We start from the raw sequence: 230,686 nt of genomic DNA, 5'->3' as shown, positions 1-230,686 counted from the left end.
ATACAAAACGAAGGCGGAAACAAAGTTTTTGTTGAAAATTTATTTATTGCAAGCAATGAAGAAATGGTTTATAATGCCACTTTTCCAGAATTTATCGGAGAAAAAATTATACAACATTTTGGTTTACAAAAATCAAAAAATACACTAAGTCATCAACAAATAAAAGCCTTGTTCAAGCTACAAGAATATCCTAAAAAAGCTATTAATACTTGGTTTACAAAAGTATTACTCTTGGTTTTTATAGGAATTTTGGGTTTAGAACGATGGATTGCCCTTACTAAAAATACATGAATCCATTCAAACAAATTATTCTGAAAGTTCATATACAACTGTACTTAATCGCTGTATTGAAAAGTACTTTGGTGGCAGGTGCGATGTTCTTTTTGATACTTTTAGCGACGAAATCCTACTTTTGGGCTTCGCTGTTAGCGGTTTCAGGCTTTTTTCTTATGGCATTTTGGACAAAACTTTTTCAGTACCGTGAACGAGATGCCATCGAAATTTTGCACCAAAAAATGGAAGATACAGAGTACAGTCTGGATTTATTGAAGGTTGAAAATCCAAATTTGGCAGAGCAATTACAGTTAGAAAGACTTTTTGCTAAATCGCCCCAAACGCCGTGGTTGATTCAGCCCAAAATTGCCTTATATTTTCTGTTTTTTTTCGCTGCTTGGGCTTTGTATGCTGGCTTTTCTACGAAACTTTTTTCAACTACCAGTACAGAAAACGTACTTGAAAATACTTCAAAAAGTACTCCAGAAGCCAAAGTCATTCCTCGTTTTCTGAATGCAACGTTGCACATTACTCCGCCCACTTATACGGCTTTGCCCGCTTCACATTCTGAAAATATGAATGCGATGGCAATTGCGGGTTCGATACTGAAATGGACTGCCAATGTGACAAGTACCGAAAATGTAAGCGTTAAATTGAGCAATAACAGAGGTGACGAAATCGCTTTTCAGAAAAACGGTGAAAAATTTGAGTACCAAGACCAATTATTAAGTTCTGGTTTGTATGCCCTGAAAGCCTATTGGAAAGATTCATTAATCTATCAATCAGACTATTATCGTTTGGAAGCTATTCCAGATTTAGCTCCAAAAATCGAACCTGCTTCAAAAGAATTATATACTTTTCATTTTTTGAAAAACCCTAAAAATATTCAGATTTCCGCTAAAATTTCCGATGATTTTTTGGTTAGTCAAGCTTTTATTGTGGCTACTTTGGCAAGAGGTTCGGGAGAAAATGTGAAGTTCAGAGAAGTGAAAATTCCGATTAGTACTGTCAATTTCAAGCAAACCAATGTGATAAAAAGCATTGATTTGAAGGCATTTAACTTTACGCCGGGCGATGAACTTTATTATTATTGGGCGGCTTTCGACAACAAACGACCAACGCCAAATTATACCAAATCAGATACCTATTTTATCGTTTATAAAGATACCACTCAGGCCGAAGAATCGGATTTGGCAACTATGGCGATGAATATCATGCCTGAGTATTTTAGAAGTCAGCGACAAATTATTATTGATACTGAAAAACTGATTGCCAAAAGAAAAAAATTGCCAAGTAAGGAATTTAACAGTATTTCAAATGAAATTGGTTTCGACCAAAAGGCTCTTCGACTTCGTTATGGACAGTATTTGGGCGAAGAATTTGAAAATAATATCGGGGGCGGTCATGCTTTACCGAGCGACGACGATGGTAAAGGTGATATTTTACAAGGCTTTCGCCATGCACATGACCAAGGTGAGCACGACCACGACGCAGGCGAAAAACACGAAGAACACGAGCATGACCACGGTGGCAACAAAGCTGATGATAACAAAGACCCTTTGGCAAGTATGTTGGCAGATTATGTCCACTCGCACGATGATGCCGAAGCGAATACTTTTTACGAGCAGTCAACTCGAAGTTTGTTGAAAATGGCTTTGGAACAAATGTGGCAGTCGGAATTACATTTACGAATGTACGAACCAGAGAAAGCCATTCCTTTTGAGAAAAAAGCATTGGAGTACCTAAAATCTGCCCAGCACAAAGCTCGAACTTTTGTGAAGAAAACCAGTTTCGACCCACCGCCAATTAAAGAAAAAGAAAAGCGTTTATCGGGCGAATTGACGAAGTTTAACGACAAATTTACTTATCAGAAAAATTACTCTCAGGCACAAATCGAAACACTGATTGCCGAAGTAATGAGTATTATTTCAAGTAAAAACCAAGCACAAAAACTCAAGCTTACAGAAAAACAAAAAGTATTGGCTTTAGGAAATATTTTGAGTGGAAAAATTCTGAACAGTAATTTATCAAGTTGGTCGATTTTGACTTCATTACAAAAAGTGGTAAACGACAAAAATCTAAGCCAAGAAGAAATAAGTACTTTAAAAACAAAGCTTTACGGTTTGGTGGACAAGACTTTGCCGAGTAAAAATAATCCTCGGAATGATTCTTATCTCAGTGAAAGGAAATTAGAAAAAGCTTTTTTGAAAAATTATTAATGTGTTTTATTAACACAAAAATCATCAATGAACGTATTCATCTTCCATATTTTCAGTGATTTTGAGCTTTTCGACTGGCTAATTACCTTAGCTTTGTTCGTATTGCTTGGTATTCAATTGACAATTTTATTCAGAAATAAACCCGAATTGTCGCTTCGTTTTTGGATAAAACTAAGTTTAAATCTTTTACTTTGGCTGACTGTTACTTTACTTTTTATTAATCCTGACATTGAGAAAAGTATGGATAGTAATAAAGTACTTTTGGTCAGTGAAAATATTCCGAAAGAGGAAATAAAGTTGATAAAAGATAGTTTGAAAATTTCTGAAACATTTAACCAAAAAGCATTCAATCGTTTACTCATTGAAAAACCCGAAATTGTAGAGCAATTAGGGAATGTTTATCTATTGGGACAAGATGCCCAGCCCGAAATTTTAAGTAAAATCTCCTCCAAAAATATTTATTGGATTCCATTTTTCCCAAAAGAAACACTTCAAGATTTGCATTGGAAAGCCATTCTTTACAAAGATGAAATACAAGAAGTATCGGGAAAAATTTATGTAGAAAAACCACAAATTATCAGGTTGAAATGGGCGAACAAAGTGTTAGACAGTTTGTCATTATCCAAAGGTTTTTCTTATTTTCGACTCAAAACGCCAACTTTTTCTGTTGGCAAAACAGATTTAAGCTTAGATTTAGCCGATAAAACTTTAGCAAAAATTCATTTTTTTTCAACAAGATATCAGCCACAGCATTACTTATTTGTACTAAGTAATCCGGATTTTGAGAGTAAGATTTTAGCAGATTGGTTGGGTAAAAATGGTAATATTGTAGAGACCATTGCAACGGTAGCTAAAAACACACAGAGTACATTTTCAATCAATCAATCAGGGAAATTTGTGCCAGATGTCATCATTACCGACCCTTCAAATGCTGGTAATACTTTGGTGAAAAAAGCCTTTGCCGAAGGAAAAAGTATTTTGTTTATCAATTTCGCCAATGCTGATTTAGCGGTAAAAAGTATCAATCAGCAATTGGGAACGAATTGGAAAATTACAAAAATTGATAATCAAGAAAACCGAAAAATTTCAGAGGATTTAACGGCTCAGTCTTATAAATTTCTTCCAAATACTTTTCAAAAAGAATTAGCAGAATACCCAGTGGCGATTCAGAAAAAAGTAGGGAAAGTGGCGATTAGCTTACTAAACGAAACTTTTCCGCTCATGCTCAGTGGCGATAGCATAAAGTATTCACGTATTTGGCAAAGTACTTTTCAAGCTTTGAATGCTCCGAAAGCTCATAATTTCAATCTCATCGGGCCAGTTTTTGTAGATGTTACAAAGGACTTTTCTGTAAATAGTACAAGCGACGCTTCCAATTTATTGATTGAAAAAGTCAGTAGTCAAAGTACTCAATCAGCCATTAATTCTAAGAGTTTTAACGCTAACTATATTTTTAGAAAAAAAGGCTGGAATCAGTTTCAAGATACTTTAGCCATTTTTGTTGAAGACAATACTTCGTCAATCGCCAAAGCAAAACAGCTTGCTCCTTATTTACAAACTTCAGTGATGGAAAATGTTTCTGAAAAAGCTCAAACATTCAGAAGTACTTTACCCGAATGGCTTTGGTTTGTGTTGATACTGCTACTTTTAACGGCTTTGTGGGTAGAACCAAAATTGTAGGTTTTCTGGGTAAAATATGTACATTTGATTAAAATTTTCAATTGAATACATTGTAAAATACAACAGGCTTGAACCAACAAGTGCATAGTTCCAGATACAATATTTGTTATTAATTTGATACTTTAGTGAATGAATAACAATCTGTATTAACAGTACGAAAAGTACCACAAACCTTTCGCATATTAGCGAGTTATGAAGTAGCTTAGAAGACCACAATGAAAAGAAAGTTTATAATCATATTGACAATTGCGATAACTGGACTTGCAACAACTTGGTATTTTGACATTTGGCATAAACCTGTTGAGACGATTGACGAACTAATAGGAATGAACTTCGACTACGCCCACAAACTATATTTCAAAACAGACCCAGAAAATCATTACAAAATAAATGTCAACTACCCCCTAAATGAATTTGATGGCGGGATTTATAAAAAAAGAAGTATCCTTAAAGACTCTATTGTTCACGTTTACACGTGGAGATTTATCAATCACAAACAAACAATCTGGGTAGGAGAAACAGAAATAATGAAAAGTGAAATAATAGACGCTAATAGATATAAAAACAGTATTAGATTTTGAAGAGTAAGAAGAAAGACCAAAGAAGATTTTGACGATTTTATGAGAACCACAGTATGTGTTGAGTAATTGAATAAAATTAATTTTGAACTTCATTTAGCGTTTTAATCTGCTAAAATTATGGTGGTTGACCCAAATTTTGAAATAGACAGTGCCGCCTACAATGCTTTATTGAATAGGCTCAATGAAGTACATAGCATTGATAAACAGGGAGATATGTCTGATTTTCAGATATTTTCAGATGACCAATGGCTTACAGATGCAGCCGTGATAGATTTTTTGAATTATACCAAAGGCGAATGGGCGGTCGAATTGGTTTTTGTCTGTTCAGAAAATTTTCAGAAATTTATCGTCAGAAGAATAACTTCTTATACTTGTCCTAAAAAAGCAGCCTTAGCTTCATCCTTAATGCGGAGAATTGCAGCAAAAGACCAAAGAGGAACGATTTTTGTGAATACTGATGGATTATTGATTTCAAATAATTAGCTGTAATGTACAATACCAAAGATAAAATACTTAATGCTTCAATCAGGCTTTTCAACGAATATGGAGTAGCAAGTGTTCGTCTGCAACAAATTGCGGACGAAACAGGCATTAGTGTTGGAAATTTGGCTTATCACTACAAAAACAAAGAAGCAATTTTATCGAGTGTTTACGACAGAATATTTAATGAATTCAGTGAGATATTGAGCAAATATCTTCAAAATCCTTCCTTTCTGGACTTTGATGTACAAGTGTCTGCCTATTTCAATTTCTTTGAAGATTACCAATTTTACATTTCTGACCTCTTCTCGAAAGAACACGCCGTTCCCGAAATCAAATTAAAGTGGCAACAGTTTATGAATAAAATGATTCTTCAAATCAACCGAAGAATTGATTTTTATGTGTCACAAGGCGATTTACGACCAGAGCCAAGTAAAGATACTTACCTAATTGTTTCGGAAGCAATGTGGATGAGTATTGTTTTTTGGATACCTCAGCAAACCATGCGTAATAAGCCCATTTCTGAAAAACGCTACAAAGAAGCACTGTGGAGTCATTTGAAGCCTTATTTTACCCAAAAAGGTAACGCACAGTTTTCTGATGTTATCCTTCCTATCTTAGTTAAATAAAGAAAACTGATTATTGTCATTTTTTTTCTCGTAAAAATCATAAATTTTTACAGTGCCTACCTTCATTAATTTTCAAAGATTATTGCTTTAAAAAGGTTCTGTATGCTATTGAGTTTAAAATAAATTAGAAAATTTTTTCTAATTTATTTTAAAAAGTTATATTTGTCCAAAGATTAATACTATTTCAAAACTCCTAATCAAAATTCACTCAACATGGCTAATGTATTATGGTTACAAGGAGGAGCGTGCAGTGGCAACACAATGTCGTTTCTCAACGCCGAAGAACCAACAGTCGTAGATCTGGTAACAGACTTTGGCGTAAATATCCTTTGGCATCCCTCAATTGGCTTAGAAATCGGTCACCAAGTGGTTGATTTATTAGAAAGCATTATTGCAGGAAAAGTACAATGTGATATTCTCGTTTACGAAGGAAGTATCATTCAAGGCCCTAAAAATACGGGAACAATGAACTACTTCTGCGACCGACCGATGAAAGACTGGGTGAGTGAATTAGCAGCGGTAGCGGGTTTTGTAGTAGCTATTGGTGATTGTGCTACTTGGGGTGGCATTCCAGCAGTAGCACCTAATCCGAGTGAATCGACAGGGATGCAGTTTTTGAAAAAGGAAAAAGGAGGATTTTTAGGAGCAAATTACGTATCAAAGGGCGGTTTGCCAGTTATCAATATTCCCGGTTGCCCTGCTCACCCCGATTGGATTACCCAAATTTTAGTAGCCATTTCTACGGGAAGAATAGGAGATGTATTACTGGATGATTATCATCGTCCGAAAACATTTTTTACAGATTTTGTTCAAACGGGTTGTACCAATGTAGTCAATTTTGCCAATAAAGTAGATGGAGGTTTTGGAAAAAGAGGGGGTTGTTTGTTTTATGAAGTAGGTTGTAGAGGCCCAATGACTCGGGCAAGTTGTAATAGAATTTTGTGGAATCGTCAGTCGAGTAAAACCCGTGCCAATCATCCATGTTTGGGTTGTACAGAGCCAGGTTTCCCACATCATGATTTAGTAAAAGGAAGCGTTTTCAAAACCATGAAATACATGGGATTCTTGCCACAAGAAGTACCAACTGGCAATTCAAAAGTAGGCTATTACATGAGAGCAGGTTTTGAAAAAATAATGGGCGGTGTTGAAAATATTTTAGGCACAGACCAAGCTCATAAAGAAACCTCAATTTAAGTGATGAGTTGTGAGTGATGAATTGTGAATGGTTTACCGAAGATGTTTAAAATGATGAATTACAATACTTTAGTTCATCATATTTTAGAATTACTAAAATCTAAAAGAGTCAATTTTACTAAAATAAAACAATGGCAATTACAAAAGAACTTAATATATCCCCCGTTGGTCGTGTTGAAGGAGATTTAGATGTAAAAGTATATATGGAGGATGGCGTGGTGACACGAGCCCATACTCAGGCGGCAATGTTTAGGGGTTTTGAACAAATCATGGCAGGCAAAGATCCACAATCTGGGCTTATCGTAACGCCAAGAATTTGCGGCATTTGTGGCGGTTCTCACTTATACTGTGCATCGTCGGCATTGGATACTGTTTGGCAAACTTCACTTGCCCCAAATGCCCTTTTACTCAGAGCTTTAGGTCAAGCTTGCGAAACTATTCAAAGTATTCCAAGATGGTTTTATGCCATATTTGCTACTGATATGGCAAATAAAAAATTTGCTAACAAACCCCTTTACGCCGAAGTAGTAAAACGCTGGGCGGCTTATGTAGGTACTTCTTTCCAAAAAGGAGTTACAGCCAGTGCTTTGCCAGTGCAAGTATATGCTCTTTTTGGCGGACAGTGGCCACATTCAAGCTACATGGTGCCGGGTGGCGTTATGTGTGCTCCTACGCTAAAAGACATCACCAGAGCTCATGCGATTATGAATCAATTTAGAAAAGATTGGCTTGAGTCTATCTTTTTGGGTTGTTCTATTGACCGATATATGCAGATAAAAACTTGGGACGATATGTTGGCTTGGGTTGAAGAAAATGAGTCACAGAAAAATTCTGATTTGGGTTTGTTTATCCGTGCTGGTATTGAATTTGGACTTCATAAGTTTGGTCAAGGTGTTGGAAAATTTATTGCTTACGGTACTTACATCCATAAAGATAAATGGAATAAACCAACGATTGATACTCGTCAAGATGCAGTAATTAGTCCGGGTGGATTTTGGGATGGCGAAAAGTATTTTCCAATGAATCATTTGGATATTCAAGAACACGTAAAACACGCTTGGTATGCCGATGTGGCGGCAGCTCACCCGTGGGACGAGCCATTGCCTACGCCGCTTCCTTCTCAGAATCTTGAAAATACCAATTTTAATTCTAAATATAGCTGGTCAAAAGCACCTCGTTATATGAATTATGCAGCAGAAGCAGGGCCATTATCAAGAGTAATTATGAATGCTAATCCTGATAATTTACCACATCAAATTCAAGACCCATTATTTGGTGACATTATGGAAAAATTAGGACCAAGTGTATTTACTCGCACTTTGGCACGTTTGCACGAAGCTCCAAGACTTTACAATTATATCGACGAATGGTTGCGACAAGTAGATTTGAATGGTGATTTTTATATCAAACCAGAAGAAAAAGACGGCAAAGGTTTTGGCTGTACAGAAGCTGCCCGTGGTGCTTTGGCTCACTGGATTGAAATTGAAAATGGCGTTATCAAAAACTATCAAGTAATGGCACCAACTACTTGGAATGTAGGCCCAAGCGATGATTCTGGAAACCCGGGCCCAATCGAAGCTGCTTTGGAAGGAACAGAAATCGAAGACCCACACGACCCTGTTGAAGTAGGTTTAGTGGCTCGTTCATTCGACTCTTGTTTGGTTTGTACTGTACACGCTCACGACCAAAAAAGTGGCAAAGAATTATCACGATTTAAGTTATAAATTATGACATCACAAAAGCCCTTCTTGGATTTAAAGAAGGGCTTTTGATAGAAATTACTTCACAATAAATTAAAAATTACATGATTTCATCTAACAAAGAGAATACTCGTATAGCCATTATGGGTTTTGGAAATCCTTGTAGGAGCGATGATGCCATTGGCTGTTATGTGATTGAACAACTCAGAAAAGAATTTAAAGACTCAGAAAATATCAGTTTGTTTGATATGGGAACGAGTGCCTTTGAAGTACTTTTTCAGTTGGAAGGTCATCAGGTAATTCGTATTGTTGATGCCGTCATTAATACCAACGAAGCCCCCGGAACTTTATACAAAGTACCAGCTAATGAAATCCACGGGGCAATTCAAGACGACCCAATGGTTTTCTTGCATAGTATGAAATGGGATCAAGCACTTTCTTATGCAAAAAAAATATTGAGAGAAAATTTTCCTGATGACATTCAAGTCTATCTGATTGCGGTTGATAACCTACAATTTGAAGTTGAACTTTCGGAGGCAGTGCAAGCCGCAGGCGACAAAGTAGTAGAATTGATTAAAGAAGAATTGAATGTTTTTGAAAAATCAATCTGACAAATGGCGGGTATTTCACTGAAAAGTAATCATCTATTAATTGATTCAAGCATCGTTGCCTCAGTTTTGGCAGATGAAGTACAAGTAAATTTGGTCTATTATCCTGAAAGAAATACAATTTTAATAGCAGCCAAATCGAAAGTATTTTTTGAAAAAATGCACCAAGAGGCCCATTGGATGACCTTAAAAACCAAAAATGCTAAAGGCGATAAATCTTTAGCCATTCACGAAATTTTGATTGATAATGACTTAGACGACGAAGACCGAGAACTTGATTTTGAGGTAAAAAGTACAGGCATTATCGCCATTAATTTATAACCGAACTACTCAATAATTCACCAATTACAGAATGGAAATGCTGAAAATATTTGTTGATTCAGAACAGTTTGAAGAAGTAAAAAGTATCATTCAACACATTGAAAGGCTGGATGAAGTAGTTTCAGTACAAGAAAAAAATGCCCAAAATGAGCCAAATGAGGATTTTGGTTTTCTGTCAGTTCATAAGCACAAAATTCATTTGCCATTGGACTGGGCAAATCATTTGCCTCCTTATCTTTTCCCTTTTTCTTTAGATTTTACGCAAAATAATGTACTTGCCTTGGCTTTTATGTTGTTGGGAAATTATGAAAAAGCCTACCAATTTGCTTCAAGCAACGAAACATTATTACAAGATATTGACATGATGAACTGCCTGCAACATGGAGTTCCCTTCATGTTGGATTTAGAAAATTCGGTGATAGAAAGTGACGAAGAGCAGTATCGTTTTTATCATAATGCCGCTATCAAAGCACATTATGGCGAACTAAATCATTTTTTTCATGTAAGTAATACCAAAAACCTCTACAAAAAAGCCATAGAATTAGCTCCAAATGATGAGTACAAAGCCTTTTCAGCCAAGCATTTAGCTACTTTATTGTTAGACCTCGACGAACTCAGATTAGCCGACGAATTCCTTCAAAGAACTTTAGCACTCAACATTTCAGATTGGGCAAAAATGGAATTGCTCACACTCTGCAATAGCCTTTGGATGAAGCAGTTAGTAGTTCCTTACGACACTGATTTATTAGAAAAAATCAAACAAAATCTTGCAGAACTATTACAATTTTATGAAGCAAGAGGAGCAAAAATTTCTGTGGCTTTATTACTGATTGATGCCTCGCATATTGCCAATATTACCAATAGTTTTACTGAATCTTTGGGATATATCAGCAAAGCGATTCATTTATTAGAAGAAGAAAATCTCCCCGAATTTTTAGGGAATGCTCAATTCCGAAAAGGTACTTTACTTTTTACTTGGGCTCAGAATGGCAATCCGCAGTTTTATAAAGGTGCAATGGAGGCTTATCAACAAGCCTGTAAAGTTTTTACCAAAGAAAATCATCCAGCAGTTTTTGCAGAAATACATGGCTACTTGGGCGTAATCTACTCCGAAATTCCCGACGAAGCCAAAAAGAAAGGCATTTGGGCGGCGGTTTCTACGAGTTCATTCAAAGAAGCTTTGTCGTATTTTACCAGAGAAACGCATCTTTACGAGTACGCAATGCTGTGTAATAATTATGCCAATGCACTTACGAAATTTCCTTCGGGCGTACTTACCGACAATTATGCCAAAGCGATGGAGTTTTACGAAGAAGCTCTTGAAATCAGGAATGCCATAGAATTTCCTTACGAAAGAGCTTTGACACTCTTGAACTATTTGGAAGCGTGTTGGTATGTTTCGCAAGACGAAAGTGAGCAGGCACAGCAAGCACTTTATCAAAAAATGTTGGCTGCAGCCAGTGAAATTGAAAATTTGGTTGACGATTCAGCCTTGATTACTTGTGCCAACGAACATTTAGTAAGACTAAAAGAATTGGCTGAAATCAATGATTTTGTGAATCGTTAAATGATAAATGTATGCACGAAATATCTTTAGTAAGAAATATTTTCAAAACGCTGGAAGATGAATTTCCGACAGATTTTGACAAAATAAGAAAGATTCACTTGACTGTCGGGATACTTTCAAATGTTCAGCCGATTTTGATGCAAAACGCTTTTGAAGCCGTACTTCAATCAGAAGAAAAATATCAGCAGACGAGTTTAGAAGTTGAAGTTTTACCCATTTTGGCTCATTGCAATTCTTGTGATAAAACCTTTGAAGTACAGCAATATAAATTCGTTTGTGAGTGTGGACTTCCAACAAAAAATATCATTCAAGGCGAAGAATTGCTGATAAGTAAAGTAGAATTTGAAGAATAAAAACTATTTAGTTATGAGTTTTGAATTATTAATTATGAGATACTAAAATTGCTGATTTGTGATTTCTGAAGCGGGATAAAATACTTCTAAAAAATTTTTTCAGCATAAATCCGATACCCGAAATCTGAAATCTGAAAGCAAAAATCTAACAATCTTTCATAACTCATATTTTCAAAATAATAATCCAACAAAAAGATGTTAAATCAAGCAAAACCAAAGTCAAACCAAGCATCTGTTGGCTCGGTAAAATGTGAAAATACAACCCTCAATTTGCTAAAAGTCAATGATTTTGTAGCAAAAGCGGTACGTGATAGACTTCCTAATATTTTGGTTATCAATGTTTGTTCTTCGCCCGGAAGTGGTAAAACTACTTTGATGCAAGAAACAGGCAAAAGACTAAGAGGAAAAATCAATATGGCGGTTTTGGTTGGCGACCCAGAAACGGAAAGAGATGCCATTCGTATGCGAGATGTGGGAATTAATGCACTTCAAATTGTCACGGGCGGAATGTGCCACATTGAAGCTCAAATGATTTACCAAGCCCTCGACCACATTGACCTAACAGACGTAGATTTGCTTTTTATTGAAAACGTTGGAAATCTTGTTTGTCCTGCGGCTTTTGATTTGGGCGAAGACGTAAGAATCACACTTTTGGCAAGTACCGAAGGCGACGATAAACCTAAGAAATATCCAAGAATGTTTTTGACAAGCGAATTGATGATTGTCTCGAAATCTGATTTATTGCCTTATGTGCCTTTTTCGGTAGAAGCCGTAACAAAAGACGCAAGAGAAGTAAATCCAGACATTGAAGTAATCACTATTTCAAGTTTGAATGGAACAGGTATGGACGAATGGTGTGAGTGGCTGACGGCTAAAGTAGCGGAGAAAAAAGGAGTTTTAAATTATGAATTATGAAAAATGAATTTTTAGAATCAGACCTAAATTTTGGGTGTGGTTCATAAAAAATGGGTTAAAAAAGCATAGAATTTCTTGGAAATAGATACTTACATAGCAGAGCAAACCTTTCAAATTCATCTTGAAGGCATTGTACAAGGCGTTGGTTTCCGACCTTTTGTGTATCAACTTGCCCGAGAATTTGGCTTTCAAGGTTGGGTGAATAATACCAAAAAAGGCGTTCAGATTTGTGTGAATGCTGATGCTGAAAGTATTCAAGACTTTTATGAAACACTTTTGAAAAATATTCCGAAAAATGCTTTTGTCACAGCTTCGAGTGTTGAGCTTGTTGAAAGAGAAGTATTTCAAGATTTTGAAATCAAGCAAAGTGCGCATGAAGGGAAAACCAATATTCTATTAACGCCAGATTTAGCGATTTGTCAGGATTGTAGAAGCGAAATCCATTTGATGACAGACAAAAGAGCCAATTATGCTTTTACCACTTGTAGTCATTGCGGGCCAAGATATTCTATTATTCAAGCTTTGCCTTATGACCGACAAAGTACCAGTATGGGTACTTTTGAAATGTGTCCGAATTGTAAAAAAGAGTATCAAAATCCAAGCAACCGACGATTTTTTGCTCAGACGAATACTTGTCCAGATTGTGCAGTTGAAATGCGTGTTTTTGAAAACAATTCCGCAATAACATTGGCACAAAATGAGATAATTCCTTGGCTCGTTGAGCGAATCAATGCAGGAAAAATCATTGCTATAAAAGGAATTGGAGGTTATTTGTTGATGGGCGATGCCAATAATTTGAAAGTAGTAGAAAAGTTAAGAGTAAGAAAATTTCGCCCAAGTAAACCTTTTGCTCTGATGTTTCCAACGATTGATGAACTCGAAAAAGTAGCTGAAATTCAAGAAGATGAGCAAGCACTATTGACCTCATCGGCTGCACCAATTGTTTTGTTGAAATTAAAAAAAGGGAATGATTCTTTCGAGGCAATTGCCCCAAACTTGAAACACATTGGTGTAATGTTGCCATATAGCCCTTTGTTTGAAATACTCAGTCAACAATTTGGGAAAGCTTTGATAGCCACCAGTGGGAATATTAGTCATAGTCCAATTGTTTTCAAAGACCAAAAAGCTTTGGAAGATTTGGCAGAAATTGCGGACATCATTGTGACAAATAACAGAGAAATACTTGTTCCGCAAGATGATTCAGTAATAAGATTTACAAAGAACAACCGACAAAAAATTATCCACAGAAGAGCAAGAGGATTTGCTCCGAATTATTTTTATGGGAGTTTTAATACGCATAAAATCAATACTTTAGCAATGGGAGCTTCTTTGAAGTCAACCTTTGCTTGGCAAACTGAACAGAACCTTTACGTCAGTCAATATTTAGGTGATTTAGAAAGTTTTGATACTCAAAATAACTTTCAGCAATGTCTCGAACATTTTGAAAAAGTATTAGAAGTTCAGCCACAAATTGTTTTGATAGACCAGCATCAAGCTTATTTTTCAAGCATTTTGGGTTTGCAAATGGCTCAAGAAAAATCAATTCCAGTGGTTATTATTCAGCATCACAAAGCCCATTTTGCAGCGGTGTTAGCCGAAAATAATTTATTAGATACCACAGAAAAAGTATTAGGCATCATTTGGGATGGTACTGGTTTTGGTGAAGATGGCAACATTTGGGGCGGAGAGTTTATGTTTTATCATGCTGGAAACTTCGAGCGTCAGGCTCATTTTGCTTATTTTGAAGCCATACTTGGCGACAAAATGCCCCGTGAACCACGCATTTCTGCTCTGTCGCTTTCGCATACTTTGCCAGAAGTAGAACAGTATTTAAAACCCAAGTTTACTGAAAAAGAGTACGAATTATACAAAAAAATACTGAAACAAAACCAATTAAAAACCTCAAGTATCGGGCGACTGTTTGACGGCGTCGCCTCGATTTTGTCTATCATCGACAAAGTTTCTTATGAAGGTGAAGCTGCCATTTTGTTAGAAGAAATGGCTTTAGATTATTTAGAAAATCATGATTTTGATTTTAAAGAATTTTATTCTGTAAAAATCATTCAAAACCAAGTACAAACTACTGATTTACTTCAAGGAATTATTGAAGATATAAAAGCCAAAAAATCAGTAGGATTTATCGCTGTTAAGTTTCATTTTTCTTTAGTAAAAATCATTAAAAATATAGCTACGCAAAGTAAAATTCAGCACTTAGCTTTTAGTGGCGGAGTATTTCAAAATGCTTTATTGGTCGATATGATTATCGACCATTGTGCAGAAAAATTTAAATTACATTTTCATCAACAACTTTCGCCCAACGATGAATGTATTTCATTTGGTCAGTTGGCGTATTTCTCATTAATCAATAATTAAATTCATAAAACCATGTGTTTAGCGATTCCCGGTAAAATAAAATCTATTGAATTACAGTACGATGGCAGAGTTCGGATGGCGAAAGTAGTCTTTGGAGGTATCGTAAAAGAAGCCAGTTTAGACATGGTTCCTGATGCCCAAATTGGCGATTATGTACTCGTTCACGTGGGCGTTGCGATAAGTATTGTCGATGAAGAAGAAGCCCAAAAAACTTTTCAATACTTGAGTGAAATTGGGGAAATAGATGAGTTGGTAGAGAGTTGTCAATTGTGATTGGCTGTAAGCTTTAGGCGGTAGGCATTTAATAACGAAGAAATTTAACGAAATAAAAAATGAAATTTTTATCAGAATACCGAGACCCACAATTGGTTGAGCAGTACCTCAACGAATTACATAAAGTGACTACTCAGCCGTGGACAATCATGGAAATTTGTGGCGGACAAACACATTCTTTGGTAAAAAATGGCATTTTAGATTTACTTCCTCAAAAAATCAGAATGGTACACGGCCCTGGTTGTCCAGTTTGCGTTACTCCTCTGAATTTGATAGATAAAGCGGTGTATTTAGCAGAAGAAAAAGGTGTTATTTTATGTTCGTTTGGTGATATGATTCGAGTACCCGGTTCACAAAAAAGCCTTTTGGAAGCTAAAGCAAATGGGGCAGATGTACGCATTTTGTATTCGCCATTGGAAGCGGTAAAATTGGCACAAGAAAATCCAACAAAAGAAGTCGTATTTTTTGCCGTTGGTTTTGAAACCACTGCACCAGCCAATGCTCTTTCTGTGGTATATGCCCAGCGATTAGGCTTGAAAAACTATTCAATTCTTGCTTCTCATGTACTTGTTCCGCCTGCCATGGAAGCCATTATGAATGATGATGAAGCAAGAATCCAATCATTTTTGGCAGCAGGACACGTTTGTACGATTATGGGTTTGGCGGAGTATTATCCTTTGGTTGAAAAACATAAAGTGCCGATGGTTGTAACTGGTTTTGAGCCAATTGACTTGCTACAAGGTATTTTGATGACCGTTAAACAATTAGAAAAAGGAGAAGCAAAATTAGAAAATCAATACAGTAGAGTAGTAAAAGCCGAAGGAAATCCTGCGGCACAAAAAACAATTGAACAAGTATTTAAAATAGCTGACAGAGAGTGGAGAGGAATCGGTACGATACCTAATTCTGGTTGGGAAGTAAGAGACGAATTAGCGGAATTTGATGCCAATCAGAAATTTACCGTTAATATTATAAAAGTACCCGAATGCCCAGATTGTATCGCAGGTTTGGTGCTGAAAGGTATCAAAAAACCTTATGAGTGTAGTCAATTTGGCAAAAAATGTAATCCAGAAAAGCCTTTAGGTGCTCCTATGGTTTCGTCGGAAGGAGCTTGTGCGGCGTATTATCATTTTAAAAATGTGGGAGAAATGGAAATGGCAGAAGCCTAAAAATTATGGAAAAAATGAAGATTGAACTCCAATGTCCGATGCCACAATTAGATTTTGAGGTCATAACACTTGGACATGGAAGTGGTGGAATATTGACGAATAAACTGTTAGAATCTGGAGTTTTTAAATTACTCAGTAACGATTTATTAGATGAAAAACACGACGGGGCAGTTTTTAATGCTTCTGGTAAAATGGCATTTTCAACCGACAGTTATGTGATTTCACCGATTTTCTTTCCGGGAGGAAATATCGGCGAATTAGCTGTAAACGGAACGGTGAATGACTTATCAATGTGCGGAGCGATTCCAGCTTACTTGTCGCTAAGTTTTATTATCGAAGAAGGACTAAGTATGAAAGACTTTTGGCAGATACTTGTTTCTATTAAGTTCGCTTGTGAAAGAGCTGGCGTTCAAATCGTAACAGGCGATACCAAAGTAGTGGAAAAAGGCAAAGGAGATAAAATTTTTATTAATACTTCTGGCATTGGTACGGTTCATCCCAAAGCAGAAATTCATATAAAAAGGCTTGAAGTGGGCGATAAAATTATCGTAAGCGGAAACATCGCAACGCACGGCATGGCAATTATGTCGGTTCGTGAAGGACTTGAATTTGAAAGTACAATTCTCAGCGATACTTGTCCTTTAAACCATACCATAAAATCTTTATTAGATGAATTCGGTACAGATATTCATCTACTTCGTGACCCGACCAGAGGTGGTGTGGCGACGGTCTTGAACGAAATAGCAAGAGATTCAAAAACTGGAATCAATATTCATCAAAAAGCCATTCCTGTTATCGAAGAAGTAGCTTCCGCTTGTGAATTATTGGGTTTAGACCCACTTTATGTTGCCAACGAAGGTGTTTTTTTAGCCATTGTCAAAGCTGATATTGCCGATAGTTTCCTTCATTCACTAAAGAAATTAGACTTTGGAAAAGATGCTGCCATTATTGGTGAAGTCGTTGCCGAACATCAAGGACAAGTAATTTTGACCAGCAAAATAGGAGGGAAGCGAGTTGTAAATATGTTAGTAGGAGAACAATTACCAAGAATATGTTAATCTCATTAACCAATTCGCCCTCGACGGGTGGCGGAAGTATAGATGCCTCATTGCCTTCTTTACCCAAAATGACTCATCATCATTTAGTTTTTAAAGGAAGTTTGCATAATCCATTATTAGCTCCCAGAGGTGTTTGGTCGGTTGATGGAAAATTGATGGTATCGGATACGGGACAAAATAGAGTTTTTATTTGGAATGAAATACCTACAAGTGAATTTGAAGAACCTTCGCTTGTGTTAGGGCAAATTGAAACGACCGATACAGGTAGAAATGCAGGACATCAAGTAAATGCAAGTACTTTGCAATATCCTTCGGGGATTTGGTCGGATGGTAAAAAGTTGATTATTGCAGATGCTTGGAATCATCGGGTTTTGGTTTGGCATTCTATGCCAAGTACTAATGGACAAGCAGCTGATGTAGTAATTGGTCAGCCTGATTTTATGAGTAATCAGCCAAATAATCACCAAATTGGAGCAAATCCAACTGCCCAAACCTTGAATTGGCCTTATGGCGTTTTTTCTGACGGTACTCATCTTTGGATTTGTGATACAGGTAACAGAAGAGTACTTTTTTACGAAAAAATTCCTACCGAAAATTTCAAAGCGGCTGATGAAGTAATCGGGAAAAGTAATTTTTTTGAAAGAGATTATGAAGATTTTCAACCGATTTGGCCTTATTCTGCCAGAATTAATGAAGCGGGACAAATGGCAGTTGCGGATACACAATATTACAGAGTATTGATTTGGAATGACTGGCGAACAGCTAATCAACAGAATGCGGATGTAATTATTGGTCAACCAGATTTTTCATCAAATGGTCAGAATCAGTACAGCCTTTTTCCAAAACCAAATGCAATGAACTGGCTTTATGATACTTTTTTCTATGAAAAAGGAATTTTTGTAGTTGACACTGGCAACAGCAGAGTATTATGGTTCAAGGAAGTACCCAAAGAAAATAATGCTTCGGCAGATAACGTACTTGGGCAATTTGATTTTAATACAGGAAGCGAAAATTCAAATACAAAATTAGGAACAGATAAGCAGTTGTATTGGCCTTTTTCAATTTGCGTAAGCAAGCAAAATTTAATTTTAGCAGATACCGGAAACCACCGAGTAATACTTTATCAAATTAAAAATTAAGAGAGTATAGCTCTATCAACGTAAACATTATGGATATAACTTTGCCAATTTTATTTGCCTCGACGGTTGGTTTTGGTCACGCTTTTGAAGCCGACCATTTGGTGGCCGTTAGTAACCTTGTGAGTAAACGTAACAAAATTGAATTGGCTATCAAAGATGGAATTTTTTGGGGCTTAGGGCATACTTCTACTATTTTATTGGTTGGAAGTATTGTCATACTTGGTAAACTTACTTTCAAAGAAGAAGATTTTCGCTATGAAGAAGCAGGCGTAGGCTTGATGTTGATGTTATTGGGCTTTTTCAGAATTTTTAAAATATTAAATAACAAAACAAAATCACAAGAAAACCAACCCCATTCTCATCATCACTCGCATCAAAATTTTTCATTAGCTTATGGAGTAGGGGCAATTCATGGGCTGGCAGGAAGTGGAGCTTTGGTACTTTCTGTAATGACGCAAATCAAAGGAAATGCTAATATGCTCATTTATTTATTGACCTTTGGTTTGGGTTCTATTTTCGGCATGATGGTAGCTTCGGCATTTTTTAGTTTTCCTTTTTCGAGCAAAGTCACACAAAATAAATGGGTAAAACTTACCTTGTCAGTAGGTTCATCACTTCTTTGTTTGGTGATTGGTTTTAGTATTTTAAAACAAAATCTTTCTTTTTAAAAATGGCAGTACAATACAATGAAACAGATTTTGTACTTTATGCTTTTGAACAAATGGGCATAGCAGTCATTGAAAAAAATGGTAAATTTATTAAGCTTCCTCAAGGCTTTGTTGTTGAAGTAGAAAGAAGAGATTTATATCGACTAAGTGTTGATGGGTTTGTTATTTCGCCCTTTGATGATATCGGAAATTTATGTTCATTTATTAAAAAAAACCTTTCTACTCAAGATGAAGAAAATTGAAGTTTCTATCGTAGCCATGGCTGAAAGCCAATCTAAGTCAGGTCATTATGTGATGGTTTTAGAAGACCCAAAGTCTAAACTCAGAGTTCCGATTATCATCGGAACAGCCGAAGCACAGGCGATTGCGATGCCTATTGAAAAGATTTTCCCACAACGTCCACTCACACATGATTTATTCCATAATGTTTTAAATCAGCTTCAAACCAAGCTCAAAGAAGTCATTATCAATGCCTTCGAGAATGATATTTTTCATGCTATTCTTATTTTTCAGGATACAAAAGGAAGTATTATTCAAATTGACGCTCGCCCTTCTGATGCCGTAGCTTTAGCAATACGATTCAATTGCCAGATTTATATCGACGCATTTGTCTTAGAAACCTGTGGCTATGCTATCGACGAAAAAAGTAGAGAAAAAAAAGGTTCTTATGCCGAATACACCTTGGCAGAATTGGAAGATTTATTAGAAAAAATCCTTAAAAAAGAAGACTACGAAAGTGCCACCAGAGTTCGTGACGCTATTGAAAGAAGAAAGGGATTGAAATAAAATTACCTTCAAATTTTTGATAGGAAGTAATTCCTGACTATTGATTTTTCTTTGAAAAAATCACTGCATTTCAAATCATTTATCCCCTCTCATTTTCCCATTACGGAGAAATAATCATATTTTTTTGAGATTTGGTATTACAAAATTGCAAGTCGCTCTATTTCGACTTGTAAACCAAATTTTATTTACCCTATCTCAACTATTTATGAAAGTACGATACTTGCTTTTTATTATTTTCTGTTGTTTCCTTCAAAAATCCGTTGCTCAGACTTTCAGAGTAATCATAATGGCTGATGTAAAAGATCCTAAAATTGGGTTTAGTTGTACCCGAGATTTGGCTGCGATGGATTCTGTTTTTCATAAAATTGCTTATAGTCTTGATTATCAGTACAAAAGCATCGTCATCACTAATAAAAATTTTAGCAAAGTAGGACTTGAAAAAACTATCAATGAATTGACCGTAGAAAATCAAGATGTACTTGTTTTTTATTATTCAGGACATGGTTTTACAAGTCCAACTCAAATAAGCGAATTTCCTGTACTCTATTTACCAGATAGCGAAGAAACTACTTTGGAAGCTATACACAAAAAACTTAAAAGTAAAGGGGCAAGATTATCAATCACCTTAGGCGATTGCTGTAATAATTTAATGTTGGCGAATCAAATGCCAATGGTAAAACCTTTACAGTTTCGTTCAATTTTTGTTGAGAACGACATCTTACGCATACTCTTTAAAGACTCAAAAGGCGATATTTTAATTTGTAGTGCTAAAAAAGGTGAAAGAGCATTATGTCATACAAATACAGGAGGATGGTATAGTTCAGCATGGCAAGAGGCACTTTCGCATGCTCAGAATAGTAATAATACCATCACTTGGGAGACTTTTTTGCAAGATGCGGATAGACGACTTCAAGATAAAGTCAAATTTGAAAATCAGGCTGGAAAGCAACATTCAAATTGGAGAGTTGTGCTGACCAATGCTAAACCTGAAAATAAAACTGCAGCAAGAGTAAACTTTAGTGACATGAATCGCTTCTTGAACACATTAGCCGACGAATCGCTCGATTATACAGCAAGAGAAAAATTACTGTCTCAAAAAAGAAACCTATACTTTATGCCAGAAGCTGAGGCACATGAGTATGTAAACATAATTGACAATAATATGAGTCCCGTAGATCTTGACCTTTTTTTAGATAAAATACTTGTTAATCCATCACTTATTAAACAAATAAATGTTGTCGAAAAGCTTTCAGTTTTTAGTAAAGATGGTCGTTATCAACAAATTACAGTGCAGGAAATCAGATAAAATTTAAAAATTATGAAAAAAGTAGTCTTCACATTAATTATAATTCTTTTGTTTTCAGTTGCTAAAACAAAAGCTCAATCCCAATCTGTCGGACCTGAACAACTCAAAGAATTCAAGGAATTGACTAAACAAAGAGTAAATGATTTAACACATTATATTCAGCAGATTGGGGATAAGTCTTTGAATGACCGTCTTCGTCAGAAATCAATCAAATTAGCGATTAGCCTATTTGACACCCTCAATTATGACGAAAAAGGAAGAAAAATTTTAAGAATGCCCACAGTTCAAGTTTCCAGAAAAGATGGTACGGTTGAGAATATACCCATAAAAACATATTTCAATAATCTATACAAACTACCTCGTTTTCCTAAAGTGGAAATTACTTCCTACGACCTTTCGTATTGTTCAGATTTTGAAAAAGGAGCGGATGGAAACTATCATGCTACTGCCTATTATTATCAGGAGTTTAAAGGCTTTGATAAAAATGAACAACTTCTTTATCATAGTAAAGACCGAAAAGCCATCGAAGTAACCGAAAAACCTAATGCAAAAGGAAATTTTACAATTCTATTTGGAAACATAATTGTTGTTGAAACTATCCAGATGCCTAATGAATAACATGAAAATTTGCAAAACATTCATATTCCTTTTGCTTTCATTTTTAAGTAAAGCTCAAGAAACTAAAGTTGAAAATATTAAAGATTCAACCTCAATCATCATTCACAAAAAAACGAGACCAGAAGCATTTATGCTCTGGCAAGTGAAAAGCGTAAGTGAATTTATTAGTCGCTTCAATTACCAAACTTATATTGATGGTAAAGAAATGACAGATTCAATCAAGAATATTTTTCCTCGAAATCATTATCTAATGAAATTATTTAATGAAGATGATGAGAGGTTGATGAATAAAAAAAGTAAATCGAATTATCCCCAAAATATTAGGCAGTTTGTAGAGTCCGTTTGTGAATCAGAGTCAAAAATTTCTCCCAAAGCAGCTATTCAAGCAACTTTAGTTTTGAACGGTAATTATTTAGGAAAAGCTACGAAACTCAAGATGATTTTAGAAAAAACATTCAACCTAAAAGATTCTACGGTTTCATGGCGAATAAAGCACATTCAATTACCGGCAGAAATTGTACAAAAAGAAGTTGCTAAAAAAACTACGACACCCGATTTAAAGTCGGACACTCTACGAACCAAATATAAAGGACTTTATCCAAATGCTCAGGATGTAGCTTTTATTTCATTAGTTCAGGAATTAAACGAAGCAAAAAGAGTACTTCCCTTAGTATCACCTCAAGCAACTATTACCAAAGAAATTACTCAGCTCGAAAATGTTTTACAAAGTGGAGATTTAACAATTCAGCACGCCAGCAACATAACTTTAAAAATGTTAATAAATTCTCGCTATCAAATAGAATTACAGGAGTTTATACGTGAAAAGGAAAACTCTGGCTGGCTAATTAGCAACTTGATAATTCACTAAACCTTATGAAAAAAGTAGTTCTGAGTATTTTATTTATTTGCTTTTTTTCATGTCTCAACGGACAATCAAAAGAGGAAAAACATCAAGCAATAGTTGATAGTGTAAAAGTTTTTTTTAAAGCTTTTTCTTCAGATTTTCAAGAGTTAGGCTATGAATCGGATTCTCTAAAAATCAAAACTTTAAAAAGTAATTTCATACATAAGTATTTCAAGGATGATGAATTTATTTTTCCGAATCTGATGGAAGATGATGCTGTATATAGAGAAAAACGTCCGACCCTTTCAATAAATAATTTTTTTAAAATGTTACCTTTTGCTTACTGGCAGGGATTTCAATTTATAATTGATGGCGAGCAAATCAAAATTCTATCTGTTAAAAAGAGTTTTGGGAAATTAAAAGAAATAGAATGTCTAATACCTGTTAAGCTTTGGGGAATAAAAGCAAATAGCAGAAAAGCAAATAGAATAGGAGAGTTCTTAAAAGTCACGCTTGCTACTTATCAAAAGGGAAATACCGTACAAAAATTTGTCTTTCAGAAAGTTTTATTCACTCAGCAATGGATTTTTGACGAACCTCTCACAAATATCGTATTGCAAAATATACAAAATGAACTTGTTGAGGATTTAAAAACACTCCTCAAAGTTCAAAAAAATGATAATAAAAGAAAATTGATTTGTCAGAAACTACAAAATGTGTTGAAAAATGATACAATTTTTCTTTACAGAAGTGATAAGGTTTTGAAGATATTGAGTATTAATGAATGTGCCAAAGGGAATTACCCAGACGAGCTTTGGAAAATGTCGGGAGTTGAATTGAAAAGTTTCGACCTAAGTTATGTCACAGACATTCATTTATCTGAAAATGGACAATACATTGGATTACGTAGCCGCCTTCAAAAAGTGAACACACAATCTTCTGAAAAAGCTCAATGGATGAAAAATAAGCAAAATGATTATGTGATAGTATCTACCGAAGTCGCTCAAAGGCAATTGAGTTATTGGCAATTATCAAATGTATTTATTCAAACTTTAATTAAACAAAAATGAGACATTACTTTTTTCACAGAGCCAATCGTTTATTTGTTGCGATAGGTGTATTAATAAGTTTATTGAGTCTAAATTTTGATGAAGATATTGTTAATTCACACGAGAAAGCGATTGATAAAATGTTGAAAGCTTATCAAAAAGACTTGAATACACTAATTCCATTATTGGTAAAAGACCCATCGAGCAAGAAAAATATAGAATTTGTACATCTTTATTTTGTTAACGATTCGGTGCTTGTAGCAAATCATGTAATGCCCGGAAGAGTAAAAACTGATAAAAGTGTTGAACATTTAGCCGAACTTAATAGCTTTAAACCTTCTGAATTACTATCGCTAATTGCTGGTACTTATCAGCAATCATTCAAATTTCAGTTGAATAGAGACGCAGTTGAGTATAAACGCTTGTCTTCAACTGGTAATAAAAATCAATATAAAGTAACACTCCCACTCTATCTTGAAGGACATATCAATAATGCAGTCTCTGTTGAGTTATACGACACACTTACATTTATTACAGATGTAAATTTTGATATTAAGCAAAATATTAATTCAGTAAAAATTTCAAGCATCTTACACAAGGGAAATTTAATTCACCAAGAACAAACTACAGAAATAGTAAAGTCTAATCCTGTTGTTTTGGATTCTATCATAGACTGGTCACCAGAAAAGAAAATCAAAGCATTTATGTCTTTTGTCGATGCAGTTAAAGATGAAAAAGTTACCAAAGACACATTAGAAAAGATTGAAGCTACTAATGATATACTCTTTGATGCCAGTGGGTATATCAACTTAATTTCAAAAGAAGGTAAATCTATTCAATTAAGTAAAGAAGACTTTTTGAAACGAGTAGCCACAACAAAAGGGAATTACGAACTATTAAATTCATCAATCAGTCTATATGACTTATTTCGCAAAAACGAATACGGAAAGTGGTTTTGTAGAATTACTACTTATCACGATGTACAGCGTTTTGAACAAAATGAAATTGTTGCAGGAAAAATAACAACTGTATTACGAATGCCTACCAAGTATAGTTGTATTTCACAAAAAGGGCTTTATTATCAGCTATCTGAGTTGAAGCTAAAAGAGCTGTAAGTATTTAAAAATTCACTGTCTATTTATAATCAAAACAAAATAATATGAAAATGTCATTCTTTAAAAAGACCTACTTTATCTTGTTATTAGTTCTTTTGGGTACTCAATTCGCAATTTCACAGAAACCAAGAAAAATGGGTTTGTTGAGAGATGACAAAAAGTATCTGCAATTGCCAAGAAGAAGTAAAAACTTTTCATTAATGAGAGGAATTCTACCTCCAGCTTTTAGTTTACAGGCTTATACACCAAACGTTTTAGATCAGGGAGATTTTAGTACTTGTGTTGGCTGGTCAACTGCATATTATATGCGAACCATTATGGAGGCAAAAAGACTTGGTTTGAAGCAAAAAGAAGCCATTAACGCTATTGCGTTTTCTCCAACGTATATTTTTGAACGTGTAAAACGCTCAACAGACCAGCAATGTCAAATCGGAACAAGTATTTCCGATGCACTTGACTACATGAAAAAAGGTGGCGTGGGAACATTGAAATGTGCTCCTTACGAGTGTGGCAAGGTCTATTCAAACTGTGATGCAGAAGCTGTTAATTTTAAAATAGAAGGTTACAATACTCTATTTGAACTTCCTTCCTCTGCCTCAGCTGATGAAAAAGTAACAGCAATCAAAACAGCCTTAGTAGAAAGCCAAAATGCTGTGGTAATTGGTATGTGGATACCTAATTCTTTTTTCAAAGCCACTGATGTTTGGAATGTTGCTCCGGGCGAAAACATAGAAAAAGCAGTAGGAGGGCATGCCATGGCAGTAGTCGGATACGATGATTCTAAAGCAAAAGATGGAGCATTTCTGATTGTAAATAGCTGGGGAACTAAGTGGGGTTCAAACGGATTTGTATGGGTTAAATACAAAGATTTAGTAGAATTTGCTCCTTATGCCTACGAAGTACTTTCTCCAATTATAACTCCTACGCCAGTAGTTACCGTGAATGTTGCTGTTGAACCTAAGGTCGAGCCAGTTGTAGTTCCTGTTACTCCTACGCCTGTTCCTGTTGAACCAGTTCAAGTATCACTAAAAGGAAGTATAAAACCGATTTTGAAAAATGGCGAAGCTATGCCAGTATCTTCTGCGTTAGAGCGTGGTCTTGATGTTACCAGAGATACTACGATTGTTGATATGATTACATACTCAGTTACTCAAGAATATTATTCAGGGACATCGTTCAAAACTGTAATAACAAATAACTTAGCAAGTTATGTGTATATCATTGCATCAGATGATAATAACAGAGTGACTAAACTTTTCCCATTTGAAGATGGTATAAGTGCTTTAATTCCATCAAATAACGAAGCTACTTTACCATCAGTAAATAGTTCATTTACAATGGATAATAAGCCTGGAAACGATTATTTCTTAGTACTTTATTCTACAAAAGAATTGAATATTGATAACCTTCGTGATGGCGTGGCGAATGCACAAGGTGAGTTTAAGCAAAAAGTTTATTCTATAATTGGTAAAGACTTTGTAGCACCTGAATCAGTAAGTTATAATAGTAAAGAAATCTCTTTTGAAGTAAAAGGAACGCCAAAAGGAAGTATTGTGCCTTTATTGGTGAAAATTAAGCATAGAAATTAGTACAATAGTTTGGTTGGATGTATTGAGAGTCCTCTTCTTAAGTTAATTGAGAAGAGGCTTTTGTTTTATGAACAACATTAACACAAGAATTATCTGAATATGAAAAAGCTTTTACCATTAATAATTTTACTTATTACTCTTGGAAATGGGTCTATAAGTTTTGCTCAAAAACAGGCTCCAAAAACTATAGATAAAAATGAAATTACACTCCAAAGTGTAAAGATGTTAAAAAAAACAAAGGCATCTTTACAGGTTTTTTTTAGTGCAGAAACAGATAATGATGAAAAAAATGCTTGGAGTTCAATTGTACCAAATTTACTCGAAGGTGCAGTTTTTGAAAACGATATAAACCCTAAAGATGCCTTTTCAAATGATAGCAAAGAGCTACCAATAATGGAATATCTTGAAGTAATAAAAACCAGATTTCCTAAAGGCTTGAATTACAACATTGATTTTCACAAGGCTAAAGTAATATTCAAAAAGAATCAAGAAATCTATGTATATGCAAAAAAATTTATGCAGGGTAATTGGTATTTTGATGGCAACTCAAAACCATTATTAAATGATTACAACTGGTGTAGAATTGTATTGAAGCAGGAAATGCAGAACTCTAAAAAGCAAGCTGTCAAATTGAAAATTGCTTATATGGATAATGATATAAAGGAAATTAATAGTGCTACAAATATTCCAGATTTTTCAACGAACCTAAGCCAGACTACATTAGAAGATGTAGCAGAAAAAATAGCCAGTGATATAAGTAAAGCTGTTCCTAAAAGTGAAACCGAGGAAATTATTATTGATAAAATGTCTTTTGAAGGAAAGAATGTTATTAATAAGTTTTCAGAGTTATTTACTGGAGAACTGAAAACAATGCTAAAGTTGGCTCATCCTTCATTGAAAATAACATTGCCAGTTCGTTCTTTTAATAGGGTTTTGCAACTTAAATCAAACTATACTCGTCAAGGTGATTATTTATTGATTTCTTCAACGCTTATCAATTCTTCAGGAAAAGAAATTATTACAACATCTAATAAGATACTACTAACCAATGCAGAAGATTTGCTAAAGGATATTATTCCAAGTCAAAATCAGTTGATACAATCGGATGTTTTAACAAATAATATTACCAATACGCCAGCGGAAAGTGATAATGAATCAGCTTTGCAGTTTGAAATTAAAACTAATAAAGGGATTAGACCTCAGAGTTTTTTAGAAGGAGAATTATTATCAATTTATGTTGTGGCTAATAAACCTTGTAAAGTAAGAGTGATTTATAAGGATGCTCAGAATAATCTTTTTTTTATGAACGATAACGATTTTTCTATTTCAGCCAAAGAAATCAATGTTCCTATCAAATTACCTCAAGATTTCAAATGTTCAGCACCGTTTGGGGTTGAAGCCTTAATAGGCTTTGCAACAACTGGAACTTTTAGAGCCTTAAAAACAGAGAAGAAAGATGGGGTTACTTACTTATTAGAAGATTTAGAAAATTTAAAAAATAAGTCGGCTGGCGAGCAAACAATAGAAAGAGTTATACCAATAACTACCTATGCCAAATAAGAAAATTAAATAAAAAAATTAGCTTGTTGTAACCTTCTCTTGTTGAGTGGTACTTATAGTGTAAATCCGAAACCAAGGAGAACATAAAGTATTGATAATTTATTTAGCTCAGCATAATGAAAACCATCACACAGCAAATCAACACAGATGAGTGCATCAGAATAGGTTTGAAAACATACCTTCTTTCTGAAATAGTTATGTTAGAAGCTTCGGTAAATTATACATATTTCTACCTTAATGACGGAACCCGTTTAGTATATGCAAAAACAATAAAGTCATTTGAGTTGCTTTGCTTGAAGCATAGTTTTTTAAGAGTTCATCGATCATACATAATCAATGCAACCTATTTATCTACTTATTCAAGGGAAAATAACTATGTTGAAATGTGTAATAATTTGAAAGCAACAATATCCCGTAGATGTAAAAATAGACTGGAGTACTATTTATTTATTAAAAGAAGTAAGCATCCAAATTTACGTAGAGCTTGAGAATGATATGACGCTGTTTGAAGAAGTAATAAAAGCACTTATTAATGAAAATTCATACATAAGAAAAAATTCGATATTAAGGTTTAGAGAACTTTATAGAAAACAACTTGTCTCTTATGCTAAACAAAAATACGAAGACGAAGAAGCAGAAAAAGAAATAGAGAATAGTATAAAAATAATGATATACTTTATTTCAGAATACGGATATAATCCAGGAGAAAGCCAAATAGTTAAGAAATTAAAAAAAATACTTTCGCTTTCAAACTACGAGAAACAGCTCCGTATTGAAATGCAAAGGTTTATAAGTCATCAAACAACGGAGTATTTCGCTATTGAAAAAAAAATCCGTAAAATCATTACACCTTACTTTCAGTTGTTTACCCAAAAAAAATACTTCAGAAGTTCTTTTAAAGATGCTGAAGTATTGGGTAACGACTGGATAAGTCAACAAGTCTTTGATATTTATGTTCATAAAATCTTTGCCAAAGAGGAACAGTTTTTTCGTAATAAAATATCAAAACTCGAATCATTATATTATGAAGTATTTATGGTTTTTATTATCAGATACTGTAATGATGAAATAGAAAAAGAGCGGGTTTCAAACAAGATTTTTGAATTATGTCGTATTAGATTAGCTTACATACGCCAGTCCAACTTAGATATATTTGCTGAAAGTATGGAAATTTTTTTTGGAGAACTTAAAGAAAGAAATTTTATTCTCCGAACATCTTTACCAAATTATTGGGAAGGAATTTACAAGACTTTAAGCAACAAATCATTTAGAGAAGATAAGAAAGATAATCCTAAAGAATTGATAAAACTAAAAACTAATCTTTTTACAAAAGATGAAGTTTTTGCATTTATTTACGAAGGTTTAGATGCCATAGAGCATGTTCATGCCGGGAAAGCCAGAATATTGTTACTCACAGGTAGAAAAACTCGTTTTACAAGATTGTTGCAAGAAGCAAGTTTAAACTATATGCCTAATAATTTTGGTGTTATGCCCGACTATAAAAATAAACAGTCGGAAGCACAACAAAGGCAGGATTGTAAAAAAGCTTTGATTGAATGGATGAAAGCAGAGGTAGGTAATCCTCAGAGTAATTGGTTCGGTGAAAAAGGATTGGCATTGTTAAGATTTATTTGTGAATCGTAGTCTTTAATATCATTGACATTATGCAATATATTACAAATAATTTTGATGAGATTGAAGCCTATATTCAAGGTGAGATGGATGAAGAAAAGGCAAAACTTTTTCTTGAAAAATTGCAGATTGATGAAGAGCTATTTCGGGATTTTCAACTTTGGACAAAAATTGATAATTTTTTCGATGAGTCACATTTTTATGAAATAGAATCAACCATTGAAATAGAAATTAAGGAATCGTCTAAAAATATTAAAGGTACACCATCTAATAGAATACATTTATTTAACAATATTCTTAAAATAGCAGTCTGTATAGCACTATTGGGTTCATTTTGCGGTTTGATTTATCAACAATTTTATAATTTAGAATCTTTGCAGGGGTCGCTTGTTTACTCCAAAGCTTTGTATATTAATTCCAACTCAACTAACGCACACAAACCCCTACTTGGAACAAAGAGTATTGACTGGATATTGGGTAAGAGTTTGAATACTGATACTACATATCAATTTGTTTTTGAAAATGATGAACCCCAAAAAATTATCATAAGAGTTCCGAGAATTCGTTACAGTGATAGGCAAAAATTGATAATTCGCTATGACGATTCTATAAAAATGTACATATTGAACATGGGACATAAAAAAATCTTGCTGAAACCAACTAAAAATTGGCAGAAGGTACAATATTTGCCGCCTAAGTAAAACAATTAGTTTATGTGCTTTTGTTAGTTGAGAGAATTTACTCTATTCTCAAAAAGCCCTATCTTTAAAGTAGATAGAGCTTTTGCGAGATGATGCGAATCTTAGATTTTAAGGTCTTCCATTACCAGTTGATACTGGAGGGTCATCATTGGTTACTAAAGAAGTAGAATCAGCGGCCACTGTATTACTTTTTTTAACTTCTAAAGGTTTGATAGAGTTTTCATCATTGCATGAAGCGAGTAAAACACCCAAAACTAAGATTGTTATTAACTTATACATGATTTTTTGTGTGTTGTGGGAAGTTGAGCATCAACACACAATATCATGTTTGCGAAATAACCCTCTGTGACTTATTTTGTCATTTTACTATAATTATTTTCATAGTTATTTATAACTTTCAATTCCTATTGGAAATACTTTAAGGTTCAATTGAACGTTTTTTAAAGTGAATAAATACATATACTTGCTTACCCAACTAATCCTGCTTTTAATATTAAGTATCTATGAATCAAAGAATTAACTATACCCCTTCTCAAGTCGTAAGCGTATTAAGGAGTAATGTTCATACTGAAATAGAGTCAGTGACCACTTTTTTGTATACTTCATTCAAGCCAGTCGTGGCATCCTATATTTTCAAACAAGGAGGAGATTATGAAGATGCTAAAGACATATTTCAGGATGTTATTTTGATTTTTTTTCGTCAAGTTTACACTTTGAAGTTTGAACCTAAGTCATTTAAAGAGCTTGAGGGTTATTTCATAAAGATTGCTCACAATAAATGGTTAAAAAAAAAACAAGCAGATGAAAGAAGAGAACAACGAGAAAATGAATATACTAATCAACATGAGACTTTAAAGGATACAAAAACTCCTCAAAATCAGTTGGAAAATGACGAAAATAGTAATGCGTTTAACGAGGTGTTAAAAAAGTTGGGAGAACCATGTAGAACAATTCTTTTAGCGTATTATGGCGAAGAACTATCAATAAAAGAAATAGCCGCTCAATTAAATATAGGAAATCCAGATGCTATGAAAGTTCGCAAGTTTAGATGTTTAGAAAAATTAAAAACCCTTCTATCAAAAAATGAATAATCAAGAAAATTTTCACCGATTAGAACTTATAGAAAAATATTGTAATAATACTTTATCTCCTTCTGAAATACTTGAGTTTGAGGAATTATATAAAAATGATTCTACATTAGCAGAAGAAGTGGAAGAGTATAAAAAGATAGTTGATTTATTGCGAATGAGTTCTGTTGAAAAAACTATCCTTTCAACCTTAGAAAGATTAGAGAATGAAGATAGAGCTTTAGAGAGTTCGCCTATTAAATCTTACAAAGCTGCATTTTTCTTATTGATAACTACACTTGCAGCTTGTGTGATATTTGTGCTTTATGCTTCATTAACAGCAGTGGAATTACCAGATTTTGAAAATGATTTGACCATAGTTAGAAATACAGAACAAAGTGTTTTAACTTTTGATGATAAAGAAGTACTTGATAACTTAAGTAGAGGACAACGTTGTTTTAAAGATGGGAATTTTTCCAAGGCTGTCGAACACTTTGAAAATGTCCTTGATTCTCAAAATACAATTCGTCCATACTATCAAGAGGCAGCAGAATGGCATTTAATCGTGTCATATCTTAAAAATGACCAAGTAAAAGATGCAAAAAGGCTCTATAAACAAATGGATAATTGTAGTGAGTATGTTTATCCGATTAGTAGCCTTGATAAGATTAAATTATGGTGGCAAATTTTCTGGGCGAACCTCTTAAAATAACTGTATTTTATTTTTCTTCTTGTATAAAAACCAAACTATAATCACAAGAATAGGTATTATTAGTAGAAAATACAGGTATAGAGAAGTAGAAGATTCAATAGCATTTATATTACCTGTAAGAGTTAGATTAGCCCAGAAGAATGGATGATCTAACTCTTTTCCTAAGGAGGATTCCAGAAAGTCAATTTTAGCTTTTTGCAGAGCAAAGTCTTTTTCTTCTCCTTCGTTGATATAGTGATAAAAACGAGACATGATAAAAACGCTTGAACGATCATGTGCTTCCCACTGGGCAGCAATAACTGACTGAGAACCAGCTTTATAGAAAGCATATCCTAATGATAAAACTCCTTCGTATGCTTCATTTCGTCCATTAGCACTGTTGCAAGACGCTAAAATCAAAAGTTTACATTTTGAAAGGTCTAAGGTTAGAATTTCATTATATCCTAACTGCCAATGTTCAGATTTTGGACTAAAAATGATGTAAGAATTGTCAAAATTTGCTGAATCAGCCACAGAATGACACTCTAAATTTAAAACATTATACTTTTCAATATTATTGATAAAGTTTTGTTTACTTGCGTCTTTATCTTTAAAAATTTGTTCATCACGAGTTTTGGGAAGTGTCTCTAAGGCATTCAAAATTTTACCTTCTGGTGTTTTTTGATTTGTTGTAAATGGAGCAACTGTAAGAATTTTATTTGGAGTGTATTCATCTTTATTTTTCCGTAAAATAAAGCTCAATGCTGTGTACTGGTATGAAATAGCAAAATGATTTATGAGTTTATCATTTTTGGGTAGTCCCGTTTCTAAAGTTTCAAAAGGTAAATAGTTTAGGCTACCATCTCGACTAATAATTAATCTATTTTGATTGATGAGCATAGGCTCAATTGGTTTTAAGAGATAGTTATATATGTCTTGTGATAAATTAGCTCCCTCATAAGAAAAAACAGTCGGGTTTTTAGTTAGAGATTTTGTGAAATCATCAATGGTTTTCTTGATAGAAGGCTTATTAGCTAATTTTTTAAACATCACTTTTTCGTGATTAATGGCCAAAACATAAACTTGGAAATCATTGGAAATACTATAATTTATATAAACACTTTTAGGACTTAAATTGGCAATTATTTCATAAACATTCACATCATTGTTTGAAAGATTATTTCGGCCAGATTTTGGAAACATATTATCAAATTTTAATTTTTGATATGAAGCAAGCTTGATGTCACTTTTGTGAAGTTCAGATTTTAGGCTATCATACTTTGCCCTATCTAATCTTATTTCTGCAATTTTTTCTTTCAAAAGAATATTTTTCTTCTCCTCAGCTCTCTCTTCATTCTCAATTTTGAGTATATTACTATTAAGCTTTATTTTTTCAACTGATATTTTGTCGCTCAAAGCCAGTGCTTTCGTATTTTCAATTATACTTAATAGCACATTCACTTTTTTTATGGTAGGCTCTTGATAAAAAGAACGATAAGCGGCATCAATGGCATTATCAAAAACAGTAGTATTGTTTTGATTTAATACTAACTTGTCAGCAGGATGTTCTATACGCTTTCTAAACATAGTCGATAACTTTACTGCTAAATGATATGAGTTGACTATTAAATCAAGATTTTTGCCTGATAGTTTGTTTTTATATAACTGACTTAAAATTTTTCCTTTGAATGAAAGAATGTGGAATAGAGTAGGGTAATCAATTATAATTTGAGATAATTGTGGGTTTTTGTTAAAGTCGTCTTCTTCAAACTCAACAACAATTGCTCTTATTGCTTTTTGCGTATAAGTAAGCCCTGTTGAATAATTCGTGCTTGCATAAGCATTTTGAGCTTTCTGGAATAAAGCTAAGCTCAAGTATTTATTTTTATCTTTATGTTTCTTTCGATAATAATTGATAGTATAATCTAAGTACTTGTCGCTATCGGCATAATTTGAATTATAGGAATGAGCCATCCCCAAATCAAATAAACCTAAAGCTATATCTTCATCAGATAAGTTTGTATCCTTATTTTTTAATCTGGTTCTTACAATGTTTAAACTTTTTTTAAACGATGTAATTGCTTTAGAGTACTCCTTACATCTAATATGATTCCAGCCAATTGAAGTATAAATTATGTAGTTATTATTTAAGCTGTTTAATTGATACTTTTCTATTTGTCGATAGCAAGAAGCGGCAATATCATTTTTATTTAAAACATCATAAACATTTCCTAAGTTGTTTAGAAGATTTATTTTTTGTTTTATTCTTTTTTGAGTGTTTTTTATGTATTTATAAGTCCTAAGTCCTTCCTCAAAGCAACTAATAGCTCTTGTATAGTAATGATAAGATGTTTGAAACAATTGACCAAAATTACCCCAATGAGTAGCAACATAAAGAGGTTCATTCTTTTGAATTATTGGATATTTTTCAAGGATATTACTTATTTCATTTGAACAATAATATGAAGAGTCAATCTGGTTCAACTCTCTGTAAATATAAGCCAAACTAACTTTGAATTTGAGTTCAAGTGTACTTTTGGATAGCTGCGGAAGTTTAGATTTTTGTATAGAGATAAGATTTTTTTTGATTTGAAAAATCGTTTTTAAATATGGATTTATGAATATACTATCCTCAAGATTAGTTAGATTTTTCTCGAAATTCCGTATGGTACGAATAGAAGAACTATTTTGTGTATTAGCAGAAATAGTGTAATTATATGAGAACAGAAAGAGAGATAAGATTAGTAATTTTTTTTTCATAAAGCTTAAAATAGTGATTAGACAACTGTATGAGATTTAAGCTTAAATTTAGTAAAAAGAAATGAGAAAAAGATTAGTAATTAATTATGATTGAAGATGAAATAAAAGCCTCCTTAATAGCGGAATTTAAGGAGGCTTATTATGAAATTTTAATCAAGTGCTAAGCGAAAACCGACATCAGCAAATGCTTTATCTGGGGCAATGTTGGTTCGGTTGGTGACTAAGGATAGTTTTGAAGTGCTACTCCAACTTCCGCCTCTTAATACTTTTGATGGGCTGGTTGTGGAATTAATTGGATTTGACTTTGGACTATTCTGATAGTAGAGTCCATCGTACCAGTCTTGACACCACTCAAATACATTCCCAGTTAAATCAAATATCCCTAATTCATTGGCTATTTTCAGACCAACTTTGTGTGTTTTAGATTCAGCATTATCAATATTCCAAGCAATGTCATTAAGTGAGTTACTACCTGAATAAATAAAGTTTTGGCTTTTAGTACCTCCTTTAGCTACAAATTCCCACTCTGCTTCAGTAGGAAGTCTAAAGCTTTTCCCTGTAATTTTTTGAAACCTTTCAATAAAAATTTGAGTATCATTCCAAGAAACTTGCTCTACTGGACATTCGTCACAATTAGGGAAATAGCTTGGGTTCGTTCCCATAACAGCTCTCCAGAGGGCTTGTGTAACTTCGAATTTACTTATTTTGAAATTGCTTAAAGTAATCTCATGTTCAGGCTGTTCATCTATATCACCGTTGTTATTTCCCATTTGAAATGTACCACCCTCTATATCAACCATTTCAATTTTAAAAATATCAGGAATTTTTAGTTCATAAGTTGATGTGAGTTCATAGGTTTCTTTACATTTATTAGTAATGTTAGCTACAACTTTATAATTACCTTCACTAATCAACATGGATGATTGAGCAGTGAAAGGACTTGAGGTTACTTCCGTTCTGAAGATTTCTGAGTTGGAGCTTATATCTGTTATAATCCATTCTATTTTAGCAATATCTGTTATAGTTCCATTAATACTTAAATCAACAATTAATGGACTTGATGTATTTGCTGTTGCTGTAATATCCGTAGGTTTTAAACATTTTTTTGTATAGTTAAAACTATATGTTAAATCTATTGACTTACCACAATTGTTGGTAGAAGTACATGATATATTGTATAATCCATCAAAATTAAAAGTGAAAATTGGATTTTCATTTGCTTTAAATTGACCACTTTTATACACTTCTGTACCATTATAAACGATTTTCCAAACAGTGTAATTAATATCAGAAGAATTACCATTGAGTGTAAATCTTAATTTTGCAAGGTTTGAAGGATCTGGGTAACTGGGTTGGATAGAAATAGGCTGGCTACATTCTTTTAGCATTTTGTTGGTAGGGAGTTCCAAGCTACAAGCTGTTAGAAAAAACAAGCAAAAGATGTATAAATAATAGTTCTGTGTCTTGTACATATTTTATATATATTTTGTAATACTGCTGAAAACCTAAGATTAATTGTTAATTGAAATAGGGACTAAAAAACGAATTCGTTATCGTGAGTTGGTTCTTTTAAAAACTGTGGATTTTGTTTTTGTTTAGTTTCCTCTTTTACGTTGATTCCAGTTCTATCGAAAACTTTTTCTAATCTTTCTCCCGATTTAATTTGTTTCAATAATTGTCCTGTGTAAACACCATTTCTACCTGTGCCATTTTGTGCTTTTTTGCCCCATCCAGTTGCCATTGCCAAATAAATATTACCAGAGGGTACATTGTTCAATTCAATAGCCGAAAAACCTCTATCAGTGTTTGACCAAGCTCTTTCTTCACCTTTTGAAAGAATATCAACCTCTTTAAAAGGGTCATTCCTACAAGCATCCAAAATGATGAGATTGTGCTTTGCATTACCAGACTTTAGTCTTTCAAAGAGTGTTTCTATATTATAGGCATCATCATTGGCATCAGCAGGAGTTTTAAGTTGAGCATCTACCGGAATAATATATTTTTTACCATTGATTTCAATGCCATGACCTGCAAAAAAGAATGTTGCCATTTCAGCTCCTTTAATTTTCTCTTGAAAAGTTTTTATTGCATCTTTAATGGTTTGAAGTGTACCATTTGTAATAACTTTTACGTCGAACCCTAATGATTGAAGTGTTTGTCCCATATCATTAGCATCATTAATTGGATTTTCTCCCAGTCTTGTTCCATGTTTATAGTCTGAATTTCCAATTAATAAAGCTACCCGTTTTTGTGTGGGTCTGAAGAAAATCTTTAAAGTACTTGTGCTAATCAGTTTTTTCCCTTTTTCAACTGTTACAAAAAGCTCATGTGTATAATTAGGGCTTACCTCAATTGAAGTCTTAAAAGTATTGTTTAAACAGATGGACTCAGAAAAAATACTTTGTCCATCAAGCCATACTTTAAAATTGTTAGCTTCAAGTGGGGCTTCGCAAATAGCTTTACATTCTATATTAATTTTTGGATTATTGGTTTGAAATATGGTTTCATTACTTACCGAAGGTTGTATCCATTCAATTCCTTTCAACTGAATGGTATTGAGTTTTATAACAGTTTGTCCAATTCCATGAAATTGAGTAAGACAAATTATGAATATCAAAGCAAACTTATTGTTCATCGTCGTTAGAATTTATAAGTAAGAGATAATCCATTCAAAGTGGATGATGGCTGAAAGCTAAATCCTTTATCAATTTTATTTGTTTTTGTTGTTAATAAGAAAATTTCGTACCCAAGCGATAAAATACTCGTCGCTACCATAGCATTGAGCAAACCTGTTTTCTGAGCTTTTTGTGCTTCTGAATAAGCATTATTCCACGTTTCTAAGTCGTTTAATGTTTGAAGTTGTTCATTTACTTGAGGCAAACTTTGTGATAAATCATTTAATACCTTGACCTTAGAATCAAAATCACTCTTAATTGAGTTGGCTGACAACGCTGCAAATACTCCAACTCCTGCAACTCCCAGTTTTAATAAAACAGAATGAGGTTTATACTTCGTTTTTGTTAATACTTCTGGAGCAACGTACTTTTTCTCTTTTACTAAACTTGCACAAGAGTCTATAAATACATGTAAAACAAATTCATCATCTACAAACAGATTCGCAGTTTTATAGTCAAATACTACATAATGATTGCCTATGCTGAGGTTGTTAAGTTCACCTTTTAGCGGAGTCAATACGGTTCTTTTATTGGTCGATAGCTCAACTAATTCAACTCTTTTCACATTTGAGCAATAAGTTAATTTAAACTCAATTTTCAATTCTCCTTTGGTTAGTTCTGGAGTTCCAATACCCTCAATCATTTTTTGAGAAAAACCTCTTTGACAGCTTAGAATTGAACAAAAGAAACAGAACACAAGCACACATTTTAAATTCAGCATATTCTTGAAATAGTTAGTGTTTAATAAGAAAGTATTAATTCGTTAGACTCTATTTTGTTTAACATCAGTAGATTAATAGTAAAAAATTACACGTTTTCTAAAAACTTATTTTACGGTTATTCACTTTTTTAAGCGTGTCTTTTCCGTTTTAATCTTCAATTAATCTGTTTAAATGTTTTTACGTATATTTTATTGGGTTCACTTTTTGAAAGATTGTAAAATCCATGATGAGTCAATATTATTTATATTTAAACATGTTTTAAAAATATATGTGACTCTCTAAAAATTAACTTCAGCAAAAGTCAAAACACATTACCTATTATAATAGAGTTACATTCAGTTTTGTAAAAAAATATTCCTCTTTTTTGGGTTTCAATGTTGAAAACCATACTTAAACACCAAAAATTATATTTATTATGGTATTAATACAATCCTTAGCATTGCCTAAAGTTTCATCGGATGACCTTTATGATGGAGTTAAAAATGGAGAAAGGTGGTCATTTGAATTTTTAGAAAGAACACTCTTTTCAGGACATTTATTAGAACTTAATGGGGACAAAGACTTGGCTTTTGATTTATACCATGATGTTATTCTTGAACTGTATCTCAAAATTATTGAGGGAAAACTTACTAAAACGGATGAGAATGGTACTGGATTAGTAATCTCATGGGTAAAACGACATTTAGATTGGAAAAGAAGAGATTATTGGAAAAGTAGTAGGTATAAAGATGTTGTTAAATTAGATGAACATCATGAACAGACTTGTGCCTGTTTTCCCGAAATAGAAAATAAAATCTATTTCAATCAGGTCATAACGATTATTGAAAAAATGACTGCTAAAAATAGAATGATACTCCAAGATAAGCTTGTTGATGAACTCGAATGGAAAGTAATCTACCAGAAATATCCTCTTGAAAATCAAGGAAGTTTACGAGTTTTATTCAGTAATAGCCTAAAATCCTTAAGAGTACATTTGAGTCAATGATATGATTTGAAATATTTCTTAAGTCGTGATGCGATGTTTTAATCATATCTCTAAATTCAACAACTACCTTAAATTAATAGTAATAACCCTAATTGTTTTATGAAACTATCCCAAGACCTTATCGTTTTTACTCATAACTCAAGAGTGTTTAATTTACTCGAAACCGTAAAAAAGCCTTCCAAGTATTTTTGAGAATCTATTCATAAAAACCTATAATTGAGTGTATTTATGAATACAACATCATTTACTGTTGAATTCCACGTTAAAAAAAATCAAAGAGAAACTGAACGCCAGCTTTTTTTACCAAAAGATGTTAGAAGCTTGTGTATTGTTGGTGATACTAAAGAGTTTGGACTAAAAGATGAGCAAAAAAACTCATATTCAGACATATTGACTCTTAACAAAGACTTTGTTGTAATTCGTTTCAATCCATCTAAAGCAGGCATTTACCAAGTTGTAGTTAAAGGTTATGATAAAAACCTGAAAGAAATAGTTGTAATTACTCTGATTGGTAAATGTTTTCTGGATAATTTAAAAATTATTAAAAGTATTTGCTTGATTACTGGTCTTTTGGCTGGAATTGTTTTGTCATTTTATGAATGCACTAATTATTGGGTTTATACAACACAAGATGTAAATAAAACTCTATCAAAACGACCCAAAACCCTACTAATTGGTTCTACAGAAAAATTTATTGATTCAGATGTGTTACTAAATAGATTTCAGCGGTACTATGACTACAAGATAGATGATGAGACATTTTCAAATAAACCGATAAAAGAACTATATAGGTTATTGAAAAGTGGAAAAATTGATTGCATTGTTACTTCAATTTCAAATGTGGATACTTCATCAATTTATTGGAGCGAAGTATATGCCATTGATAACACTGGAGGTGTTGGGCTCAGAGTGGGTGTTTTAAAAACAACAAGTAATGTTCAATTAATACGAGAGTTTAACCAATGATGAAACAGAAATACATCTTGCTTTTAATACTTACACTATTCGTCATACTGCTAATGAGTGGTGTCGCTACTTTCGCTCAAACAATTCATATTATAGGATTAGTAGATACCGAAAGTGATGAGCGACTTGCTGGCAATAAGTTTGTAAAAACACAACTATATGAATTAGGTCGAAACTTAAGTGTTACAGACTTGAAAATAGATTCAGTTCAATTTACACCAGAATCACTTTTGGATACTTCGTTGATTTATGATAAAATTAGAAAAATTAAAGTCGAGAAAAATGATGTAATATTCTGTTATTCTGCGGCTCATGGTTACAACAGAGGCGGAAGTGTTTATCCTACGATACGTTTTGGTTTAACCAATCAGTCGGATATATACATAGGCAAATTAAAAGGAGTTCTTGAGTCAAAAAATGCAAGATTGTGTATTATTATTAATGAGTCTTGTAATGCCCTTCATAAAAATAAGTTTTTCTTTAATAATAATGAACCTCGCTCATTATTCAATCTCCAATCACTGAAACGACTTTTTGTTGACTCAAAAGGAACATTTTTAATGTTATCATGTGACCTCGACCAAAAATCTCTTATTACGGAAGAAGGAGGGATTTTTGGGAAAGCTTTTTTCTATACACTTCATGAACAGTTTTATTCAGAAAGTTCATCTTGGGAAATTATCGCACAAACAACGAAGCGATTAACCCAAAGGGCAGCCCTCGAATATGAAAACTTTCAACAAGTGCCTTATATTGAAAATAACCTTTCGTATCAGAGTACAACAGAAACACAGTCTGAAAAAGATGTAGCTGTGAATGTTACGATTAACCCGTATAAGTATGAAGATTTTGAAATTGAGATTAAAACCGATAAAGGTCGAGAGAACTTAATGTATTACAAATGTGATACGCTTAGGATTAGCATAAGAGTGACGAAACCTTGTTTTATTCGGTTAGTTGATATTTCACCAGACAACCAAACAAGTTTATTGTTAGATAATTATAGAATTGATGCGGATAAAGTAGGCAAATGGATTGAAATAAATTCGATTCCTAATCAGCCGTATTTTATTTGTTCTCAACCATTTGGGGTTGATTATTTATTATCCTTTGCCTCACAAAAAGCATTTTGTCCTCTCAACTTCAAGAAAGTAAATGGTATTCCCTACTTGGAAGACGATTTTAAAAATGCAATTGACTGTACTCGGGGAAAATTACTAATGGGAGCTGGAATAGTACTTGAAGATAAACTTAAAGTTTTTACCAAAGATAAATTTGGAGTGAGTTGCCACTAATTGAAATAGCACTTGGTGTATTTTAAAATAATAAGAAACATTATGAAAACAAATTTTACAATTATTGCAAAGATTTCATTGAATTTCAGACACCATTTATTGGGTTGTTTGGTACTGATTTTCTATTTTGCCACAACAAATGGCTTTTCGCAAACTAAATCATTTACACCTAATTTGGTAATAAATGAGGAAAAACGATTAGCCTTGGTGATAGGTAATAAAGAATACATTGCTGCTCATGCATCGTTAAAAAATTCAGCGAATGACGCTGAAGATATGACCAAAGAACTAACAAGGTTAGGGTTTAAAGTAATGACCTATTATAATCTTTCAAAGAAAGACTTTTTGATAGCCATAGACGAATTTGGTATTCAATTAAAAAATTATAATGTAGGTTTGTTTTACTATTCTGGACATGGGGGGCAGTCAAGAGGAGAAAGTTATTTGATTCCGAGTGATATTACCTTGAATAGTAGTTTAGAGTATGATTGTGTTAGCCTTGGACGAGTATTAGAAAAAATGGAAGAAGCACAAGTTAAAGTAAATTTAGCTTTTATAGATGCTTGTCGAACCAATCCATTAGAGAGAAAAAAGGCTATGATTGGGCAAGGTTTGGCAATTCCTAACAATCCCTCAGGTAGCATGGTTGTATATGCCACAGAAGCAGGAACACCAGCAAGAGATGACCATGAAAATGGAAGAAATGGACTGTTTACTGGTGAATTATTAAGTCAATTGAGAGAAAATCCAACTTTAGGTTTACGTTCGATGTTGGACAATACTTCTGAGGGAGTAGAAAAACTCAGTAATAAAACACAAGAACCTGGAAGATATGACAAATTGAAAGGGGATTTCTTTTTTTTGAAAGGAAATAAAGTTCTTCCAGTGAGTACTGAAAGCTATGATGATATTAGCTACAATATTCAGCAAGGCGAAATGGCTTTTGATAAAAAAATATATGATGATGCTTATAGATTTTTAAATACTTATCGTGAACATGCACTTTTTAAGCCGACGAATCTTAATCAGTTAGCTTATATGTACGATATGGGTTATGGGGCAAAACAAAATTATGCAGAAGCTTTTAAACTGTATCAAAAAGCTGCCAGCTTAGATAACGCATTAGCTGCGTACAATCTTGGAATTATGTATGAAAGAGGTTTAGGTACAGTGGCTGACTATAAATCAGCGGCCGAGTGGTACAAAAAAGCGGCAAATCAAAATTTAGCTCTGGCTCAATTCAACTTAGGTTTTCTATATGAAAAAGGACTTGGCGTAAATCAAAGCTACACAGAGGCATTTAATTGGTATTTGAAAGCCGCCGAAAATGGTGATTCTGATGGACAAGTAAATGTGGGTTACTTATATGAAAATGGTTTGGGTACTACAAAAGATATTAGAGAAGCCTCAAAATGGTATCGCAAAGCTGCTGAACAAGCTGATGCTGATGGACAGTATAATCTTGCAAGGCTGAATGTTTCTTTGAGTGATGGTCAAGAAGAATTTACGCTTTATGCGAATGCGGCAGAGCAAGGACATATTGGGGCTCAAATAAATTTAGGCTATCTCTATGAAGTTGGAAGAAATGTTGCTAAAAACCAAGATTTGGCTACTACTTGGTATCAGAAAGCGGCTAATCAAGGAAATGCAATTGCTCAATTTAATTTGGGAGTACAGTATGAGAGTAAAAAATTCCCGTTAAGCCCTAATTATCGTGAAGCGATCAATTGGTATGAAAAGGCCGCAAAGCAAGATTTCGGACTGGCTTTATACAATTTAGCTATTCTTCATGAAAATGGTAAAGGAACAGTAAGAGATATGAAAATCGCAAATGAATATTATAAAAAGGCTGCTAAACAGGACATTTTAGGAGCTCAAAGAGCATTAGCAAGATTTGGATTAAAGTGGTAAAGAACATTTTATGCTAATGCTTTAAATCAAATTACATAAACAATTCAATAAATACATCATGAAAAAACTTTTACTAACACTCTTTATTGTAATATCAAATCTTACTTTAAAAGCTCAAGATTCGGGAATTTGGCAAATTAATAACAATGCGGGAGTAAGAGAAGCTCAATTAAACCCATCAAGTATTGCTGATTCAAGACTGGGCTGGCAGTTACATTTACTTTCTGGTTTTTGGCTTGGTACAGATCAAAGTTTGAATACAACGCAAAGTCCAAATACAGATTTATTCTTACAAGATTTCAACGGAAAATCTTACGGGACAAGTTTCAGCGATATTTCAAGTCTTGGCTTGATGATTCAGTTGCCCAATAACCACGCTTTCTTTTTTGGAAGTAGGTTGAGAGCCTGGCAAAATGATAATCCACTGTTAAGGAGTATTTTTAATAATGTTCAAGACTCAACTATTTTTGGAAATAATTTCCAAAACCAAACCTTTAATGCAACGTCATTAAGGGATTTTAGCTTTGGTTATGCTTTACCAATTTATACTCAAAATCAACATTCAATTAAAGCAGGTGTAGCTGTAAAGTTTTATAAAACGTTTGAAAATCAAACACACATTTTTAATGCAGACTCTACAAAAATTGAATATCAAGGCTATAGAATAAATCCTGATAATAATTTTAATTCTCAAGATTTGTATAAAAACCTTGGAGGAGATGGGACTGGCTTTGATTTAGGGATAACTTACGAGTTCAGACCAGATTATCAACACTATACTTATAAAATGGATGGAAAAAATCGCTCGGATGTTACTACAAACAAGTATAGAGTTAGAGTGGCTATGTCTTTATTAGACCTTGGAGGTTACCGTTTTGCTAAAACAAAGATTTTAAGTAGTGGAGAAATGGATAAAGCAATCCTTAATGGTGGGTACTTAGTAGGGTCAAATTTTGACAACAAGCTACAAACGAACTTCACACCAGTTACTGCAAACGATACGCTACAATTAGAGCAAGCAAAACTACCTTCGACTTTCGTATTAAACATTGATACTTACTTAGGTAAAACATGGTATTTCAATGCTTTGTATAGAAACTCAGCCAAAAGTACTTATGCACAGCCGACAACTTTATCTTTTGGAATAAGAACAGAAACTACTAATGGAAGTTTTGGAGTACCATTAACATATAATGTTGATGCAAAAAAATGGGCTGCAGGTATTCACTTTAGATTAGGTTCATTGTTTTTTGGTACAGAAGGGATAAATTTTCTTTTCGACCAATCAAGTGGAGCTAAACCAACTTTTTATGCAGGAATTTCAATTTCAGGACGTGCAAAAAAAATCAAAGATATGGATAAAGACGGGGTTTCTGACATGAGAGATAAGTGTATAAAAGAGGCTGGGTTATTTGAGTTTGACGGTTGCCCTGATAGAGATAATGATGGAATACCAGATAAAGATGATGCTTGTCCAGATAAACCTGGTACTAAAAAAACAGGTGGATGTCCTGATAGAGATGGTGATGGAATTGAAGACGATAGTGATAGATGCCCTGATGAAAAAGGCTTGCCAATCAATAGAGGATGTCCTGATAGAGACAATGATGGAGTAATTGATTCTAAAGATGCTTGTCCTGATGTTCCCGGACCAAAAGAAAACAAAGGCTGTCCAGTAAAATAATTACACCATCAATATGAGAAAATACATTATCTTATTTATAGTATGTGGCTTTCATCACTGGGTAGCTTTAGGACAATTGGAAAAGGCAAAATTACCTCTTACAATTAATCATGAATTCTTTTTTGAGGATTCCCCGTCGATGAGTGCTGATAAATCAACGATGATTTTTGTGTCTAATAAATATAAAAATCCGATGATTGCAGATTCTTTATATGATTCACCCTTTAATGGAATATTCATTTCCAAGCGTCATTATACGGGTGAATTTCAACCTGCCGAGCCAATCAATGCGATTAATACTCATTTCGTAGTCTCAAAAGTTATTAATGCACCAAGTATTAGCCCCGATGGGAATATGATACTTTTTTCAGGCGTTGAGAAATACAGTAAAACTGGAGAAGATATTTTTTATTCAGTAAGAATTAAAGATACTTGGAGTGAGCCACAAAATATAGGTTTTGAAATTAATTCAGAAGGATATGATGGAGCACCAAGTATTTCTGCTGATGGGAAAAAGATATTCTTTGTTCGTGAAATTCCTTTTAGAAAAATCGGAGAGCAACAATGTTATAAAATTTGGTTTTCCGAACGTGAAAGCATCAATGATAAATGGGAGCGTCCGATTCAGTTACCGTATCCAATTAATCAAGGATGTGAAAATTTTCCAAGGATTCATTCTGACGGGAGAACGTTATTTTTCTCATCGATTAGAGGTGATGGAAAGGTGGATTACGACATCTACAAATCAGTTTTACAAGATGATGAAAGTTGGAGTACTCCAGTCAATTTAAAATTCCTCAATACTAAAAAAGCTGATACTTATGTGGCTTTAAATCCTTGTGGTAATTTATTGTACTTTGCTTGGGAGGGTGATATTTATAGCTCAACAGTTCCACAGGAATTTAAAATGCAAAATATACTTACTTTTCAAGGCTTTGTGACGGATTCATTAACTTCAGCACCTTTAGCTACGCAAATCATTGTGAAAAACAGAGATAATCCGAATGAAACAATAGCAGTTTTTGAAAGCAATGCTTCAGACGGAAGATACACCGCTTTGTTGAGTCCTGATAAAAAGTATGATTTTTACTTAAAAATGGACGACTATTATCCTAAAAGAATATCAGTCTCACAGGAAGGGCTGAACTTTTGCGAAGTAATTAATACTGATATTCGACTTAAACCATTTCCCAAACCTGTACCTGCTACTTCGGTGATGACCAATACGCCAACTTTTAAAATAACTACGAAACAGCAAAGATTAGAAAGCATAAAAGCTAAACAATAGATATAAGCTCTTGGAAGATTCCAAGAGCTTTTCTTTTAACTTCATCTTTAAAGAATTTCTTGCACTTCAAGTAATGTCCCTTCAACCATTTTTAGTAACATTTTTTAAGATGATGTAACATTTTTTGAATATACTTTAATTTATATATATTTAAATTGTTGATTTTCAGCTGTTTGTCTAAATGTAACATTTTTATATTTATTAGAAGAATTATTGTAACTTCGTCAATATCCAGTCTGCTAATTTTGAGCTATTCAAAACAGAAATTATACAATTTTTCATAGCCAATTTTGAATGAATTTTCCCCAAAAAAATACTTCAACTACTTTATAAAATGTCACTAAAAACTATTCAAAATATTGCATTTGCTTTGATTATGTTTGCTTTGATTACTCCCAAAGTGTTCGGACAAAATCATGACCCTTCTAAAGTGTACAAGGAACAACACAGACCTTTGTATCACTTTTCGCCATCAATTGGTTGGATGAACGACCCTAACGGTATGGTTTATTACAAAGGTGAATATCATCTGTTTTATCAACATTATCCCAACGATAACGTTTGGGGACCAATGCACTGGGGACATACGGTAAGTAAGGATTTAGTGAATTGGAAAAACCTTCCCATCGCTTTATATCCTGATAGTCTGGGCTATATTTTTTCGGGAAGTGCTGTCATTGACTGGAAAAATACCAGTGGATTGGGTATTAATAACAAACCTCCTATGGTTGCGATTTTTACTTATCATAACATGGAGGCAGAGAAAGCTCAAAGAAGTGATGTTGAAAGTCAAGGAATTGCTTTTAGTAATGATAATGGGCGTACTTGGATAAAGTATGCCAAGAATCCAGTGATAAAGAACAACGGAAGTCGAGATTTTAGAGACCCAAAAGTATTTTGGGATGAAAAACATCAACAATGGGTAATGGCACTGGCTGTACAAAATCATCATGAATTTTGGGTTTCAAAAAATTTGAAAGAGTGGTCAAATTCTGGAAGTTTTGGTAAAGAATGGGGAAACCATAGTGGCGTTTGGGAATGTGCCGATTTATTTCCTTTGAAAGAAGGGGATGTTACAAAGTGGGTTTTGATTGTAAATATTAATCCTGGCTTACCCAATGGTGGTTCGGGTACACAATATTTTGTGGGCGATTTTGATGGAAAAACGTTTATTCTTGATGAAGACCAAAAACCTTTTGTAAAAAATGGTCATGCTCTTTGGCTTGATTACGGTAGAGATAACTACGCTGGCGTTACTTGGTCGGATATTCCTAAAGAAGATGGAAGAAGAATTTTAATTGGTTGGATGAGTAATTGGGATTATGCCAATCAAGTTCCTACCTCGGCATGGAGAAGTGCTTGTACTCTACCAAGAGAACTGACTTTGAAAAAAACTAAAAATGGCTATCGTGTTTTTGCAAATCCAGTAAAAGAGGTAGGGTTGTTAAAAGATAAAAGCCAAGTTTTTACGCTTAAAAACCAAGTAGTTGATGGCACAAAAGATTTGAGTTCAGCCTTGAAATTTTCTCCAAAAACCTCAGCCTTGAATGTTACTTTTGAAGTAACCGAAGCAAAAACTAAGTTTGAAATCATCATGGAAAATTCAAGAGGTGAATTTTACGCATTGGGTTATGATGCTAAAAAAAATGAATTTTTTAGTGATAGAACTCAGTCAGGTAAGGTAAATTTCTCGGCTAAGTTTGCCAAAAATATTCATGTTACTCCAAGAACAAGTACCGACAAAACAATTTCATTGAATATATATTTTGATGTGGCTTCGGCGGAAATGTTTGCAGATAAAGGCGAAACCGTAATGACGGAAATTTTCTTTCCTAATGAAGATTTCAGTAAGCTAAAAATTAAGTCTTCAAATGGTAGCGTAAAAATAAAAGAATTGAAAGTACAAGCAATAAAAGGTATTTGGTAGCCAACAAAACAGCCTGATTTTAAGAGGATAAGCTATATGAATTGCTAAAATTCATAGTTTATCCTCTTCGTCGTTTTATCACTACATTTTGCTTAAATGAATTAAATTATGGACAATCTCAGACAAACCTTACATAAAATACTGTTACTCCTAATCGGATTTGTAGGAGTTAATGGCTTTTTTACTTCCTGCTCGTTGAAAAGTAATGAGAAAACTTTTACTATTGGTATGTCTCAATGTGGTATGGACGACCGCTGGCGAGTTGAAATGATTGAGGGCATGAACCGAGAGCTAAGTTTTTATCCTGAATGTAAATTTATTTTGAAAGATGCCCACTGGAATAACGAAACACAAATCAAGCAGCTTGAGGAGCTAATTGAACAAAAAGTTGATTTAATTATCGTTTCGCCAAACGAAAGTATTTATGTTCAAACCGCTATCGAAAAAGCCTACAAAGCTGGAATCCCTGTGGTGGTGGTTGATAGACGTATTTTTTCTGATCAATTTACTGCTTTTGTGGGTGCAGATAATTACTTGGTAGGGAAAAATGCTGGCGAGTACGCCAATATTTTGTTGAATGGCAAAGGCAATATTTTAGAAATTGGTTTTGGCCCGACTACTTCGCCTTCCATTGGAAGGCACTCTGGTTTTTATGATGTCGTTTCAAAATATGCTGGGCTACATTACATGGAGTATTTGAACAAAAATTGGAAAGCTTATGAGTGGGAAAAACAATTGAGAAAACGCTTGCAAACGAATGGTTCTGCCATTGATTTAATTTTTGTACATAATGATAGAAGTGCTAATATCTGCTATAATATTTGTAAAGAATTTGGGCTTGAGAAAAAAATAAAAATTATTGGCGTAGATGGTTTGTTGGGCAAAGACCTTGGACTTGATTTAGTCCAAAAAAAGAAAATCAGTGCTACCATTTTGTACCCAACAGGTGGCGAAGAGGCGATTCAGATTGCGGTGAAAATTTTGAAAAAACAGTCGTTTCAAAAAGAAAATCGACTTTTTACGACTGTCATAAATTCACAAAATGTAAGTATGATGTTGGCTCAAATACAAAAATTAAATGAGCAACAGGCTGATATTGAGCGTCAAACACAAAAAATGAATGAGTTGAATCGTATTTTTTCATCTCAGAGAAATTTACTTTATTTTACTTCAAGCCTATTATTGATTGTGTTGATTTTGGGGGGATTTTTATGGTCACTTTTTAGAGAAAAACAAAAATCAAATCTTGTTTTGGCAGAACAAAATCATGCAATTTCTCAACAAAAAGATGAAATTGAGAAAATTTCTCAGTTGGCTCGACAAGCCACTGAAGATAAACTTCGCTTTTACTCATATATTTCGCACGAGTTTCGCACGCCTTTGAGTTTGATTCTTACACCTTCGGAAGATTTATTGCAACGGAAACAATTTGATGTAAAAGAAGCCCGCAATATTTTACAATTGATTCATAAAAACGCTAACAGATTACTTCGTTTGGTGGACCAATTATTGGAACTAAGGAAATTGGATGCAGGCAAAATGGAACTTGAGTTGCATAACCATGATATTATTGCTTTTGTAAGAGACATTGTGTCGGATTTTAGTGTGAAAGCCAAAAGTCAGCAAATTGATTTACAGTTTATTTGTCCGTTCACGACTTTACCTTTTTGGTTTGATGCCGAGAAGTTAGACAAGGTTTTGTTCAATATCATTTCAAACGCTTTTAAATATACGCCTCGTGGTGGAATGATTCATGTGACACTTTTGAAAAATGTTGAGAAAATTGAAATCATGATTGCCGACAACGGAATCGGTATGAGTAAAGTTGAAAAAGAAAGAGCCTTTGATTTGTTTTATCGTGGAAATCAGAATATTTCTTTGGGAACGGGCTTGGGTTTGGCTTTATCTCGTGAGTTTGTAAATCTGCATCAAGGTGAAATAGAATTGGATTCAGAACCGAGCAAAGGAACGACCTTTAAAGTAATTTTACCTTTGATAAAACCACAAAACAACCTTGAAGTAATCAGCCAGACTGCCGTAAAAACTCGTGAAATTTTGGAGGAAGTACCCTCGGTTTTGAATACTGAAAAAGGCCCGGCTCATGAAAATACCATTGTATTGATTGAGGACAATTTGGAATTGAACCAATTTTTGAAACAGAAATTAGAAAAAAACTACAACGTTGCGAATGTTGAAAATGCAGAACGAGGTTGGGAAGAAATTTTATCGAATATGCCCGATTTAATCATAAGTGATGTCATGTTGCCTAAAATGGATGGCTTTAGTTTAACGCAAAAAATCAAAAGCGATTTTCGTACTTCGCATATTCCTGTGATTTTATTGACGGCAAAAGGACAAACTGAAAGCCAAATCGAAGGTACAAAAGCAGGAGCAGACGCTTATATTTCAAAACCTTTTAATCAGCAATTGTTAGAAGAAAAAATCAAAGGTTTGTTGGTAAATCGAGATAGAATGAGAAGACGTTTTTCTGGTGAAATCATCAATCCAAGTCATTTGCAAAAAGGAGAACGCAAGTTTTTAGTAGAATTTGAATTATTAATTGAAAAAAATATCCAAGATAGTTCATTATCCGTTGAAAAATTAAGTCAAGAATTAGGAATGTCGAGAGTACAATTATTTAGAAAAATTTCAGCTTTAACCAATAAAAATGTAGCAGACTATATTGCCGATTTTAAAGTACTAAAAGCGAAAGCATTATTGAAAGAATCGAACAAATCTATTGCTGAAATTGCTTATGAACTTGGTTTTAATAACCCAAGCTATTTTACCACTTTCTTCAAACAGAAGACCAATCAAACACCAACAGATTTCAGAAATAATTGAAGTAACATCTTTTGAAATCATGTATCAAATATTGAATTGTGTACCAATTCAAAACCAATAAAATATCATTAAATATTTATAAATCAGAATGTTACATTTTTTGTAACATTCTTGATATTCTTTGAAAGAATACCAAAACTTCAACTTTTGAAATGCTACTAATTTTGGTTTGTCAGTGAAACAATAAGAACACTGAACGAACCAAAATTATAAAGCATCGTCGATTCCCAATTTCGGGGCAAGTGCCTTTGCTTCATACTTTTCCAAAATCCTATTAATGAACGCCGATATTTTCCCAGCCACTCTTCGGCTTGGACTGGGAGAATATTGATTTCACTTAATCAAGGAATACTCATGTACATTTCCAATTTCAATTATTTTATAACTTAAACAATTTCACCATGAAAAACTATTTACTAACTATTGCGACACTGTTTTTGACAGTTCAGCTTGCGTTGGCACAACAAAGAACCATTTCTGGTACGGTGACAGACGACCAAACCAAGGAGGCTTTGATTGGTGCATCCGTGATTGTACCGTCCACGGGCAAGGGTACTTCTACCAATGCCGAAGGGAAATTTAGCTTTAGCATTCCAGAAAATGCTACGACAATTAAAGTTTCTTACGCAGGTTACACGGCTAAAGAAGTAGCCATTGGCGGACAAAGTGTTTTTAATATTTCACTAAGTCCAGGTAAAGAATTGAGCGAAGTGGTTGTGGTAGGTTATACTTCTTCCAGAAAACAAGATTTGACAGGTGCAGTAGCAGTTGTAGATTTGAAACCTATCAAAAACATCAGTTCAGGAAACCCAATGCAAGCTTTACAAGGAAGAGTAGCGGGTTTGTACATTGAAAAAGATGGCTCGCCGAATGGTTCAAACAGCAGAATTTTGATTCGTGGGGCGAATACTTTAGGTAACAACGACCCACTTTATGTAATCGACGGTATTCCAACAACTCGTCCAGAAGTATTTCAAAATATTAGTCCTACTAACATTGAAAACATTCAAGTACTAAAAGATGCTTCTGCCGAATCAATTTATGGTGCGAGAGCTTCCAACGGGGTAATTATTGTAACGACCAAAAGTGGCGGCAATACCAACGGAAAAGTGGAGTTTCAGTTTAATACCAGCGTGTCGATGCAATCTGAAAAAGCGATGCGTTTTAAAATGTTGAATGCTGTTGATAGAGGAAGAGCCTTGTGGCAAGCCTCAGTAAACGACGGACAAGACCCAGCCGCAGGTTATGGCGAAATCTATAATTTTGATTGGAATAAAAATTATAGCAATCCTGTATTAAACAGTATTTCAGTAAAACCTTATGTTGGTGGCGATGTAAATACGCCTGTGGGAGATACCGATTGGCAGGACGTGATGTACAAAACGGCTATGGTGACAAGAAATGACTTTACGGCTACTTATGGCGATAAGCGTTCTTCGGTAGAAATCAATTTGAATCAGTTAAGTAATACTGGTATGTTGCGATTTACTGGTTACGACAGATTGGGTGGAAGTATCAGTGCGTTGACTCGTGCCTTTAATGATAAAGTGAAATTTGGCGTAAACTTACGTATTGCCAATTCAAACGAAACTTTAACAGCGAGAGATTTAGGTGGTGCTGCAACGACATTTTTGGCGGTGACTTTAGCTCCAACGATTCCTGTATATCAAAAAGATGGCGTTACTTATGCTGGGGCTTCGGGAGCAGGATATTCGGATAGAAACAACCCTTTGCACATGCAAGATTTGGCAAAATGGAACAATGCCAATCGCTTGAGTACTTTTGGAAATGTGTTTGTTGAAGCAGAATTAATTAAAAATTTATACTTCAAAACCAATATTGGAGCAGATGATTCTCGCTTTTTGAATAAAGTAATAACGCCAACTTTTTCGGAAGGAGCATTTAACAGAACGACCAACAGCTTACTTTTTGACCAAAACCATTATTTAAGTCTTACTTGGTCGAATACTTTGCGTTATAATCTTGATTTGAATAGCCAAAATCACTTCAAATTTTTGCTTGGAACAGAGTACATCAAAACAGATATAGACTTCCAAACTACTAAAAAAGAAGGATTTGCATTACAAACAGAAGATTACTTTACTTTGAATGCAGGAACTGGCAACACTACGGTTTCGGGTGGTTCTACTGGCAACCGTTTGTTCTCGCAGTTTGCACGGGTTGATTACAATTATTCAGATAAATACTTGTTGGCTCTTACGGTTCGTCGTGATGGTTCTTCACGTTTTGGTTCAGAAAACCAGTACGGTATTTTTCCAGCGGCTTCATTAGGTTGGAAAATCGACAAAGAAAACTTTATGAAAGATGTAAAGATTTTCTCTGAATTAAAAGCAAGAGTAGGCGTTGGACGTGTTGGTAATCAGCAAATTGGTGATTTAGCTCGCTTTGGATTATTCGATACAAGATACGGAACTACGCAAGCCCAATTAGTTGGTGGTTTCTGGGAACAATACATGAATATCGGTACTGCTTATTCATTGTCGGGTGCAAATACTGGAACTTTACCTTCGGGTTTTGTACAGACCCAAGCGGCCAATTCAGCCTTGAAATGGGAAACAACGGATGAAATAAACGCAGGTTTAGACTTCGCTTTCTTGAACGATAAAATCTTTGGTTCGTTCGATTATTTTACTCGTAAAACTTCAGGTATTTTAATTACGCCTCCAGTGGCATCTGCTTTGGGAGAAGGACAGTCGAAAGCCGTAAACGGAGCTTCAAAATCTAACAAAGGTTGGGAATTGGTATTGGGCTATCATGGCAATACTTCTGGCGAGTTAAAGTACAATGTAACAGCAAACTTTGCTCATTTCAGAGATGAAATTACAGAATTACCAGAAAACGTTCGTCCAGCTTATGCAGGCAACTTGGTAAATACAATTATTGGTCACTCACAATTTGATATTTTTGGTTATAAAACCAACGGGCTTTTCCAATCGCAGGCAGAAGTGGACGCTGCTCCAAAACAAGTAGGGGCTGGCCCGGGCAGAATTAGATATGTTGATACCAACAACGACGGAAAAATCGACGATTTAGACAGAACTTGGTTAGGCACAACTTTACCAGCTTTGGAATACGGTTTAAGAGTAGATTTATCTTACAAGAAATTTGATTTATCAATTTTTGGCTCAGGTGTAGCAGGAAGAACAGGCTTTGATGTTTATACTTTGTTCAATAATTTGATGAAAGGTAGAGAAAACGTTGGCCCGGGTGTATTCAATGGTTGGACTGCACAAAATCCAAACACTACTGTTCCTGCATTGACTTTGAAAGACAATAACAATGAAGGTCGTACTTCGGATTACTTTATCGTGAATACTTCTTATTTCAAAATGCGAAATATCCAGTTGGGTTATAGCATTCAGCCAAAGTCTGTGTTCTCAAGAGTCCGTGTGTATGCTATGGCAGAAAACTTATTCTGGTTTAAAAGTAGCAGTTATTTAAGCCCAGACCCAGAACGCATCGACCTCGACCCAGTACCCATTCCAAAAACATTTACATTCGGTGTTAATGCGTCGTTTTAAGCTATCAGATTTTTCTGAATAAACGATTCATAAATATCACTATCTATTAGTAGTTGTATAAATTTTAAAGCTGAAAGCCGACTACCGAAAGCTGAAAGCTATGTTAAAAAGATTTCAACATGAAAAAGAAAATATTATCCATCTTACTCGTTGCAGGATTAATTACTCTTGATTCTTGCAAAGATGCTCTTGAATATACTCCTACGGGCGTATTATCATCCTCAGATTTAACATCACCCACGGCTATCGAGGGCTTGGTTACTTCCGCCTACGCAGCCATCGGAAACGGTGATATGATTGGCCCAATTTATAGCAACTGGGCTTATGGAAGTGTCCGCTCAGACGATGCCTACAAAGGCGGTGGCGGAACGGGTGACGTTGGCGAAGTAGATGCTTTAGAGCATTATAATTTAGTTACGCCCACAATGGGAGCATTTGTAACTCGTACTTGGCAAAATTTATTTAAGTCGATTTCAAGAGCCAATGTTGCCCTTCGTGCAGTAAATACGCTATCAGAAGCCAATTTTCCGAATAAAAAAATCCGTTTGGCTGAACTCCGCTTTCTGAGAGCCCACAGCTATTTTACCATGAAGCTTTTGTATAAAAATATTCCAATTTTTGACGAAACAGCTTCGGCAGACGATATTTTAAAAGTATCGAATACATTAAGTAATGATGAATCTTGGAATAAAATTGCGGCTGATTTCCAATTTGCCATTGATAATTTACCTGTAAATCAGTCAGAAATTGGTAGAGCCAACAAACTGGCGGCACAGGCTTACTTGGCAAAATTGAGACTTTACCAAGCTTACGAACAAGATGCAACGCACAAAGTAACCAATATCAACAAAACAAGATTGCAAGAAGTAGTAAACTTGACCCAAGCCGTTATTTCTTCTGGAAAATATAGTTTGAGTAAAGATATTGCCGATAACTTTTTGCCTGAAACAGAAAACGGCCCAGAGTCAATTTTTGCGATTCAGTTTACCATCAACGACGGAACAGCTGCTGGACGTTTGAGTTATGAAGATGGCTTAAATTACCCACACGGAGCTCCGCAATACGGATGCTGTGGTTTCCATGCCCCAAGCCAAAACTTGGTAAATGCTCATGCTACTGATGCCAACGGTTTGCCTTTGTTTGATACTTTCAATGATAAAAACATAGATTTATCGACTGCAACAGTTGACCCAAGATTAGACCATACTGTTGGAATCGACGGACACCCTTACAAGTATGACAACACTAAACCATTTAGCAATAGTTGGGTGCGTGATGCCGGTGTTTATGGAAACTTCCATTCGATGCGTTTTCAACAATTGGCAACCAGTGGCTCGTATTTTAAATTAGGACCATTTATGGGAACAGCCAAAAACTACGATATTCTTCGTTATGATGATGTTTTATTGATTCAAGCAGAAGCTTATATCGAGTTGGGTCAGCAAGATAAAGCTTTACCATTAATCAACCAGATTAGAAAAAGAGCTTCGGAAAGTACAGGTAGATTGAAAAAAGCAGATGGAACTTTTGCTTCAAAATACAATATCAAAGAATATACAAGTACAGGTTGGACACAAGACTTTGCTCGCAAAGCTTTACAATGGGAGCGTCGCTTGGAGTTTGCAACCGAAGGCCCACGTTTCTTTGATTTAGTACGCTGGGGTATTGCAGAAAAAACCTTGAACGCTTATATCGACAAAGAAAAAACCAAAAGAACTTACCTCTCAACCGCTAAATTTACTGCTGGACGAGACGAGTATTTACCGATTCCGCAGGCAGAAATTACTTTTACCAACGGTTTATACAAGCAAAATCCGGGGTATTAAGTATAACCAATATCACGTTAAGATTTGAAAATAGTACACAGAACTTGCCTCAATGTAGAGGTAAGTTCTTTATGTTTTAACTAAATTTTGTTTTGATTTAAATAGAATACTAACCTATTGAAAAATACTGGGAGCTTTGTCTAATTTTCCTTTCAAGTAAATAGATGCAGTTTCTTCGTTTTTCATAAATGGAATTTCTTTACCATCTTTTTCTTTAACTAATTCTACGGTTTCGGTAAGAATCCCTTTTTCGTAATTGTAGTGTTGGTTGATTTTAATCTTGTTGTAAGGCATAAATGTACTTGCATCATCGAGAGCAATACTTATGGTTGTTTCTCTAAATTCAGGGTCAGAGATACCCTTTCCCTTTCCTAAAGAAGATTGAATAGCGGCTTGTACTTTTCCTGCATTTAGTTGTTGATAGACTACCTCAAAGTACATCGTTTGGTCACGATTACCTGCTTTTCCATTATATTCTGGATGAATTCTGTGTAGAGATTTTACCGATTTCCAATGCTTTTCATAGCGTTTTTGAATGACATCAAACTGATAATCAAAGCTTTCAGCTCTTAACCACTGTCCATTTTCAAAACGATAAGCTTTGCTGATGCCATTCCAAATAATGGTATAAGTATCGTCTAAAGGAAGTGAGCTATCCAGCGGAATAATTACTTTTTGTGAAGTGCTACAAGCGTTTAGCGTTAGGATAAACAAGATGAAAACGGGAATAAGTACTTTTTTCATGGTAAGAATTTTTTTAGTGAAACATGATATTTACACTGTAAAATTCTCAATCATTTCAGAGGATAAAATTGACAAATGTTACAATCGTTACTTCTCTGCAATTTTTTTTCGCAATCGACTCAAACTCTCACGCTCAAGTCCTAAGTAAGAAGCAATATGATAAAGCGGAATGCGATTAAAAATCTGCGGATTTCCCTTGAGCAAATCTAAGTAACGTTGTTCGCCATCCATAAACAAAAAACTTTCTACTCTTTGGGTAGTTAATCTATAAGAATGTTCTGCCATCATTCTCCCAAAACGCTCCCAATTATGCGATACTTCATAAGCATTTTGCAAAGCAGACAAATTGAAACTTACTATCTCAGAATCTTCTAAAGCTTGAATAAAATATCTGCTTGGTTTTTCATGCAAAAAACTATCATAATCGACCACAAATTCATTTTCAAAAACAAATTGAGTGTTTATTTCCTTGCCATCTGCCAGATAAAACGTTCTGAAAGAACCCTTGTTAATAAAGCCAATCTCATGACAAATCTTATTTTCACTCAAAAGATAGGCTTTTTCTTTGTATGATTTTGTTTTCAGAAAAGGCAGAAATAAGGCACAATCTTCTTCCGTCAGAAAGGGGATTTGTCTCAGCCAGTTTTTAAATATTTCAAATTCATTCATAAGTATTTAGTGATTTCAGTCGAAAATTATCATTGTTGATTTAGCCATTTCAGCCAGTCATTTGCTACATTATCCCAATTGTAGCGGTCGTAATTGGGTTTATTGTCTGAATTTAAGGGAAAATAATTGTGTTCAGTGCCAATATAAGCTTTGAAAGTAAAGTTCTTTTTCTTTTTCCTGATAAAATCCACTCTCAAAAAATCATTATAGGGCGAACTCCAATCTTTTGTACCATAACATACCAGTACTGGAATCGTTAATTTTTCTAAATATTGAATAGGAGGGATTGAAAAATCAAAGGTAGTTTTCGGGCTATCGCCTTGCGACACACCTTTACTTGTTTGATTTTCAACCACATATTGCCAGTACTTTATTTCATCTTCACCCATTTGTAAAGTATCATTTTCGCTTGCACGGCTTTGTTGGATGATAGACATAATTCTTCCTAAAGGATTGCCACCCGAATAAATCAGATGAGTAATAAGAGGTGAAATACTTGCCATTTTTGCGGCAATGGTACTTCCTTCCGAATGTCCAGCTACAACTACTTTCTTACTTGAAATCCAATTTTGCTTTATTAGATACTTAATAAGCTCAATATTTCTGTTGGCGTAATAATTCAAATAATTTCTATCGCTGTATGCTTTTGGATAATTCCCAGTTTTGTCGGTATAAGTAAAATTGCGTCCAAGCGTATTCACATTACTAACAACAGGAATAAATGGCTTGCTGACAATAACGAGATGATATTTTTTAGTAATACTGTCAGAGGAAAAAGGAAACACGCCAAAGATTCCCAAACTATCGTATTTTATTAATGGCTGGGGCAAACTTCCCTGACAAAAAAAGAATAATGGCTTTTTAATATGCTCTTCTCCTTTGCGTGATTTCACCAAAATATCCACTTTATCGCCTTTAAACACATATTTTAGGTGTTTGAAACCATAAGTTTCAGGACTTTTATTTTGACCAGAAGCCCAACTAACGACTAATATTAAAAGTACTTTTAAGAAATATTTCATGTTTGATTTTAAGAGAAAATGTATGAAAATATATGAGGTTTTTGTGTTTTGATACTGTAATTTATCTGAGGGGCTTCAACTTTTGAATTTGAATACCTGAGTTGATATTCAGATTACTTTTCCTTCAATTCTACCAATACACTATCAATCTTTTTATCATAGTCTTCAATTGCTTGATTGTATTTGTCTGTGTCCTCAGCAATTTTTTTATACATAAGATTATAAACCTCCAATCGCAATTTGCAGTACTTTTTAAGTACTATATTTCTTTCATGAAGTTCATCAGGTAATTTGAGTTTATCTATCGTTTGAAGTATTTTTTGATTTTCGCTCCAGTAGTAGATGCCTCTATTTTTAATTTCTTCCAAAAGCTCTTCTTTGGGCGTTTCTTCGGGCATTTCGTAAATATCTAATGCCATAGCCTCCATTGAAGCAAATTTATTCATTTGAGTTTCATAAGCAGTAAGGTCTTTAGGAATGAAATGGTAAACAGTAAAAAAGGTCATAAAAACTACAACCGTTATTGCACTTACAGTAACAAATTTCAATTTTTTATTTTCATACTGTTTTAAACTTGGAATGAAAGCATAACCAATTACTACACCGCTCAAAAGTCCGCCAATATGTGCAGCATTGTCGATGCCACCTTTTAAACCGTTGAGTAAATTAAATCCTACGAAAATAGAAATACTTGTCAGAAGTGTTTTGCGAGCTTCCTTTTCAATTAAATCAGTAGATAACAAGGCAAGAAAAACGCCATACATTCCAAAAATTGCTCCAGATGCCCCTGCACTAACACCCAAATCGTGCCACCACAAACTATTTAGACTTGCCAAAATTCCCGCCAACAAGTAAGCGGTGATGAATCTTATTTTACCCAAAATGGGTTCTAACAAAGCTCCAATATACAAAAGGGCATACATATTCATAAAAAGATGAATGATACCAATGTGCAGAAAACAGTTGGTAAAGAGTCGCCACCATTGTCCGTTCAAAGTCAGAACTTTGAAGTTCGCTCCCCATTCAATAAGACTTCCAGTATCAGGTAACATAATACCTACGCCACTTATTACCATTAAGATAAATATGGCTATATTGATGTCCATCAAAATGGGTGTAACAAAAAACTCTTTGGAGGGAACAAAAATTGAAAAAAAATCTTTAATCTGTTCACTTGTTGTGGCTGGAGGAAGTAATAAAATATCTTCTTCATCAGCAATCAATTCATTTTTAAGTACTTCGTATTGTGAATCAATTTCTGCGATTGAAAATGAGGCTTTTACTTGCTCAAAAGTAGCGATAAAGGTATTGATATTTTTTTCGTTCTTTCCCCAATCTATCATATCGTTGCCAGTTGAAGAACTTTTTAAATTAGCAAAATCCTTATCAATCTTGATGATAATCTCGGCATTCCAAGAAAAAGAACCATTGTTTGTATAAGCAATCAAGCCATTATTACTTAAATAGCCAATATCCCATTTCAGCATTCGGACTGTCTCGATAGCAATAACAAGAAATTGTTTTGGAGAAAGCTCGTTTAGAGGCACTTCCTCAATATGTTTGGGTGTAAATCCAATTGCCATAGTTTAATTTTGGTTGTGTTTTTGGGGTTTATTTTGATGGAGTTTTTATCATTGCTGCTTTTATAGTTCAGCAAATTTTATGCTATCACTTTACTACTATTCAATCCTTTGCCGTTTTGTATCTATGTATTTCGTTCCGTCATAGTACAATAATTTATCCCACATTACATCTGTTTCGGGCTTAACATTTCGTGTCAAAAGGTAGGGAAGTTTATGATTCATTTGAGGCACAACTAAGACATCAGTGATATTCTCTAAATCTGGACTTTTGTAAAGTATCTTAAATTCTTTGCTATGACTTAAAACAATATAAGCAAACTCGTCAGAATTTACTACTGATATGGTAGAGTCGGAGTTTTTGTACTGAATGTGTTTTCCATTATTCGCCAATCCGTAATAGGGCATAGCTACTTTAAGTTTAGTAAGTACCTTTTGGGTCAAAATGGTATCTTCCCTAATAGCATAATTTATTGGTTTTTGGGCTTCAGTAAAATTACTTATACCATACATCGCTCCCGACTTAATTTTCTTATCAGCTTTATAAACAGCAATAAAACTTGAAGAAATGGACTGATTAAAAAACTCTACTCGAAGAAATTCTGCATGGCTCACAAATCTGTTTTGGTTATCGTAGATGCTAAGTTTTGAAAGTCCTCTTAGGTCAAAGTATTTGCGAGATACATTTTCGGGGAATTTATACCTACTGTTTTCATCATCTTCGTAAATCAATGAGTCTGCAAGTTTTTCAATTTTCAGATACTCATCTTCACTTATTTCATCCTGTAATAAATAAAGCCCAATATATACTTCATTTTCATTCGAGAAATCGAATGTTTCTATAAATCCCACATAAGCTACGTTTTGATTCAGAACATCTATTGTACTGTTACTTGTGACTTTAGCGGAATTTTGTACAGGGTCATTATTTACTTTTTTTGAATGGTTATCGTTAGAACAACTCAAAGTCAAGATTGTAATTGAAAGTGAAATAAGTTTTTTCATACTTATCATTATTTAGCAATTGGTGTTATTATTTATTATTGCTTATAGAGGTTTAGCTTTACTTTTGTTTTGGCGATGGTATTTTAATCATTGATAAAGGTTGGGTCTCCTTTAGGTTGAATCACCAATTCATTACTTAAATTCGGAAAGGCTTTTCTTAGTGTTTGAATATCAATAGTTGAGGTATCTAAGAAATACCAATTTAGCCCTTTGTCCATTGAAATAGCAATTAATGTTGACTCTGCAATAAGTTTTCCATTAGGCAATTTCATTTCAAGTGTCTGAGGAACTGTGCATTGAAGTTCATTTTTTATCGAGATGACATTAGAAGGTTCTCCAATAGTAAATTTTGATAAAGTAATTCCTTGCAATTCAAATTCATTTATACCTTTCTCAATTTGTTTAATCGCCTTCTCTTTTCCACCCATTAATTCTATTACTTTAGGATAAGTGTACTTTTGAAAATTTACATAGTCTTTTTTGAGAAGTGTTTGAGCCATTTTCTCAGCTTGTTCTTTAATGATTTTTGCGTGACTAAAATTTGAATTCTGTCCTTTAATGTAAGTACTTACAAACAAGAAAGTTAAAAAAGTGAATACTAAGTGTTTCATGTAATTGATTTTTGAATGAATATTAAATACAATATGGCTACTGATTCTTGTAGGATTAGTTCAAATAAAAGATTAATGATATGACTTTAGAGGCTATTATTCTGTTTCAGATATTTCGCTGGTACATGGTCGGTCAACCACACACCGTTATCCGAAAGATAAAATTGAAAATTATTATTGTACATCTCTTCAGCAAGTACTTTGAAAATAAATGGCTTACCATGTCTTTGTCCAACTTTCAAAGCCGTTTCGATATCATTACTCAAATGAACGTGCTGTCTGTTTCGTCTTTCAAGTCCTGTTTCAAGAATTGATTGAACTGATTTTTCACTTGTTCCATGATATAAAAATTCTGGAGGTTGTTGGTTGGTATAACCCAATTCAATGTCAATCGAATGTCCTTGACTTGCTCTTATTTTATCAAGGGCATCGTTCAAAGCAAAACGTTTTTTGGAATTGGTTGCCACAATATGATGGAGTATTTCTTTGTCTAAGTGTATTCCATAATTGTTCACTTTTTGAATTAATTCATTGATGTCTGTCCAACCATTTTGGTCAAGTTGAATATCAATTTTTTCAGGTTGGTGTCGCAAAACCAAACTTAAAAACTTACTTATGTGTGTCAGTTGTTTGTCGCTAATCATATTTTTTACATAAATCAAACTAAATAACTTTATCAATTCCCTAAAGTGTCACCTTAAATTTAAGATAAAACTCCCAAAACCGTTTTCCGCACATAAATTGCCACTGAAATATATTTTGACCTTTCTTCTTTTGTGGGATTGGTGTTGTCCACAACAAAGCGTTGTTGGGTTTCGATACAAGTACCAATAAACTTATTCTCTCTATTTCGTGTCTTGAGTAGGTCGAGAGAAATATGGATATGTGTTTTAAAGAATTTCTCTTTATAAAAAGTAGTTTTCCCCGTTGCCTGAATTCCACAAAATATCACTGTTTCCATTATAAAGCGTTGTTGATTAGGCTGATAGAAATATTATCAAGTATCAGATAATATTTCACTGAAAACTCAATTATCCTATTTTCAAACCACAATTTACTTACCAGACTGTTGTTTAAAGTCTTTAATAATAAAGAAAATAGCAACAACAAATACGATGAAATAAACAATGTCAAAATAAGGGTCAGCAAATTTGAATGAGGTAGAATCAAAATGTTTGAAGAGCGTCCAACCCAAAATTGCCGCTATGAATCCCCAAAAAGGGTTTATTTTTTTAATATTTTCCATGTTTATATGATTTAAGATTAAGTCAAATATAGTTAAGAATAGATTTGTAGTCAATAAAACTCAATGCTAAGTCTGGCTTCGATAATTTAGTGAATTGTAGTAAAGCAATAAACAGCACTAATTTTATATCAAACAATTTTAGATTTCATAAACAATTTTCAATGTGTCATTAATCCTTTCAGTCAGTAACTCAACTAACACATCATCCATAAATTCATAATCGTCGGGTATGTTCAAGACTTTAATGTCAGGTAATTCTAAATGTCTATAAATATCCCAAATTTTTGCCCTTTGTTTTGTTTCCATTACAAATACTAAGTCAGCCCAGTTTAAGTCGTTTTCTGAAATTTTTCTGTCACTTTTCGGGCTTAGTCCTGCTGAACGAACATTGAAGCGGTTATCATTCTTAAAAATGTGTTCTGCCGTCCTACTACGTTTTTTGTTTCGTCCACAAACTACCAATATATTTGGTCTTTCTGTCATTCTGTTTCTATTTTTCTAAAATGGCTGCTAATGTTCTTATTGGCAAAGTACTTAGCAAAACTGTTTATTTTACTAATTTATTTTCGACAAAGTACACTTTGCCTTGTTGTAAAAATAGATATTTCAATACTCTAAAGTAGCGTATTGACCCTTAAAACAAAATTTTAGAAGCCTTTTTCTGACAAAATCTTATTTAACGGTATTGCTCTCACCCAATACAACAAAATTGAGCTTCAATACAGCATTTCTGTATCGAAGCTCACCTTTGTTGAGTAATAAGTCAGGATTTCAGAGTAAGTACTCAGATTTTCCGAGCTTCAATACAGTTTCTGCGAGCTGGTACTCAGTTTTACTGTATTAGTACTCACCAAATCTGTATTGCTATACAGAAAATCTGATTCAAGATACAGTTTCGGTGAGTAAAGGCTCAGATTCAATGAGAATGGATAGGAGTGAGGTGATTATTTCATATTACCAATTTCATTATTCTTTCATATAAATGCTTCCTTTTCGATTGGTAGAAGAAGACTTTAACAACAGCAAAAATTAAATACTCCGTAGGAGTAAAATATCGGTAGTAAGATTTGCTCAAGATATTCATAGTTCCGTAGGAACGGTATATTTCGCTCCTATGGAGCTATGTTTGTGAAAAGGGTTTTGTGATTTTTTACCGATATTTTGTCCCTATCGGGACTTTGATTTTGGTAGAAAAAGATTCTTTTATCAGATATAAGCGATACGCAATTTTACATTTTATTCGTAGGAACGCTCTGCTTAATCAACGAGCAGTTTAAGAGCGAAACGCTAACAACAACAAAAATTAAATACTCCATAGGAGTAAAATATCGGTAGTAAAATTTGCTCAAGATATTCATAGTTCCGTAGGAATGAAATATACCATTCCTACGGAATTATGTTTGTGAAAAGGGTTTCGTGCTTTCTACCGATATTATGTCCCTATCGGGACTTTCATTTTGGTAGAAAAATATTCTTTTATCAGATATAAGCGAGACGCAATTTTACATTTTATTCGTAGGAACGCTCTGCTTAATCAACGAGCAGTTTACGATTGGTAGAAGAAGACTCTAACAACAACAAAATTAAATACTCCGTAGGAGTAAAATATCGGTAGTAAAATTTGCTCAAGATATTCATAGTTCCGTAGGAACGGTATATTTCGTTCCTACGGAACTATGTTTGTGAAAAGGGTTTTGTGCTTTCTACCGATATTATGTCCCTATCGGGACTTTCATTTTGGTAGAAAAAGATTCTTTTATCAGATATGAGCGAGGAACTCTTTTGCATTTTCTTCGTAAGAACGCTTTGCTTAATCAATGATTATTAATCTATTGGAAGATTAGCTTCTTTAAGTATTTCAATTAAATTTTGATTATGAAGCCAGATAATAAACCCTTTATCTACTATATTTATTTTCTTTAATGTTGAATCATAGTCAATAATAATTGGAGTAATTCCACTTCTGACTTGTAATGAAGCAATAGAAGTTAGTGCTTGTGACAAATTACCTTGATTAAGGTCACTTCCTCTTGGATGTTTTTGTACAATTACTTCATTTAACTCACTTCTCCGTAACCCAATATTTAACATTGAATCGTCAGCTTTTAAGATGGCGTATAAAATCCATTTGTACATTTCTAACTCTGTTGGTTGAAAGCCCTCTATTAAACTTGTAATAAACTTATTATATCTCCCTGAATGTTGACTTACAACTTCGTCTAAAAAAACTTCCAACTTTGAACAGTCCAATGAAAATTGGTTGCCTTCAAGAGTTTGATTAATTCCGTTTTCAATACAAATAAGGTAGCAAACTTCTTGAACAACATATACATTTTGTAAACTTTCTGCAATAAGTTTATTTTTAGTTTGTTCATTAAAAGACACATTCAATAAATACTCTCCATCTCTTATTAACTTATTCAATTCTTCTTGAGTCCAAGTGTCTGCATCAACTGATTTAACTCTACCTGATAAATCGCCATTAAGAGCAATTAATCTATTTTCTTCTAACCAAACCCCAACAATTAGAAAGGTAAAGTTTGAGTTTTCATGAAGTGCCTTAAGTGCTATCGCAAAATCTTTTTGGGTCTCAGGTTTTAAATAGTGGAAATCCTCTAATACTATGATTCTGTTAAACTTAATTTCTTCTAATGCTTTAATAATATCGTTTACATCATCAGTATCTATATCTAAAGATTTTGTTATTTTTTCTTTTTCTTTTTCAAATTCTGTTTCAGCTTCAACTTCGGCTTTTGCAAATAAATTCCATCCAAATGTTGCTTTAACTTTTGCTTTTCCTGATGTCGTCAAAGATTTAGATAAAGTCAATTCATATCCTGCTTGCTTTAGTATATTACTATGTATCTGATCTATGTCCCATTTGTTGTTACAATGAACGATAATATAATCATTCTCCTTTAAATTCCGTTTTCTTAAAGAAGTTTTTCCTTGCTTTGAACTTCCATATATGACAACATGATGTGAACGATCTAATGAATCTACAAGTATTCTGTCTGCTGCCCTTTCAATGTAATTTAAAGGTAAGTCTCTTTGGATTCCAAACACATCTTTGGTTTTATTAATTTTCATAATTATTATTATTTTAAATGGCTCGAAACATAATTAGTTTGTAATAGTTTTGCCGCACTTTTTATAACTGACACTAAATAAATATTCCAATTCCCTAAACTATCATATTAGCATTTAAGATAAAACTTTCCTAACAACTTTCTGTCCAAAATCTTATTTAACGGTATTTCTCTAACCCAATACAACAAAAGTGAGCTTCAATACAGAATTTCTGTATCGAAGCTCACCTTCGTTGAGTAATAAGTCACGATTTCAGAGTAAGTACTCAGATTTTCCGAGCTTCTATACAGATTGATTGAGTTGGTACTCCGTTTTTCTGTCTCCTTACTCACCTAATTTGTATTGCCATACAGAAAATCTGACTCAAGATACAGTTTCGGTGAGTTAAGACTCAGATTTCTTGAGTTAATGCTACGAGTACTCTTTAGAAGAAGCCAATTATCAAGCAATATTTACAATTACCTTACTTTCATGCCCTTTGGCGGCTTCGCTTAGGGCTGTTTGTAAGTCTTGTAGTGGATAATGACTTGAGATAATAAAAGACGGATTGATTACTTTGGAAGCTATCAGTTGGATCGTTCTTTTAAAATCAAAAGGATGTTTGTAAATAATTGATGGCACAATGTGAATGCCTTCTCTGGCTATTTTAAGTGGACGAAAAGTAGCTAATTGATTGGCTAAACCTACTAAAATAATTTCTGCTCCTCGTGGTGTGGCGGCTGTTGCCAATGATGCCGTGTGGCTCACGCCTGCACATTCAAAAACGGCTTCAACGTCATGGGCTTCCCAGATAGCCGACAGTTCTTCTGTTTGTTGTGCCAAATCTCCTGTGGCAATGGCAGCGATTGCCCCAAGTGCCGTTGCCATCGCTACTTTATGGTTATTGATTTCTGTTACCAATACTTTGTAGCCTAAAGCCAAAGCAAGATGGCTGATTAATAAACCGATTGCACCTAAGCCAACTACGGCTATGGCATCGCCGGGTTTTACTTTTGCTTCAAAAAGTGCATGAACGGCTACTGCCATTGGTTCGATGGTTACGGCATTTTCATCCGAAATTTCATCGGGAATTTTCCAAGCAAAATTGGCTGGCACTACGATATATTCAGCAAAACAACCTGCTTCGTTTACACCTATGACTCTTTTGTTTACACAGATATTTCCATTGCCACTCAAACAGTGCTTGCAATGTCCGCAAGGAATATTGGGTTCAATTACTACTCTTTCGCCTACCGTTCTCCCTTGTACGCCTTCGCCAATTTTATCTATATAGCCCAATCCTTCGTGTCCGATGGTGAGGGCTTTATCAAGCAAGCGATGCCCCAGAAATAAATGTACATCAGAGCCACAAATGCCTACTTTCGTTAATTTAATTCTTAGTTCTCCTGCTTTTGGTTCGGGAGTTTCAAGCTCCAGTACTTGAATTTCATTGGGTTTTACTAATACGGTTCCTTTCATCAATTGCTTTGTTTAAGAATCCTTACAGATTTTTAGATTTTAAACTTAATACACAAATGCCTGTAATCAGTAAAGGGATAGAAAAAATACTGAATAAAGTACTGATGCTAAGACCGCCATCGGCTAAAAAGCCAAAAAGGGTAGGGCCAAGGATTGCTCCAAAGCGACCTACGCCAACGGCAAGTCCAACGCCTGTGGTTCTCATTTCTGTTGGATATACTCTTGATAGCGTTGGATAAATTCCATTGAATCCGCCTTGCACAAATACGCCGATGAAAAAGATAATTATCATAATCAAAGAAGAACTCAGCGTGATATTGCCATAAATCAACATCACTAAAACGGCACAGAAAAGAAAACCAAAAACGGTTTTTCTGAGTCCGAATTTTCCTGCGACAAAACCCAAAGAAGCTGTTCCGATGGCTGCCCCAAAATTGAGAGCAATGCCTACATAAGTAGCTAAATCAAAAGATAATCCTGCTTCTTTGGCGATATTCGGGACCCAACTCATCAAAGTATAAAGGGTAAGAAAGCCAAAAAAGGTGGCCGTCCAGAGTTTGAAAGTAGAGTTTTTGTATTCTGATAAAAACAGCGACTTCAATGGCGTTGACGTTTGGACGATGCTTTCGTTTGGTAAAGCCTCAATACTTTCTTGACCGATTCTTGATAAAATTAAATTGATTTTTGTTAGAGCATTTTTAGGTTTGCTCTGACTCAGAAAAGCCAAAGAGTCGGTCATGTACATTAAAACACCGATAAGCATCAATAAAGAAACACAACCCGCTACTAAAAAACCAAACCGCCAACCAAATTGAGGAATGGCATAAGCACAGAAAAAACCCGTGAAAATTGCTCCAACGGGCCAGCCAGCTTGTACAAGACCTACGTTAAAATCTCTATTTTTCTGATTAGAAAATTCAGAAGCCGTAGCAGCCATTGTCGGTAAAATTCCTCCAATGCCTAAGCCTGTCAGGAAACGTAAAAGCAATAATTGTTCATAACTATTGCAGATGGAAACCAATAACATTCCTGTACTAATCAGCACGAGCGAAAGGATAAATATTTTTCTTCTCCCTACTTTATCACCCAAAGGAGCAATAAAAAAGCAACCCAAAGTCATGCCCGATAAAGCGGCACTAAAGACATAGCCCATAGCCGCTTTTGAAAGACTCCACTCTTTGATAATATCTGAACTTGAAAAAGAAACGACCAAAACATCAATGCCGTCGTTCATATTCAGGATAAAACATATCGCCACGATAATGATTTGATAAGTACTCATCGGGCGATTGTCGATAAGGTTTTTAAAGTGTATTTGTAAATTTGCGTTTGTCATTTTAAATGTATTAAAGTAAGGGAAAAACCTCATCGCATCGGCGACCGCCCCCAACCCCTTCTCCTTCAGAGAAGGGGCTTTTGAGCTCAAAAACTCCCCTCTCTGAAGGAGAGGGGTTGGGGGTGAGGTTAAATAGCACAGCGTTTTAGCTGTATAAATTTTTATTCAAGAAATCATTTTTAAATTTTCCGTTCGGGTCATATTGTTTTACAAGTGCTTTGAAATCAGCTAATTTTTTGTATTTACTCTGTAAAAGCTCTGGTTTGATGGTAAACAATTTTGCCCAATGTGGTTTTGGATTAAAAGGAGCGATAGCCTCTTCAAATAAAGGAATTAAACCCATAACGATGTCTATTTCCTGTTTCCAAGTAGTATGTAAAGCAACGCAAGTTTGTTGATAGCATGGACTCATCCAAAGATTATCAGCTTTGATAGCACGAATTTCTGAAATGAAAATATGAGGACTAATCTTTTCGTGTAATTTCTCAATAGCAATCATGGCTTCGTAACCATGTTCTATTGGAATAAAAAATTCTGACTGTAATTCCTTCCCTGCACTTGGTGTAAAGCCCATTTTGAAATGTGGCATTCTTTCATACCAAACACCCGACACGCCCATTTGTTCTGTACAGTTTTCGGCAGAAAGAGCTTCTACTGGATGTACGTTTTCTGTGGCAAGTGTTCCACCAAAATAGGTAGCCTCGGCAGGTTTATCGTCGGCACTTACTTTACTTTTTATCCATACTTCGTTGATTTTTTGGTCTTTCCAATCCGTAAATAAACTTACAGAATAGCCACTCGACATAATTTCCAAGAAATTCTTCTCCAAAGATTTCATAGGCATATTTCTGTAAACTACTTGCTTCATTTTAAAGCTTGGCTGTACGTTCAAAGTAAGTTTGGTCACAACGCCAAAAGCTCCTAAGCCAACCACTGCACCTTCGAAATGTTCACCGTCTTTTTCTCGGCTTAATGAAACTACGTTACCAGCAGCATTTACAAATTCAATGCCCGAGACGGCAGTTGCCAAATTGCCATTGTTTACTCCCGAACCATGCGTAGCCGTAGCACAAGCTCCTGCAATAGAAATATGCGGAAGCGAAGCCAAATTATGCAAAGCCAAACCGTTTTCTTCTAAATAAGGAGCTAATTCACCATATTTAATACCGCCTTCTACCGTTACGGTAAGAGCTTTTTTGTCTAACGACACCACTTTGTTGAGTTCTTTCAGTGAAATCTGATTTTCTTTAGTGTCGGCAATGGTATTAAAGGAATGTCGAGAACCCAAAGCTTTTAAAGTTTCAGATTGTCTGACGATTTCTTGTACCTCTTCTACACTTTTGGGATAATGGACATTCGTTGCCTTATAAGTCAAATTTCCTGCCCAGTTACTTAGACGTTCACCTTCTGCTAACTGTTTTTTGGGTTTGCAAGCCACAAATTGCGACAGCACCGCTCCACCTACTAAAGTTGATGTTGTTTTCAAAAAAGTCCTTTTATTCATGCTATTGTATTAAAATGATTCAATAATATTCCCCAATATCAATTGTTAGAGACAATCCATAGTTTAATTGACAAATTAAAATATTTTCTTTGTTTAATACAATAAATTGAAAGCATTTTATGAAGTACTGTATAAAAAAAGGAATCAAGTTCATTGATTCCTTTTTCAATTATTATTAGTGCTATCTGCTATATTTGATAAGGGATTTTAAGCATGAATAAACTTCCCTTGCCTTCTTGGCTACTAAAACGTAGTTTTCCGCCAATTCTTTCTGCAAATTCTTTGGCAATACTTAATCCTAAACCCGTGCCTTCGGTAGCTATGGCGTTGCTTGCTCTGAAAAAGGTTTCAAATAATTGTTGTTGGTCTTTTTCGGGAATACCAATGCCATAATCTTTCACTTCAATTTTAACAAATTTTTCAAGGTACTCCAAATGAATCTCAGGGCCAAATTCAGCTTTACGTGAATACTTATAAGCATTACTTACCAAATTATTAATGATATGCGAAAGCATATTTTCGTCTGTAATGATTACTTGTTCTGTTTCTGGCAAAAACAATTTTAGCGGTTTATTGCCTTTCTGATAGTATTCTACTTCTTTGGTTAGTTCAAGAATAAATGCTTTGATACCCAAAGGGCGAAGTTCCAACACAGTTTTACCATCAACCGTTTTTTCTAAGGTAAGTACATCTTTTACCATCGACGTAAGTCTCTTAACTTGTGTCGTGATGTGGTCAAGATGTTTATGTACTTTCTCGATTGGCTGACTGGGTTCAAGTAAATCAATATTCATTTCTATCAATTCGGTACTTCCTAAAATTCCTGCCAAAGGTGTACGGAATTCATGTGAAGCCAACGCCAAAAACCTTGATTTAATGGCATTCATTTGTTTTTCTTTGATTAGTAACAGCTCTAATTTTTGAAGATTTTTATTATTTTCTTCCGCAATTTTGTACTGATTAATATCCTGACAAATACCATAAACTCTTTTTACCAGACCGTTTTCAAACTCGGCTTTTCCCATCGCTTTTATCCAAATTTCATCCCCTCTTGTGCTTACTACTTGTACGTCAATTTCAAAAGGCGTTCCGAAAGCAATACAATTGCGAACAGAATTTTGGATTAAAGTACGGCTTTCGCCTTCTTTGTAGAAACCTAAGCCAATTTCTAAGGTTGGTTCAAAATCATAAGGAACTTCAATAATCTCTTTGATTACATTCGACCAATGAATAACACGAGTACTTGCGTCAATCGTCCAGCCGCCTACTCTGGCTACTCTGCTGGTTTCTTCTAAAATATTTTTGGTTTGCTGTAATTGTAATTCTACGTGCTTGGCTTCCGTAATATCGCTAAAATATCCATGCCAAATTACGCTATTTTCAAGTCGTTCAGGACTTGACTCTACACTTACCCAACGTTCGTTGCCAGTAGGGAGAATAATTCTGAAACTACTTTGCCATATAGTTAAATCATGATATGAATCAAGGAATTGTTGACGCACTCTTTTGATATCTTCTGGATGAATACACTCGAAAACAGTATTCGGTTTGTCGGAAATTGTTTGCGAAGTAAGTCCAAAGAGATTCAAAAATCCTTGCGAAACATAAGGAAGAATAAAAGTGCCATCATTGAACAGTAAATACTGACAAAGTCCACCGGGTACTTGTTTGGCAAGATTTTTTAGTAAAAGGTTGGCTTTTTCCTTTTCAATCACAGATTTTTTTAATTTATCAATGTCTTGAACCGTACCATACACTCGTTTTTTGAGCGGATTACTAAAATCTGCTTTTCCGATTACTCTTACCCAAATTTCTTTTCCTTTGGCAGTTACAATTTCAAGTTCGAGGTCATAAGGTTCACCAGTACTGATACACTTATTCATTTCTTCAAGAAGAATAGACTTGTAAGGTTCTTTGTAGAACTTTGAAGCCTCTTCGGGAGTAGGCTGATGGTCTAATTCAAAAATTTCTTTAGAAACAGTTGTCCAAGTACTTTTACCAGTATTTAGGTCTCTTTCCCATCCACCTACTTTAGCCACACGATTAGTTTCAAGTAATAGCTTTTTAGTTCCAATTAATTCATCTTTAAAAGCTTTTCTTTCGGTAATATCTTTAAAGTAACCATGCCATAAATAGGTCTGCCCAATAATTTCTGGAGTAGCTACCAAATGAATCCAGCGGGTTTCGCCAGTAGCAATATTCAATCTCACTTCAACGTCAAATACCGCTAAACTATTTACCGATTTTGTCAAATTTTCTCTGAGAATAGCAAGGTCTTCGGGATAAAAATGTTGAATAAAAACATCTCCTTTTTCTTTAGGTGACAAATCATCAAAACCTTCTACCTGCAAAAAGTTTCTTGAGAATATTAGCATCGAAGGCCCTTCATTTTCAGATGATTCAGCCTGAAATAATACATCAGGGAATGATTCAGTCAGTTTTTTGAGTAAGAGTATTGAATTATCTCTTTCGATTTCAATTCTTTTAATCTCATCAATATCTTGAAGTGAACCATACATGATAACATCATTTGATTCGTTTGGAGCGATTTTTCCTATGCAACGCACCCAAGAAGTTTGTCCATCCGATTTAATCAATTCTAATTGTAAATCGAATGGTTTTCCAGCATTTTTAGCTTCTTGAAGTGCGTTCGCAAGTTTGTTCCTACTTTCGCCCTCTTTGATACAAAGAAGAATTTCCTCAATTGAAGGATGAGTATTCCCATCAATACCCAATATTTCTCTTGTGAATTCAGACATAAAACCTTCGCCAGTCGTCAGGTTTCGTTCCCATCCACCAATTTTTGCAACGGCATTGGTTGCCTGTAAAAATAATTTGGTACGTTTTAACAGAATATGCGATTCTACTTTATCAGAAATATCTGTGATAACTAAAATAGTTTCTTTATTCGTTGGATTAAAACTTGCATTAATATTGGCCCAATACCATTGATTTTTGTGTGCTTCCAAACGAATTTCAAGATTTTTGAAGAATACATTGGTACTAAAGCTTTTTTCAATGGCTTGTTTGGCTGTATGGATGTCATCAGGGTGAACAAAATCTAAATAGAATTTGCCTACAAAATCCAAAGGTTCGTAGCCATAAAGGTTTTTAACATTGGGTGAAACATAAGTAATAAAGCCTCTATTATTAACAGAAATTAATAAGTCTGTCATATTAGCTAAAATAACCGATAAATCACTTTCCGTTTTTACTTTCTCAGAAACGTTGTAGCCCTGACATAAGATTTCACAAACGTTACCATTTTCATCCAACAAGCTTGAAAACTCCCATTGACTTGTAACGATTTCATGCCATTTATTTTCTTTTCGTAGAATTACTTTGTAGGGAACAGTTGGATTGATAAAACACTGCATGACGGCCTCGTTACAAAGCGAGTGGTCTTCTTCTATGATGGACAAAAGAGCGTTTGAACCAATAATAGTTTTTTCATCAAAGCCGAATACTTCATAAAAATAATCGTTTGCATAAGTGTAGTTTCCGTGAATATCAGTTTTTACGATATAAATCAGCTTACTTTTTTGGATGCCATCAAAAGTTATTTGATGATTTGATGCACAGTTTTTATACTTTTTTGCTAAAGTATTAGCACCCAAAATACCATAAAGATTTTCTTCTTCATACAAGTAAAGTAGCTTGCAAGTCATCAAAAGTTTCGTACCATCCTTGTGAAAATACTCTATTGATTTTTCAAGCAAGATATCTTTACAAGAAAATGACTCATCTGTAAAAAGCTCCTTAATGTTTGTCGAGAATATTTGATGAAAGGCAGGAACTTCGGCTTCATTTTGATAGCCTAAAGTATCCCTCAATTTTGGATTAATCCAACAATCAGTTTTTTCAGAAGTACTCCAAAACCACAAACCATCAAAGGCATATTCTTGAATAAAATCAATAATACGCTCATCTTTTTTTATAAGAATAGCCAAAGTATTTTTCTGGTACATGGTTGCTGTGGTTAGTATTTCAAAATAAATATTTCTATTATTTTAATTTAGAAAAAATGACATTCGTCAAGACTTGTAAAAAAACTAAAAAATGTAAAAGCAATCTAATAAGATTATACAGGTCATAAAACCCCTAATATTAGGGGTTTTTAGTGAAAAATAAATATAAGCTTGTGAGTATTATTTCCTAAAAATGAAAAAAGCTCATTTCCACGAGAAAATGAGCTTGAGTGCTATGAATTGTTCATCAGTCTTAAAGTGGAATACTCAAAGTGAAAGTACTTCCAACCCCTTCTTTGCTTTTGAAGCTGATACTTGCTCCTAATCTTTCGGCTAATTCTTTGGCTACACTCAAACCAAAACCTGTACCTTCTGTTTTGATGGTATTACTTGCTCTAAAGAATGTATCAAAAATATGCTTCTGCTCATTTTCTGGAATACCGATACCATAGTCTTTCACCATTATTTTACATTGCTTTTCTTCAAATACAAGACTTAATTCTGGATTTTTTGCTTGGTGTCGAGAATACTTAAAGGCATTATTTATTAAATTATTAATGATGTGATTAAGGCAACTTTGGTCAAATAGAATGGCTTTATCTTGTTCAGGTAGATTGAATTGAAGTTTGTCTTTGTAAGGACTACTATTGACTAAGTTCAATAATGAAGCACAAACTGAGATAGTACCAACATTTTTAATGTACTTTTCATTACCAAATTCTTCTAATGATAAAACATCTTTGATAATATTTGAAAGTCTTTCTACCTGACTTTTTATTTGTTCTGAATGTTTGAGAATTTTGCTTGACAGTACATTTTCGTTTGATGAATCTATCACCATTTCGATTAATTCTGTACTTCCCAAAATGGCAGCAAGAGGTGTTCTAAATTCATGCGAAGTCAGAGCGAGATACCTTGATTTTATTAAATTCAGTTCCTTTTCTTTTGCCAAAAGTACTTCCGTAGCAATCAGCTTGTCTTTATTAAACTGAGCTAATTTTAGATGATTTATTTCTTGAAAAATACCAAAAATCCTAACAATTTTATCATCTTGTTTTTCAGCGTTTCCTACCACTCTCACCCAAATATCTTCTCCGTTTGTATTGGTGATTTGTACTTCTATTTCAAAAGGCGTTCCATTACTGATACACTCTCTGAACGATTTCGTAACTAAATCTCTGCTATAACCTTCTTTGTAAAAAGTAACGGCTACTTCAAGTTTAGGGTCGTAGTGATGAGGTACGCCAACAATTTCTTTGATGATATTAGACCATTGAATAGAAGAATCTTTAATTTCCATCGACCAACCACCTAAGCGTGCTACTCTACTTGAATCTTCTAACAACTTTTGAATTCGTTGAATTTCAAGGGTTAAATTCTTTTCATTCGTGGCATCAGTCAAATATGAGTACCATTCAATATTACCATTTCTGTAATCATTGCTTGTTTCGGACCTAATCCACCTTATGCCGCTTTGTGGAGTGATTACTCGGAAATACAAAACTTTATTTTCAGTTTTTTCAAACTGAGTTGAGAGTAATGGAGCTAAATGGATTATATCGTCTGGGTGAACCCGTGACATTGTCAGGGCAGAATCATAAAGTGAATCTTGCTCTTGAAAGCCACCACCCATCAGCAGAGCAAATTTTTTGGAAAAATAAGTAATAGTTAATTTTCCATCAGGTGAAATATTGTGTTGAAAAAGTACACCTGGAATTTGTTCAGACAGTTTATTCAATAAAAAGCCTGCTTTTTCTCTTTCAATCTCTAAGGTTTTAAGTTCGGTAATATCTTGAAAAATTCCGGAAACTCTTTTCTTCAAAGGGTTACTAAAATCTGCATTTCCCATCGCTCGAACCCAAATAGGTTTTCCTTTTGCTGTAATTGCCTCGAGCTGAATATCGAATGATTTTCCTGTCTTTACGCATTCTTCAGAAACACGAATACTGAGGTCTCTATTTTTACCTTCTTTTATATATGGAGCAATTGTATAACTTTCATCAGTATTTTCGGGTAACTCAAGAATGTCTCTAATAACTTCAGAACGGATAGATTTTTGGGTATTTATGTCTAATTCCCAACCTCCAACTTTAGCAATTCGACTGGTTTCTTGCAAAAACTCTTTGGTTAGTTTAAGTTCTTGCTCTATTTGCTTTCTATCGGTAACATCGTATAAATAACCATGAAAAATCACACTACTTGGCGTTCGTTCTGGGTTTGCCATTGAGTGCATCCAGCGTTCTTCTCCTTTGTTTAAACGGATTCTATATTCATATTCAAATGAAGTCAATTGCTTGGCAGCTTTAACCATGTTTTTACTTACCAAACCTAAATCGTCTGGATGAACTATCCGTAAAAACTCTTCACTTTTTTCTCTGGCACTTAGGTTTTCAAATCCTTCAATTCTAAAAAAGTTACTTGAAAAATAAAGAATATTGGTTTGTCCATTATCACAAATTTCAAATTGATACAATACTCCCGGAAGCTGCATACTTAGCCTGTTGAGCATAAGATTTGCTTTATCCCGTGATAATTCTATCATTTTAATGAGCGTAATATCTTGAATAGAACCATAAATTCTTTTGTTGTTTGGGTCGTTGAAATCAGCATTTCCGATTAATCGTACCCAAGTCTCCTCTCCATCTGCATTAGTCATCTCTGCTTCTATGTTGAAAGACTGTCCTTTCATCACACAGCGTTTCAATGCGTGCGATATAGCATTGCGATGCTCTCCTTCTTTAAAGAAATAGACCAGATTTTCAAGGGTCGGCTGAAAGCGTTTGTTGATACCAAATAGCGTTTTGGTATAGTCAGACCAATTGGCTTCGTCTGTACTCAGATTCCTTTCCCAACCACCAATTTTGGCTATTTGATTAGTTTCTTGTAAAAGTTTTTTAGTTTTTAATAATTCGAGTTCAATATGTTTGGCTTTACTTATGTCTTTCATGTAGCCATACCAAATAATCCCATCTTCGGTTCGTTCTGGGCTTGCTGTTGATTGTACCCATTTTGCTTCACCATTGGGAAGGCGAAGCCTGAAGGTATAGTCTAATTCAGTAAATTTTTCAATGGCTTGATTTGTTTTGTCTCTTACTTGTAAATGATCGTCAGGATGAATACATTTTGCAAAGGTGATAAATTTATCACTTGGGCTTAGGTCTTCAAAACCATCAATCTTCAAAAAGTTTTTTGAAACATACAGTATGCTTCTTTCTCCGTTGTAATGAGTTTTTGTTATGTGCAGAACCCCTGACACTTGTAAAGAAAGATTTTTCAACAAAGCATTTACTTTGATGTTTTCCAAAGCAATTTTCTTGATTTTGTCAATGTCTTGGAAAACACCGTAAATCCTTTTATTCTCAGGATCTGAAAAATCTGCTTTCCCGAGTGCCCTTACCCAAATTTCTCGCCCTTTTGCTGTAATGATTTGCAGTTCAACATCGAAATCTTCTCCATATTGGATAGCTCTTTCAACTACATGATTAATGATTTCTCTGGATTTTCCTTCTTTATAATAATTAATACCTGTGGTTAGATTTGGTTCATAATCTATTGAGACTTCATGGATTTCTTTGGTTCTTTGTGACCAATAAACAGATGAAGTACTCAAATTTATCTCCCAACCGCCAACTTTGGCTAACCTTTCATAATCGAGGATAAATTTATTTTGTTTAATAATTCTATCTTGTTGATTTACTCTTTCGGTAATATCAGAAATTACTAATATCGTTTCTTGGTTGATGGGATTAATACTTGAATTAATGTTTGCCCAGAAATAATTGTTATTACATTTCAGTAATTTAATTTCAAAATTTTGAATCGGTAATTGATTGAATACTGAATGATATATTTGCTCGATAAGTATGCTTTCTTGATAAATAAAATTATAAAATGATTTTCCCAATACTTCCGATGGCGTAAGCTCGCAGAAGTGTTTTACATTTGGCGAAACATAAGTAATATTTCCTTGATTATCCAAAGAAATAATTAAGCTCGTCATATTGGCAACTAAAACTTCTAAATCTGTATTTACTTCAGTTTGTACTATCGAATTCGCTCCTAAAATGCCAATGTGCTTATTATCCGAATCGTAAATATTCAGTAAAGTACAATTCATAGCAGTACATAATCCATTCGCATGATAATAATCAAATGGAAGCGAGCAAATACTTTCTTGGTTGTTGGAATAATTAATCGAAGCAAGTGTGGCATCACTACAAATACGAGCAATTTGTAGGTTCAAAGCTTGAGTATCTTCTTTGTCTTGATAATCAAGCACTTTAATGAGTTTAGGGTTAATCCAATCTACTTGCCTATCATTGACATTCCAAAACCACAAGCCATCCAAGGCATATTTTTGAATAAAATCAAAAATACGGTCATCATTTTTTAAAATAAGAGCTAAATCACTCTTCAAGTAATATTGAGAAGACATCAGGTTAATTTTTTCATAAAGTGGTAATACTTTTTAACGATAGGTAAAAGAATACAAAATGTGCATTCAAAACTTGATTGCCATTTTGGTGAATTTGCGAAAATAAATTACAACAAAAAATTAATATGAACAACCCCTAATAGTAGTTATTTTGTATAATTGGAAGATACTTTGCAGGAATTTGAGTATGTAAATGTGATTATCAAAGATATTTTCTCAGCAAAAATATTCAAAAATATCTTAAAAATTTACTAATATTACAAAAGTCATATTATTGAACCATAATTTGTAAATACATGAAAAATAAAATTTTAGTTGGTTTAGTTATTTTTTTAGTGGCTATCCAATTTATCCGTCCAGAAAGAAATCTTTCAGACGACCAAACTTACAGTATTTCAACCAAGTATGCGGTAACGGATGAAGTAAACGGCATCCTAAAAGTAGCTTGTAACGACTGCCACAGTAATAAAACTGAATATCCTTGGTATGCCAATGTTCAGCCAGTGGCTTCTTGGTTAGCACATCATGTGGAAGAAGGAAAAGACGAATTAAACCTTTCTACTTTTACGAAATTGCCCATTGCTGTTCAAAATCATAAATTAGAAGAGACAATCGAAATGGTGAAAGAAGGAGAAATGCCCTTAGCTTCTTATACTTTCTTCGGTTTGCACAAAGAAGCTAATTTGACCGAAACACAAAAGAAAGTTTTAATCGACTGGGCGAAGGCACAAATGGATACTTTGAAAGCTAATTATTCTGCGGATAGTTTGGTTTTGAAAAGAAGAAAAAAACCTGAATGAGCAGTAAAACGAGTTTCCAACTCGTAAAATAGTTAATATCACAAAGCTTACCTTGAATTTAATAAATCTACTTATACATTTCCTCCAATACTCTATGCAAGCCATCACCGTCTCAGAGTCATTCAAGAAAATGACTATCAAGGCAATTTTATCTATTTGTCTATTTATTGTTACTTACCTCGCCCTCATCTTTTTAGCCGTCATTTTCACCATTATTTGTGCTTATGGAGGTTTTGCGATTATCATGTTAAAACCGACTCTACTAACCGTTTTGGTTGGAGTAGGTTTGCTTGCAATGGGCATTTTAGTACTTTTTTTCTTAGGAAAATTTATCTTCAAAAAGAACGTAGTTGACCGTTCACATCTTATCGAAATCACGGCTACGCAAGAGCCTCAGCTTTTTGCTTTTATCCAGAAAATTGTTGGAGAAGTAAAGACCGATTTCCCGAAAAAGATTTATCTGTCTGCCGAAGTAAATGCTTCGGTATTTTATGATTCAAGCTTTCTGAGTATGTTTTTACCAATTAAGAAAAACCTGCAAATCGGGGTTGCTTTGGTAAATGCCGTTTCTGTGAGCGAGTTTGAAGCCATTTTAGCCCACGAATTCGGACACTTTTCACAAAGGTCAATGAAAGTTGGGAGCTACGTGTATAATGTAAATCAAGTTATTTACAATTTACTTTATGAGAATGATTCTTTTGAATCAAAAGCAAACAGTATCGCAAGTGTTCATAGTTACATTGCTTTTTTTGTGGGACTTTCATTAAGAATTATTCAAGGCATCCAATGGGTTTTAAGAAAGATTTACGACATCGTGAATATCAGTTACATGAGTTTATCCAGAGAAATGGAATTTCATGCCGACGAAGTAGCTGCTAATGTGGCTGGTTCTGAGCCACTGATTACTTCGCTCTTACGTTTAGATTTAGCCGACGAATCTTACAAAACAGTCATTAATTATTATAGTGATAAAATTAGTGAAGCGGTTAAGCCTTCTAATATTTTTCCGCAACACCAATTTGTGATGAATTTTCTGGCAAGCGAAAATAAGTTGCCCAATGTCAATAACCTTCCGCAAGTAAATCTTTCAAATTATAATCGCTATAACAAAACTAAATTGGTGATTACTAATCAATGGGCTTCGCACCCGAATACGGAAGATAGAGTTGCGGCACTTCAAAAATTGAATATCAGTGTAAAAGAAAACAAAACAGACAAAGCCATTGTCTTGTTCAAAAACATTGATGTCGTCCAACAAAAAGTAACGGATAATCTGTTTGCACAGGTTACTTATAACGAAGAAGTAAAAGACGAAAAGACAGAAGAATTTATCGAAACTTATACCAAAAATTACAGAGCCAATACTTTCGATACCATTTTCAACTGTTATTACGACAATAAAAATCCGTTTTATTTCGACAAAGATTCCTTTGAAAGTACCACCGATTTAACATTCAATGACTTGTACAGCGATAATGCTGTTGATATGGTTTATACTTCGATAGCCATAGAAAGAGATATTCAGACCATCACACAGATAAAGAATGGAGATTTAACGATAAAATCTTTTGACTACGATGGCGTAAAGTATTCTCCCAAACAATGCGATGAATTAATTCCTGTTTTAGAAACAGAATTGGCACGTTTGAAAAAAGAAATTGAAGTAAATGACAAAGCGATTTTTCAGTATTTCTTACAATTGGCACAAAGTAAAGGCTTGGAAACCGAGTACCTCAACCAATACAAAGCTTACGATGAAATAGATAAAAGTTACGATGAGCAATTTGAAATCTATGTAAAAATGATGAATGCCACTGCCTTTATTAATTACAACACGCCTTTTGAGGTTATCGAACAAAACATCAATACAATTTATGAATTAGAAAAACCTTTTAAAGAGCAAATCAATAAACTCTTGAACGATGAAAGGTATCAGTCGGTAATTACAGATGAAATCCGAGAACATTTGAATAAATATTTAGCAAAAGTATTTGTATATTTTTCAAGACCTGATTATGACAATGAATCATTAAATGTTATGATGACGAGTATTCACCAGTACAATTACATCATCGGAAGAAAATTCTTTGAAAGCAAAAAAGAGCTTTTAGACTTCAAAGTAAAAATCACAAAACAGTAGCACGAGTTTCCAACTCGTAAGAAAGGCGGAGTCTTATTCAAAAGATAGGACTTCGCCTTTCCAATTATATAAAATTCTCCAATAATTATATAAGCCTCAAGCCAATCCTTCACGCTAATTTTGTGTTATCAAAATATGACACAAAAAATGGAAAGTAAAGTAGAAAATCAAGCTCAAATCAAAACACTGATTGTTCCCGTAACAGGAATGACTTGTGCCGCTTGTGCAAGTAGTGTTCAAACCATTCTTGATAAACAAAATGGTGTATTGGAATGTGCTGTCAATTTTGCGAATGAATCTGCTAAAATTCAATTTGATACCAGCCTTACTTCTCCAGAATTTTTACAGGAAAAATTACAACAAATCGGCTACGGTCTTATTTTAGGAACACCCGAAAAAGCCAAAGAACAGCAAGCAATTCTAAAAGAAAATCAATATCAAAAACTCAAACAAAACCTAATTTGGGCCACCATTCTAACAATTCCTGTAGTAATTATCGGAATGTTTTTCATGGAAATGCCTTACGCCAATTGGATAGAATTGGCCCTAACCACGCCAGTTTTACTTTGGTTCGGGCGACAATTCTTTGTGAATGCTCTCAAACAAACTCGTGCAGGTACTGCCAATATGGATACTTTGGTGGCTTTAAGTACAGGAATCGCCTTTATTTTTAGTTTATACAATACACTTTTCCCAGAATTTTGGCATCACCGAGGTTTACACGCTCATGTGTATTTTGAAGCTGCCGCCGTGGTAATTGTTTTTATCATGTTGGGAAAACTGTTAGAAGAAAATGCCAAAACTAATACTTCAACAGCCATCAAAAAATTGATGGGTTTACAACCTAAAACCGTTTGGGTAATTGAAAATGGCGAAGAGAAGGAAATACCCATTGCCGAAGTACAAGTAAGCGACAGAATTTTGATTCGTCCGGGGGATAAAATTCCTGTGGATGGTAAAGTTTTATCAGGAAATTCTTTTGTCGATGAAAGTATGATGAGTGGCGAACCGCTTCCTGTGGAGAAAACTAAAGGTTCAAAAGTATTTTCTGGCACAGTAAATCAGCAAGGGAGTTTTAAATTTATTGCTGAAAAAGTAGGCGACGAAACTTTTCTGGCTCAGATTATTCAGTTAGTGCAAGAAGCACAAGGAAGTAAAGCACCAGTACAAAAATTAGTTGATAAAATTGCCAGTATTTTTGTGCCAATCGTCATCATCATTGCGGTACTTACTTTTATTATTTGGATGATTTTCGGAGGAGAAAATGCTTTGACTCACGCTTTATTAACTTCTGTTTCTGTATTGGTGATTGCTTGTCCCTGTGCTTTGGGTTTGGCTACGCCTACGGCAATTATGGTTGGTGTTGGCAAAGGGGCTGAAAATGGAATTTTGATAAAAGATGCTGAAAGCTTGGAAATTGCCCGCAACGTAAACGCCATTATTTTAGACAAAACGGGTACGATTACCGAAGGAAAACCTTCTGTTAGTGATTTAATTTGGTTGAACAAACCCGAAAACGAGACCTACAAAAGTATTTTACTGTCTTTAGAAAGTCTTTCAAGTCATCCTTTGGCAGAAGCTGTTACTCAACATTTAAAAGCCGAAGACGTAAAATCTTTGACCATTAATACTTTTGAAAATGTAGTTGGAAAAGGTATTAGAGCAAATTTTGAAGGTCTGAACTATTTTGTTGGCAGTCCAAAATGGATTGAAAGTATCACTCCTAATCTTGATAGCGAAGCGATTTTTTCGTTAGAAAAACAAGGAAAAACTGTGGTGGTTTTTGCCAATGAAAAAGAAATATTAGCGATAATAGCCATCACGGATAAAATCAAAAGTACTTCTAAAATTGCCGTTCAAGAATTGCAAGAAGCAGGAATTGAAGTATTTATGCTAACAGGCGATAATATTTTGACCGCTCAAAAAGTAGCAGATGAAGTCGGTATCAAAAATGTAAAAGCGAGTTTGATGCCCAATGATAAAGCTGAATTTATCAAGCAATTACAAAAAGAAGGAAAAGTAGTAGCGATGGTGGGCGACGGCATCAATGATTCACAAGCTTTGGCACAAGCTGACATCAGTATTGCGATGGGAAAAGGTTCGGATATTGCGATGGACGTAGCCAAAATGACTTTAATTTCTTCGGATTTATTAAAAATTCCTCAAGCCTTGAAGCTTTCTCGACAGACGGTTTCTACCATACGTCAGAATTTATTTTGGGCCTTTATTTATAATCTTATCGGAATTCCTTTGGCGGCGGGTGTGTTGTATCCTTTCAATGGCTTTTTGTTGAATCCAATGATTGCAGGAGCAGCGATGGCACTCAGCTCAGTTTCAGTAGTAAGTAATAGTATTCGTTTAAAATATAGAAATTAATCAATTGCGAATTCGTGAGTTGTAAATGAGTGAATTATCAAATACAACACTCATTCACAACTCACGAATTCACTCAATCACAATTAAAAATGGAAAAGTTATCATTCAAAACCAATATCAATTGCAACAATTGCATTGCAAAAGTAAAACCATTCTTGAACCAAGTAGAAAATATCGAAAACTGGCAAGTGGACATCAATAATGCCGATAAAATCCTAAGCGTTTCAGGCGAAGAAGAACTTACGTCCACAGAAGTAATCGAAGCAGTACAAAAGGCTGGGTTTAAGATTGAGGAAGTGAATTAATTGATATAAAAGCCAGTCTGTTTCATATTGAATATACAGACTGGCTTTTATGTAGTTAATCCCCTAAATCCCTACTGACTCCATTTAGTCGGCTGTCTGTCCCAGCGGTGTCCTTTTAGTTCTTTTAATAATTCAGCATTAAGTGTTTGTCCGTCGCTTACGCCCATGTTTGAGGCTACGTTGCGAATTCTTCTCATGCCCGGAATTGTTGTAGCGATGTCTGGATTTGCCAAAATAAATCTTAATGCCATTTCTGCCATCGTCATTCCAGCAGGAATCAATGGGCGAAGGGCATCTGCGTGTTCTACGCTTGAATGTAAATTTTCTGGCACAAAATACGTTGAACGCCAATCGTTTGCTGCAAATACGGTGTCTTTTGTTAATGTTCCCGTAAGCGTTCCTTCATCAAAAGGTACTCTGGCAATTACGGCAATGTCTTTTTCACGACAATAGGGCAAAAGATTATCTTCTGGCGACTGGTCGAAAATATTGTAAATTACTTGTACTGAATCTATCAAATCCGTTTTCAAAGTTTCCAAACAATTGTCGGGTTCCCAACGGTTTACACTTACTCCCCAAGCTTTTACTTTTCCTGCTTGTGTCAATTTACTGATGGCTTCTTTCCACTCATCATGATTTGCCCAAGCATCTTCCCAAACGTGAAATTGCTGTAAATCAATGGTTTCTACACCCAAGTTTTTTAAACTTTTGTCGGTATATTCAATAATATAATCGGCAGGAAATACTTCGTCTAAAGTAAAATGGGGCTTTGAAGGCCAAGTTCTATTTTTGGGTGGAATTTTGGTAGCTACATATAATTTTTGTTGCTGATGTCTTTTGAGTACTTTACTCAAGATTTCTTCACTCAAGCCACTTCCGTAGGCCCATGCGGTATCAAAAAAATTACAACCTAATTCAATGGCTTTGTCGAGTGCTTCGTGGATTTCTTTTTCTTCCGAGCCAGTCCATTCTGCCATTCCCCACATTCCATAACCGATTTCGCTTACTTCCCAGCCGGTTCTTCCAAATTTTCTATAATTCATGGTTTTGTTGTTTTTGATTTAAGCTCAAATTTGAAGTATTTTTAGATAGGATTGTCCATGAATCAGAGAATTATTTACGAAAACGATTTCGTTAAAAAGTCCTTTCGGTAGATTCTCTTTCTATAATTTCAGAAGCTAAAACAAGGGTTTCTGGATGAGTATTTTGTCTTGGTTTTTCAATTTTTTTGAAAAGACTAATCGCTGACGTTTCGCCCATTTGGAAGGCTGGATGTTTGATAGTCGTAAGGGTAGGCGTTAATACGGTTGCTAATGGAAAATCACAAAAAGATAATACTTTTAATTGTGCTGGAATATTGATTTTCAATTGTTTACAAATGGCGTACAAAGGCGTAACGAGTTCTTCTGTAGAAATGACGATTCCATCAAAAGCATGAAGTGATAGAGCATTTTTGAGTCTGTTTTTGTCATTTGCATTCTGGTAGTCAATCAAATTTTCTTCTGAAAAAGGTAATGCTGTTTCTTCCAAAGCTTTGATAAAACCTTCTAAACGCTGGTTACTCATGGCTTGGTGATGACGGTAGAGTAAATACGCTATTTTTCGACAACCTTGTTGAATCAAATGTTTCGTAGCACGATAACCTAATTCAAAATCGTTGGTCACTACTTTGGTCGCTTCGATGGCGTGCGGAATTCTATCAAAAAAAACAGTTGGAATATTTTTTTCAAGGAGCTTTTCGATATGCTCAAAAGTATCGGTTTCTAAAGCTAAAGAAATTAAAATGCCATCTACTCTTCCTGCTTGAAATTCGTTCAGAATCATTAATTCTTTTTCAAAACTTTCATTTGAAAGATAAATCAATACGTGATAGCCCTTTTTGCGAGCCACCGATTCAATGCCTTTAATGACTGCCGCAAAAAAACTATTGCCAACTTCTGGAATCACTACGCCAATCGTTTTACTTTTTTTACTCCTTAAACCACTGGCATAAGGGTTCGGCGAATAATCATATTCACGAGCATAAGCCAAAATTTTGTCTTTTGTTTCCTGACTAATTTCATGGCTATCGTTCAAAGCTTTTGAAACAGTACTTACTGAAACTTGTAAGGCTTTGGCAATTGTTTGTATCGTAATTGTATTTTTCAAATGTTGTTCCTCTAAAAACGATTTAATCAATAGCAGAAGCGTTGTATTTCACCACTGCATTGAATACTAATTCTCTGATTTTATTGACGTTATAATAGGTCTTGTTTTCTAATAAACCCATATTTTGACGATTAATCAATAAAATAATAGAAAGGTCGCTATCGGGCATTACGGTGATACTTGTTCCCGTAAAACCTGTATGTCCAAAAGTACCTTCTTTGGCATTTTTCATAAACGAATTACTGGCTTCCATCATCCAGCCTAAACCATTTTTGTATTGATCTTTTGTTAAAAATAATTGAATAGTACTTTCACTGATAAATTGCTTTTTCCCAGCTTTTCCTTTGTGTTTCAATACATCCACTAATTTTTGTAAATCTTCAACCGTCGAAAATAAACCTGCTGCACCCGAAACACCTTCGTTGGCGTACCAAGCGTTGCCGTCATTTACTTCGCCACGTAAAGTATAATTTCGCCAGCCGTTCCAACTGTTTGGGTCGATTTCTTTTCTACGCATTCCTAAAGTAGAGTCTGTTACCATGCGTTTTTCATAAGGATTTCCATGTGAAGTAGCGGCGATATTTTTGGTAAAACCATTTTTCAAAGGATTGTACATTGTATGATTCATTTTCAAAGGTTTAAAAATATTTTCAGCCATAAAATTTTCTAAACTTTTCCCTGATACTTTTTCAATGAGTTGTCCCAAAATAGTAAAACCCAAATCGCTATAATGTCTGCCACTTCCAACGGGAAAAGCCAAAGGTAGCTCTCCAATCAGTTTAAAAGTTTCTTGTCGGTTTTTACAACGATAGTACAAAGGATACCACTCATAAAGTCCAGAAGTATGCGTCAATAAATGGCGAATGGTAATAATGGCTTTGTCGGGACTATTGAATGCAGGAATGTATTTACCAACGGGTTCATCTACTTTTAATAAACCTTTGTCAACCAAGAGCATGATAGAGGTAGTAGTACCGACCACTTTGGTCAAAGATGCAATATCGTATAAATGTTTTACGGTAGTTTTTTCAGGAACGGCTAAATTTTGTTGTTCAAAATTCTTCTTTTGGGCATAACCAAAGGCATTTTTATAAATTTCTTCCTTTCCTTTTTTGATTAAAATTACCGCTCCGGGGATTTTTTCTTGGTCGATTTGCGTCTGTAAAATCGAATCAATTTCAGCGATTAAAGTACTTTTAGCCAATGTATTTTGAGCCAACGCTTCAACAAAACCGAGCAATAATAGTAGGAGTGAAGTAAAGATTTTTTTAGCCATATTGATAAAAAATAATATAAAAGCAGTTTTACAAGATTTTCAGCTTTCTGAGGATGAAAAAGATTCACTAAAGATAGAAAGATTGTTTTAAATATTAGCCAGAACACCTATTTAGCAAATTAATTAGCTTGATTTCCGATTAATTCAGATTATCTATTAATTTGCTTTTGATTCACCTTTTTGAAGAATTTACATTTAAACACATATATCAATGAAAAAAACAATCACCTCTGTGCTTTTACTTTCTATGCTTGTAGCTTGTAGCAAACAAAACTCAGAACCTATTTCCACAGCTCCAAGTGTAAGCAGTTTATCTCGTTCTACGATTCATTTTGCGGATACTTTATTGATTAATGGTACGAATTTCGACCCTACCGCAAGTAATAATACCGTTACTATCAACAATGTAAATGCGACTGTTTTCAAAGCTTCTGCTACAAGTTTGAGTGTAAGCGTTCCAGCCGTTGGAACAACCAAAGCCAACGTTGTGATTAAAACCACACAAGGACGTGTTGAGGCTGGAACACTTATTTATGAACCAGATATTTTTGTAGCGGGTTATGAACAAAATTACTCCAACGGAATTGTAAAGTATTGGAAAAATGGGAAAGAAGTTGCACTTACAAGAGGAAATTCAGATGCAAGACCTCATGCTATTTTTGTAAAAGATAATGATATTTACGTAGCTGGTTATCAAGATGAAACCGCCGTTTATTGGAAAAATTCGACTTTATCTACACTTACTAAGAGAGAATATGGCGGAAGAGCTACCAGTATTTTTGTCACTAATAATAATGATGTTTATATAGCTGGTTATGAAAATGTTAGGGCAAGATATTGGAAAAACGGAACACTTGTTGTGCTTGAAGACAGTAATTTAATGTCAATACCTCATGCCATTTATGTAAAAGACAATGATGTTTATGTAACTGGTTATGACAATTTGGGAGGGATAAGTAATATAAAGTTATGGAAAAATGGCATTGGAACTTTTGTTTCTACTCGTTCTCAGTTTTCAGCAGGGATTTCGATAGACATTGCTGGGAATGACATTTACATTGCAGGAAGTGAATATAAAGCTAATAAACCTGTGGCAAAATATTGGAAAAATGGTACTGCTGTTGTCCTTTCAGATGGTTCGCAAAATGCAGTGGCTACATCAATAAAAGTAAAAGATAATGACGTTTATGTAGCAGGTTATGACGGAAATGTAGCTAAGTACTGGAAAAATGGTACTTCATATCCATTGACAGACGGAACAAAACCTGCCATCGCAAATGCTATTTTTCTTTTCGGTTCAGATGTTTATGTGGCTGGTTTAGAAGGAAATATAGCTAAATATTGGAAAAATGGCGTAGCTATTGAGCTAACAAATGGAACAAGTCCTGCTGAACTAACCTCAATGTTTGTGCGATAGTAGTGTTAAAATATTCTGTAGGAGCGATACATTTTCGTTTCTACGGAACTATGCTTTTGGGAAAAAATCTTGTCCTTTCCTACACGATTAATACTAAACACATACTTATCTATGTTAGATGGATGTTCAATACAGTTCTTATTATATTTTATTGATTGAAATTATTAAAGGACTTAATGCTGTCTTGGATATTCTTTGAGGACATTATGCCCTTGTCTGTAAAAGCCTGCATCTCTACAAAAGGGCTTTTTTTAATTTTTCTCCAAATACCTATGATTTCGTTTTCGGATAATATTATCGGTTTAAAAATGCCATTTCCTGTTGCAGCACTATCAGCATTTTCGGGCAAAACCAAGTTCCGACTTTCAGAATAAGCAACGGTATATTCATCATAACAAGGTAATAGGGCAGAAGTATTTTTTTCAGTAAGAATATTCTTTGGCTCAAAATAAAAATATTTCAGGGCATCTAATTGAAAACTTTTAAGATTATTCCCTAATTCAGCAATACCAATTTTCGCATCACTTATACTCAAACCACTCCACCAAGCAAAATCTTTTAATGTTGCTGGCCCACGGGACTGAAAATATACTTGCGTTAGTCTGGCAATAGCTTCTGATTTTGATAGTTTATCACTGGTTGCTACTCTTTTTTCAAAAAAGGTATAAGTTCCTTTTTTGACACCATTGCATAAAAGCATTGAGAGTTCGGCCCGCATAATAATTTGAGTCGCCAATAAGTTATTGACCTCAATATCTGCCTTCGACAAGCATGACACAATAGTTTCTTTCGTAAGATTATCATACTCAATAAACTGTGGTTCAAGAATTTTCCATACTTTCAAAAATAGCTCATCCGTCAAGCCTTCTTTTTTATCAATATACTGAGCAGCTTTTTTAACATTGGTTGCGGTAAGTTCCATCATCCAACGAATATCCTTTTGATGAACCAAATGCCAAGTCGGTCGTAAAATATGCGTTCTGATAATTTCGCCAGTACCAATACAGTTTTCGATTTGATTTTTGTTGGGGTTTTTCATCCGCAAAGCTACCGCCCAAAGAGCCATGCCATAGTCCTGTGCCTGCATTGCCCCAAAATGAGCCACCACTTCTTCTGGTTTTTCAAAAGAATTAGCTGATAAACCTTGATTTGACAAACGTAACTTTATGATTACTTCTCTATCCATTGATGATGCTCAAATCTTTAATACTTCTTCCCAAAAATAAACTAAAACAAGCTATCATTTGCTTAGTAGCCTCAATCCATTTGATTATGATGTCTATCAAATCTGCTTCTATGTCTTTGATGTCTGCCATATTTTTAAAAGTGGCTATTGCTCTGTCGTTTTCTTTCCAAATCAAAAGTCGTCCTTTTTCTTGTATTAACTTTTCTTTGGGTTGTTCAAGCTTTTTTGCTCCACGATGAAATATTAACTGAATATTTTTAGGAGGCTGAATTTTCATCGTAATTCTATCTTCTTGATTAAAACAATAATTTGGACCGTTCCATTTGATGTTTTCTACTAAAGCCTCATTGGCACTGTGAATCAAATTTCTTAAAAAGTCTATTTCTACTCTTAAAGGATGATTCATTTCATCAAGGAATTGACTTACACCACTATTTAACTTATCCATAGTATTGTTTTATACTTTTATCGTTATGTCTCAAAGCTATCAGACCCTATTTACGCTTTAAACCCATAAGAAGTTTATTGATTATTTGGACAGCTTTTTCAAATCGCTCTTCCCAATTTCCTGTTATTTCTATGAATTCAATTTGATGTTTCAACAAAGTTGTTCGATGCGATATGTCCAATTGATTTCTGTCATTTTCACTCAAGCGTGTTCCATCTTGTACATATTCAACATCCTTATTCAAATAGAGATATAAATTGGCTTTATTCGTATGGTAAATCTTGTCGTCAATTTCAAGCTCTCTATTAAAAATAAAATGTGAATATGATTTTGTGATATGAATATCTGTGTCGATAATTACAAGTGGATTTGCTCCAATAACCGCTTTATCAATTTGTTTAGCGTGTTCGGAGGCAACTATCAGTAAATCTTCAAACTCAAATGACTTTGAATCAGCAATTATTTCTCTACCCACTTCTTTTACTAAACTACCATTAAAATACTCCGCAAGTTGTTCAGACAAAGTACTTTTGCCAGTACTTTCAGTACCTAATATGACTACTTTGATGGCAAAATCTGGCTTTACGCTATCTGGTAAAAACTTCCAGTTTGTCATAAGGTCTTGACGAACGGCAGTAGCCGAAACAGGAAATAATTGTTTGGGAATATCAAAAGCAAGGTGAGTAATACCCATGAATGAAGCGACATAATTACCGTACTCTTCGGACGTGATTACCAATTGATAGTCTGGAAAAAACCTCATAAATTTTTCTGACCATACTTTTGATACTTCTTGCGAGGATACGGATGTATTGGGTAGTTCACTTTCTAAATAGTTATAGCTTTTAATTTCAATGTTTTCAATTCCTTCAAATGTGTTTTCAATCCAGGCTTGTCTTGTTGTAGCAGGAATCTTTTCTTTATCACTACAACATATTAATACTGTCAGAAAATCACATTTTGTTAAAGCAAAGTTTATCATTGCTTCGTGTCCTTTGTGAAAAGGTAAGAACTTGCCAAATACAAATGCTTTAACCATTGTTTATTTGTTTTTTCCAATTCAACAATCCATAAGTGGCTAACCCTCCAAAAACCAAATACTCTAAAGCTAAAAATACTATGTCTTTTTTGAAAAATAAGAAAACACAAACGACATCCACTAAAATCCACAAGTACCAAGTCTCTATTTTTTTTCTGGCAAGTAAAATTGTGGCTATAATACTTAATACCATCACAAATGAATCAATATAAGGAAATGAGCTTGCGATTTTAAAATAGTCAGGAAAAATTAAGTGAATATGAGCAAAGATATAACCCGTCAAAACCGTCCCGACAGCGATTAAACCAAGCATCCAAAGTTTAGCTTTAAAAGTCGTGGAAGAGATACTGTTTTCTTGAGGATTTTGTTGCCAGTGATACCAACCATAAATGGTAACTACAAAGAAATAAACTTGTAGAAACATATCTGCATAAAGCTGTACTTGGAAGAATAAGATAAACAAAAATAGCTCATTGATAATGCCAGTAGCCCAAGTAAGTATATTGGCTTTTGAAGCAAAAAAGACGGATAATAAGCCAAATAAAGTACCAATGAGTTCAACATAGCTAATAGGGTAGCCGATGATTTCAAAAGCAATATTGTGAATGTCAAAAAATGTCATAGAAAAGAAATAGCCAAGGTCTTGAATTATTATTTGAAGACAAAATACTTTGAATAGCGAACAGACTCCCTTTACATTTTGCCTTTATAAATGCGAGTCCAAAGCATCATTTAAATAATCAATCGGGTTTAAGAAAAACATTTTTTTCCACCCTTGTTTTTCACCATCTATTCGCCAAAAATAGGGAATCATTGTTACAATTGAATAATGCAAATGTGGCTGTTTACCTACTGCATTTCCACTTTATTCTTGATTGTCAATATCCTATCGTTTTACTTTTGTTTAGACCTTCATTAATGAATTGAATAACGAACGTATTTTATCGTTGCTTCATTGGTCTTAAATCCAATATTTTATTTTCACTGTCAAACAATACCAGTATATATTCTTTCGATGGGAAACTTGGGTCGTCTGAGTATTTATATTGAAGTAGTGGATAGCTATTACCATCTTGTAATAATTGCATGCCATTCTTAAATAACTCTAATTTCTTGTCAATCTTAATGTTGTCCTTGACTTGCTTTAATACCTCATTTGTTACGGTATTTGCAATAATTGAAGAGAATAATTTTTTAGTTTCTTCAAAATTATCGGCTGCCAAAAGTGTCAAAAAACTACTAAACGTTGCATCCAAAGACTTAACTTGACTTGCATTTAATTCAAGAGGTTTCTCTTTTTTCACATTATTTACATAAACTCTAATTTTGTGTGTCGGATTTACAGTCATGAAATTGTCTTTTTTATAATAATTTGAAATAGTTACATAAGAGAAAATTTCTAAACTATCATTCGGCTGCCAAGTATCTTTTCGGTTAAGTCCTTTCCTATCATTGATTAAATTTAATTCATTTAGATTACCCTCAGATTTACTTTTCCCATACTTTGCAGAAACAAAGTTTACTATCTGATTATATTTTGTAATTAAATTCTTTTCAAATTCGATTGGCTTTTTGTTATTATCCTTTTTATCGAAGTTGCTGACATCCCATTCGTACAAAATCTTAGAAATCGTCGAATCCTTTTCGAAATATGTATAGTACACCAATAAATCAGGAATATTTTTTTCAGTTCTTCTGAAAATTTCTGGTTGAGCAACCTTTCCTCCTTCAAGATAGGTTTGGTCGGTATTGAATTTTTTGCTGCCTAATTTTTGTTCAAGCTTTATGAAATAACCAACTTTTTTGCTGTGTATATCTAATTCAATTAATTGTTTCTGAGCAAATCCCAATTGCCCTAAAAGTAATAAAGTCAAAGTTATAAGTGTCTGTCTGTTCATTTCGGTCTTATTAAATTTTGCTAAATATTTTCGTGTTTTAAATCATTTCAACTGGATATTGATTGACCAAGGCTGGAATAGTTTTTTCAAAAAACCTTAATCAATCCATAAAGTAAATCCCACCCCCATCAACCCTATTCCGTCCATAAAGTACAAATGGAGTAGGTTTTGGCTTGACCGCTGATGAGTACTCTATCATCCATCAATTCGCAAAATAGTTTCCCGACTCTCTCAGAAACTTGTAGGGCTGTGAATACTTTTTTGTTAAGTCTGCTTGCCCAAAATGGAATCAATGAACAATGTGCAGAACCAGTAACGGGGTCTTCAAGAATGGATGCTTGAGGTGTGAAAAATCTTGAAACAAAATCACAGTTGTCGCCAATTGCCGTAACAATTACGCCACCGGGGTCAAGGTTGATTTGGTCAAAAATTTGTCTGTTGAGTTTGATATTTTTTACTTCCGTTTCTGTATCATAAACCAGAAGATAGTCTCTTGCTTTTAATACTTCTTTGGGTTTGATATTCAAAGATTGTTCAATGATGGCTGGCAAGTCGGCTTTCACAGGCATTCTTGAAGGAAAGTTCATTTGGTAATAATCCTTATCAACCTTTACCGTCAGGTCGCCACTTAGCGTATCAAAAATGAAAGTATCGTTTGGGTAATTCAGTAGTGTTTTTAAGCAATGAGTCGTTGCCAAAGTAGCGTGACCGCATAAATCCATTTCAATTTCAGGCGTAAACCAACGCAAATGAATTTTGTCACCCATATTTACAAAAAAAGCAGTTTCAGCAACTGCATTTTCTTGAGCAATTTTCATTAAAATTTCATCAGGAAGCCAAGTATCTAATGGCACAACACAAGCAGGATTTCCACCAAAAACCTTATCGGTAAAAGCATCTATTTGATATAAGTTTAATTTCATTGGGAGATATTGGATATTCGCAGATTTAGTTCGTGTGTTTACAGATTGAGCATTTTTATTCTTTGGCAAATTTTTCAATTAATTCTTCTGTTAAAAGCCTATTATTGATTAATGTCCAATTACCTTGTGAATGGGGAAATCCATTTCTACAATAACCAGCTCTATCTTTGAAGTCAAAAATGGCATGATAATAATTGTTAATTGATAACACAGCTTTCATTTCATCTTTTGTCCATAAAATTTTGATATTAGATGGCTTATTCTTGTATATAACATTTGCAACATCATAAATATGGAGTGCGTCTAAAATACGAATACCGTCAGTTCTATCAACTGCATAAAAATAACCTGTTTCTTCATTATCTTCAAAAACAACGACATTTCCGTTATCTGCAACACTGTCAATAAAAGTATCTTGACCAAGACTAAAAGTTTGGTCTGTGTAAATTATTAGCATGCCTTTGTCATTCATAATAATGTTTTAATGATTTATTGTTCAAAGCCTTCCTTCAACTTTGAACAGCGAGAGGACAATAAAATACTCCGTAGGAGTAAAATATCGGTAGAATTATTCTAATCAAAGATAAACATAGTTCCGTAGGAACGAAATATACCGTTCCTACGGAACTATGCTTGGAAAAGGGTCTTTTGCTTTCTACCGATATATTGTCCCTATCGGGACTTTGATTTCTTGTTCAGAAATGTTTTTTACAGATAAGGACGTTATTAATTTTCGGAATGTTTGCAGACAGAGTCTGCATTTTATTTATGGTTCAAAGTCGAAAGAAGACTTTGAACAGCGAGAGTTATTTCATTTTGCATTAATGTTTGCAGACTGAGTCTGTATTTTATTTATTGTTCAAAGTTTTGAACAGCAAGCGTATTTTAATCGTCACTCCAAATGATTCTTTCTCCTTCAAATTTTGTTGCTGTTCTTATAATTTGTCTGTTAATAGGAAATAGATTATTTGAATAATTTAAATCACCATATTTTGTTTTTAATACAAGACATTCTTCCAAATATACTGGTTTTAGTTTTGTTACAGAATCTGGTATGATTGCAAGATTTGCTGATGAGTAATTAGTAGCAACTGAAGGATATAATATGCAATCAAATGGAGGCATTTCATTATCATTAATTTTTGTAAAGCTATTTTTTAATATTCTGTCAGAAAAAAAAGCACTATATAGATATTCATATTTTTTTTGATTTTTAACAGGAATATCTTTAACAAACTCTGAACTTATAAACTCCATGTAAAGGTCAAGAATTTTGGCAATTAAAGGATGTAATGTTGAAAGTAGCTCTTGAAAAGACTTTGTTGCACTTTTCAAGATTTCATTATCTATTGTCTTATTGTTTGATATTGTGTATGCCCTAAATTTTTTAGCTGAATCGTTAATCCAGTGAGATATTATTATTTTCTGTCCCACACATGGTTTAGTTTCATATATAGCACTACTACATTTCAAAGCAGCATAAAAAACTGTTGAGTTAGGAGTATTTGCCCTTCCATAAACTCCAAGATTCTGGATTATTTCTTTAGGTGGATGACGAAGGTACTTTAAATCTTTTAGTTTACCATTTTCTAAGAAAGCGTCTTTAACGAAAGAAACACGATAAAGGTTTTTAACATTAATCTCGTTTTGTCTGAAGACTTCAAATGGAAAAGCATTGTATAAATATTCAATTAAATTAATTGCATCTTCGTCATTGATAGTTGTCAAGTCAACTTTCAAAAGAAAGACAAAAAGCTCCTCATAGAATTTAAGAGCCTCTTTCAAATTATCTTCCTCTTCTTTGTTTATTTGGTGTCCATTCTGAAGTTTTAAAATAATTTCTTGTTCAGGTGTGTATTGTTGTCTGAATGTTTTTGATAGTGGTATTTTTGGAAAATTCATATTCAACTAAGTTTTGATGTGTATTTTAGTATTTTATAAGAAAATTCGGAATTTAGTATTTATGATACATAAACCAAATTAATCTCTCAACTCCCTAAAGTATCAAATTAACTTTCAAGATAAAAAATCAACCACCATTTTCTGCCCGAAAACTTATTATACGGTAATTTCTTGCTCTAAAGTGGATGGCTCACTCATGGCATGACTACCAGAAACTTAATGCTTCTCAAAACTTACCGAAAGTCATGCCATGAGTTTTTGTTGAAACCCTCCTGCACGTTGCAAGAGCAAAACATCGTGTGATGAAACCTTCCTGCACATTGCAGGAGCAAAACATTGTGTGATGAAACCTTCCTCCAATTCGGAGCAACAAAATGATAGACTGAAATTCCTTCCTCCAATTTGGAGCGAATCACTCATGGCATGACTAACAAATAACTCTCATCTTCTCAAAACTTACTGAAAGTCATGCCATGAGTTTTTGATAAAATGGAAGCAAAAAAAATAGAGCCATGTTTCCTCAAAAACACGGCTCTAAAAAAACTCAAAGCTCATAGCTCAAGGCTCACAGCTCAATCACTGGAATATCTCCCTCAATGATTAATTTACCTTCTGTGGCAGCTTTTACTTCGTCGATACTCACGTTAGGAGCGATTTCTAACAATTTAAAACCGCCTTCGGCCAATACTTCCAATACCGCTAATTCGGTGACAATTTTCTTTACACAGTTGATGCCCGTAATGGGTAAAGTACAGTTGCTCAACAGTTTCGATTTACCATCTTTACTCACGTGTTGCATCGCTACGATGATGTTTTTGGCAGAAGCCACCAAGTCCATCGCACCGCCCATGCCTTTTACCATTTTGTTAGGAATTTTCCAGTTGGCGATATCGCCATTTTCTGAAACTTCCATTGCTCCCAAAATCGTCAAGTCCACGTGTTCGCCTCTTATCATGGCAAAACTTTCGGCAGAACTAAAGAGCGAAGAACCTGCTTGCATCGTAATGGTTTGCTTGCCTGCATTGATTAAATCGGGGTCGATTGCCTCTTCCGTCGGGAATGGACCAATCCCCAACAAACCATTCTCCGATTGCAATACTACACTGATATTTTCAGGAATATAATTGGCAACCAAAGTAGGAATCCCGATTCCCAAGTTTACATAATCACCATCTTTGATTTCACAAGCAATTCTTTTGGCAATTTGGTTTTTATCCAAGCCTTTTGCTGTGGAAACCGCTGTTGCTTTTTCTTCTTTGGTAGTACTTGTCGGAATACTTATCGTGCGTTGTTCAATTCTTTTCTGGTAATTTTCACCTTGGAAAATTCGTTGTACATAAATGCCGGGCGTATGGATTTCGTTAGGATCTAAAGTCCCTGCTGGCACTAATTCCTCTACTTCCGCAATGGTGATTGCCCCAGCCGCTGCCATCATTGGATTGAAATTTCTTGCTGTTCCTTTGAAAATTAAATTCCCTGCGGTATCGCCTTTCCAAGCTTTTACGATAGCAAAGTCAGCCCTAAGCCATGATTCCAACAAGTATTTTTTACCATTAAATTCTCGTACTTCTTTGCCTTCGGCTACTTCTGTACCTACGCCAGCAGGGGTAAAAAAGGCAGGAATTCCTGCACCACCTGCTCTTACTCTTTCAGCTAAAGTACCTTGTGGAATTAGTTCTACTTCGAGTTCGCCAGACAATAATTGTCGTTCAAACTCCTTGTTTTCCCCCACATAAGAAGAAATCATTTTCTTCACTTGGCGACTTTTCAGCATCAAACCAATACCAAAATCATCAACCCCTGCATTGTTTGAAATACAAGTAAGCCCCGTAACTCCTTGTTGAATCAAGGCATCAATACTATTTTCGGGAATACCACAAAGTCCGAAACCGCCAAGCATCAGCACAGCATTATTTGGAATATCTTTCACCGCCTCTTGGGCGTTTTTTACTACTTTATTTGTCATGGTAATGAATATTGTTAAAACCTCACCCCCAACCCCCTCTCCTGCTGAGAGGGGACTTTTAAAAACCAAATGCTCCCCTCTCAGCAGGAGAGGGGCTGGGGGTGAGGTTATAACTATGATATTTAGATTCTCTTAAGTCCTAATCACCAATCCCCAATCACTATTTACTAAACCCTCTCAATAATTACTGCATAACCCATTCCTACGCCAATACACATCGTAGCAAGGGCGTAGCGTTTGTTTTGTTTTTGTAATTCTAAAGCCGCAGAATAAGTAATTCTTGTGCCTGACATTCCGAGCGGATGCCCTAAAGCAATTGCTCCTCCATTGGGATTTACTCTTTCATCGTCGTCTGCAATGCCCAAAATTCTGGTACAAGCCAAAGACTGTGCGGCAAAAGCTTCATTGATTTCGATAATATCAATATCGTTTAATGTCAACCCTGCTTTTTTCAAGGCTTTTTGGGTAGCCGTCACAGGGCCGATTCCCATGATACGAGGCTCAACGCCTACGATTGCCGAAGCAACAATTCTTGCTTTTGGGCTTAAACCATATAAATTAATGGCAGACTCAGAAGCTAAAAACATGGCAGCCGAACCATCATTTAAACCTGCGGCATTCCCTGCGGTAACACTTCCACCGTCTTTTTTAAAAGCAGGTTTCAAGGTCGCTAACTTCTCAAGTGTTGAATGGGGTTTTACAAATTCGTCAGTATCAAAAAATTTGGTTTCACCTTTTTTAACGGTAATTTCTACGCCTACAATTTCTTCTGCCAATCGTCCTGATTGTTGGGCTTTATAGGCTTTTTGATGTGAACGATAAGCAAAAAGGTCTTGGTCTTCACGGCTGATTTTATAAATTTCAATCAAATTTTCCGCCGTCATCCCCATAGCATCCGTGCCGTACATAGCTTGCATTTTTGGATTGATAAAACGCCAACCGAAACTTGAATCGAACATTTGGGCATCGTTGCCAAAAGGTTTTGACGTTTTTGAAATCACCCAAGGGCCACGAGTCATGTGTTCCATTCCTCCTGCAATCATAATTTCGGCATCGCCTACTTGAATACTTCTGGAAGCATCAATCACCGCCGACATCCCCGAAGCACATAAACGATTGACGGTTTGGGCCGGTATTGTATGTGGCAAGCCTGCCAACAAAGAAGCCATTCGAGCCACATTGCGGTTATCTTCTCCTGCCTGATTATGATTTCCGAGAATCACTTCATCAATCATTTCAGTAGGAATATTAGGATTTCTTTTCACTAATTCTTTAATCGTCAAAGCCGCCAAATCATCCGCTCTGACACTCGACAAACTGCCACCAAAATTCCCAATGGGCGTTCTGATGCCATCAATGATATAAGACTGGTTCATATTTTTTTTTTAGCTTTTAGCTTTGAGTTATGAGCTATGAGTTATGAGCTGAAAGTATTGATTTTTCTTTTACTTTATTCTTCAAAATTTGGGTAATCCTAATAATTCATTCATTATAAAAAACTAATCACCAATTACTAATCTCTAATCACTCCTCACACAAAAACAATTTTCATGATAATAAATAAAAGTGAAGGACAGAAAAGACAGCCTAAACCTGTATAAAAAGTGGCGGTTAAAGCACCATAAGGCACTAATTTTGGGTCGGTCGCCGCCAAACCTGCTGATACGCCACTGGTTGTACCCATCAATCCACCGTAAACCATTGCAGTATGGGGGTTATTTAAACCAATGTACTTCGCAATAAAAGGCGTTCCGATGGTAACAAAAACCGCCTTTACCACACCCGCTGCAATACTGAGTGCTATTACATCCGAACTTGCTCCGATGGCCGCACCCGTAACAGGGCCAACGATATAAGTACAAGCTCCTGCTCCGATGGTTGTTAAACTAATGGCATCGTGATAGCCCCAAAGTAGAGCAATGAATACGCCACCGATAAAAGACAGCGTGATTCCTAAAAAAAGAGAAATAACGCCTGCCCAACCTGTGCGTTTAATCACAATAAAACTTGCTCCCATGGCTGTGGAAACAATGGCGAAGTCACGAAACATTGAACCACCTAAGACACCAAAACCTGAAAAGATTTTAATATCGGCAATACCTTTTTCTCCACCAGTGGCAACACCGCCTACGTATGCCAAGAATAAACCTATAATAATAGCAATGGCAGAGCCGGGAATTTTTTTATTCGTTGCTTTTACAGAGATAAGCTCTGAAAAGTAAATGATAAGACTGACTACCAAAAACGTAAAAACAATACCATTTTTTTCAAGGAACTTTGAAATGATTTCCATATTAGTCTATTTGAGAGCTTTTAGATATTTTAGCCAAAAAAGGAATGACAGCGATACAAATGAGTACAGGAACAATCCCTGCCAGAATAGCCATAAAGCCACTGGAAACCGCCACTTTTACGTTCTGTGTCGCCGACATCGCCACTACAATCGGTATGTACATCTGACTCCAGAATAAAATTCCTTTTTCCGTAGAAGTATCTAAATAGTTCTTCTTCTTGAGCCAATCGTTGATGAGAATCAGTAAAATCATGGCAAAACCAACGCCGCCAACATTGGCATCTACGCCAATCAATTTCCCGATAAACTCCCCAAAAATCTGCCCCACAACATAACAAAAGGCTAATATGCCTACTCCGTAAATAATCATAGTTTAAATAGTAAAGTGGTTGGTAATGAATTGTGAATTAGTGCTTTCGGATTTCAGATGTCAGATTTCGGCTTTATAAAAACGTTTTTTTTATTCTTACTTTATCCTATTTTCCGAAATCAGAAATCCCAAATCCAAAATTGTTTTAAAACAGCTTCTTCAAATCATTTTTAGTGACTTTGCCCATGGCATTTCTCGGTAATTCATTGGCAATAATGTACTTTCGAGGTGCTTTATAGGCTGGCATTTTTTCTCTAATCCAAGTATTAAGTTCTTTTAAATCAATCTCTGGATGATTCACAATCAATACTCCTGCAACCAATTCTCCCCATTCTTCATTAGGAATACCTATTACACTACAATCATTAATGTGCGGATGCGTTCGGAGTACTTCTTCGATTTCTAAAGCTGAAATTTTATATCCACCTGACTTAATAATGTCGATAGAATCTCTTCCTAAAATTCTATAATAACCCTCTTCAACCACCGCAATATCGCCCGTTTTAAACCAACCATCCTCGGTGAAAGTTTTCTGTGTCGCTTCTGGTTTGTTCCAGTACTCCAAGAATACATTTTTACCTTTGATCTGAATTTCTCCCGGTTGTCCTACTGCTACTTCTTGATTATTTTCGTCCACCAATCTGGCTTGTACACCTGCAAGCGGTTTTCCGATATAGCCAGCTTTGCGTTCTCCATCGTAGGGATTACTGATACCCATTCCGATTTCAGTCATTCCGTATCTTTCCAATAAAGTATGCGTACTGATATGTTTCCATTTTTCCATCACAGAAACAGGTAAAGCCGCCGAACCTGAAACCATTAATCTAAATTTCGACAAAGTTACGGTAAGTACTTCTTGCTCTGCTGTTGGCAGACTTTCCCAGTAAGCAATCAGCTTGAAATAAATCGTTGGCACGGCCATAAACACATTGATTTTACCTTGTTGGAAAGCGGCAAAAACCCCTTCGGCTGAGAAAGAAGATAAAAATTCAACCGTAGCACCCGACCACAAAGCACAGGAAATAACATTGATAATGCCATGAACATGATGCAAAGGCAATACACAAAGAATATGGTCTTGTGCCGACCATTGCCACGATTCAACCAAAGTAGAAACTTGAGCTTCAATATTGCTATGCGTAGTAACAACTCCTTTGGGTAAATTGGTAGTACCACTGGTATAAAGAATCATCGCCCGACGCTCTGAATTAAGCTCAGGCAATACTTTTTCTTCCGAAGCTTGTGTTGGAATATCTGAAAGAATAATAAATCTAAAACCTTTTTCGGCGGCAAGTGGTGCTAAAATAGTAGCGTACTCTTCGCCAGCGATTACGATACTTGCGGCTGTATCTTCAATCACATATTGCAATGAAGGCAAAGGATAAGTAATGCACAGAGGCACTGCAATACCGCCTGCTCGCCAAATTCCCCACTGAACTTTTACATAATCAAAGCCGGGAGCAACCATAAAAGCTACTCGTTGTTCATTCAAATCAGTGGCATCTTGCAACAAATAAGTAGCCACAGTATTTGAATTATCTAAGAGTGCTTGATAAGAAAATGATTTTCCATCCGAAATAATAGCTTGATTATTGAGGTTTTTCGTAGCGTTTTCAACAAGTTTGAGCATTGCTATATTTGATTAGTTATTTTTATTCTTTATTTCAGACAAATTTATTGGATTTTCTCCGTAAACCTATGTCGTTTTGACTCGTGGCTTTCTTTTAATAGCTGAATGAATACCTACACTCAACTGATAAAATCTAAATAGTTTTCTCGACTAACAATGGTAAACGTTGATTCGGGATATGCCTCTAAAAATACTTTTGGGATTTTAGCTTTTTTATTTCCCCATTTGAATTCAAAAGCTTCAATCATTTGATTCTTGACTTCTAAATAATCTATTTCTTGTTGGTCGTAGGTTCTCCAGAAATATGAATCCAAGTATTTTCTCTCGTACTTATACTTTTTAATTCTTTCAGTAATCAAATAATTCTCCCATAATTCGCCAATATCACTTCTGAATTTGATGGGTCTAAAATCACCAATAATGGCATTACGAACCCCATTATCCCAAAAATACCAACGGGAGCTTTTAGAAATTTCTTTCCGCAAATTTTTACTGTATGCCCCTACTCGCTTTAATACATAAACCTTCTCTAGCAAGTCCAAATATTTTTCAACGGTATTTTTACTCATTCCTAACTGATTACCCAATTCTAGTAAAGAAATTTCTTTTCCTAGCTGATACGCAATTAGTCGTAATAAATCATACACTTTAGCAGAATTTCGGATGCCATCAAAGCTAATAATGTCTTTTAGTAAATAGGAATTAACCAACTCTCGCAAATACCGCTCTTTTTCCTCAAAACTGGATAATAAATATACATCAGGGTAACTCCCATAGAGAAGACGCTCCTCTAAATTGCGTTTCGTTTCAAGTATGTTTTCATACTGTTTAATTTCTTGTTGAGCCAAAGGAAACATCTCATGCCAATAAGCCCTTCCGACTAAGGGTTCACCTAACTTATTGTTTAAATCAAAAGCAGAAGAACCACTTGCAACTACTTTTAAATTAGGCATTTCGTCAATAATAATTTTCAAAACTAGCCCAATAGCTGGAATTACCTGAGCTTCGTCAATGACAATCAGCTCTTTTCCTTCAAAGATATTACGGTATTTTTCAATGTTCCTTTCAGCTAAAAACTCCTGATTATCAGGTAAGTCACCATTAAAAAAAAGTGTTGGTATGCCTAACTCTTGAATAACTTCTTTCAATAGAAATGTCTTACCTACTCGTCTTGCTCCAAAAATTATATTTACTTTTCCTGCTACTAAATATTTTAATAGCGTAGCCTTCAATACCCTTGTTATCTTCATTTTCTTATTATTTTACATTGGTAAATATAAAGAATTTGAAGCAATAAAAATGACTAATGACAATTTTTAGCTAAAATTTGTCATCATATTGACATTTTTTATATTAATTTTGTCAATATGATGACAAATTTTACATTAATTCTGTCAATAGAAGCTAAACTGCATTAATAAAGGAAGCACTAGTTTTGGCAGTAACGTCTTCTAAAGTCGCATTGGGCATTAATTCGATAAGTGTTAATTTTCCGTCAGGATAAGCAAAAACTGCTAAATCGGTAATAATCATACTTACCACTCCTTTTGCTGTTAAAGGCAGTATGCAAGAAGGAACAATCTTCGACGAACCATCTGGATTTGTGTGCGTCATGGTAATAATCAGACGTTTTGCTCCTTTAGCTAAATCCATTGCTCCCCCAACGCCCAAAAGTGGTTTGCCAGGTACAGCCCAGTTGGCTAAGTTGGCAGCTTCATCTACTTCTAAACCACCCATAATAGCCACATCGATATGTCCGCCACGAATCATCGCAAAAGAATCTGCACTATCGAAATAGCTACTACCTTTCAAAGCCGTTACAGGAATTTTACCAGCATTTACAGGATAATCCATCGCTCCGCCACCGTCAGTTGGCACAGGACCAACGCCCAACATTCCGTTTTCGGTATGAAGAATGATACCATGTTCTTCGGTAATTAAATCAGCCACCAAAGTAGGAATACCAATTCCTAAGTTTACTACGTCGCCTTTTTTCAATTCCGCCAAAGCTCGTTTCGCCATGTTCATACGGGTTTCATCTACTTTTTTAGAAGAAGAAACCGAAGCAGAACTTCCCAAATCTTCTAAAGTAATTTTGGCTTCGACCAAATAATCGACATAACAACCTTGCGTATGGATAAACTCTGGAGCAATTTCTCCGACTGGCACAATTTCTTCTACTTCCGCAATGACCAAATCAGCAGCCGTTGCCATGGCTTTGTTGAAATTATTTTCGGTCATTCTGTACTGCAAATTCCCAGCAGTATCCGCACGCCAAGCACGAATAAAAGCCACATTACCACGAATACTTTTGATAAATACTTGTTCTACGCCATCCAAAATTTTTGTTTCTCTACCTTCGGCAATGATAGTTCCTGCCGAAGTAGGCGTATAAAAGCCACCGATACCGGCACCGCCAGCACGGATGGCTTCGGCTAATGTTCCTTGTGGGAGGAGTTCGTAAGCAACATCGCCATTTTGGGCAGCTTTTACAGCATCTGGATTAGAAGTAAAAAATGAACCTATCATTTTTTTGAGCTGTCCGTTTCTTAATAAACGTCCGCCTCCAAGTCCAGCTTCGCCAGTATTATTGCCAATAAAAGTCAAATTCTTTGTGCCGATTTCCGCCAAAGCGTGCATCAAATGAACGGGATTGCCCGTCATGCCAAAACCGCCTTGCAGTAAAGTGTCTCCATCCTTTACCATCGAAGCGGCAGTATGTAAGTCGATAATGGGTACTGTTTTCATATTTTGTGAACTTTCAGCTATCAGCCTTGAGCTATGAGCTGTCAGCGATGAGCTTTTTGTTTTTTTTTAATCTGTAATCTCAAAGCTCATTGCTCACAGCTCATAGCTGAAAACTATCAAGCAAATGTATCTAATGGGAAACCAACGTAATTTTCTGCGATGGTTTTTTGATATGCTTCTGAAATGGTTAAATAATCAAATTTTGATTTTTGTAAAAGACTTTCAAAACTGCCTTCTGCGGCTTGTTTATGGCAGAGGTAAGTCATGAAGTTGGAAAAATCCTGTACACGCCAAACTCTTGCAACACATTTTTTAGAGTAATTCTCTAAGTTTTCCTGACTACCAGATTCATAAAATTCAATCAAGCCTTGTGCTAAATTATGAATATCAGCCACGGCTAAATTCAAACCTTTTGCTCCCGTTGGTGGTACAATATGGGCCGAATCGCCTGCTAAAAACAAGCGTCCAAACTGCATATTATCAATCATAAAGCTTCGCATCGGCGTAATACTTTTTTCAAAAACTTCGCCTTTGTCTAAAGTAATGCCTAAACGTAATTCGAGTTCGTTCCAAATTTTTTCGTCAGACCAATTCTCTACGTTATCATTATTGTCAACTTGTAAATACAAACGACTTACTTTTTCAGAACGCAAACTTGCCAAAGCAAAACCATTTGAATGATACGCATAAATAAGTTCGTCGTAAGTAGGCACAGAGTACGCCAAAATTCCTAACCAACTAAATGGATACTCAATTTTATATTCGTTGTAAGAATTTTTCGGTAAAGTTTTGCGAGCTAAACCGTGGAAGCCATCGCAACCGCCTACAAAGTCGCAATAAATCACCTTTTCTTCGCCTAAATGCGTGAAATGAATTTCAGGATTTTCACTTTCTACATTTCTAATTTCTTTCGCTTCGGCTTCAAAAATGATTGGAATTTGACGAGCCTCACAAGCATTAATTAAGTCTTTCACTACTTCTTGCTGTCCGTAAATTGTCACTTGTTTCTGAGTATATTTCTCAAAATCAATGCGTTGACTCACGCCATTATAATTGATATAACAACCATGATGAACAAGTCCTTCTTTGTGCAGACGCTCCGAAACTTGCAAGCCATCAAATACTTCAACGGTATTATGTTCTAATAAACCCGCACGCACTCGGTTTTCAACATACTCTCTACTTCTGTTTTCAATAATAACAGATTGAATTCCTTTTTGCTGGAGTAAAAGAGCCAAAGTAAGTCCCGATGGCCCCGCTCCGATAATTCCTACTTTTGTTTTCATTGTTTTATTTTTTAAGCTGTGAGCTATGAGCTTTGAGTTATGAGCCATAAGCTTCGAGTATTTAGGTTGTTATCAAAGCAGACAAAGCTAATTGCTAAAACTGTTTTGAGCTGTGAGCCATAAGCTTCGAGTATTTAGGTTATTATCAAAGCAGACAAAGCTAATTGTTAAAACTGCTTTGAGCTGTGAGCCATAAGCTTCGAGTATTTAGGTTATTATCAAAGCCGACAAAGCCAATTGCTAAAACTGCTTTGAGCTGTGAGCCATAAGCTTCGAGTATTTAGGTTATTATCAAAGCCGACAAAGCTAAAAACTCAAAGCTCATAGCTCATAGCTCAAGGCTATTAAACACTTCCTCAGCCGTATGAAAGGCTTCATTAGCGGCAGGTAAACCGCAGTATAGTGCCGACTGCATCAATACTTCTTTGATTTCAGCAATGCTTACGCCATTGTTGAAGGCGGCACGAATGTGCATTTTTAATTCTGCTTTTCGGTTCAAGGCAATCAACATCGCAATCGTAATTAAGCTACGGCTATGCTTTGATAAATTCGGACGAGTCCAGATTTCGCCCCAAGCGTAATTACTAATAAACTGTTGAAAATCAGCATTAAAATCATTGATATTGCCATTGGCTCTGTCAACGTGAGCATTGCCCAAAACACTTCTTCGCACGTGCATCCCTTTTTCAAAAGTGCTTTCGCCAACAATAAAATCTATCAATACTTGTGCATATTCTTCGGGCAATTCTGTACTGGCTAAATGACGAGCGTGCAGTACTCTCAAGTGAGCATTCGGGATATTTTCAGCGATAAATTCAGCCTGTGCAACATTGGTTACTGGGTCTTCGTCGCCCGTAATCACCAAAGTTTCTACCGATACTTGTGATAAACTTTCTCTGAAATCAGCATCACGAATGGCAGCACAGCAATTTGAATAACCCAAAATATCACTCCGTAAAAACATAGCTTTGGTTTCGGCTACTCTTTGCGGATTGTGATTTCTGAAACTTTCGGTAAACCATCTTTCCATCGTATCGTCCACAATGGCTTGCATCCCATTAGCTTTGATGGTTTCAATTCTGCCATTCCAGCGTTCATCGTTTCCGATTTTTGCACCCGTGTTACTGACAATTAGTTTTTTGATACGATTCGGATAATTAATTCCCAACCATTGACCAATCAAACCACCCATCGAAAGCCCACAGAAGTAGGCTTCGTCAATTTTTAATTCATCCAATAAATCAATAACATCTTGTCCCAACAAAGCGATACTGTAAGGTTCGGGCGTAATTTCACTTCCGCCATGTCCACGAGTATCGTATCGCAAAACCCTAAAATATGGCAAAAGAAAAGGCACAAGCTCATCCCACATCAACATTTCAGAACCCAAAGAGTTAGAAAAAATCAACACAGGACTATTCGGCGTTCCTTGTAGTTTATAGTTAGTTTTCATGTTTATGAGATATGAAATATTAATTATGAATTATGAGATAATTTTTAGTAAAAATGAATTGTAACAAGGTAGAATTTATATGAGATTTGGAGATGTCAAAAATTCTTAAATGAAGTATTTACTCGTTAGTTTCAACATCTCATAATTCATAATTTATAATTCATATTTACTTAATATATTTTCAATAATCTCCAAACTCAATCCAATCGCATTTTCGGCTTGAAAGAGTGGTTGGAGTTCGGTTTCTGTTAAATAGTTTTGATTTTCTACTAAAATCTGTTTTAAATGTTTTTGTTCTTCAACTGCTTTTTTACAGGCTTTTTCTACTAACTTATGGGCTTCACTTTTGCCGATTTTTTCAGCCAAAGCCAGTGAAACATTTTCTGCATAAATCAAACCTTGCGTCAGTTCAAGGTTTTGAAGCATCCGATTTTTATCGACTTCTAAACCGCTGAGGAGTTCAATACTTCGTTCAAGAGTGCCAGCAGTGAGCTTCATTAAATCATTCAAAACTTCCCATTCCGAATGCCATAATCCAGCCGAACGCTCATGCTCTTGAGCCATCGCAGTCATTAATGTTGCCACCAAATGCGGTACTCTTTGGGCATTTGCCAAAATAATTGCAGAAGCAACAGGATTACGTTTATGTGGCATCGTACTTGAACCACCTTTGCCCGCTCCAGCTCCTTCAAATACTTCGCCTACTTCGGTTTGCATGAGTAGCGAAATATCTTTGGCAATTTTTCCGATACTTCCTACCAAAACGCCCAAAACAGCAGCAAAATGGACAAAAGCATCTCGGTGCGTATGCCAAGAATGAGTAGCCTTTAACCCTAAAATATTGGCTAAACTTTCTTTTACTTTTTGATTAATCGCTTGATTCTGAGAACCTACCGCACCAGCCAATTGTAAAACCAATAATTCACCTTTCAACGATTGAAGGCGTTCGGCAGAACGCTGAATACTTTCCAGACACAAAGCCATTTTTAGTCCGAAAGTAATGGGTTTGGCTTGTTGCAAAAGCGTTCTACCAATCATCAAAGTTTGGCGGTGTTCTTGCGTCAGTTTAATGAGTACTTCTTGTAAAGTATTTAATTGATTTTCAAGCCATTCGACAAATATTTTGATTTGTAAAACCGTAGCCGTATCAACTACATCCTGACTTGTAGCTCCGAAATGCACAAATTTGGCAGCTTCTGCATCTTGGTTTTTGACCAATTGCGTCAATTGTTTTACCAAAGGAATAGCAACATTTCCGCCCAATTGTATCGCTTTTTTCAAAGCTTGTAAATCTATCAAATCAGCTTGCGAACAAGACGCAATGATACTTGCCGAAGTATTTGGAACGATACCATGTTCGGCTTGGGCTTTTGCCAAACTTGATTCAAAAAGCAATAAATAGCTCAGACTTTTTTCATCAGAAAAAAGCTCGTTGATTTCATCGGAATAAAATACTTCGGAATATAGACTCATATTTCAAAAAAAACAGTTTCGTTTTCGCCTTGCATATAAATGTTGAATTCATACACAGAACCGTTTTTCTGAGCAATCAGCGTATGTCGTCTTTCACTTGGCACAGCATTCAGTACTTCGTCTTGTTCGTTCAGTGTTGTTTCATCTGAAAAATAAATTCGAGTATAAGAATGTATGAGCTGTCCACGCATAAAAATGATAACCGTCAGATAAGGAGCTTGCCCAGCAACCGATTCAGGTTTTAAGGTATGAAAAATAAAGCGACTTTCGGGGTCTGTACCTGTACCAAATCTTCCGAAGCGTTGATTATTTTCATCAATTTGCCATAATTCAATCATGGCATCAGGAATTGGTTGATTTTCGCCATCCAAAACCTTCCCGATGATGGTAATACTCTCAGGATTATCAATCGGATTTACCATCAGGTTTCCGACCAAACTTTTAAAATTATATAAATACTGTTCGGGCGAAAGTCCATAAGCAAAATACGGCCCAACAGTTTGCGATGGAGTCTGTAACATAATTATTAGTTTTGAATTAGTACTACAAGAATTATTGATTTCAGGTATCGGATTTCGGATTTATTTCACGTATTACCAAAATAGCCTTTAAACTTTCGTCAGCACAAATTATTTAAAATCCTGTAATACATTGAACCTATAAAAAAGCTGATAGCTCATTGCTCAAAGCTGAAGGCTAAAAAGCTTACTGCTTCTCAAATGGCGTTGCATTATTTCCTCTCAACACAAAATCAAAGCGATAACCCAAAGCAAAACTTGGTTCAGTGATACTTAAATCAAAAGATGAGATCAATAATTCACGACCTTTCGGAGGTACTCCCAAGAAAATTGGGTCATATTGCAAAAGTGGGTCACCAGGAAAATACATTTGCGTTACCAAACGGTTAGTAATATTTGCACCAAACAAAGAAAAGTGAATGTGATTGGGCCTCCAAGCATTAAAATGATTTCCCCAAGGATATGCACCCGGCTTTATCGTATAAAATTTATAATTCCCTTCGGCATCCGTCATACATCTACCAGCACCCAGGAAGTTCGGGTCGAGCGGAGCAGCGTGCTGATCCACCTTATGAACATAACGACCAGCGGCATTCGCCTGCCAAATTTCTATCAAAGTATTTGGAATGGGTTTCCCGTTTTCATTCATTACTTTACCATGCACCACAATTCGCTCTCCCAAAGGCTCGCCATTGACAATAGCATTTTTGGTTAAATCATGGTCAAATTCACCTAAATTAAAATCACCAAAAATTGGCCCGCTCAATTCAGATAATGATTGCTTTAATGGAATCAAAGGCTTACTTGGAGCTCTTAAAATCGTTGACTTATAGTCAGGCGATAAATAAGGTGGATGTACTTCCCTGTCGAAAAGGTTATAAATAATATCGCTCATGTTTTTGTATTAATTATATACAAAAATAGATTATTTCAATGAAGTGAATCTTGTAAAAAATGACATATATCTTGTAAAAAACAAACATTTATCACATTTTTACTATTAAATACCCTAATGGATAGTATTTTTTAAACATTTATGAAAAAAGACTTAGTAAATTTTAGAGGATTGTATGGAGAGAATCAAACAGATTCTTTAGCAGATTATATTCATATCGAAGAGCTTGAGGTAAGGAGTAAATTATATGATTGGGAAATCACCGAACACTTACACACAGATTTATATCAGATTTTTATCTTTCCAGAAGGCGAAGGACTTTTAATTTCTGAAAACACAAAAATCGCTTTGAATACACCATCCATTTTGATGATTCCGCCTAATACTTTGCATGGCTTTGTGTTTCAGTCGAATATGGTTGGCGATGTACTTACTTTTTCACAGTCCTTTGTAGAAAGTATTTTTAAAAACTCGCCCCATATCGTTTTAGAAATCAGTCGTTTAAAACAATTTACATTTGATGAATCCTTAGAAGTATTTGAGTCATTGAAGCAACTAAAACAGCAAATAGCCACCGAATTTATAGCCGAAAATCCTGAAAAACAGCTTTTTATGGCTTCATTATTTCAGCTACTTTTTATGCACTTATACCGTTTGAGCGTAGCCGTAGAACATCAAATTACGAAATCAGATAATAGAACACTGCATTATTTTCAATCATTTCAGAAGCAAATTAAGCAATCATTTCATGAATCAAAATCCGTAACAGAATACGCCAAAGAGCTGAATATCACAGCCGTACACCTCAATCGAGTGTGCCAAACCTTAGTCCAAAAATCCGCTTTACAAATTATTCACGAGTACATGATTAACGAAGCCCAAAAATACTTGTTGAACACTTCCTACACCATTGCCGAAATTTCCTACTTCTTAGACTTCAAAGACCCAGCTTATTTTACACGATTTTTCAAAAAACAAACTGGCTTTTCACCGAGTGAGTTTAGGGGAAGAGTTTTGCCGAATACTTTATCCGAAAAGCTTTAACTAATCTCAATTTGGCTCTATCTAATATTTTTTTACCACATTAAGCCAAATTGAAGGTTCAGTTTGGCTTAATGTGGTAATTTTAATTATATTTGTCTTGAAAAAATAGCAATACTATGGCAAATATAATTGGTAGAGAAAATGAATTATCCGCATTACGAGCATTACAATCATCAGAAAAGTCTGAATTTGTTGCAGTTTATGGTAGAAGAAGGGTTGGAAAAACATTTTTAGTTCGAACTGCCTTTGAAGGGAAATTTGTATTTCAAGTCACTGGCTTGGGAAATGCCAATTTATCTCAACAACTCACAAATTTTCATATTGCTCTACAAAAAGCCTATAAAAATACACCCATTTCTCAAGCAGCTGACTGGCTTACAGCTTTTCAGCAATTGATTAGCTATCTTAAAAATACAGAAAACCCTAAAAAGTATATTTTCATAGATGAATTACCTTGGTTCGATACCCCCAACTCTGGTTTTATACAAGCTTTAGAGCATTTTTGGAATAGCTGGGCTTCTTCAAGAAATGATATTGTACTTATTGTCTGTGGTTCGGCAGCATCGTGGATGTTGAATAAATTAATCAACAATAAAGGAGGGTTACATAATAGAGTTACTAAAAGGCTAAAAGTTGTTCCGTTTACCTTAACTGAATGTGAAATGTTTTTAAGAAATAAACATTCTGTTTTGGATAGATACCAAATTATTCAACTGTATATGGTGATGGGTGGTATTCCTTATTATTGGGAAGAAGTTTCTTCAAGCCTGAGTGCGAGTCAAAATATAGAACAAATCTGTTTTTCAGAAAATGGTTTGTTAAGAACAGAATTTTCAAATTTATACGCTTCGCTTTTTAAAAACTCAGAAAAGCATGTAAGCATTGTAAATTGTTTAGCCCAAAAAGCCAAAGGTTTAACCAGAGATGACATACTGAAAGCTACAAAACTAACGAATGCAGGGAGTACCACAAGGATACTTGATGAACTTGAGGAAAGTGGATTTATCCGAAAATATTTACCTTTTGGCAATAAAAATAAAAATAGTTTGTACCAATTGGTTGATTTTTATACGCTCTTTTATCTAAAATTTATTAATGGGACTCAGACAATTGACCAAAATCATTGGATAAATACGATAGATAATCCTAAACACAGAGCTTGGAGTGGTTATGCTTTTGAGCAAGTTTGTCTGTACCATATACAGTGTATCAAACAAGCTTTAGGAATCAGCGGAATCCAAACTGCGACTTCGGCGTGGAGAAGCTCAAATGCTGAAAATGGCAGTCAGGTTGATTTAGTCATTGATAGAAGAGACCAAGTAATCAATCTTTGTGAGATGAAATACTCCATTAATCCTTTTGTCATTGATAAAAAATATGCGAATGAACTGCAGAATAAAATTGGCACATTCAAAACTGAGACAAAAACAAGGAAGTCGGTTTTTCTTACTTTAATAACGACTTTTGGCGTACAGACAAATAACTATTCTGCAGGTTTGGTTCAAAATAGCTTAACGATGGATTGTCTTTTTTGAATTATTGTTTCTTTGAAATTACTTCAACTAATATCAAACAGACTTTTCGCCGAGTGGTTTAAAGGAAAATAAATCGCTGATTTTCATTACAAATAGATGTTTAAATCTATTAAAGAGAAACAAACATCGAAATGTCAAAATGAAGAAACAAGTAGTATTGCTTTTAGCTTTTCTTTCAATTATTAATTTGAAAGGCATATCACAGACAAAGTCGTTTATTCCAATAAGTGCAAAGAAAAGATTTGCATTAATAATTGGAAACAAAGACTATCAGTATGCTTCATCATTAAAAAACCCAATAAATGATGTTGAGGATATAAATGAATCATTGCTACGTTTAGGTTTTGAAGTTCAAATCTTAAAAAATGCTGACTATCGTGACATCAAGGAGTCTCTTAATAGTTTTACAAATAAGCTTGATACATCCGCAATAGCCTTAGTTTACTTTTCTGGTCATGGTGTTAGCTATAGTGGGAAAAATTACTTACTACCAATAGATGCTAAAATTAATTGTTTAGATCATATTGACGTTTATGGAGTCTCTCTTAATTTGATTATATCCGAAATCTCTTCAAAAAAAGTAAAAAATAGCTTTTTCTTTTTAGATGCTTGTCGGAATTTACCAAATTTAAAGGTATGTGATGATAGTAAGAAAGACTTACAAGGTCATAATGGCTTAGTCATGCCCACGAACAATCCAGAAGGAAGTATGATTGTTTATGCTACAGAAGAAGGAAGTACAGCGGATGATAATAGAAATGAAAGGAATGGAATGTTTACAGGTTCATTATTAAAATATTTAGAAACTCCCAATATCGGAATTCGTACTATTTTAGATAGAACGACACGAGACGTACTATTAAAAACTAATAAAAAGCAATCCCCTGCCAGATATGATAAATTATTAGGAGACTTTATTTTTATTTCAAAACCAATACTACCAAATAAAGATTCTATCACTGTTGTTATTTCATATAAACCTCATCCATTAACTTTAAAGCTCTCAGTTGCTACTATTGGTATAATCTCAGGTATAATTGCCAGTTCTATCAAATCCAATTTTGATTCAAAAGTGGAACAGTTTAATACCTTAGATAAAACGCTTCCTGTTAACGGTTATTTTAATTCTCAAAGTGATTTAGATAAGTGGAATACTGCATATTCTGATGCTCAGAAAGCTCAGAAAACTGCTTTGCTTAATGCAATGGTTGCAACGTCAATTCTTTCACTTGGATATGAACTTTTTTTACTAACAACAAAAGTTAAAGTTCCAACCAGAAAAACTATTTTAAGACCATCCATTTCTAATACTTCTTTAGGGTTTGTTTTTACCCATAAATTTTGAGATTTGAATTACCTTCTAACAACCAATCAAAATTTTCAGAAAATGTCCAAAAGAAATTATATATGTCTAATTCTTGCATTTTTAGGTACAGCATGTAGCTTAGAATTGCCAGTAGTTACGAGTAAATCAATAAAACAATGTACTTTCCCAAGTAACATCATTGTAACAAATCCTGAGAGCAGTAATTTATCTAAAATTGCTTTATCTATTGGTGGGAGTAGCTCAGATGTTTCCAATGTAGCTTGGAAAATTTCAGAAAACGGTTCAGAAATTTTTTCAAGTAGCGAGTTATCTCCTACAACAACACTTAGTAAAGATGGAACATATTCGATTAATTGCAAAATCACTACAAGTTGTGGTACAAGTACTGATTTGTCAACAAAAAGTTATATTGTAAGTAGCTGCATTAAACCAACAGGTATTTTAGCTACATCCTCATCATCCACTCCACTTGATTTAGATTTAGCAATTGATGGTAATCTACAAGATATAGTATCAGTTGTTTGGTTAATTTCTAAAGATGGGACAGAAATATATAAAAGTGACATTCAAAGGAATAGTCCTTTTTCAATCAAATCACCAACATTAACTACCGATGGAAGTCTTATAGTTAAAGCTCAAATCACAAATAAATGCAACCTTACTTATGATCTCCAAAATCAATATACTTACAACATACCTACAAAGTTAGTTATTCCAACGATTTTTGTTGAAGGTGGGGCTTTTAATATGGGTGGGACTGACCCTGATACTTTATTTATTGAATTGCCTGTTCATAATGTCATATTAAGTGACTTCTACATAGGAAAATATGAGATTACTCAATCCCAATGGTTTGCAGTTATGGGGTCAAATCCAAGCTATTTTTCAAAGTTTTGTGATAATTGTCCTGTCGAACAAGTTTCATGGGATGACGCTCAAGAGTTTTTGAGTAAACTTAATAAATTAACAGGAAAATCATATCGCTTACCGACAGAAGCAGAATGGGAGTTTGCCGCCAGAGGTGGAAATAAAAGCAAAGGCTATCTCTACTCAGGGAGCAATGATATAAATAAAGTAGCATGGTACACAATCAACAGTGATAATCAAATTCATGAAGTTGGTTTATTGAGTGGAAATGAATTAGGCATCAATGATATGACAGGGAATGTTAATGAATGGTGTTTCGACTGGTATAGCTCAGATTATTATAAAATTAGCCCCATTAATAATCCTATTAATAAAAGCGTAGACGTTTATAAAGTTTACAGAGGTGGTGGATGGAACTGGGAACCAAAGTTTAGTAGAAATTCAAATAGAGCTGCCATTGAACCAACTGTTAGATACTATAATATTGGGTTTCGAGTAGCATATTCAAAATGAGACAGTTTTAAGTATTTAAAATAACTATGTACAAACTCTAACCTTTATTTTGGCTCTATCTAACAATTTTATTACATTAAGCCAAATTGAAGGTTCAATTTGGCTTAATGTCGATTTCTCATAAGTAACAGCAGAAATATTATTAAATGATGGACTTTATCACATCTTAGAAATCGCTTCAACTAATTGTTTTTCAGTCGGCAATACTAATTCGTATTTACTTGCTACGATTTGCTTTTCGTTTTCGGGCAAACTAAATTTTACTACTGTATCATTTTTATCTGTACACAACAAAATACCAATGGTAGGATTTTCATGAGGAAGTTTTTCTATTCTGTCATAATAATTGACATACATCTGTAATTGACCTACGTCTTGGTGGGTTAATTTATGTGTTTTGATTTCGATAATCACAAAACATTGTAATAGGCGATTATAAAAAACTAAATCCACAAAAAACTCATCGTCTTCCAGTAAAATTCTTTTCTGACGTGCTACGAATGAAAAACCATTACCCATCTCTAATAAAAAATCCTGTAAATGTGTGATAATGGCTTGTTCTAAATCCTTTTCGTAATAGCTACTTTCACGTTTCAAGCCTAAAAACTCCAGAAACATCGGGTCTTTTACAATCTCTTTTACTTCGGATACTTGTTTTTCACCACGGGCAACTGCCAAAACGCTTTCTTTATCGTTACTCATCAATAATCTTTCATATAAAAGACTATTAATTTGTCTTTCCATTTGGCGAGAAGTCCAATGATTTTTGATACTTTCAGCGATATAAAACTCTCTTTTGTCGGAGTCTTCAATTGAAATGAGAAGCTTATATTGCGTCCAGTTCAATTGCGTCCGCAGTGCGGACGCAATTGGAAATTGTCTATAAAATTTTCTACAACGTTCTAACTGTCTGATGCCGTAGCCAGAACCAAATTCAGGTTCTAATTGCTGAGAAAGGTATTTAAGAAGATATTTGCCGTACTCTGCACGGTCTTTTCCTTGTTGTTCTTCTTCAAAAATATATTTGCCAATGTGCCAATACATCATTGTACGTTCGTGGTCAACTGCACGAATGGCTCGCTCTTGAGAAGCAAAAATTACAGCCTTGATTTGGCTAATGAGTGTAGTGTTTATTAATTCCATGATGTTTTAGAGCTAAATTTTTCTTGCTTTAGCAAAATAAAAGTTATGGAACAGTTAAACAAATAAATGATTGAAAATATTATTCTGTTACTTCTCCTCCAAACAAAGCCTTCCAAATCACATCATAAACATCCGTAGCGATAATTTCTCCGTCACCAATTTTCTGGTCTGAAATTAGTATTGGGTAGTATTCTTTACTGATGTTGATACCTCCATGAGAGCCTTTTACTAAAGTGGCATCTAAAGGAATTACGTCCATTAAATACCTGAATCCTAATAATTTACGAGCTAATTTATAGGCAGCTCGCAACTTGATAAATGGATTGGCTGGATTCATAAACATCTCAACTGGATCGTAACCAGGTTTTCTGTGGATGTCCACTAAGCGAGCATAATCGGGAGCTTTGGCATCGTCTAACCAATAATAATAAGTAAACCAGCTATCTGCATCCGCCATAACTACTAAATCTCCAGAACGTTCGTGGTTGAGATGATGTTCTTTTTTACCCTCTTCATCCAAGACTAAAGCTATGCCTTTGGTATTTTCTAAAATACTCTTTACTCTTGCTTTTTCGCTTGGGTCATTGATATAAATATGGGCAATTTGATGGTCAGCAATGGCAAAAGCTTTTGAAATTCCTGCATCTAATAATTCATAATCACGTTCAACTCGGACAGCAATCAATCCATTTTCACGTAAAATTCTATTGATATGAACAGGATTACTCACCGTATTAATGCCATACTCTGATAAAATAATGATGTTGGCATCTTGTGCCTTATAATGATTCACCAAATCCTCAACCAATTTATCTACTTCGCCTAATTCTTTATGAATTTTAGAAAAATCGACCCCAAATTTTTGTAAACAGTAATCTAAATGAGGCAAATAAATCAAAGTAAGCGTTGGGTCATGAGCCTTATCTACCCAAACAGAAGCATCTGCAATCCATTTTGAAGATTTGATATTGGCATTGGGTCCCCAAAAACTAAATAATGGAAATGTCCCTAAATCTGCTTGAAGTTTATCTCGTAAATCTGCTGGTTGCGAATAGCAGTCGGGAGCTTTTACGCCATCAGCGTGATATTGCGGTCTCGGAGTAACGGTATAATCTGCCGATGAGTACATATTATACCACCAAAACATTTTGGAACAGGTGAAATTGGGATTTTTACGTTTGGCTGCTTCCCAAATTTTTTCTGCTTTTACAATCTTGTTCGACTGCTTCCAAAATTTATGTTCGTTATCTTCACGGTCATACCAGCCATTTCCTACAATTCCGTGAATATCAGGGAATTTCCCTGTTACATAACAACTTTGTGAAGTAGTGGTAACAGCAGGGAAAACGGGTTTGATATGGGTAAGTTGATGTTCTGAAAGGTATTTTTTGATGAATGGAGTATATTCTCCGATGACGCTTGTGCTTAAACCAACGACATCTATCACTACTGTTTTTTTCATATAGCTGTTAGCTTTAAGCTCTGAGCCGTGAGCTTTTTGTTTTAAATAAGTTTTATAGCTGAGAGCTTCGAATAATGAGCTGTGAGTTTTATTTATTGTGTTTACTGATGGCATGACTTGAAGTCATGCCATCAGTAATTATTCATCATAAACAATAAAAACTCAAAGCTAATTGCTCAAGGCTCATAGCTAAACACTAAAGCAATTTTTTCACCCAAGTAACTTCACGGGCAATTGATTCATTTAGTGGTACTTGTACTTCTGGCGGTAAAACACCCCAAGTATAAGTTTCAATTTCTAAATGATTCGTAAATGGCTTTTGTTTATGAATCGCAATCGTATCTACAATATCAGATTGTGTTGATGAAAGTTCGCCGTATTGTTCTATAAACAAAGGAACGTGAAAATGCACTCGCCATTCTTCATGTTTGCCTACTTGATAGTCTTCAATGGCAAGGTTTAAATCTTGATATTTTTCAAAAGTTCCATCTGCTTTTCTGGCAATTACTTGGTGCAAATAACTGGCTTCATCGTATTGAGCGATGGCTTTTAATTTTGTCTCAGCATCATTTGTAAAGTCAACTTTTATAGCAGAACTAATCTGAATTTTGCCGACTGCAATATTAGCTTTTGCTAATTTCTCTACCACAATTTCTGGTTTTTCATAGCTTACTGCAAAGTGACAAACATCATAACATAATTGAATATGTGTATGCAAAATCGCCAATGTTTCGTCGGTTGAAATGCCTTTTTTAGCAAAGTATTCAATAGCAATTGGTCTTAAATAATCTTCGTACCAAGTGATAAATTCCGTAGAATTTTCTAAAATTCCATCAGGTTCTGGTTCGATGTCCAAATGTAAAACTTTACCCGTTGCTTCTTTGATGGTGATTAGTTCGTCAAGCACTAAAAGCATATTTTGTGTCGCTAAAGTAGTGGCATGATGAAGTGTTTCTAAAGGATTTTCACTTTCGGCTTTCCACCAAAAACGGTACGAGAGCGGCGAAGTAGAAATGCCTCCTTCTTGCATATCGGCTGGTAATAATTTCGCCAAAAGCTTAAACATTCGGATAGTATATTGTACTCTATCGTCGGTCGTCCAGTCGGGTGCGTGTACTTGGTCTTTTACGATTACATCATGAAAACCGCCATAAGGAAAACCATTCATCGTAAAAACGTAACAATCGTTTGCTGACAACCAATTTTGAAAGACTTCAAAATTAGCGGTTTCCGACAAATCTATACTTGCTTGATTCGCCAAACGCAAACCAATTCCCATCGGAACGTCTTTGCTAACTGAATTTTTAATTTCAGGAATGCTACTTTGAAGTACTGAAAAATGATGTTTCCAATCTTCTCCAGGATGAATATTACTACAATATGTTAAAAGTCCGAATGGGGTTTTCATAATTTATGAGCGTTTTTCGAGATAATCTACGGCTTGTTTTACCAATTCAAAATCAATTTCGTGTACTTCAATGCCTTTACCAAGTCCTTCTAATAAAGTAATGGTCAAGCGACCGCCTAAGTGTTCACGGAATTCGTTCAAGCCTTTCCAAAGATTGATTTTGTCGTTTTCGGCTAAAGCTGGATGATACAAATCGAAGCCCAGATTTTCTAAAACTAATAAAATTCTATCTAAAGCATCTTCCGAAATCATTCCTTTTAAGAAGGAATAAGCACAATCTAAAGCGATACCGATGGCAACGGCTTCGCCATGACGAATTTCAAAATTGGTAAGATATTCTAATTTATGGGCCGCCCAGTGACCAAAATCTAAAGGACGAGCAGAACCACTTTCAAAAGGGTCGCCACTTGAAATATGTTGAACGTGTAATTCTGCACAACGGAAAATTTGCTCGTTCATCGACTCTTCGTCACGATGTGCCAGCAAAACTGATTTGTTTTCAAGCCATTCAAAGAAAGCTAAGTCTTTGATTAAGGCTACTTTAACCGCTTCAGCAATACCCGAACGCCAATCTCTGTCGCTCAAAGTCTTCAAGAAAGTACTGTCGTTAAAAACCGCAACTGGCGGGGCAAAAGTGCCAAGGAAATTCTTTTTCCCGAAGTAATTTACGCCATTTTTTACACCAACGCCAGAGTCATTTTGTGAAAGTACTGTCGTAGGAATACGAATATGTTTTACGCCACGATGTGCAATGGCAGAAGCGTAGCCCGTCATGTCTAAAAATGCTCCACCACCAATCGCTGCCACAAAAGAGTGGCGGTCGATACCATAAGTATCAATGGCTTGAAGTGTTTTTTCTAAATATTGTCCATCATTTTTTACTTGTTCGCCACCCGGTAAAACTAAAATATCAGCTACTAATTCAATTTCTTCCTGATTGGCGAAGTAATTTTTGATAGCTTCTTGTAGATATTGGTGATGTTCGGCAACGCCTTCGTCGATGACAAATAAGATTTTCTTACGAAATTGGTTTGCCCCATAATGGTTGCCAAAATTGTTTAAGAAAGTAATGAATGTAGTATTTTCAGGAGCGAAAAGATTTTCGGTAAATAAAATATTATACGAAAACTGAACCTGAAAGCTTTGCTGAATCTGAGACATTTATTGTAAGAGTAAAATCGAATTTATTAAAATTAAGTAACAGCGAAAATCTTCGCCAACTTCATTGAAAGTGGTAATAAAGCTAAAACACATAAAGCCAGTATCCAGTTTCCTGAAACACTTACCCAAGCAGCGTCCATCACGATAAGTGAGAGTACTCCCGCCTTTACCGCTTTGCCAATATTTGGCCCAATTGGATTTGTAATGGCTGTAATTAATGGTTTGAAAATCAAATAAATATGCAATATCACAAAGCCAATTGCGAATAAAAAGTATCCTAACTGATAAGCAAAAAGTAGCTGAGAAATACTGACAAAAGCGTATAAAAATCCTGCAAAATATAAAGTTTTTTGACTACCTCCATGTACTTCTCCACGGCTAACCATCGTAATAGCAGCAATGTAAATTACTGGAATAATGCCCAACCACCACAAAGAAGCTGGTGCAGTTGCCACGGCTGACATTCCCAAAATGAGATTTCCACCTCTACAAAGTCCCATATTAATTGGGCCTAAAATATTATGATGCTTTCCGAAACGATTATAAACTAAAGCTAAAATAGCCACCACAATGGCAATAATTCCGCTTTGAGTACTGTTGAAAAATGCGGCTACAATACCCATTAAAAGCCAAAAGCTACCCCATAAGGTAGCATTTGTTTTACTCACTTTTCCGCTTGGAATTGGTCGTTCGGGTCGTTCGATGGCATCTAATTCGGCATCAAAAACATCATTAAATACAATTCCACCGCCGTATAAACCTTTAGTGGCGATGGAAAGTAAAATGACTGTTTTGATACTGTCGATGTCTGTTGAAAAAGTAAAGCCTGCGATAGAAATTCCTGCGAAAATATCCGCTACGGATGTTACAATATTGGCAGGTCTTAGCAGTTGGAAGTATGCTTTTATATTCAAAATTTAACGAATGATTAAGGCATTTTTATCAATTCTTGGCTGTTGTCCACCTCTCAAAATCGTGTTGCCATTATATTTTAAAGTTTGGTCAATTTCTTGTGGGTTTTCAAAATCTTCCACATTGATTTGTCCGCTTTGTGCAAAAGCATCAATCGCATTTTGATAAGTAACTAAACGAATATCATGATCTGAAATTCCTTTAATTTTCATCAAAGCGGCTGTTTTGGGTATTGCTAATGGGTCACTGATACCCCAATCGGCAGCTGAATTAATCATAATTCTTTCAGAACCGTATTGTTTTACTACTTCTACCATGCGTTCATTACCCATTTTGGTAAATGGATAAATGGTAAAAGCCGCATAAAAACCTTGATCTAAAACACTTTTTACAGTTTCCTCATTGTTATGGTCGATGATAACCATTTGTGGGTCGATACCATGTTCAAGGGCTATTGCCATACTTCTTTCTGTTCCTTTTTTCTTGTCACGGTGCGGAGTGTGTACTTGTACTGGTAAACCTGCTTCTTTGGCTAACTCTAATTGTAAACGATAATACTTTTCTTCGGCAGCAGTTTGGTCGTCAAAACCGATTTCACCAACACCTACTACACCTTCTTTGTATAAATATAATGGTAAAATTTCCATTACTTCTTCGGCAAGAGCTTCGTTATTGGCTTCACGAGAGTTCAAACCAATAGTGCAGTAATGTTTAATACCAAACTGAGAAGAACGAAAACGCTCCCAGCCAATCAAACTACTGTAATAATCTTTGAAAGTCGAAAGCCCAGTACGTGGTTGACCAAGCCAAAATGCAGGTTCAATAATTGCCACAACGCCAGCATCTGCTAAGGCTTGGTAGTCGTCGGTAGTGCGTGAAGTCATGTGAATGTGCGGGTCAAAAAATTTCATGTCTTTGATATAATCCATAAAATTTACTTGCACATTCGTTGCCGTTGCCAATTCTTCGGCTGTTCCTTCAAAGTGAGAAGGATTTTGGGCTATTTCATTATGTTTTTGACACATTTTTTTAGTGGCTAATGGGTAACCTCACCCCCAACCCCCTCTCCAAATGGAGAGGGGGTTGGGGGCGGCCACCGCTGCGGTGAGGTTTTATTACCCTAAATTTCAAATAAATTACTTATTTATATATCCTTTATTATCGGAGAATTGAGTAGCTTCTCTCCTACTTTTCCAATTTTTTCCAAGTAATATTGTCTTCTCCCAAGTCATTAATAATAGAAACATACTTGATTAACAATGCTTTAGCTGGTTCATAAGTGGTCTCTTTACAAACTAAAATAGCAGCTATTTGATTTTCAGAATTATCTGTTTGTAACAATTTTTCGATGTCTTTCAAAATTTCTTCATTCAAAAAGTGAGTTACTAATCGCCAAACTTGTGCAGGTACAGAGCGACCAGCAGCCCAACGTTCATGAGCAAAATCTGAAAGTGTATCAGCTAATTTCTGGTTAGCTCTTTCGGCTAAACCATTAATTAAATGAATCGGTTTATCATTAAAAATACATTTTAATACTAATTGATTCCATTCTGCTTCTGTAAAATATGTAGCTGGAAAAGTATTTCTAAATGTCAAAGAGTCGAAAATTAAACCGATGTTCGAGCGAACCGCTTCGGTGGCTCTATATATCCATTTTTCAGAAAAAGACAAATAGGGCAAAGCTGAATAAAGTGCTACGGCTTCGTTGATTTCGGCAGTATCAAAAAGGGCGTTGATACTCTTGAAGTAAGCTTCTTCTGAATCCGATTTAAACGATAAGATTAAGAAAACTCTCACCAGTCTATCAAGTGACCAAGTATGCAAAATATTTTCTTCGCCTAAATCTACCTCAATCGTTTTTTTTGAAACATATCTTGGTGCTGCAACAAAGGCAATTAAGATATTTTTATTTTCGCCTGTTGCTTTACTTAAAATCCAATTGAACTCTTTTTCAGTAGCATTATCTTGGATTATGCTTAAAAGTTTACTGTTTATACTCACAATTTTTGTTGTCTTAGGGATAAAAAATAATAATTATCAAAGGTAAGGACTGTGTTTGAAATTTAACTTAATAAAAGTCATTGTTTATATCGCATTTATCTCTTTTTGTCTCTTTAGTAAATACCACACCGTCGAACGATTGAACAGTTTACCTTTAACGGTTCTGAAACCGAAATTATTGAGTTCTTGTGCAATGGCCTCTAAAGTATATTCCTCACGATTGTAGCGAGCTATCATACCACTTGCCATTTTGTTATTGACATTTCTAATGGCTTTTTCTCTTTGCATTTTTCCACCAAGCTCACGTGTTTCTTGGGTAAAGTACTGCGGATTGCCCATTTTTTCGCCTCTTTTTTTCTTAGCTTCTAAGGCTACTTTTGTTCTGATACTGATAATTTCTCTTTCTCTTTGAGCAAAAATCGCATAAATTCCAAGCGTAACTGTATCAGTATCAGGCAAATCACAACTTTTAAAATTATCGCCAAGCAGTTTTTTCAATTTAAAAATATGTTCGATATCACGGCTCAATCGGTCTAATTTGGCTACGATAAAAGTATATTTTTTTTCATTACATAATTTTATGGCTTCCATCAATTTCGGACGATTTTCAATATCTTTTCCGCTGACAGCTTCTATAAATTCATGCTCAATTTCAGCTTCATCAATTTTGGCATAATGTTCAATAATGGCTCTTTGAGCCTCCAAACCTAAACCCGAACGCTCCTGCCCTTTTGTAGAAACTCTTAAATAACTAACATATTTTTTCATTGGTTAAAAATTTTTAGTTTTTATAGCAGTGTTTTCGTTTTGATTTTTCTTTTAAAACATTAAAAATCAAAACATTAAATTCATTTTTGACAGAATTAAAGCCTCTGAGAATCGTGTATTTGTAAAAATCTGTAATTGCGTTCAGGATTATTCGATTCTCAGCCACTTTTCAAAACCATTCTTCTGTCTTCACAAAGATAATTGCTATTGTTTAAAATCTAATACGACCCTTATAGATTTTAAACAGATCAAGAATTTTGTCATTTTCTATGGGCATTTTGTCAATTTTTTAATGGAAATGAATTTTCTTTTTTCAAAAATGATTATTGTGTTATAATCTTTTACTTAATCAACATGTATTGCTTTATGTAAATGCTTTAATTTCTTCAATTCTCAAAATTGTAGAAGTATCGCATCAAAAAATTAATCGTTATGAAAAAAATTACCCAAATTTTAAAAGCTATTATTTTACTTACTTTTCCGAATATTTTGCTCGCACAAAAAACTGAACCTCGTTTCTTGTTTAGATTGTACGAAGACAACGACTTTTTTAATATCCGTGGTATCGGTACAGACGAAGCGTACAGCAATGGAACAAGGTTCGATTTATTTTATACCAAAAAACATGAATCGAAATTTTTTATTGATAAACTCCTTCCTAAAGCAGGTGACAGTACAATAAATGTTTTTGGTTGGGGATTAACGCAATTGATGGTAACGCCAAGAGACATTACCAAAACTGAATTTCAACCAAACGATTATCCTTTTGCAGGTTCATTGTATGTTTCGCATACTTTGTATTCGTATAATCCTGAAAAAAAATATGATTTTCAAACTGAGGTAATTGCAGGAGTGAGAGGGCCTGCGGCAATGGCTAAACGAACACAAATATTTGTTCATAAGCTTATCAACGATAGAACACCAAGAGGTTGGGATAATCAATTAGCCAATGCTGTACTTTTCAATGTAAATTTCACGGCAGAAAAAGAAATCTTTCACTACCGAAAATTTCTGGAAGTGATGATAGGAGGTAGGGCGACTGTCGGCAATATGTTAAATTCAGTAACGCTTTACCCAATGCTAAGAATCGGGAAATTTAGTCCATATTTTCAGGGATATTTGAATCAGTATGGAAGTAAATCACAACGTTTCAAAAAATTCCAAGCCTATTTTACCGTTCGACCAGAAGGCTCATTCATCGTCACGAACAGATTGATGAACGGCGAACTTAAAAACTCCTCAACGGCTGTTTTTGAAAATAACATACGCAACTGGTTTGCTGAAGTATCGTATGGAGCAGTAATCACAAAAGGAAATTTCGGGATTTCTTATACACAAAAAGTTGCGAGTGCCTATAAAAAAGGTTTATATCGCCATAGTGTTGGCAATCTTTCGCTATATTACAATTGGTAAATCAATTAACCCGAATACCAATTAAAAATAGTAATATATTAAGATGAAAATTGTAGTTTTAGATGGATTTACGCTAAATCCGGGAGATTTAAGCTGGGACAATTTGTACTCATTAGGTGATGTAGTGATTTATGATAGAACTACGCAAGATGAAATTTTAGAGCGTTCGCAGGATGCGGAAATATTGCTAACCAATAAAACTCCTTTGCGAGCCGACGTTATTACACAATTAAAATCATTAAAATATATTGGAGTATTGGCTACTGGATATAATGTTGTGGATATTGAAGCAGCCCAAAAACAAGGAATTGCCGTAACGAATATTCCAGCCTACGGTACAGATTCGGTGGTACAAATGACTTTTGCATTGATTTTAGAATTGACACAACACGTTCAAGCACATAGCGACTCAGTTTTTGCAGGGAAATGGGCAGAATCAAAAGATTTTTGTTACTGGAATTTTCCTTTAATAGAATTAGCAGGAAAAACTATTGGCATTATTGGCTTCGGTACAATCGGTCAGAAAGTGGCTGATGTGGCTACGGCTTTTGGCATGAATGTACTTGGAAACAGTAGAAACCCAACTGAGCAATCGCACAGAAAGAATTTTCAATGGGCAAGTATTTCAGAAATATTAGAAAAATCCGACATCATCAGTATTCATTGTCCGCTGACAAAAGAAACCGAAGGCTTAATCAATACCAGTAACTTATTAAAAATGAAGTCGTCAGCCTTTTTGATTAATACTTCTCGTGGCCCAATAGTCGTAGATGCCGACCTCGCTGAAGCACTCAACAAAGGGATAATCGCAGGTGCTGCTATTGATGTACTTCCAGTAGAACCACCTTCAAAAGATAATCCTTTGTTTTCAGCAAAAAATTGTATCATTACGCCACACATTGCGTGGGCAACTAAAGAAGCCAGAGAAAGATTGCTCAACATGGCGATTGAAAACATTCAATATTTTTACAAAGGAACACCTAAAAATATAGTTAATTAAAGAAAATATCAAACTCATTCAAACGTATAAAGTATAAGTTAGCATTAAGAGTTCTGACTGAAAATGGTAGTAAATCATTTTCAACTTCTTGGAAGAATAATAAAATTACTTTGTCTGCATCGTCTCCAGAAAATTGTACATTTTCCAGTTTTTCAGTAAATAACTGTTTTAAAATACTGACATTAAGTTTTAAGCAAAATCAGCAAAATATTTTTTTAGCTACTCATCGTGAATATTGCTTTTGAGTAGCTAAAAATTGAAATGCCAAAAACAGGATATTTTAACTGCAATAATCAACAAAATTTTGCTTTCACTAATTTCACTTAAATTTTCATGTAAAATATTACCAGTTTTTTTGAGTATTATAAATTCGCTTTCGCAAAAAATCATAAAAAAAAACTCTTCGATTAACACCAATCTATTTCACATATCATCATTTTTTATTCAATATAAAAACAGGATAAAATTAAGAATCCGAGTAGCTAATAAATTGGCTGTATTTTTTTTCTCCAACAAGTACAAAAGCATCATTTATATTTCAATAAAATTAATAACTTTGAAAAAATTTATTAATTTTCCATTAAAAAGTACAATTATTGACTCAATTTTCACAAAATAATCACTTGAAATAACTTATTTTTTTATACAGCACTATAATCAACAAACGCTGTATTTTTAACTTGACCATGAGATACTGTCTTTACTTATTAAGTATATGTTTTTATTTTCTTCAACCTTTAGGGGCAAATGCACAAGAGTTTAAACCTTCATTTAAACGCATTTCAACTAATGATGGGCTTTCGCAGAGCCACGTAAACGCTATATTGAAAGATAGAAAGGGCTTTATGTGGTTTGCCACCGACGAAGGGCTTAATAAATATGATGGCTACAACTTCACGGTTTATAAACATAGCAGTAAAAAGCCAAAATCTCTTTCTGACAATCTCATTTATGACATTATTGAAGACCACTTGGGGAATTTGTGGGTTGCAACAGCAACAGGATTAGATATTTTCAATCGTGACGATGAGACTTTTGAGCATTATTTCAATAAAAATGTAAGTATCAATGTTAGAGATATTTATCAAGACAAGCAAAACAGAATTTGGTTAGGAACAATTTCGGGGATTTATCTTTTGGATATTCCTCATAAAACTGCCAAGCAATTCAAACACGACCCGAGAAATAAAAATACCATTAGTGATGACTTTATCTATAAAATTGCCGAAGATAATTTGGGTAATATTTGGGTAGGTACAAACAATGGTCTGAATAAATTCAACCCAAATACTAATCAGTTTACTCATTTCTTTTTAAATACCAATAATCCGAAAGGAATCAGTTCGAATTGGGTTCGAGCAGTATATTTAGATAGGAAAAATAATCTTTGGATTGGAACGCTCAGAGGGGGAATTTCAAAATATAATACAAAAGATAATACTTTTACGACTTATGTTCACAATCCCAAAAATCCCAACAGTTTGTGCTATGATGATATTTTTTCATTTATGGAAGATAACCAAGGACGATTGTGGATTGGAACAGAAAATGGTGGTATAAGTGTTTTTGACTATACTAAAAATATATTCAAAACCTTAGAAAATAATCCAAATGATGAAAATAGTTTAAGTAACAACTCAGTTGATTGCTTGTACTTGGATGATATTGGCAATATTTGGATTGGTACTTATTCTGGAGGGGTAAATTTTATCCCGAAATTTGGCAGTAAATTCAATTTATATCAGCAAAAAACGGATGGAAGTAGCCTGAATAACAACAGTGTTTTATCGATTCATGGCGACAATCAGAATAATATTTGGATTGGAACAGACGGCGGTGGGCTGAATGTTTTTAATAAACAAACAAAAAAGTTTAGTGCATTCAAGAAAAAAGAAAATCAAAAAAATAGCATTTATTCAAATTATGTTACTTCTGTTTTAGACTTTAACGACAGATATTTAGCCTTAGGCTTGTACTTAGGTGGATTGGATTTTTTTGATAAAGAAAAAAGAGAGTTTATTCATAATTTAAGTTCAAGCAACCAAGTAGATACGCTTTCTCTACCAAGTTATTATACTATTCTGAAGTCAAAAGATAACAATCTTTGGTTGGGTTCATTAATTGGTGGACTTACATATTTTGATACCAAAGCACATAAATTTATCAATTTTAGTCATGACGATAACAACCCTCAAAGTATTGCGGACAATTATGTAAAAGCCTTGTATGAAGATGGCGACTATCTTTGGGTAGGAACTGAAAATGGTTTAGACTATTTCAATAAAAAAACAAAAGTATTTACGCACTTCAAGGCGAATCCAAATAACCCAAATAGTTTGTGTAACAACTCTATACAAGTAATTGTTGAAGCCTTTCAAAATCACGTATGGGTTGGTACAGCAGACGGACTTTGTCTGCTGAATTTAAAAACCAAAAGTTTCAAAACCTACACAGAAAATGAAGGACTACCTAATAATTTCATTAATGGAATTTTGAAAGACCATAAAGGAAATTTCTGGATAAGTACCAATAAGGGTTTGTCTAAATTTAGTTTTATAAAGAATCAATTTAGAAATTATAATGTTTCAGATGGTTTGCAAGGAAACGAATTTAAGCCACGAGCAGCCTTCATAACGAACGATGGAGAAATGTTTTTTGGTGGCCCAGACGGATTAAATTCATTTTTTCCTGATAGCATCAAAGATAACACTTACATCCCACCCGTATATATTACTGATTTTCAAATATTTAACAAACCTGTTCGAGTAGGTGTTGCAGGTTCGCCATTGACAAAACATATTTCTGAGACTGATAAAATTGTATTGCAGTACGACCAATCTGTATTTTCATTTGAGTTTGCCGCTCTGAATTATACTTTACCTGAAAAAAATAAATACGCTTATAAATTAGAAGGTTTTGATGAAGAATGGCGATACATCGAAACATTACGAAGAGCAACTTATACCAATCTTGACCCAGGCGAATACGTATTTAGAGTAAAAGCCTCTAATAATGATGGTATTTGGAATGAAAAAGGAACATCCATTCATATAGTTGTTTTACCACCATTTTGGGCAACTTGGTGGTTTAGATTATTGATGGGCTTCACGATTATAGGACTTGCGGTTGGTTTTTACCGATACAGAATTAATCTTATCAAGCAACAAAAAATTAAGCTTGAAAAAGAAGTTGAACTAAGAACCGCCCAATTGTTGCAATCAACCCAAGAGGAATTGAAGGCTCGTCAGGAAGCGGAAAGAGCCAATCAAGCCAAAAGTATTTTCTTAGCAACCATGAGCCACGAAATCAGAACTCCACTGAATGGCATTATTGGAATGGCTTCACTTTTGGAAGAAACAGAATTGAATGAAGAACAAAAAAGTTACTCCGATACCATACAAGCCTGTGGCGATAGTTTACTTTCGGTAATTAATGACATTTTGGACTTTTCTAAGATTGAATCTGGAAAGATGGAGTTAGAAGTCCATGATTTCAACCTTCGCCACTGTATCGAAGAAGTATTGGATGTGTTTGCTACCAAAGTTGCTACATTGAATATTGATTTATTGTATTCGATAGAATGGGACGTACCAGAGCAAATCGTTGGCGATAATCATCGTTTGCGTCAGGTTTTACTTAATCTTATCGGGAATGCCATTAAATTTACCAACCGAGGTGAAGTATATATAAAAGTGTATAAAACCAATTCAAGTGACGACAGCAACGAAATTACTTTAGGTTTTGAAGTAATAGATTCTGGAATTGGAATACCTGCCGACAAGCTTGATAGACTTTTCAAGCCTTTCTCACAAGTAGATTCTTCTACTACCCGAAAGTATGGCGGTACTGGTTTAGGCTTGATTATCAGTGAGAAAATCATCAAATTAATGGGTGGAAATATTGGCGTACAAAGTATTGAAGGCAAAGGAACAACGTTCAATTTTACCATCAAAACAGAAGTAAGTTCAGTCAAATTACCTTCACCTGTGTTGGATATTAGCGTATTGAATGGTAAGAAAATTTTAGTAGTTGACGACAACAAAACCAACTTGAGTATTCTAAAAGCTCAACTCGAACAATGGAAAATGCAGACAACTCTTTGCGAATCTCCATTTGAAGCTATTAGTCACATTAAAGAAAATAATACATTCGATATCGTTATTACAGATATGCAAATGCCAGAAATGGACGGCGTTCATTTGGCTTTGGAAATACAGAAGTATCATTCAACCTTACCGATTATCTTGTTGAGTTCGATTTCTGATACTTTCTATAAGCAACATCCAAATTTATTCCGTTCAATTTTAACCAAACCTGTAAAACAACTTACACTTTGCAAGAGTATTCAAGATGGATTGCTTAAAAAGGATTTACCAAAACAAAGTGTTTCGAATCAAAAATTGAATGCAGATTTTGCAACACAATATCCAATGAATATCTTGGTTGCCGAAGACTATTTGCTCAACCAAAAATTAGCTTTGAGAGTACTGAGTAAATTGGGTTATCAAGCTGATTTAGCTGAAAATGGATTAGAAGTAATCAGTGCTTTTGAAAAGAAATACTACGACCTGATATTAATGGATATGCAAATGCCAGAAATGGATGGTATCGAAGCGACGGTATTGTTGAGAAAAATGCCGATTAAGCAACCTATCATTATTGCGATGACGGCAAATACTTTTCAAGAAAATAAAGATGAATGTAGAGAAGCCGGTATGGAAGACTATATTAGTAAACCGATAAATTTAGAATTTTTGGTAAGTGTTTTAGAGAAATGGGGAAAAGAAATCATTAAACGAAATCAAGAATCTTAATAATTTTTACTCGTAAAGTTCTGGAAATGAATTATTTCCAGAACTTTTTTTTATTATTCAAAATTACTCTACTTTCATTTTCTGTATTTCCTTGAGTAAAGTTTCAGCACTTGATTGATAAGGATGATTTTGAGTAGAAGCAATCTTATTTAATATTTCCTTCGCTTCTTTGGTTTGCTTGTTTCCTAAATTCGCTAAGGCTTCGTACCATTCCGCTTGCTGACGAATATTTTCAAAACGACTTTCTCCTAAAGCTTTAAAACTTGATAATACTTCTGGAGCATTAAGAGCTGGATATTGCTTGAATCGTTTAATATTTTGTAACAAAGCACTCGAATCAGCCTCCCAAGCGGCTATGCTACTTGGCGAAATTCCCATCATTTTCCCTTGCTGAAATGGTGAAGAAATAGTTGGTGTTTTTACATACTTTTCATAAGCTACAATTCTACTTTCAAGAACGTGTTTCTGAGGTACTTTGCCTACTGTTTTGTTTGAAGTATCTTGCTTTTCTTGAGCTAAATCGGGTTTTTTCACCGAAGGTTTTGTATGTTTAGCAAATGAATCTTGGTTCTTCACTGAAATTTCACTTTTGTCATTTGACCAAAACCACCAAAAACCGAACAAGAAAACTACACTTGCAGCAATCGAAATATACTTCCAAGGCATTTTTACAATTGCTTTTGATGAATCTTTCGTTGAACGGTTGAGAACTCCTTCATTAGCCAATTGTTGATGTATATTTTGAAACTGTACTTTATAATGTTGGGCTTTCAAGCCTTCTTTAATGCGTTTTTGAATCAAAAACTCTTCTTGCATTTCGGGATTTTCCTGCAATAGTTTTTCAAAATCTGCTCTTGTATTTTCATCCATTTGTCCGCTGAGATACAAATGAATTTGTTCAAATATTTCTTGTGATAACATCTTGATGCTCTTGAAAATGAATGTCTTAAAGATTAATACTGAAATAACACTTCTCCTTATCAGATAATTAATTTTGATTTTTAGGTTTAAATGATTCCCTTAAATATTTGGCACATCGAAAACGCTTGAGTGTAGCCGAAGCTTCGGTAATCTTTAATTGTTCAGCTATCAATTTTAAGGACAATTCTTCAACATAAAATAAGGAAAGCATTTTTTGACAATCTTCTTTCAATGTTCTAAATGCTTTTTCTAATTGAACAAAAATCCATTCTCTTTCATGATTTTCATATCCAACATCTACTTTATCAATTGAGATTTCTCCTTCTGTTTCTTTGAAATTATTTTCTTTTTCATCCTTGTACTGATTAAAATCTTGTTGAAGACTAAGTGTAGGTAATTTACTTTTTTGGTCAATCTGTTTTTTCCATTGATTGATATAAATCCGATAAAAGTAACTGGTAATTTTAGCATTTGCCTGCCAAGTATATTCTCGATTTCGGAGTTTGACGATAAAAATTGCCAAACACTCTTGCAGAATGTCTTCCGCTTCCTCTATTTCACTGCCCTTTGTCAAAGCAAAAGGAATACATTGCTGATGAGTTTGCTGATAGAGAAAAGTAAAAGCGTTTGGATTTTCTTCAAGAAGTTCCTTATAAAAAAAGGCATCGTCTCGTTCGTATCGCTGAAAATTTGTGTTCGACATAAGCGTTGGGCCAAAGGGAAGATATTGTAAGAGTAAATTTTACGAATATTTTTCACAACACAAACAAGTCTTGACATTTATTACTTATTTTTCAATATCAACATTACAAAACCCTTTTTTCTTCTATTATACTTAATGACACTCGTTAATCAACTTTACTTATGAACTATTTATCTATTTTTCTTCTGGGTTTTATGTATGCTTCAATACCAAATTTAAAGGCACAAACACATACTAAATATAAGATTAGTCCTCAAAAAGTGATTCTTGATGATAACCTTGTAACATTTCTGGGTTCAGAGAGAATTAAAGTAATCCAAGAAGCTGATAGCGTTTTGGTGTACGGTTTAAATCCCGATGATAACAATAAGCATTCAGCTTCTGAACTTTTGGAAGGATTCTACATTAGCAACAAAGCTCAGAAAATAAAAGAGAAAGACAAGCAAGCTTTACAAAGGCAAATCTTTCAGATTCAAAATTATGATTCTGAAGGGGTTCATGAGCTTTGTGCATTCTCGCCACAAATTGCCTTTGAATTTTATCAACAACAGCAAAAACTACGTTTATTACTTTGCTTTTACTGTAACGAATTAAAATTTTTTGATTCAAAAAGTAAAGCCATAGGGAAGAGTTTTACCAAAACCAGTTCCGACTGGAAATTACTCGTAAACAGGATTGTGAATCCAAATAACAAAAGGAGAAAATGACAAAGCAAATTATTTTGTGCTACTTATTATTGTTGAGTCAGATAAGTATCGCTAAACCTTACAACCAAAAATGGACTCACAATGAACTATCAGCCGATATAGCTCAATTTTCAAAGCAAAATTTTCCTGTCGAACAGCAAAAAGTAAAGCGTTTTTTAGGTTATTCTTCTTACAAAATTTTAATGGAAGCAGAACAAATCAACGGATATTTACTCGACCCATTTCGTCATGATGGTGAAACTTTCGGAGGTTTCAGTATCCGAAAAAAAACATCTTCACTTACGGCAATTCAAAGTATGGAACTAAAAAAAATTCTAAGTAGCGATGCCAATTATGCCTTCGATAACATGATGAAAAATTGCACTTTTACGCCAAAATTGGGTTTAGAATTTAGAAAAGGAACACAAATACTTCGGATACTGATTTCTTATGATTGTAGAGTATGGCGATTTGTGGGAGAGGGCATCAACAAAGAAGAAGATTTTGACCCTTCCTACGAGCTTATGCTTGCTTATTTACAAAAAATTTTTCCAAACGATTCTCCACGGAAGAATAATTAAATCATCGTTTGGATGTTTTAATTCAGACCGACACGTTATCAAATTTTAAATATAAATCGCTAATTTTAAATAACACCCAAAATGAAAAGAAGATTATTTTTAGGTCTAAGTATCGCTGGTCTATTGGGCTTTCATAAGGCCAAAGCTCGACAGCTCAAACCAGTACTCAATGTGTTTTTAGCCGTAGATTTAAGCGACAATAATCGTAAAAAAGACCGTCAACGAGACTTAGAGGCGATGCAAGCATTTTTTAGCAACAAAGGAAGAATTGCAGAAATGGACGTGCGTATTCAAACATTTACACACGAGCGTTTTACGATTCCGACGCTACTCAATGCTATAAAATCTCTGGGAAACATTAGCCAAAATCAAGCTCCGAACAGTGGCATTGCAGTTTATTTTTCAGGACATGGCTCGAACAGAGACGGAAGTGCCTATCCACATTTAGACTTTAGCGATAACTCTTTGTCGATGAACAAACTAAGTGCGATTGTTGGAGAGCAAAACCCAAAATTGAAATTTATTTTGGCTGACTGCTGCAATAACATTATCGAAAATCCAGCGGCAAAATTGGCTTACACGGCAAATCCCATTGATGAAGATTTAGTAAAAGGACTCTTTTGGAATTTCGGAACACCCAATTCAAAACAAAATGTATTAATTTGTGCGGCTGAAAAAGGAGAATTTTCATACAGTTTACCTTCTGGAAGTATTTTCCAACAAATGTTTAGAAGAGCTTTTGACAACTCAACTTCCAACGACAATACCAAAGTTTCTTGGGAAAGTATCAAACAAAAAACGGTCGTCGAAGTAAGAAAATTCATAGAAAGGCAATCAAAAATCACAGGCTTTTCATATTCTCAATCGCCTATTTTTGAAATAGATTCCACCGCTAACAAAGAATAGTTTTGCATTATTTTGGGAAAGTATTATATTAAACATACTGTTTTAGGCTTATATTTGAAATAAAATATAAAACACAATGTTAATATTATGCGAAAGACCTTGATTTTAATGCTCTTAATTTGCTGTTCTGGTTTGACAAAAGCTCAAATCCGTACAGATTCAATGATGATTGAAAATCATTCCAGAAGTTTTCATTACTTGCCTTCAAGCAAACCTAAAGCTTCCTTAGTTTTTATTTTACATGGCTCGCAAGGTGATGGAATGCAAATTAGAAAGTACGGTAGCTATGAACCCACCAAAAAATTTGAAGAATTAGCGACGAAAGAAAATATATTATTAGTTTTTCCGAATGGCTATAAACGTTACTGGAATGAATGCAGAAAAACGGCTAATTCGGCGGCCAATCATGAAAATATCAACGAAGAAGCTTTTTTCGGACAAATGATTTCGTTTTTTAAAGAAAAATATCAAATTGATGATAAGAAAGTGTTTGCAGTAGGTACTTCTGGCGGTGGACACATGGCTTATAAATTGGCTTTGACAATGCCTGAAAAATTTAGAGCAATTACTGCCATTGTAGCGAATTTACCCGATACCAATAATTTAGATTGTATCGAAAAACAAATTGCTAAACCTGTAATGATTATCAATGGTACTTTAGACCCAATTAATCCTTATCAAGGTGGAGAAGTAAAACTTGGCTCGACGGTCAATTTAGGTTTTGTTCGTTCTACCGACCGTACTTTTGACTATTGGGCAAAATTAGCTGGTTACAAAGGAGAACCAACTTTGGAAAAACTCCCAGACAACGACCCGAACGACAATAAAGTGATTGAAAAATATACTTTCAAGGAAAAGAAAAAACCAGAAGTAACACTCTTAAAAGTTATTGGTGGCAAGCATGATTATCCTAACGATATTGATGTGTATTTGGAAGCATGGTCATTTTTTATGCGGAATTAATTTAATTAAATGAGGCTGTTAACAATAGAATTAACAGCCTCGTCTCATTTTAAAATTTCATTCTCTGAATCCTAACAGCATTCAAAATAGCTAAAAGTGCCACACCAACATCGGCAAAAACAGCTTCCCACATATTAGCCAATCCGCCCGCACCGAGTATCAACACCAATACTTTTACGACAAATGCCAAAGCAATATTTTGCCAAACTATATTTTTAGTAGCCTTTGCAATACGAATTGCGGTAACGATTTTAGAAGGCTGGTCATTTTGAATAACCACATCTGCCGTTTCAATACTGGCATCTGAACCCATGCCACCCATCGCTATGCCTACGTCTGAAAGAGCAATTACTGGTGCATCATTAATGCCATCACCGACAAAAGCAACCTTAAAATGTCTATCTTTCAAACCCTGTAAATGTTCCACTTTAATTTCGGGTAACAATTCTGCAAAAGCTTCCTTAATATTTAAAGTTTTGGCAACTTTCGCTACAACCGCTTTCTTATCTCCCGAAAGCATTACTGTTTTGATATTCATTTTTTGTAAATCAGCAATTGCTTGTTGGGCATCGGCTTTTATTTCGTCTGCCAATACAATATAACCTGCGTATTCACGATTAAACGCTATTACTACATGACTTTCTTCAATCTCGGAAAGCGTATCTGAAAAGGGAATCTGATACTTTTTCAAAAGTTGTAAATTCCCCACCATTACTTCATCTTCGGCTATTTTGCCAACTAAACCATGTCCCGAAATTTCTTTAAATTCACTTAAAATACTTTCGTTTAATGTAGGTTTAACAAATTCAACAATTGCTTTAGCAACAGGGTGATTTGACTTACTTTCCAATAAAGCCACTTTTGCTAATACTTCTTGTTTGTTTTCTCCTACAATTTCCACTTGCTGAACTTTAAAATTACCTTTGGTCAATGTACCCGTTTTGTCCATCACTACAGCATTTACTTGGGTCAGCACATCCAAAAAATTAGCTCCTTTAAACAAAATACCATGTTGTGAAGCCGCCCCGATTCCGCCAAAATACCCCAATGGAATAGAAACTACCAAAGCACAGGGACAAGAAATTACCAAGAACACCAAAGCCCGATAAAGCCAATCTTGAAAAAGGTAATTTTCTACAAAAAAGTAAGGAAGAAAAGTAATAGAAACCGCCAAAGCAAAGACAATTGGCGTATAAATTTTGGCAAATTTTGAAATAAATAATTGTGTTTGTGATTTTCTGGCGGTAGCATTTTGTACCATTTCCAAAATTTTCGAGAGCTTGGTATCTTTAAAAACAGTGTTTACTTGTATTTCTACCAAAGTGTCTAAATTTATCATTCCTGCCAAAATCATTTCGCCTTTTTGCTTGGTTTCTGGCATACTTTCTCCCGTGAGTGCAGCCGTATTGTAAGTAGCAGAATCACTGATTTGAATGCCGTCTAAAGCTACTTTTTCACCTGCTTTTACTTGAATAAATTCTCCAATCGCTACTTTTACAGGATTGACAACCAGAATTTTTTCATCTCTTTTTACCGATACTTTATCAGGGCGAACATCCAACAAAGCCTTGATTGAGCCTTTGGCACGCTTTACGGCTGCTCCTTGAAATAACTCGCCGATGGTATAAAAAAGCATGACGGCTACACCTTCTGGATATTCACCAATGCCGAAAGCACCAACCGTAGCCAAGCCCATCAAGAAAAATTCATCAAAAATATCTCCCTTTTGAATACTCTTGAAGGCATTTTTCAAAACAGGAAAACCAACAGGTAAATAGGCAATTAAGTAGCCAATAAAACGAATTTCGGAAGTAAAAAATGACAGCTTTAAGTTATCCGAAATGATACCAAGTAGAAGCAAAATTCCTGAAATCAAGGCAGGAAAAAATTCTTGCCAATTGCTATCATCATGATGCTGATGTTCATGATGATGTTCTTCATGTTCACTTTCGTGATGTTGATGTATCGTTGAATGTTGGTTGCACATAATTCTGATGAAATGTAAGGATTAGGGGCGTAAATTAGAGAAAAAGGAAGTGCAACAGGGAATCAAAAAGGAAATATAAATTGAGAATCTGTAAATTTTGTAAATAATGACCCTTTAAAATATTAAACAAACGCATTTCTGAGTATTTTTAAAATATCATTTAACAGCATTTCTTTTGAAAAAATCATTTCACTTTCGCATTCGTAAAATACATCGCTATTTAGGTTTAGTCTTGGGAATTCAGTTTTTGTTTTGGACAATTGGAGGTTTGTACTTCAGTTGGTCGGATATGGACGAAGTACATGGCGACCACCAAAAGGCTCATATTCATCCACTTAGTGCCAATATTGCTTTGGCGAATCCGCAGACCGTTATTCAACAAATAAAACAAAAGGACTCTGTCAATTTTATTTTTGATATAAAACTCATCCAAATTTTAGGGAAAGCTACTTATCAGATTACTTACTCACAAGAACATGATAGAGGCAAAAAAATCCAATTGGCAGATGCAGCTACTGGTAAAATCAGACCTGCTTTATCGAAAGAAGAAGCGATTGAAGTAGCAAAAAGAGGTTTTTCGGAAGAAGCAAAAATTAAAAATATCGAATACTTAACTTCTACAAACGGACACCATGAGTATCGGGAACAGGCTTTACCAGCTTTTGCCATTACGTTTGAACATCCAAGTAAAACAACAGTTTATGTGGCTACCGAATTAGGTACAATTCAGAAATTTAGAAATGAAAAATGGAGAATTTTTGACTTTTTATGGATGCTACATACAATGGATTTTGAGAGTAGAGATAATATTTCCAATTACTTATTACGTGCCTTTTCTATTTTTGGATTACTCACTATCCTTTCTGGATTTGTACTTTTTTGGGTAAGTGCAAAGGCGGTTAGTAAACGAGGGAAGAAGGGTATTTAATTTTTTGCTAAAAAATCATCTAAGGTGTTAAGTTTTATTTTACCTTCCTTGTGAAGTTTGACTTCTTTTAAACCTTCTTTGATGGTAGAAATTACTTCTTCTTTAGAGATTGAATCTGTTTCCTCTACAAGAATTGAGACTAATTGCTTTTTTTGATTTTGAGGCAATTGTCTAACCAATTCAATCAATTGATCGAAAGTCATATTTGCGTTAAAATGAATTGAACCAGCCATATTTTTGATTTTATCTTACACAAATATAAACGACAAAGACTTTTAAAAAAAGCTTTTAAAGCTTAAAAGGACAATCTATTTGTATTATTCATTAAACAGATTGTCCTCTAATTATTTTACTTATCTATTAATTTCACCAAAGTCTTCTTCAAAAAATCGGCAATGTATTTAACCGTTGGTTCAAACCAAGGATTGAATAAACAGAAGGAATGTGGTGCATCGGCAAAAGTATGTACTTCTGAATAAATTTTATATTGATCTAATACTTTTCTGAAATCTTCTCTGCCTGCGTGCATTCTATCTACTGAACTATTTAAGAATAAAATCGGAGGCGTTTTTGCTCCAACATGGTACAATGGCGAAGCTTCGTCCCAAAGTTGTGGGTTGTCTTTTTTGGGAATTCCAAACCAATAAGTTGCTGCCGAAGTACCTTTGCTATCATTTCCTTCACCCGATTCTGGATGAACAAAAGAAAGAGTGCCATCAATATCCACAACGGCTTGTACTTTTGAAGAGTAATTCAAATTGCCATTTGTTCCTTCAAAACTTGGATTTTCAGCCGTTACTCCCATAAAAGCTGATAATTCTCCGCCCGCCGAAAAGCCTAAAGTAGCGATTTTATCTGGGTCGATATTGTAGGTTTTTGCATTGGCACGCATCCAACGCAGGGCTGATTTCAAATCATAAACGGCTGCTGGATAAAGTGCTTCCGTAGATAAACGATACTCAGGCGTAAAACAGACAAAACCTAATTCCGCCAATCTTCTGGCTAATTGATAATGCTGTGTACGGTTTCCAGTTCGCCAACCACCGCCGTGAATAATCATGACCGCAGGCAATGGTTTTTCGCTCTTTTTTTTAGGACTAAAAACATCTAAAAACAAAGCACGATTACCAATTTTTCCATAAGTAATTGAATATGTTTCTGAAACAGTAGCCAAAGGTTTTTCTGGTACGATTGTCGTTACTGGATGCGACTGCTTACTATTGAGATAAGCCGTGTAATTATTGTAAGAAGTATCTACCTTTCCTGTAATGCCCAAGTGCGAAGGCTTTATCCAAAAAGTATTGGCTGTGGGTTTTATCGTTCCTGCGAAGATATTTTCTTTGGTATAAGTTGCGGCTTCGCTATCGCTTAATTGATAAGCCCATTTTACTCTTGATGAACTCTTTGCTCCCTCGCCAGTACTTTGGTATTCAGCATAGTAGGCTGTTTTTTCATTTTCTGCTTTTCCCCAAGCATCCCAGCCTTCGGGTAAAATATGCTTTCCAATTTCACAGTTTATGAATACTGTTTTGGCATAACTTCTCCATGGGCGACCTAAATATACTTTATCAACTCCCGATGAGGCTGTGAGTTTACAGTTTTTAAAAACATAGCCATAATTTACCCAATTGGGTGTTGATGCCGCCGTTACAAAACCATTGGCTTTACTATGAATTACACAATTTTCAAAAAGTGCTGTTGCTGGGCCAAAAATAAAATCAACAGTTCCTTCGATATAACAATCCACAAAATGTTGACGAGAGTTTTCTCCAGAAGCAAAAATGGTATCTTGATTTCCTAAAAATTTACATTTACGAATCACACAGCGGTCACCTTCAATATGCAAAGCCACTGCCTGTCCAACTCTTCCTGCCGTATTTTCGATGATGAGATTTTCTAAAGTAATATCATTTCCTAAAACTCTTAATGTATAAGAATCAAAGGTTTCCATTTTTCCTTTTCCAGAAAAATCATCATAAGAAATCACAGTACTGTCTTCGCCAATGATAGCAATATTGGTAAGTGTACTCGGAATCGTTACTTTTTCTTTATAAACTCCTTTTTTGATACGAATAGTAATCGGCTGCGGCAAAAATACTCTTACGGCATCAATAGCATCTTGGATATATTTAAAATCTCCAGAACCATCTTTTGCTACCACTAAATCATGTTGAATTTTTAGGGCTTGACTTTCACTCAGGAGTGGCATCAGGAGAAAAAAGAGGAAGAAAAAGTACTTTTGGCTGGTTGTCATAGTAATTGCGAATGTCTTTGAATGAAACATATTCTAAAGACAAGGCAATCACTAAATCTAATGCTTTGCGTGAGGATATTTTCTAAAGTACTTCAAAAACATAGGGTAGAACTATCTCTATTTTTCATTGAGTATGAATCTAAATTTTTAAGAAAATCTTTTTCTTGTAAAAAACATACAATAAAATCAGTTGTACAGCGGTAATAGAGCAAGCTACAAACACTGGTTGCCAATGACTTGGCGTGTACAAAATAAGCCCGCCAAAAAGGAAGTTGGCTGTGTGTGCAAAGTTGACTACGCCTTCCGATGCCATGTAAATCAGAATGGAGTTTGTGCCTATCCAAATAAAGGGTAATGCCCATTTTTGCCATTGCCAAACGTCGATAATGACGTAAAAGACCACAAAAAATAGGATAGAAAAACCGCCTACGAAACACACAAAGGAACTTGTCCAAAGGCGTTTGTTGATTGGAAACGCCATGTCCCAAAGTAAGCCAATGCCAATCAATACCAAAGCGGCGACTGTCATCATCAGTACTTTTCGATAGACAGAAAATTCGCCTTCTTTTTTCAAAAAAGTAGCAGTAAAAACGCCCAACATGGCTGTGCCAATGGCCGGCAGGGTTGAGAGCAATCCTTCGGGGTCATAGACAATACTGTGCAATCGACCCGGTAATAAAATGCGGTCGATGTACGATGCCAACGAGCCTTCTTTGGTTAAAATGCCTGCCCCAAAACCGGGTACTGGTACGAGGGTCATGAGCAACCAATAAGAAATTAGGATAAATACAAAAAAGTATATTTGCTTTAATGTGCTGGTATTCAAAAAGATAATTCCTGCAAAAAACCAAGCTAAACCGATTCTGCCTAATACACTGGCGATGCGTGTGTGTTCGTAGCCATTCCATTTGAACAAACCATTCACAATACAGCCCAGTAAAAGCAGAATGAGCGTTCGGCGTAACATGGATTTGTACAATGGTATTTTTACAGCAGTTGGCAACAAATGTGGACTATCGACGAAGGCTTCGTTCATCTTTTTTTGCATCGAAAAAGGCATCGACATTCCTGCAATAAAAAGGAATAGTGGGAAAATCATATCGTAAAAAGTAATGCCATTCCAAGCGGTATGATGCAGTTGTTCCGACATCCATTCAAAGGCTGGAATGTGCGTTGCCTCTGCCAACGCATGAACGATATGCTCGCCACTCATAATCCAAAACATATCGAAACCTCGCAAGGCATCTAAGGAGACAAGTCTTTTGTCTTTCATAGTAATGTTGAGTTTGGGAGTGATGAAATTGTGAATGAATGAGTTAGTGAATTGTGAGTTGGCGAATTGTGAGTTGGTGAATTAAAGTATTTATTTTGTTTTGATTAAGGTAAAACATGAGTAATTGAAAAACAAAACATTAATTCACAATTCTTCATTGTTACTTAGTAAAAAAGAATTACTCATGCACAATTCACTAACTCGCTCATTCACTAACTCACAATTAACTAACTCACAACTCCTTTCTATACTTCTGATACATCTTCAAAGCAACTTGGTGGCTGTTGCCTTTGGTTGTTGTTGGGAAATTCTTTTGGCTTGTTACCCATTTCCATTCCCAAGTACGGATGTTTTCATCGAAGGTTTTCAAATCTGGCTCACGGTTTGATGCCAACGCTTGGTTGAGTTCTACAAAAAACTGTTCCCATCTTGGTTTATAAAAATCATTCAACAAACCACTCCACTGGCGATTGGCGTACTCGTGAAGTGGACTATTGGCATCGCCCCAAAGCGTAATAAGGTCACGGGCATTTTGTTCATAAAGTGCTTTTTCGGCTGGCGTATTGCCCCAACTTCTTGCCGAGCTAATCCACGGACCAAGCATAAAATCTTTGCGAGTAGCCAACAATTCATCCATATCGGCAATCAAATCAAGAAAACCCTGAGCGTCTTTTTTGAACTGTACAGCGTCTTTAGCTTTAAATGAATTTTTCCATTTTTTCTGTAAAATAAGGGCATGATTTGCCAATACTTGTCTGGTTATATCAACTAAATCGTACTGAAAACCATCCGAATCAATGCCTTTTTTAGATGCTTCTACGAACAAATCCCAAGCAGAAAGCAAGTCTTTTGGTTTGTAGTTGAGCTTGGTTCTTGTCCAAATCGTTGTAGAATCAAACGTAGGGCGACCCGTTACAATTGATTCAGCACCATCACGAATGTCTTTGCCATTGTATGCCGTTTGACGCAATACTTGCCAAGCTTCCACCAAAGATTTATCATCGGTTTTATAACGATTTTTAGCATATTTTACCAACCATTCATCTAAGTTGATTGGCGTAGTTTGCCAAGTATGTTGCATCATCAATTCATAAATCACAGGATTTTGTTCGATGGCTTCCATCGTTAAACCGATTCCTTGTAAATTTTTAGAATTAGGGTCGTTCAAAGCCAAAGCTGGACCACTGGCTACGCCATCCATTCTACCAAAAAGATTGACATTTCCTCCGAAATTATTCAACATATTCCAAATCCAAGGTTTGCCATAAAAAGCATCGGTACGTTTCCAAACAGGCTCAATTTCGGTTGCCAAATCCAACAACAACATTTTATCATTCGGAACAGCGTTGAGTAAAGCTTCAATTTGTGGAGCTTTCCAGAATTTTCTATCACTATAAAACAACCAACCTTGCATCACCCAAACGGCATCGGGGTCGGCCTGACGCATTCCTTCGTAGATTCTGGCACTGAGTTTTGAAAGAAAAGCAGGTTCGTCGGTTGGTGGTTCGTTTTCGTTGAACGTATCGGCCGAATACAAATGGTCTGAACCAAAAAGTTTAGTTTGTTTATTGATAAATCTTTTGCCCAATTCGGCAAAAAGCGGGTCTTCTGAATCTAAAATATAAGTATCGCCAAAACCGTTTGTCCAGTTGGTTGCCTTGAGTTTGGCATTCGGATATTTCTTTTTGAATGCCGCAGGCACGTGTCCTGTGAAGGCAGGCAACACAGGTTTCATGCCCAAAGCACGTTCTCTTTGCAAGATTTTTACCTGTAAATCTTTGTGCGATTTCATCCAACTCACAGGCAGTGGACCGCCCCAACCATCAAGATTTCCCATCCAAAACCAAGAGAAATACGCTGGACCACTGAAAAAATCTTTCAAATCATTGTCAGAAAAGCCCATTTCGTTATAGACTTCACGCCAAGTATATTCTTCGCCCGTAATTGCCAAAGGCATATTGATGCCGTGCATGGCCATCCAGTCGATTTCTTTTTGCCATCTTTCCCAATTCCACCACGACATACTGTAATTGAACGTACAATAATTGAGGTAATAGCGGTATTGGTAAGGCGTTTTCTTTGTAATTTTTGTAGGTAATTGAGGTAATTTGGCGGGCAAATCAAGGTTTGTGCCGTTCCAAGTAATTTGGCAATGGCAATATTCGGTAAGGTAATAATACAAAGCAGAAGCCACCGCAACACCGTTGTTTCCTCTTAAAATGATTTTTTGGTTCTTGCTTTCTATTTCAAAAAGGTCTTTGGGTGCAGTACTTTCAAGCGACTCAACGACAAAAAATTGGGCTTTTTTAGGAATTACTCTGCCAATTAAATCGAGAGATTCTTTTTTGTTGAGCTGTGCGTTTGCGTGAAAACTACCTAAAAATCCGAATACGATAAGTAAGTAGCGAGTCTGTCGAAAAAGTTTTATCATGTTTGCAATTCGTTTGAAAATCTTGAGGTAACTGTGAATGTTGTCACCTCAAGATTATTGTGTATGAAGGGATTTAGAAGCACTAACGATATAGTATATATGTTATTTCTAAATCCCCATTTTTAAGCATTCACCCTGCTATTGGTAGCCCGGATTTTGTTTTATGTTTGGATTAAGTTGGAAGGCACTTCTTGGAATTGGGAAAATTCTACGATACTTATCAGCATTAGTTTTATAACCCCATTTTCCTTCGTATTTTCCAAAACGAATCATGTCATTTCTGTGCCATCCTTCAAAGGCAAATTCTCTACTTCTTTCAGCATAAATAGATTCTAAATCAATACTTGAAAGCGTTGGCGAAGTAGTTCTTTGTGAGCGAACTTGGTTCACTAAAGCAACCGCAGAACTACCCAAAGTAGCTGCTCCACCTCTAAGAATTGCCTCAGCCTTCATCAAAAGAATATCCGAGTAACGGAATACAGGAATATCATTGTTTTGATTTCTACTTAATGAAGTAGCATCAGGATAAAACTTGATATTGCGGTAACCCATGTTCCAAGCCAATTCATCATTACCAGCATCAAAAGCCGATACATCTTGACGTAAAACTACTTCTGGTGTTAAATTAACATGATAAGTAACAGGAGTAGCCCCATCACTTCCTTTGTAGAATTGGTCAAGACCTAATTTAGTCGTTTGTACCGTCAATGGCGAACCGTCGCTTTGGTACTGTAAACCCGTCAACCATTGACCATTTCTGATGTCGTTAGGGTCGTTGAAATGTGCATAAAATTCTGGCAAAGTACTTGCTGAACCCGCAGGCGTAAAGGGTAAACTAAATTTCTGTCTGGCACTTCTGGGTACTTGATAACGTGAATGAATATTAACCGAGCGGAAAGGAAATGAATTACTCATAGCTGGGTCGTAGGGAATAGCAAAGATAAATTCTTTCATTTGCGGCCCATTTTGTGGATAAAACATTTTTAAGTACGAAGCTCTTGGCTCAATCGCATACAAGCCCGAACTAATTACTTTATCACAAGCGGCAATACAATCATCATAGCGTTTTGTTCCAGTGTATTCTTCGGCATTCAGATACATTTTTGCTAAAAGGGCATAAGCTGTCCATTTATTGGGTCTTCCATAAGTAGCAGTACTTGAAATCTCACTTAAATACGGAATGGCTGCATTGATTTCTTTTTCAATAAATTTAAAAACCTCAGCTCTTGCCACATTTGTTTTTGGACTAAAATCACCATAAACAGTATCAATGGGTACGTTTCCGTAATTATCCATCATCATAAAATAGGCAAATGCTCTTACAGTTTTGATTTCAGCCAAATTAGTATTTTTAGCAGCACCTGCTGGCATGGTTGTACTTAAAATGTTGACGGTTTGATTTGCCACCCCAATAATCGTTGAAAGCCAGTACCAGTTACCATTCAAATAGCCATTGTCTTGTGTCCAAGTGTGGTAGTGCATGGTTTGGTTTTGTCCGCCATCAAACCAGTTTCCACCTCTGGCAGGCATGATGCTTTCGTCGGTACTAAACGATTGTTGGAAAAAATACTCAACACCGTAGTTACCTCGCAAAGCCACATAAACGGGGCCAGATGCTGAAACAAATTGCTCGGTATTAGAAGGGAATACTTCTGGCGTAAGCTCTGTCGTAACAGGGACGTCCAACTCGTGGCAGGAAAAGAGTACACCCGAAAGGAGTACTGATAGTATTGTATATAAATATGACTTTTTCATAATTTCCAATTATTAAATAATTAAAATGAAACATTTACACCTATTAAGAAAGTACGTGTTTTTGGATAGAAGTTGTTGTAATCTACCCCCGGAGCGATACCTCCTTGGTTTACTTCTGGGTCAACACCTGTGTATTTTGTAATTACAAAAAGGTTGTTGACAGAACCATAAACTCTCAGATTTTTAAATGTCGAGCCTGACTTTTTGACGTTATAACCTAAAGTAGCGTTATCAAATCTGATGAAGCTACCGTCTTCAATAAAGCGAGAAGAATAAAAGTAAGCGTTGTAGTCAGAAGGTGATTCATTGGCTACATCAGCTAAGATGTTGGCGTATTGAACCGTGTTTGGTCTGAACAAATCAGCACGAGTAGCATTGAAAATCTTGTTTCCAAAAACACCTCTGATGAATACGTTCAAGTCCCAATTATTATACTTGAAAGTGTTGTTCCAGCCTAATAATAATTTTGGTTGAGCACTTCCTAAGTATTTATAATCAACGCCTTCAACAGGTGTAGTTGTAAGTGTACCATCAGCCGAAACAAATTGCGAAACGCCTGCTGAATTTTTTCCTGCATATTCTAAAGCAAAGAATTGTCCGAGTGGTCTGCCTGATTTAAGAATTTGTAATGAACGTCCCGACTGTCCGCCTCCTTCTGGTCTTGCCAAAAGTACTGAGTCGCCACCTGCAAATAATGGATTTGTCAAGCTCGTGATTACGTTTTTGTTATGAGCAAGGTTTACTGTTGTTGCCCAAGATACTTTTCCTCTGCTTAATACTTTTGCATTTACAGTAAGTTCAACCCCTTTGTTGTTGATACTTCCACCGTTAGCCACGATGCTTCCTACGGGTACAAGAATTGGGTCAACGCTGTAAGAGTAAATCATACCCGTTGTATTTTTATTATACAATTCAATTGAACCGCTGATTTTGTTATTAGCAGTAGCAAAGTCTAAACCGATGTTAGTTGTCGCTGTTTTTTCCCATTTCAAATCAGGGTTAGCAGCTTTGGTTGGGCCGTTTGCGGCTACTAATGAACCATTATAATAATACGTTCCTAAACCTCCTGAAATAAATTGAGCTGTATAAGCATTAAATCCAGAGGCATTACCCGTTACGCCATAACTTGCTCTTAATTTTAAATCACCCACAACGTCTTGATTAACCATAAAATCTTCTTGGCTGATTCTCCAAGCTGCTCCTACCGATGGAAAATATCCCCACTGATTGTTTGTACCAAATACTGAGCTACCGTCTCTTCTTACTGAGCCTTGCAACAAGTATTTATTATCATAATTGTAGTTGAATCTGGCAAAATCAGAAATCAATTGTGTTTCTTGATATACTCCGTCTGGGCCAAAGCTAATCTGAAAACCAGAAATTCCATAAGGGTTACTCAAAGCCAAATTGCTATAACCGATATTATCAACTGGTAAATTGCTGGTAGTTACTTGGAAACCATCGCCAATTTTGTTGTTTTGCCAAGAATACCCCAATACTGCATTAATGGAATGTTTACCAAATTCTTTGTTCCATGTCAAATAAGTTTCTACAATCTTGTTGGTATTTTGATATGAGCTTCTACTTGCTTGCCCGTTTTTACCAAATGTTTGCTGATAGTGAAAACCTAAACCTGGGTCTGGGTTATCGTACATATTGTTATAAGTACTTGTATAGTATTTATTGTAATATGTTCCCTGTAAAGTATTGGAATTCATGTACGAAAGGTCTAAATTATAAGTAAGACCAAAAGGTAATTCCAATTGTGTTTTAAGGCTACCAATTAAATTACTGTACTTAGTTTTCATTTGGCTGTTGTTAATCATCGCCACTGGGTTGTAATACCCTGAGTTTTCTAAGTTTTCAAAATAAGTACCATCCGCATTCGTAATTGGTGAAACTGGCAAGTATGAAGTTGATTGTAAAAGTACAGTATTTCTGTATGGAATATCTTCGGCATCGCTGCTTGAATTGGTAACAGAAAAAGCAAATTTCAATTTGTCTTTCAATGCTAATTGTTCAATCGACAAACGAGCAATCACTCTTTCTAATGAGCTATTCAATAAAATACCATCTTTTTTTACGTAGTTCAAACTTGCACTATAAGTAGTATGTTCGCCACCACCACTTACAGAAAGGTTGTGATTGGTAGAAATCGCTCGCTTCTTTTGGATAGACGACTGCCAGTCGGTATCTGCTCCTTTGTCATCTTTTGGAGAAAAAGATACATTTATTTTTTGCATGAAAGCACGTAGTTCAGAGGCTGTCATCATATCTAATTTATTCGATACTTGCTCTAAACCCACAAATGAACTATATGCTACTTGTGTTTGTCCTTTTTTTCCTTTTTTGGTTGTCACCATAATTACGCCATTGGCAGCACGGTTTCCATAAATAGCTGTGGCGGCGGCATCTTTCAACACGTCGATTGATGCAACATCGTCTGGAGCAATCGTTGAAATATCTGCTCCCGGTACGCCATCAATTACATAAAATGGGCCTTGCGAACTGTTCAAGGTTGAAGCTCCTCTTAAAATTACTGCCGCAGGTTTATTTGGGTCACCGCTGGCTGTAATATTCAAGCCCGGTACTTTACCTTGTAATAATTGCCCAAGGTCAGTAATAGCACCTCTGTTAAGCTCTTCGGTTTTTACCGTACTTACCGCACTCGAAAGTGTTTTACGTGATTGATTTCCATAACCTACCACGGCAATTTCAGCCAATGAAGTAGATACTTCTTGCAAGCTAATGGCAATATAAGTTTGACTACCAACCAATACTTCTTTGGTTTTGAAACCAATGTATGAAAATACAAGTGTTTCAGTTTTGGTGGCATTCAAAGAAAATTCACCATTGGCATCGGTAGTTGTTCCTTTGGATGTTCCTTTAATGGCAATATTTACCCCTACTAATGGCTTAGAATCAGTAGAAGAGATTACTTTTCCTTTAACAGTTTGTACAAGTATTTCAATAGGAATTTCTAATTTAGGATTTACTTTTTTAGGTTTAATAACAATTGTTTTGTCAACAATTAAATACTCAAGAGATTGATTGGCAAAACATCTTTCAAGTACTTCTTCAAGTTTAGCATTTTTCAGATTAATCGTTACTTTTTCAGCATTCTGAATTAAATCTGTTTTGTACCAAAAGGTATAATCACTCTGCTTTTCAATTTCTTTGAAAACATTATTAATAGTCGTGTTACGAAGATTCAAGTTAAATCTTTGCGAAAAACCAACAGCCCTTACCTGTAACAGTATCGAAAAGGATAAAATAATGGTTAGTTTCATGACCCTGAAGAGTTTAGTGGATAGTTGTAATCCACGAGGCGAAGCCGAATTGCACGGCAAGCCCAGCCTAATTTGGAAAATAGGATTGCGATTCATACTTTTGTTTTGGGGTTTTGATAAGATACTTGGAAAAATTATTGTAATCAAACACCGCTTTTAGAGCGAAAACGCTGCAACGTTTTCGCTTTTTTCGTTGTTTAATGTCTTTGAAGTGGAATAAGTGCCACCTGCACTGAAAAATGTTTTATTTTAGACTTTGGCTATAAGCTTTAAGCTTTAAGCTGTGAGCTTTCAGCTATCGGACTTCGGATGTCAGATTTTGGATTTGAGCTTTCGGATTTAGGATTTAAAAATCACTAATTCACAACTCAATAAATCACCAATTCACAACTCACTGAATCACTAATTCACAATTCACTCAATCACTAACTCACAACTATTCAAGGCGTTATTATAATTTTTTTGCCTTCTATTTTGAACTGAATTTCACTCATCGACAAAATTTTCAATACATTCGACAAATTCGTATTCCGAGGAAGTTTTCCTGTAAAATGTTCGTCGGGTACTTTTCCAATGTACTGAACATCAACATCATACCATCTTTCAATTTGTCGCATAATCATATCTAAACTGGTATTATTAAACTGAAAGTAACCCTCTTTCCAAGCCAACTCGTCTTCTAAACTTACGTCATTAATCGTTCTAAAAATACCATTACTAAAGCCCACTTTACTCTGCTGTCCGGGTTGAAGTATCGTTGAATGATTATCTTTACTGACCTTCACAGAACCTTCTACCAAAGTAGTTTTGATAGACTTTTCATTTTCGTAAGCCATCACGTTGAAGTGCGTTCCCAATACTTCTACTTCTTGCCCATTGGTTGATACTTTAAATGGCATTTTAGTATTTTTGGCTACTTCAAAATAAATCTCGCCCGTCATTTCCACTTTTCTTTCTTTGCCAACAAACACCATTGGGAATCTCAAACTCGAAGCCGCATTCATCCAAACTTTCGTACCATCCGACAATACAATTTGGTACTGCCCACCTTTGGGCGTAGTAATGGTATTGTACATTGGGCGAGCATTCGGCGTTTCAGTTGCCTGATACACCAATTGTCCTTTTTCAGGTTTTAGAATATTCGTTGCTCCTTGTTTTGCAATATTTCCATTTTTTGAGGTATCTAAAATTACTTTAGAACCATCATCAAAAGTTAAAATTGCCTTATTCGTTCCGGGCAAAACATCGTTTTTCTCAAATTCTTTTACTTGTACCAAACGATTTTCGTTTCGCTGATGAACAGTATTATATTGAAACCAAGCAAATAAACCTACCGCAACAATAACAGCAATGGAAGCCGCCATTCGATAACCCATTTGCCAAAATCTACTTGGCGTTTCTTCTTCCTCCCATGTTGGGTTTTCTTCTTCAATACTTTCCTCTTTATGAAAGATAGATGCCAATATCCTCTGCGACATTTCTTCGGGCATCTCAAGGTTAGCTTCATGGTTTTTCCATGAATGATACAAAAGCTCTGCTAACTCATCCTCAGTGGCAACATTTGCCCACTGCATAAGTTCATATTTTTCGTCTTCAGTACAGCGGTTACTGAAGAATTTTTCAACCAAAAAGGTGATTCTTTCTGAAGGCATATCACGTCAATGGAATACCATTCTTTTAAATGTTAAATAATATTCGCCTACAAATTCGCCTGCCGAGCGTCCTCGACTACCTTGTTTGGCTCATAACTACATAGAAGACAATCCTCGAAAACAATAGGACTAATTGAAATGAAAAAAAAATGAAATTATTTTTTCTGGATAATCCAAAACATATAAAACAAACACATAGCAGCCTGATAATTAAGCTTTTGCTTAATTGTGTTGATGGCTTGGATAATATGATTTTTTACCGTGTTGGGCGAAAGATTCAACATCTGAGCAATTTCTTCGTGCTTGAGATGTTGCTCACGACTGAGTTGATAGACAAGTTTTTGTTGGGGAGGAAGACTTTCGATAATTTGAGCAAGCATTCTTTGGGTTTCGTTGAATTGTATCAAATTATCGGTTGAATTTACTTCAAAAGTCTGATTTTCAAAGTATTCAGCATAAAGAAGTGTTTGGCGAGCAATCGTTTTGAAAGCATTGATAGCTTGATTTTTTGCCATTCTGAAAAGGTAAGCATCAAATTGTGCAATATTGATTAACTCACTTTTATCTTTCCAAAGTTTCAAAAAAATCTCTTGAATAATATCTTCTGTAATTTCTTGAGAATTGGTAAGTCTAAATAAATAACCAAAAAGTTTATTTTTATGTGCATGAAAAAGGTACGTAAATGCTTTTTCATTTCCAGAAGAAGCGAGTTTTAACAGTTCTTTTTCATCATGTAAAAAATCCTTAACCATTCAGCGAATTAAATTTTATACTCAACAAACGATATATTCACATTAAAGCTACTTAATAAATTTGACAAAATGTAGTTTAAAAAAAGCTTCTTTTTATTTTGTCAAGAAAAAACCAAAAAATACTATGCTAAAAAATTGTTAAGACAATATATTCCTTAAAATGAAAATAAATACATTTTATACTTAAAAAATTAATAATAAGATTTTATTTTTCGTTGTTTATGTACAAAATAAAGATTATTTTTCACAAAACTAATTCAAACCCTTAGCATAAAAAATTTTTCAGCAAACAAAAAAATGGCGATAAAATTTTACGCTCCACATTGGGGAAATAAACTTCCTTTCAGCACTTTTTGTGCAAATGTAAAACAAGCAGGCTACGATGGTGTAGAAACGCACTTACCTTTTGAGCCTCATGAAAAACAAGAAATCCTTCAAATACTTGCCGATTACGAATTGGAGTTTATTGGGCAATACTGGCAGTCTTTAGAAAAAGACGTGAACGAACATGCCAAAAATTACGAAAAATACTTGCGTCATTTGGCAGAAGTAAATCCTATTTTTATCAATTGTCAGACAGGAAAAGATTATTTTTCTTTCGCCCAAAACAAAAGATTATTTGATTTGGCAAGTAATATTTCCCAAGAAACGGGCATTCCAATCCTTCATGAAACGCATCGTGGAAAAGCACTTTTTGCCGCACACATTTGTCAGCAGTACTTAGAAGAACTTCCCGAACTCAAGATTTGTTTGGATATTTCGCATTGGTGCAATGTACACGAATCGCTTTTAGAAGACCAAGAAGAAGCTGTTACCCTTGCACTGAATCATACTGCACATATTCACAGCAGAGTTGGGCATCAAGAAGGGCCACAAGTAAACGACCCAAGAGGACCAGAATGGCAAGAAGTATTAGACAGGCACTTGGCTTGGTGGGATAAAATTGTAGCAAAACATCAGCAAGAAGGTACAGATTTAACCATCACTACCGAATTTGGCCCAGCTAATTATATGCCTGTACTGCCTTACACACAAATGCCCGTGGCGAATCAGTGGGAAATAAACGTCTTTATGATGAATTTATTGAAAGAGAGGTATGCTTGATTGGCTTTAGGCTGTATGCTTTAAGCTTTAAGCAGTAGGCAATAGGTAAAATGATTATTCCGAAAAATAAACATTTAGCCTATTGCCTAAAGTATATAAATTAAGTACTGAATTAACAGAAATTAATATTTTACAAATAACTGATAATCAAAAACTTGCAATACTAATCACAAATCACTAATTACCAATCACGGTTAATAAGTCCCAACTACGGTGATGATAGAACGAGCAGGAACGGTGATTGCTTGATTGATAGCCACAGATTTCTGTGGCTTCAAATCAGCGTCTTTAGAGGTAAGATAGCTTGTTGCTGAATTGATACTAAGATTTTTAACATTTAGGTTTACATCAACTGCATTAATATCTGAATTGATGATTACGCAAACCAATTGCTTGTTGGCGACATCTTTGTAAGATGAAACTAATAATAAATTACTTTGTGGATTTTCATTTTCTAAAACGGTGGAAACTCTTTCTGCATTTGGACGAATAAAACGACTGAAATTTCCAAAACTCCAAAGCATTTTACTGGCACTAAAATTTCCGTTGGTTTTAGATTTATCAATGTAAATTAAACCGTCTTTGTAGTCGTAAGGAGAAATTGCCAGCCACCAATGCCAAGCCGTAGCATTGCCATTAACCAAATCGTTGTGAATCACTCTTGCCAAATACAAAGCAGGGTCTATTCCAAGGTTTTTTTTGTTGCCGTCCATTTCGCCACTGTTATCGCCCAAAATACAGTACTCCGACATCCAATATTTCAAAGAAGGAATTTCCGCTACTTTATCCGCTAAGGTTTTACGCTTGTCTTTTGCCTGTGTAAAAGGTGAACTGGTAAAATAACTATGTCCCGAAATTGCCATTTCAAGATTGGGCAAATTGGCAATATAGTTAGCCGAATTCGGACTAAAAAAATCACTTATTTGGTTGCCTTTCAAGGCATTATTACTGGCTGAATACAAATAATCAAGCTGACCCGCTTCGGCAACATTGATTTTTGTACTTAGATTGGCTTTTAGCAAACCGGCACTTAAAGCACGAGTAATCCCTGCAATTTCCTCATTTTTAAAAGGCGTTCCTTCTTGTCCGCCATCACTCCATTCCCATTGAGGTTCGTTCACTGGACTGACATAATCGAATAAAATTCCCGTTTTTGTCTGTACACCTTTGATGACCGAAGCCAAGAAATTAGCAAAATCTCCGTACTTATCAGCACTCAAATTCGACTGTCCTTTGGTGGCAAAAGCCTTGTTATTGACAGTAAATTGTACAGGAGGCGAATTGGTAAAAGCCAAAAACTGGCTTACTTTGCGTTGCTTGGCGGCATTCAAAAACCAGATTTGTCCAGCCTGTTTGTCCCATTGATAAGTACCATTATCATTCAAGAAAGATTCCGCTCTTCTCCATTCGTCATTAATACCACTTTCGCTGCCTTTTTCGGCACTTCCTGCTCCGATATTAAATCGCCAAAGCGACAAACCTATGCCTTTGGGCTGTCCGTTGGCATCATTTTCCTGACTAAAAAGTAAATCTGCAATAGCATTTTTATTCGCATCCGACCAATTTCCTACAAACTGACAAGACCAAGCATCCGAAGCTCCAAAATGTTGAATCTTCTGGAAAGTCTTAGCTGCATCAATCGTAATATTTTGTTGGGCGTTACTTTTTACCGCTTCTGGTACAACCTGAGCTTTGGAACAGCTCAAGATTGAAACCATTAGCGAAAGACTGGTAAGTCTTTTGAAATTAAATAGGTTTGAGAGGTTTTGATATGATTTTAGTTTCATGTTTCAACAATTAAGAATGGTTTGCATAAAATCATAGAAGGTTCAGCAATACCTCAGCTTCTACATAAGTAAAAGCTGAGGAGCTATGATTAATAACCGCTTGTTTGTGATAATTTTCCATTTGAAGCTTGAATTTCTGCTCTTGGAATAGGCAAGAAGTAATGCTTCTCTTCAAAATGGCGACCTGAAAGGGCTTCTTTCTTGGTGTAAGTTACGGTATTGCCAGTTTTCACAACGTCGATTCCATAAGCTGGAACGTTTTCTGTAATATTAGCAATTTTCCAACGACGAACGTCATAATAACGATGCTCTTCAAAAGCTAATTCAACCTGACGCTCACGACGAATCGTTTCACGCATCTGTGCTTGTGTAAGACCACTTGGAATAGCTGGCATATTTACACCCGGTCTGCTTCTGATGGCATTGATGGCATTGTAAACCGTTTGGTCTGGTCCAGATGCTTCGTTTTGAGCTTCAGCATAATTCAATAGAATTTCTGCATATCTAAAATAAATCCAAGGCTGAGTACCCGCAATATCCCAAGGATTATCAATCGGTAAATTATCATTCATGAATTTTTTAAGATAATAACCCGTTTTAGAAGTATTCCAGTTTGATGGTCCATCTTTACTGTCTTTTCCACCCGGCAAGAAAGTCTGTACTTTGTTGCTACGATAGCTGGCATCATTATACAATATTGTCATATAAAAACGTGGGTCACGATGCAAGTACGGAGCTTGGTCATTATACCCAGAAGTCGGGTCGGTAATGGGTTTTCCATTATCCATTTCATAAGCATCAACTACGTTTTGCAATGGCACGTTGCCACCCCAACCGCCAAATCCGTTTGGAGCATTAGAAATTTCTAAACATACGTGACGAGCCCCTTGTGTGTATAAACGTTCAAAAATAATTTCTGAATTATTTTCTGGCGTTAAGAAAAGTTTGTCATAGCCATTAGTAAAAAGGCTGTACTTGCCCATGTCCATTACGTCTTTGGCAGCCTTAGCAGCTTCTTGCCAAGTACCACTGTTGTACAAAGGACTTGCAGCGTATAACAATAAGCGTGACTTCAAAGCCAAAGCTGCCCCTTTGGTAGCACGCCCCAACTGCCAAGTATTATTGTTACTTTCAGGCAATAATTTACTGGCTTCATCTAATTCAGCCGTTACATAAGTGATACAATCTTTGATAGAAGCTTTTGTATAAATATCAGCATTGGCTAAATCTTCGCCCAATTCCAATACTTTATCGCCCATCAATACCACGCCTCCGTAATTACGGATTAGGTCTTGATAACGAAAAGCTCTGATGAATTTCAATTCACCTTTCAATCTGTTTTTCTGAGCTGTACTTACTGGTACTTTGTCGATATTCGCCAAAGCATAATTTACTTCACGAATACTGCGGTAACTTCTTCCCCAAATCGTTCCTGCAATACCTGTATTTTCTGGAGCTAATTGCCCTCTTTGAATCAACCAAGTATTGTCGTCGTTATTATAAATTGATTCATCCGTCAATGACGACCACATGGCGTACTCGTAACCTCTACCAAAGCCGGGAGGCGTACCTTCTGCTTCTTTTTCGGTAAGACGAACGCCCATGTAACGGTTAATCACGAAAGATTCAAACAAAGAAGAATCTGTAAGAATGGACGCATCCGATACTCTATCGGTTGGTACTATATTGAGAAAATCAGTTTTACAAGCATTCATCGAAAGGACTACTCCTGAGATAATGGATGCTATGGCAATGATATTTTTAGATTTCATTTTCATTAATTTAAAATATTAAAACTTAACATTTACACCGAGATTGATAATTCGCTGTTGTGGATAGAATTGACCGCTTGTGCTATTGCCTTCTGGGTCATAGTCTTTCACGCCTGTTAAAGTAAGAAGGTTGAAGGCGTTGGCATACACACGCACTTGCTTGATTTTCAATGTACTTAATAATGAAGTTGGAAGCGTATAACCAATTTCAACGTTTTTCAAACGAACAAATGAAGCATCATTCAACCAGAATGTACTGTTGTACAAACCTCCGTTGATAGATGATGAAGTACGAGTATCGACTCTTGGATAAGTACCATTTGGATTGGTTGGACTCCAACGATTATCGGCCCAACTGCTGTAAAAATTACCTACTTGACCAGATTCTGGTAAAACATATTGGCTAACTTTGGTTTGTCCAGAAACCACGAATGATAAATCGAAGTTTTTGTAGCCAGAGTTAAACACAACCCCATAAGTAATTTGCGGTACATTTCCGTAGTCAGTTCTTACTTGGTCGTCGGCAGTGATTTTACCATCTTTGTTATAATCTTCCAAAATTAAATCTCCTAATTGAGCCCCCGAAACGTGTGGGTAAGCATCTAATTCTGCTTTCGTTTTGAAAATTCCGATAGCATTATACAACTGATACGTATAAAGTGGGCGACCCGTTTGGCGTTGGTAAGGCAATGCACCAGCAGCTTCGTCAATAAAAATCACTTTGCTTTTAGCATAAGTAAAGTTGGCTGAAATATTATATCTGAATTCTCCTGAGTGATTATAACTTAGACTGGTTTCAAAACCTTTGTTATTTACTTTTCCGATGTTTTCATCAGGCACTAATGTTCCTGAACCGTAAGGGTTTACGATACCCGACACATTTGGAATTGAAGCATTTCTGGTAGCAAGAATGTTTGAACGTTGTTGTTCAAAATAAATAAATTCCCATGAAATATTTTTGAATAATACAGTGTTCAAACCTAAGTCCATTTTCTTAGCAACTTCCCAAGTAATATCTGGGTTGGCTAATTTAGTCAAATCAATACCTGAATGAATGGTATTTGAGCCAATCACATAAGTATTATTGAATGAGTAATTGTTGTAATACTGGAACTGACCCACATTATCATTACCCAATGAACCATAAGAAGCTCTTAATTTTAAATCACTAATAGCTTTTACTTTAAACCAAGGCTCTTCTGAAACTCTCCATCCTGCTGAAATAGAAGGGAAAAAACCATATTGTTTTCCTTCTGGGAAAATAGACGAACCATCCACACGCATCTGTAATTCGGCTAAGTATTTTTCAGAAAAGTTGTAGGCTGCTCTACCGATATAACTTTTTCTGGTAAAATGATAACTACTTCCATAGTTACTTTTATCTGTTGCGGCTGCACCACCTTGTGATAATTCTGGCGTAGAAACCGTAGGATAATTGATTCTGCCTGCTCCAAAAGTTTCTTGTGAGTTTTTACTTTGCTCGTAAGCCACAAATGCACTAAGACTATGATTACCCGTGTGTAAATTATAGTTCAACTTAATGTTTTGAACTGCCATATTTGTATTTACCTGCGATTCGCCCAAAGTTGCTAAACCAGCAGAACCACCTGTAATAACTCTGTTATAAGTATCCGATGCTTTACTGTATGAATACAGCGGATATGGCGTACTGAAAGTTTTGGTAAAATTATAAGACCTATCAGCAGAATAAAAACCATCAATACTTAATCCTTTTACGAATGGAAGCGTATAGCTTGCTCGAAGAATCCCATTGAAAACTGTTGTTGGATTCAAACTTGTTCCACCCACCGAAGTAGCTAAAACTACTGGGTTTGAGTTTTCAACGCCAGTTGAAGGTAAACCATTTGGATACACCGAAACAACCGTTGGATAAGCTCTGTAAATAGAACGGAAAATATTTCCTGCACCAGTAGTAGGATATTGTCTATCTTCCTGACGACCTGATAAGGATAAACTAACTTTGAAATTTTCAGTAATGTTAGTTTCTACATTCGACCTAAAATTGTATTGTTTGTACTGAGTAACGCCATTTTTGTATAAACCATCTTGAAAAATTGTTCCAAGTGAAAGGTAATATTTCGTGTTTTCAGTTCCGCCATTGATACTTAAACTATGCTGATTTTGTAAAGCTACACTTTTAAGCGTTTCTTTTTGCCAGTTGGTATTTGGGTAATTAATTGGGTCTGAAACATTGGCAAATTTTGCAATTTCATCCGCACTGTAATGCTGATTCATGCCCCCTGCTGGATTGTTGTAATAATCAATCTCATTCAAAATAGTAGCATAAGTAGGAGCATCCGCTAATTTTGGAAGGCGAGTTGGTGAACTAAATCCTTGGTTGAAACTATATGAAATGGTTGGTTTTCCTGTGCCACCTCTTTTAGTTGTAACCAAAATCACACCATTGGCTGCTCTACTCCCGTAAACGGCTGCCGAAGCATCTTTCAAAATAGAAATACTTTCAATATCGTTAGGGTCTAAACGCTCTAAACCACCTACTTGTCCGGGAATTCCATCCACAACAATTAGCACATCGTTGTTGCCAGTTGAAGCAAAACCTCTTACCGTATAACTTGACCCATCATATCCCGGTTCGCCACCTCTGTTGTTGGCAACAAAACCAGAGAAACGACCAGCCAATGAATTAGATAAGTTTGGCTGTGGGCTTTTTACAATTTCAGTGCCTTTTACTTCCGATACCGAACCCGTTAAAGTCACCTTTTTTTGCGTACCATAACCAACAACAACTACCTCATCTAATGATTTTACATCTACTTTTAAGCTAACGTTTATAGTTATACGACCACCAATCGCAATCTCCTGTTTCTCGTATCCAACAAAGCTAAAGATAAGTACGTCGGCATCGTTTGGAACAGTGATACTATAATTACCATCAGGGTCGGTAGTTGTTCCTCTTTGTGTTCCTTTTACAAAAACACTTACGCCAGCCATGCCTTCGCCTTTCTCTACGTCGGTCACTTTCCCTTTGATAGTTTTATCTACGGGCTGAGGTATTTCTACGGTGTTTTCGTTTTGGGGAAAAACGGGACTTGAAGTATTATCATTCAGACTTAAAATAATTTGTCCATCAATAATTCTATAACGAAGGTTTAAAGGACTAAAAAGTCCAGTCAATACATCCGAGAGGCGTTGTTGTCTAACCGCAAAATTTACTTTACGATTTGCCTGAATCACCTTTGAACTATATATAAACTTCACAGAAGTTTGTTCTTCTATTTTTTCAAGAACCGTTTTAAGTTTTTCATTAGACGCACTTAGGCTAATGGATTTATTGAGAAATTCTTGGGCTTTGGTATCAATGCCATACGAAAATGTGGCAAATATAAACGATAGGGCAAGCTGAATAAGCGATATTTTCATAGCAAGCAGTAGCAATCTACTGGTTTGTCGAATTTTTTTCATATTTTTGGATGATTTGTTAATTGTTGTTTTTAAGCATGACAAATTAAGCCTATCACTTTCTAAAAGTGTAGGTAAGCTCCGTAGGACGAGCGTTCGGGCTGGCAATGCTGGGAACATTGTCAGCCTTACTTTTTTTCAAGATGTTTTTATTTTTCCATTCTATTCAAAATATTTAATTGTGAGTATTGAAAGGTTATGTAAGCTTAGTTATCGCAACCTTTACCGCTAACCAAAATCGCTGTGCCTTTGATTTCATAACTTCCATTGATGGCTTCGCAAATGATTTCCAGTTTGGTGTACAAAGGTTGTTGGGTAATATTGGCAGTGAGCGGACAATTATAAAGTTTTTCATTATCTACTTCTATCCTTACGCCATAAGCAAGTGATAATTTTTCTAATACTTCCGAAAGTGGCGTATCGCTAAAATCAAAATTATAGGCTTGTGCTTGCTGATTGTTTTTTTGTGGTTGTGGGTTGTCGATAAGTCCCGTCACAAAATGATTTTGTCCTTCAAAGTAAGTAACCTTCTGATTGGGCGTAAGAATTACCCCATTATTTTGGCTCGCTTTTTTCTCAAAGACAGAAACTTTTCCCGTAATTACCTCTACTTCAACATTTTTAGATTTCGCTGGAGCTTTCACAAAAAAGCTTGTTCCTAAAACTCTGGTGACAATTCCGCCTGCATGCACATAAAACGGACGCTGTGGAGCTTTTACAATGCTGAAAAAAGCATTTCCTGTTAAATACACTTCTCGCTTATCTTGCTCAAATTTTTTCGGGAAACTCAATCTACTATTTTTATACATTGTCACCGAACTACCGTCGCTCAAGTGAATGATTTTTGCTTCATCTTCCAAATTTACTTGTTCCACCAAAGGCTGTTTCACTTCAGCCAACAGAGCATTGTAGGCAGGCTCGTCGGTCTTTTCACTCATTTGTGAAGCATAAAATACCCACGCCAAACCCAAGCAAATAATAATACTTGCCGCAATTTTTAGCCATTGACTACGATAAAAAGCAGGTTGAACTATACTTTTTACTTCTTGTTGTTGGGAAATTTTTTCCAAAATCTCCTGAATATGTTCTTCAACCTTAGCCTCTGGAATTTCTTGAAAAGGTTTAACACTGATAGATAAAATCAGGGCTTTGGCTTCTAACAGTACTTTTTCTTTTGCTGGATTTTCTTTTATCCAATGCTGCCAAAACGCATCTGTTTCTGGCTTTGGGTTTTGCACCCATTCCAGAAATGATTCATCTAACAAGAAATCTTCAAGTTCAAATGCTTGATATGGTTTCATTTTATATCGTAGGTCTAAGTAAATGCTTCTATTAACAATATGCAGGGGCTTTTATATATCTACTGTAATTTTTGTAATTTTTTTTAGAAAAAATTATCCATTTGAAGCAAGTACTAAAATGTGGCTTATTTTAAGGCTATTTATTCTACTCTTTTTACTATTCTTTATTTCTGAAAAGACAAAAAAATCCTTATCAGTAATTATTTAAACTACTGAAAAACACAAGATTATAAAGCAAATATGAATGAGTGATGAGTTGTGAATGCTGAGTTCGGACTGTGTGAAGGGTTGTAAAAAATGCTATCGGATTTCAGATGTCGGATTTCGGCTCAATAAGACGCTTTTTGAAAGTATTTTATCCAATTCCCGAAATCAGAAATCACAAAACATCAATTGCTTTCAAACTTTCGCATTTTATCTTTTAATCTTAATACTTACAGCCTAAAACATTACATTCAAACTCAATGATTGTATTTCAACAACATCAACAAGAAGGCTCAAAGCTCATAGCTCAAGGCTCAAAACTTATTCAAACTCAATGATTATATTTCAACAACATCAATAAGGCGTACAAACTTACAAAATCATTTGTCCATTCATTTCTCAGTTTTCTGAGGGCTTCGTACAGTAAATTATACACCGACTGACGATTCACGCCAAGTACTTCTGCAATTTGTTCGTTGCTTAAATCTTGATAGAATTTTAAATAAATCGCTTCTTTCTGACGCTTGGGAAGTTTATTGAGCAGATGTTCAATTTTTTGAATTTGTTCTTCAGAAGTTTGTTGTTTAATCAATTCTGTTTCGATAGAAAAATCTACTTCAAAATTATAATCTTCGTCAAGTTCGCTCGACTGAGAAAACCACTTATTGTATTCTCTGAAAATACGTCTTCTCAAAGATTTCAACAAATAGTACTTTACAAAATCTGTATCGCCAAGAGTAAATCTTCTGACCCAAATTTCCATGAAAACATCTTGAACACAGTCTTTTACATAATCTTCATCATTTACCAATCTGATTCCATAATTATAAAGGATTTGATAAAACTGTCTGATAAGTTCCTCATACGCTTTTTCGTCGCTATTTTTTATTTGAGCCCAAAGAAGCTTCTCTTTAGAATCACCAGGTAATTCTTTGAACATTTTTACAAATTATTGGTAAAGTATTATTTTTCTGCAAAGATACTTAAATAAGTGGTTTATCAAGACTTATACTCAATGATGGTAGCAGAAAAGCAAGTTGGAAGTATTTCCTCGATATAAAATTTTTACAGCTACCGAATCAAAAGACAATGTTTCATCAAATCCTTGGCGTATTTGATGTAGCCTGTTTCGATGGCTTTTTTACCGTTGATGATGGCGTAAAATGTATTTACTTGTGATTCTTTCAGGGCTAAGTGTTTCATCATAGAATCTCTGAACCTGCCAGACCTAAACTTGGCATTTCTGCCTCTTTGAAGCATTTTCCATTGGGCGGTTAGAATGGCTGGTACAAATTCTTTTTCTTCCATGATTGATTGTTTAATTGGCAAAAATAAGCAAGGCTACGTTACTTTTTCCTAATTTATCAATATTGTAATAAAAGAAATTATTTATCAAGCCATATCTTCTATCTGTAAATCCACATAGACAAGCGTTTATTGCTGAAATATGATATAATTTATACGAGTCGCAATTATTACTAATCCGTTATTTTTTTATTGACTGATAAGATAACATCAGGCTTAAAGCATTGATTATAAGCCAATATAATTTCGAAAGAATGCTATTAACTTCATGAGTAAATATTAATATTTTGAGGTCTTATTTTTCTACACAAGCTCTTACATCACAAAAAATTTGGGGTTTCCAATACGCTATTTCATCCTTGATTTTGCCCGCTTCGCTTTCGTTATCCTTCATCGACAGGTTAATTATAGTGAATTTTGATCATCAAATATTCAAGCAAGGTGCTTGAATTTACTAAACTATCAAATGATTCATCAAAATGAAAAAACTAATTGTCTTGGGTGTTATTTTATTCACAACCAATAGTTTCGGACAAAGTCCAATCAAAAATCTCTTACAAAGATTACAATTTGGTGTAAAAGGAGGCGCTAATTACAGTAATTTTAATAATGCTAATTTCGATACTGATGCTTTGTTAGGCTTTCATGCTGGAGCAATCGTCGGCTTAAAGCTAACGGAAGGATTATCAATTCAAGAGGAGTTTTTGTTTTCTACACAAGGAGCTAAATTGAAAGGGAGTTTATGGGGAAGTCAAGATGCAAAGATTTATTACTTAGCCGTACCTTTTCTATTAAAATACCGCACAGAGTCAGGTATTTATTTTGAAGCTGGCCCACAAGTAGGAATGAAACTCAAGGAAGATATAAGTGGTTTAAATGGCTCAGAATTTGCCAAAAAAGTCGATGTAGCTGCGGTTGGAGGTTTAGGTTATCAAACTGAAAGTGGCTTGGGAATAGGAGCAAGATATATTTATGGTATTTCAAAATTAAGCAATTTAGACCTCCCCATCATCAAGAATGACTTTACCAATAATTCAGCACAAGTAAGTATTTTCTATCTGTTTTAATTATCAATACCTGTATGTGATAAAACCCTCACTGACTTTCGGTGAGGGTTTATTTTTTGATACAATTATACGTTTTAACCCGTATTAGCAAGCCACTCAAGAAAGACAGATGCTTTTGCTTTGCTGACAATGATTTTTTCTTTGAAAGGCAGGCAAAGGTTAAGCGATAATTTTCTTGAAAAGAAACTTGATACATCAGTAATCGTTTTGCGTGCAACTAAAAACTGACGATTGGCCCTAAAGAAACTACTGCCAGCTATCCGCTCAAGTTCTTCAAGCGATTTGTTAGGATAATACGTTTTGCCTGAATAAGTAAGTAAATGAGTAAGTTCGCCTTCTAAGTAAAATAAGGCAATGTCATCTACACTTATCGGAATGATTTTATCTTGATGATATACAATGATTGACGATGCCTTTTGAATAATGCGTTCATTCAACATTTGCATCAAATTATTATACTGAAAATTTTGATTCGCCAAAAATACTTGCTTTAACTGACTGTATTTATTCAAAGCTTGTTCAAGCATTTGCAAAGTAAATGGCTTCAAGATATAATCAATTCCGTTGGCTTTAAAAGCATCTAAAGCGTACTCGTCATAGGCAGTACAAAATATTACTGGTACAGACTTATTGATGGAAGCAAAAACTTCAAAACTGAGTCCATCTCCCAATTGTATATCACTGAAAATCAAGTCAGGAGCAGGAGCAGTATTCAAATAAGCAATGGATTCTTTCACACTACGAAGTTGAACGACACTCACTTTGTCTAATAATTGCCTGATATTCGTTTCAAGGTCGTCAGCTACCAATCTTTCATCTTCTATGATTACTATATTCATTCGACAATAGTTTTATACTTACCGAAAATACTTTATCTTCTTCTTTAATAATTACTTCATCATTCGACAAAAGTCTGTAACGCTCAGAAAGGTTTGCTAATCCGTTGTTGGTAGATTCCAATTTAACCGCTTTTCGCTGTAAATTATTAGATACAATTATTCTGTCGTCAATATGCCAAACCACTATTCTCAAAGGAGCTTCTTCTGTAAGCTCATTATGTTTAATGGCATTTTCTAACAATGGTTGCAAGGAAAAAGAAGGCAAATAGTAGTTATCTATAATTTCGTCGGGCAACATTATCAAACAGCATAAAGCTGAACCAAACCTAAATTTTTGCATTTCAAGATAATCTTTTAGAAGGGCTAATTCTACTTCTAATTTTGAAACTTTAGTACTTTGTGTAAAAATGGAGGCTCTCAGAAAATTGGCTAAATGAACAATATAAGTATCGCCAGCAAAAGGGTCTTTTTTATACAAAGACTTCACGGTATTGAGCGAATTAAAGAGAAAATGAGGATGAATTTGTTGTTGTAAAAGTGAATTCGCCGCCTCTGCATGTGCAGTTTTTAGTTTAGAAAGCTCCAATTCAGTATGTGCTTTCTGAGTATGTAACAATACAAAATCTTGTAAAACAAGTATCAACGTATTGATAAGTACGCTTGAAAGAATGAAGGTAAGAAGTAAAACATAGTCGTCTTGTTCCCATGCTTTTTTTGAAAAAAATGCAAAAACAGGCCATACAATCAGATAAGTAATGGCACTGATGATATAAGTAAGTACGCAACGGTATAGTCTAAATGTGGGAGAATTTAATTCATATTTCTTCGATAGATAAATGATGACATAAATATTCGCATAACTGATAATGGTTATGGCGAGGGCGGTCATAAAAGTATAAAGGATAGGATGCTGTTCGGTTTTGTTTTGGAACAAAAATAGACAAACGATTCCGCTAAATACAACCGTTAGTAACCAGTTGATTCCTATTAAACTTTTTATGGGTAAAGTAATTTTCATAAGGTTTTATTTTGATGAAAAGCATCATGCTGGACTCTCTCTTCTGAATCCAGCATTTGCCTAAAAAATCTACTTAGCAAGTCAACAGCTATCAAACTGGAGTAGTGGCTATACTTTAAAACATTGTTTATCAATAAATTACAAAGATTCCAAAGATATAATCCCCTACTCTTCCTGCAATACCACAACTTACATATATTTTACTTTTATGTCTATTTTGATATTTTCGTTCTTAATCTGGACTTTAAAATCATCAAAATCTGGTTTTTTCAGCTTCTCCATAAAAAAGTTTGAAAAGCCGAAACCTTCTTTAGGTATGCCGATAAATGACTTATCTAATTTGTCGTTTGTGTTTTCGTCATCTAAAAGTGTTATGCCATAAACGCCAGCCTCCAAAGTACATTTGATACTTAGAGTACCATTTACAAGGGCTTTTTTATCATACTTGAATATTTTGTAGGGCTTTTCGTTTTCGTAGCCATCGCTGTTTTTAAAAACGTTTAGGATAATTTGCCCTTTGGCGGATTTAATTCCAGAAACATTTACGGTGAACTGTGTACTCTGAGCCTGTGCATTCAAGCTGAAAAGTGAAAAAAGAAGCCCAAAGACTAAGCTGATGTTGAAAAAGTTACGTGTTCTCATAAGGATAAAAAATTTAGGATGATATTCTAAAACGAAGGTAGAATTATTGTACTTCAAATTTCTTAGAAAATAAGCCGAAGCGGGCAAAATCGCCCTTGAACATTTATACTAATAGTAGAGTGGAATGAAAAATTACTATACAGCATTTAGATTTAGGAGAACATTAAATGGTGAATTATACAAATTACAGCTAATAAATAAGCGGTCGAAAAAAATTCCGACCGCTTATCGGTAGAAGCGACTATTGGTATTTTACTTTTATGAACTTACTGTTTTAAACTTGATAAGAATCTATTTCAGTAAAATTCGGGTTGTGAACTACGCTTTTTTAGCTCTAATCCCTAAAATTTTATTCTTCAATGATTCGATGATATAATACATACAAGGCACTAAAAGTAGCGTCAAAAACATTGAACTTGTCAAGCCCCCAATAATTACCCAAGCCATACCATTTTTTACTTCTGCTCCCGAACCCGAGGCTAAAGCGATAGGCAACATACCTGTAATCATGGCGATGGTTGTCATCAAAATCGGACGCAAACGTTCTTTCCCTGCTTCAATCAAAGCTTCTTTTACTGACAACCCTTTTTCTTTTAGGTGATTAGTAAAATCGACAATCAAAATACCATTTTTGGCTACTAAGCCCAAGAGCATAATCAGACCAACAATGGCGAAAATCGTAAGTGATTCCATCGTTAAAGCCAAGGCTAATAATGCTCCAATCAATGCCACAGGTATTGAGAAAAGAACAACAAATGGATAAACCACACTTTCGTAAAGAGCAACCATGATTAAGTACACCAACAAAATACCCAACAACATCGCAAAACCTAAGCTACCAAAAGCATCTTTCTGACGCTGTGCTTCTCCTTGATAATCAATCACTACGCCATCAGGAATTTTGATTTTTGCAATTTGTTTTTGAATATCCGCTACAATCGTTCCCGTTGGGCGACCAACCGACGAAGCCGTTACTTTAATAGAATTCATTCGGTCTGAACGTTCCAAAACTGATTGACCTACAATTTCAGAAACAGTGGCTACGTCTTTCAATTTAATAATGGCATTTCTGCTATTGCGAAGCGTAAGTTCACGTACATTTTCGATAGAACGTTTATCAGACTTTTCTAAAGAAATATTAATCGGATACTCCTCCCCTGCTTGTTTAAATTTCGACTGGTCGTTTCCTCTAAATGCCAACTGAATCGCCACTCCTACTTCTGGAATACTTAATCCTGCATTGGCAATTTTCTCACGGTCGAGCTGAATGGCAATTTCAGTTTTCAAGCTTTTGGTACTAAATTCTACGTAATCAGTTCCCGGTGTTTTACGAACAATAGCTTTGATTTGATTAGCCACATCCTGAATCACAGCCATATCTACTCCTTTTATGGCAATCTGAATCGGTGCTTCGCTACCGCCTGTAAGACTTACAGGACGAATCACGACTTTCAATCCGGGAATTTTATTAATCTCATCACGAATCGCAGTACTGAAAGCATCGGTAGAAACAGTTCTGTGTTCTTTTTCAACCAAAGTAACTGATATTTCAGAAATGTTTGAGTTAGAGCTTCCTGTACCAACCGCACCCGTTTGTGTACCAATGTTAGCGAATACTTTTGATACTTCGGGTTTTTGTAAAAGCAATTGTTCTACTTGTTTGGTCAGCAAGTTAGTTTGTGCCAAAGGGGTTTGTGGTGCCATTTCAAGCTGAACAGCAAACTCGCCACGGTCGCCCGAACCTGTAAAAGATGAACCAATAAAACCAGTAGCCAACAACGAAACCGAACCAATAAACATGGCAAGAATCACAATTAAAACCCATCTTTTATGACCCAACGACCAAGTAAGGAGTTTTCCGTACTCTTCTTTTACGGCATCCAAAAATCTTTCAAATCCTAAGTTGATTTTTCCCCAAAGCGTTGATTCACTCAAGATTTCAACCTTTCCCCATCTTGAAGCCAACAATGGCGTAAGCGTAAATGACACAAACAAACTCATCAAAGTAGAAAATACTACTACCAATGAAAACTCACGCAAGATATTTCCAATCAAACCGCCACTCATCGAAAGCGGTAAGAATACCACAACGTCCACCAAAGTAATGGCAATGGCGGTGAAACCAATTTCTTGTCGTCCTTCAAGTGCTGCTTCTACTTTATTTCTGCCCATTTCGAGGTAGCGATAGATATTTTCTAATACCACAATACTGTCATCCACCAAGATACCAACGACTAAGGAAAGTCCCATCAAGGTCATCAAGTTGAGCGAAAAGCCAAAGATGTACATCAAAATAAAGGTCGGAATCATCGCCGAAGGAATGGCAACCAATACAAACAATGAACTTCTGAAACTGTGTAAGAAAAATAACATTACCGCACCTACGATGATAATCGCCAAGAACAAATCGTGCATTACGGCATCAGCAGAAGCCAAAGTATAAATAGATTGGTCGGCGGCAATGTCATAAGAGAATTTTTTTGAAGCATAATTCGCTTGTATTTCCTTCAATTTCTCTTTTACTGCTTTACTTACATTTACGGTATTGGCATCGGCTTGTTTTACGATTTCGATACCGATACCCGCTTTTCCGTTGTTACGGTTTAGGGTTTTGGTTTCGGTTTGTCCGTCTGTAATTACGGCAAGGTCTCTCAACAAAACTCTACTTCCATCGGCATTCTGACGAATAATCAAGTTTCTTAATTCTTCAACTTTCACCAATTTGGCATCCAAACGAATAGAAGTACGATTGCTATTGCTCAAGATACTTCCGGCAGGATACGAACTATTGCTATTGGCAATCATTTGGTTGACTTGTGCCGAAGAAATATTGTAAGCTTGAAGCTTGTCATTATCTAAGTTTACTTGAATTTCACGCTCGTTGCCTCCAATCAATCTTACTGTACCAACGCCAGCGACGTTTGATAAAACAGGTTTGATTTTTTGGTCGATTAAATCATACAATTCAGGTTCAGACATATTTGCCGAAGCACTGATTCTTAATACTGGAATTTCGTCGGTATTGAATCGGTTTACTACTGGGTCGTCGGCATCGTCGGGCAAAGTAGATTTAATCTGATTGATTTTTCGCTCTGCATCTCTTTGGGCATCAAGCGTATTAATGCCTGATTTCAACTGAATGGTAATCAATGAAAGACCTTCGGATGAAGTAGAAGAAATTTTATCAATTCCTTCGATAGCTGAAACGGCTTCTTCGATTGGTTTGGTTAATACGTTCTGAATTTCGTCAGAAGACGCACCACGATACGTCGTTTGAACAATGATTACATTGGCTTCAAATTTTGGCAAAAGGTTATAATTCAATTGTTTATAACTTACAAAACCAAATAAAATCAGCGTTACGAAAATTACTGTAATCAGTAATGGTCGTTTGATGGATATTTCGGTAATTGACATATTTTTAAGGTTTATTGGTTAGTAGTTTTTGAAATTTTACTTCCATTAGTCAAATTGATTTGTCCGCTCGTAACTACTTCTTGTCCAGCTTGTAAACCAGCAACTACTTCAATATTTTCACCAATTTCACGACCAACCGTAATTTTTTGCATCTTCGCTACATTGCCATCTACGATATACACATAAGGATTTTTTGTTCCTTCTACCAAAGCCAATTTCGGAATTTGTAAAACACTCGCTTTGCGACCTAAATCAAAATTCACCATTACATAAGTACCTGCTCTTAATTGATTGGTATTCAATTGCAATTCCACTCGGTAATTATGGTTTTCGTCACCTTTTGGCGAAATGAATTTCACCATTCCTACAAAGTTTTTATCTGGAAATACGTCAGATGAAATCGTAGCGTTTTGTCCTAATTTCAATTGATATACATCTTTTTCGTTCACAAATACGACGGCTTTCAAATGCAAGTCATCAACGATGGTAGCGATTACCGTTCCCGGACTTACATATTCACCTGCCATCAATTTGCGAGAAGTGACGATTCCGCTGATGGGTGCAACGATATTTCCATCAGCAATTTGTTGTTTTACTTGTTCGATTTGAATGCGAGTATTTTCAACATCATATTTTGAATTGATGACGCTCAGTTCTGTACCAGCATTTCCTTTGAATAAATCGCTGTTTCGCTGATACTCTTTTTCCAATTTTGCAAGCGTTAATTCATTGGCTTTCAAATTGATAATTTTCAATTTTGAATCTAACTGACCAATTACTTGTCCTTTGGATACTCTTGAACCCACTTCGATAGAAAGTTTCTCAATTTTACCTTGCACACCAATCGCTAAAGTAGCTTCGTTGGTGAGTTCCAAATTGGCTGGTAAAATTACTTTCCCGTCGAATTCTTGAAATTCAGCTTTTGTCGTAGAAACCGCCACTGGGATAATCGAACGGTCAACAACTACTTTGTTCGCTTCGATTTTTTTCTTGTTTTTTGCAAGCGTAAAAGCAATTGCACCCACCAAAACAAGTATAGATAATGCGATAATGAAAGACTTTTTCATGGATATTGTTAATTAGAATTGACTGATATAGCTTTTTAAATTTCCTTTTGATTTTTCAAATTCAAGTCTTGAACTGAGTACACTAATCAAAGAAGTGATATAATTACTTTGGGCTTCTTTGTATGAATAATCTGCGTTCAATAAATCCGAGAGCGTTGATACGCCTTTCTGATACTCTAAATTGCTGCTTTCGTACACTTGCTTTGCGAAGTAAAGATTCTCACGATTGATGCCTAAATCCGACTGCGATTTCTGTAATTGTGCATTAGAATTTTTGAAAGACAGTTTCAAATTATCAGCACTCAACTGAATATTAGTTTTGGCATTCATTAAACTAATTTCAGCTTGTTTCAACTGGCTCAGTTTACGGTAACCACTGAAAATCGGTACGTTTACTTTTAAGCCAATGGTCGAGAAATCAAACCAATTAGCCACCGATTTTGAAAATTCATTATTCAAACTTGTAGCTCCGTAACGTGCGTACATTGAAACCGTTGGTAAAAAAGCTGCTTGTTTACGTTTTACGTCAAATTCTTGGAGTAAAGCATTATTACTTTGAATTCTGTAATCTAATAAATTTCCAATCTGAAAACTTTCGTCTTTGTCAACCAATGCCAAAGCCTCATAATTTGGAAATTCTAAGACATTAATCTCTTCATCCAAAGACATTCCCATCGCATATTTCAACTTGTTTAGGGCTACTTGTTTGTTCATTTGCAAAATTGATTTTTGCGAAATGATATTGTTCAAACTTACTTTAGTACGGTCGAAATCAGTCTTTTTAATTACCCCTTTTTCTAAACGTAACTTCAAGATTTCCAGCAATTCACGGTATTTTTTCTCGTTTTCTAAGGTGATTTTTTCCTGTTCTACATACACCAAAACCTGAAAGTATGAGGCTACGGTATTGTAAATGATATTATCTTGATTTTGCTCTTTTTTCAAGAGTGATAATTGATTATTCGGCTCGGCGGCTTTAATTCCTACCAACATCGACTTATCGTAAATCACTTGGTCGAGTTGTGCTGTAGCGGTTGTATTGTATTGTGTACCGAATTGTAATCTAATTTCTGTTGGACTAAAAGCCCCAGCAGGAATGATAGAAACCTGACGTTTGAGGTTATCGTCGAAAGCAACGTTGGCACTTACTTGTGGTAAATAACCCGCTAAAGCCTCTGTTGATTTTTGTTTAGCAATGGCAATTTCATTCTCATAAACCGAATTACTCAAGTGATTTTTGAGAGCAAAATCAACGCACTCTTTTAAGGAAATATTCTTTTGTCCATGCACATCATAGCCAAAAATGAATAGTACCAAATACAAGAAAAATTGATTCTTTTTCATAAAATAGTTGATAAAAAAATTATTGATTTTAACGATAGTTGATTCAATCAACTATTAGGGTAAAAAAAACTACCTTTCGGCGTTTTCTTTTAATTTAATAAGTACTTTTTTAAAGGTATCCATTTCTTCTTCAGAAATATTCTCGGTATTTTTTTCACTGAGATGGTTTAGTATTTGCTCGCATTTATTCAAAGTTTCAGTGCCTAACTCTGTGATAACAATGTGTTTTTTTCTGCGGTCGATTGAATCATTTACTCTGACAACATAATTCAATTTTTCAAGTTGGTCGATATGACGCATAATTGCCGATTTATCCTTTTGCATAATTTCGGCTAAATCCGACTGAATCGACTCTTCTTTTGAAGTTAAAATTCTAAGCAAAAAATGTTGCTCGGGTGTTATCTTAACATCCTGTTTTTCAAACTCTTTAGCAGATTGTCTGAAAAGGGCTCTTATTGTATTAGCGAATAAGAACTGAAAGGGAGTCTTTTTAATTTCCATAATATCGTTGACCATTAATATGGTTGATTCAAATAATAGTTGACAAAATCAACGATTCAAAATTACAACTATTTTTTTATATTGCAAGAAGTATCAATAAAAAAATAGAAAAAATTTCAAGAGACGTAAATACTTCAATTAAAAGCACTTAGGTAGTGTTTTATTTTTTTATGCCAAATCATCAACCATTAACAAAACAAGAAACGTTGTTCAAACAATGTTAGTTACTTATTCATAATCCAGCCATTTGAAAATCTATTTTGATTTAATTGGTTGTTATGATAATGATGGTTTTGGAAAACTTAAAAGCCCTTTGGACAAGTGTGGAAACAAATCAAGACTTATGACAAATGAATTCACAGAAAAAATGACGAAATTGCGTAACAATTTTACCATGATAGCAATGAAGCAAAAAGAAAATATTAGCATCAACGAACTTGACAAGAAACAGTTTAAAGTTCGCCTTGCTGAGTCTTCTGATAATGAAAAAGCAGTACTAAGTCATTATTTACATAATATTCATAATGGAGTTTCGGAACATTACAAACAAGAAGCCTTTCAAGTATTAGAAGAATATGTTTCTTATAAAGTAGCAGAAGAAAAGTGTTCAATTGATGTAGAAGAAGCCATCCAACAATTACTTTTTGAGGTTGAAAATGTGCCTTTTCCAACGCCAAATCCATACAAGTTCAAGTTTATTGACCTTTTTGCAGGTATTGGAGGTTTTAGAATTGCCATGCAAAATTTGGGTGGCAAATGTGTTTTTACGAGTGAATGGGACAAAGATGCACAACGTACTTATCAAGCTAATTTCGGAGAAATTCCTTTCGGCGATATTACTAAGCAATCTGTAAAAAACTATATTCCAAGTCAATTCGATTTACTCTGTGCTGGTTTTCCCTGTCAGGCTTTTTCGATTGCAGGCAAAAGAGGCGGATTTGATGATACCAGAGGTACATTATTTTTTGATGTTGCAGAGATTATCCAGAAACATCAACCCAAAGCCATTTTTCTTGAAAATGTAAAAGGTTTGACAAGCCACGACAAAGGCAGAACCTTTGAAGTAATCAAAAATACTTTGGAAGATTTAGGATATAGTGTTTTCACTAAAATCATCAACGCAGCGGATTTTGGCGTTCCACAAAATAGAGAAAGAATATTTATTGTAGGTTTTCATCAACAAAAAATGCCTGCTAATCTAAGCTTTGAGTTTCCAGAACCCGATGCAACTCCAGTATTTATCAATCAATTCCTTGAAAAGGGCGTAAGCGGCTATTCGATTTCAAAACATTTACAAAAGACATATATGTTTAAGAAAGAAGACGGCAAACCACAAATCGTTGATGAAAATTCAAGTATCCAAGTAAAAACATTGGTTTCAACTTATCATAAAATTCAAAGACTAACAGGGACATTTGTAAGAGATGGAGAAACAGATTTGAGGTTGTTGACAGTGAATGAATGTAAAAGAATCATGGGTTTTCCTGAACATTACCAAGTACCTGTTTCACGCACACAAGCTTACAGACAATTCGGGAACTCCGTAGCTGTACCAGCTATCCAAGCAACTGCACAAAAAATAATAGAACTACTAAAAGACAATGAATCAACTAAGTAAATTAGGCATTGTTGTTGGAAAAGATACTAAAACTGAAATAGTATTTAACAACTTATTTCCCAGCTTTATGGATATTGAGTACTCGAAACCCTCTGAGTACGTAAGTATTTACTGGAACGCCTATCAAAAACACCCAGAAAGAAATAATAATCTCAACGGGAAAATATTTGAGTACATTTTAGCTACGCTATGTGTCCGAGAAAAACTTCTACCACTTTATCTAAGTGCGAATGTAGCCTTTGTTCCCAATGTAATTTACGATTTAATGTTTTACACAAAAGAACGTGGCCCAATTTGTATTTCAGCTAAAACCAGTTTACGAGAACGCTACAAACAAGCTGATTTAGAAACTATTGCCTTAAAATATGTGCATAGAAAAGCATTAAGTTTCTTGGTAACGCTTGAAGAAAAAGAAGCAAGAGGCGTAAAAGCCAAAATAAAAAGTGGCGATATAATTGGACTTGATAGTGTAGTTGTAGCCACCCATGAAGAGTTTGATGAGCTAATTGCCGAATTAAAAAAGTATCAGTTATTCGAGCCACCAACGGTTAAAGTGATAGAGAGTAATCAAATCATTAGGGCTGAAAAGCTTAATTTGTAATTGTTTTATTCAATCATTTCAGTAATAAACAAACAGTCGTTCATAAGATACAAACGACTGTTTTAATAAAGTATAAACATAAATCCTTATTCGAATATGGCTACGGCTCTTGTCCAGCCAGCACTTCCTCCTTTGATTTTGGCAGGAAAACAAGCCACTTTGAAACCGAATGGTGGCAATTGTTCAAGGTTTGCCAATTTCTCTATCTGACAATATTCTTTTTCAATTCCTACATAATGTGCTTGCCAAATCACTCCGTCTCTTGGATTGGCTTTATAATCTTCTACTTGTAAATGCAAAGGAATATCCCAGCCCCAGCCGTCTGTTCCCATTACTTTAATGCCTTGGTCGATAAGCCAATGTGTTGCTTTGGCAGATGCTCCTACATGGATTTTTACAAAATCAGGATGATGCAAACGCTTATCGGCATCGCAACGAATCAAGACAATGTCAAAAGGTTTTAAAGTATAGTTAATCGCAGCCAATTTTTCTATTAAATCTTCCGGCTCAAACATATAGCCATCTGGTTTATCGGTAAAATCCAAGACTACGCCATCACGATAAAACCAATCTAAAGGCATTTCATCAATGGTTCTCGATGGTTTTCCTTCACAAGTTGGATAATAATGGTAAGGAGCATCCACGTGCGTTCCGCAGTGACTTGTTACCGTTAAAAATTCTCCTGCAGGACCATTTCCATTGATAAAAACATCTCCTTGAATTCCTTCAAAGAGTTTTCCACCCATTTTCTTTGCTCCTTCTTTATGGTCTTCGTACACAATTTTGGTAGGAAGTGGCTCTTTTATGTCTTCAGAAATGGTTACTGAAAGGTCTATTATTTTCATTTGAATAAACTATTTAAAACATGTATGCTTAATAATGAATGAATTATACAGACAAGATTTAACCCAATAAAAGACACAGATTTTAAAAATCTGTGTCTAAGTACTATTAAATCATTGTGTATTTTGAATACTAAATCACCTTATTCCTTAAAACGCCAATTCCTTCTATTTCTAATTCCACTACATCACCCGGCTCAAGCGGACGATGAACGGTAAAATTATTTTCAATCAAACTACCCCAGCCTACTGTTCCCGAGCCTAAAATATCTCCAGGCATCATGGTTACGTTGTTTTCAGATGCACGTTCAATCATTTGTCCGAAAGTATAATAAACAGTATTATAATTGCCATCGCATACTTGAACACCATTGATTTTGGAAGTCATACGTAAATTGAAACGACCATTTTCACCCATATACTGCTCCATTTCGTCTTTGGTTACAATACATGGTCCAATAGCATTGGCGAAATCTTTGCCTTTGTGTGGCCCAAGTGGAATCATCATTTCACGACGCTGAATAGCTCTTGCTGTCCAGTCATTGAAAACAGTATAACCAAAGATGTAGTCTTGGGCTTCTTCTGCTTTGATGTCCTTGCCTTTTTTACCGATAATACAAGCGATTTCTAATTCAATGTCCATTTTGGTTTCTCCTTCTGGACGCTTGATTTCGTCATCTGGGCCGTAAATGCCATGATGATTGGTAAAATAGAAAATCGGCATTTCGTACCATTCTTTACCAATTGTATGTCCGAACGATTTTGAAGCATTCAACATGTGCATTTCAAAACCGATATAATCTCTGAAACTTCTCGGATTAGGAAGTGGAGCTAAAAGCTGTATTTCTGATAATTGATAATGTGGCTGTAATTCACCCAAAGACTTAATTACCTCGAAGTACTCTTCGTGATGGTCGATAAACGTAAGCATATCTGTTGGCAATTTTGTACTTGCCAAATTCATATCCACCACACCATCGCCTTGAAGCCAACCTGTACGGCTTTCGCCATTTGTATTTTTGAAAGTTACTAATTTCATGTTTTAGCTGTCAGCTGTCAGCCATGAGCTAACAGCTTTTAAAAAATGGATAATTTGTCTTTTCCTTCGATTATAAATTGCTTCACAAAAAAGCTCAAAGCTGATAGCTTTCAGCTAAATCTTAAATCGGTTCTGTTAATGCCATTCCTGTTTTACCCATCAGCATTCCCATATTTGCTCCCTCAGGAAGAGCTTGGTCGTTGTATTCAAGTAATTCCCAAGCACCTAATGTTTCAGATACATCAACTACCATTTTGCAACGTTCATAACGACGTTTCATATAGCGTTCAAAGACATCAGTAAGTTCTCCCTCTTTTTGTAATTCCTCAACTAACACAACGGCATCTTCAATCGCCAACGCTGCCCCTGAACCCAACTGAGGAATCGTTGTATGAGCTGCATCTCCCAAGACAACCACGCTGTTTTTATACCAAGGTGCTGGCATTTTGAGCGTTTCTAATACTCGATAATTAACCAATTTAGCGTCGATAACTTGTGGTATTAATTCCTGAACAAGTGGAACAGGATAAGCCGACATATATGTTTTTAGCTTTTCAACCAATTGATTTTCAGGAATCAAAGGATTATCCCCCTCAGCAGAATTTAAGAATATGTAACAAGTATCGGCTGTCATAGGAATGACACCCATTTTGTGTTTTTTATTAAAGAAGATATAACCCGTATCTAAATTTGCAGGACGCTTAAAGGCATATCGCCACACCGACAAGCCAACATAGCTCAATTTAAAGTCACCAAAAATAAGCTTACGTACTTTTGAGTTTACCCCGTCGGCCGCAATCACAACATCATAGCTATCCTTTGTACCATCTGTGAACGTAACATGAGCAACATTTGGCTGGTTATCAATGGATTCAACCGTTACTCCCATGCGGTATTTTAAACCAACTTTCTGAGCTTCTTCAAATAATACATCGTGTAAAATTTTACGAGATATTCCATTATGGCTCGGAAATTTACCGATTGGTGGAGTACCAGCTTCACCGATTTGAACCCCGTGCGGCAAGCACAATTTTACTTTTCCATAAGGAGAACCCCTTCGCATTGCTTCATCCGCCACACCGATGGAGTCTAAAGCTCTTAAAGCGTTGGCTTGTTGTATGATACCTACTCCATAAACATTAAATTCTTTATGTAGCTCTATTACATCTACCTCAAAACCAGCTTTTTTTAAACCAATAGCAACAGACTGCCCACCAATGCCAGCCCCTACTACTAAAATTTTCTTTACCATCTTTTTGATATTTATAAGATTGTTTTTAGACATGTATCAGGTATGAAACTGTACAAACAAGCATCAAGTGGGCAGGCTTAATTTTAAAACGTTTAGCTATCAGATTTTACAAGAATAGGTTCAGTCATCTGATTAAGATGACTAAAACTCCTTATATACTTTTATTTTATCTGAAAGCTGATGCCCGAAAACTAAGTCTGCTGGGTTACTTAATACTTAAGCCTTAATTTTCTTAGCTATCCAGTCGTACATATTAAATGATTTTGTAAAATCATCAACAGAGCAGTGAGCAGAACCACTTTCTTCTTTTGGCACAATTTCCAAGACGTGTTCGCAAGTAAGTGCTTCATTTACTTTGTAAGCATTTTCTACGAAATTCTGACGGTCGTCTTCTCCATGCAAAATATAGGTAGGACATTGTATTTTCTCAGCAACACCCTCCAATGTAAAATTTTTCAATCTTTCACGAGCCTCTGTCATATTATCTGCACCCACAATGTGCTGTACGATTTCAGCTAAAGGGTGGTTGTCAGGACGATTTTTCCAAATATCATAATACGACCAAACCGCCCCAAAAATCATACAGACCTTAAAACGTGGCTCAAATGCTGCACAACGTGCAGCCATATATCCACCCATCGAAACTGCTCCAATACCTACGCGAGAAGTATCAACGTGTTCACCAAGATTTTCTATAATATAATCTAAAACAGCCGTTCCGGGGACATTGTAGTCGTAACGAGTATGCAAATGGTTCAATCTAAGTGCAGCTCCTTGTCCAGGGCCATCCACCGCCAACATAGCAATACCACGTTCGTTGAGGTGCTGTGCAATACCAAAATATAGCTCTTCTGCCAAACTATCCAGCCCACCAAACATCACCATCACTGGAGGGTTTTCAACATTACTTGGTTTAAATAAATAAGCAGGTAAGAAAGAACCTTCAAAAGGGATTTCTAATTGCAATGGTTTCTCATCAAACAAATGAATCGCTTTAATAAAAGCATCACGGCATTTTAAGTAATAAGGAATTTTACGTTCATCATGCAAAGTCATAAAAAACTCACTTGTACGTAAATAATTGAAAGCCCTCAAATAAGTTCTACGAGCAGAAACACTATGCCCTTCTTTTGCATAATTTTCGGCTAATTCATAGACTTTATCACCCATTTTAACCCAAGCTTTATTGAAACTTTCACGGTTAGCAGGGTCAATTTCACTTGCTACTTCTAATATTTCTGCAAATTCTCCTCCCCCATAATGAGCCTGCGTCAAAGCACGGTTCACTTGGTAAGAAGGCATATATTGATTAGGGAAGTAATGCCACATTTTAAATATGAGTTATGAATTAATAATTATGAATTAAATGAGTACGAATATCAAATAATCTTTGGGCTTCAATTTTTGTAAGGTTATTCTTTCGTAAATTCTCTAAAGAGTGATTCGAAGAACAGCCAAATTTTATACCTATAAATTGAATTCTACCCAATGTTCAATTCTTCGTACAGTTGTAATTGTGAATTTTTTTGAAAGATTTGTAAACGAATGATTCATTCGTTTGAGCTACTTTTCTTTCTTTTTCTTCATGGTAATGACAATACTTTTCAAGATTTTTAAGATTTCTAAAGCTTCTGAATAAATTGACTGAAAAGCACTCTCACTCAAGTATTCACTTTCCTTTAGTAATTCCAACCAGTAAAGTGTTTCGTCACATTCTTTTTGTGCAATACTTAATTTATGAATAAAGTCTGCTTCTGATTCAGCATTATGAGCTTCTCTTACATTTGCTCCTATCGAAGTACTTGCTTTTAGAAACTGCTTTGAAATGACAAATTCCTTATGAGTATCTGTTAAATATTTATAAACTTTGACAGACCTTACAGCAAACTGAAAAGACTTTACTTTTATTACACTTTCTTTCTTTAGTTCCATGATATTCAAATTGATAGATTATGAGCCATTTATATTAAAGATAAAATCTTATTAAGATTGAGCAAAACAAGACTCTATTTTAAAATTCATAACTCATAATTCATATCTACCTAAATATCCACCGGTTTATCCAACCCACCTACTTTGCCTTTTGCCATTTCAGCGAATGGGTTAGTTAAGCCCCAAGCGTCGTTTGGATTGTCTTTTAAGTAATGTACATCTGGGCCGTGGTCTGGTGCGAAAACTAATCTTGCACAAGCATAAATCTCTAACAACACGCCTGTGTGAGGCTCCATGATATAGAAGAAAAATCCTTCGTCGGCTTTATGACGAGTAGGCGCTCCCCAAACACTTTTGTATCCATTTTCGGTAAACCAGTCTAAAGCCAACAATACTTCTTCACGGCTATCAAGGTTATAACAAATATGGTTTACTACACCTTGTCCTGGCTCTAAGTTAGGGTCAGAGAAAATAGCAATATCATGCGAAAGATTCCCCAAAGTCCATAAGCCACCGATTGGCGGAAGGCTATCTTCTAAACGAATTTCGTCAGGATTTTTAAAGCCCATTGCTTGCCAGAAAGCTTTCTCTTTGGCATACTGATACTTGGCAACTAAGTACGTAAAGTGGTCAATTCTGCGTGGGTTAGCCCCTTTTCTACGGTTACTTGCATATCTATCAGCATAAATACTTCCTTTTTCGCCTGTTTCTCTCAACCATTTTACATCCCAGAATACTTCGTGTTTATGTCCGTCTGGCGACTGGAATTTAAAAGCTTTTCCTCTACCCAAGTCGGCATCAATCCAACCTTTACCAGCACCGATACTTTCCAAGTAAGCAACACATTCATCGAAAGCCTCAGCACTATCAGCTCTCCAACCGATACCACCCAAGCCTTTAACATCCGAACGAGTAATTTTGAGCGTATGGAAGAAATAATCACCCCAAGCTCTTAAATAAACAGAGTTTTCATCCTCTCCAGTTTTGTCCATCCCGACAATATCTGTGTAGAATCGAACAGTTTCTTCCAAGTTTGTACTGAGCAATTCAACATAAGCCAATTGCGATAAATAATGCGGATTCTTTGCCATTCTAATATTTGTATTATTTTAATATTTTTTGTTAAAATTACTTACTAATTAATCTTTTTTATGAATCAAAAACAGGCTAATCACATTCAAAATCAATCATTTTAAGCAAAAGCACCACCATCAACAGGCAAAGCATGACCCGTCATAAAGCTGGCTTCGTCTGAACACAACCAAAGTGCCACATCTGCTACTTCCGAAGGCTGTCCCATGCGTTTCATTGCTTGGTAATTTTTGGCAGCTTCCAAGGCTTCGGGGTTATAAGCCAACTTCCTTCTACCTTCCATAATCATCGGCGTTTCGATAGCAGTTGGGCAAATAGCGTTGATTCTGATGTTTTTGGTAGCATATTCAATCGCTGCCGTTTTTACTAAACCCACTACTCCGTGCTTTGAAGTGGCATAAGGTGAATTGTTCGGCTGACCACGTAAACCCGCTGCTGAGGCAATAGAAACAATGTTTCCGCCTCCTTGTTTTAGCATTTCTTCTAATAAAAATTTGATACAATACCATGTACCAATGAGGTTTACATGGATTTGATTCAACCATTCATCTTCGGGATATTCGTGCGTTGGCAAGGAAAGTCGTCCAGCAATCCCTGCTGAAAGTACAGCACAATCAATCCGACCAAACTTTTCAATTGACTGATTGATAAGGTTTTGTACTTCTGCTCTTTCTGCGATATTACATTTTACAAAAATGGCTTCCGCTCCCAGTGCTACAAGTTCAGAAACAGTAGCCATACCTGCCGTTTCGTTGACATCCGATACAATCACTTTTGCCCCTGATTCAGCAAAAGCCACAGCCGTTGCTTTACCAATACCCGAAGAAGCCCCAGTGACCAAGCATACTTTATTTTGAAATTTTTTCATTATTTTTGTCAAAAATGATGTTATGGAAGCCGTATTAAACTACTCTGATTTAGATACTGTTAATGGTATTTACTCGTATGCCGACTATTTAAGTTGGCGGTTTGAACAAGCTGTTGAATTGATAAAAGGTAAAATTTTACCAATGTCTGCTCCAAGCAGAAAGCATCAGCGTATTTCTTGGCAACTTACCCTCACACTTGGAAACCATTTTAAGCATCAAGCTTGTCAAGCTTATGCTGCTCCTTTTGATGTCCGTTTGTATGATAAACAAAAATCAGAATTGGCAAACAAAGATGTCTTGACCGTTGTACAACCTGATATTTGTATCATTTGCGACCTTGAAAAATTGGACGACAAAGGTTGTTTGGGTTCACCTGATTTGGTCGTTGAGATTCTTTCACCCGGCAATTCTTCTAAAGAAATGAAAACCAAAAAGGCTCTCTATGAAGAAAATGGCATCAGAGAGTACTGGATTATCGACCCTGAACACGAAACTGCTTTTCAATTCCATTTATTAGAAAGTGGTCTGTATAGTCCCGCTTCGATTTATGCCAGTGACGATACTTTTGAAAGCGTCATCTTCCCAAATCTTTTTGTGGATTTGAACGAAATTTTTAGCAATGTTTAGCCTTAATTTCCATCACTAATCGTTGTTCCTCCATCCACAATAATATTTTGCCCCGTCATAAATCCACCCGCTTTTGAAGCCAGAAGAAGTGCAACGCCTGCTACTTCTTCTACTTTTCCAATCCTTCGTAAGGGAGTAAGTAATACTCTTCTTTCCATCACTTCATTATTGGAAGTCAGCGGTTTGGCAAAAGGAGTATCAATCACTCCCGGCGAAATGGCATTTACTCTGATGTTGTCAGGACCAAATTCTACGGCAAGATTACGAGCCAATTGAGCCAATCCAGCTTTTGAAATGCCATACATTCCCAAAGATTTATTACCCCGAACCCCCGCAATACTTGCCAGAAAAATGATTGAACCTTCTTTACGTTGCTGCATCTGAGGAATCACCAACTTACTTAGATAAATGGTACTTTGTAAGTTGATTTGCATGGTTTTTTCAAAAATGTCTGCACTCATTTCTAAAAAAGACCCTGCCAATGCTACGCCTACACAACTCACCAAAATATCAATTTTGCTAAACTTTACTATTGTTTCTTCAAAAAGGAAATCTATTTCTGCCTTAACTGCTACATCGCAAGGAATGGAAACTGCCTTGATATTTTTTTGTAAAAAATCCTCACAAGTGTCTTCGCAAGCCTTTTTGTCGTTGCTTGAAATAATAATAGTAGCCCCATGTAAACCCAAGAGTTCGGCAATGGCTCTGCCCATGCCACTGCTCGAACCTGTGACAAGGGCTACTTTTCCTTTTAAATCAAATAAATCTTTCATCGCCAGTGAATCATTTTTTGTCCTGCAACTGGACTTTGGAAATAAGGTACTCTTGTTCCTCGTAAACTTCCTAAATACACCGTTTTCATATCTTTTCCTCCGAAACTCAAACTCGCCATCCACGGACAGAGTGTCCCTTGTACCGAAGCCAATATTTCGCCCGTTAAAGTTCTGTTTTCGTAATGTTCAAAGAGAAGTTTTTTCGTAGTTGGATTACTGTCGTCCAACAAAATCAATTCTTCACCTTCTGGCGTAATCGCCGCTAATTGGTCTGTAAAAATCAAGGTTGTCCAAAGATTTCCATAAGTATCAAAAGCAAAACCATCTGGGAAACCGCTCAATCGGGCATATACTTCTCTGTCGTACAAATCGCCATTTTCTTTTACTCTTAATCTTGAAATTTGGTGTGCCGTACTTTCTACCACATACAACCATTCTTCGGTGTCATCAAAACGGATTTCGTTTGTTCCACAAAAACCTTCGGCAACAATTCTTACACCTTTTTCGTCTATCAAAGCTATATAACCATCTGTCGCTCTGCTATTTAATTGTTCAGTCCACGGATTTGTACGAGTGGTTACCGTAAACCAAATTCTTCCTTTTGAATCTCTGAGTGGGAAATTGGCTTTTCCCAAAGCTTTTCCTTCAATCTCCGTTACCAATGTCGTCAGCTTGCCTTCTGGTGTCATCATTTCGATGTGATCTGTTCCCCAATTGGCAATGATAAAATTACCTTTGGCATCAAAGCACAAGCCGTTCGGTAAAGAACCTTGAGCCTGCACATAACGACTGTTATAGGATTGTAGATTTGGGATTTCGGATTTCGGATTTGGAGATTCTTTAAATGGCGTAATTAATGCTTGGCTTCCGTCAGGATTAATTTTCATTACTCCGCCTCGGGCATCTGCTGTCCAAATAGTACCGTTTGGCTCGGTCAGGATACATTCTGGACGTTGAAGTTCATGTCCAAGAAATTGTATTTCTTCTCTGTTTACCTTCCAGTTTTTAATTGGATTTGGAGTATTTATTTGAATCAACATTGGATTTTTGATTTTGGTCTTCAGATTTCGGGTTTCAGCTCATTCTTGATTGATGGCATGCCTTTAAGTCATGCCATCAATGTATATTTAGTTTTTACTTTTTTAAACTAAAAAAATAGTTTACTCTAAATTTTTAAGTTCAAAGTGTTGCACAAAAGGCGGATTCAGAAAAAATGGGCCAATCAAAGCACGCCATTGTGTGAATAATTCCGAAGTTCTAAAACCAACGGTATGGTCTTCAAGCGTTTGCCAATGAATCAAAAGTACATAGCGATTTACTTCTTCAATACAATGTCTTACATCAATACTGATAAAACCATTTGACTGTGAAATTACCTTCATCGCTTTTGCTAAATTCGCTTCAAATTCAGCATTGCTTTCGGCTTTAATATCTAAGGTTACAAGTTCTAAAATCATATTCTAAATAAGAGTGATTGGTATTTTAACTATTTAATTATCAAATGTTTACCAAAAAATATCAATTGCATTGTATCGTTGTTTAACTAAAAACCAAAACTCATAATTCATATCTCATAACTCATCATTACAAAAGCCTTCCTCCATCCACAGGAATAATACTTCCCGTAGTAAAAGTAAGATGCGTTGTTAAAACAAAAACCGTATTGGCTACATCTTCGGCAATTGCCAAGCGACCTAAAGGCGTTTTGTCGATTTGCGTTTGTAAATATTGTGGGTCGATATTTTTGGTGTATTCGCCCAAAACCCAACCCGGAGAAACCGAAACAACCCGAATGTTAGGGGCTAAAGCACGAGCTAATGAACGAGTAATGCTATCAATCGCCGCTTTGGAGGCACAGTAAGCAACATTACTTCCAACGCCAGAAATCGCAGCTACCGAAGAAATATTCACTACCAAAGCATCTTTACTTTTCAATAACAAAGCTTTACAAGCTCGAATCATTGCGAAAGTACCTCGTACATTGGTTTCAAAAATTCGGTCAATCCACTCATCCGTCAATCCGTCTAAATCATTGTGTGCTACGGGTGTTGTAATGCCTGCATTGTTCACCAAAACATCTAATTTTCCATACTTATTTTCTACAAAATCAGCTAATTCCGATAAACGTTTGGCATCATTTACAGGAGCATGAAAAACTGAATGCCCCTCTCCTACCAGCGAATTACAAAGCTTTTCAGCCTTTTCAAGATTTCCGTTATAAGTAATAATAACAGCGTAACCAGCCTCAGCAAATTTTCTACAAATTGCCGAACCAATACCTCCTGCTCCACCTGTTACTAAAACTGTTTTATTATTTGTCATTGAAATATGTAATGATTGTTAATCTTGTTAATGCACTATCTGTTGGACGTTTTTTTTCACAGAGTTTAACAGAGCTTTTATTGAGTTTCACAGAGTATCTTTTCAATATTTCTCTGTGAAGCTATTTGTATTCTCTGTGTTCCTCTGTGTCATTTATAAGATTGCCAACAGACTAAATTTCAACATCTGAAATCCGATTTCCAAAATCATTTCCCGTATCTTCTTACTCTTAAATCAGCTTGCTCTTGGTGTCCTGCAAAGTTTTCAATGGCACATAATCTTGAACAGTATTCGCCAATTAAAGCACTGGCTTCATCTGTCTTAATCTCTTGATAAGTACAAGTTTTCAAGAATTTTCCAACCCAGAGACCGCCTGTATAACGAGCTGCCTCTTTAGTTGGTAAAGTATGGTTTGTACCAATTACTTTATCGCCAAAAGCTACGTTGGTTCTTGCTCCTAAAAACAAACCGCCGTAATTGGTCATTTTTTCCAAAAACTCACGAGGGTTTTCCGTCATTACTTGTACGTGTTCGCTGGCGATGCGGTCGGCTTCTGCAATTAATTCTTCGACGGTATCTACCAAAATTACTTGTCCGTAATCTCTCCAAGAAACACTTGCAATATCAGCCGTTGGCAATACTTTTAGTTGTCTCTGGATTTCTTCTTCGATTCCTAATGCAATTGTTTTACTGGTAGTTAAAAGTACAGCTGGTGAAGTTGGGCCGTGTTCTGCTTGTCCTAAAAGGTCAGTAGCACACATTTCTACGTCGCAAGTATCGTCAGCAATTACTAAAGTTTCTGTCGGCCCAGCGAATAAATCAATCCCTACTTTTCCAAATAATTGTCGCTTCGCTTCGGCAACATAAGCATTTCCCGGCCCGACTAACATATCAACTGAAGCTACGGTTTCAGTTCCCAAAGCCATCATCGCAATGGCTTGAACACCGCCTAATAAATAAATTTCGTCAGCACCAGCCAAGTACATTGCAGCAATGGTTGCCTTCGGAATTTCTCCATTGATGGGTGGCGTGCAAGCAATTACTCTTTTTACGCCTGCAACTTTTGCCGTCAGGACGCTCATGTGGGCTGACGCAACCATTGGATAACGACCACCCGGCACATAACAACCTACTGAATTTACAGGAATATTTTTGTGTCCCAAGAAAACCCCTGGCAAGGTTTCTACTTCAACATCCTTGATGGCTTCACGTTGAATTTGGGCAAAATTTCTAATTTGCGTTTGAGCAAATTTGATGTCATTAATTACTTGTTCGGGTAAACTTGCCACAATAGCCTCAGCTTCTTCTGCACTAATTCTGAATTTTTCGGGCGACCATTTATCCAATTTTTCAGAATATTCTCTCACGGCTTTGTCGCCATTCTGAGCCACATTTTCCAACATGGATTCTACCAAAGCACGTACTTTTAAGTCGGCTTCTTTACTTTCGGCATAAGTAATGCCTTTCTTGATTTGCTGAATCATTATTATAATATTTCTTTTAGATACTTATAAAAATCAAAAAATTGAACTGTTTATGATTTTTCAAGCCTCTTTTGGGTCTGTATTTAATACAACAAAATTATGTTTAAATTATATTTTATTGTTATTCAAAAAGAAGCCAATATTATTCAATATCAATACTTGTGAATAGAAATTGACTGAAAAAATATCAATTTCTATTCACTGATACCGAATTTTTGGATTATTTGTGCGTTTGTGCGTCCACTACCGAAATCGCAATCATATTCACGATTTCACGAGTTGTACTTCCCAGTTGAAGTACATGAACTGGCTTTTTGAGTCCGAGTAAAACGGGGCCAATTTTCTCAATATCAGCCACTTCTTTTACTAAATTATAAGCAATGTTTGAAGCAGAAAGATTGGGGAAAAGTAAAATATTTGCTCCGCCATTGACCAAATCACAGAAAGGATGATTTTCTTTCAACAATTCTGTATCAAAAGGTAAATGTGCTTGCATTTCGCCATCAACAATCATTTCTGGATGTTTCGCTTTCAACATTGCCACCGCTTTTCGCATTTTAATAGCATCTTCGCCATCGGCACTGCCAAAGTTTGAATAAGTTAGTAAAGCGATTCTCGGTTTAATGTTGAATTTTTCCACTTCTTTCGCCGCCAATTCTGCAATTTCTACAATTTCTTCTGCTGTTGGATTAAAGTTTACCGTGGTATCTGCCAAGAATAATGGGCCAAAGCGACTCATTAAAATATACATTCCTGATACTTTTTTAACGCCAGCTTGTTTGCCAATCACTTGCAAAGCTGGTCGAACGGTATCAGGATAATTCCGAGTAGTTCCGCCAATCATGGCTTCTGCTTCGCCAGCTTCTACCATCATCGAACCGAAATAATTTCTTCTACGAATGGCATCAAAAGCCTCGGCTTTGTTGAAACCTTTTCGCTGACGTTTGGCAAAAAGTAATTCTCCGTAGTTCTCAAGTCTTGCTTTTCCAGCTTCATTTTGCGGTAACATCGGGTCGATTATGGCTACATCACTTAAATTCAGTAAATTATCTTGAATCAACTGTTTGATTTTTGAAACATTTCCCAGCAAAATTGGCGTAGCTATTCCGTCTTCTTTTACTTGCTGGGCTGCTTTTAAAACAGCTAAATTTTCCGCATCAGCCAACACTACTCGCTTCGGATTTTGCTTTGCTTTATTGATAATTACTTTGGTCAAAGTATTATCCAAGCCCAAACGTTTTGATAATTGGGTTTCGTAAGCGTCCCAGTCAGTAATCGGGAATTTTGCCACACCCGAGTCCATCGCCGCTTTTGCTACGGCTGGTGCTACCGTCGTTAATAAACGTGGGTCAACGGGTTTAGGAATAATGTACTCTTTGCCAAAAACCAAATTGTCTTTGCCATAAGCCATATTTACAATATCAGGAACAGGCTTTTTTGCCAAAGCAGCCAAAGCTTTCACGGCTGCCAATTTCATTTCTTCGTTAATTACTTTTGAACGAACATCTAAAGCACCTCTAAAAATATAGGGAAAACCCAATACATTATTTACTTGATTGGGATAATCACTTCTACCTGTGGCAAAAATTATGTCTTTACGGGCAGCCATTGCTTCATGATAAGGAATTTCTGGCGTTGGGTTTGCCATTGCAAAGACAATACAGTCTTTCGCCATCGGTTTTATCATTTCTTGTGTCAAAATATTGCCTTTCGACAAGCCTACAAAAACGTCTGCTCCGACCAAAGCTTCTGTTAGAGTAATTTCAGCAGGAAAGTTTCCGTTAGCAAATTCCTTTTTCTTTCCATCTAAATTGGTTCTACTCGGATGAATCAATCCTTTTGAATCGAACATCAAAATATTTTCTTTGCTCGCTCCCAAACTGACATACAATCTTGTACATGAACTTGCCGACGCTCCTGCTCCGTTGACGATAATTTTTACTTTGGCAATATCTTTTCCGACCAATTCCAAAGCATTCAACAAAGCGGCGGCTGAGATAATTGCCGTACCGTGTTGGTCGTCGTGCATGACTGGAATGTCCATTTCGGCTTTTAAGCGTTCTTCAATTTCAAAACATTCTGGTGCAGAAATGTCTTCTAAATTTACGCCTCCGAAAGTTGGTTCTAATAATTTAACGGTTCTGACAAATTCGTCAACGTTTTTGGTATTAATTTCTAAATCAAATACGTCAATATCAGCATAAATTTTAAAGAGTAAGCCTTTGCCTTCCATCACGGGTTTACTTGCTCCCGCTCCGATGTCGCCTAAACCTAAAACTGCCGTTCCATTTGAAATTACGGCAACCAAGTTTCCTTTGGCGGTGTATTTGTAAATATCTTCAGGATTTTCAGCAATTGCCAAACAAGGTTCGGCTACGCCCGGCGAATAAGCTAAGGTTAAATCTCTTTGCGTCGCTGTTTCTTTAGAGGGAATTACTTCAATTTTGCCCGGACGACCTTTGGCATGATAATGAAGTGCTTCTTCTTTTAGGGTTTTGTTGGTGGTCATGGTATTTTAATTTATAAGCTGTGAGCCTTGAGCTTTGAGTTGTTGGCTTTTTTACTCTAAGCGATGTGTCTTGAGTTTAATATTCATGGTAGAAAAAAGCTCAAAGCTCATCGCTCATAGCTAAAAGCTCCTATTTTCTTTAATTATTTTTTGATACTCGTAAAAACTTTGTTTTGGCGTGCGTTCTTGCGTGGCGAAATCTACGTAAATCAAGCCCAAGCGTTTGGTGTAACCTGAAACCCATTCAAAATTGTCCCAGCCGCTCCAAACCGTGTAGCCAAAGAGATTTACGCCTTCTTTTTTCGCTTTCAAAGCCCATTCTACATGGCGTTTGATATAATCAGTTCTCAATGGGTCGTTGATTTTTCCGTTTACTTTTACATCTTCCGAGACAAAACCAGTCCCATTTTCTGTAATAATCACTCGTGGATTGCCATAATCATTTTTTAAACGCATTAACATTTTGTATAAATACTCTGGTCTGACAGGCCCAACATTTGATTTTACTTCATCAGGATTATTGTCTAACCATTTCAAAGACATGGCAGAATCTTCGCCTTTTACGATGGCAGGAGCGTAAAAATTAATGCCTAAAAAGTCTGGTTTATTTGCCCCAATAAATGCCATTTCTTCGGTACTTGGCTTAAAGCTTGGATTATATTTCGCCAAAGAATCTAATGCTACTTTTGGATATTTGCCTTTGTAAAGTGGGTCTAAAAACAAACCATTTATCAGAACATCCTGAAAATCAGCCGCTTTTTGGTCTGCTACTTTTTTCTCGTCCCACGGAGCAGCAGGGTTTACATTCAATACAATCCCAATTTGTCCTTTCAGTTTTAAATCATGGTAAAGTTTTATCACTCTGGCATTGGCAATCAACTGGCGATGAGCTTTTTGCATTTGGCTCATATAATATTCTTTTTCTGGCAATTTATTATTCTGAGCATTCAGCATATTTTCTACCAGAAAAAACTCAATATAAGGTTCGTTGAAAGTAATGAAATTTTTAATTTTCTTTCCAAAACGATTAATCACCACAGAAGCATAATTATAATACCAATTTTCCATCTCAGGATTTCCCCAACCGCCTTTTTGCAATAAAACCGCAGGATAATCGAAGTGATAAATCGTCACCAAAGGCTCGATACCAGCGGCGAGTAAATCATCAAAAAGTTGGTCGTAATGAGCCAAAGCCTTTTCATTTACCGCTCCCACTCCATCTGGAATAATTCGTGACCAATCCAAAGACATCCGATAAGCATTTATGCCCAATTCCTTCATTAGTTCAATATCTTTCAAATACTGCTTGCGGTCGTACATATTAATTGCCACATTTCCCGTTTGTTTTTCGCCAATCGTAAATTGTGTAATGCCTACTTTGTTGGTTAGAAAATCCCATTTAGATTCCCCTTTTCCATCCACTTGATAATTGCCATCTACTTGATATGCGGCAGTAGCAACGCCCCATAAAAAGGGCTGTTTCTTTTGTGCATGCACAAAATGTACTGCCAAACAGAGCAATAAAAAGAGTTTTTTGTTCATCATGATTGATAATTTTTAATTGAAAATTGATTGTGATTGATTAAGTAAGGACAAGGCAAAGCCAAGGTGACATCCGTTGAAAGACTCACAATTGACTTCGTTTTTACGATAAAATTTTAAATGTTTTTAATAAAGATTTGTATATTTTGGGACTCAAAACGGGTTTGTTTTGAGTCCCTTTTTATTTCAATTAATAACTAATTCCTTCGCCAAACTTAAATAAAGCATAGCCTTTAGGTTTTAAATATCCCGGTACGTCTGATTGATTTTCTGCAACTACTTTTTCAGAAACAGGTGTTGTAAAAGGCATTTTGCCTGTTGGATTGAAAGCCCCTGTCACAACGTCAATTAAAGCTTCGCTTGTTGTGCCAAAAGTGGCTAAAACTGATTTTAGATTGCCCCCTCCTATTTCGTCAATCACCCAAGGATTTGTAAAATTGATAGCTACAATTGTTGGTTTTGCTTGAATAATTTCGTTGACATGAGCAACATCAATTTTATTTTTCGACAAACTCAATTCAATTGGTTTACCTTGTGAAGTAAACAAACTTCCACCATTCGGAATCAACCAAAGTAACACCACATCTGCTTCTTCTTTACTTCCTACAAATTCAATATTAGCATTCTTGACATTGGGTCTATTAACAGTAATAGGATTTTTGGTTCTTCCATTATCGTAATACGTTTCAAAATATACTTTCGTTGGATTCGCCGATTTTTTAGCAATTGGCAAAAGTTTGTCCTCATTACGCAACAATACAATTGATTTTCTTAATGCTAAATCGCCTTTTTTCTGAAAATCAGCATTGCCAACCGTTTTCACAGCAGCTTCTACGTCCACATAAGGGTTTTCAAACAAACCTAATTGAAACTTTTCACGAAGTAATCGAGTAATTGATTCATTGATTCTTTCTTCCGAAACCATGCCTTTTTTCACAGTCTCTAACAATAATGAAGGGTCAGCACTTCCTGAAAAAATATCTACTCCTGCATTAATGGCTTTTTGATAACGTTCCAAAATCGTTAGATTCTCAACGCCCCAAGGCATCATATCAATTGGTCCTGTATCAGAATTGATAATGCCTTTGAATCCTAATTGCTTTCTTAACAAATCTTGAATAATGGCTTTGTTATAAGAAAAACCTACTTCTTCAAATTCTTTACCTTTTGGAGCAGAGTAATAAGGCATGATAGAAGAAGTACCTGCCGCAATTGCCGCTTTGAAAGGTTTTAAGTGATATTCAAACATTCCACCAGGATAATGAGCATTTTTTCCCCAATCGAAGTGCGAATCCTGTCCTCCTACTTGTGGTCCACCGCCCGGAAAGTGCTTGGTTGTCATTGCTACCGAGTTTTTACCCAATTTTACTCCTTGAAAACCCAGTACAATTTCACGAATCATGTCGGAAGCTAAATCCGCATTTTCGCCAAAAGTACCTTCAATTCTTTGCCAACGTGGTTCGGTCGATAAATCTGCCATGTACATATAGCCTTTGCGTAAACCAACTGCCGACCATTCTTTTCCAGCAATTTCTGCAAATTCACGAGTAAGTTTTAAATCACGCATGGCGGCTAAACCTAATTCTCCGGGCCATTTCGAGAAAACTGTTGTCCCAACACTCAAACCAATAGAAGCATCAATCGTTACGTGATTGCGTGGATTAGAAGCTACTACGGCAGGAATTCCCAATCTTGAGCTTTCGCACAGAGCTTGTAAATTATTCGACCACTCAGCCATGATTTTTGCACTGGTGTTGGCTCTTAAAATAAAGTGACGCAAATGAAAATTCATAACGCCTTTGGTAGTTCCAGCCGCCGACATCGTTGGTACTGGCAAAGGTTTACGAGTAAACATATTGATAGGTTGCATCAAATCTTCTTCGTTGAAACCACTTGAGATTTCAGCTTTTGGAGCATTTGGTTGGAAAGAATAATCACCTGCCAAACGAGTAGTACTAATCACCATAAAGCCGATTTTTTCCTCTAAAGTCATTTGCTTCACCAAATCCTTTACTCTTACGTCAATCGGTAAACGCCAATCTTCGTACTGGTCTAATTTACCGTTTTTGTTTAAATCTTTAAATTCAAAATTCTTTACTTTAAGCAAAGCCACACTACGTTTGCCGAGTGCGGGCTGAACTATTTTTTGAGCATTCAAACTCAGTGCAAACACTGTTTGAAATAGCGTAAGAGTGGCTAATCGTAAACAAGCTCTCATATTTTTAAATTGGTTTTTAAAAAAATTGATTTTTGTGGAATTACCTTTTCTGAATATCTATTAGCTTGAAAATAAGGCTAATTACACATTAAGGATTGTTGTACAAAGTCTAAAAAGATAAGATTTTACTTATTTTTTCTCGAAAAAATTATATTAAATCCTCAATTTCAAAATGCTGAATCATACTTGTTCCTCCTGATTTAATTTCATAATGAATTAATTGCTTGAAAAAACCTATTCACTTCGTCCATTTCATCTTAGCATTTCTCCAACAAAAGGCAAAGGAATCGTAACCATGATTTTTTATCATGCTTGATTCCAGCCAAGTGTTTTATGATTTCTCATGCTAAAACTTAGCTATCTCCAATACCAACATTTGCTTATCGTCTGAATACTGAGAAATAATTTCCGACGATCATATTCATTCCTGAAAAAGATAAAATTTTAATAGGTGCGAACTATTCAACTTTTACTTAAACTTAATGTCCAATTTATTTGAAGTTTACTGTTCTTGAGTCTTTAATTACTCCTTTCCAGTTTAATCCAAAGCCAAAATCATACAAATTTCCTTCTGAATCTTTGTGTGGTTTCATATCATAAGGAACGTCTTCTGCTTGTTTTTCTACCGTTACCATATCGGCTGGCATCTGCATTGGCAATAATGCCGAAGGCTCAAATTTGCCCGAAATAATGTCTAAAATTGCTTGGTCTTGTACGCCAAAATTCACCAAAATTGCCGAAGCAGATGATTCAATTTCAGAGAAAACCATTGGATTTGAAGTATTTACCGATACAATCACTGGCTTATTTTTCATTTTAGCTTTTGTATCTACTACCAATTGAGCGTCTGTAATATTAGGCGTTTTAGCCGTTTTGTTTTTATAAGTACGGTTGGTAAAGTTTTCCATTGGGTCACCACCAGCAATACTTGTTTCACGAGCTTCAGTTGCGGTATAGTCGTTGTACTGCAAACTGATTGGTACATAACCATTACCTCCTTTTTTCAAATCTTCTTTATCATAACCAATGCTTGCTGTTGGGTTTTGAATAAATACAACCGCAAAATCTGCTTCGTCGGCATTATCCGTTACATTAAAGTACTTTTTCACCATCTCTAAACTTACAGGATAATCGTTTGAAGCTGGACTTTCCATACCCAAGAAATTTCTACTTGCAGGAACAAAACGCTTAGGAATATACACCGTCTTTTTAGTAGTAATGGGCAAAGTTTGTGTTTGGTTTTTTACCAAAACTACCGACTTCAATTGTGTTTCGTAACCAGCTTTCATAAATTCTGGCTTTCCAACAATTGCTTTGGTTTCAGCAGGCACTAAGTATGGATTTTCAAAAACACCAACTCTGAAAATATTACGCAACAAACGAACGGCAGATTGTTCCATTCTTGCTCTCATTTTTGCTTCGCCATGTTCTTTTACGCCCATTTGATAAGCCTCAATCACTGGTTTCGCATCGTTGTTTCCTCCGAATTGGTCAACCCCAGCCATCAAAACTTTATAGTGACGTTCAGCAATGGTAAGATTTTCTACTCCCCACGATTTTCCATCAATAAATACGTCCATCGCTTTGTGGTCGCCAGTAACCAACCAGTCGGTACACACAACGCCATCGTATTTATATTTTGTTCTTAATAAATCATTGATAATGTACTTGTTATAATTATTAGCTACGTTTTCGCCGTTCTTTTTATCTTGATTCCAAGAAATGGTATAATAAGGCATTACTGCCGAAGCCATCTGTGTTTTACCTTTTAATTTGAAAGCACCATTGATAAAAGGAATCAAATGAGCGTCAAAATTATTACCCGGATAAACAGCGAACTTACCGTTTGCATAGTGTGCATCACGTCCTGCTTCACCAGAACCACCGCCCGGCCAGTGTTTTACCATCGCATTTACGCTACCCAAGCCCCAACCACTATTCGTTGATTTATTGCCTAAAGAAGTTTGGAATCCATCACAATAAGCCTGTGCCATTGCTGCCGACAACAAAGGACTTTCTCCGAAAGTACCATTGAATCTTGCCCAACGTGGCTCAGTGGCAATATCTACTTGAGGCGAAAGAGCCGTAGTGATACCCAAAGCACGGTACTCTGCCGCTGCTACTTCACCAAATTTCTGAACAGCCGAAGGGTCAAAAGTAGCCGCCAAACCCAATGAACTTGGCCACATCGAAATTTCACCGCCTGATGCCGCATCGTATTCTGCTCTTGCTTTTGTTCCGTGGCGTGGGTCAGTACTGTTGTTGGCAGGAATACCAGCACCAACGCTTTCGCAAAAAGCTTGTAATTTATTGTTCCACTGTGCCGCAATTTCTGGACTTTGTACTGTCGTAATCAACACGTGGCGAAGATTATCTTCTTTTAAAAACTTCTTTTGTTGGTCTGTTAAATCACTTGGATCAACTTCGCCTTCTTTAAAAGGCTTACCATTATAAGTACCCGCAAAATAACCGCCAGCACGAGCAGGAATCGACTGATGAGCTGAATACAACATCAAACCAGCAATTTCTTCAATACTTAGCTTACTTGCCAAATCTTTGGCTCTTACATCATAAGGCAAACGCCAGTCTTCATATTTGTCTAATTTACCATTTTTGTTTAAATCTTTAAAAGCCAAACCATTGACAGTTAATATTTTAACACCAGACGCAGGCGAATATCCCAAAGTTTGTCCGCCTTGATTTTGAATAAGATTGAAAGTGCCTTTCGATGTTTCGCTCCATTTCTGCTGAGCAGAAACAGACATTGATGCACAAAGCAATACTGCTGAAGTAAAAAATGATATTTTCATTTTACGATTTAAAATAAATTAATGCTTAATAAAATAAGTCGAATGTAAGTCTAAATTTTTTTTTTGCTATTGATAATCTTCATTTCGGTTAAAATACTCGACAATTCGGCATAAATAATTTCTTTTAAGCTATCAGCTATGAGCTGTGAGCTTTGAGCTTTGAGCTACGATACTTTAAAAATAAATAATCAATGTCCATTGATAACTATCCAAAACTCAAAGCTCACTGCTCAAAACTCAAAGCTCAAAGCTCATAGCTGATAGCTCAAAGCTTAAAAACTACTTTTTCGTTTCAGTAAAACTAAATGAAGCCAAAAAGGCAATCGCTGCCGCAATGGCTGCTACATAAAAAGGCATTTCCATTCCATACTTATCAGCCAAAATCCCTGCGATTACGGGGCCTAATACTCCACCAACAAACTCGCCTGCTCCTGCAATAAAACCAATGCCTTTTCCTGTGGAATTAATCGGCAAGGTTTCTGAGGGAATCGCTGAAAATACAACTGGCACTGTTCCGAACATAAAGTAAGTAATAAACATTGCTGGTAATTGTAAATAAGAATGTTGCATCAGAATAATCGCCAAGGGATAGAAAATACCAATAAAACAGAAAATAATAACCAATGGCTTTCTTCCAAATTTATCCGATAAAGTAGGAACGATGATTCCTGAAAAAAGTGAAGACAAACCCATTAAGCCTAAAATTTTTCCAACTTCGCTTTCGGGCAAAGCTTGTACTTCAACAATAAATTTTGGAAGAAAAGCTACGCAACAGTTCATCCAAACCATCAAGCAACAACTCAATAAAACAGCAACTTTGATATTTTTGAATTGCATAATTTCGCCAAAAGACAAACCTTTGTCTTCTTGTGTCTGGCTACTTTCAGCCGTTGAGTTTTTTACAAAATTCCAATTGATAAAAGCTAAAATTAAACCGGGAATTCCGACAATAAAAAAAGTAGAACGCCAACCCAAATTTTCAGCTAAAGCCACTAAGAGTATTGGGGCAATCAGAAAACCAAAAAGTGTTGAGCCAAAACTTTGAAGAAAACCCATATTGAAACCCAAGCGACCTTTGGAAGATTCTTTCGCAATAAAGGATTGAATTAAAGGCAAAGTTGGACCTTCTGAAAGTCCCATCAACAAACGAGTCAGTAACAAAACGCCAAAAGAGGCCGCCAAGCCCGAACTAATGGAACACAATGAGAAAACTATTACCGAAAGCACAAAAACGATTTTCTTTTTATTATTCGCCTCCGACCAAGCCGTTAAGAAATAACCCGAAAAAGCCCAAGTAAATGACAAGCCCGAAACCAGCAAGCCAATTTGGGTATTGTTCAACGAGAGGTCTTTGATGATAAAAGGCGAAAGATAAGCCACCGCCATTCTGTCCATAAAAACCAAACCAAAAGTAATACTCATCAATGCGAGTAATTTGTTTTCGTAACTCAGGAGTTTGTTCATTGTTAAATTGCTTAAAAAAGGTAAAAAAATGATTCTCAGGATTCCGCTGTACGTACTGAGAATCATTTTACTTTGAAATATTAGAATTTATAACTCAACGTTAGGAAATACGAGCGAGGCATGATTGGCAACGTTGCATACACCGCTTGAGGGTTAGCTTCCAACATCTGCTTGGTGAAACCTTGGGTATCTAATGCCGCAGGGAATCCACCTGGAGCTGCCCAACCCATTATTCCATAAGTATTTAAAATATTATTGACAGAGACATTTGCCTGAATATTTTTGGTAAGTTTATACGAAGTATTCAAATCAAAAGCATTAAAAGATGGCAATTGGAAGGCATTTCCCACATTTGCCCAACGCTTACCCATGTATTGCCAGTTGATTGAAGCTGTAAATTTATCCAAACTATAAGTAGGCGTAATCGTAAACATATTGGCAATATTATCATTTTTATTACCATCAAATGTTACTTTTTCATCATCTGCTGGCCCATTGGTTTTTGCTAAATACACGGTAAATTCTTTAGCGACAGACGTTTGTAAAGTGGCTACTGCCCTAACGCTGAAATGCGTTGAAAATTCGTAAGTACCTTCAAGTTCTAAACCCTTCGTTTCAATTTTTTGATAAGCTCGTGGGGGAGCATAATAAGTAACATCAGGATTTTGGAAAATTTGGAAATTAGGAATATTGCTTGCCAAAGTATAGAATGGAGTCAGGAACAAGTTAAAGTTTCTTCCTCTGTACTTCAAACCTAACTCAGCCATTTTAATATCCTGTGCCTCAATCGAAATATTTGAAGTAAGTTGCTGATTGGCAATGTCCATAAAGTAACTCAAATCAGGTGATTTGCGTCCTTGTGAGTATCTACCATAAACCGCCAACTCGTCGCTCACTTTGTAATTCACCCCCATTGAATAGGAAATCACATCTTTAAAATCTAATTTCTTTTCAAAACTTTGTTCTGGATTATTCGTCCACAAACGATTATCATAGAGCGTAGAGGCATTTCCGTCTGCCCCAGTTGGACTATCTGGTGTAGTACGGCGAGGCGTTGTGAACTTCGAATTGATTTTAAAACTTTCTAAACGCAATCCCCAATCTACATTCAGTTTGTCGCTGATTTCCCAGTTATGTCCTAAGAAAAATGCCGTTTGATTGATGGTTGCTTCATTATTATAAAAACCACTTGCACCAATATTCGCAATTCCATTTGGCGTAGTTAGCTCAAACTTCTGCCCTGCCAAACTGGTATAACGAATGGCTACCGATTTAGGTTTATCCTCAACCGTTGCGAAACTCTGAGCAGAAGGCGTTACAGCAATTCGATTAGCTTTTGACGATGAAAAGTAAAGTCCACCCGTAAAACTCATATTTTTAAGTTTCTTCGTTACCGTTGCCTGATTAATTACATCATTCAACGTTACTTCGTTATAAGGGTTTGGATTATAAAAAAGTGCATTTGGTAAAACATCACTTCCTGGCAAACTCAAGTTGTTGGCTATCAGTCTAATGCCCCCTCCTGCTGGTGGTAATTGCTGTACTGTTCCATAACTTTTACCAGAAGTTGGGTCATAAAATTCATACGTTCCAAACCTTGCAACGTTACCACTTACGCCATAAAAAGTTAGTTGGTCAACTCTGAATGGAAAAACTACTGCCGTGGTCATCGTTACGTTTTCTTTGTTTGATACTTTGAAATTATTATTGAATGTCCAACCTTCTCCAAAAGTTTGTTCCCAATTGAAGCCAAAAGCTAACTCTTTGTAATCCCCAACTTTACGAGTATCATAATTTATATCTTTCGTACCTCCTGTGATAGACTTTGGTACAAAAAACTGCTGAGATTGCACCAAGGTTGAACTGGTATTGGTAAAACTACCAGCAGGACGAGGATTCTGAAAATCAACCGTAGGCGTAAACTCAAATGGAGCAGTATTATCATTTAATACTTTTGCAAAAACTTTAATTGAACCAGATTTATAATTTTTTACAATGTTTGCCTTTACTTGTCCACCATAACTCAAAGTATAACCCGGATATTTGGGGCCATCGGCATTACGGTAAAAACCGCCTACATTATAAGTTAAAGTTTTATCTTTTGATAAAGGCCCACCAAAATTGAAATCGGTGCGGTAATAAGGATTTTTTCCGTTTCCTTCCAAACCAACTCTTGCACGTACTTCGCCTTCAAATTTTGTCCCACCAGTTTTTGAAACATAATTAAAAATACCACCAGGAGCATTTGGCCCTAAAATGGATGCCGTACCACCTCTTACCGACTCAATTCTTTTAATCGTTGCATCTGCTCTTAAATAACCATCAGGCTGAACAAGTCCAGAAATTCCAACCACTGGTAATCCATCTTCTTGCATTGAAACATAAAAGAAACCACCATTATAATTCAAACCTCTGGTGTAAATAGCATTTCCAACTTCCCCTCTTGAAGTATTGACATACACGCCAGGAAGGTTTTTCAATAAATCAGCCGAACTATTCGGAACTACGGCTTCAATTTGTTTTGCACCTAAAGTAGAAATCGCTACTGAGGCTGTCATCTTAGTTCGCTTATCAAAAACCCCCGTTACTACTACTTCTTCCAAATCTTCGGTGTCATCTTCAAGTGATACCGACAAAGCTGAACTTTGAGGCACTGAAACCGTTATTTCTTTTTTCTTAAAACCAATAAAAGACAATACAACATCATACTTACCTTCGGCTACGTTGGCAATACTGAAAGTTCCAGCTTTGTCTGTCGAAGCTCCTTTGTTCAATCCTTTAATAAGAACCGATGCACCAGCCAAAGGATTTCCCTTGCTGTCTTTTACTTCACCGCTGATTTTGTGTTGTGCTAAAACCGCAAAACTGACAAAAGTCATTACGATAAATGATAATAGTTTTTTAGTTAGGATATGTATTTTCATAGCTTTGTATATTGTTTTGTGATATTTCAATAAAAAACATTACAAAATTCATAATATGTAAGCTATTTTGTGATTCAAAAACAAACTAATAACATTCAAAATCAATACATTTCTAAATATTGCTTTGGAGTGATACCTGTTTGACTTTTGAAGAATCTTGAAAAATTACTGGGAGTTTGGTCGAAAAGTTTAACGGCAATCTCTGAAATTTGAAGATTTGAGAATTTTAAGAGCGTTTTTGCTTCCAAAGTCAGCATTTCGTTCAATAAATCCTGTGCTGTACGATTCGTACTGTTTTTTACACACTTATTCAGATAATTGGGAGTTATATTCAAAATTTGGGCATAATCCGCTACGGTCTGTTTTTGATAAATATGCAATGCCAAAGCATTTTTAAACTGCTCGGTTATCTGAAAATAGGCATTCTTTTTCTTCTTTAGTTCACTGGGCAATTCTTTTTTTATCTCTTCAAAAAAAGCCAAAAGATAGGTCGCCACTAAATTCATATTCATTTCTTTGGTATCATCCTCATACAAATTCAGCAAGCGTTCCAAGATTTGTTCTATATATAGCTTACTGTCATCGCTGATTTTAATCACAGGATTCGATTGCAACTGAAAAAAGCGATAAGTATCGTTTAAGTAGTTTTTAGGAAGAAAGGGAAAAAGCTTTTCGTCGAAATGCAAATAAAAACCTTCAGTGTCTTTGCTCATTTCTACGTGTTCAGTAATCTGAAAGGCAGGTAAAAAGAAAAGTTCAGAAGCCCAAAAATCATATTTATTCAAACCCTTACTCCTTCTGGAATAGCCTTTTTTAAGATAAATAAAATCATGCACCGTTTTTCGGTGCGGGGGCAATGGAAAAGAAAAATTACCAATAAAATTTTCAATACGATTTACATGATAGTGCTTGTGCTTGGTTTCAGAAATCGTAGGCTGCCATTTGATAGTCTTATAATGGAAATCATTTAAGTCCTCGGGACGAAGTACCGGTATTTTTTCTTGTCTATCCATTTTATCTTGAAAATTATAGGAATTCCATTGGTAGTAAACTTATTGAAATATAAAATTATCTACAATTATTGATACTTTTTATATACAAAACAAATTGCTTCTTTTTTGTTTCTCATTTTCAAAATAAAATTTGACAATTTATACAAGAAATAATGCAAGCGATGGGTTAAATCATACCTTTTTAATTTATATTTGGGTATTATTTAACGCTGACAAAAAACATTGAAATAATGATTAATCAAGAGCTTGTCTTGAAGTTTTTAAGACATAATCCTTCCCTGTCTATAAGTTCTTTAGAAAAAGAAGCGGGCATCCCTCGCCAAACCATCACAAGGGCCGTCAACGAAAGTAGAATCATTCCCGAAAAGCACCTCGATTTATTATTACCCGTACTCACCAAGTACGGCTACTCTCCTACCCTTTCGCAAATGGCAAGAGTTATTTCTATCGTCAATCACAAAGGCGGCGTAGGCAAAACCACCACAGCGGCATCTTTGGGTGAAGCTTTGGCAAAAAGAGGTTTTAAAGTATTGATGATAGATTTAGACCCACAAGGAAACCTTAGTCAGATTCTGGGCATTGATGCACCCGAAGTACAAGTGGCGGATTCATTAATTAATAATGTAGATTTCCCCGTGGTCGAGATTGAAAAAAACCTTTATTTATCTCCATCGGATATTGAATTAGCCAACGTAGAAATGCGTTTTCATGAACTTACGGGCGGCGAATTTAGACTGAAAAACCGAATGGCACATTTGCTTTCTCAGTTTGAATATATCCTTATCGACTGTCCGCCTTCTTTAAACAAACTGACACTTTCGGCAATGGCGGCTTCAACCAGTTGCTTGATTCCCCTTTTGCCAGAAATGTCTGCCGTGAAAGGATTGAACTCAATCTGGGGAAAAATCATGGAAGTACGCAGAGATTTGAATGCTTCATTACAAATCGACGGCATTGTATTTACGATGGTAAAAAGAAACACCGTTCACGACGGCATCAAGAATTACGTAAAAGAAGAAGTAAAAAATGTAAAAATATTTGATGCAGAAATCAGACATTTGATAGATTTTCAAAAATCACAAATTGCCCAGAATTCTATTTCAAAATTTTCAGGAAGTTCAGAAGCCGCCAAATGCTATGGCGATTTTTGCGATGAGTACATCACCTATCTACAAACTGTAAAATAAAAAACCATGAAAGACATCAGAAATATCCTCGCAAGTAAAACCAAGCAAGCACTCTCAAGTAATTTGCTCAATGCCGATAGCATCCGTAAAAACATCATCATTCTCGACGAACTCAAAGAATTGATTCCACCTTTGATGGATGAAGAGTTTGCTCAATTAGAAAAAAATATTTTAGAACACGGCTGCCAAACGCCACTACAAGTATGGCAAACCACCAAAGCACAATTGGGACTGCCCTACAATCAGGAAGAGGAATTGGCTTACGTACTTATCGACGGACACAACCGCCATCGCATTTGTACCCAACACAATCGCCCCTTTGAAGTATATATGCTTTTCTTTCCTTCTATCAAAGAAGCGAAAGACTACATGATAGACCTACAATTGGGAAGAAGAAACCTAACGACACAACAATCATCGTACTTGCGTGGACTTCGTTATAACAATGAAAAAATAGATAAAAACAGCAATTTAAAGGCAGTTTTATCGAAGGGTCAGACTGACCCTTCGGGAAATTTGACCGACGACAGCGAAGCAATGCCGAAGGGTCAGACTGACCCTTCGGGAATTTCTACTGCCGAAAGACTTGCGAAGGAATATAAAGTAAGTGCCAAAACCATCAAAAGAGATGCGGAGTTTGCCAAGGGTTTGGATAAATTGGACATTACGTTAAGAAATGAAGTACTGAAAGGCACAACGAAAGTTGATAAAAATGTGATTCAGAAAATCGGGAAGTCAACAGATTTGTTGAAGCCGATTGGCGATATTGAAACACTGATGAAATTGACGACCGATAATGAGGTGGTAGAAAAAGTAAATCCACAAAACGAAAATATCGAGCGTCAGGCAAATGAATTAATTAATCTCAGTAAGAAATTTGCCAAAAGTAAAAGCAAAGCAGACTTAGAAGAAATTATACGATTGGCTCAGGAAGCGATTAGTCAATTGAATTAGTCCAGATTTGTTATCAGTAAAAAGGCTCTTAAATTTCCATCCTTAGAAATTTAAGAGCCTTTTTTATTGACGAATAAAGCAAAAAATTATTTGGGCAATTTATCTTTGAGATAACCGAAAGTCCAAGTACCAGCAATGGCACTCAATAAAGTAATCGTCACAGCGGCAAAGCCACTTCCGATTTGAGCAAACAATGGGCCGGGACAAGCTCCAGTAATTGCCCAACCTAAACCGAAAATCAATCCTCCATAGATTTGTCCTTTGTTGAAAGTTTTATCATGGAAAATGATTTTTTCACCTGAGAGTGTTTTGATGTCGAATTTCTTGATAAGCATTACCGAAATCATGCCCACCACTACGGCAGTTCCGATGACGCCATACATAAAAAACGATTGCAAACGGAACATCTCTTGGATTCTAAACCATGAAATAATTTCGGCTTTTACGAAAACAATCCCAAAAAAGATACCCACTAACATATATTTAAAATTGCCGGCAATGGGTTCTTTCTTTACTTGTTCATTGGGAGCATCACAAATAAATTCTTCGTTGATTAAAACTTCTTCTGTTTGCATGATTTAAAATAGTTTAAAGATGAATGGTAAAAGTAAATGCGTCATAATGAAACCGCCAGCCATGAATGAAATAGTGGCGATTAATGAAGGTAATTGCAAAGTTGACAAACCCATAATGGCGTGTCCAGAAGTACAACCGCCTGCATAACGAGTACCAAAACCTACCATAAAGCCTCCGATTACAAAAAAGAAAAGTCCTTTTAAAGTAAAAATATTCTCAAGACTGAATAAGTCTGTGGGCATCAAGTGTGAAAAATCTGTGATGCCAAAAGCTTTTAAATCTGCAATGGTATTCTCACTGACAACAATGGCTTCGGGGTTCGATAAAAAGTTGGTCGCAACATAACCACCGATAGCAATGCCTGCCACAAAGAATAAATTCCACATTTCTTTTTTCCAATCGTATTTAAAAAAAGGAATATTGGCAGGAAAACAAGCCGCACAAATATGACGTAAAGAAGAAGAAATCCCGAAAGATTTATTCCCGATAATTAATAAAGTAGGCACTGTGAGTCCGATTAATACTCCAGCAATTGCCCAATGCCAAGGTTGGCGAATGATTTCAAACATTATTTGAAGGATTATATTTTAAAAATTACTTTAATTTAGAAGGACAAACAAAATCTGTTTTAGGCACATTTGTTTTGGCAATTGCTCCAAATCCACCAGCTACATCGACCACGTTATCAAAACCACGAGCTTTGAGAATTGAACAAGCCATCATAGAACGGTAACCACCTGCACAGTGAATATAATTGCTTTCAGATTTAGAAAATTCAGCCATGTTTTCACTCAATACAGCCAAAGGAATATTCATCGCTTCGTCCACGTGTTCGGCTGTGTACTCTGATTGTTTACGTACATCTTTTACGATTAATTTACCTTCAGCTTCTTCAAATCTTTGAGCAAATTCTTCTGCTGAAATAGATTCGATAATATCAATTTCTTTATCGGCATTTTTCCAAGCCTCAAATCCGCCTTTTAAGTAGCCTATTACATTGTCGTAACCCACACGTGACAAACGAGTGATGATTTCATCAATGTTTTCTTCGTCCGCTACAAAAAGAATTTCTTGTTCGATGTCTGTAATCAAAGTACCAATCCACGGAGCAAAATCGCCTTTGATGCCAATGTTGATTGAGTTGGGAATAAAGCCATCTTTAAAAGTTTGAGCAGAACGAGTATCAATCACAATTGCTCCCGTTTCGTTTGCGGCAGCTTCAAAAGCTTCTGCCGATAATGCTTGTACGTTATTGACAATATCATCAATACTTTTAATTCCCGTTTTGTTCATCATTACATTTTTAGGGAAATAATATGGCGGTGGTAATAAACCGTCTGTTACTGCAGCAATAAATTCTTCTTTAGTTTGTGGCTTCAAGGCATAATTAGTCGCTTTTTGATTCCCCAAAGTATCGAAAGTTTCTTTACTCATGTTTTTACCACAAGCTGAACCTGCTCCGTGTGCTGGATAAACGATTAAATCGTCGGGCAAAGTCATGATTTTTTTTCTCAATGAATCATATAAAAAGCCCGCTAAATCGTCGGTGGTGATACTTCCTAATTTTTGAGCTAAATCTGGACGACCCACATCGCCAATGAAAAGCGTATCACCTGAAAACAAACAGTGTTCATGTCCGTTTTCGTCAATTAATAAATAACAAGAAGATTCCATCGTGTGGCCGGGTGTATGAAGTACTTTAATACTTATTTTTCCCAACTGAAATACTTGTTCGTCTTTAGCGATAATACAATCAAAACTTGGATTTGCGTTTGGGCCATAGACAATAGAAGCTCCTGTTTGTTTGGATAAATCTAAATGACCAGACACAAAATCGGCGTGAAAGTGTGTCTCGAAAATATATTTAATTTTTGCTCCGTTGCGATTGGCTTTGGCAATATAAGGTTGTACTTCACGAAGTGGGTCGATTATCGCTACTTCACCTTCTGATTGGATGTAATAAGCACCTTGTGCTAAACAGCCTGTATAAATTTGTTCTACAATCATCTGCTAATGAATAAAATAATAGTTTATCTGTAAGGGAAAATATATGTTTTACAATTTTTTTCTAAGTATCAAAATGGCTACAATACCATAAAACAATACGGCGAGCCAAAGAATTTCAGTAGAGGCAACAAAAAAGGCTAATACTCCGCCGACGATGAAACCTGTGATATTGAGCATTTTTACGGTAAATGCCTTTAATAAGGTTTTCTGACAGTCGGTAGCACAGTTACCAAAAAAGTATTTGGCGATGTCAAGCCCAGATGCCATTACTACGCCTGTGATTTGGGAAGGACGTACTTGGTTTTCTGTGTGGTTCGCCCCGAAGGCATTTTGCGTACTGGAAACCAAAAAGAATAACCAAACGACCAAATTTCCAGATACAACTGCCGACAATACAATCAGTAAATTCAAGAAAATGGGTAATGATTTTACAAAAGCATTCTCATGATTTTTTCCATAAAAAAAACAAGAAGAAGCCCAAACCGAACCCAACCAATACATAAAAATATACGAACAAGTAAGGATTAGGTCTGAAAGTGTAGCTGTGCGGTTCGACAAAATACTTGAACTATAATGCCCCGTAACATTGGTAACAACTAAACTCAACTGCTGAATACCTAAAATATTGATGATTCCCGAAATCAACGAAAAGGTAAAGGATGCTATGTATGTTTTTCGAGTAATCATGTATTATATTTATGAATTAATATATGTTGATTTTTTCATATAATAGTCAAAAAAAGGATTACATATTGCAATCACAATTTTCGATACATTGTAAAAGTTTTACGATTTCTTTTTCTTTTAAAGCATAGAATACATTTAAACCATCTTTTTGAGATTGTAAAATACCTCTTAATTTCATATTGATTAAATGGTGCGAAATCAAAGACTGTTCGCAGTCGAGTGCTTTACAAATATCATTTACGCCCATTTCGCCTTCTTCACTCAGCAAATCAATAATGGCTAAACGAATAGGATGTGCCACCGTTTTAAGAATGTAAGCGGCTTTTTCCATTTTCTGCTTACTGGCTTGAAATCTTTCATTTTGAGTCAATTCGATTGTTTCCATCTGCTTCTGATTAATTACAATACAAATATATGATAATATTTTCATATAATGCAAATAAAAAATAGAAACTCATGAATAAAAAAATCACTTCGTTTCTATTGAAAAGGAATAAATGTCTATTTATCAGTGGATTACTTTCTTTTTCTTCAAATTATACTTGTCACCTTTTTTCAAGAAAGAGACTTTTAGTTCTTTTTCTTTGCCTTGAGTATCAAAAATCAAAACTTGACTTTCGCCCAAAACTTCTGCTAAATAATTGTCTTGTACATAAACAGCAGTATTTTCGTCGATTCCGATGCCTAATAATTCAGGATTTAGTAAAATCAAGCCCATCAAACGGTTTTCTCTTTGTCGTTTTACAAAATGCTGGTCAACAATAGCATTTGTCAATAAGCCTAAACCTTTTTTTACTTCCACTTGCGTTCCGTCGATTACATCAAATTTTCCTTCTCCCGTTATCATTTTTTCAGACATAATCGCAGTGCCTGCACTTGAACCCGAAAAAACTACTTGTTGATGATAACGCTCGTGCAAGGCTTTGTACAATTCTTCATCTTCTAAAACCTTCATAATTCGTACTTGGTCACCACCTGTAAAGAAAATCCCTTTTGCCGTTTTTAATTGATTCAAAAAAGTGATTTTAGATTCCGCCGTCAAAGGCGACATCGGAGCGTGAACAATTTTGATAGGAGAGAGGCTTGCCAAATCTTCACGGATAGATTCAAAACTTGCGGGCTGCTCACCACTTGCCCAAGTAATAATCAAGATTTCGCCTTGAGCATCGCCACTTAGCTGAATCAACTTTGTTAAAGCATCTTTGGGACGTTCGCCACCGCCAATAATGATAAGTCGCTCCTGAGCAAAGGCAGTACTTACAAAGAAAAGGAGGAAAAATAACAGGATTTTGTTCATATTTCTTGTGTTTGATGAATGATTTTATAACAAAATATCAAAAACAATTCTATAAATCAAAAGAAAATGCTGTTTAAAAGGGATTGGCAAATCTGGGCAATGCTCATTCAAAAAACTCTGCTTTTGCGTATCTTTGCATTTCATAAAAAAATACAATGATTTCAATAGATAACGTAGCGGTAGAGTTCGGTGGAAGAGCTCTTTTTAGTGATGTCACTTTCAACATCAACGACAAAGATAAAGTAGCCCTTATGGGAAAAAACGGAGCGGGAAAATCGACGCTTCTGAAAATTATAGCAGGCGTAGATAAACCTACCAGAGGTAAAATTTCAGCTCCCGGCGATGCCGTAATTGCCTATTTGCCTCAGCACTTACTTACGGAAGATAACAGTACGGTTTTTGAAGAAACGTCTAAAGCTTTCTCGACGGTTTTGAATATGAAAGCTGAAATTGATGAATTGAATACACAGCTTGAAACCAGAACTGACTATGAATCAGACGAGTACATGAATATCATCGAGAAAGTTTCTGAACTGAGCGAGAAGTATTATTCTATTGAAGAAATCAATTTTGATGCAGAAGTAGAAAAAACTTTGTTGGGTTTGGGCTTTTTACGTTCAGATTTTACTCGCCAAACCAGTGAATTTAGTGGTGGCTGGCGAATGAGAATTGAGTTGGCGAAAATTCTTCTTCAAAATCCTGATTTGATTTTATTGGATGAGCCGACCAACCACATGGATATTGAATCTATCCAATGGTTAGAGGATTTTTTGATTAATAATGCCAAAGCCGTTATCGTCATTTCTCACGATAGAGCTTTTGTAGATAATATTACCAACCGCACCATTGAATTGACGATGGGACGCATTTACGATTATAAAGTAAATTATTCTCAGTACTTACAACTCAGAAAAGAGCGTCAGGAACAACAGCAAAAGCAATTCAACGACCAGCAAAAAATGATTGCTGAAACGCAAGAATTTATCGACCGTTTCAAAGGAACGTACTCTAAAACGCTTCAAGTGCAATCAAGAGTAAAAATGTTGGAAAAAATTGAGATTGTAGAAGTAGATGAAGTAGATACTTCTGCCTTGAATTTGAAATTTCCACCTGCTCCACGTTCAGGAAATTATCCTGTTATCGTTGATAATGTTAGTAAAAGTTATGACGACCATTTGGTTTTCAAAGATGCTTCACTCACAATAGAAAGGGGCGAAAAAGTAGCTTTTGTGGGTAAAAACGGAGAAGGGAAGTCAACGATGGTGAAAGCAATCATGGGCGAAATACCTTTTGAAGGAAACCTAAAATTAGGTCATAATTGTATGATTGGCTATTTTGCACAGAACCAAGCTTCTTTATTGGATGAAGATTTAACGGTTTTCCAAACGATTGATAATATTGCCGTGGGAGAAGTTCGTACTAAAATCAAAGATATTTTAGGGGCTTTTATGTTTAGTGGCGACAGCATTAACAAAAAAGTAAGAGTATTGTCGGGTGGTGAAAAAACTCGTTTGGCAATGGTAAAATTATTACTTGAGCCTGTGAATTTGTTGATTCTGGATGAGCCAACCAACCACTTGGACTTGAAAACAAAAGATATTTTGAAAGATGCGTTGAAAAGTTTTGAAGGAACAATCATCTTGATTTCTCACGATAGAGATTTCTTAGACGGATTGGCGAACAAAGTATTTGAATTCGGCAACAAGCGAGTAAAAGAACATTTTGAAGACATTACTGGATTCTTGAGAAATAAAAAATTAGAAAATTTACGAGAGATTGAACGTAAAGAGAAGTAAAATTTAAGCCCGTGAGTCAACTCATGGGCTTAAATTTTTAAATCATTCCAAATCATGAAAGTAAAGGAAACGATAAAAAAAAGGAAAAGTATCATCTTAGTTACTTCGCCAATTATTGGTTTGATGATTGCAACGCCCATTTTTTTGTCCATCGGTTTTAAGCTAATACTCTTTCCTTTAGTCATTTTTTTTGTAATAAATTTAGCTTTTATGAGCTGGTTTTTGAATATCTATTTTTCAAGAAATTTCTTCAAAAATTACCAGCATCTATTTTGGAAATGGCTTGCCAGCACTTTGTGCATGGTTGCCTTTGTTTCGTTTACTTATCCCATAATTTTCTTGGTAGTACATTTACAAAATCCATATTTTTGGATTATCCGAAGTGTAAATGTGACGGCCGTAAACACAATTATTTTCATTATTAATATGCTGATTGAAACTCGTGAGACGGCAATTAATTTAGAAAATGAAAATAACAAACTAAAAATCAGTCAATTAGAAAGTCAGTTGGCTCAATTGAAAAATCAAATCAATCCACATTTTTTGTTCAATGCCTTGTCTTCCTTGAAATCTTTGATGAAACGAAATCCAGAAAATGCGGAAGGGTATTTGATAAAACTTTCTGAGTTTCTGCGAATAAGTATCACCAAAAGTCAAGACCTTGTTTCGCTTCAAGAAGAATTACAACTTTGTGCTGATTACATTGATTTACAACAAATGCGGTTTGGTGAAGGATTGCATTATCAAATTGAGTTTCAAGAAGAAATTCAGTCCTATAAAATTCCCTTTTTTGCTTTACAAAGTTTATTAGAAAATGCTTTGAAACACAATATTGTAAGCAAAGCTAATCCACTGACAATCAGGATAATGATTCAAAATCAAAGAATTATCGTTCAGAATAATCTTCAAGAAAAATTTGTGATGCAAGCCAATTCTCAAACGGGTTTGAAGAATTTGAATGAAAGAATGAAAATTTATACGGGCGAAGAACTGAGTATTGAAAAAGATGATAAACAATTTTCTGTGAGCCTAAAATTATTGAAACAATGAAAGTCGTAATTATTGAAGATGAGCTTTTGACCGCCGAAGATTTACAAGATGAATTGAAGGTGATAAATCCAAACATTGAAATTGTGGCTACTTTGGCGACGATTGAAGAAGCCGTTAATTTCTTTAAAGTACGACAAGATTTTGACCTCATTTTTTCAGATATTCAACTTGGCGACGGACAATCTTTTGAGATTTTCAAACAAGTAAAGGTAAAAGCTCCAATCATTTTTTGTACTGCCTACAATCAGTATGCTTTAGAAGCCTTCAAAACCAATGGCATTGACTATATTTTAAAACCTTTTGATAAGAAAAGTATTGCAAAAGCTCTTGAAAAACACAGTGTTTTAAAAGAAAATTTTCAAGAAAAAACGCCTGATTATCAGACAATTCCACCACAAAATTCATTTTCAAAAAATACTACTTTACAATCGCTTTTGGTTCATCAAGCGGATAAAATTATTCCTATCCAAGTAAATAGTATCGCCATTGTTCAACTCAAACATCAAGCACTGCATATCCATACGCTTGACGGACAAGCCTTTGTTATTTTTCAGTCATTGGATGAACTTGAACACAAAATCGGGCAATCATTTTATCGAGTAAATCGTCAGTTTTTAGTCAACAGAAAAGTGATTTCAAGTGCTTCGCAGTACTTTGGTCGCAAATTATTACTTCATTTAAGTATTCCTTACGAAGAACAACTCATCATCAGCCGAGAAAGAACACCACATTTTTTAGCATGGCTGAGTGAACATTAATACAATTTTACGCTTCCGAGCCAATTTTGGCTGTTTCCAGTACTTTTTTGTCACTTACTAAAAGCTATCTGTTGAAATTTGGGCATTCAACTATCAAATGAAAATTCATTGATACAAAGCCATGAAACAAATTTTAACCTTGATATTGCTGTCGTTTTTTTCGGCAAAAGCTCAACAAAATCTTCAATTTACCAATCCTGATGCTCTTTTAAATTTTGCTTGGCAAAATAGCATCGCTCTGAAAACGGGAAATGTGCAAGTTGCTTTGGCAAAGTACCAAACCTATTATGCCAATATTAATCGCTTTAATCCACGAGCTAATGTTGCTTATGCTGCCACAGACAATTTTCAATTACCAGTAAATTTTATTCCAACAGAAATTTTTGGTGGGCCGACGGGTTCATTTAAAGAAGTAAAATTTGGTCAACAATATATACAAAATATTAGCATAACCCCACAAATAGACTTGATAAATCCCGCTGCTTGGGCAAAATTAAAATCGGTAAAAACAAGCGAACAACTCAGTACTTTAAACGTAAAACTTACCCAAAAAACAATTGCTGAAAGTGTTGTAGCAGTGTATTTCAACGTTGTTTCTTTACAAGAACAAGTAAAAATTCTGACAAAAACTTTACAAAATGCAGATTCAGTATTGGCGATTGTTCAACAAAAATATAGTCAGGGAATAATCCGTTCGCAAGATGTAAATACGGCTACGGTAAATCAATTACTACTTCAAGACCGCATTCAGCAAGCCCAAAATGGCATTGAACAGCAATATGTTTTACTAAAATCACTTTGCGACATTCCCATTTCGAGTATCGTAACGATTGAACATCAAGTAAAAAATTCAGAAAACATTGCTATTGAAAATAATACTCTAAAAGTACAACAAGCTGATTTACAAGTACAATACGCACAAAACGAATTGAAAGCAAATCAGAAAAGTTATTACCCAACACTCTCATTAATAGGCAATTGGGCGATACAAGAGAACTCCAATCAACATTTTTTTGATAATAATGCACGTTGGTTTCCAAACAGTTATCTTGGATTGCGACTAAACTTTGTCATTCCAGATGCCAATAAATTAGCACAAAGCAGTACCGTAAAAAGTAATGTTGAGTTGGCAAATTTGAATTTAAAGAAACAGCAATTCCTGCAAGATACTGAGCAAGAACAATTAAGATTAGAATATCAAAAAGCACGAGAAAGCGAAGCGATAAGTAAAAAGATTGAATATTTAAAAAATGATACTTATCTAAAAAATTTGAATTTGTTCCAACAAGACATTTATCCCACTGAAAACCTAATGAACTCATTTACGGATGCACTCAACGCTCGTTTGAATCACCAAGTATCAAGCATTTTAGTAGCATTTCAACAGGCAAAAATCAATATTAACAATACCATCAAATAATGAAAAATATATCTATATTTCTTAGCAGTTTAATTGTCGTTAGCCTTCTTTTTTCTTGTGGTAAAAAAACAGAAACGACTACTGTTCAACGCAAAGACATTACAGAAATGGTTTTTGCCACAGGAGCTTTAAAAACAGAAAATGAATATGTGTTGGCAGCACAAACGGATGGCTATTTGAAAAATCTCAATTTCGAAGAAGGTGATTTGATTCAAGCAGGAAAAGTTTTGGCGGTTATCGACAATCAGCAAAGTATGGTGAATGTAAACCAAACTGCCAAGTTATTGGCGATTGCCAAAACTAATGCCAGCGAAAATGCTCCACTTCAACAACAAGTAAAAGTAAATATTGGTCTTGCGAAAGAAAAACTGAAACAAGATGAATTGCAAGCCGAACGCTATCGAAAATTATTAGAGACCAACAGCATTGCTAAAGTGGAGTACGAAAATGCCGCTTTGGCGGTTTTGAACAGCAAAGCCAGTATCAAAGCTTTGGAAGAACAATTGGAAAGTTTACAGATTTCTGCCAAGCAACAAGTGATTTTGCAAGAACAACAAAATGAAGTGAGCAATGCCGTTGCCGACAATAACCAAATTGTAGCCTACATCAACGGTAAAGTATATAAAAAGAAAAAGCAATTGGGCGATTATGTTCGTAAAGGCGATGTGATTGCCGTAATTGGAAATCCGAATAAAATTTATGCGAGTTTGAGTATTGATGAAAGTAATATGTCGAAAATTAAATTAGGGCAACCGCTTGTAATTCAACTCAATACTAATAACAAGAAAAATTACAAAGCTCAAATAGGAGAGATTCTGCCATCCTTCGACGAAGCGACACAATCATTTATTGTGAAAGCCTACTTCACTGAGCCACTTGATTTTACCATCATTGGTACTCAATTGCAAGCAAATGTAACAACAGGCGAGAAGAAAAATGTGTTGGTTATTCCACGCAGTTATTTGGGATATGGCAACAAAGTAATGCTCAAAGATAAATCGGTGGTGGATGTGCAAACGGGCATTGTTTCAACGGATTGGGTGGAGATTTTGAAAGGGTTGAACGAAAACGAAAGCATTTTAAAAGAATTGCTATGAAAAACTATCAGCATAATATCAATGGGGAAATTGCTTACACGCATTTGTTTTCAAGAAAAAAGCAAACTTTTATTGCGGCTTTGGGCGTAACGGTCGGCATTGCGATTTTTATTTTTATGAATTCGCTAATGAATGGCTTTGAAGTGGCTTCTACCGAAAGTTTGTTTAAATCAACGCCCCACATCAGAATTTATAAAAACGATGCTATCAGTAAAGCTTTGGTGGTGAACAAAGACACGAACAAAATCAATGTATTGGCAAACCCAAAAATTACTTCTGAAAGTAAGAAAATTGTCAACCCCGCTGAATTGATAAAAATCCTAAAAAATGAGGCAGAAGTAGTAGGGGTTACTCCCAATGTAAGTGCCAATGTTTTTTATAAAAATGGCGATTCGGAAGTAAGTGGAAGGATTTCGGGCGTTGTGATTGAAGACCAAAATGCCATGTTCAATTTACAATCTTACATTGCAGACGGCGACTACAACAGCCTTTCGGGTTATCAAAATGGCATTATCATGGGCGTTGGCATTGCTGAAAAACTAAACCTTCGCTTGAACGATAACGTAACGGTTACTTCGGCTTTGGGCGTAAATAAATTGATGAAAATTGTCGCTTTATTACAGACAAAAAATTCGGCTATCGACAAATCTTTGTCATACATCAATTTGCCTGTTGCTCAACAATTACAAAAACAAAGTCCATCCTACATCACTGATATTTACTTGAACGTAAAGGACTATGAAAAGGCAAAATCATACGTGGATAAATACAAAAGGCTAACGGGCTACGATGTTGAAGACTGGGAAACAGCCAATGCCACTGCGGCAGCCGCCAATAAAATGCGTAAAATGATGGCTATGGCGATTTCATTCTCTATTATGTTGGTCGCAGCTTTCGGAATTTATAATATCCTGAATATGACCATCATGGAAAAACTAAATGATATTGCTATTTTGAAAGCCATCGGTTTTTCGGGAAAAGATATTGTTAAAATTTTTGTGACCGAAGCCATTATCATTGGTGTTATTGGCATTATCATCGGTTTGTGTTTTGCTTTACTTTTAGTAAAACTGATGAGTAATCTTTGGGTAGGAGGGGACATTGGCTTTTTCCCGATTCGGATTTTTCCGAAGTACTTCGGTATCGGTGTAATTTTTGGTTTGGTCGTAACTTTCTTTGCAGGCTATTTGCCAGCACGAAAAGCGGCATTACTTGACCCCATTTCAATTTTCAGAAAATGAGTAATTCAGATAATATTTTACTAAGTACGCAAGGCGTAGGAAAGTACTTCTACGAACCCGAAAAATTCAAAGTATTGAACGACATCAGCTTTGACATCAAAAAAGGGGAATTCGTGACGATGATTGGGAAATCTGGGAGTGGAAAATCTACCTTATTGTATATTTTGTCAACGATGGACACCGATTATGAAGGCAATCTGTGGTTGGATAAAGAAAACCTTACGCAACAAAGCAAAGAAAGATTGGCAGAAATCAGAAATGAAAAAATCGGTTTTGTTTTTCAGTTTCATTACTTGTTACCCGAATTTTCTTGCTTGAAAAATGTAATGATTCCTGCCTTGAAATTAGGCAAATATTCAAGAGAAGAAATCGAAGAAAAGGCTTATAAAACTCTTAGTTTATTAGGACTAAAAGACCAAGCTTTGAAAAGTGCTTCCAAACTTTCGGGCGGACAACAACAAAGAGTTGCCATTGCCAGAGCCTTGATTAATGACCCGAAAATCATCATGGGCGACGAACCCACAGGCAATTTAGACAGCAAAAATACCAGTATAGTTTTTGATATTTTCAAACAATTGACCTCAGAATTTAACCAGACCGTCATTGCCGTAACGCACGACAACGACTTTGCCAAAGCCTCCGACAGAATTATTGAAATGGCTGATGGCAGAATTATTGGGTAAAATATTATAAACGATCTAAGTTCGGCAGAATAGCATATTTGCTTTTGTCGAACTTTTTTTGTTCTATGAAATTGCATAAATTTGTGGTTCAATTCACAAAAAAATACAATATTTCATTGAATGATAGTCAAATATTGTTCAATGTAACATTTATCACGAATTCTTCTTTTTCAAGAAAATATTTTTGTGATAAATTATGAAATAAAATGAACCACCAATTTTATAGCGTTTTACTTGTTTGTACTTTATTGGGTAAATCTTTGTTGGGTACTGCACAAAATTCGGCAAGCTCTACCAAAGACAGTACTTCGTTTTTGAATGCCTTTGCCAAAGGAAAAATGTATGGACAAGTACGTATGTTGTCTATATTCACTGATAACCAAAATGAATTATTGGATTTTCATGCTACTGCCATTGGCTTGAGTTTAACGTATCGTTCAGCTATTTACAAGGGCTTTCAGTGGGAAATTGGCGGAAACTTAACCCAAAATATTGAGTCGTCGGATTTTACAATTAAAGACCCAACTACGGGAGCTCAAAGTCGCTACGAAATGGGCTTATTCGACCTTACCAATATCAATAAGAAAAATGTACTTCTCAGACTTCAAGCACTTTCTTTGAAATATCGTTTTAAAAACGGTAGCGTTTTAGTTGGTAATTATGTTCCCAAAAACCTGTTTATCAACGCACAAGACGGAAGAATGTCGCCAACGATGGTAGAAGGCATTGCCTTTGAGTTGAACCCAAGCAAAAAATTACAAGTAAAAGCCGATTGGATTTGGCGAATTTCTCCTCGTTCTACTACACGTTGGTACTCCGTTGCCAACTCCTTGGGCATAAACTCAACAGGGATTAATCCAGATGGCTCAAGGTCGCAGTACGCAGGAAATACGCAGAGTGCTGGCGTGGGTATTCTTGATATAAACTATCAATTAATGCCTTTTTTGAAAGTACTTGCAGGGAATATTTTTGTTGAAAATATTTTCAATGCCGCCTATCTAAAAACTGAGTTATCGCACAAAGTAAACAATACAGAAGACCTTTTAGTGGGAGCAATTTTAGTTCGCCAAAATCCATTGGGTACTGGTGGAAACACTGACCCAACAAAAAGCTATTTCCCTACCCAAAATCATTCTTTACTGTTTAGTTCAAGATTAGCTTACCGCTTGAAATCGTGGGATGGTTCACTGAATTTTAGTAGAATTAATGCCGAAGGACGTTTTTTGATGCCAAGAGAATGGGGAGCTGAACAGATTTATACTTTTTTATCCCGTGAACGAAACGAAGGCTTGGGCGATGTCTGGGCTTATTCAGCCAGATTGTCGAGAAATTGGTTCAGTAAGAGGCTAAGAACTGAAATTGGTTATGGTTATTATCGCCTTCCAGATGTCAGTAATGTAGCATTAAATAAGTATGGCGTTCCGAGTTACACACAATTGAATGTGCTGGTCAATTATCAATTTTCGGGAAAATGGAAAGGGCTAAACGCTCAAATGCTGTATGTTCAAAAAGATAAGCAAGGCAATGTTTACAACAACGAACGTTTTGTGATAAATAAAGTAAACATGAGTCAGTTTAATATTGTGATGAATTATGTTTTCTAATCATTCGGAGATTGATTTTCTCCGAATGATTAGCAATTAATTTTCTATACTTTTTTTCTAATCTGAATGATATTTACTAAAAACGAAAATGCCATTGAGAAATAAATGTATTGTTTCGGAATATGGAAAGCCAAACCTTCGGCAATTAGCGTAATACCAATCATCATCAAGAAACAAAGTGCCAATATTTTCAGAGAAGGGTGTTTACTGATAAAATCGCTGATGGCTCCTGCCACCATCATCATGATTGAAATGGAAACAATTACAGCGGTGTACATCACCCAAAGTTCATCTACCAAACCAACGGCTGTAATGATACTGTCGATTGAAAAAACTAAATCAAGTAAGATGATTTGACCAATAATTTTCGTAAACGACTTGTAAACAAAAGGTTTATCATCGTGTTCGTCTTCGGTTTTTTCAAAAATTTCCTTGTTGCTTTTGTACAACAAAAACAAACCTCCTACGATAAGTATCAAATCTTTTCCCGAAAAATCCATTCCCGAAAGCACAAAAAGGGTTTTATCGAGCTTCATAATCCAGCTAATACCTGCTAATAAAATCAAGCGAGTAAGCAAAGCCAAACTTAAACCAAGTAAACGAGCTTTTTTGCGTTTTTCTGCTGGTAGTTTATCCGATAAAATGGAAATAAAAATGATGTTATCGATTCCTAAGACAATTTCGAGAACGATAAGGGTGATGAGAGAAATAATAATTTCAGTTGTCATGTTTAGATAATGATTGTTTTATGCTAAACGACAAAAGCCCTACTTATGTTCTGCCATTGCCAAAAGAAATCCTACTACAAAACCTGAAATCAATACAAAAGACAAATAAAGTAATGCTAAAAAGATATACGACAAAATGATTTTTAAAATCCTTGATTTGAGCGGTAGGTAGTCGAAAAGTTGAAGAAGTACCCAACAAGTATAGGCTATTCCAATGATGTCGGGAATGGTTAAAACGCCAAGACTATCTTTTTTATCAAATAAAAATACAAGCGGGAAAAAAATCAGTCTAAGAATAATATGAAAACCCGCCACAAAAGCATTGATAACAATGTGCTGAATAAAATTGTAGCGTTCTTTTTTAAAAGCCCAATAAGTACTCAGCGAAGAAATAGGAATCAATATCAAAGTTGATAAAGCATAATTGGCACTTATCCAATCCAAAATTTTGGTAACATTGATTACCTTTTTGGCATCTGCATCAGGAATTTCTTTTACCAGCAAAGCAATATCAAAATAATGAATGACAAAGCCATAAATCCCTGCAAGTACCAGTAAAAAAGAAATAGGTTTAAAATGTCGAACTCTTTGTCCTTCGATAAATTCTTTAATAGAATAACCCGGACGAGTAGATAACTCTTTGAGCGTAAACAAAATACCTTTGTCTAAATTCAAAAGTCCTTGTTGTATATCATACCAAAGAAAATGTGAGTTAATCTCATGCGTATCAGCCGATTGCCCACATTCACTACAAAAATTTCCCTCAAAATGCGTATTACAGTTCTTACAAATTGTCATAAATTAAAACGTTGATACAGAAAGATAGGGATTTTCAATTAATGATTCAAATCTGTATTATTGAAAAAATGGTTAGCATTGATTCCTTTTGTTGTTCAAGCTTTTACTTGCAGTTATCCATTGTTTCAGTTTCAAAAGAAATATCTCATATAAGTATAAGTGATACGAATTAATTTAACAAGCCTTCGTTTCTTAGGTATTGCCATACCGTTGAAATATTACAAACTCGAAGGTTTGAACGATACCAATAGTCATCCGCTTGAGGAGTAACTATCAAATTTAATTTTGCTCCAAGGTCTTCTATTGCCAATGTATTGCCTTTGCTAATGTTGGGCGAATTTCCATATTTAATTTCTATGGTAACTTTTACCTGAGTATTTTGCACAAGGACTAAATCCAGTTCGGCTTTGTCTTTTGTTCGGTAAAAAAAAGGCTCAACATCACTTTTTAAATTGGCGATAATCTGTTGAATCACATAGCCTTCCCAAGAATTTCCGATACCAATATTGCCATACAGCCCTTCAAGATTTTGAATACCCATTAAATGATGTAAAATACCTGTATCTCTGAAAAATAACTTAGGAGATTTCACCAAACGTTTACTGATATTTGTAAAATAAGGTTTCAAAGTACGTATCAAAAAAGCTGATTCCAGAAAATTGATATAGCTTTTTACTGTCGGCTGGGAAATATTAAGAGAGTCCGACAGATTCGTATAATTCAACATTCCTCCTTGCAGATTTGTAAGCATACGAAGCATATTTCTCATTAATGCAGGAGAAGCTGCTAAACCTAAATTAGGTAAATCTCGTTCGATATAGGTTTGGACAAAACCTCTGAACCAAAAATCCGCCATTTTATCGTTCGGAGCTAACAAAGCATCAGGAAACCCACCTCTTAACCAATGTTGTTGATAAGAAATATCAGGTGCGATTTCCTGATAATGAAGCCCTTGCATTTCTATATAAATAATCCTTCCCGCTAAAGTTTCAGAGCTTTGTCGCAACAAAGACGGTGATGCAGAACCCAGCAAAATAAAACGACCTGCTTGTCGATTTTTGTCAATCATCGAACGGAGTAAAGGAAACAATTCCGGCATCCTTTGAATCTCATCTAAAATGACAATCTCGTTTTCATGTTCTTGAAAATATAAATCTGGGGCAACTTTAAGTTTATCTTGGTCAACATAATATTCTAAATCAAGATAAACCGAAGGTTTATTTAATTTAGTCATTAAATTTTTTACCAAAGTCGTCTTTCCAACTTGCCTTGGGCCTAAAATAGCAACAGCAGGCAAATAAGATAAGCTTTCTAATATCTCTGTTTCAATACTTCTCGTAATCATGTCATCGTATTATTCGTACAAATCTAAATTTAATTTTTAGATTTGTACGAATAATATAAAAAATATTTGAAAAATAGGACAAGTCAATACTCAGTAGAAATCCAATTCATGCTGTAAATTCTGTTTTGCTTGAAATTCAAATTTATCATAAAAGAAATCTGTTTTAAATAGGCGTTCCATCACTAAAAAGTGATTTAAAACTTTTTTTCGTCCAGGATTGTAAACGAAGTCTGGGTAAATAGCATACTCTTTTCTAACGTTTTTGTAATAGACAGCATACTCTTCCCAAGGCATTCCTAAAACAGAAAGGTCTGCATCTGTGAAGTAATTGGTATCACTATCTGCTGATACTCTGTGTGTTTTAGTGGCTAAAATTTGGCTTTTACAGTTTTCTGTAAGCTCATCAGAAAGCCCTATTTGCTTCATTCTTTTTGCTGCCAATTCAGCACTTTTTTCTTCGTTATCTGATTTTAGGGAATTATACACAATATCATGATAGTAAAGCGTAAACAGCATAGTATTCCAATCTGCTATTCTATCTTTTATCTCCGTCAATTGTATTAAAAGATTCTCAAGGTGCTGTAAAGTATGATAAAATCTCTTTTTATTGGAATAGTTTTTTTCGATTTCTGTCCATAATTCATTGTTCAGATTGTTATTATCTGAATAGTTGTTCAGAAGTGCGATGAAGGTTTCTTTTAGCATTGTTTTCTTTCGGAGTTTTCTTAAAGAACTGAAGTGGAATTGTATTAATACTTCGTAACGTAACTATTGAATTATGCCAAATAAATACTTAAAAATATAAAACTCAAATAAGCCCACATACAGACAAAAATAATATGAACGGTAGTTTCAAAAGTTTTTCCTTTCCAAAGAATGGAGGAGTAACCAAAAAACTGAATCAAGAGTCGAATCGCCCAAAATATACCAAAACCCAAACAAATATGCTTTCCTAAATGAGTTTTTGATAGTTCATCCGAAGAAAATATACATAAAAGTCCCATTAAAAAAACCGTAAGAGCTATAAACAAAGTATGAACGTACATCATTTGCTTATTTATCAAACTCAGCTTATTTAATTCCTGTTGCCAATTAAAGTATTTTGGAAAAACACCATGAACAAGTGCTAAAATAAGTAAAAGGACTCCTATTATTTTAAGATGCAATTCCATTTTTTGTGATGATAAATGATGAAATAAATGCAGTGATTTTCTGCTCTTTTTTAACGCTGAGAGATGCTTTTTGAAAAAGTTCTAACCAAGATTTTCTGGAATAAAAGTGTAAAAATCCAATATTATAAGCTAAAAAATTGGGGAAATCTCTTAGATGTTCGGTAACGACGATTGTACCTGTTGGTTTTATGATGCGTTTCAATTCTTTAAAAAATGTAATACGTTCTTGTTCATCTCTGATTTCATGAGCCGCAAAAATTATAAAAACCATATCGACAGTATTATCGGCAATTGGCAAATGATTGGTACTTACCGACTTTGTATTTGGAAAACTTGGATATGCTTTTCTTGCTCTTTTAATTGAAATTTCTGTATGTTTTTCTGGTTCGTAAAAGTCGAATACCCAAAGTTCAGCTTCATTAAACTTTGACGCAAGCAAAGTGCTTGTTTCATCAAAACCTGCATGAATATTAACAATGGTCATGGGGCGTTTTGGGGAGCGATTATCTATCCAATTTAACTGATAAAGACCTGATAAATCATATACATACAATGAGACACAGAGGGAAACAAGCGTTGGCACAAGTACAAATAATTCGATAATCCGTAAATATGGTTTTGTAGGTAAACTTAAATAGTTTTCTGATAACAAAAGGCAACATAGAAAAGCGATTGACACTACATAAAAGTGCCAATTAAAACGAATAATATTCCAAACTCCTTGAAAAGGTTTTCTCATTTTTCCCAACTTTCAATTTTACCTTTTTTCCAAAAATAAGGGATATTCTCTATAACAAAAGCATTAGCAAGTACGATGTTCTGTAAATTTAAAGAGTCCAAGAAGGAAATTTTGTAAGCTTTTATTTGTACAGGTTTTGGTATCCAATTTTCTCTCATTCCTTCAATGATTAATACTTTTTTACTTTCTGCATCATAATGAAAAGTAAAAGGCAAAGGACCAGCATACCTTCTGGCTTCTTTCCAATCTTTGAATGGCGAGTTTTGAGGTAATGCAACTTCATGCTCAGAATTTTCAATTATAATTTCAAAGGCTGATTTTTTAGACGCTATTCTTGTATAAGTATCCTCTTGAGTCTGTACAATATCCGTAGTCGAATAATTATAATGAGTAAAAATATTACCCAAGTATTCCATTTTCTGCTTGTCTGTTTCAGATTTTAAGATGTATAAGCCTCTTAATCTTTTTCCCTCAGTATTGGTGTAGCGAACAAATATGCGATAACCAATTAAAAAGAAATCGTTTCCCAAAAATTTAGGAAATCCTTTGGGTCTTAAATCAGTGGTTTGTACCATCGCAATGGCAACAAAAGCCCATTTATCATCAAAAACATCTAAAGCTAAACAGGGTGGCAGAAGATTTTCTAACTGTTCTTTGGGTACAGCAAATGTTAAAACAACTGAGCTTTTGAAGTAAGCTTCAACGGCAAAAAGCTGATTCTTCAGGCAAGAAAACATTCTAAAAAACGGTTTTAGTTTTTATTAAATCGAAACTCATTGATATAAACGACAGTAATGAAAAGCAAGGCAAAAAGTGCATTGAATCTACCCCAAAGCAATAAATCAGGTACGAGGAAAAACTCAAGTACATTCATAATTGCGACGATAATGATTTGCACCCAAGCATTCAACTTTGAACTTATTTTACTTAGAATCCAAATTGCCATTACTATTTCGGCAAGACCAATCGCAAGCGTCAAAAATCGGGCATAATCAATACTTACAATGCTGGCAACAATTTGTTGATGCCGTGGTATAAGATTTAACACCTTACAAAACAGCCCATTAACGAACCAAACCCCTGCAATGCAATAGTTTAACAGTTTATAAATGTTTCTTTTACTCATCTTTAATAACAATTGTATTCAGACTACTCCTTCATAATCTCCGAAGAAACCAACACAAAATCATACTTTTCAATTAAACGATAGGTATCCATTGTTAGCGAACCGTCGTAGGCAATTTTCCGTCTGATACTTCTTATATCTACCAAAACCCATTTTTCTTTATCGTATAATTTTGAAAATACTTTAGGATTTTCACTGTCATCGCTTTCAAAATCATCAATAATTTTCCCTTTTTCAGTGGTATATCTTACCATGCAATACACATTGGTAAAATTAGTTTTGTTATGTTCGGCTACTTCAAAAATGGCATTTCCTATATCGTAAACTTTTGTTATCAAATTCATACCTCTTGCTAAATGATTACTTCCCATTTTAAAGAATATCTTTTCATCTTTAGACTTCAAAGCATCATAATATTTGTAAAAACTACTTTTCATCAGGCTTGCTCTTTTGGCATTGTCGCCTTCGTAATAAATCTCTTTTGAGATTTTAATTTCATTGGCTAATTGTTTTAAACTTGGCGACTTCACCACTTTGCTTAAACTATCCAAGAGTTTGCCTTTTGGCATCCACCATCTTGCCAATAGACTATCGGCAACGGGTTTGTACTGTTGTTTCAAAGAACTCGGAACGCCACTATACAATTGGTTGATACAATAGGGAAATGTCATTTGAAATTCTTGGTCGATTCCCCAAATCGTATAATTCAATTTGCTGGCAGTTTGTAGCATTTGAATGTCTTCCTTACTTTCAAAAAAAGGAAAGGTAGGTCTGATATGATTCTCTTTTGAAAAACTTAATATCGTTTCTAAAGGATTACTGGTTTTAGCAATTTTCATTAATTCCGATGCCACGAACGGACTTGTTTCAACGCACCAAGTTTTATAGCCATTCTTTGAAGCACTTTCCAAAGCAAAGCTTGTCAGCAGAGAAAGCATTGGCGAATTATGATACTCGCCCCAAGCAACAAATTGATTTTCGGCAAAAAGATTTTCAAGGATTGTCCATCCTTTGCCATTGGGTTTTTGTCCGTCGAAAGTAAAGTAATTGGTATTTTCAGTGATACATTTATTGAGTCTTTGTTCATCTGTAAGGACTTGTTTGTTTTGTCCGAAAGTACAATTGACAATCAATAGGCAAAGGATTAAGAGGCTTTTTTTCATGGTGATGCTTGTTTATGTGTGTTTAGAATAATTTGTAGGCTGATGAAAGTAATAACGATTTATAATTCCATTATCTACTTCTCCAAGTTAGCTTTTAAAATTACTTTTTTCTATTAGCAGGCGAATTAATTCGCTTGCTAATAGAAAAATAATCAAGGGAAGGAGCGTATTCGTTTAAGGTTTAAGTGAGGCTTTACTTAACACTTGCACTATTTGAGGTTATTTGTTCATTTGAGTTGCCCTAATCAATGTCCTCACTCCATTTATCATAATCATTGATGCCTTTCCTGTTTCAATAAAGTATTTCAACTCATTTCCGTTTTGTAATTGAACCAGTCCGAACGTAAAATCATCGTTTTTGTAGCCTTTAAAATCTCCATATAATTTGTCAATCGCACCTTGAATATTCTCTGAGTATAATTGTCCGTCGTGTTGAGTCAATAGTTTTCTTGTGGTCAAAATGCTGAAATTGTCCTTGTCAATCAATGTCGAACAAATAAATAGTTCGTTCTCATCCAATTCAATTTGAAATCCCTTATCTGAAAAATCGCTATTTGTTTCATAAAACTTCGTCCATTTAAAGTTATATGGTTTTATTGTACTTCTCTTGATGGAGGCAATACAAATATTATGGATGGACTTGTCTGTTTTCATCTATTGTTGTCGGTTCAATAATGCTTTTGTAACACCATAAAGAAAAACGGCAAGGCTCGTGAGTAGTAAAATTACTCCGATTGAAAACATTGTTTGCACAAGGTAAATATTATTGTGAGTATCGTAATAATGTCTTGGAGTGGGCAAGTTTAAGGACAGCAAAAGCAATAAATAACCAGTGAAGAATATTCCAAAATGCCAAAAGCCCGTCTTTAATTTGATGGGACGTTTTATTCGTTCCATCAAATAGTAAATCGTGGCTATCAGTATCATCAGTACGCCACAAAGCGTTGCGAAATGCAAATTGCCAATCACAAAGTAAGTATTGTGCAATTGAATATCAATCGTTTTATCTTTCGTTAGAATACCAAAAAGTATGAGTAGAACGGTTGCTACAATAAATAAAAGCGATGGTTGAGGTTTCATAATATTTGCTTTTTGTGGGGTGTGCTTTCTCCTTGCAGGTTTAAGATTTTGGTTTGTAATTTTTAATTATTTTGTATTATATCGTCAGAAATGTTTTGTGAAAGATACCCATAGTTCCGTAGGAACGGTATATTTCGTTCCTACGGAACTATGTTTGGGAAATGGTCTTGTGGTTTTCTACCGATATACTGTCCCTATCGGGACTTTTGCTCTTGCTGTTGTTTCCCTTAACAATTACTCGTTTTGCAGACAGAGTTTGCATTTTATTTATCCTTCAATTTGAAAGAAGAGGTTGAACAGCGAGGGAAATATTGCCAGCCTTAGCTTTTGTGTTTTTCCCCTTTCTTTCTGGAAAGAATAAATTCAATTTCTTCGCTACTTCTAAATATTTTATCGGGTAAATATATACTTACACCATTTTCAGGCTTTAAAAGAATGCCATTCTTTGTCTTAACGATGTCTTTAAGACCATCCCATTTAAACTCTCCATCAGCGAAGGTGCTACTGTGTTTTATCGTGGCTTCATTAAACTCAAGAGTCATTGGCTGATTGAATACTTTACTATCTAATCTGTCTTTTAGCCACTTTTTCTTCTCATAGTAAACCTTGTAATACTCGTAAATCCCCAGACAAATAAAGACAAAAGGAAATATACTTAACTTATTATTTTTATCCAATAAATACAAACCTATACCAAAAACAATCATAATGATTCCAAAAACAGGCTCATATTTTTTTAGCTTTAATGAAGAAATCATTTCCCGATAAGCTTCTTCATAGTATTGCCTATCAAGTACATAAGTCAAACTGAAATTCATTGATTGTGAAATTATATTGGTTAAAATACTTTGAAATAACCGAGTAGCTCAATACTCCGTAGGAGTAAAATATCGGTAGAAATGTTTTGTGAAAGATAATCATAGTTCCGTAGGAACGGTATATTTCGTTCCTACGGAACTATGTTTGGGAAATGGTCTTGTGGTTTTCTACCGATATACTGTCCCCATCGGGACTTTTGTTCTTGCTGTTGTTTCCCTTAACAATTACTCTCTTTGAGTACAGCGTCTGTATTTTAATTATCTTCAATTCGAAAGAATACTTTGAAAAGCGAGGGTTGATGCTTAATGCTTACATTATTTGGGAGTGTTATTTCCTTTATCTTTTAATTTTCTAAGTCGCTGTAAAAGAGTATCATATTGATATACTGCTTTCAAGATTTCTTTTGCAAACTCTAAGGATACTTCAATTTCTTCTTTACCAATTTCACTAAATGTTTGTGCCTCAATGTGTGCAGCATCGTTGCCTAAAAGCCTTAATTCATTCATTCCATTCAAAAGTTCCTGAGGTATCACTATCTTCCCGCCTAAGTCTTGAAGTTTTTTAAATAGATTAGCTCCAGTTGCTCCTCGTTCGATACATATTTCTTCAAGTGTCTTTCTAATCATAATTGCAGACGCAATGAAGCAAGAATTTGAATGACATTTAATTGCTTCTTCAAATGCATTTAATACTTTCTGAGGAATATTTTCTTTGTCAAACTGGATTGTTTCGCTTGGTGAAGTCATTAGAACATTTCTGTTGTTGTCAGAAATAAAGAATAAATGTCCTTGGCATTTTTCATTTGGACACTTTCTAATTCCAAGATATTTATCCGGAACTTCAGAGTTATTTCCTGGATTGCGATACCAAGTGGAAAGGTCTTGAGATAGAACTTGAATAAACGTTCCTTGATGTCCACAATGAGGACAACGGATTGCAATATTTGTCGTCCTGCTGATAGTTATTTTGTCTAATGTTACTTTCATTGTTTATTCTTTAATAATGCTACATAATTGGCTAATATGTGAAGGTTTTATCGTAAGTGGTATAGGATTAATTCACACAAACCTCCCAATCCCCTAAAAGTATCACATTAACCCTGAACATAAAAACCCTAAAACATCTTTTTACTTAGAATTTATTATACGGTAATTCCTTCCTGCAAGTTGCAGGAGCAAAACATTGAGTGATAATTCCTTCCTGCAAGTTGCAGGAGCAAAACATCGGGTGATAATTCCTTCCTGCCATTTGCAGGAGCAAAACATTGACTGATGATTCCTTCCTGCAACTTGCAGGAGCAAAACATTGAGTGATAATTCCTTCCTGCAAGTTGCAGGAGCAAAACATCGTGTGATAATTCCTTCCTGCAAGTTGCAGGAGCAAAACATCGTGTGATAATTCCTTCCTGCAAGTTGCAGGAGCAAAACA

The 230,686-nt window shown here is 35.3% G+C and carries 190 protein-coding genes and 1 pseudogene (1 of these 191 cut by a window edge); 75 read left to right on the top strand and 116 right to left on the bottom strand.

Translation table 11 applies throughout. The annotated features are described in order from the left end of the window. The 31 genes from VB248_RS05950 to VB248_RS05805 form a co-directional block, all read left to right on the top strand. Positions 1-291 carry the 3' end of a BatA domain-containing protein gene (locus tag VB248_RS05950; RefSeq protein WP_323295829.1) on the top strand. The gene continues 912 nt to the left of window position 1, outside the view, so the window shows 291 of its 1,203 coding nt (coding positions 913-1,203); the start codon falls outside the window, past its left edge; it ends in the stop codon at positions 289-291. Next, on the top strand, positions 288-2,492 hold the full coding sequence (locus tag VB248_RS05945; RefSeq protein WP_323295828.1) for a hypothetical protein: 2,205 nt from the start codon (positions 288-290) through the stop codon (positions 2,490-2,492). The genes VB248_RS05950 and VB248_RS05945 overlap by 4 nt, the downstream gene beginning before the upstream one ends. A gap of 27 nt (positions 2,493-2,519) precedes the next feature. Then, entirely contained in the window at positions 2,520-4,172 is a 1,653-nt protein-coding gene (locus VB248_RS05940) for a hypothetical protein (RefSeq protein ID WP_323295827.1), read from the top strand. Positions 4,173-4,411: 239 nt separating this feature from the next. Continuing rightward, a complete protein-coding gene (locus tag VB248_RS05935; protein ID WP_323295826.1) occupies positions 4,412-4,753 on the top strand; it encodes a hypothetical protein in 342 nt (113 codons plus the stop codon). Between the two features lie 117 nt (positions 4,754-4,870). Continuing rightward, positions 4,871-5,236 (top strand): hypothetical protein, encoded by a 366-nt coding sequence (locus VB248_RS05930; protein ID WP_323295825.1) that lies wholly within the window; start codon positions 4,871-4,873, stop codon positions 5,234-5,236. 5 nt (positions 5,237-5,241) lie between these two features. Then, positions 5,242-5,862 carry a TetR/AcrR family transcriptional regulator gene (locus tag VB248_RS05925; RefSeq protein WP_323295824.1) on the top strand — a complete coding sequence of 207 codons (621 nt, stop codon included), beginning with the start codon at positions 5,242-5,244 and terminating at the stop codon, positions 5,860-5,862. 213 nt (positions 5,863-6,075) lie between these two features. Beyond that, positions 6,076-7,056, top strand: coding sequence for an NADH-quinone oxidoreductase subunit B family protein (locus VB248_RS05920; RefSeq protein WP_323295823.1), 981 nt, complete (start codon positions 6,076-6,078; stop codon positions 7,054-7,056). 131 nt (positions 7,057-7,187) lie between these two features. Further along, the gene (locus tag VB248_RS05915; RefSeq protein WP_323295822.1) at positions 7,188-8,780 is read left to right on the top strand and encodes a nickel-dependent hydrogenase large subunit; all 1,593 of its coding nucleotides are present in this window, start codon (positions 7,188-7,190) and stop codon (positions 8,778-8,780) included. Positions 8,781-8,860: 80 nt separating this feature from the next. Then, the gene (locus VB248_RS05910; protein ID WP_323295821.1) at positions 8,861-9,367 is read left to right on the top strand and encodes a hydrogenase maturation protease; all 507 of its coding nucleotides are present in this window, start codon (positions 8,861-8,863) and stop codon (positions 9,365-9,367) included. 3 nt (positions 9,368-9,370) lie between these two features. Then, complete coding sequence (locus VB248_RS05905; protein ID WP_323295820.1) at positions 9,371-9,685, top strand: hypothetical protein; 315 nt, start codon at positions 9,371-9,373, stop codon at positions 9,683-9,685. 37 nt (positions 9,686-9,722) lie between these two features. After that, positions 9,723-11,252: a hypothetical protein gene (locus VB248_RS05900; protein WP_323295819.1), complete on the top strand. Its 1,530-nt coding sequence runs from the start codon at positions 9,723-9,725 to the stop codon at positions 11,250-11,252. 11 nt (positions 11,253-11,263) lie between these two features. Then, positions 11,264-11,605: a hydrogenase maturation nickel metallochaperone HypA/HybF gene (locus tag VB248_RS05895; protein ID WP_323295818.1), complete on the top strand. Its 342-nt coding sequence runs from the start codon at positions 11,264-11,266 to the stop codon at positions 11,603-11,605. 195 nt (positions 11,606-11,800) lie between these two features. Continuing rightward, the gene (gene hypB / locus VB248_RS05890; RefSeq protein WP_323295817.1) at positions 11,801-12,520 is read left to right on the top strand and encodes a hydrogenase nickel incorporation protein HypB; all 720 of its coding nucleotides are present in this window, start codon (positions 11,801-11,803) and stop codon (positions 12,518-12,520) included. A gap of 75 nt (positions 12,521-12,595) precedes the next feature. After that, entirely contained in the window at positions 12,596-14,893 is a 2,298-nt protein-coding gene (gene hypF, locus VB248_RS05885; RefSeq protein WP_323295816.1) for a carbamoyltransferase HypF, read from the top strand. Positions 14,894-14,905: 12 nt separating this feature from the next. Next, on the top strand, positions 14,906-15,166 hold the full coding sequence (locus VB248_RS05880; RefSeq protein ID WP_323295815.1) for a HypC/HybG/HupF family hydrogenase formation chaperone: 261 nt from the start codon (positions 14,906-14,908) through the stop codon (positions 15,164-15,166). Positions 15,167-15,225: 59 nt separating this feature from the next. After that, positions 15,226-16,335: a hydrogenase formation protein HypD gene (hypD, locus tag VB248_RS05875; RefSeq protein ID WP_323295814.1), complete on the top strand. Its 1,110-nt coding sequence runs from the start codon at positions 15,226-15,228 to the stop codon at positions 16,333-16,335. 14 nt (positions 16,336-16,349) lie between these two features. Continuing rightward, complete coding sequence (gene hypE / locus VB248_RS05870; protein WP_323295813.1) at positions 16,350-17,393, top strand: hydrogenase expression/formation protein HypE; 1,044 nt, start codon at positions 16,350-16,352, stop codon at positions 17,391-17,393. Further along, positions 17,387-18,532: an NHL repeat-containing protein gene (locus VB248_RS05865; RefSeq protein WP_323295812.1), complete on the top strand. Its 1,146-nt coding sequence runs from the start codon at positions 17,387-17,389 to the stop codon at positions 18,530-18,532. Before hypE ends, VB248_RS05865 begins: the two co-directional genes overlap by 7 nt. Positions 18,533-18,561: 29 nt before the next feature. After that, positions 18,562-19,200 (top strand): sulfite exporter TauE/SafE family protein, encoded by a 639-nt coding sequence (locus VB248_RS05860; protein WP_323295811.1) that lies wholly within the window; start codon positions 18,562-18,564, stop codon positions 19,198-19,200. Positions 19,201-19,202: 2 nt separating this feature from the next. Next, positions 19,203-19,442: a hypothetical protein gene (locus VB248_RS05855; protein ID WP_323295810.1), complete on the top strand. Its 240-nt coding sequence runs from the start codon at positions 19,203-19,205 to the stop codon at positions 19,440-19,442. Continuing rightward, positions 19,429-19,986: a bifunctional nuclease family protein gene (locus VB248_RS05850; protein ID WP_323295809.1), complete on the top strand. Its 558-nt coding sequence runs from the start codon at positions 19,429-19,431 to the stop codon at positions 19,984-19,986. Before VB248_RS05855 ends, VB248_RS05850 begins: the two co-directional genes overlap by 14 nt. Positions 19,987-20,191: 205 nt before the next feature. Beyond that, positions 20,192-21,292 carry a caspase family protein gene (locus tag VB248_RS05845; protein WP_323295808.1) on the top strand — a complete coding sequence of 367 codons (1,101 nt, stop codon included), beginning with the start codon at positions 20,192-20,194 and terminating at the stop codon, positions 21,290-21,292. Between the two features lie 12 nt (positions 21,293-21,304). Further along, the gene (locus VB248_RS05840) at positions 21,305-21,910 is read left to right on the top strand and encodes a hypothetical protein (protein ID WP_323295807.1); all 606 of its coding nucleotides are present in this window, start codon (positions 21,305-21,307) and stop codon (positions 21,908-21,910) included. Position 21,911: 1 nt separating this feature from the next. Continuing rightward, positions 21,912-22,778, top strand: a complete 867-nt coding sequence (locus VB248_RS05835; RefSeq protein WP_323295806.1) for a hypothetical protein — start codon at positions 21,912-21,914, stop codon at positions 22,776-22,778. 5 nt (positions 22,779-22,783) lie between these two features. Further along, positions 22,784-23,824, top strand: coding sequence for a hypothetical protein (locus VB248_RS05830; RefSeq protein ID WP_323295805.1), 1,041 nt, complete (start codon positions 22,784-22,786; stop codon positions 23,822-23,824). Continuing rightward, positions 23,821-24,918 (top strand): hypothetical protein, encoded by a 1,098-nt coding sequence (locus tag VB248_RS05825; protein ID WP_323295804.1) that lies wholly within the window; start codon positions 23,821-23,823, stop codon positions 24,916-24,918. The genes VB248_RS05830 and VB248_RS05825 overlap by 4 nt, the downstream gene beginning before the upstream one ends. 50 nt (positions 24,919-24,968) lie before the next feature. After that, positions 24,969-26,507: a C1 family peptidase gene (locus VB248_RS05820; protein ID WP_323295803.1), complete on the top strand. Its 1,539-nt coding sequence runs from the start codon at positions 24,969-24,971 to the stop codon at positions 26,505-26,507. 99 nt (positions 26,508-26,606) lie between these two features. Beyond that, positions 26,607-28,067 carry a hypothetical protein gene (locus VB248_RS05815; protein WP_323295802.1) on the top strand — a complete coding sequence of 487 codons (1,461 nt, stop codon included), beginning with the start codon at positions 26,607-26,609 and terminating at the stop codon, positions 28,065-28,067. 116 nt (positions 28,068-28,183) lie between these two features. Continuing rightward, the gene (locus VB248_RS22585) at positions 28,184-28,555 is read left to right on the top strand and encodes a LytR/AlgR family response regulator transcription factor (RefSeq protein WP_407652872.1); all 372 of its coding nucleotides are present in this window, start codon (positions 28,184-28,186) and stop codon (positions 28,553-28,555) included. 7 nt (positions 28,556-28,562) lie between these two features. Further along, entirely contained in the window at positions 28,563-29,711 is a 1,149-nt protein-coding gene (locus VB248_RS05810) for a hypothetical protein (RefSeq protein WP_323295801.1), read from the top strand. A gap of 20 nt (positions 29,712-29,731) precedes the next feature. Further along, complete coding sequence (locus tag VB248_RS05805; RefSeq protein ID WP_323295800.1) at positions 29,732-30,400, top strand: hypothetical protein; 669 nt, start codon at positions 29,732-29,734, stop codon at positions 30,398-30,400. Between the two features lie 108 nt (positions 30,401-30,508). Here VB248_RS05805 and VB248_RS05800 read toward each other — a convergent pair whose 3' ends face one another. Continuing rightward, positions 30,509-30,679: a hypothetical protein gene (locus VB248_RS05800; RefSeq protein WP_323295799.1), complete on the bottom strand. Its 171-nt coding sequence runs from the start codon at positions 30,677-30,679 to the stop codon at positions 30,509-30,511. 224 nt (positions 30,680-30,903) lie between these two features. Between VB248_RS05800 and VB248_RS05795 the strand changes: the two genes are divergently transcribed. Both VB248_RS05795 and VB248_RS05790 read left to right on the top strand, forming a co-directional pair. Next, complete coding sequence (locus VB248_RS05795) at positions 30,904-31,491, top strand: RNA polymerase sigma factor (RefSeq protein ID WP_323295798.1); 588 nt, start codon at positions 30,904-30,906, stop codon at positions 31,489-31,491. Then, positions 31,484-32,179 (top strand): hypothetical protein, encoded by a 696-nt coding sequence (locus VB248_RS05790; protein WP_323295797.1) that lies wholly within the window; start codon positions 31,484-31,486, stop codon positions 32,177-32,179. The genes VB248_RS05795 and VB248_RS05790 overlap by 8 nt, the downstream gene beginning before the upstream one ends. Here VB248_RS05790 and VB248_RS05785 read toward each other — a convergent pair. The 4 genes from VB248_RS05785 to VB248_RS05770 form a co-directional block, all read right to left on the bottom strand. Then, positions 32,171-34,918, bottom strand: coding sequence for a CHAT domain-containing protein (locus VB248_RS05785; protein WP_323295796.1), 2,748 nt, complete (start codon positions 34,916-34,918; stop codon positions 32,171-32,173). The two genes, VB248_RS05790 and VB248_RS05785, sit on opposite strands and share 9 nt — an antisense overlap. 149 nt (positions 34,919-35,067) lie before the next feature. Continuing rightward, positions 35,068-36,327 carry a formylglycine-generating enzyme family protein gene (locus VB248_RS05780; protein WP_323295795.1) on the bottom strand — a complete coding sequence of 420 codons (1,260 nt, stop codon included), beginning with the start codon at positions 36,325-36,327 and terminating at the stop codon, positions 35,068-35,070. Between the two features lie 125 nt (positions 36,328-36,452). Next, positions 36,453-37,553, bottom strand: a complete 1,101-nt coding sequence (locus VB248_RS05775) for a caspase family protein (protein WP_323295794.1) — start codon at positions 37,551-37,553, stop codon at positions 36,453-36,455. Positions 37,554-37,558: 5 nt separating this feature from the next. Then, positions 37,559-38,236, bottom strand: coding sequence for a hypothetical protein (locus VB248_RS05770; protein ID WP_323295793.1), 678 nt, complete (start codon positions 38,234-38,236; stop codon positions 37,559-37,561). 494 nt (positions 38,237-38,730) lie between these two features. Between VB248_RS05770 and VB248_RS05765 the strand changes: the two genes are divergently transcribed. The 10 genes from VB248_RS05765 to VB248_RS05720 all read left to right on the top strand — a co-directional run bounded on the left by VB248_RS05765 (position 38,731) and on the right by VB248_RS05720 (position 56,583). Beyond that, positions 38,731-39,300 (top strand): hypothetical protein, encoded by a 570-nt coding sequence (locus VB248_RS05765; RefSeq protein WP_323295792.1) that lies wholly within the window; start codon positions 38,731-38,733, stop codon positions 39,298-39,300. 228 nt (positions 39,301-39,528) lie between these two features. Continuing rightward, complete coding sequence (locus VB248_RS05760; RefSeq protein WP_323295791.1) at positions 39,529-40,266, top strand: hypothetical protein; 738 nt, start codon at positions 39,529-39,531, stop codon at positions 40,264-40,266. Beyond that, positions 40,263-41,561 carry a hypothetical protein gene (locus tag VB248_RS05755; protein ID WP_323295790.1) on the top strand — a complete coding sequence of 433 codons (1,299 nt, stop codon included), beginning with the start codon at positions 40,263-40,265 and terminating at the stop codon, positions 41,559-41,561. The genes VB248_RS05760 and VB248_RS05755 overlap by 4 nt, the downstream gene beginning before the upstream one ends. 42 nt (positions 41,562-41,603) lie before the next feature. Beyond that, positions 41,604-43,472: a caspase family protein gene (locus VB248_RS05750; protein ID WP_323295789.1), complete on the top strand. Its 1,869-nt coding sequence runs from the start codon at positions 41,604-41,606 to the stop codon at positions 43,470-43,472. A gap of 58 nt (positions 43,473-43,530) precedes the next feature. Next, positions 43,531-45,156 carry a thrombospondin type 3 repeat-containing protein gene (locus tag VB248_RS05745; RefSeq protein WP_323295788.1) on the top strand — a complete coding sequence of 542 codons (1,626 nt, stop codon included), beginning with the start codon at positions 43,531-43,533 and terminating at the stop codon, positions 45,154-45,156. Positions 45,157-45,169: 13 nt separating this feature from the next. Continuing rightward, positions 45,170-46,444: a TolB family protein gene (locus VB248_RS05740; RefSeq protein ID WP_323295787.1), complete on the top strand. Its 1,275-nt coding sequence runs from the start codon at positions 45,170-45,172 to the stop codon at positions 46,442-46,444. Between the two features lie 334 nt (positions 46,445-46,778). Further along, positions 46,779-48,371 (top strand): glycoside hydrolase family 32 protein, encoded by a 1,593-nt coding sequence (locus tag VB248_RS05735; protein WP_323295786.1) that lies wholly within the window; start codon positions 46,779-46,781, stop codon positions 48,369-48,371. A gap of 108 nt (positions 48,372-48,479) precedes the next feature. Next, the gene (locus VB248_RS05730; protein ID WP_323295785.1) at positions 48,480-51,215 is read left to right on the top strand and encodes a substrate-binding domain-containing protein; all 2,736 of its coding nucleotides are present in this window, start codon (positions 48,480-48,482) and stop codon (positions 51,213-51,215) included. 401 nt (positions 51,216-51,616) lie between these two features. Then, the gene (locus tag VB248_RS05725; protein ID WP_323295784.1) at positions 51,617-54,757 is read left to right on the top strand and encodes a SusC/RagA family TonB-linked outer membrane protein; all 3,141 of its coding nucleotides are present in this window, start codon (positions 51,617-51,619) and stop codon (positions 54,755-54,757) included. 119 nt (positions 54,758-54,876) lie between these two features. Beyond that, complete coding sequence (locus VB248_RS05720; RefSeq protein WP_323295783.1) at positions 54,877-56,583, top strand: RagB/SusD family nutrient uptake outer membrane protein; 1,707 nt, start codon at positions 54,877-54,879, stop codon at positions 56,581-56,583. A 114-nt stretch (positions 56,584-56,697) separates the two neighbouring features. On the opposite strand, the gene VB248_RS05715 is transcribed toward VB248_RS05720, so the two are convergent. The 16 genes from VB248_RS05715 to VB248_RS05640 form a co-directional block, all read right to left on the bottom strand. Beyond that, entirely contained in the window at positions 56,698-57,327 is a 630-nt protein-coding gene (locus tag VB248_RS05715) for a hypothetical protein (protein WP_323295782.1), read from the bottom strand. Between the two features lie 87 nt (positions 57,328-57,414). After that, positions 57,415-57,996: a Crp/Fnr family transcriptional regulator gene (locus tag VB248_RS05710; protein WP_323295781.1), complete on the bottom strand. Its 582-nt coding sequence runs from the start codon at positions 57,994-57,996 to the stop codon at positions 57,415-57,417. 29 nt (positions 57,997-58,025) lie between these two features. Beyond that, on the bottom strand, positions 58,026-59,018 hold the full coding sequence (locus VB248_RS05705; protein ID WP_323295780.1) for a hypothetical protein: 993 nt from the start codon (positions 59,016-59,018) through the stop codon (positions 58,026-58,028). 113 nt (positions 59,019-59,131) lie between these two features. Continuing rightward, the gene (locus VB248_RS05700; RefSeq protein ID WP_323295779.1) at positions 59,132-60,601 is read right to left on the bottom strand and encodes a rhomboid family intramembrane serine protease; all 1,470 of its coding nucleotides are present in this window, start codon (positions 60,599-60,601) and stop codon (positions 59,132-59,134) included. A gap of 96 nt (positions 60,602-60,697) precedes the next feature. Next, complete coding sequence (locus tag VB248_RS05695; RefSeq protein ID WP_323295778.1) at positions 60,698-61,603, bottom strand: hypothetical protein; 906 nt, start codon at positions 61,601-61,603, stop codon at positions 60,698-60,700. A gap of 83 nt (positions 61,604-61,686) precedes the next feature. After that, positions 61,687-62,214, bottom strand: coding sequence for a hypothetical protein (locus tag VB248_RS05690; protein ID WP_323295777.1), 528 nt, complete (start codon positions 62,212-62,214; stop codon positions 61,687-61,689). A gap of 86 nt (positions 62,215-62,300) precedes the next feature. Beyond that, positions 62,301-62,858, bottom strand: a complete 558-nt coding sequence (locus VB248_RS05685) for an RNA 2'-phosphotransferase (RefSeq protein WP_323295776.1) — start codon at positions 62,856-62,858, stop codon at positions 62,301-62,303. A 59-nt stretch (positions 62,859-62,917) separates the two neighbouring features. After that, entirely contained in the window at positions 62,918-63,175 is a 258-nt protein-coding gene (locus tag VB248_RS05680; protein WP_323295775.1) for a hypothetical protein, read from the bottom strand. Positions 63,176-63,268: 93 nt separating this feature from the next. Beyond that, positions 63,269-63,460, bottom strand: a complete 192-nt coding sequence (locus VB248_RS05675) for a hypothetical protein (protein ID WP_323295774.1) — start codon at positions 63,458-63,460, stop codon at positions 63,269-63,271. Positions 63,461-63,598: 138 nt separating this feature from the next. Continuing rightward, positions 63,599-63,943 (bottom strand): low molecular weight protein tyrosine phosphatase family protein, encoded by a 345-nt coding sequence (locus tag VB248_RS05670; protein WP_323295773.1) that lies wholly within the window; start codon positions 63,941-63,943, stop codon positions 63,599-63,601. A gap of 1,341 nt (positions 63,944-65,284) precedes the next feature. Then, positions 65,285-66,550 carry a hypothetical protein gene (locus tag VB248_RS05665; RefSeq protein WP_323295772.1) on the bottom strand — a complete coding sequence of 422 codons (1,266 nt, stop codon included), beginning with the start codon at positions 66,548-66,550 and terminating at the stop codon, positions 65,285-65,287. Positions 66,551-66,991: 441 nt separating this feature from the next. Beyond that, positions 66,992-68,008 carry a zinc-dependent alcohol dehydrogenase gene (locus tag VB248_RS05660; RefSeq protein WP_323295771.1) on the bottom strand — a complete coding sequence of 339 codons (1,017 nt, stop codon included), beginning with the start codon at positions 68,006-68,008 and terminating at the stop codon, positions 66,992-66,994. A gap of 22 nt (positions 68,009-68,030) precedes the next feature. Then, positions 68,031-69,344 carry an MFS transporter gene (locus VB248_RS05655; protein ID WP_323295770.1) on the bottom strand — a complete coding sequence of 438 codons (1,314 nt, stop codon included), beginning with the start codon at positions 69,342-69,344 and terminating at the stop codon, positions 68,031-68,033. Positions 69,345-69,489: 145 nt separating this feature from the next. Beyond that, complete coding sequence (locus tag VB248_RS05650) at positions 69,490-70,848, bottom strand: FAD-binding protein (RefSeq protein ID WP_323295769.1); 1,359 nt, start codon at positions 70,846-70,848, stop codon at positions 69,490-69,492. A gap of 188 nt (positions 70,849-71,036) precedes the next feature. Further along, positions 71,037-74,816 (bottom strand): sensor histidine kinase, encoded by a 3,780-nt coding sequence (locus VB248_RS05645; protein ID WP_323295768.1) that lies wholly within the window; start codon positions 74,814-74,816, stop codon positions 71,037-71,039. A 253-nt stretch (positions 74,817-75,069) separates the two neighbouring features. Then, positions 75,070-79,251, bottom strand: coding sequence for a PAS domain-containing protein (locus VB248_RS05640; protein ID WP_323295767.1), 4,182 nt, complete (start codon positions 79,249-79,251; stop codon positions 75,070-75,072). Positions 79,252-79,547: 296 nt separating this feature from the next. Between VB248_RS05640 and VB248_RS05635 the strand changes: the two genes are divergently transcribed. The 4 genes from VB248_RS05635 to VB248_RS05620 all read left to right on the top strand — a co-directional run bounded on the left by VB248_RS05635 (position 79,548) and on the right by VB248_RS05620 (position 84,872). After that, positions 79,548-80,051 carry a heme-binding domain-containing protein gene (locus VB248_RS05635; RefSeq protein WP_323295766.1) on the top strand — a complete coding sequence of 168 codons (504 nt, stop codon included), beginning with the start codon at positions 79,548-79,550 and terminating at the stop codon, positions 80,049-80,051. Positions 80,052-80,145: 94 nt separating this feature from the next. Next, positions 80,146-82,191 carry a M48 family metallopeptidase gene (locus VB248_RS05630; protein ID WP_323295765.1) on the top strand — a complete coding sequence of 682 codons (2,046 nt, stop codon included), beginning with the start codon at positions 80,146-80,148 and terminating at the stop codon, positions 82,189-82,191. A gap of 135 nt (positions 82,192-82,326) precedes the next feature. Then, a complete protein-coding gene (locus tag VB248_RS05625) occupies positions 82,327-84,567 on the top strand; it encodes a heavy metal translocating P-type ATPase (protein ID WP_323295764.1) in 2,241 nt (746 codons plus the stop codon). Between the two features lie 89 nt (positions 84,568-84,656). Then, positions 84,657-84,872: a heavy-metal-associated domain-containing protein gene (locus VB248_RS05620; protein ID WP_323295763.1), complete on the top strand. Its 216-nt coding sequence runs from the start codon at positions 84,657-84,659 to the stop codon at positions 84,870-84,872. Positions 84,873-84,943: 71 nt separating this feature from the next. On the opposite strand, the gene VB248_RS05615 is transcribed toward VB248_RS05620, so the two are convergent. The 3 genes from VB248_RS05615 to VB248_RS05605 all read right to left on the bottom strand — a co-directional run bounded on the left by VB248_RS05615 (position 84,944) and on the right by VB248_RS05605 (position 88,296). After that, on the bottom strand, positions 84,944-85,915 hold the full coding sequence (locus VB248_RS05615) for an aldo/keto reductase (RefSeq protein WP_323295762.1): 972 nt from the start codon (positions 85,913-85,915) through the stop codon (positions 84,944-84,946). Between the two features lie 91 nt (positions 85,916-86,006). Continuing rightward, complete coding sequence (locus VB248_RS05610) at positions 86,007-87,050, bottom strand: LacI family DNA-binding transcriptional regulator (RefSeq protein ID WP_323295761.1); 1,044 nt, start codon at positions 87,048-87,050, stop codon at positions 86,007-86,009. Further along, positions 87,043-88,296 (bottom strand): serine hydrolase domain-containing protein, encoded by a 1,254-nt coding sequence (locus VB248_RS05605; RefSeq protein WP_323295760.1) that lies wholly within the window; start codon positions 88,294-88,296, stop codon positions 87,043-87,045. The genes VB248_RS05610 and VB248_RS05605 overlap by 8 nt, the downstream gene beginning before the upstream one ends. A 211-nt stretch (positions 88,297-88,507) precedes the next feature. On the opposite strand from VB248_RS05605, the gene VB248_RS05600 reads away from it, so the two are divergent. After that, positions 88,508-89,713, top strand: a complete 1,206-nt coding sequence (locus VB248_RS05600; RefSeq protein ID WP_323295759.1) for a WD40 repeat domain-containing protein — start codon at positions 88,508-88,510, stop codon at positions 89,711-89,713. A gap of 148 nt (positions 89,714-89,861) precedes the next feature. Here the strand turns inward: VB248_RS05600 and VB248_RS05595 are convergent, their stop codons facing one another. The 21 genes and pseudogenes from VB248_RS05595 to pcaH form a co-directional block, all read right to left on the bottom strand. Further along, positions 89,862-90,899 carry a winged helix DNA-binding domain-containing protein gene (locus VB248_RS05595; protein WP_323295758.1) on the bottom strand — a complete coding sequence of 346 codons (1,038 nt, stop codon included), beginning with the start codon at positions 90,897-90,899 and terminating at the stop codon, positions 89,862-89,864. Continuing rightward, positions 90,892-91,347, bottom strand: a complete 456-nt coding sequence (locus VB248_RS05590) for a DUF1801 domain-containing protein (protein ID WP_323295757.1) — start codon at positions 91,345-91,347, stop codon at positions 90,892-90,894. Before VB248_RS05590 ends, VB248_RS05595 begins: the two co-directional genes overlap by 8 nt. A gap of 46 nt (positions 91,348-91,393) precedes the next feature. Continuing rightward, a complete protein-coding gene (locus VB248_RS05585; protein ID WP_323295756.1) occupies positions 91,394-92,386 on the bottom strand; it encodes an AAA family ATPase in 993 nt (330 codons plus the stop codon). Then, entirely contained in the window at positions 92,379-93,008 is a 630-nt protein-coding gene (gene pnuC / locus VB248_RS05580) for a nicotinamide riboside transporter PnuC (RefSeq protein WP_323295755.1), read from the bottom strand. Before pnuC ends, VB248_RS05585 begins: the two co-directional genes overlap by 8 nt. A gap of 319 nt (positions 93,009-93,327) precedes the next feature. Next, positions 93,328-94,284 carry a hypothetical protein gene (locus VB248_RS05575; protein ID WP_323295754.1) on the bottom strand — a complete coding sequence of 319 codons (957 nt, stop codon included), beginning with the start codon at positions 94,282-94,284 and terminating at the stop codon, positions 93,328-93,330. Positions 94,285-94,418: 134 nt separating this feature from the next. Then, the gene (locus VB248_RS05570; RefSeq protein ID WP_323295753.1) at positions 94,419-95,207 is read right to left on the bottom strand and encodes a PhzF family phenazine biosynthesis protein; all 789 of its coding nucleotides are present in this window, start codon (positions 95,205-95,207) and stop codon (positions 94,419-94,421) included. Positions 95,208-95,262: 55 nt separating this feature from the next. Then, entirely contained in the window at positions 95,263-95,679 is a 417-nt protein-coding gene (locus tag VB248_RS05565; RefSeq protein WP_323295752.1) for a DUF2251 domain-containing protein, read from the bottom strand. Between the two features lie 413 nt (positions 95,680-96,092). Next, on the bottom strand, positions 96,093-97,109 hold the full coding sequence (locus VB248_RS05560) for an RES domain-containing protein (protein WP_323295751.1): 1,017 nt from the start codon (positions 97,107-97,109) through the stop codon (positions 96,093-96,095). Positions 97,110-97,674: 565 nt separating this feature from the next. Next, a complete protein-coding gene (locus VB248_RS05555; RefSeq protein ID WP_323295890.1) occupies positions 97,675-98,328 on the bottom strand; it encodes a 3-oxoacid CoA-transferase subunit B in 654 nt (217 codons plus the stop codon). A 60-nt stretch (positions 98,329-98,388) separates the two neighbouring features. Then, positions 98,389-99,075 (bottom strand): annotated as a pseudogene (locus tag VB248_RS05550) (CoA transferase subunit A); the annotation flags it as partial. A 167-nt stretch (positions 99,076-99,242) separates the two neighbouring features. Continuing rightward, a complete protein-coding gene (gene pcaF, locus VB248_RS05545; protein ID WP_323295750.1) occupies positions 99,243-100,451 on the bottom strand; it encodes a 3-oxoadipyl-CoA thiolase in 1,209 nt (402 codons plus the stop codon). Between the two features lie 155 nt (positions 100,452-100,606). Continuing rightward, positions 100,607-101,368 (bottom strand): malonate transporter subunit MadM, encoded by a 762-nt coding sequence (madM, locus tag VB248_RS05540; RefSeq protein WP_323295749.1) that lies wholly within the window; start codon positions 101,366-101,368, stop codon positions 100,607-100,609. A gap of 1 nt (position 101,369) precedes the next feature. Continuing rightward, positions 101,370-101,738, bottom strand: a complete 369-nt coding sequence (gene madL / locus VB248_RS05535) for a malonate transporter subunit MadL (RefSeq protein WP_323258063.1) — start codon at positions 101,736-101,738, stop codon at positions 101,370-101,372. Between the two features lie 145 nt (positions 101,739-101,883). Further along, positions 101,884-103,368, bottom strand: a complete 1,485-nt coding sequence (locus VB248_RS05530) for an acyl-CoA synthetase (protein ID WP_323295748.1) — start codon at positions 103,366-103,368, stop codon at positions 101,884-101,886. 119 nt (positions 103,369-103,487) lie between these two features. Further along, positions 103,488-104,618, bottom strand: a complete 1,131-nt coding sequence (locus VB248_RS05525) for an ATP-binding protein (RefSeq protein WP_323295747.1) — start codon at positions 104,616-104,618, stop codon at positions 103,488-103,490. A 154-nt stretch (positions 104,619-104,772) separates the two neighbouring features. Further along, a complete protein-coding gene (locus VB248_RS05520; RefSeq protein ID WP_323295746.1) occupies positions 104,773-106,116 on the bottom strand; it encodes a 3-oxoacid CoA-transferase in 1,344 nt (447 codons plus the stop codon). Between the two features lie 116 nt (positions 106,117-106,232). Beyond that, on the bottom strand, positions 106,233-107,402 hold the full coding sequence (locus VB248_RS05515) for a 4-hydroxybenzoate 3-monooxygenase (protein ID WP_323295745.1): 1,170 nt from the start codon (positions 107,400-107,402) through the stop codon (positions 106,233-106,235). 328 nt (positions 107,403-107,730) lie between these two features. After that, positions 107,731-108,855 (bottom strand): bifunctional 3-oxoadipate enol-lactonase/4-carboxymuconolactone decarboxylase PcaDC, encoded by a 1,125-nt coding sequence (gene pcaDC / locus VB248_RS05510; protein WP_323295744.1) that lies wholly within the window; start codon positions 108,853-108,855, stop codon positions 107,731-107,733. 153 nt (positions 108,856-109,008) lie between these two features. Beyond that, positions 109,009-110,328 carry a 3-carboxy-cis,cis-muconate cycloisomerase gene (gene pcaB / locus VB248_RS05505; RefSeq protein WP_323295743.1) on the bottom strand — a complete coding sequence of 440 codons (1,320 nt, stop codon included), beginning with the start codon at positions 110,326-110,328 and terminating at the stop codon, positions 109,009-109,011. Further along, positions 110,325-110,849, bottom strand: a complete 525-nt coding sequence (gene pcaG / locus VB248_RS05500; protein WP_323295742.1) for a protocatechuate 3,4-dioxygenase subunit alpha — start codon at positions 110,847-110,849, stop codon at positions 110,325-110,327. The genes pcaB and pcaG overlap by 4 nt, the downstream gene beginning before the upstream one ends. A gap of 184 nt (positions 110,850-111,033) precedes the next feature. After that, positions 111,034-111,741: a protocatechuate 3,4-dioxygenase subunit beta gene (gene pcaH / locus VB248_RS05495; RefSeq protein ID WP_323295741.1), complete on the bottom strand. Its 708-nt coding sequence runs from the start codon at positions 111,739-111,741 to the stop codon at positions 111,034-111,036. A gap of 141 nt (positions 111,742-111,882) precedes the next feature. Here pcaH and VB248_RS05490 point away from each other — a divergent pair, with 141 nt between their 5' ends. From VB248_RS05490 to VB248_RS05475, 4 genes are all read left to right on the top strand, one after another. Then, entirely contained in the window at positions 111,883-112,785 is a 903-nt protein-coding gene (locus tag VB248_RS05490) for a helix-turn-helix domain-containing protein (protein WP_323295740.1), read from the top strand. A 116-nt stretch (positions 112,786-112,901) separates the two neighbouring features. Next, entirely contained in the window at positions 112,902-114,320 is a 1,419-nt protein-coding gene (locus VB248_RS05485; RefSeq protein WP_323295739.1) for an AAA family ATPase, read from the top strand. Positions 114,321-114,459: 139 nt separating this feature from the next. Then, complete coding sequence (locus VB248_RS05480) at positions 114,460-115,665, top strand: caspase family protein (RefSeq protein ID WP_323295738.1); 1,206 nt, start codon at positions 114,460-114,462, stop codon at positions 115,663-115,665. Between the two features lie 42 nt (positions 115,666-115,707). Next, positions 115,708-117,027 (top strand): formylglycine-generating enzyme family protein, encoded by a 1,320-nt coding sequence (locus tag VB248_RS05475; RefSeq protein ID WP_323295737.1) that lies wholly within the window; start codon positions 115,708-115,710, stop codon positions 117,025-117,027. A 159-nt stretch (positions 117,028-117,186) separates the two neighbouring features. On the opposite strand, the gene VB248_RS05470 is transcribed toward VB248_RS05475, so the two are convergent. From VB248_RS05470 to VB248_RS05435, 8 genes are all read right to left on the bottom strand, one after another. Next, the gene (locus VB248_RS05470; protein ID WP_323295736.1) at positions 117,187-118,170 is read right to left on the bottom strand and encodes a PDDEXK nuclease domain-containing protein; all 984 of its coding nucleotides are present in this window, start codon (positions 118,168-118,170) and stop codon (positions 117,187-117,189) included. Positions 118,171-118,249: 79 nt separating this feature from the next. Next, positions 118,250-119,632 carry an alkaline phosphatase family protein gene (locus VB248_RS05465; protein WP_323295735.1) on the bottom strand — a complete coding sequence of 461 codons (1,383 nt, stop codon included), beginning with the start codon at positions 119,630-119,632 and terminating at the stop codon, positions 118,250-118,252. A gap of 196 nt (positions 119,633-119,828) precedes the next feature. Continuing rightward, on the bottom strand, positions 119,829-121,040 hold the full coding sequence (gene eboE / locus VB248_RS05460) for a metabolite traffic protein EboE (RefSeq protein ID WP_323295734.1): 1,212 nt from the start codon (positions 121,038-121,040) through the stop codon (positions 119,829-119,831). A gap of 3 nt (positions 121,041-121,043) precedes the next feature. After that, entirely contained in the window at positions 121,044-122,201 is a 1,158-nt protein-coding gene (locus tag VB248_RS05455) for a 3-dehydroquinate synthase (RefSeq protein WP_323295733.1), read from the bottom strand. 32 nt (positions 122,202-122,233) lie between these two features. Further along, entirely contained in the window at positions 122,234-123,115 is an 882-nt protein-coding gene (eboC, locus tag VB248_RS05450; RefSeq protein ID WP_323295732.1) for a UbiA-like protein EboC, read from the bottom strand. 3 nt (positions 123,116-123,118) lie between these two features. Continuing rightward, positions 123,119-124,138 carry a TatD family hydrolase gene (locus VB248_RS05445; protein WP_323295731.1) on the bottom strand — a complete coding sequence of 340 codons (1,020 nt, stop codon included), beginning with the start codon at positions 124,136-124,138 and terminating at the stop codon, positions 123,119-123,121. 160 nt (positions 124,139-124,298) lie between these two features. Next, complete coding sequence (locus tag VB248_RS05440) at positions 124,299-125,114, bottom strand: EboA domain-containing protein (protein ID WP_323295730.1); 816 nt, start codon at positions 125,112-125,114, stop codon at positions 124,299-124,301. 84 nt (positions 125,115-125,198) lie between these two features. Further along, positions 125,199-125,882: a recombinase family protein gene (locus VB248_RS05435; protein WP_323295729.1), complete on the bottom strand. Its 684-nt coding sequence runs from the start codon at positions 125,880-125,882 to the stop codon at positions 125,199-125,201. 432 nt (positions 125,883-126,314) lie between these two features. On the opposite strand from VB248_RS05435, the gene VB248_RS05430 reads away from it, so the two are divergent. The 3 genes from VB248_RS05430 (at position 126,315) to VB248_RS05420 (ending at position 133,109) form a co-directional block, all read left to right on the top strand. Continuing rightward, positions 126,315-127,295, top strand: a complete 981-nt coding sequence (locus VB248_RS05430) for a lipid A deacylase LpxR family protein (RefSeq protein WP_323295728.1) — start codon at positions 126,315-126,317, stop codon at positions 127,293-127,295. A gap of 43 nt (positions 127,296-127,338) precedes the next feature. Continuing rightward, positions 127,339-128,295, top strand: coding sequence for a D-2-hydroxyacid dehydrogenase (locus tag VB248_RS05425; protein ID WP_323295727.1), 957 nt, complete (start codon positions 127,339-127,341; stop codon positions 128,293-128,295). 686 nt (positions 128,296-128,981) lie between these two features. Continuing rightward, entirely contained in the window at positions 128,982-133,109 is a 4,128-nt protein-coding gene (locus tag VB248_RS05420; protein WP_323295726.1) for a two-component regulator propeller domain-containing protein, read from the top strand. Between the two features lie 63 nt (positions 133,110-133,172). Here VB248_RS05420 and VB248_RS05415 read toward each other — a convergent pair whose 3' ends face one another. Then, a complete protein-coding gene (locus VB248_RS05415) occupies positions 133,173-134,030 on the bottom strand; it encodes an anti-sigma factor family protein (RefSeq protein ID WP_323295725.1) in 858 nt (285 codons plus the stop codon). A 67-nt stretch (positions 134,031-134,097) separates the two neighbouring features. Next, on the bottom strand, positions 134,098-134,733 hold the full coding sequence (locus VB248_RS05410) for an RNA polymerase sigma factor (RefSeq protein WP_323295724.1): 636 nt from the start codon (positions 134,731-134,733) through the stop codon (positions 134,098-134,100). 161 nt (positions 134,734-134,894) lie between these two features. On the opposite strand from VB248_RS05410, the gene VB248_RS05405 reads away from it, so the two are divergent. The 4 genes from VB248_RS05405 to VB248_RS05390 all read left to right on the top strand — a co-directional run bounded on the left by VB248_RS05405 (position 134,895) and on the right by VB248_RS05390 (position 137,869). Continuing rightward, a complete protein-coding gene (locus VB248_RS05405; protein ID WP_323295723.1) occupies positions 134,895-135,440 on the top strand; it encodes a hypothetical protein in 546 nt (181 codons plus the stop codon). Then, positions 135,437-136,000, top strand: coding sequence for a hypothetical protein (locus VB248_RS05400; protein WP_323295722.1), 564 nt, complete (start codon positions 135,437-135,439; stop codon positions 135,998-136,000). The genes VB248_RS05405 and VB248_RS05400 overlap by 4 nt, the downstream gene beginning before the upstream one ends. Positions 136,001-136,081: 81 nt before the next feature. Beyond that, positions 136,082-136,906, top strand: a complete 825-nt coding sequence (locus VB248_RS05395; RefSeq protein WP_323295721.1) for a caspase family protein — start codon at positions 136,082-136,084, stop codon at positions 136,904-136,906. 87 nt (positions 136,907-136,993) lie between these two features. After that, positions 136,994-137,869: an alpha/beta hydrolase family esterase gene (locus VB248_RS05390; RefSeq protein ID WP_323295720.1), complete on the top strand. Its 876-nt coding sequence runs from the start codon at positions 136,994-136,996 to the stop codon at positions 137,867-137,869. 49 nt (positions 137,870-137,918) lie between these two features. Here the strand turns inward: VB248_RS05390 and VB248_RS05385 are convergent, their stop codons facing one another. Beyond that, positions 137,919-139,856 (bottom strand): heavy metal translocating P-type ATPase, encoded by a 1,938-nt coding sequence (locus tag VB248_RS05385; protein WP_323295719.1) that lies wholly within the window; start codon positions 139,854-139,856, stop codon positions 137,919-137,921. Between the two features lie 175 nt (positions 139,857-140,031). Between VB248_RS05385 and VB248_RS05380 the strand changes: the two genes are divergently transcribed. After that, the gene (locus VB248_RS05380; RefSeq protein ID WP_323295718.1) at positions 140,032-140,784 is read left to right on the top strand and encodes a hypothetical protein; all 753 of its coding nucleotides are present in this window, start codon (positions 140,032-140,034) and stop codon (positions 140,782-140,784) included. Here VB248_RS05380 and VB248_RS05375 read toward each other — a convergent pair. The 8 genes from VB248_RS05375 to VB248_RS05340 form a co-directional block, all read right to left on the bottom strand. Next, positions 140,781-141,017, bottom strand: coding sequence for a hypothetical protein (locus tag VB248_RS05375; RefSeq protein WP_323295717.1), 237 nt, complete (start codon positions 141,015-141,017; stop codon positions 140,781-140,783). The genes VB248_RS05380 and VB248_RS05375 overlap by 4 nt on opposite strands. Positions 141,018-141,133: 116 nt before the next feature. After that, a complete protein-coding gene (locus VB248_RS05370; protein WP_323295716.1) occupies positions 141,134-143,038 on the bottom strand; it encodes a pectinesterase family protein in 1,905 nt (634 codons plus the stop codon). Between the two features lie 139 nt (positions 143,039-143,177). Then, on the bottom strand, positions 143,178-144,311 hold the full coding sequence (locus VB248_RS05365; RefSeq protein ID WP_323295715.1) for an acyltransferase family protein: 1,134 nt from the start codon (positions 144,309-144,311) through the stop codon (positions 143,178-143,180). A 232-nt stretch (positions 144,312-144,543) separates the two neighbouring features. Beyond that, complete coding sequence (locus VB248_RS05360) at positions 144,544-146,742, bottom strand: alpha-N-acetylglucosaminidase (RefSeq protein ID WP_323295714.1); 2,199 nt, start codon at positions 146,740-146,742, stop codon at positions 144,544-144,546. 138 nt (positions 146,743-146,880) lie between these two features. Continuing rightward, positions 146,881-148,497: a RagB/SusD family nutrient uptake outer membrane protein gene (locus VB248_RS05355; RefSeq protein WP_323295713.1), complete on the bottom strand. Its 1,617-nt coding sequence runs from the start codon at positions 148,495-148,497 to the stop codon at positions 146,881-146,883. Between the two features lie 20 nt (positions 148,498-148,517). Beyond that, positions 148,518-151,787, bottom strand: coding sequence for a TonB-dependent receptor (locus tag VB248_RS05350; protein WP_323295712.1), 3,270 nt, complete (start codon positions 151,785-151,787; stop codon positions 148,518-148,520). Positions 151,788-152,227: 440 nt separating this feature from the next. Continuing rightward, the gene (locus VB248_RS05345; protein ID WP_323295711.1) at positions 152,228-153,439 is read right to left on the bottom strand and encodes a FecR family protein; all 1,212 of its coding nucleotides are present in this window, start codon (positions 153,437-153,439) and stop codon (positions 152,228-152,230) included. Between the two features lie 155 nt (positions 153,440-153,594). Then, entirely contained in the window at positions 153,595-154,191 is a 597-nt protein-coding gene (locus VB248_RS05340) for an RNA polymerase sigma factor (protein WP_323295710.1), read from the bottom strand. A 297-nt stretch (positions 154,192-154,488) separates the two neighbouring features. On the opposite strand from VB248_RS05340, the gene VB248_RS05335 reads away from it, so the two are divergent. Continuing rightward, positions 154,489-155,295: a sugar phosphate isomerase/epimerase family protein gene (locus tag VB248_RS05335; RefSeq protein WP_323295709.1), complete on the top strand. Its 807-nt coding sequence runs from the start codon at positions 154,489-154,491 to the stop codon at positions 155,293-155,295. A gap of 194 nt (positions 155,296-155,489) precedes the next feature. On the opposite strand, the gene VB248_RS05330 is transcribed toward VB248_RS05335, so the two are convergent. From VB248_RS05330 to VB248_RS05305, 6 genes are all read right to left on the bottom strand, one after another. Then, complete coding sequence (locus VB248_RS05330; protein ID WP_323295708.1) at positions 155,490-157,082, bottom strand: glycoside hydrolase; 1,593 nt, start codon at positions 157,080-157,082, stop codon at positions 155,490-155,492. An 89-nt stretch (positions 157,083-157,171) separates the two neighbouring features. Next, positions 157,172-158,854, bottom strand: coding sequence for a RagB/SusD family nutrient uptake outer membrane protein (locus VB248_RS05325; RefSeq protein ID WP_323295707.1), 1,683 nt, complete (start codon positions 158,852-158,854; stop codon positions 157,172-157,174). Between the two features lie 18 nt (positions 158,855-158,872). Then, positions 158,873-162,298, bottom strand: a complete 3,426-nt coding sequence (locus VB248_RS05320) for a TonB-dependent receptor (RefSeq protein WP_323295706.1) — start codon at positions 162,296-162,298, stop codon at positions 158,873-158,875. A gap of 203 nt (positions 162,299-162,501) precedes the next feature. Continuing rightward, a complete protein-coding gene (locus VB248_RS05315) occupies positions 162,502-163,596 on the bottom strand; it encodes a FecR family protein (protein ID WP_323295705.1) in 1,095 nt (364 codons plus the stop codon). Positions 163,597-164,131: 535 nt separating this feature from the next. Beyond that, on the bottom strand, positions 164,132-164,740 hold the full coding sequence (locus VB248_RS05310; RefSeq protein ID WP_323295704.1) for an RNA polymerase sigma factor: 609 nt from the start codon (positions 164,738-164,740) through the stop codon (positions 164,132-164,134). A 131-nt stretch (positions 164,741-164,871) separates the two neighbouring features. Beyond that, positions 164,872-165,108: a hypothetical protein gene (locus VB248_RS05305; RefSeq protein ID WP_323295703.1), complete on the bottom strand. Its 237-nt coding sequence runs from the start codon at positions 165,106-165,108 to the stop codon at positions 164,872-164,874. A gap of 476 nt (positions 165,109-165,584) precedes the next feature. Here VB248_RS05305 and VB248_RS05300 point away from each other — a divergent pair, with 476 nt between their 5' ends. Next, positions 165,585-166,172, top strand: coding sequence for a porin family protein (locus VB248_RS05300; RefSeq protein WP_323295702.1), 588 nt, complete (start codon positions 165,585-165,587; stop codon positions 166,170-166,172). Between the two features lie 74 nt (positions 166,173-166,246). On the opposite strand, the gene VB248_RS05295 is transcribed toward VB248_RS05300, so the two are convergent. The 7 genes from VB248_RS05295 to VB248_RS05265 all read right to left on the bottom strand — a co-directional run bounded on the left by VB248_RS05295 (position 166,247) and on the right by VB248_RS05265 (position 175,000). Beyond that, complete coding sequence (locus VB248_RS05295; protein WP_323295701.1) at positions 166,247-167,011, bottom strand: LytR/AlgR family response regulator transcription factor; 765 nt, start codon at positions 167,009-167,011, stop codon at positions 166,247-166,249. After that, positions 166,986-168,029 (bottom strand): sensor histidine kinase, encoded by a 1,044-nt coding sequence (locus tag VB248_RS05290; RefSeq protein WP_323295700.1) that lies wholly within the window; start codon positions 168,027-168,029, stop codon positions 166,986-166,988. Before VB248_RS05290 ends, VB248_RS05295 begins: the two co-directional genes overlap by 26 nt. A 189-nt stretch (positions 168,030-168,218) precedes the next feature. Next, positions 168,219-168,671 carry a DUF2141 domain-containing protein gene (locus VB248_RS05285; RefSeq protein WP_323295699.1) on the bottom strand — a complete coding sequence of 151 codons (453 nt, stop codon included), beginning with the start codon at positions 168,669-168,671 and terminating at the stop codon, positions 168,219-168,221. 318 nt (positions 168,672-168,989) lie between these two features. Next, complete coding sequence (locus VB248_RS05280; RefSeq protein ID WP_323295698.1) at positions 168,990-172,088, bottom strand: efflux RND transporter permease subunit; 3,099 nt, start codon at positions 172,086-172,088, stop codon at positions 168,990-168,992. Positions 172,089-172,099: 11 nt separating this feature from the next. Continuing rightward, positions 172,100-173,155: an efflux RND transporter periplasmic adaptor subunit gene (locus VB248_RS05275; RefSeq protein ID WP_323295697.1), complete on the bottom strand. Its 1,056-nt coding sequence runs from the start codon at positions 173,153-173,155 to the stop codon at positions 172,100-172,102. A gap of 12 nt (positions 173,156-173,167) precedes the next feature. Further along, positions 173,168-174,499, bottom strand: a complete 1,332-nt coding sequence (locus VB248_RS05270; RefSeq protein WP_323295696.1) for a TolC family protein — start codon at positions 174,497-174,499, stop codon at positions 173,168-173,170. Positions 174,500-174,568: 69 nt separating this feature from the next. Next, positions 174,569-175,000, bottom strand: a complete 432-nt coding sequence (locus VB248_RS05265) for a MarR family winged helix-turn-helix transcriptional regulator (RefSeq protein ID WP_323295695.1) — start codon at positions 174,998-175,000, stop codon at positions 174,569-174,571. 343 nt (positions 175,001-175,343) lie between these two features. Between VB248_RS05265 and VB248_RS05260 the strand changes: the two genes are divergently transcribed. Further along, on the top strand, positions 175,344-176,618 hold the full coding sequence (locus VB248_RS05260) for a DNA cytosine methyltransferase (protein WP_323295694.1): 1,275 nt from the start codon (positions 175,344-175,346) through the stop codon (positions 176,616-176,618). Continuing rightward, positions 176,602-177,219 carry a hypothetical protein gene (locus VB248_RS05255; protein WP_323295693.1) on the top strand — a complete coding sequence of 206 codons (618 nt, stop codon included), beginning with the start codon at positions 176,602-176,604 and terminating at the stop codon, positions 177,217-177,219. Before VB248_RS05260 ends, VB248_RS05255 begins: the two co-directional genes overlap by 17 nt. Positions 177,220-177,305: 86 nt before the next feature. On the opposite strand, the gene VB248_RS05250 is transcribed toward VB248_RS05255, so the two are convergent. The 7 genes from VB248_RS05250 to VB248_RS05220 form a co-directional block, all read right to left on the bottom strand. Further along, a complete protein-coding gene (locus tag VB248_RS05250) occupies positions 177,306-178,064 on the bottom strand; it encodes a cyclase family protein (protein ID WP_323295692.1) in 759 nt (252 codons plus the stop codon). Positions 178,065-178,194: 130 nt separating this feature from the next. After that, entirely contained in the window at positions 178,195-179,100 is a 906-nt protein-coding gene (locus VB248_RS05245) for a fumarylacetoacetate hydrolase family protein (RefSeq protein WP_323295691.1), read from the bottom strand. A gap of 121 nt (positions 179,101-179,221) precedes the next feature. Then, a complete protein-coding gene (locus VB248_RS05240) occupies positions 179,222-180,352 on the bottom strand; it encodes an FAD-dependent monooxygenase (RefSeq protein ID WP_323295690.1) in 1,131 nt (376 codons plus the stop codon). A 216-nt stretch (positions 180,353-180,568) separates the two neighbouring features. Next, complete coding sequence (locus tag VB248_RS05235) at positions 180,569-181,681, bottom strand: alpha/beta hydrolase family protein (protein WP_323295689.1); 1,113 nt, start codon at positions 181,679-181,681, stop codon at positions 180,569-180,571. Positions 181,682-181,915: 234 nt separating this feature from the next. After that, the gene (locus VB248_RS05230) at positions 181,916-182,284 is read right to left on the bottom strand and encodes a four helix bundle protein (protein ID WP_323295688.1); all 369 of its coding nucleotides are present in this window, start codon (positions 182,282-182,284) and stop codon (positions 181,916-181,918) included. Between the two features lie 110 nt (positions 182,285-182,394). Next, positions 182,395-183,375, bottom strand: a complete 981-nt coding sequence (locus VB248_RS05225) for a VOC family protein (RefSeq protein WP_323295687.1) — start codon at positions 183,373-183,375, stop codon at positions 182,395-182,397. Between the two features lie 101 nt (positions 183,376-183,476). Continuing rightward, positions 183,477-184,244, bottom strand: a complete 768-nt coding sequence (locus VB248_RS05220; protein WP_323295686.1) for an SDR family NAD(P)-dependent oxidoreductase — start codon at positions 184,242-184,244, stop codon at positions 183,477-183,479. 22 nt (positions 184,245-184,266) lie between these two features. Here VB248_RS05220 and VB248_RS05215 point away from each other — a divergent pair, with 22 nt between their 5' ends. After that, the gene (locus VB248_RS05215) at positions 184,267-184,872 is read left to right on the top strand and encodes a Uma2 family endonuclease (protein WP_323295685.1); all 606 of its coding nucleotides are present in this window, start codon (positions 184,267-184,269) and stop codon (positions 184,870-184,872) included. A gap of 2 nt (positions 184,873-184,874) precedes the next feature. On the opposite strand, the gene VB248_RS05210 is transcribed toward VB248_RS05215, so the two are convergent. From VB248_RS05210 to VB248_RS05155, 12 genes are all read right to left on the bottom strand, one after another. Beyond that, positions 184,875-185,645, bottom strand: a complete 771-nt coding sequence (locus VB248_RS05210; RefSeq protein WP_323295684.1) for an SDR family NAD(P)-dependent oxidoreductase — start codon at positions 185,643-185,645, stop codon at positions 184,875-184,877. Further along, the gene (locus VB248_RS05205; protein ID WP_323295683.1) at positions 185,642-186,685 is read right to left on the bottom strand and encodes an SMP-30/gluconolactonase/LRE family protein; all 1,044 of its coding nucleotides are present in this window, start codon (positions 186,683-186,685) and stop codon (positions 185,642-185,644) included. The genes VB248_RS05210 and VB248_RS05205 overlap by 4 nt, the downstream gene beginning before the upstream one ends. A gap of 120 nt (positions 186,686-186,805) precedes the next feature. Then, positions 186,806-187,102 carry an antibiotic biosynthesis monooxygenase family protein gene (locus VB248_RS05200; protein ID WP_323295682.1) on the bottom strand — a complete coding sequence of 99 codons (297 nt, stop codon included), beginning with the start codon at positions 187,100-187,102 and terminating at the stop codon, positions 186,806-186,808. Positions 187,103-187,229: 127 nt separating this feature from the next. Then, positions 187,230-187,967 (bottom strand): SDR family NAD(P)-dependent oxidoreductase, encoded by a 738-nt coding sequence (locus VB248_RS05195; protein WP_323295681.1) that lies wholly within the window; start codon positions 187,965-187,967, stop codon positions 187,230-187,232. Between the two features lie 206 nt (positions 187,968-188,173). Further along, a complete protein-coding gene (hisD, locus tag VB248_RS05190; RefSeq protein WP_323295680.1) occupies positions 188,174-189,451 on the bottom strand; it encodes a histidinol dehydrogenase in 1,278 nt (425 codons plus the stop codon). Positions 189,452-189,671: 220 nt separating this feature from the next. Continuing rightward, a complete protein-coding gene (locus VB248_RS05185) occupies positions 189,672-191,960 on the bottom strand; it encodes an NADP-dependent malic enzyme (RefSeq protein WP_323295679.1) in 2,289 nt (762 codons plus the stop codon). Positions 191,961-192,080: 120 nt separating this feature from the next. Beyond that, positions 192,081-193,505, bottom strand: a complete 1,425-nt coding sequence (locus VB248_RS05180; RefSeq protein WP_323295678.1) for a glycoside hydrolase family 1 protein — start codon at positions 193,503-193,505, stop codon at positions 192,081-192,083. 187 nt (positions 193,506-193,692) lie between these two features. Further along, a complete protein-coding gene (locus VB248_RS05175) occupies positions 193,693-195,720 on the bottom strand; it encodes a glycoside hydrolase family 3 protein (RefSeq protein ID WP_323295677.1) in 2,028 nt (675 codons plus the stop codon). 491 nt (positions 195,721-196,211) lie between these two features. Continuing rightward, positions 196,212-198,530 carry a glycoside hydrolase family 3 protein gene (locus VB248_RS05170; RefSeq protein WP_323295676.1) on the bottom strand — a complete coding sequence of 773 codons (2,319 nt, stop codon included), beginning with the start codon at positions 198,528-198,530 and terminating at the stop codon, positions 196,212-196,214. A 279-nt stretch (positions 198,531-198,809) separates the two neighbouring features. Continuing rightward, entirely contained in the window at positions 198,810-199,994 is a 1,185-nt protein-coding gene (locus VB248_RS05165; RefSeq protein WP_323295675.1) for an MFS transporter, read from the bottom strand. A gap of 80 nt (positions 199,995-200,074) precedes the next feature. Then, positions 200,075-202,918, bottom strand: coding sequence for a TonB-dependent receptor (locus VB248_RS05160; protein ID WP_323295674.1), 2,844 nt, complete (start codon positions 202,916-202,918; stop codon positions 200,075-200,077). 101 nt (positions 202,919-203,019) lie between these two features. After that, positions 203,020-203,931, bottom strand: coding sequence for a helix-turn-helix domain-containing protein (locus tag VB248_RS05155; RefSeq protein WP_323295673.1), 912 nt, complete (start codon positions 203,929-203,931; stop codon positions 203,020-203,022). Positions 203,932-204,161: 230 nt separating this feature from the next. Here VB248_RS05155 and VB248_RS05150 point away from each other — a divergent pair, with 230 nt between their 5' ends. Continuing rightward, on the top strand, positions 204,162-205,118 hold the full coding sequence (locus VB248_RS05150) for an AAA family ATPase (RefSeq protein WP_323295672.1): 957 nt from the start codon (positions 204,162-204,164) through the stop codon (positions 205,116-205,118). A gap of 6 nt (positions 205,119-205,124) precedes the next feature. Next, positions 205,125-206,072, top strand: a complete 948-nt coding sequence (locus tag VB248_RS05145; RefSeq protein ID WP_323295671.1) for a ParB N-terminal domain-containing protein — start codon at positions 205,125-205,127, stop codon at positions 206,070-206,072. 86 nt (positions 206,073-206,158) lie between these two features. On the opposite strand, the gene VB248_RS05140 is transcribed toward VB248_RS05145, so the two are convergent. The 6 genes from VB248_RS05140 to VB248_RS05115 form a co-directional block, all read right to left on the bottom strand. Further along, a complete protein-coding gene (locus VB248_RS05140; RefSeq protein ID WP_323295670.1) occupies positions 206,159-206,647 on the bottom strand; it encodes a DUF6691 family protein in 489 nt (162 codons plus the stop codon). A 3-nt stretch (positions 206,648-206,650) separates the two neighbouring features. Further along, positions 206,651-207,217, bottom strand: a complete 567-nt coding sequence (locus VB248_RS05135; protein ID WP_323295669.1) for a YeeE/YedE family protein — start codon at positions 207,215-207,217, stop codon at positions 206,651-206,653. A gap of 25 nt (positions 207,218-207,242) precedes the next feature. Next, positions 207,243-208,655, bottom strand: a complete 1,413-nt coding sequence (locus VB248_RS05130) for an MBL fold metallo-hydrolase (RefSeq protein ID WP_323295668.1) — start codon at positions 208,653-208,655, stop codon at positions 207,243-207,245. A gap of 48 nt (positions 208,656-208,703) precedes the next feature. Continuing rightward, positions 208,704-209,342 carry a DUF1275 family protein gene (locus VB248_RS05125; protein WP_323295667.1) on the bottom strand — a complete coding sequence of 213 codons (639 nt, stop codon included), beginning with the start codon at positions 209,340-209,342 and terminating at the stop codon, positions 208,704-208,706. 58 nt (positions 209,343-209,400) lie between these two features. Further along, positions 209,401-209,727, bottom strand: a complete 327-nt coding sequence (locus VB248_RS05120) for an ArsR/SmtB family transcription factor (protein ID WP_323295666.1) — start codon at positions 209,725-209,727, stop codon at positions 209,401-209,403. Positions 209,728-209,850: 123 nt separating this feature from the next. Further along, the gene (locus VB248_RS05115) at positions 209,851-210,639 is read right to left on the bottom strand and encodes a cyanophycinase (protein ID WP_323295665.1); all 789 of its coding nucleotides are present in this window, start codon (positions 210,637-210,639) and stop codon (positions 209,851-209,853) included. A gap of 155 nt (positions 210,640-210,794) precedes the next feature. On the opposite strand from VB248_RS05115, the gene VB248_RS05110 reads away from it, so the two are divergent. The 8 genes from VB248_RS05110 to VB248_RS05075 all read left to right on the top strand — a co-directional run bounded on the left by VB248_RS05110 (position 210,795) and on the right by VB248_RS05075 (position 220,288). Then, positions 210,795-212,435, top strand: coding sequence for an ABC-F family ATP-binding cassette domain-containing protein (locus VB248_RS05110; protein ID WP_323295664.1), 1,641 nt, complete (start codon positions 210,795-210,797; stop codon positions 212,433-212,435). Between the two features lie 54 nt (positions 212,436-212,489). Beyond that, positions 212,490-213,485, top strand: a complete 996-nt coding sequence (locus VB248_RS05105) for a sensor histidine kinase (protein ID WP_323295663.1) — start codon at positions 212,490-212,492, stop codon at positions 213,483-213,485. Then, positions 213,482-214,243: a LytR/AlgR family response regulator transcription factor gene (locus tag VB248_RS05100; RefSeq protein WP_323295662.1), complete on the top strand. Its 762-nt coding sequence runs from the start codon at positions 213,482-213,484 to the stop codon at positions 214,241-214,243. The genes VB248_RS05105 and VB248_RS05100 overlap by 4 nt, the downstream gene beginning before the upstream one ends. 121 nt (positions 214,244-214,364) lie before the next feature. Next, positions 214,365-215,663, top strand: coding sequence for a TolC family protein (locus VB248_RS05095; RefSeq protein ID WP_323295661.1), 1,299 nt, complete (start codon positions 214,365-214,367; stop codon positions 215,661-215,663). Further along, on the top strand, positions 215,663-216,760 hold the full coding sequence (locus VB248_RS05090) for an efflux RND transporter periplasmic adaptor subunit (protein ID WP_323295660.1): 1,098 nt from the start codon (positions 215,663-215,665) through the stop codon (positions 216,758-216,760). The genes VB248_RS05095 and VB248_RS05090 overlap by 1 nt, the downstream gene beginning before the upstream one ends. After that, the gene (locus VB248_RS05085; RefSeq protein WP_323295659.1) at positions 216,757-218,001 is read left to right on the top strand and encodes an ABC transporter permease; all 1,245 of its coding nucleotides are present in this window, start codon (positions 216,757-216,759) and stop codon (positions 217,999-218,001) included. The genes VB248_RS05090 and VB248_RS05085 overlap by 4 nt, the downstream gene beginning before the upstream one ends. Continuing rightward, positions 217,998-218,684: an ABC transporter ATP-binding protein gene (locus tag VB248_RS05080; protein ID WP_323295658.1), complete on the top strand. Its 687-nt coding sequence runs from the start codon at positions 217,998-218,000 to the stop codon at positions 218,682-218,684. The genes VB248_RS05085 and VB248_RS05080 overlap by 4 nt, the downstream gene beginning before the upstream one ends. A 206-nt stretch (positions 218,685-218,890) precedes the next feature. Beyond that, positions 218,891-220,288, top strand: a complete 1,398-nt coding sequence (locus tag VB248_RS05075) for a hypothetical protein (protein ID WP_323295657.1) — start codon at positions 218,891-218,893, stop codon at positions 220,286-220,288. A gap of 44 nt (positions 220,289-220,332) precedes the next feature. Here VB248_RS05075 and VB248_RS05070 read toward each other — a convergent pair whose 3' ends face one another. The 14 genes from VB248_RS05070 to VB248_RS05005 form a co-directional block, all read right to left on the bottom strand. Beyond that, a complete protein-coding gene (locus VB248_RS05070) occupies positions 220,333-221,016 on the bottom strand; it encodes a TerC family protein (RefSeq protein WP_323295656.1) in 684 nt (227 codons plus the stop codon). 39 nt (positions 221,017-221,055) lie between these two features. Then, positions 221,056-221,814 (bottom strand): DUF3667 domain-containing protein, encoded by a 759-nt coding sequence (locus VB248_RS05065; protein WP_323295655.1) that lies wholly within the window; start codon positions 221,812-221,814, stop codon positions 221,056-221,058. 169 nt (positions 221,815-221,983) lie between these two features. Continuing rightward, positions 221,984-223,159 carry an ATP-binding protein gene (locus VB248_RS05060; RefSeq protein WP_323295654.1) on the bottom strand — a complete coding sequence of 392 codons (1,176 nt, stop codon included), beginning with the start codon at positions 223,157-223,159 and terminating at the stop codon, positions 221,984-221,986. 90 nt (positions 223,160-223,249) lie between these two features. Beyond that, positions 223,250-223,864: an HD domain-containing protein gene (locus VB248_RS05055; RefSeq protein ID WP_323295653.1), complete on the bottom strand. Its 615-nt coding sequence runs from the start codon at positions 223,862-223,864 to the stop codon at positions 223,250-223,252. A gap of 71 nt (positions 223,865-223,935) precedes the next feature. Next, positions 223,936-224,331 carry a hypothetical protein gene (locus tag VB248_RS05050; protein WP_323295652.1) on the bottom strand — a complete coding sequence of 132 codons (396 nt, stop codon included), beginning with the start codon at positions 224,329-224,331 and terminating at the stop codon, positions 223,936-223,938. Then, positions 224,315-225,070: a class I SAM-dependent methyltransferase gene (locus tag VB248_RS05045; protein ID WP_323295651.1), complete on the bottom strand. Its 756-nt coding sequence runs from the start codon at positions 225,068-225,070 to the stop codon at positions 224,315-224,317. The genes VB248_RS05050 and VB248_RS05045 overlap by 17 nt, the downstream gene beginning before the upstream one ends. Then, positions 225,067-225,807, bottom strand: a complete 741-nt coding sequence (locus VB248_RS05040; protein WP_323295650.1) for a DUF2071 domain-containing protein — start codon at positions 225,805-225,807, stop codon at positions 225,067-225,069. Before VB248_RS05040 ends, VB248_RS05045 begins: the two co-directional genes overlap by 4 nt. A gap of 14 nt (positions 225,808-225,821) precedes the next feature. Next, positions 225,822-226,196, bottom strand: a complete 375-nt coding sequence (locus tag VB248_RS05035) for a DoxX-like family protein (RefSeq protein WP_323295649.1) — start codon at positions 226,194-226,196, stop codon at positions 225,822-225,824. Positions 226,197-226,219: 23 nt separating this feature from the next. Next, a complete protein-coding gene (locus tag VB248_RS05030) occupies positions 226,220-227,359 on the bottom strand; it encodes a hypothetical protein (protein ID WP_323295648.1) in 1,140 nt (379 codons plus the stop codon). A gap of 219 nt (positions 227,360-227,578) precedes the next feature. Beyond that, a complete protein-coding gene (locus VB248_RS05025; RefSeq protein ID WP_323295647.1) occupies positions 227,579-228,013 on the bottom strand; it encodes a hypothetical protein in 435 nt (144 codons plus the stop codon). Continuing rightward, positions 228,014-228,439, bottom strand: a complete 426-nt coding sequence (locus VB248_RS05020; RefSeq protein WP_323295646.1) for a cbb3-type cytochrome c oxidase subunit I — start codon at positions 228,437-228,439, stop codon at positions 228,014-228,016. 320 nt (positions 228,440-228,759) lie between these two features. Then, the gene (locus VB248_RS05015; protein ID WP_323295645.1) at positions 228,760-229,245 is read right to left on the bottom strand and encodes a YcxB family protein; all 486 of its coding nucleotides are present in this window, start codon (positions 229,243-229,245) and stop codon (positions 228,760-228,762) included. Positions 229,246-229,572: 327 nt separating this feature from the next. Continuing rightward, the gene (locus VB248_RS05010) at positions 229,573-230,244 is read right to left on the bottom strand and encodes a DUF4145 domain-containing protein (protein ID WP_323295644.1); all 672 of its coding nucleotides are present in this window, start codon (positions 230,242-230,244) and stop codon (positions 229,573-229,575) included. 155 nt (positions 230,245-230,399) lie between these two features. After that, positions 230,400-230,686 (bottom strand): hypothetical protein (locus tag VB248_RS05005; RefSeq protein ID WP_323295643.1); only part of this gene is annotated, 287 nt, incomplete at its 5' end.

The sequence above is a fragment of the Arcicella rigui genome (genome assembly GCF_034929435.1).
In the GTDB taxonomy this organism is placed as follows: domain Bacteria; phylum Bacteroidota; class Bacteroidia; order Cytophagales; family Spirosomataceae; genus Arcicella; species Arcicella rigui.
This window is presented reverse-complemented; position numbering and strand designations above follow the sequence as displayed.

Bases quoted from the DNA above. Each gene is read 5' to 3' on its own strand.
- VB248_RS05945 (WP_323295828.1), top strand. From the start codon at position 288: ATGAATCCATTCAAACAAATTATTCTGAAAGTTCATATACAACTGTAC.
- VB248_RS05940 (WP_323295827.1), top strand. From the start codon at position 2,520: ATGAACGTATTCATCTTCCATATTTTCAGTGATTTTGAGCTTTTCGAC.
- VB248_RS05930 (WP_323295825.1), top strand. From the start codon at position 4,871: ATGGTGGTTGACCCAAATTTTGAAATAGACAGTGCCGCCTACAATGCT.
- VB248_RS05925 (WP_323295824.1), top strand. From the start codon at position 5,242: ATGTACAATACCAAAGATAAAATACTTAATGCTTCAATCAGGCTTTTC.
- VB248_RS05920 (WP_323295823.1), top strand. From the start codon at position 6,076: ATGGCTAATGTATTATGGTTACAAGGAGGAGCGTGCAGTGGCAACACA.
- VB248_RS05915 (WP_323295822.1), top strand. From the start codon at position 7,188: ATGGCAATTACAAAAGAACTTAATATATCCCCCGTTGGTCGTGTTGAA.
- VB248_RS05910 (WP_323295821.1), top strand. From the start codon at position 8,861: ATGATTTCATCTAACAAAGAGAATACTCGTATAGCCATTATGGGTTTT.
- VB248_RS05905 (WP_323295820.1), top strand. From the start codon at position 9,371: ATGGCGGGTATTTCACTGAAAAGTAATCATCTATTAATTGATTCAAGC.
- VB248_RS05900 (WP_323295819.1), top strand. From the start codon at position 9,723: ATGCTGAAAATATTTGTTGATTCAGAACAGTTTGAAGAAGTAAAAAGT.
- VB248_RS05895 (WP_323295818.1), top strand. From the start codon at position 11,264: ATGCACGAAATATCTTTAGTAAGAAATATTTTCAAAACGCTGGAAGAT.
- hypB (WP_323295817.1), top strand. From the start codon at position 11,801: ATGTTAAATCAAGCAAAACCAAAGTCAAACCAAGCATCTGTTGGCTCG.
- VB248_RS05880 (WP_323295815.1), top strand. From the start codon at position 14,906: ATGTGTTTAGCGATTCCCGGTAAAATAAAATCTATTGAATTACAGTAC.
- hypD (WP_323295814.1), top strand. From the start codon at position 15,226: ATGAAATTTTTATCAGAATACCGAGACCCACAATTGGTTGAGCAGTAC.
- hypE (WP_323295813.1), top strand. From the start codon at position 16,350: ATGAAGATTGAACTCCAATGTCCGATGCCACAATTAGATTTTGAGGTC.
- VB248_RS05865 (WP_323295812.1), top strand. From the start codon at position 17,387: ATGTTAATCTCATTAACCAATTCGCCCTCGACGGGTGGCGGAAGTATA.
- VB248_RS05860 (WP_323295811.1), top strand. From the start codon at position 18,562: ATGGATATAACTTTGCCAATTTTATTTGCCTCGACGGTTGGTTTTGGT.
- VB248_RS05855 (WP_323295810.1), top strand. From the start codon at position 19,203: ATGGCAGTACAATACAATGAAACAGATTTTGTACTTTATGCTTTTGAA.
- VB248_RS05850 (WP_323295809.1), top strand. From the start codon at position 19,429: ATGAAGAAAATTGAAGTTTCTATCGTAGCCATGGCTGAAAGCCAATCT.
- VB248_RS05845 (WP_323295808.1), top strand. From the start codon at position 20,192: ATGAAAGTACGATACTTGCTTTTTATTATTTTCTGTTGTTTCCTTCAA.
- VB248_RS05840 (WP_323295807.1), top strand. From the start codon at position 21,305: ATGAAAAAAGTAGTCTTCACATTAATTATAATTCTTTTGTTTTCAGTT.
- VB248_RS05835 (WP_323295806.1), top strand. From the start codon at position 21,912: ATGAAAATTTGCAAAACATTCATATTCCTTTTGCTTTCATTTTTAAGT.
- VB248_RS05830 (WP_323295805.1), top strand. From the start codon at position 22,784: ATGAAAAAAGTAGTTCTGAGTATTTTATTTATTTGCTTTTTTTCATGT.
- VB248_RS05825 (WP_323295804.1), top strand. From the start codon at position 23,821: ATGAGACATTACTTTTTTCACAGAGCCAATCGTTTATTTGTTGCGATA.
- VB248_RS05820 (WP_323295803.1), top strand. From the start codon at position 24,969: ATGTCATTCTTTAAAAAGACCTACTTTATCTTGTTATTAGTTCTTTTG.
- VB248_RS05815 (WP_323295802.1), top strand. From the start codon at position 26,607: ATGAAAAAGCTTTTACCATTAATAATTTTACTTATTACTCTTGGAAAT.
- VB248_RS22585 (WP_407652872.1), top strand. From the start codon at position 28,184: ATGAAAACCATCACACAGCAAATCAACACAGATGAGTGCATCAGAATA.
- VB248_RS05810 (WP_323295801.1), top strand. From the start codon at position 28,563: ATGACGCTGTTTGAAGAAGTAATAAAAGCACTTATTAATGAAAATTCA.
- VB248_RS05805 (WP_323295800.1), top strand. From the start codon at position 29,732: ATGCAATATATTACAAATAATTTTGATGAGATTGAAGCCTATATTCAA.
- VB248_RS05800 (WP_323295799.1), bottom strand. From the start codon at position 30,679: ATGTATAAGTTAATAACAATCTTAGTTTTGGGTGTTTTACTCGCTTCA.
- VB248_RS05795 (WP_323295798.1), top strand. From the start codon at position 30,904: ATGAATCAAAGAATTAACTATACCCCTTCTCAAGTCGTAAGCGTATTA.
- VB248_RS05790 (WP_323295797.1), top strand. From the start codon at position 31,484: ATGAATAATCAAGAAAATTTTCACCGATTAGAACTTATAGAAAAATAT.
- VB248_RS05785 (WP_323295796.1), bottom strand. From the start codon at position 34,918: ATGAAAAAAAAATTACTAATCTTATCTCTCTTTCTGTTCTCATATAAT.
- VB248_RS05775 (WP_323295794.1), bottom strand. From the start codon at position 37,553: ATGAACAATAAGTTTGCTTTGATATTCATAATTTGTCTTACTCAATTT.
- VB248_RS05770 (WP_323295793.1), bottom strand. From the start codon at position 38,236: ATGATTGAGGGTATTGGAACTCCAGAACTAACCAAAGGAGAATTGAAA.
- VB248_RS05765 (WP_323295792.1), top strand. From the start codon at position 38,731: ATGGTATTAATACAATCCTTAGCATTGCCTAAAGTTTCATCGGATGAC.
- VB248_RS05760 (WP_323295791.1), top strand. From the start codon at position 39,529: ATGAATACAACATCATTTACTGTTGAATTCCACGTTAAAAAAAATCAA.
- VB248_RS05755 (WP_323295790.1), top strand. From the start codon at position 40,263: ATGATGAAACAGAAATACATCTTGCTTTTAATACTTACACTATTCGTC.
- VB248_RS05750 (WP_323295789.1), top strand. From the start codon at position 41,604: ATGAAAACAAATTTTACAATTATTGCAAAGATTTCATTGAATTTCAGA.
- VB248_RS05745 (WP_323295788.1), top strand. From the start codon at position 43,531: ATGAAAAAACTTTTACTAACACTCTTTATTGTAATATCAAATCTTACT.
- VB248_RS05740 (WP_323295787.1), top strand. From the start codon at position 45,170: ATGAGAAAATACATTATCTTATTTATAGTATGTGGCTTTCATCACTGG.
- VB248_RS05735 (WP_323295786.1), top strand. From the start codon at position 46,779: ATGTCACTAAAAACTATTCAAAATATTGCATTTGCTTTGATTATGTTT.
- VB248_RS05730 (WP_323295785.1), top strand. From the start codon at position 48,480: ATGGACAATCTCAGACAAACCTTACATAAAATACTGTTACTCCTAATC.
- VB248_RS05725 (WP_323295784.1), top strand. From the start codon at position 51,617: ATGAAAAACTATTTACTAACTATTGCGACACTGTTTTTGACAGTTCAG.
- VB248_RS05720 (WP_323295783.1), top strand. From the start codon at position 54,877: ATGAAAAAGAAAATATTATCCATCTTACTCGTTGCAGGATTAATTACT.
- VB248_RS05715 (WP_323295782.1), bottom strand. From the start codon at position 57,327: ATGAAAAAAGTACTTATTCCCGTTTTCATCTTGTTTATCCTAACGCTA.
- VB248_RS05710 (WP_323295781.1), bottom strand. From the start codon at position 57,996: ATGAATGAATTTGAAATATTTAAAAACTGGCTGAGACAAATCCCCTTT.
- VB248_RS05705 (WP_323295780.1), bottom strand. From the start codon at position 59,018: ATGAAATATTTCTTAAAAGTACTTTTAATATTAGTCGTTAGTTGGGCT.
- VB248_RS05700 (WP_323295779.1), bottom strand. From the start codon at position 60,601: ATGGCAATTGGATTTACACCCAAACATATTGAGGAAGTGCCTCTAAAC.
- VB248_RS05695 (WP_323295778.1), bottom strand. From the start codon at position 61,603: ATGAAAAAACTTATTTCACTTTCAATTACAATCTTGACTTTGAGTTGT.
- VB248_RS05690 (WP_323295777.1), bottom strand. From the start codon at position 62,214: ATGAAACACTTAGTATTCACTTTTTTAACTTTCTTGTTTGTAAGTACT.
- VB248_RS05685 (WP_323295776.1), bottom strand. From the start codon at position 62,858: ATGATTAGCGACAAACAACTGACACACATAAGTAAGTTTTTAAGTTTG.
- VB248_RS05680 (WP_323295775.1), bottom strand. From the start codon at position 63,175: ATGGAAACAGTGATATTTTGTGGAATTCAGGCAACGGGGAAAACTACT.
- VB248_RS05675 (WP_323295774.1), bottom strand. From the start codon at position 63,460: ATGGAAAATATTAAAAAAATAAACCCTTTTTGGGGATTCATAGCGGCA.
- VB248_RS05670 (WP_323295773.1), bottom strand. From the start codon at position 63,943: ATGACAGAAAGACCAAATATATTGGTAGTTTGTGGACGAAACAAAAAA.
- VB248_RS05665 (WP_323295772.1), bottom strand. From the start codon at position 66,550: ATGAAAATTAATAAAACCAAAGATGTGTTTGGAATCCAAAGAGACTTA.
- VB248_RS05660 (WP_323295771.1), bottom strand. From the start codon at position 68,008: ATGAAAGGAACCGTATTAGTAAAACCCAATGAAATTCAAGTACTGGAG.
- VB248_RS05655 (WP_323295770.1), bottom strand. From the start codon at position 69,344: ATGACAAACGCAAATTTACAAATACACTTTAAAAACCTTATCGACAAT.
- VB248_RS05650 (WP_323295769.1), bottom strand. From the start codon at position 70,848: ATGAATAAAAGGACTTTTTTGAAAACAACATCAACTTTAGTAGGTGGA.
- VB248_RS05645 (WP_323295768.1), bottom strand. From the start codon at position 74,816: ATGTACCAGAAAAATACTTTGGCTATTCTTATAAAAAAAGATGAGCGT.
- VB248_RS05640 (WP_323295767.1), bottom strand. From the start codon at position 79,251: ATGTCTTCTCAATATTACTTGAAGAGTGATTTAGCTCTTATTTTAAAA.
- VB248_RS05635 (WP_323295766.1), top strand. From the start codon at position 79,548: ATGAAAAATAAAATTTTAGTTGGTTTAGTTATTTTTTTAGTGGCTATC.
- VB248_RS05630 (WP_323295765.1), top strand. From the start codon at position 80,146: ATGCAAGCCATCACCGTCTCAGAGTCATTCAAGAAAATGACTATCAAG.
- VB248_RS05625 (WP_323295764.1), top strand. From the start codon at position 82,327: ATGACACAAAAAATGGAAAGTAAAGTAGAAAATCAAGCTCAAATCAAA.
- VB248_RS05620 (WP_323295763.1), top strand. From the start codon at position 84,657: ATGGAAAAGTTATCATTCAAAACCAATATCAATTGCAACAATTGCATT.
- VB248_RS05615 (WP_323295762.1), bottom strand. From the start codon at position 85,915: ATGAATTATAGAAAATTTGGAAGAACCGGCTGGGAAGTAAGCGAAATC.
- VB248_RS05605 (WP_323295760.1), bottom strand. From the start codon at position 88,296: ATGGCTAAAAAAATCTTTACTTCACTCCTACTATTATTGCTCGGTTTT.
- VB248_RS05600 (WP_323295759.1), top strand. From the start codon at position 88,508: ATGAAAAAAACAATCACCTCTGTGCTTTTACTTTCTATGCTTGTAGCT.
- VB248_RS05595 (WP_323295758.1), bottom strand. From the start codon at position 90,899: ATGGATAGAGAAGTAATCATAAAGTTACGTTTGTCAAATCAAGGTTTA.
- VB248_RS05590 (WP_323295757.1), bottom strand. From the start codon at position 91,347: ATGGATAAGTTAAATAGTGGTGTAAGTCAATTCCTTGATGAAATGAAT.
- VB248_RS05585 (WP_323295756.1), bottom strand. From the start codon at position 92,386: ATGGTTAAAGCATTTGTATTTGGCAAGTTCTTACCTTTTCACAAAGGA.
- pnuC (WP_323295755.1), bottom strand. From the start codon at position 93,008: ATGACATTTTTTGACATTCACAATATTGCTTTTGAAATCATCGGCTAC.
- VB248_RS05575 (WP_323295754.1), bottom strand. From the start codon at position 94,284: ATGAACAGACAGACACTTATAACTTTGACTTTATTACTTTTAGGGCAA.
- VB248_RS05570 (WP_323295753.1), bottom strand. From the start codon at position 95,207: ATGAAATTAAACTTATATCAAATAGATGCTTTTACCGATAAGGTTTTT.
- VB248_RS05565 (WP_323295752.1), bottom strand. From the start codon at position 95,679: ATGAATGACAAAGGCATGCTAATAATTTACACAGACCAAACTTTTAGT.
- VB248_RS05560 (WP_323295751.1), bottom strand. From the start codon at position 97,109: ATGAATTTTCCAAAAATACCACTATCAAAAACATTCAGACAACAATAC.
- pcaF (WP_323295750.1), bottom strand. From the start codon at position 100,451: ATGAACCAGTCTTATATCATTGATGGCATCAGAACGCCCATTGGGAAT.
- madM (WP_323295749.1), bottom strand. From the start codon at position 101,368: ATGGAAATCATTTCAAAGTTCCTTGAAAAAAATGGTATTGTTTTTACG.
- madL (WP_323258063.1), bottom strand. From the start codon at position 101,738: ATGATTATTTACGGAGTAGGCATATTAGCCTTTTGTTATGTTGTGGGG.
- VB248_RS05530 (WP_323295748.1), bottom strand. From the start codon at position 103,368: ATGCTCAAACTTGTTGAAAACGCTACGAAAAACCTCAATAATCAAGCT.
- VB248_RS05525 (WP_323295747.1), bottom strand. From the start codon at position 104,618: ATGAAGATAACAAGGGTATTGAAGGCTACGCTATTAAAATATTTAGTA.
- VB248_RS05520 (WP_323295746.1), bottom strand. From the start codon at position 106,116: ATGAAAACAGTACCCATTATCGACTTACATACTGCCGCTTCGATGGTA.
- VB248_RS05515 (WP_323295745.1), bottom strand. From the start codon at position 107,402: ATGAAAACAAAAGTAGGAATTATCGGAGCGGGGCCATCGGGACTTACT.
- pcaDC (WP_323295744.1), bottom strand. From the start codon at position 108,855: ATGAAAACTAACTATAAACTACAAGGAACGCCGAATAGTCCTGTGTTG.
- pcaB (WP_323295743.1), bottom strand. From the start codon at position 110,328: ATGAGTCTATATTCCGAAGTATTTTATTCCGATGAAATCAACGAGCTT.
- pcaG (WP_323295742.1), bottom strand. From the start codon at position 110,849: ATGTTACAGACTCCATCGCAAACTGTTGGGCCGTATTTTGCTTATGGA.
- pcaH (WP_323295741.1), bottom strand. From the start codon at position 111,741: ATGAGCGATATTATTTATAACCTTTTCGACAGGGAAGTACATCCACCT.
- VB248_RS05490 (WP_323295740.1), top strand. From the start codon at position 111,883: ATGAAAAAAGACTTAGTAAATTTTAGAGGATTGTATGGAGAGAATCAA.
- VB248_RS05485 (WP_323295739.1), top strand. From the start codon at position 112,902: ATGGCAAATATAATTGGTAGAGAAAATGAATTATCCGCATTACGAGCA.
- VB248_RS05480 (WP_323295738.1), top strand. From the start codon at position 114,460: ATGAAGAAACAAGTAGTATTGCTTTTAGCTTTTCTTTCAATTATTAAT.
- VB248_RS05475 (WP_323295737.1), top strand. From the start codon at position 115,708: ATGTCCAAAAGAAATTATATATGTCTAATTCTTGCATTTTTAGGTACA.
- VB248_RS05470 (WP_323295736.1), bottom strand. From the start codon at position 118,170: ATGGAATTAATAAACACTACACTCATTAGCCAAATCAAGGCTGTAATT.
- VB248_RS05465 (WP_323295735.1), bottom strand. From the start codon at position 119,632: ATGAAAAAAACAGTAGTGATAGATGTCGTTGGTTTAAGCACAAGCGTC.
- eboE (WP_323295734.1), bottom strand. From the start codon at position 121,040: ATGAAAACCCCATTCGGACTTTTAACATATTGTAGTAATATTCATCCT.
- VB248_RS05455 (WP_323295733.1), bottom strand. From the start codon at position 122,201: ATGTCTCAGATTCAGCAAAGCTTTCAGGTTCAGTTTTCGTATAATATT.
- VB248_RS05445 (WP_323295731.1), bottom strand. From the start codon at position 124,138: ATGTGTCAAAAACATAATGAAATAGCCCAAAATCCTTCTCACTTTGAA.
- VB248_RS05435 (WP_323295729.1), bottom strand. From the start codon at position 125,882: ATGAAAAAATATGTTAGTTATTTAAGAGTTTCTACAAAAGGGCAGGAG.
- VB248_RS05430 (WP_323295728.1), top strand. From the start codon at position 126,315: ATGAAAAAAATTACCCAAATTTTAAAAGCTATTATTTTACTTACTTTT.
- VB248_RS05425 (WP_323295727.1), top strand. From the start codon at position 127,339: ATGAAAATTGTAGTTTTAGATGGATTTACGCTAAATCCGGGAGATTTA.
- VB248_RS05420 (WP_323295726.1), top strand. From the start codon at position 128,982: ATGAGATACTGTCTTTACTTATTAAGTATATGTTTTTATTTTCTTCAA.
- VB248_RS05415 (WP_323295725.1), bottom strand. From the start codon at position 134,030: ATGTTATCACAAGAAATATTTGAACAAATTCATTTGTATCTCAGCGGA.
- VB248_RS05410 (WP_323295724.1), bottom strand. From the start codon at position 134,733: ATGTCGAACACAAATTTTCAGCGATACGAACGAGACGATGCCTTTTTT.
- VB248_RS05405 (WP_323295723.1), top strand. From the start codon at position 134,895: ATGAACTATTTATCTATTTTTCTTCTGGGTTTTATGTATGCTTCAATA.
- VB248_RS05400 (WP_323295722.1), top strand. From the start codon at position 135,437: ATGACAAAGCAAATTATTTTGTGCTACTTATTATTGTTGAGTCAGATA.
- VB248_RS05395 (WP_323295721.1), top strand. From the start codon at position 136,082: ATGAAAAGAAGATTATTTTTAGGTCTAAGTATCGCTGGTCTATTGGGC.
- VB248_RS05390 (WP_323295720.1), top strand. From the start codon at position 136,994: ATGCGAAAGACCTTGATTTTAATGCTCTTAATTTGCTGTTCTGGTTTG.
- VB248_RS05385 (WP_323295719.1), bottom strand. From the start codon at position 139,856: ATGTGCAACCAACATTCAACGATACATCAACATCACGAAAGTGAACAT.
- VB248_RS05375 (WP_323295717.1), bottom strand. From the start codon at position 141,017: ATGGCTGGTTCAATTCATTTTAACGCAAATATGACTTTCGATCAATTG.
- VB248_RS05370 (WP_323295716.1), bottom strand. From the start codon at position 143,038: ATGACAACCAGCCAAAAGTACTTTTTCTTCCTCTTTTTTCTCCTGATG.
- VB248_RS05365 (WP_323295715.1), bottom strand. From the start codon at position 144,311: ATGAAAGACAAAAGACTTGTCTCCTTAGATGCCTTGCGAGGTTTCGAT.
- VB248_RS05360 (WP_323295714.1), bottom strand. From the start codon at position 146,742: ATGATAAAACTTTTTCGACAGACTCGCTACTTACTTATCGTATTCGGA.
- VB248_RS05355 (WP_323295713.1), bottom strand. From the start codon at position 148,497: ATGAAAAAGTCATATTTATATACAATACTATCAGTACTCCTTTCGGGT.
- VB248_RS05350 (WP_323295712.1), bottom strand. From the start codon at position 151,787: ATGAAACTAACCATTATTTTATCCTTTTCGATACTGTTACAGGTAAGG.
- VB248_RS05345 (WP_323295711.1), bottom strand. From the start codon at position 153,439: ATGCCTTCAGAAAGAATCACCTTTTTGGTTGAAAAATTCTTCAGTAAC.
- VB248_RS05340 (WP_323295710.1), bottom strand. From the start codon at position 154,191: ATGGTTAAGGATTTTTTACATGATGAAAAAGAACTGTTAAAACTCGCT.
- VB248_RS05335 (WP_323295709.1), top strand. From the start codon at position 154,489: ATGGCGATAAAATTTTACGCTCCACATTGGGGAAATAAACTTCCTTTC.
- VB248_RS05330 (WP_323295708.1), bottom strand. From the start codon at position 157,082: ATGAAACTAAAATCATATCAAAACCTCTCAAACCTATTTAATTTCAAA.
- VB248_RS05325 (WP_323295707.1), bottom strand. From the start codon at position 158,854: ATGAAATCTAAAAATATCATTGCCATAGCATCCATTATCTCAGGAGTA.
- VB248_RS05320 (WP_323295706.1), bottom strand. From the start codon at position 162,298: ATGAAAAAAATTCGACAAACCAGTAGATTGCTACTGCTTGCTATGAAA.
- VB248_RS05315 (WP_323295705.1), bottom strand. From the start codon at position 163,596: ATGAAACCATATCAAGCATTTGAACTTGAAGATTTCTTGTTAGATGAA.
- VB248_RS05310 (WP_323295704.1), bottom strand. From the start codon at position 164,740: ATGTTCAAAGAATTACCTGGTGATTCTAAAGAGAAGCTTCTTTGGGCT.
- VB248_RS05305 (WP_323295703.1), bottom strand. From the start codon at position 165,108: ATGGAAGAAAAAGAATTTGTACCAGCCATTCTAACCGCCCAATGGAAA.
- VB248_RS05300 (WP_323295702.1), top strand. From the start codon at position 165,585: ATGAAAAAACTAATTGTCTTGGGTGTTATTTTATTCACAACCAATAGT.
- VB248_RS05295 (WP_323295701.1), bottom strand. From the start codon at position 167,011: ATGAATATAGTAATCATAGAAGATGAAAGATTGGTAGCTGACGACCTT.
- VB248_RS05290 (WP_323295700.1), bottom strand. From the start codon at position 168,029: ATGAAAATTACTTTACCCATAAAAAGTTTAATAGGAATCAACTGGTTA.
- VB248_RS05285 (WP_323295699.1), bottom strand. From the start codon at position 168,671: ATGAGAACACGTAACTTTTTCAACATCAGCTTAGTCTTTGGGCTTCTT.
- VB248_RS05280 (WP_323295698.1), bottom strand. From the start codon at position 172,088: ATGTCAATTACCGAAATATCCATCAAACGACCATTACTGATTACAGTA.
- VB248_RS05275 (WP_323295697.1), bottom strand. From the start codon at position 173,155: ATGAAAAAGTCTTTCATTATCGCATTATCTATACTTGTTTTGGTGGGT.
- VB248_RS05270 (WP_323295696.1), bottom strand. From the start codon at position 174,499: ATGAAAAAGAATCAATTTTTCTTGTATTTGGTACTATTCATTTTTGGC.
- VB248_RS05265 (WP_323295695.1), bottom strand. From the start codon at position 175,000: ATGGAAATTAAAAAGACTCCCTTTCAGTTCTTATTCGCTAATACAATA.
- VB248_RS05260 (WP_323295694.1), top strand. From the start codon at position 175,344: ATGACAAATGAATTCACAGAAAAAATGACGAAATTGCGTAACAATTTT.
- VB248_RS05255 (WP_323295693.1), top strand. From the start codon at position 176,602: ATGAATCAACTAAGTAAATTAGGCATTGTTGTTGGAAAAGATACTAAA.
- VB248_RS05250 (WP_323295692.1), bottom strand. From the start codon at position 178,064: ATGAAAATAATAGACCTTTCAGTAACCATTTCTGAAGACATAAAAGAG.
- VB248_RS05245 (WP_323295691.1), bottom strand. From the start codon at position 179,100: ATGAAATTAGTAACTTTCAAAAATACAAATGGCGAAAGCCGTACAGGT.
- VB248_RS05240 (WP_323295690.1), bottom strand. From the start codon at position 180,352: ATGGTAAAGAAAATTTTAGTAGTAGGGGCTGGCATTGGTGGGCAGTCT.
- VB248_RS05235 (WP_323295689.1), bottom strand. From the start codon at position 181,681: ATGTGGCATTACTTCCCTAATCAATATATGCCTTCTTACCAAGTGAAC.
- VB248_RS05230 (WP_323295688.1), bottom strand. From the start codon at position 182,284: ATGGAACTAAAGAAAGAAAGTGTAATAAAAGTAAAGTCTTTTCAGTTT.
- VB248_RS05225 (WP_323295687.1), bottom strand. From the start codon at position 183,375: ATGGCAAAGAATCCGCATTATTTATCGCAATTGGCTTATGTTGAATTG.
- VB248_RS05220 (WP_323295686.1), bottom strand. From the start codon at position 184,244: ATGAAAAAATTTCAAAATAAAGTATGCTTGGTCACTGGGGCTTCTTCG.
- VB248_RS05215 (WP_323295685.1), top strand. From the start codon at position 184,267: ATGGAAGCCGTATTAAACTACTCTGATTTAGATACTGTTAATGGTATT.
- VB248_RS05210 (WP_323295684.1), bottom strand. From the start codon at position 185,645: ATGAAAGATTTATTTGATTTAAAAGGAAAAGTAGCCCTTGTCACAGGT.
- VB248_RS05205 (WP_323295683.1), bottom strand. From the start codon at position 186,685: ATGTTGATTCAAATAAATACTCCAAATCCAATTAAAAACTGGAAGGTA.
- VB248_RS05200 (WP_323295682.1), bottom strand. From the start codon at position 187,102: ATGATTTTAGAACTTGTAACCTTAGATATTAAAGCCGAAAGCAATGCT.
- VB248_RS05195 (WP_323295681.1), bottom strand. From the start codon at position 187,967: ATGACAAATAATAAAACAGTTTTAGTAACAGGTGGAGCAGGAGGTATT.
- hisD (WP_323295680.1), bottom strand. From the start codon at position 189,451: ATGATTCAGCAAATCAAGAAAGGCATTACTTATGCCGAAAGTAAAGAA.
- VB248_RS05185 (WP_323295679.1), bottom strand. From the start codon at position 191,960: ATGACCACCAACAAAACCCTAAAAGAAGAAGCACTTCATTATCATGCC.
- VB248_RS05180 (WP_323295678.1), bottom strand. From the start codon at position 193,505: ATGATGAACAAAAAACTCTTTTTATTGCTCTGTTTGGCAGTACATTTT.
- VB248_RS05175 (WP_323295677.1), bottom strand. From the start codon at position 195,720: ATGAGAGCTTGTTTACGATTAGCCACTCTTACGCTATTTCAAACAGTG.
- VB248_RS05170 (WP_323295676.1), bottom strand. From the start codon at position 198,530: ATGAAAATATCATTTTTTACTTCAGCAGTATTGCTTTGTGCATCAATG.
- VB248_RS05165 (WP_323295675.1), bottom strand. From the start codon at position 199,994: ATGAACAAACTCCTGAGTTACGAAAACAAATTACTCGCATTGATGAGT.
- VB248_RS05160 (WP_323295674.1), bottom strand. From the start codon at position 202,918: ATGAAAATACATATCCTAACTAAAAAACTATTATCATTTATCGTAATG.
- VB248_RS05155 (WP_323295673.1), bottom strand. From the start codon at position 203,931: ATGGATAGACAAGAAAAAATACCGGTACTTCGTCCCGAGGACTTAAAT.
- VB248_RS05150 (WP_323295672.1), top strand. From the start codon at position 204,162: ATGATTAATCAAGAGCTTGTCTTGAAGTTTTTAAGACATAATCCTTCC.
- VB248_RS05145 (WP_323295671.1), top strand. From the start codon at position 205,125: ATGAAAGACATCAGAAATATCCTCGCAAGTAAAACCAAGCAAGCACTC.
- VB248_RS05140 (WP_323295670.1), bottom strand. From the start codon at position 206,647: ATGCAAACAGAAGAAGTTTTAATCAACGAAGAATTTATTTGTGATGCT.
- VB248_RS05135 (WP_323295669.1), bottom strand. From the start codon at position 207,217: ATGTTTGAAATCATTCGCCAACCTTGGCATTGGGCAATTGCTGGAGTA.
- VB248_RS05130 (WP_323295668.1), bottom strand. From the start codon at position 208,655: ATGATTGTAGAACAAATTTATACAGGCTGTTTAGCACAAGGTGCTTAT.
- VB248_RS05125 (WP_323295667.1), bottom strand. From the start codon at position 209,342: ATGATTACTCGAAAAACATACATAGCATCCTTTACCTTTTCGTTGATT.
- VB248_RS05120 (WP_323295666.1), bottom strand. From the start codon at position 209,727: ATGGAAACAATCGAATTGACTCAAAATGAAAGATTTCAAGCCAGTAAG.
- VB248_RS05115 (WP_323295665.1), bottom strand. From the start codon at position 210,639: ATGAACAAAATCCTGTTATTTTTCCTCCTTTTCTTTGTAAGTACTGCC.
- VB248_RS05110 (WP_323295664.1), top strand. From the start codon at position 210,795: ATGATTTCAATAGATAACGTAGCGGTAGAGTTCGGTGGAAGAGCTCTT.
- VB248_RS05105 (WP_323295663.1), top strand. From the start codon at position 212,490: ATGAAAGTAAAGGAAACGATAAAAAAAAGGAAAAGTATCATCTTAGTT.
- VB248_RS05100 (WP_323295662.1), top strand. From the start codon at position 213,482: ATGAAAGTCGTAATTATTGAAGATGAGCTTTTGACCGCCGAAGATTTA.
- VB248_RS05095 (WP_323295661.1), top strand. From the start codon at position 214,365: ATGAAACAAATTTTAACCTTGATATTGCTGTCGTTTTTTTCGGCAAAA.
- VB248_RS05090 (WP_323295660.1), top strand. From the start codon at position 215,663: ATGAAAAATATATCTATATTTCTTAGCAGTTTAATTGTCGTTAGCCTT.
- VB248_RS05085 (WP_323295659.1), top strand. From the start codon at position 216,757: ATGAAAAACTATCAGCATAATATCAATGGGGAAATTGCTTACACGCAT.
- VB248_RS05080 (WP_323295658.1), top strand. From the start codon at position 217,998: ATGAGTAATTCAGATAATATTTTACTAAGTACGCAAGGCGTAGGAAAG.
- VB248_RS05075 (WP_323295657.1), top strand. From the start codon at position 218,891: ATGAACCACCAATTTTATAGCGTTTTACTTGTTTGTACTTTATTGGGT.
- VB248_RS05070 (WP_323295656.1), bottom strand. From the start codon at position 221,016: ATGACAACTGAAATTATTATTTCTCTCATCACCCTTATCGTTCTCGAA.
- VB248_RS05065 (WP_323295655.1), bottom strand. From the start codon at position 221,814: ATGACAATTTGTAAGAACTGTAATACGCATTTTGAGGGAAATTTTTGT.
- VB248_RS05060 (WP_323295654.1), bottom strand. From the start codon at position 223,159: ATGATTACGAGAAGTATTGAAACAGAGATATTAGAAAGCTTATCTTAT.
- VB248_RS05055 (WP_323295653.1), bottom strand. From the start codon at position 223,864: ATGCTAAAAGAAACCTTCATCGCACTTCTGAACAACTATTCAGATAAT.
- VB248_RS05050 (WP_323295652.1), bottom strand. From the start codon at position 224,331: ATGGAATTGCATCTTAAAATAATAGGAGTCCTTTTACTTATTTTAGCA.
- VB248_RS05045 (WP_323295651.1), bottom strand. From the start codon at position 225,070: ATGAGAAAACCTTTTCAAGGAGTTTGGAATATTATTCGTTTTAATTGG.
- VB248_RS05040 (WP_323295650.1), bottom strand. From the start codon at position 225,807: ATGTTTTCTTGCCTGAAGAATCAGCTTTTTGCCGTTGAAGCTTACTTC.
- VB248_RS05035 (WP_323295649.1), bottom strand. From the start codon at position 226,196: ATGAGTAAAAGAAACATTTATAAACTGTTAAACTATTGCATTGCAGGG.
- VB248_RS05030 (WP_323295648.1), bottom strand. From the start codon at position 227,359: ATGAAAAAAAGCCTCTTAATCCTTTGCCTATTGATTGTCAATTGTACT.
- VB248_RS05025 (WP_323295647.1), bottom strand. From the start codon at position 228,013: ATGAAAACAGACAAGTCCATCCATAATATTTGTATTGCCTCCATCAAG.
- VB248_RS05020 (WP_323295646.1), bottom strand. From the start codon at position 228,439: ATGAAACCTCAACCATCGCTTTTATTTATTGTAGCAACCGTTCTACTC.
- VB248_RS05010 (WP_323295644.1), bottom strand. From the start codon at position 230,244: ATGAAAGTAACATTAGACAAAATAACTATCAGCAGGACGACAAATATT.